This is a genomic window from Leptospiraceae bacterium (assembly GCA_024233835.1).
Taxonomy (GTDB): Bacteria; Spirochaetota; Leptospiria; order Leptospirales; family Leptospiraceae; genus JACKPC01.
In genome coordinates this window covers 692,057-922,742 of sequence record JACKPC010000001.1, presented here as the reverse complement: position 1 = coordinate 922,742, position 230,686 = coordinate 692,057, and the positions used below count along the sequence as shown (strand labels likewise).

Genomic DNA, 230,686 nt, shown 5'->3' with positions numbered 1-230,686 from the left:
ACAAGAAGACAATAGCCCGCTTACAAAATGAAATCAATAACCTGAAAAACGAGAAAGCTCAAAACCAGGCCAAGATTAATCAATTAAATAATGAAATTGCAAATCTGAAGAAATCCAGCGGTTCAGCAGATAAAGCCATTGAAGAAAACAAAAAACTTCTTTCTCGCCTGCAAGCACTTGAAAAAGAAAATGCTGCTCTAAAAAATAAAATTGCCGGTCTGGAAAAACAGATCGCTGCGAACCAGAAAGCTTTAACCGATAGCCAGAAAGCTTCCGGAGATGTAAAAAAGCTACAGGACAAAATTGCACAGCTTGAGAAAGAGAAAGCCGAACTTCAAAAACAGGCAAATAAAGCTCCGGAATACCAGAAAGAACTTGATGGTCTTTTAAAACAGATTTCAGAACTTCAAAAACAGGTAGACATTCTCAATGAAAAACTGGCCAAAAATCGTTCCGGAGATTCTGAATTACAGGCTCTGAAAAAAGAGAATGAAGATTTAAAAAAACAAAAAGCAGATTTAGAGAAAAAGCTGGCAGCAAACACAAATTCCGGTGGTGACATTAAAAAACTGAAAGATGAGAATGCGGCCCTACTCAAAGAAAAGCAGAATCTTCTTAAAAAAATAAATGATACCGAAAAAGCTTTAGCGGATAGCAAAAAAGCTCAGACAGATGCACAGAAAGCTTTAGCGGATAGTAAAAAAGCCCTAACAGACGCACAAAAAGCCCTGGCGGATAGTAAAAAAAGTCAGCCCGCAGATAATTCCAAAAAGAATGCAGACGAAGCTGCAAAATACCAGGCTGAGATCAAAAAGCTCAACGACAAGATCGCTCAATTAGAAAAGGCAAATAAGGATCTGGAAGCCAAAGCAAAATCTAACACCGCAGGTAAAACAGATAATAGTAGTCCTGAGCTTATGAAACTGATTCAGCAGGTAACTGAACTCCAAAAACAGGTTGCAGAGCTGAGTGCAAAATTATCAAAATCCGGTGGCACAAGTCCTGCACCGGTCAATAACACCGGAGATTCAAAAAAACTTCAGGCGGAACTGGATAATTTAAAGAAAGCCAATGCGGAACTGGAAAAGAAATTAGCAGGCAATCAGAATGCGATTGCAAATCTTGAAAAAGTTCAAAAAGAAAATGAAGCTTTAAAGAAAGACAAAGCTGAATTAGAGAAAAAATTGGCGAGTAACGGAGACGCTGAGAAGAAAATCAAGGCTTTAACTGATGAAATTGCCGCGCTGAAAAAAGAAAGAGATGAATTAAAGAAATCCGGTGGTAACTCTTCTACCAGCAATGAGCAAATAAAAAAACTGGAAGAAAAAGTTGCCGAATTAACCAAAAAACTTCAGGAAGTCATAGCCAAACTTTCCAGGGATCCGGCTGAGATTGATAAGTTAGAAGCTGATAACAAGAAACTTCAGGAAGACCTGGCAAAAGCTCAGAAAGAGTTAGATGGTTTAAAAAATGCCAAAACAAAAACAGAAGATAAATCTAAAGATTCCAAAGCTGCATCAGAAGATCTTGCAAAACTTCAAAACGAAATTAATGGCCTGAAAAAAGCCAAAGAAGAGAGCGATAAGCAGGCAGCCAAAGCCAGGGTTTTAGAAGAAGAAAACAAAAAGCTTCAGGCAGAAAAAGCAGCTCTTCAAAAGCAATTAGCTGATAATAAAAATGCAGCACCTAAAGTTGATACAAAGAAATTGGAGCAAGAAATTGCCAATCTGCAAAAACAAAAAGCAGATTCCGACAAAAAACTCGCTCAGGCACTTGCTGAGAAGAAGAAGGCTGAAGATAATCTGAATCAAATCCAAAAGCAAACTTCGGATAGCACTGCGAAGTTGAATAAAGCTTTAGCCGATCAAAAGAAACTGGAAGAAGAAAAGAAGAAACTGGCTGAAGAAAAAGCCAAACTTCTGGCTGATTTAGAAGCTTTGAAAAAACAAAAGTCTTCTAACGATGATGCTATCGTAAAATCCAAAGAAGAATACGAGAAGAAAAAACAGGATCTCGATAAAAAGCTGGCTGAGCTGAACGATAAAATCTTGAGTCTGGAAAACGAGAAAACAGCTATGAATCAGAAGTTACTGGCTCTTAATGCTGAAAAACAGGGCGTTGATAAAGAGCTAAATAATCTAAAAGATGAATATCTTGTTTTATCGGAAGAGAACAAAAAGCAAAGAGAAGAAATCGAAAGATTAAAGCAACAGGCCGACAGTCTGAAAAAGAGTTTGAAAGACGAAATCAAAGATGGACAGGTAACAGTTGATGACAGCAATTCAGATAGAATTAATATTAATCTGAATAACAAGCTGACTTTTGCACCTGGTTCTTCAGAACTAAGCCCTGATGGAAAAAGAGCTTTACGTAAAATAACCAGTGTTTTGAACAAATATCCGGAAAATACAATTTTTGTGGAAGGACATACAGATAGTACCCCGGTAAAACATAAGAAGAATAAATTCAAAGATAACTGGGAACTGTCTACCAAAAGAGCAATGAGTGTTCTGCGTTATCTCCTCTCCTTAGGAAAATATGAGCCGGGTAAATTTGCCGTAGCCGGATATGCAGACTATAAACCTGTAGCTTCCAATCAAACCCTGAAGGGAAGAAAACAAAACAGAAGGGTTGAGTTAATTATTGTTCCAAGAAAGAAAGTAGCAGAAGACAAATAAAATCTACACCATTGCCCTTCGGCTGAGCTCAGGGTCCGATGGCATTATCAGAGAGTAGAATAGTCAAAGGGCGGTGGTACTAAAGCGACCACTGTCCCTTATGTTTACTTCCAGGTGAGGTCAATCGGCCTCACCTTCTATAAACGGATCCGAATTTTTCCCCAATCCAAAAGACTCTATAAAATTATTAATAGTTTCAATGTGGTCCTGTTCCGGAGCCAGGCGATTGCTGCTCGGTTCATACAGGTGCTCATCGAATACATGAAAATCAAAAATCTTGAGTTCAAAATCGGGAATAGTAATAATGATGTTTTCTGAATGTAAATCTAAGATCAAGTTTTCTTTATCAGCCAGGTATTTTGTGGCTTCTATTACCCGATGAAAGTTAAAAGCAATTTTTTTGAGTTTGGATTTATTGACCGTTCCGAATTTATGAGAATCAAAATTTAGCTTCCATTTTGGAAACAATCTATCAGCGATAAAGTTCTGTTTTACCTTATCCTGTAAGTTTACAAATTCTTTCAAATGTTTTCCGGCCAGTAGAATCTGTCTATCACAGGGAGTTAGAGTAGCTCCTTCTGAAAGAAAGGGTCTGGAGCGATAGCGAATACCCATAAAATACTTGGTAGGTAAAACCAGATCCGGTAGAAGAGTTTTCACTTTCCAATAGTGAAGCCTCTCCAGTCCAAGACGAACAAATTTCAAATGAATTGCTTCTTTTGTATTTCGATTTCGAACCCTGGATTGTAAAAATTCACTGAGTTGAAGTTCTTCCGGTTTTAAATATATCGAAAGATTTTTTTCAACTTCTCGAAAAAGAGAACCAAAAAGTGGATCGGAATAGAATTTGGATTTTCCTACCTTTAAAACCTGATTCCAGGGAAGGTGATATACTAACTTATAAGACCCCCTGCCCAGGTAAGCCTCATTTGATATGGGCATGAAATCACTTAAAAATTCCCGGTTGTAACGATAATCTATCTGGAAAACATGAGAAACGGGAAAAACCTTATCATAAAGGTCTCGAAAAATTCCCTTTTTTCGTAATTCAAGGTTAATAGGGAGATTTTCAATGGGAATATCTCCCTGTTGAACCCTGGATAATTCCTTATCCAGACCTTTTTCCAAAAGTTCTATAAAATTAGGGATTTTTTTGAATCTGTTTTTCGACTGTATAATCTTCTTGAATTTATCCCTATATTCCCGGTACTTATTGATCATGGGTTGTTTACACTCCAATACTCACTGTATGTAAACCAGAGAATTAATCTATAAAAAATTAAGGACAAAAAATGGAACTTCAGGAAGCGATTCAAAAAAGAAAAACTAGCAATAATGCTTTTTTAAATAAACCTGTTTTGGAGTCTGATCTCAGGCAGATTATCAATGCAGCCAACCGGGCTCCATCACACTTCAACAGCCAACCCTGGGATTTTATCGTAATTACTGATGAGAATAAACGCAGAGAAATCGGACAGATTGCCAAAGATTCTATGAAAAAGTTAATGGAGCAAGGAACTTTTTTTGAAAGATATAAAAAGTATTTTCGCTTTTCCAAACAAGATATCGAAACTAAGCGCACAGGAATACATATTGACAGAATTCCTTTCTTTTTAAGACCTTTTATATCTTTTCTTTTCAGCCAAAAAGCCGTTTCTGTTTTAAACTTTTTTCATGTTCCGGATATCCTCGCAAAAGATGCAGAGAATATCGTGACGAACTCTCCGGTATTATTAGGTTTCATGTTAAAAAAAGAAGAATACAAACCCGGAGAGAAATCAGGTATTTACTCCCTTATTTCTATGGGAGCAGCTTTACAGAACATCTGGCTTACTGCAACTTCCTTACAAATGGGAGTACAATTTGTATCTACTCCCATGGAAATTCCGGAAAACTGGAATAAGATCCTCGAAATCTTAAAAGTTCCGGATACACATGAACTGATGGCCGTATACAGACTGGGTTACCTGGATCCGGCAGTTACACGAAACAATATTGACTGGATTTCTGATGAAAGAAGAAGCTTTGAAGAGCTTGTAAGCTGGAATTATTATGGGGGTAAAAAACTCAGCTAAATTCCTGAAAATTGTGCAGGATAGAAAAGTTATGCAGACCCTGTTCTGTATTTCCGGGTCGATTCAAGATTATGGCCCGGATAGAAGCTTCCTGTGCAGCCTCTGCTTCTTCTTTAATGTCTGTGAAAAATAAAATTTTTTCCGCTGATATATTTACCTGCTTCGCAATTTCTTTATAGGAATTGGCTTCTCGTTTGGCTCCAATTTTTGTATCAAAATAATAGGAAATATATGAACTCAGGTCTCCCCTATTCGAGAATCGAAAGACCAATTTCTGTGCTTCTATACTACCTGAGGAATAGATTCCGATTCTTTTTTGATTCTCCTTTATCTTTTCAAAGAAAGGTGGAACATCTTCATAAAGAATACTCTGAATTTCTCCTGATTCAAACCCCTTTTTCCAGATCTTTCCCTGAATTTCTTTTAAAGCGGTACTCTTCCTATCTACCTGGATTAAAAATTTCAGATAGTTCTCTATAGATTGCCTGTTTGTGTATTCGAGTTCAGCGGTATAAATGTTTTGTTGTCTATCTTTTTTGTATTCTTCCTTTAAGAGTATATAAACTTCAGTACTGAGCCCATTATTTTGCAGGTAAGCCGAAAGTTCTCGTTTAGAGTAGGGAAACATGACTTCATGGACAAAACTGATGGGGCTGGTAGTTCCTTCTATATCAAATAGAAAAACATCTATAGAGTTAAAATTCATAGAACCAGAGTATTTTTAGCTAACTTTGCTAAAAGAGAAAATTGTTCTTAGTTATATATTTTCAATTGTTTTTTCTGATCTATAACTTGACAAAAATAGTGGGTATAATCGTTTGTTACTATGCCTTATGATGATGATTATGAAGATGATTTTGAAGAAGATGAATACTACGAGGAAGATGATAGTATAATTCTTGCTTGCGAAGACTGTGATTATCGTTGGAAGCTAAATTACGAAGAATTCGATGAAGAAGAAGACTATTATCGCAATGATGATATGATTTGTCCGATGTGTGGTTCTTCTAATGTAGTGGAAATTTAACACAGGTCCTCGACTTTATGTTTTCTTCCCTATCTTATTCAATAGAAAGGTGGGGGAGTCTATACCTTTTCCTTTTATTCGCTCTTTTTTCCCCTACTTTTTCTCAAAGTTCTTTAGAAGCAGCCAAAACTTATTATAATCGGAACCTTTACGAAGAGTGTTTATCTGTGTTAAAAACCGAAATGAAAAAACCGGATTTTAAACCGGATAAGAATTTTTTACTTCTATTTTTTTTAACCGAACCTGAGGTGAAGAATTTAAATGCTATGCTCTTTGAGCTTTATTCAAAGGGAATCAAAGCTGAGGATACCGACTTTTTTTTCTATATCCTCATCAGTATGGATAAAGCCCTTGTGTCCGGAGATTTCAAACCCGGAATTATTTGGGGAGACATTTTTTACAAGGAAGCAGAGCATACCCGGTTTTATACGGAGGGAATTTATCTTTATTCCTGCCTCCTATTTGCAAGAAAAGATTATAAATCCTTAAATCGAATTATGGATGAAATCCTTGAAAGTGAAAAAAAAACTCCCTCAGTGGATAAAACCCTTCTCTTAAAAAGTTACAAACCGGAAAATACTTTTTACCTAAAAAGATCTTTTATTAAAAATTCTTTAAAGTCAAGGTACAGAAGCCTTATTTTTAGAAATCTCATCCGTTTCTACCGTAGACAAGGAAAACATAAAATAGCGACAAAACTAAATAAAATTCTCTTAAAAATTCAGAAGAAAGAATTACTGGAAGAGAATATCAAAAAGTTATCCGGAGTAAATATGAAAATGTAGTTGCAAAACTTTTATAAAAATCCTATTGTATCAGAATGGAATTAGAAGCCAAGCTTGAGAAACGAACAATCAAACCCGGTCAAAAGGAAAAAAACCATTTACTCTTAAGAATTAAAACTCCGCCACCACCTACGATCATCAACAGGCAACCTCTGGTAATTGGTCTGGCTATAGACAAAAGCTGGTCAATGAAAGGAGAGAAAATTTCTGCTACACTTGATGCTGCCGAATCTCTCATTAATTGGCTTACCAGGCATGATTATATTTCGATTATTGCCTATTCGGCAGATGTGCAGATGGTGCAACCCCTGATCCAGTTAAAGGATAAATCGGCAGTGATAGACAAGCTACACTCGATCCAGGTGGCAACTTCTACAAACTTGAGTGGTGGCTGGCTCCAGGCACTTCGAGCCATTGAAAGTGCAGATGTTCCAAACTCTTATAAAAGGGTTATCCTGCTTACCGACGGACAGGCTACTATGGGGATAAAAGAGCAATCTCAATTCAATCAAATTGCTGCTGATCATTTTAGTCGAGGGATTTCCACAACAACGATAGGTTTCGGAGAGGATTTTAATGAGCATTCTCTCAGGGAAATTGCTCTTGCAGGTGGTGGAAATTTCTATTATATTCAATCCCCGGAGCAAACCAATGAAATTTTCTTCAAGGAGTTTGGAGATATTGGCGCACTTTACGGACAGGCTTTAGAAATTAAACTTAAAATGGCACCCGGTGTAAAAATGCTCGAATTACTCCATGACATGCCGGTTCAAAAAGTTTCCGATGATACGATTACCATCCAACCGGGAGATATTCGTTCAGATGATGTTCGCAATATTATTCTTGGTCTGGAAGTAAGTGCTAATTCCGAGGTATATGAAACAAGTCTTGTAAGTGCAGAATTAAGTTACTATAATCTCTTCGAAAAAATGAAATTTGATAAAGTTAGTGCCTCTGTTTTTATCCGTGAATCGGAAGAAGAACCTGCACCGGATAAAGATGTTGTTGTGGAAAGACTGGTCGCCACTTCAGCCAGAACGATTATGAGGGCTGCAAGGTTAATACAGGACAACGAATTGACTCATGCCAGAGATAGTTTGCAAGGAATTATTTCCAAGGTGGAGTCAAGTGTTGCCTTATCGCCTGAACTCTTAAAACCCCTTCTGAGTCGTTTGAAGGTAATGGAAAATAAATTAAAGGAAAACACAGGGAATACGAGTAAGCACTTTATAATGGCCGGAAGTGAAATTCAATCCCGCATCGACCTTGTGGATCTGTCAGGCATTGATTTACATGATAGTATTTTCGAATATAAGACAATCGGTGATATTGACCTGTATAAATGTCCTGATATTAAGACAATCGTACAAAATCAGATGAGTGATGGATACCGATTTATGATATTCGATCTTTCCGACACCAGACATATTGATTCTTCCGGTATAGGTACCTTTATTCAAATTGTAGGCTGGTTAAGGAGAAGAGGCGGAGAATTGGTGGTTTGTAATATCGTTGATAGTGTAAGGAAAGTCTTTTCTATAACCAGACTTGAGAATCACATACGCGTAGCATCTTCTGTACAGGAAGGCAGGGATATTATTCAGTCGATCATCGATTCAAGGGATATCTAATTCTATAAAAGGCGACACAAAAACCTGTCGCCTGCAAACCTCAAAAAACCGGGAATTTTCTTTAATCATAAGAGAATTAAAGGTGCTTCGCTTGCTTCCCGGAACGAAAGAGAGCTTACTTTTTTCTGCTCTCTTTTTCAGATCTCAATCTTCAATCATAAAACTAAGGACTTCCTGGCTTAAACGGCGGGAGCGAATTCTCTTTAATTTCATCAATTGCCTTGAATTTAAAAGATCTCTGGCTCTCAGGCCCGAAGAAGGAAGAAGGGTATCGCTAACTATATTAGCAGTGGAAACACCTACGCGGGTATAGTTACTTTTAATATCAGGATTAAAATCCTCGTAAACCATTATGGCCTCCATACAACATTCATTAAGAGTCTTCTGATTAGAAGCGGGGTTTCTATTTCTTTGTTTGTATCCCCGATAATACTATCGTATGAATTAAAAAATAGCTGAATAAAAAAAAATATTGTACAAAAAAAACGTACTATATTATTATATGTTTTTAGTACTAAAAACGGGTTTTTACAATATGAATATTCGGATGATTAATAAAACAGGCAACCGCAGAGGAAGGTTTGTCGCATATGAATACGGGGAAGATCTCTTCGGTTACATCTATCTCGATAAAATCAAAGGGCGTGACCGGGGTCGTGTTGTAGATCGATGGATCTTAAAAGATGTAGTGAGCCTTATCAAAACTCTCGATCTCGAAATCAGTCGTAGAGAAAATGAAAATTATGAATATTCACAGAGCACTTATTTTTTTCCCGGATGATAAAAACCCTGAGACCGGCATTTCAAAGGCGAATCTTTCGCCTTGATGTTTTAATTCAAAAAAAAAGAAAAATCCTCCAAAAGCTTTCTCTCTTTCGCTTACTCTCCTTTGTATCTCTTATTGCTCTTATTCTCAGCCTTTATCTATTAAAAAAATCTTTTTCCTTTTACCTTTTGAGTGCATTTCCCCTGCTTATTTTCATTTTTTTAATTCGCGAATATTCTAAGCTTTCTCTATTTATACAACTATCCTCAGAATTTCGAGAACAATTACAAAGAGAATTTTATCGATCCAATCTGCAATTAGATAAAATCTATACAGGAGAAAGAGACTTTTCAAATTATCCATCTTATTTTACAGATCTGGATATCAGTAAAAAAAATGGTTTGTTCACATTTCTCGATACTACCGGAACTAAAAAAGGAGAAGAATATTTTTTAGAAAACCTTTCCGGCACAGTAGAACGAAATGCTGAGGATATTAACTACAGACAAAAACAAATTCGAGAATTATCTCAAAAGCGGTTTTTTACTTTTAAGTTTCTCAGACTTTTAAATTCAGGACTTTCTGAAAACTTACATAAGAAGCTGGATTTTTCTTCTTTGTTCCGAGAGCAAAAATCGTTCTTTACTAATCGAAAGTTCTTATTTTATAGTTTTCGCCCCCTATTTTTTATCTCTTATATATCTTTATTTTTAACAATACTTCTATCCATACCGGGCTTTTATTCCAGTATCTTTTTTTTACAACTTATCCTGAGTCTGTATTACAAAAAAGAACTGAATAGGCGATTTAAGGCTTATACCGGTATTTCCGGACAGATAGGAAAAATTAAGAAGTTACTTATATACTTAAAATCTAATTCTTCTATTGAACTGAGTCATTCTGCACTTGCCGGAATTGACAGGAAAGGTCTGCGTTTTTCTATAGAAGAATTGGAGTCTATCCTGTCGAAAGTTTCCGTGATAGAAGCACCGGCCCTGCATTTTCTTTTAAATTTTCTATTTGCCTGGGACTTCTGGCAAATAGCCAGACTTGAAAGTTGGAAATCAAAATACTTACAGCAGGCAAGACTGTGGGCAGAAGCCATTCAAAAACTTGATGCACTTATACCCTTTGCCGTTTTGAAAATCATACATTCGGAATATTCTTTTCCTCTAATTGATTCTTCTTTTAAAAATATGGAAGCAAAAAATATGGGGCATCCCTTAATTCCCGCTTCTTCACGAATAAGCAATCCTCTGGATAAACTAAATATAGGAGAACTGGTTTTAATTACGGGTTCTAATATGTCCGGAAAAACAACTTATTTAAGAACGATTGGTGTAAATGTTTTACTGGCTATGTGCGGGGGGCCGGTATTAGCAGATGAATTTCACTTACCTCCTCTTCAAATTCTTACTAGTATAAAAAATGAAGATTCCCTTGAAGACGGAATTTCCTTTTTTTATGCAGAAGTAAAAAGAATTACGAATATAGTAAAAAACTTACAAACCGGGAAATATTCTATTGTTCTTATGGATGAAATATTCAAAGGAACGAATACGAGAGAACGCTTGCTTGCCTCAAGAGCTATATTAAAAGAACTACAAAAATATAACTCCTTTACCTTTGTTACTACACATGATATTGAACTGGCAAAAGAGAACGAAGATAGTTTTACAAATAAACATTTTTCCGAGCAAATCATAGAGAATAAAATGAGTTTTGATTATAAAATAAAACTCGGTGTAGTGAATAGCAGTAATGCTTTAAAAATTCTTGAAATTGAAGGTTTACACTTAGAATATTAGAATGTTTACAATTTAGAGAGTTTCATCTATCGGAATTTCAAAAATAAAACAACTCCCTCCATCCGGATTCGACTCATACCAGATCTTACCGTTTAAATAGTCCAATAGCTTTTGAGTAATATAAAGACCGAGTCCTGTTGAGTTTTCACCGGCAGTAGGTCTAGGTGATAATTTGGTATATTTCTGAAAAAGTAATTTTACTTCATTGGCTTTGATTCCAGGGCCTTCATCTATTACGCGAAATTCAAGCTTTTCTTTTCTGTATTGGCATATTAATTTGATCGAAGAATCTGCATTAGAAAATTTGAATGCATTGGAAATAAGATTTTCTAAAATTTCCGAAAGTAGGTTTTGATCCAGGATAAAAATATCTTTCTCTGATTCAATTTTTATATCAAAATGAATATTTTTTTGAAATGCTTTTTCTTTGAAGGAAGAACGGATTTTTTCAAAAAATTCATTTAAGGAAGTTTCTTCTTTATTTAATTGGACATATCCTTCTTCGAGTGCTCTTAAATCAAGAAAAGAATGGATTATATTATTTATTCTTTCGGTAGCATAAACAATTCGTTTTAAAAACTTTTCCGTTTCTTCTATTTGAAGTTTATTCAAATTATCAAGTAATATAGTACTGGACAAAGATATGGTGGTAAGAGGATTCTTTAAGTCATGGGCAACAATACTTAAAAACTCGCTTTTTTCTTTATTTAATTCAATGAGTCGTCTGGTTCTATCTTGAATTCTTTCTTCGAGACTTTTATTTAGCTCAATCAATTTTTCTTCTGCATTTTTTCTTTCTGTTATCGGATGACGAACTGATAGAAATTGATAAATTTCTCCTTTCTCATTAAAAATGGGGTGAATGACAGTATCTACCCAGAAAGTAGTTCCATTTTTAGATTTATTTTTTATTTCTCCTCTCCAGTAATTTCCACTAAGTATTGTATCCCACATTTCTTTAAAATAAGAATTCGGATGATAACCGGAACAAACTAATCTATGTGTATTACCAATAAGTTCTTCTTTTGAATATCCAGAATTTTCGATAAATGCCTCATTTGCATCAATGATTTTTCCATCGATATCTGTAACAGAAATAAGAGCACTTTTACTCAAAGCATTTTTAAAATTTTGAACATCCTGTAGGCTTTTTAACAATGCAAGCTCTGTTTGTTTTATATCACTAATATCCCAGTTCACTCCAACCATTCTACCGGGATTGTCTTTCTGAGAAAATAACACCCTCGCAAAACTTTTTATATATTTGAAAGGAGCCTGTTTTTTTATTAGCTTATATTCCATTTCAAAATTATGTTTATGTTTTATCGCATCCTCAATCTCGTTAATAAATTTCACCACATCATCCGGATGAATGAGTTTGATAAAAGAATACAAAGAACCCTCAAAACTATCTTCTGAAATTCCCATAAGTTCATACATGCGCTTATCAAAGAAGATGTAATCTTTTTCGATATCCCATTCCCATACAGCCAGTTTGGCTGAGTCGGTGGCTATCTTTAAACGCTGGGAGAGATTGTCATACTCCCTATTTTCTATCTTTCTTTTAGTTATGTTTCGAGCGACAAGAATTAATCCACTTATATTTTGCTTTAAATTTTTAATAGGAGATATTAGAACTTCTATATATAAATCTGCATAGTAAGAGGTCAGGCAGTGCCATTCAGCTGAATACGTTGAATCTTGAAGAACAGACTTTAGAATATCTTTAAGTTCGATTTTTTTTACATTAGAAAAGAAATCCAATAAATTTTTGTTCTGAATATCTGTATGTTTATATCCAAATATATCTTCAGAAGCATCATTATGATAAATGATATTAAAATTTATATCTGATACAAGAATTCCTTCCTGAATACTTTTTAATATATTTGCATGAAATAGCAGGGTTTCAGAGATGTCCTGATTATCCGAGATATTGTCACCTAAACTGTTTTTTACCTTATTCTTGATTTCTTTGAGGGTTAAACCTATAAATGACTTACCTTCTGCTTTTGAAATGAAGAATAGGAGTTTGTAAACATTCATTTTCCCGGCAATAGTAAAACTTCTCTTTATCGTAATTTTTTTTTCGAGACGGAGTAGTTTCCAGATGAGTGCAATTTCATCCCGGGTAATTTGAAAACTTTCTACATTATACTTATCTAATATTACTTCATTTAGAGTATGTGCTTCGGCAGCCCGGTTACTAAAAACAATTTCGTAGTCTTTTTCCGGGTCAAACACAAAGATAGGACCGGGAAAATTTTCCAGCAAAGCAAAAGGTGTCTGCCTATCTTCGGATATTGTCATAGCTTAATTATGATTGATAAAAGATGCCTGAAAACGATTATAATCCAAATAAAATATGAGTCAACATCTTCTATACTTTCATAAGGAAGTAAAATGGAAATAAAAATCATAGAAATTCAATCGAATGAGGGATTGGAACAGGCATTTCAGATCCGCAGAAAAGTGTTTATCGAGGAACAGGGAGTCGAGGAAAAAGAAGAGTTTGATGAGTTCGATCTTTCATCAAAACAGTTTCTAGCCTTTTATGATTCAAAACCTGTCGGTACTGCAAGATTTCGATATATAGGAGAAAAGGTGAAAATGGAACGGTTTGCCGTTTTAAAAGAATTTCGAAACTATAAGATAGGAACACAGCTTATCCGGGAGATGTTAGAAAGAATGACAGAACCGGAAGAAATTTATTTACATGCCCAGGTTTCTGCGATCCCCTTTTATGAAAAAAACGGCTTTTTTCCGGTTGGGGAATTATTTCAGGAAGCAAATATCCTGCACAGAAAAATGATTTATGGTTTCAAAGAGGAAGCTTTTTAACTGCTTTCTTTTTGGCTGCTTTTTTCTTGCTGATTTTGTTGCCACCGGCACTTTCCACTATTTCAGTAATATTCATAAGGTCATAAGGATTTTGCTTCATCCCCAGCACCTTTTCAATGTGATGAAACTCTCCCGTGACATAGAAAAGCATCATGGCTTTTGCGATGGTTCGTTTGATAAGGGGTTCTTTTTCATCATGACTAATGCGGGTGAGTTCGGATTTGTTCATGGTTTTAAGTTCGTCCCAGTACTGTGTAAAGATTTCTTCTGTCATGCTTTTTCCTTTTTCGTTATTTTTACAAACATCGGAAGAAATGTCTCCGGGGTTTATAGAAAAGGGAAAATCTCAAAGCATATCGAGAAGACCGGCCAGTTCATCAGTAATTTTCAACATCCCGCAGGTATTCGGATGGATAAAATCATTATATTCACCTTTTACAAAAAGACTCTCCGGTATTTCATGAAGTAGGGAATTTCCAAACTGATTTTTCAACACCAGTACTGCATGAATAAAGGGATCTATCCTTCCCTGAGGATGGATTATTTCCTCGGCTGAAGAAGAAAAAGGAATTGAGATAAGCTGCACATGGATATTGTTCTTTTTTGCAGTATTGATAATCTTATTCCACATTTCTACTGCACTTTTTCGAGGCTTTAAAAATGCAGTTGCTACTGCTGGGTTTAATTCCTTCTCCTGTGTCGGTATGCAATGTAGCTCTTCCGTCCGGAAATGCCCCCAATTCCAGTAATATCCATTTTTTGGAAGTTGTTCTTGCAAAAAAAGATTCTGAGAATAGTAAATATGCAACTCTCCAAAAAAAGGTGAATTCAAAAGTTCTAAAGTTCTTTTATGATTTGGGTTCAGAGTTTTTGATAAGGGGATTATTTTTAATTCAGAACCAGGGCTTCCATTTAAACGAAGTAAAGGGAACATGTGGCTTATCAGGTAATAAAGACTATCCCCTTTTTCCTTAAAATAAAACTTTCTTAAGTCGGAATCCGTATAGAAACGTATATGAAAGGAATCAAAGTTCTTAGCAAGGCTTCTATGGGTTTTTGTAAAATAATTCTCAGAAGCATGTAATGGTGAAATATTGAAAATCAGGGTTTTGAATACAAATCCCTTTTTCTGAAAGTCTTGCAGTAAGAGATAGATTCCTTCCGGTTGTTCGGAAGGTCTGGGAAAATAGAGAATTTTTTTTTGTGTTTTTTTTTCTAATAAGAGGGGATGGAGTCCGGATAATATCTGGCTATCTCCTAATATTAAAACATCATATTTATTCTGTTTTATTTCTCTTTTATTCAGTATTGACCAGAGAAAAGAACTCAGTTCAGCATAGGATAAAAGATAATGAAAACTGAGTTTACTTAGAAGTAAAATACTTACAAATACAAGAAAAAGCGGAAATACCCTGGACAAATTTTATGTTAAAGTAATTCCGCACATTGGACAAAAACGAGCTTTATCAGGAAGGACTGAGTAATTACAGGAAGGGCAATGTGTTTTTTGTTTTTTTACAATACCATTTTCCTTCAACTCGGAATCAATTTGTTTAAGTTCTACAATAATATCTTTTGAGAGCTCTAAAAACTCTTCCTCACTTAGCTTAGAAGTATCTCTTTCAATTTTTAAATCCCCCAAATTTTCCAACAAGAGAAAACGTTTTTCGTCTAAAACACGGAACCTGGAAAGTTCAAGTGCTTTAAGAACTGAAGCATTGGAAAGAATATGGTTCTTGTAAAAGAACCAAAAAGGAACGATAAGAATGCCGAGCAGGCAAAAAGAATAAAAGAAAAATAAAATATCCATATTATATTTCATCCAGGTATTTTTGTATATCTTCTTTAGTAGACTGAGTTTTTTCAGAATTTATGGTCAGTGAATTGTTTTTACGCTTTTTCATATATCTAAATATAACTCCAAGACCAACTAACATCCCGGCAACAAGGCTCAAATTTATCCAGGTAGGATCGGGTTCAGCCAGCATCTTCGGCCCAAAACCCTTAACAATTTCCGCAACCAGATAGCCATTACCTTCCTGAATCATACTTTTTACATAAGGATCCTGTAAGATGCCTTCTCCGTATCCGTTGATAATTTTATCAACTATAAGCTTCGCACTATCTCTTTTTCGGATTCTATCTTCTATAAAATCTTTTAAGATAGCAGAAGAACGGCAATTACTGAAAGAACAGCTTTTTATAGGTAAGGAAGGAAGACAAATACAACGAATTTTTTCTGTAACTTCATAAAACGTTTTTTTATCTTCTTCTGAACTTAAGTTTGTATGCGTCGATTGCGCATACAAACTTATATTACTTAAAATAAAAAGAAAGAAAAAAAAGAGGGTATTAAGCTTTCCCACTTCTTGTTTCCTGTTTTACTGAAGTCTGCCCTAAAGAGGCTAATTTTTCTCCACCTATTTTTCCGAGGTATTCGGGAAGTTCAATTCCGGCCTGTCTGGCAAGTTCCTGCAAAGGGGGTAAAGCTGTAACTATGCTTTTCACGAAATTTGCTGTGCTGCTTCCTTCGGTACCACCGGAATCCCATACGGTTATTTTATCGATTTTTAGTTTTGAAATGGCTTCTACCTGTTTTTCTACCATAAATTCCATTTTTTCTATCATCAGAAGACTTGTAGCAATTTGGCTTTCACCACCTACTGCCTGAATAATTTCTTTATAACCTTCTGCTTTAGAACGTAAGAGAGACTTTAAGCCTTCCGCTTCTGCCTGAAAACGAGCCAGGGTTGCATCCGCATCCCCTTTTGCAATCCGTCTGGCTTTTTCGGCCTGTGCTTCTGCTTCGATTTCCAGTCTTTTCTTATCAACTTCTTGCAGGGCAAGTTGTTCTTTTTCGAGTCTGGCTATTTCTGCCTGCTTTTCTGCCATAAGAATATCTTTATCAGCATTAGCCCTTGCTACATCTCCCCTCTTCCTGGCCTCAGCGGATTTTTCAGCAAGCTCGGCATTGGAATCAGCAATCCTCGCTTTAGAGATGTTTTCTCCTTCAACTGCCGCCGCATCTTTTTCGGCTATAGACACCCTCTTCTTCTGTTCTGCAGCTTTTTCACCTTCTATTGCCTGGTATTCAAGCTCGGAAATAGAAACCCGCTTCATAGCCTCTGCTTCTTTTTTTCCCTTTTCAGCTTCTGCCTGTTGTTTCGCCACATTAATTTCCTGATTTTTCAGGGCTTCTGCCTTTTTAGAAACTCCTAATGATTCTAATTCAGCAATTTTTACAATCTGATCGATTTCTGCATCTTTTTGACCCTTAAGAGATTCGGATGTTTCCCTGGCTACTTCCACATCGAGTTCGCGCCTCGCTTTTGCCTGTCCGGTTTCTCCAATTTTTTCCTGCATAGCCACTTCTATCTTGGCTTTATTTACTGCTTCCGCAGCAGCTTTCTTTCCTATGGCTTCGATATAACCCGATTCATCGGTAATATCTTTAATGTTTACGTTAATAAGAGTAAGGCCGAGTTTATCTAATTCCGAAGCAACGTTTTTGTTGATCTGGGAAAGAAAAGTTTCTCTGTCCTGATTAATCTCTTCTATATCAAGAGTTGCTATTACAAGCCTTAATTGTCCGAGAATAATATCTTCCGCTTGAGTACGGATTTGGGTTTCGTTCAAACCCAGAAGCCTTTCTGCCGCATTATTCATGAGGTCCGGATCGGTGGATATTCCAATAGTGAATGTACTGGGTGTATTAATTCGAATATTTTGCTTAGAAAGTGCACCGGTTAGATTAATATCAATCGTTATCGGCTCAAGACTCAGATAATGATAATCCTGAATCAGAGGATAAACAAATTTTCCTCCTCCGTGGATGCAAATTGAACTTTTATCTTTACCAACCTTACCATAGATTACCAGAATTCGGTTAGAAGGACATCTTTTATATCTCTTAATTGTGAAGACAACAGCTGACGCAATTATCAAAGCCGGAATAAGAACAATAGCCATAATAGCCAACGGTCCCATAGAACCCCCTTATATTTGTATTATAAACAAGGATTTATTTTTCGAATAAAGATACAATTTTTTTTTATTTTCCGATCGGGCATATCTACAAGAATTCCCCATCATTTTTTTAATTCGATGTGAAATACAATTCCAGCAGTACCGGTAAAATATTCATAAAATTATCCTAAAAAGCCATTTGAAAGGAACTGTATTTTACCTTTATAGATAGAATGAATACAGGTCTCAGTGAAGAACAACAGGTAGTCGTAAAATACGAGGGTAATTTTCAACAGGTGATAGCCGGGGCGGGTTCCGGTAAAACCCATACAATGATTAGCCTTCTCGAATATATTCTCCAGAAAGGAGAAGAGAAACAGGAAGAAATCCTGGTCATTACTTTTTCAAGAAAAGCTGTCCAGGAAATTACCGAAAGGTTGGAAAAAAAGGTCGGCAAAAATGCAGTGAATATAAAAACCTTTCACGCTTACTGTCTTTCTGTTTTAAAACGCTATCACCCGGTTTATAAAAAAGGTCTGAGTATTATTGAGGAATCCGAAAAAGAAGAGCTGATTCGAGCTTTTTTAAAAAAAGAAAGATTCAAAATCGGAGGTATTCCTTATGAATTCTTCCTTTCCGGTACGAGTTTTACACAAACACATTTTCCTGACTTAGCCATGCAAATTGAAACCCTTTATTCCTCGTATAAAGAGGCAGAAAAAAAGCTGGATTTTGATGATTTGATTCAGGTATATTTGAATGCCCTGAAAGAAAATATGGATTGGGCTCTACAGGCGAAAAAGGAAGTTAAGCGGGTTATTGTAGATGAGTTTCAGGATACAGATCTTGTACAACTCGAATGGTTAAAACTTCTACAACCCGAAAAGCTTACCGTTGTAGGAGATGACTGGCAGGCAATCTATGGATTTCGGGGAGCAAGTACTATTCCTTTTTTAGAATTTCCGAATCTCTTTCAACCCTGTGAGGTAAACTTTTTAAGAACCAACTATCGCTCTTTGCCCGAAGTCGTGAAAACCTCTGCGATTCCCATACACAAGAATAAAGGGAATATTCCTAAGGAAGCCATACCAAAAAGAAAAGGTAAGTCCTTTGTTTATAAATTAAAATTAGACAAAGAAGATTTTTTAGGATTGGTTTCTTCTTTACAAAACTCAAAAGAAGATTATAAAATCCTCTGCCGTTCTAATTACCGAATCCGTGAGTACCAAAAAGCAGGGATTGCAGAAGATAAGTTAATGACCATACACGGCTCCAAGGGTCTTGAGTTTACAACGGTCTATCTGGATCTTCTTTCCGGCTGGAACCTGAAACCGGATTGTGAAAAAGAGACCCTCGAAGAAGAAAGGAGGATTCTTTATGTAGGACTCAGCCGGGCAAAGGATAACCTGTTTATCTTAGGAAATCGTAAGAAAGATAAGAAACGTATAGAAGATCTTTTTTTCTCCTATTTTCGTTTTCGAGTATCTTCGATAAGTAAAGAGAAATGGGAGAAGATGATTTAGAATTTTTATTTTTCAAATTTTAATCCAAATAGCTTTTTAAAAAATTTCTCCACCCCGTACAATATCATGCAGGTTAATGACTCTTCAGGGAAGGATTTTGTTTAGAAAGGCAATGTCCCACCAAAAACACTTGTACAACCAAACATTGGTAACATATTCTCCCAAACAGAAGAATATGATTTTGGATTGTAGTCTTTACATGGCGTAATGTAAATACTATTGATGCAGCCTTCAAGATTACTTTTATCGATATACCGAAAACGAGATTTACAAGTTCTTGGTATACCTGTATCATTAATATCACATTCATCGTCTGAGGAAAATGGATAGAAATAAAATCTTCCTTTGCAAAGAACATTTTTAACCAGGATTGCATCTTTTATAACTTGTATCGCCTCTTTTCTACTTACTTTGCTCGAATAATAAGAATCCCTTGCTTCCCAAAAAGAATTAGCAAAACCACAGGAGACTATTGTTATAATAAATAAATAAATTAAACCTCTTTCTAACAGAATGTTTCTCCTTTTTAATTTTCATTTTCTGAATTTTCACAAATCACATAATGAGATGATGTTTTATAATCCTTATCAGAGTTTATTTTTCCATTACCATCAATACTGTATTTGTAAGCGTATTCTGAACTACTGCTGTCTAAATCCCAAAAATAAACAGTATCTCCTTTAGGCAATTCAGAGAAGTATTCTTTGAATTTTTCCTCTGGGAGATAATTTATAAATTTAGATTCATAAGAAGAATATTGATAGACATCTTTTATTTTCCAGCTTCTACCATATAGTGTTTCATTATAACAAGATAGGGCAGCGGGACTTGAAAAAGGATCTGCATTACCGGAATTTGATTCGCACGAATTATCGTTTGTATTGCAAAAAGCAAATTGTCTTGCTCCGTAAAAATTAGAAGAATCTCCTGTTCCTTTGCAATCGTTTTGTTCAGAACGATAAACTTGACCTTGAACACATTTTTTATAATATGTTTGACTTTCTGAATTTAGCACTCCCGAATGATAATTTTCTTCACATGCATTTTTTGAATAAATGATTTTTCTTGAAGTATAGAGAATCATACCATTTTTTAAATCTGTAAATTCCCTTTCGTATTCTGTTTTCGTCTGACTACGAAGATCCGAAGATCCATAGCAAAGTATAATAAACAATGCACCTATATCAGGATCGTAATTAGGACTTGAACAATTATGTGAGAATAAAAAAATAATTAATAAGAGTATTTGTTTCATTCATTCTCCATACAAAGCAAATATTTTTCTTTAGTCTTTTTCCCCTTTTCCAAACCAAATATATAGGATACATAATAAGCTTTGCTTGAATCAAAACTGTATGCGTTACTTGTCCAGTAATGTCCATTTTTTGGAAATTCTGTATAAAAGCTTAGAAATTCAGATTCATTAATTATATCCAAAATATAAGTTGAAGAGATTACTTTCCAGCTCTTTTTATTGAATGTATCATTATTACAACTAAGATATATTTCGCTATTACTCGTAGAAGTAAGGTTGAATATTTCCGTATCATTACAAGAATTATCATCAGTATTGCAAAAGCTTAAAAGACTGGCGCCATAGTTATTTGAACTATCCCCATTACCTTGACAATCATTTTGCTCTGTTCGGAAGGCTTGACCCTGTAAACATTTTTTGATAATTACTAATTTGTAGGATGTATAATTATAAACAGAAATTGTTCCATCACCATTGTCAAAAAAAGTATCATCCGGAGGCGTAATAAGAGGTGGAAGCGTATTATGAACAAAAAGGCCAGTTATTAATTTTTCCTGTCTATATTTAGTATAGCTTGAATTACTACAATGTAGATTTATCATGCAAAGTATAATAAGAGAGAATATTTTATTAATTAACATCAAATTTACTGGAAAAGCCTTTATCCATCATGGATAATTTAGCCTGAATCGTATGCATTGCAGCATAGTGAGGAGATTTTCAGCAAAGTTTTCTTTCCTAAATTGGATGATAGGACTCAGGTCAGGTGTCATCGTTTATACATTAAAATGAATAACAATAATCACTAATTCCTAAGCTCTAATCCCAAATAGCTTTTTTAAAAAATTTTTCCAAATAGGTTTCCGGGAGTTCTACAATACGGGAAATGAATTTTAGCTCAGCACCTTCCTTCTGTAAATTGATAGCGGTCCTGAGTTTACCTTTATGCTCTGCTCGTTTTTCACGAATACTTACAAGGCGCTGTGATTTCTCTATCTCTTCCTGGGCTATAAGGCGTTCCTGTTCTATACCTTTTTGAAATCCCTCCTGAATACTTTTCTCCCGGATTCCGAATTCTTCTGCGAGTTCCCAGACTCTTTCTTCTATGGCAGTCATATCCTTTCCCATCTCCTTTAGTATAGACTCTACTTCTTCTCTGTAAAGCAAAAAACTATCTTTCAAGTTCTCTCCGAAGCCCTTTTCTATGGCTTCCCGGATTATCTCTTCTCTCTGCTTCTTCGCTGTGAATATTTGCAAAAACTCCAGTTCTCGATCCGTCTTTTTGTCCAGTTCTGAAATAACGATACAGTGTATCTTTATAATCCCCGGAATTTCCATGACATAAAGTCCCTTTCTCGTCTCTAAGAAATGATATATCTCTAAAAATCGTTCCGGCTTTTTCGTTGTTATAAGAGTGAAGCTTATATCTCCCTTCTCTTTTTTCCGTAAGACAAAAGCCGAGATATAATACAAAGTTTTATATATATCCTGTAATTTTACACCCTGACTTTCTGACTTGAACTCAATGATATTGAATTCTTTAAAATAGTTCATTAAGTCGAGGTTTTTTCCTATAGGTTTATCACTCTCAATCACAAGGATATCGAGTTTTCTCGGAAGCCTGTGCAATTCAAATTCCGTTTCTACCTTTGCGAACTTTGAGAAAAAAGCTATGGCTCTTTTCTTAAATACTTCATCAAAGGTTTTTTGGAGTTTTCGTTTGTTCATGTGACCCTCTACTATAAAGGGTTTGAAAAATGCAGTTTGGACTATTCTTCCGCAAAAAAAATTAAAAAACCTGACCTTTTTTTCTCCTATTTTCGTTTTCGAGTATCTTCGATAAGTAAAGAGAAATGGGAGAATATAATTTTAAACTCCCCAAAACCCCTATGAAAGCGACTATACACGAAATCTATTACTCTATTTCCGGTGAAGGGATTTCGGTAGGCATACCGACTATTTTGCTGCGATTTGCCGGCTGTTCTCTTCGTTGCGGAAAAATGCTTGATAAAAAGCTCTGGTGTGATACACCTTATGCCCTCTCTCCCTTTGCCGGCGAAGAAATGTCCGTAGAAGAGGCTTTTGAGCGCATAGAAAGTCTTTCTCGAAGGCCGGTTCAGGTGCTTTTTACGGGAGGAGAGCCTCTGGAAGGAAAACATAAATTTTTTTGTACAGAAATTGCAAAAATGATTTATAAAAAGAGACATAATTTTTACTATGAAAAACCCCGCGTTGAAACCAATGGAAAAGAGAGCATCGCGGGACTGGATAATATGGTCTTCAGCATCGACTATAAACTCCCGGGTTCCGGCATGGAAAAACACATGAACCCGGAAAACTTCCATATTATCCGGGAAAGAAATGAAATCCTTGATGAAGTAAAATTTGTGGTTCGGGACAGGGCTGATTTTGACAGGGCCTGTGAGGTGATAGAGGAGTTTTCTCTATCGAGAAACCTTCTATTTTCTCCTGTAGCGAGAGAATGCAGTCCGCAGGAGCTTTCCGAATGGCTGAAGGAATCTGCGATACCCGGCACAAGGCTTTCATTACAAATACATAAAATACTATGGGGAAATAAAAGAGGGGTTTAATTGTCTTCTGTAGCACAACAACTATTTTTAGACTTTCAGCAGAACTCGAGTCGTCAAACGATAGACACACCTGTATATCTCTGTAATAAACCTTCGTACGGACTCGGGAAAATACAAAAGAAAAGCAAGGGAATCCTGGAAGTTTATTTTTCGGCAGTTCATAAAACCCTTGAACTCCCGGAAGAAGACGAAAACCTGCGATACCTGAATTCTACTCTTTCTGCTTTGCATGAGTTTGAAAGCCGCCCCTATGAAATGTTCGTGAGCCTCCTCGCTATGGATCTAAAGCTAACCCATGTATTCGACAAGCTTTCCTCTCTTTCCAATTCCAGAACCCGTCTATTACCCCATCAGCTGGAGTCCACGTATTACGTGGTAAACAGTCTTCGTCCCCGCTTTATCTTAGCCGATGAAGTGGGACTCGGCAAAACTATCGAAGCCAGTCTCGTCATGAAAGAGCTGATGTTTCGAAATAATTATACAAAAGTGCTGGTGATTGCTCCTTCTCCTCTTTTAGTCCAGTGGAAGCATGAATTAAAAAATAAGTTTAACGAAGACTTCACTATCATAAAGCGAAGAAACTTTGTTACAAACGGTGAAGAAAACTGGAAAAACTTTAAAAAGGTAATTACTTCGATTGATTTTATCAAGAACCCGGTTTATGCAGAAGAAATTTTAAAGACCCGCTGGAATATTGTAGTTTTTGATGAAGCCCATCGCCTGCGCAGAGACTATTCCAAAGTGACCAAGGCCTATCTCTTTGCAGAAAAGATTTCTAAAAAATGCGAATGCCTTCTTTTATTAACAGCCACTCCGTTTCGCGGAAAATTAGAAGAGCTATTTTATCTCATGCACCTGGTTGATCCCAATATATTAGGTTCTTATCATGCTTTTGTCAATGATTACGTGGTAGGAAACAAGCAGGATCTGAAAGAGAAAATCAGCAAGGTTTTACTGCGCCGCAGAAAAGTTGAGGTCGGAGGCTTTACCAAGCGATTTGCGAAAACGGTTAAAATCGAGCTTTCCGATATAGAAAGACAGTTTTACGATGAAACGACCGAGTATGTAAAGCGGGAATATAATATTGCCATGAACACCAAAAATCGGGCAACCGGTTTTGTCATGATCGTGTTTCAGAAGCTTCTGGATTCTTCCGTGTTTGCCCTATTAAACGCTCTTACACGCAGAAAGTTCATGATAGAATCAAGACTTCACCGTTTTACCGGTTTTGAAAAAGACCTCGATGAATGGGATATTGACGATACAGAAAATGTGGAAGAGTTTATTGCAGGACTGGACGATCCCATTCAAAAAGATATTCAGAGCATACGCAGGGAACTTCTAAGTTTAAATCGACTCATTATGCTTGGTAAGTCGATTAAGGAAGACAGAAAATCTATTAAATTAAAAGAAATACTACTTCGCTTAAAAAGAGATGGAAGTAAAAAGTTTATTATTTTTACACAGTTTCGAAACACCCAGGATTATTTGACTTCTATCTTACAGGATGAATTTCAAATAACTCCTTTTCACGGTTCTTTAAGTGCGGATGAGAAGGAAAATGCGATTGCCGAGTTTAAAGAACGTTCGGAGGTTCTCATCTGCACGGAAGCCGGCGGAGAAGGACGTAATTTACAATTTTCAAATATACTAATTAACTATGACCTACCCTGGAGTCCTCTTAAAATCGAGCAGAGAATCGGAAGAATACACCGCTTCGGACAAAAAAAAGATGTATATATCTTTAACTTTGCCAGTAAAGATACGGTGGCTGAGCGAATTTTAGAAGTACTGAATCATAAAATAAAACTTTTTGAAGATTCTATCGGTGCCTCGGATGCACTTCTCGGAACCATTGAAGATGAATTAGATTTCAATTCCAGTTTTATGAAATTTGTCACCGGGACCAAAACAACAGAAGAGTTAAATGAAGAATTAGATAACCGGATAAAAATTGCTGAGAAGGGTTATAATAAGTTGAACTCTCTCGTAACACCCAAACTCATGGACTTTAACCTTCAGGACTATTATGACCATACTCTTTCAGAGAGAGCCTATACAAACTCCCATCTGGAGGAAATGCTTCTTCTGTATCAAAAACATTTCGGAGATAGTTTCCCCTATACTTTAAAAAAGAAAGAAGGAAATTTGTATGAAATTTTAGAAGAGAATCAGACTGCTAAAATTGGCACCTTTGATTCAGAACTGGCCTTAGCCAATGATTCTCTCGATTTTCTGGCTTTCGGACATCCGACAGTAGAACGTTGTATTCAGCATATTCTGGAAAATAAATTAGGGTATAAAAAACGCTATATTCATAATTCCCTATATAGTGGGAAAACTCTATTTGTTTTCCTGGTTGAATTTCAATTTTCCTTAAAAAGAACCGAATTGTTTTATCTTGAATATAACCGGGAAGAAAAAAAGGCAAAAAAGCTCGGAAAGTTTCCCGAAGAATTACGACTTGTTCTCCAGAAGGAAACGAACCTGGCGGATAGTATCCTCGAAGAGAAGAACTTTGAAACGGAATTGATCCATACTCTAAATCTTTTAGAACAAAAAGTAGAGAAACGAGAAAGAGAGCTTCAGGATGAAACTCTGACCATGTTTAAAAAAGAAGAATATAAAATCGAATTGTCTTCCAAGAAAAACATTCGCCTCTTAGAAGAAAAACTATCAAGACAGGAAGCCCAGGCCAAGTGGGACCCCGAACACGACCGCAGGGGACTTATTAACCGTACCAAAAATGAAATCCAAAAAGCGAGAGAAGAAATGGAACGAAAACTTCGTGAGGTTCGAAACGGAAGCCGCATCAAGCATCGCTTTACTCTCTTCCAGGTTTATTACGGAAGATAAGGGTTTGATTTATAAGGAAAAAAGAATTACTTTTACCTCATGCTTATCAAAAACCCACCACCCTTCACTTATAATTCCTTTTTTAACGGAAAGCAAAGAAATTTCTAATAAAGATGCTCACTTTCTAAGCCTTGCGGAAAAGTTTTATAGATGGATAAAGAAAAATCTTAAAAATCAAAAGTATGAAGGATACGAAAAATTCTTAGTAACCGAAAACACAATTAACTGGTTACATAAATCTAAAGGTGAATTACTGTTAAATAATATTTTATGATACATGAGATTTTTTGTTTTTTAGGATAGACCTAAAAAAGAGAGTGAAGACACAGCCAAACTATTTAAGAAAAATATAAATAAACTTTACCTCAAGCTGTTTTCTAAAACCCCGGTGCAGTTTTATTCAATAAATCACTACAGATTCATTTTTTAGAATTATAAAACTACTTCCTTTCTTGAAACCCTTTACTATTGTATCTAATGAATTGCTTAATTTATTCAGTATTCTTTGTTACTGATATTACCAAGTTGTATAAATAGAACTTTTGGTGGAGCTCCATTCACTAAAAAATTATCTAAAAAATCATTATCTTTTGTTGCAATGATTCTATCCTGATCTTTTGCTATGAAGATAATTTCCTTATCTTTTAGAAGATGTCCATCAGGAAATCACTTGTATGAATAGCCTCATATCCTTTATAGACTAAAAATTTTGCCAGATTAGGCGGTAACTGAGTATCAACAATAAACTTCATCAGACAGCAATCGGAATGACTTCTTTTGTATCTGCAATACGGGAAGCGTAATATAAGCAGGCAAAAATATCCTCTTTTTCCAGATAATGATAATCCGATAAAATTTCATCATACGTCATACCACCGGCAAGAAGTTCCAAAAGTTGCGTTACTGTAAATCTCATTTTGCGGATGGTTGGCTTGCCTTTACAGACCTCCGGATCAAGAGTAATTCTCTTTAAAAGTTCTTTCATACCGACATTCTACATCTTTTATAAAAAAATACAATATATTTTTAATAAGCCTGGTTTATTTATAGTTTTTCTTCAATAACTCAATAAACCCTCTTACCGTATCAAAGAGTTTTGAATCTTTTCTAGAGTTCCGAAATGCATGAAGAAACAGGGTCTCAGATTCAATAGGAGAGCAGTACCCAGGCAGTAATAAAAACTAACAACTATATATTCCATGAAAGGAATGTTAAGCATTTCCAAAGAATCCAAAATATAAAAATAGAAAATTGGGTAAACTCTTAGTTTTCACTGAAATACCTAGTAAAAACAAACAATTAATGCGTCGTCCCTGACTGACTATAGGCACAATTCAAAACCCGGCAACTTCCACAAATTCTACCTGTTTGTCGTGGGTCACGATGAGAGCCATGGAATGGAGTTCTCGGCCAAATTGCTTGAAGTCACGCTTGTAGGTCTCGTAGTATTCTTTTGCCTGGGAAATAGCCGCTTCCCGCTTTGCTCTGGCTTCCGAAGGAGAATCTTTCTTGTAAATATATTTGAATTCCATAATAAAGTTATGCATCACGTAATGGTAATAGGCCGGGTGAGCTTCGAAGAGAAGGTCGATGCGTTTGCCGCCGGGTAGTTCTCTTTCGGAGATAATGCTGTAGAGCTTACTCAAAGTAAAGTAGGAGATAAACATAAACTTGATATGCTTCTCTGTCATGGCAGAAAAATCGAAGTTTGAGAGTTTATTCTGAAAGAAATCAATAGCTAAATTTTTCAAGCCCTCTACTTTCCCGGACTCGGACATTTCGGCAATGCAGTTGTGCAGAGCACTTACATCGAAGTCCACCCCGTTTTCTTCGAGGAAGTTCTGGAAATACTCCCAGTGTAGGGTTTTAATCACCTGGTTCGGCACAACAAAACGGTTGGGAATATTTGTCATGGTTAAGAGGCCGAAGAAGAACAATAATGATTTTAATTCGTAGTCTTTCAAGCGGTTTTCAAAGGTAAAGCGCTGTACTAATTGAAAGGTTAAATACTCCTGAGTATTAATTTCTTCTAAGATTCGTTTCAGGTTTTCCTTACCGCTACTACCCACGATCAAGCCTTTCAGCTTGCTATAATCTGTCTTTACATTAAAATCAAGGATCTCTTTAGGATAACCCACATCATGAAAATACTGTAGAAAATACAAAACCATATCCGAATTGAACACTTTCTTATGGGCCTCTTCAGAAAACAGATAACCATTATAAAATGTAGTCATATCCAGAAACACTTCTTCTTTGCTCTTTTTAGCAAATCTTTCCAGGGGCACTTTATCTAATATGCCCCGCACTTCTTCTGCTGTAAAGCCCAGCATCTCATTGAACTGCGGATGGCCTGTCATATTGCTCATGATATTAAAACCACTGGCCAGTTCATCGAGCATGATAGGAGAAACACCGGTAATAAAAAACCTTTCAAATACACCTTCTCCACTGGCTATTTTCATTTGCTCGTAGAAGTTGCGGACATAGCCGGTCTCAGAGATAATGTCACGAACAAATGCTTCTTTTCCCTCTGGTAGGTTGTTTATGGATGTAGAGCTCATGGAAAAGCTCATCAAACTTCTCCTGCTTCTTTATGTCATAATAGGATTGCAGGACGCTAATCCAGAGGCTTTTTCCGAAACGCCTTGGCCGAATAAAGAAAAACTTTTCTACTGCTTCGAGACGGGGAATAAAATGAGTTTTATCAAGAAACAGGCGTTGATTCCTTCTCAGATTATCGAAATTGGCCTCTCCATACGCGATTGTTAGCATAAGAGCAGTTTATCCTGCAAAGATTTTCCTGTAAATCGGAAAAAGGGGCTGCTCACATCCGAACTCGGATGATTTATTACTTTCGATGTAAAAATGATAATTTACAATTTCATACCACCCTTTATAATATCATTATACAAATCATGAGAATAAATTTTGAGTATTTGAGAAATTTATTTCTAATAGGACTCTATACACTATAAGAAAAATTTAGTGAGATAAATATGGCACGACCTAAAAATAAAACCGAATTGCTGGATTTAAGCAAGAAGAATTTTGAATTTCTAATGGACTTCATTGAGAACCTATCACAGGAAGAACAGAATGCTGAATTCCCGAAAGGCACAATGAATCGAAATATTCGAGATGTGTTGATGCATCTTCACCATTGGCACTTAATGATGCTGGAATGGTACACAATCGGGATGAAAGGAGAAAAACCGGATATGCCGGCCAAAGGATACACCTGGAAAACAACTCCAGAACTGAACAGATGGATTTGGGAAAAATACAGGGATACATCCCTTAAAGAGGCAAAGCTACATTTCAAGTCGAGTTACAAAAAAATCAGGAGTCTCATCGAGAAACATAATGATGAAGAGCTATTTGAAAAGAAAAAATACAAATGGACCGGAACTACTTCATTGGGGGCCTACCTGGTTTCGGCAACATCAAGTCATTACGATTGGGGGATAAAACTTATTAAGAAGGCCAAGAAATAATCCATTTTTTTAGGGAAAAAAGTCACTTTCCGGGTTTTCTTTATTACCTGATAATATATGAAAACTGTATTTTATGATTTGTTAAATTGGTTATTTCCCCTGCAATGCTTTCGGTGTCAGAAAAAAGATTTCCTTGCGAAGAAGATAGGACTCTGCAAATCCTGCTATTCTCAGAAGAGCCGTCCCGCAAAGGAGACCCCGCCTTCCTTCTGTCCCGTCTGCCACTCTCCCCTTGAAGATAGTTGTAGATACTGTAATTCCCGGAATATTTTCTTTGAAAAATTATTTTTTTTATCTTACCGAAATCAGCTCGAAAAAGAAATTATCCAGAGGATTAAGTTTAGTAATATAGGAAACCTTCGTTACTTCTTTCGGACGGGTTTAAAGAAGCATATCCGGGAACTAAAAAATTTAGAACTACAGGCCATTATTCCGGTTCCATCCAACCTTAAAACTATAAAAGAAAGACCCTACAGAAGTTGTGAAGTTCTGGAAAAAGACCTCTCTAAGTTTTTACAAATTCCGATTCTTCGGCCTGTACAAAAAACATCCAAAGAACTACAGTCCGGAAAAACCTACAGGGAGCGCTTTTTACACGCATATTCGGCTTTTTCTATAGCAAATTCCTTTCAGGGAAAGCTTTTGGGTTCCTATTTAATTATCGATGATGTATTTACTACCGGCGCAACTATCAACGAGATTGCCCGTCTTCTACTGCAAAATGGAGCTGAAAAAATATATGTTCTCGTCCTGAGTCGCGGGCAGGATCAAAAATAAAAAATCTTGCAAGGAATCAAATGAACAATACGTCAACTTAATTCAGAAAGCGAGTTATCGATATTTCGCCTACGATTGAAAAATGTAAAAGGACACTTAACATTTTTAGAAAGCCAAAAGAGAATGTACTTTTTAAAAAAAACGTATTTTGAAAACTGGGAAAGAGATTTGCATACGGTAGGAGAACTTTGAAAGCCAGTATTGAGAAAATTCTGGATCGAATCCAGAGTATCGATAGGGATGTCAATGAGCTAAACAGGCTAAAAAGCCGACTTCCCCTGAATAGACCTTATTCTCCCAATGTACAGCTGGCCTTCGACTACCAGATCAACCATTTACTTTCTGAAAGGGTCTCCCTGATGGAAATTGTAATTCAGGAGCCACCTTCCTGGATTCAGGAAGAGAATAAAAAACGTGGCAAGATTACCCTGCACACCCTTGATGAGATTCGAACTGCCGATCTTTCTCTGGAGAAGCCTTCGGAGAAAGATGTACGTAGTTTTATCCAGAGTCTACCTAAAACAGAAGTGCATCTTCACCTCGAAGCCTGTCTGGACAAAAAAACTCTTTTACAACTCATTGAAGAAAATAATATACAGACCTCGGAAGAAGAATTAGAAAATGTTCTGCATTTTGAGGGTCTGAATGGCTTCATTAACGCTTTCTTTTTCATTCAGAGTATAATAAAAAAGGAAGAGAACCTGGGATATATGGTAGATAGTCTTGCCGAATACATGCGGGCAGACAACATTCTCTATGCCGAGGTCTTTTTTGCACCTTCCAAGTTTATCCAGAATGGCTTAAATTTTCAGCGCATGGTAGAGATCATTATCGAACGGATCCGGGAAAAGAAAGCCGAAGATGGAACCGATATTAAACTTCTAATCGATGTTTCCCGCTCTTTCGGTCGAGAAAATGCGATGCGAAACCTGGAGTATGTGCTGGAACTGGATTATCCGGAAATTCTGGGTATCGGTCTGGGAGGAGCGGAATTAAAAGGGCCGGCCAAAAACTTTGCCCTGATTTTCGAAAAAGCAAGGGCAGCAGGTCTCCATACAGTCGCTCATTCCGGTGAAGATGATGGACCCTGGGAAATCTGGGATGCTGTAAAGGTTTTAGGGGCTGAACGTATCGGCCATGCTGTTTCGGCAGTACAGGATCCGGCTCTTGTGGAATACCTGGCAGAAAAGCAAATTCCGGTGGAAATCTGTTTAACCAGTAATATTTTTACAGGAAAATATGTTCGTAGAGAACAGCACCATCCGGTAAGAAAATACTACGACAGCGGTCTTTTAACCTGCATCAATACCGATGATCCCAAAATTTTCAATGTCAACCTGAGTGATGAGTATTTAAAACTTTATCAATATTTGAATTTTAGCCTGAAAGAGATTTTAGACCTGATTCAGAAAGGTGTTCAATCCACCTTTCACCCGAATAAAGAGGCTCTCTGGAAAACGATGCAAAGCAAAATTTCTGAACTCAAAAAAGATTATAAGTTGGGAAACTTTTAAGATACAAACTTATATTTTACATCTTTCCAGAGCTTCTGCAAATTCGGAATCATCTGTCTTTGCCAGTGATACCGTTCATTTCCTATTACTTCAAACTCCAGGCGATTTTCTCTTTTTAACCCGAGAGCAAAGGTGCTGATAGTTGTAATACCGGCACTATTCAGATTGATGAGTTCAGAAAGATCCAGGGTAAGAGCTGTATCGGTTCGCCTTGAAGATGAGTAAAGAAAGCTCTTAATAGGTTCATAATCTCTCAGTCCGGGAAGACGCAGGATTCCTTTAATGGAAATGGTAGAAGTCTTCCTATCAAATTCGAGACAATAATCCAATTCTTCTAATTTCATCCATCTATACCTCTATATTCTCTTTTTTTAACATTTCAAGGAATTCATCCTCATTTAAAACTTTGACACCCAGTTCCTTTGCTTTTTCCAGCTTGGAACCGGCAGCCTCTCCCGCCAGTAGATGACTTGTTTTGGAGGAGACACCCGAAACTTTCTTACCTCCATATTTGACGATAATTTCCAGAGCTTTATCTCTGGGTTGAAAATGAAGAAAGCTTCCCGTAACACACCAGGATTGTCCGGCAAAAGGTTGCTTCTCGGCCCTTTCCGGGGCTCTGGTTGTAAAATTCAGACCCAGTTTTTTTAATTCAGCTATAGTTTGCAGTATATCCTTATCCTGAAAGGATTTTAGAATTGAATCTACCGTTCTAGGTCCCAGTCCGTGAATAGAAAGAAGCTCTTCTTTTTTATTTTTATTGGCAGCCTCCACCAGTTCATCGATAGAGAAATAGGAATTTTCAATCAGGATTTCGGTTACCTTATGTCCGATTTCCGGTAGACCGAGGGAAGGTAGAAGAACTTTCAGATCCTTCTTTTTGGATTTTTCCAATCCATCTAAAAGAATCTTCACGCTCTTTTCTCCGTATCCTTCCAGTTCTACAAGCTCTGCTTTTTTTTCCTGTAGCCTATACAGGCTCGGAATTGTTTTGATAAAACCTTTCTTATAGAGATTTTCTACCTGTTTTTCTCCGAGTCCGTCAATATCCATCTGCTTCTTTTGACAGAAGAATACAAGAAGGTTCTTTTCTCTTTCCGGGCAGGATTTATTGTTACAGAAGAGATCTACTGAATCCTCTCTTTTTTCCAGTTTGGACTTACAGGCCGGACAAGTCTTCGGAAAGCTAAAAATACTCTTGCCTTCCTCTATTACTTCTTCCACTGCCGGGATAATTTCTCCCCTTTTGGCCACCATCACCTTTGCTCCGATACCAATTTTCTTTTCCTTAATAAAGTCCTGGTTATGCAGAGTTGCGTAGCTTACAGTTGTCCCGGCGAGCTGTATAGGCTTAATTCTGGCTCTTGGAGTAATCTTACCTGTTCTACCTACGGCAATGTCTATTTCTTCGATAGTACTTTCTTTGAGTTCTGCATCGAACTTATAGGCACGGGCAAATCGGGGAGAATGAGAGGTGAAGCCCAGCTTTTCACGTTTAGCCAGGTCGTTCAGCTTAATCACCAGGCCATCAACCGGGAAGTCCAGTTTCTCTTTCTTTTCCTGGTAAGAATAAATCAGGTCTTTGATGGTTTTGCCTTTTACAATCTGTATATTCTCCGGCACAGGAAGCTTTAGTTTCTTCATATAATCCAAAAGCTCTTTATGTGTATGGAGTTTTCTTTGGCCCTCCGGGAAATAGGCATCATAGGTAAAAATTCGCAGAGGACGCTTGGAAACCTGCTTGGAACTTTTGTGCTTTAAGGTTCCCGAAGCCAGGTTTCTCGGGTTGGCGTATTTACCGCCGGCATCCCGGTTCAGTTTTTCGAAATCGGAAAAAGTCATGTAGACTTCTCCCCGGAGGTAAATGGTGACCGGTTCGGGTAGCTTGAGAGGAATGTTTTTTATGGTACGAATATTTTCGGTTACATCATCTCCAACACCACCGGTTCCCCGCGAAATTCCTTTCTCCAGTTCTCCTTTTTCGTAGTAAAGGACAATAGAAGCTCCGTCGATTTTCCATTCGAGGGAATATTCATCCTCCGGGCCGATTTTTTGTATCCACTCGTCTAATTCGAGGGGGCTGTAAGTATTCTCCAGGGATAAAACAGGTATTTTGTGCTGAAACTTTTCAAAATGATTGTCCAGATCCGAGCCTACAATCCGCGTGGGGCTATTAGGAGAAGCAAGCTTTGGATACTTTTCTTCCAGAGCCTGAAGTTCTTTAAAAAGCAGATCAAACTCTTTATCGGAGATTTCTTGCTTGTTTTCTACGTAGTATAAATGCTGATGATAACGAACCTTTTCTTCCAGCTCTCGGAGCTTTTTTTCTATGTTTTGCACAAAGAAAATATGCCAAGAAAGGGATTTTTGGTCAAGTTGAAATGATATATGGATAGAATAATTATTATTCTCGAGGACCCGATTTATACCGGAAATATCGGGATGTGCTGCCGTTTAATTGCGAATTTTGGCCTACCACCTTTACGGATTATCGGGCAGAAAAAAGAAGAAGCGCCGGAAATGGAATGGATGGCGCATAATGCCCTCGAAGAAATTAATCGCATAGAATACTTTTCCGACTGGAAATCCTGTTTGTCCGATCTTTCTCTCTGTATCGGAACGGGAATGATAGAAACGAGGGATAGGGGTCCTTTTATTGAACGGGAAGAACTTCCTGAGCTTCTCCGGCGAAGTCCCGGGAAATTTGGAATTCTTTTCGGAAGAGAAGATAGGGGTCTGTCTCTCGAAGCCATCGGCCATTGTAATTATATGTTGAACTTTCGACTTCCCGGCTATCAACCTTCAATGAACCTGGCCCAGGCGGTCTGTTTTGTTTTAAGTCTTTTATATAACTCTGATATTCGTACTGAGCTTATAGAAGAAGTTCAGGCACCGGAGAAAAATCGCCTGTATGATCTTTCCGGGGAGATTTTTTCTCTTATAGGAATGGATGAGTTTCACGGAAAGGAAAATCTTGCCGTAAAACGGCTGAAATCCATACTGGAAACGAGACCCTTAAGTGAAGGAGATATTAACTTCTTGTTTAAGTTTTTCAGGAATATACAAAGGCTAAAACCCAGAGAGTGATGAAAACACTGCTTTATTCTTCAGTTATTATCCTTTTCTGTCTGCTGTTAACCAGCCTTGTGATAGATCTGAGTTTTGAAATTCATTACCTCCTGATTGAGTCTTCACAAAAAGCAGAGGCTATGCAGCCAAAAACGGTAGCCATAGTACCGGGAGCTGCTGTATATCGAAACAAGAAACCTTCTTCGATTTTGCGGGACAGATTGCAGGGGGCTCTCTCTTTGTACCAGAATAATAAAGTAAAAAAGATTTTACTTTCAGGAGATAACTCTTCCCGTTCTTATAATGAAATCCGACCGATGCTGAATTTTATGATAAAGAACCGGGTGAGAAAAGAAGATATTTTCGTGGACTTTGCCGGGTTTCGTACCCTCGATACTCTTACAAGAGCCAGAAAGGTATACGAAATTGAGGATGCGATTATTGTTACCCAGAGGTTTCACCAGCCCCGCGCCGCCTATATCGCAAGGAAGTTGGGTATGGAAGTTTCCTGTCTTGAGTCGGACAGCGGGGTTTATAGGGATAAGAAGAAAAATCGTCTGAGAGAATTCTTTGCCAGAAATCTTGCCTGGTTGGATATGAATATTATTCATACCCCTCCTCGCTTTTTAGGAGCCAAATATCCCATAAGCGGAAGCGGGAATCAAACCTGGAGTTTTAAGTAGGAAGCGATTTTAGTTATCGTTCGATTCCATATTTTTCTTCGGCTTTTTTCCAGGCCTGCATATAATGGCGATAACGTCTGTTTTTGTTATCCAGGTCTTCACCGAAACTTCTATCATTGGTTAAATAAATTCGATCAACCGCCAGTTCTTCAATATGTAGATGATTTCGATAAGCAAAAGCCCATAATTCCAGAGGAAAAGCATAGCCCTTTTCTTCGAAACCGTGGTTTTTGAATGCATCGATTCGATAACGTTTATAGCCACAGAAGGCATCACTTAAAGACCAGTTGTAGGTCTCATTTAAAAGTTCTGTTATCCTGTAATTGATTTCAACCCTATCTTCGGGTGCCTTTCCCACGATTTGGGAATCTTTTAAATAGCGACTCCCGCTCACAACATCCACATAGGGATTGTAAGTAAAAAAACGATGCAAATCTTTGGGTTCATGTTGAGCATCGCAGTCCATAGTAATTAGATAATCGTAATATTCTTGAATTCCATAGTTAAAGCCGCTGATTATGCTTGCTCCGTAGCCTTCATTTACTTCTTTATTTAAAAGCTTTATAAAAGGGTACTGCTTTTGTAGAGACAATAAAATCTCAGGGGAGCGATCATAGGAACCATCATTAATAAAAAGAATATCTGCCTGTTCCTTCGCTTCTTTTACTGTATTATGAGCAACAGATTCTAAGACTTTCTCTTCATTATAAATCGGGATAATAAGTAAAAATTTATTCATGTATACCTCTTTTAACTTACAGAATCAATTTTAGCATTATAAAAAAGGAAGCAGGTCCTTTCGTAGTACATCATAAAGTTCTTTATGCCAGGAAGGACAAATCTCACAGTCCGGGAATTTACCTTCCTCTAGTTTGCCCGGAAATATCAGTATCTCTACAGAATCTTTTCCGAAAGCCTGGAGGCTTGCATCTACAATAAGAAAAAGCTCTTCTATCTTATCATCACCGATGGCAATACAACCAATAGACACATCTTTTCCGTGTATAAAAATATCAGAACCCGGATTTTCTCTGCCATCTAACTTTGCCTTTTCCGCATCAAAAGCATTTGGATAAGATACTTTCATGGATAGATGATAGGAACTATTTGGATTCAAATAGTCTATCTTATATTTTCCTTCCGGGATTTGCCTGTCTCCTTCTACAAGTTTCGGACCGAGCTTTCCGCTGAAGGTGGTAAACCGATAAGAAAATAAAAAAAGCTTCTTTCCATTTTTTTCTGTATGAACTTCCAGTATTCGTTCTTTTTTAAAAGCTAATAGATACAATTTGGAGATGGGAAAAGAAATGCCTTTGTCCGAAAGTATCTTTTGAATAGGTATGAGTTTGTGGGAATACTTTTTGCGAACGTCTTCCAGGCTCTGTTGCTTAAAAAATTTCCGCTTGAAAAAGGAGATAAGAGGGTAGCGTATCAGGAATAAAAGGAAACTTAACAGGATAAAGCCCGAAAGATATATGAAAAATTTCTGTTTTATAAGTGAATCTCCGGAAAAGGCAAAAATTCATCCTGCGAAAAGCGCTTCCGACCGGGAGTCCTGGGTAAGCGGGGAAGTCGGGGCAAAGGATATTCTTCTCCTCTCTCCTGGGCTTCCAACCAGGCAATCATTTCTCCGGTATAGTATAAAATTTTCATGTGAAGAATTTTCTGATTATAAACCGGTTTTTTGTAGAACTCTCCAGCTGTTTCCACTCCTTCCCTCAGGCTTAATATCGGTTTTTTTATTGACTCCACATGCAATAATTTGTGTTTATAATTAAAACTTTTTAGATAAGAATAAAGCGGCTTTATGAACAAACCAAGACAACCACAGATTAATATTTTTAAGAAATCCTCTCCTTACAAAGCTAAGGTGTTAAAGAACATTGAATTAACCCCAAAACCGGGACAGGGAAAACGTCCGAAAAAAGAAGGAGAAGCCTGCATTAACCAGATTACTCTCGAATTAGACCATTCAAAATTCCCCTATGTAATCGGTCAAAGTGCCGGTATAATTCCTCCCGGAGAAGACCCTGAAAAAGTAGCGAAAGGTTCAGACAATACGGGCTATACAGTTCGCCTGTATTCGATAGCTTCTCCCACCTACGGAACCGATGGTAAGGCTAATACTATTGACTTCATCATCAAAAGAGACAATACCTATGATGAGGAAGGAAATGTAACCCATAAAGGTGTTTGCTCAAATTATATGTGTGATATAAAAGAAGGAGAGATTATTGATATGACCGGACCTTCCGGCAAAAACTTCCTCCTTCCACAGGAAGATTTCGCCCAGGATATTTTCTTTTGTGCGACCGGTACGGGAATTGCGCCTTTTTACGGGATGATAATAGAACTCTTAGAACATAACCTGATTAAGTTCACCGGGAATGTATATTTAATATATGGTGCTCCCTATTCGGATGAAATCGTTCTAAAAGAAGAGTTTGAAAAACTGGCCCAAAAACACTCCCATTTTAAATTTATTATGGCTGTTAGTAGGGAAACCAAAAACCCCTTTGATGGTGGAAAGATGTATATTCATCACAGAGTTAAAGAAATCGGAGATACTTTAAAAAAGGCCTTTGAAAATGGGGGCAGGATGTATATCTGCGGTGGACCCAAAGGCATGGAAAAAGGAATTTTACAGGTTCTTCAAGAAGTTCTGGGAAAAGAAGGCGACTTAAAGGAATTAGAAGAAGAACTCAAGTCCAAGTCCCAACTTTTTGTGGAGACCTATTAATGTCTCTCGGAGTCGTTCGCGATATTGACAAGGGGAAAGGGGAAGTTATCCGGGTTGAAGTAAGTGAGTACAGAGGAAAGAAACTTTTGAACCTCCGAATCTGGTATTATGATGAAAACCAGGAGCTAAAACCGACAAAAAAGGGAATCGCTATTTCCCCGGACTTGTTTGAAGCTGTGAAAGAAGCCTTTCTCGAGGGCGGGGAAAAGCTTCTTTCTGATGTTTAAGAAAAAGAGGTAGATATGATTCAAAAAGCAGAGCTCAGGTTAGATGATAGAAGTTATGAACTTCCAATTGTAACCGGAACTGATAAACGTCAGGGAGTAGATATATCCGGACTTTATGAAAAAACCGGCGTGATTACTTTTGACCCGGGTCTTTTTAACACAGGAATTATTAAAAGTAGTGTATCAAAGAGGGATCCGGAAACAGGTAGTTTAACCTATAGAGGTTATGAAATCAGGGATCTTGCCCGGAATTCTACCTTTATTGAAACTTCTTACCTTCTCATTTACGGTAATTTACCGGAAAAGAAAGAACTTGCTGATTTTTCTGCCAGGCTTTCCAAACACTCACTCATTCACGAGGATATGCTTAACCTTTTTGATGGATTTCCGGATAGAGCCCATCCTCTGGCTGTGATGTCCACAATGGTTATGTCCTTATCCAGTTACTATACTTCAGAATATGAAGAAAGTATGGATAAGGGAGTTGATCATATAGCTCTTTTGTTATCTAAAATCAGAACTGTAGCCGCCTTTTCATACAAGAAAATGATAGGCCAGCCCTTTACTTACCCGGTAAATAGTTTTGGTTTTTGCAAAAACTTTCTCCACATGCTTTTTTCTCTTCCTACTTATAAATACGAAGTTCCGGAAGAATATGATAGAATTTTAAATAAACTCTGGATACTTTATGCGGATCACGAACAAAACGTAGCAGCGACTACCGTTCAAATTGTAGGTAGCACTCATGCCAATCTCTTTGCTTCTATTAGTGCGGGAATTGCGGCTCTCTGGGGTTCGAGGGAAGGTGGACAGAATATTGCTGCCGTAGAAATGATTGAAGACATTATTTCGGAAGGAAAAGGCGTAAAAGCCTATTTCGAGAAAGTAAAAAAGGGAGAACTCAAACTGGTTTCAACCGGTCTCGGTCATTCGGCTTACAAGGTAAAGAGTAAAAGAGCCGAAGTAGCAGGAGAATTATTCGTCGATTTTTATAAAGGTAAGAAGCTGGATCCGGTTGCCGAAGTGGCTATGGAAATTGATTCTATCTGCAAGAATGATGAGTATTTCCTTCAAAATAACCTCTATCCGAATCTGGAATTCTACAGCGGGGTAATTTTTAACAGCATGGGGATTCCCAAAAATCTTTTTACGGTAATGCAGGTAATTGGAAAATTGCCGGGCTGGATGGCTCACTGGAGAGAACTACGGATTCTGGGTGAAGTAGAGAAAAAGACCCGACCCAAGCAAATCTACTCAGGAGAACAGGGAAAAAAATACGAAAAAAGGTAATTGCAAGAAGGCGACCCTCCGGAGGGTTGCCTTCAATAGCTTATTCATCGTCTTCGTCTAAATCCTCATCCTGATCTTTTTCTATATAATCCTCATTTACCGGCTTGGTTTTGGTTTTTTCTTCAACATCATAAACTTCTATCGCCGGATTAGAATTGATTTTCTTCAGCAATTCTTCGTCCTCGGTGTCTTCGAGGGCTGAAACAGAAGCCTCTCTTGGTTTATTTTTTTTTGAATAAATAGATTCGGGATTCTTCAGGGTCATAACATCAATTTTAGGACCGAAAACCCAACCCTGGACAATACTGCCGGCGTTTTTCCCTGTACGCTCTATGGCCTGGAGAAGATAATACCTATCTTCAACTACTTTTCCATTCATCCTCGCTTTATAACGCTTATAGGTAACTTTTCGAATTTTTGCGACAGCACCATTGGGAAGTCTTGTTATCTGGGTGGAGCCTACCTGGGGATTCTTGCGAATAGTTGCAATTTTATAGGTGACTCTTGCGTATCTTCCATAGGCTTTCCTGTAGATGAGTTCTCGCTCTATGATAGCTTTGTAGTTCTCATTTTTTGTCTGGTGCATTATGCGAAGAAGAGCCAGGGTCGAACCGAGGGTTCTTTTCTTGGCAATTGCAAAAATAATGTCCGCTTCCAGTTCCTTGTTTTTAGGCATAGCATCCAGAAGAATTCCGAGACTCTGGGAAGAGTTATGGTTACCCAGACCGCGAATAGCACCGGTACGATGCTCTAAAATGTCTGATTCGAGAAACTTTTTAAAAACTACCAGGTCAGCACTTCGATTAAAATAACCCAGACCGTCAAGTGCAGCGGAAGTCACATTCGGATCGCGGGAGCGAATTCCTTTTTTGATAATCAGGTTACGTCCGGTATATGTCCTGGTTTTTCCGAGACCGATATAGGAGGAAATCTCAATTTTGGGGTCTCCTGAGCCGGTGCCCTTGATAAAGTAACGTAGGGAACTCCTCGAACCAATTTTTTCAATGGATTTATAGGCAGCCTGCCTGACTTCAAAACTATCGGTCAGGATTGCCCTGTGAAGAGCTTTGATTCCGCGTTTCATTCTTCCGAGCGAATGAGCGGCTTCTGCACGAACGTCCGGGATTCGATTTGTCAAAAGAAGCCTGGCAATTATATTTACAGATTGCTTATTGTTAATGGCTTCCTGCTTACGAATCGTCTCTATTCCTTCTTTCTTCTGCTGTTCAAGCTTAACGAGATCGGTTTCGGTTTCCTTGGATTGAATAATCATCGAACCGGTTTTGTTTACATGAGGAAGACGGGTATTCTTACTCTTGTAACGAATGCTTTTATTGTACTTAGATTCATTACCACTTAAAGTTAATTCTTTTTCATCATCTGCATCGAGGTCTGAATTCAAAATATCGCTATGATCAGAAGGAAAAGGTTCTTCCGTTTCTGCAAAAAGCAAAGAGGACTGTAAGGAAATTTTGAAAAGATGGTTTACAAAAATAGGATGATTCCCTGTGATATTATCAGTAAAGGATAAAACTACAGGCAATAAGAGAAAGGTCATTATGGATGGAAAAGGATAGGTTTTCATTTTGTTGAACTCCTTGCTTTATTGCTCGTATTTACTTAAATTAAAAAGTGAGCTATTTTTCAATAATTTAAATTCGACACTTAACAGACAAGAGGAAAAAAATCAGTAAGCTATTCGGTAATGTTCACGGTTTAAAGGTAAACCATCTAAAACGATTAAAGCAACTTGGAGAACGAAAAATCAGAGATGACTTTTTGGTTACCCATGATGTGTCACGTCTTGTTTGTGAAATTTCAACAGAATTAAGTCGACAAATTGGTATTCTTATCGATCGTTCCGGGCATATTACACATGTTATCGTTGGTGACAGGCACTCTATTGAAATTCCTTACCTGGATAGGTTACGCTCTACCGGTACACGTTTACGCGGGCTTCGACTCTTTCATACCCACCTTAAGGATGAGCCTTTAAGCGAAGAAGACCTTACCGACCTTATCCTGTTACGTCTTGACTACATCACGGCAGCCATTCCCGACGAAAATGGGCAACCCCGACATTATTACTCCTCCTATGTTAATACAGATATTCATACCACAGATTTGTGGATGATTCAAGAAAAAAAATTCCCGGGACAACTGAAACCGGGCATTCTATCCGAAATTTTAGAGATTGAAACAGCTTTAGCACGTAAGGTAGACTCTTTAAAAGATGCCAGGAAACAAAATAGGGCCTTTATTATCGGTGTGTATCTAAAACAGAATCTTCTTCATCGTAGTATTGAAAGTTCTCTGGCTGAATTAAATGAACTCTGTCAAACGGCCGGAATACACGTAGTTGATTCCTTTTACCAGAAGAAAAATGCCCTTGATCCTTCAACGGTTTTGGGTCTCGGGAAGATGAAAGAAATCATCCTGCGGGCTGTTCAAATGGATGTAGAACTTCTTATTTTTGATCTGGAGCTCAGCCCTTCTCAGGCTAAAAAGATTTCAGACTTTTGTGATTTAAAAGTAATTGATAGAACACAACTCATACTTGATATTTTCGCCAACCACGCCATGAGTCGGGATGGAAAACTCCAGGTAGAATTAGCTCAATTAAAATATTTAAAAGGACGTTTAAGTGAGCTGGATGATAATATGTCAAGGCTCACCGGTGGTATTGGCGGAAGAGGACCCGGCGAAACCAAGTTGGAAATCGGTAGAAGAAGGGTAGAAGACAAAATTAGCCATCTGGAGAGGGAGCTAAAAGCTTTAAAAAGTCGTAGGGAGTTAAATCGTTCTCGGAGAAAGAAGAACAATGTGCCGGTAGTTGCAATTGTAGGTTATACCAATGCGGGGAAATCAACCCTGTTAAACTCCCTGACCAATTCAGAAGTTATCTCTGAAGACAAGTTGTTTGCAACCTTAGATCCCACAACCAGAAGGATTCGCTTTCCGGAAGAAAGGGAAATTATTATTTCAGATACGGTTGGTTTTATTCACGATTTACCACCGGATTTATCCATGGCTTTCAAAGCGACCCTCGAAGAATTAGGAGATGCCGACCTTCTATTACATGTGATTGATGCTTCAAACCCCAGGATGGAAGAACAGGTTAGAGCTGTTGAGAAAATTTTGAATGAGCTAAACCTACACATGATCCCGAGAATTGAAGTTTTCAATAAAGAAGATAAGCTTCTTAATGAGAATTTGTCTTTAAACAAATCAGCTATACGGGTTTCGGCTTTAAATAAGAGTGGTATGAAAGAACTTTTAGACCTGATTGAAAAAAAATTATGGGTAAGCGGTTTTCAGTCCGACCAGTGCTTAATAGCTTCATCTACAGATGAACAGATAAGTACCTTTTCCGGCAATTCTACCAGTTGAATGATAGTTTCTATGGATTTGTTAACTCCCCCAATAACAAATTTACCTGAGTGTTGATCTACGATTTTTACCATAGAAAGGATGATAGCCAGGCCTACGCTGTTGATATACTTCAATTCAGAAAGATTCAGAACTAATTCATAAACTTCTTCTTTAAATAAGGATTGTAAATCACGCGAAATGCTGTACGCATTTTGGTGGTTAAACTTTCCCTTAAATGCAACAATTTGAATATTCTTACCAAATTGCGGTATTACAGTAATATCAATATCCAGTGAATCAAAACTCAGGGTATACATACTCGATTCCAAAACTGCCTGTTTGCAACATTACTAAGCTTAGACAGAATAAGCAACTGATTATTTAAAAAAAACTTTTTCAGGCTTGTTGAATTTTTATAAAACATATAAAATATCCTGTTGAATTTTTATTAAATATTGCTTTTGGGTTTCAGGGAATTCAAAGTCGGTAAATCCCTTCCATATAATCTGAACACTTCCCCGGTTTTGACTGAGTTCTCCCTCGTATTCAAGGTAAATTCCCCTGTGATCCTCCTTTTTTCGAGTATCAAAAAGGCTTGAAGAGAAAATATTCTGTTCTCGAATTGACTCTGCTTCCAGACAGAGTAAAGACTTTTCTCTTTCAGGAAAAGTCAGAATAAATATATCGAGATGCTCCTCTCCCCCCGGAAGTGTATGTCTGGATATGGTCACTGGTTTAGGAGACATTTTGCTTAACCTAAATTCTCAATTCGAATGACAACAGAAGGTTCTCTGGTAATATCCATTTTATCAATTTCTTCAATAGAAGAACGAAGATCTTTTTCTTTGGCTTCATGGGTAAAAATAATTACTTCTACAGGTTGACCTTCCCTCGACTCGGCCTGCTTCATAGAAGAAATAGAAATATTGTTTTTTCCAAGAACTCTTGCAAGCTCCGCTAAAACACCGGGTTTGTCTATGGTGTTGAAACGAATGTAAAATCTTTCGGTGGTTTCACCTATCGGAAGTAAAGAAGCATTCTCACTAAAATTACTTTCAGAAAAGCCATCGAGACCCTTTCTTCTGGCTGCATAAAAAACGATATCTGAAAGAACGGCATTGGCAGTAGGCAAAGAACCCGCACCTTTTCCGACCAGCATTACCGGACCTGAGTAATTTGTATCAAAAAATATAGCATTTACCTCGTTCATAACGCTGGCTATCGGATGATCGATGGGTACCAGGGTCGGATGCACCCTGGCTTCTACCAGGTTCCCCTGAACTTTATAAACCCCTAATAGCTTGATTCTATAGCCAAATTCTCGAGCAAACCGAATTTCGGTACTGGATATTTTCGTGATACCCTCTATATAAATTTTATCAATGGAGATTCTTTTTCCGGTAGCAAGTCCGCCGAGGATGGAAATTTTATGAGCTGCGTCGATTCCTTCTACATCGAAAGTCGGGTCTTTTTCAGCAAAACCCAGATCCTGGGCATTTTTGAGGGCTGTTTCATAATTCAGTCCCTCTAATTCCATTTTTGAAAGTATATAATTCGTGGTTCCGTTTAAAATTCCGTAAATGGCAGAAAACTCATTGGTGACAAGACCGGTCTTCATCGAGCGAATTACGGGAATTGTTCCTCCCACGGCTGCTTCGTAACCAATTTCTACTTTCTTTTCCTGTGCAATGGTAAAAAGACTTTCTCCTTTTTCGGAAATCAGGGCTTTGTTGGCAGTAACAAGGGTTTTACCGTTTTTCAGAGCACTTTCAGCTACGGAATAAGCAACCCCTGTCCCCCCGATAAGTTCAACTACCACATCGATATCCGGATCGGAAGTGATTTTAGAATAGTCATTATACAATTCAGTCTGTGGTTCAACAAGTCCCTGAATCCTATCTACGTGGAGATCACATACAGCTTTTAGATTAAGTTTTAAACCTGAACGGGAAAGGATTTTCTCCTGGCCCTCTTTGAGAATTTGAATCACACCCGAACCAATGGTACCGGCTCCTACAAGCCCTATGTTTACCTTCTTCATAACAAACCAGTTTTCGTACGGGTAAGTCACAATTCATCTATTTTTTCTGGAGTTTTTAGAAGGTTTATAAAAAATAAGAAAAGCTCGATTCTTATCGTTTTTCTGGTCTCGTTTAGCCTAAGGAGACAATAATTTTATCATGCTTTTTACCGATCCTATCGAATTTACAAGTAAGGGATAATTCATGGATCTATTTTTACTTTCATACCATTCTATCAGCGTTTTCACCGTTTTCATTATTTCCAGCATTATTGTCGTTTACCTCGGAATCAAAAAAGATAAGATTCTTTCTACCTACTGGTTACTGGGAGTTTTCCTCGGTTACATGTTTCTGTACCTCGGACACTTCCTTTCTTATTCAATATTTAGCCCGATAGCCGCCTATAGCACTTTTTTCAGCCAATTATCCCTTTTAGGAGTAGCCTGCTTTGTAGCCTTTAGTTATCATTATCCCAAAAATGTTTACAAACAAGAATCAAAAATTGCGATCCCGCTTTCTTTCGGCCTCGCTTTTCTGGCTATTTCTATCTTCCTGTTTCAGTCCATGACCATGGACAAGATGTACAGCTTTAGCGAGCATAAATATGATTTTAGTGCCGGTGGATTTTCTACCCTGATTTCTCTTCTCTTACATCTCTGGTGTTTCATTATACTTTTTAGAAAGACCATTCTGTATTCGGGCTATGATGGCTTTTTATCAAAATGGGGAATGCATAAGTCCCTAAGGGGAGAAAAAGAAATAAATGGTTCAGAAGGTATTAATAGAAGTGCGAATATTTTAATTTCCTTATTAAAGTTTTTCCATCCCGTAGGAAAAGATGCAAATTCAATTAAAGGTTTTTCGAGAGCTATGCTTTTGTTGACCGTTTTGTCTTTTATGGGACTTCTAAATTCTTCCGGTCTCATTTCACAGGAATTTTATGCGTATATATTCTCTGCAATTTCCCTTGTATTATCCTTTTATATTATTTTAATCTATCTGAATAATTCTTCTGAATCCACAACCCTTATGATAAAGCTTGTAGGCATCTCTCTTGTTACCCTTCTTATCGTAGTGGGATATATCGGTCAGGTAATGCTTCGAATGAGTGAAACCGATTATGATAAGCTTCGCTTGAGTGAAGTAAAAAACTCCAGAACCAATATTCTCATGGAAAGATTCAAAGAACTTCCGGAGAGTATAGTATATGTTCTCAAAAAGCCGAATACAGAAATTGCGGAACCTTCTACCTATGAGCTACTTTTTTCCAGGGATAGTATTGTGAGTCTTCCGGAAATTGTAAATTTTGAGACAAGGCAATTGGAAGGTAGAAAAGATGTGTTAAAATCTAAATTTCCCGCGCTTTCAGATAAAGATCTAAATCAACTGGCAAAAAAGGAACTGGCTTCCTATTCCTCTTTGCAGTACGAAAGGTTATATCGTAATGCAGGAATTTTTTATATTCATTATGATTTTGCAAATGATGCCTATGTTTATGAAGTAGGTTTTAGTTATTATGAATATAGAAAATATACACATAGCAACATCAGTCCCTTATTTTATGCTATTTTTTTGACTACGGTCGGAATATTAATTCTCTTTCCAAGGTTTTTTAGAAATAGTCTGAAACATCCATTAGAAAAACTTCTTATTGGAGTAAGAAAAGTTAACGAGGGAGATCTGGATGTTTTAGTTCCAATAGCAGTTCATGACGAAATTGGTTCTGTAGCGGACTCCTTTAATACTATGGTTTTATCTTTAAAAGATACAAAAGCAAAAATGCAGGCCTATGCAGAATCGCTCGAAAAAACAATAGAAGAAAGAACAAGAGAAATTCAGGATAAATCAGATACGATTCAACAATTACGAATACAGCAGGATGGATATTATTTCTTAACCTCCTTACTGGCTAAACCTCTTTACTTCAACGCGAACAAATCCAAACAGGTAAAGACAGAATTTATCATCCGTCAAAAGAATAGCTTTGTTTTTAAAGATAAAAGAGCCGAACTCGGAGGAGATATTTGTCTTACGGGGAATCTTAAGTTTGGAAAGAAAAGCAAGCATACATCCTTTACATTTGCTTTAAATGCAGATGCCATGGGTAAATCAGTTCAGGGAGCCGGTGGAGCTATGGTTCTGGGTGTGGTGGTAAATGCGATGTTGTCGCGTTCTGCATCCAACAAAAGAATACTCGACATTTCTCCCAGAACCTGGTTGGAAGAATTTTTTAATGAATTAAATTTGGTATATAAAACCTTTGATGGCTATCTTTTAGCTACAGCCTGTATGTTTTTAATCAATGATGAAACCGGGGAATGTTTGTATATTAATGCAGGTCATCCGAGAACCGTTTTACTCAGAAATGAGAAAGCCAATTTTATAGAAACTTCAATTGAACATACAAAAAAAATCGGACTCGACTTGAATGCTTCTGATCTAATTAAAAGTTTCAAATTAAAAGATAAAGATATTCTAATACTGGGTTCGGATGGAAAAGACCATATTAACCTTTCTCCCGGTAAGGCTCAAACTCGGATCAATGAAAAAGAAGATTTATTTTTACGCCTGGTAGAAAAGGCCAATGGTAAGCTTTTTGAACTTGAACAAAATATTTTTCTTACAGGTGAAGTGACAGATGATTTTTCCTTGCTTCGCCTGGAATTTACAGTTCCAAAAGATTCAAGCGGACTCACCCGTCAGGAGATCTTCTTTGGAGAAGAAAGTAGCAGCAGGGAAGAGTTCTTTTTTGGTGAAGATGATTTTTCTGAAAAAGAAGACATTTCGGTTGTCAGTGAAATGTATACACAGGGAAGAAAACTTTATCAGGAAGGCAATGTTAAAAAGGCTATCGAAGTTTTATCAAAAGCATTCAAGAAAGATGATAAAAATCAAAAGCTAAATAAGCTTTTCGGATTAGCCTGTTTTAAAGATAAACAATACGAAATAGCTATTCGGGTTATCTCACAGTATTTAAAGCAGGATCCGGATAACACAGAAATGTGGTATTATATGTCTCTGGCTCAGAGAAAAGTCGGTCAATATGTACAATCTATCGATTCAGCTAAAAAGTTTTATGAGAAGTTTCCGGATAATGTACAAAACCTCATTAACCTTTCTGATTTGTACAGGATTGAAGGGAATTTTAAAAAAGCAGAACACTTTTCAAAATTAGCCTTAAAGATTGATCCGGAAAATAAGAACGCTAAAAAGATTTTAGAAGTTCTGGAGAATGTAGCCTGAAAGGCTACTTTTCAGACTTTACGTTCTCCTTGTTTCGTAAAAAGTTATACGGATCAAAGCCGGATTTAGGTGTTGTATCCGGTGGAGTGTGATTTACCCGGCTTACCCTTCCCCTGATAAAGATTACTTTGATCTCTTTATCCGGATCGTGTTCCGGGCTGTAACGGGCGATCGGACGATAATAATAGAAGTAAGTTCTACCGGAGGCATCTTTATGTCTCTCATCCGGTTCTCCCAAAACATTTAAAACATACGTTATATTTTTACTCTGTAACTCATCTTTTAATTCATCCCGGATTCGGAGTTTACTCTCAGCTTCTTTGTCCAAGTCTTGCTTGCGATAAATACTTTTATCTTCGTTGTATTTAGCTGTTTTTTTTGCCAGTTCTGTACATTTGGCTTCATCTTTGAAGGTTTCCATACAATCTGTATAGACCTGCGTAGGATCGGCTTCTTGTTTTTTCATCAAAGAACAAGAAAAGAAATAAAAAGAAACTAAGGTGAATATAGAACTAAGTTTTAACTGTCTCATTTTTTAACACACTCAAGAAGGAATTTTCGGGAACTATAAAAGGAAAACGAAACGCTACTTCCCCGAGCCCGCCACTCACTACATCTTTAGGTTTATTATAATAGAATATTTCTTCAATCTGTATAAGTTCGGTATCTTCTCTTCCGGGCATGAATATTTCTAATTTATCCCCAATTTTTACTTTATTTTTAATATCTAAAAAACCGAGCATTCTTTCTGCATCAAAGCGTTTTATTTTTCCTGCATACATCTGAGTTTGAATTCGGCTATTGCCTTCTTCGTAGTTTTGAAAATCAGATTCTTCTTCTGTTACTTTCTCCAGTCCTCTACTTAAGAAACCTGAGAAATATCTTCTGGAGGCTACTTTATCTAACTGTTCTAATAAGGCTTTATCAAAGGGATTTCCGATTACCAGATCATCTATGGCTTTTCTATAAGAGCGAGCCACTAAAGCCAAATAATACTCTCCCTTAGTCCTTCCTTCCACCTTCAAGGAATCTACACCAGCAGCAACAATTTCGTCGATGTATTCAATGGCCCGAAGGTCTTTTGAGTTCATTAGATAAGTGCCGGATTCGTCTTCCGTAATTTCCATTAACTCATCGTTCTGTCTCGGATTCGTTACAAAAACCTTATATTGATCCCTACAGGCATTATTGCAGGTGCCTTGATTCGCATCTCTTTGCTTGAAGTAATTACTCATTAAACAGCGACCGCTATGAGCAATACAAATGGCACCATGAACAAATACTTCAAGCTCCATATCAGGAATTTTCTGCTTAATTTCAGCTACTTCCGGAATACTTACTTCTCTTGAAAGAATTACTCTTGTGGCTCCAATTTTTTGCCAGAAACGAACTGTCTCATAATTCATTACATTTGCCTGAACAGAAATATGGATATCCAACTCCGGATGCATTTCTCTTGTATTCAGGATGAGACCGGGATCTGCCATTATCAAACCATCCGGTTTAAGAGCAGCCATTTCGTCAATATAACGAGGAAAACTGGGAAGTTTGGAATTCCTCGGAATTCCGTTAATGGTAAAATAAACTTTCTTATTTAGATTATGCGCGTATTCTACTGCTTCTTTTAAGGTTTCTAAGCGAAATTCATTTTCCCTGGCTCGAAGGGAAAAGCGGGGAACTCCACAATACACAGCATCTGCCCCGTAGAGAAATGCAATTTTTAATTTCTCGAGGCTTCCGGCAGGCATCAGGAGTTCTGGTTTTTTCACTATCTTTTCCTTCTTCGATTTTTCTTTCTTTTGGATGCCCCACCGGCACTTGTAGTTACATCTTTATTCGCTTTCTTTCTGGATGGTGCTAAGGTGGTACGATTAGAGAACGATTCATTAAAAATATCTATATCGAGGTGCTCTTCTCCAACTCTCTGGTATTCCTGTATTTCTTCCTGATAGGGATTTTCTTCAGTAATTTCTACTCGCAATAAGAAATTAATAACTTCTGTTTTCAGATTTTCTACCATCTGATCAAAAATTTGGAAACCCTGTAGTTTATATTCTATAAGAGGATTTTTATCTCCATAACCTACAGTCCAAATCCCCTCTCTCAAGTTGTCCATAACGTAAAGATGATCTTTCCACCTGTGATCCAGAATATCCAGAAGAATATTTCTTTCTAAAAAGGACCAGGCTTCTCCTACTGAATTTCCTTTTCTATCATAAGTTTCTATGAAGTTTTCTGAGATATGTTTAAAAAGCTCTAATTGAGAATCACCTTTTTTGAAGTCACTTGCATTTACAGTGAAGTTCATACCCATACCATCTGTAAGCCAGTCATTCAGTGCATTAATATTCCAGGCATTTGGATTGGCACCTTCACAATGAAGAAGAATCTGGCTTTCGATTATCTCATCTATCCAAGTTTTTATAGTACTACTTATATCTTTATTTTCTAAAATATTATTTCTAAGTTCATAAATAACCATCCTCTGACGATTCATTACATCATCGTATTCAAGAAGATGTTTACGAATATCGAAGTTATGGCCCTCCACCCTTTTCTGAGAACGGGCGATAGCATTGGAAACCATTTTATGTTCAATCTCCTGCCCTTCTTCCATTCCCAGCTTTTGCATGATAAGAGAAATCCTATCACTTCCAAAAATCCGCATGAGGTCATCTTCCAGAGAAAGGTAAAAACGACTGGAACCCGGGTCTCCCTGTCTTCCGGAACGTCCTCTTAGCTGGTTATCAATCCTTCTGGATTCGTGACGTTCGGTTCCTAATATATGTAAACCTCCGGCTTCTAAAACCAGATCATGATTCATTTTCCAGAAACGGGCATTGTCATAGATTTCTTTGGCCCTCTTTTGTTTGTTCTGAGAAGGCATTTGGTTTAGAAGAATTTCTGCTTTATCCAAGTCCATGGATTTAATGGCAGCTTTAAATTCATAGATAAGTTCTTCCTCTTCTTCCCAGGACTCAAGGGATTCTTTGAATCTTTGGGAACCACCCAGAACGATGTCCGTTCCACGACCCGCCATATTTGTAGCGATAGTAACGGCTCCCGGTTTCCCGGCGTTGGCCACAATCTCCGCTTCTTTCTCATGAAATTTGGCATTTAATACATTATGCGGAATATTTTCTCTACCCAGAAGGGCCGAAAGCACCTCTGATTTTTCTATGGAGATGGTTCCTACAAGAACCGGCTGTTTTCTTTTATAGCAATCCTTGATTTCATTGATAATAGCGAAAAATTTCTCTCTTTCGGTTCTATATACCCTATCGGCGTGGTCGGTCCGTTTCAGCGGCAAGTTGGTTGGAATTACTACCACATCGAGATTGTATATCTTTTTAAATTCTTCTGCTTCCGTATCGGCGGTTCCGGTCATACCTGCTAGCTTTGTATAGATACGGAAATAATTCTGAAAAGTAATCGATGCAAGAGTCTGAGATTCTCTGGCAATAGTTACTCCTTCTTTGGCTTCAATGGCCTGATGTAAGCCATCCGAATAACGCCTGCCCGGCATTAAACGACCTGTAAACTCATCTACAATGATAACTTCATCTTCCTGCACAACATAGTCAACATCTATTAGATAAATTTTATGTGCTTTTAAGGCTTGATGAACGTGGTGGACAACACTCACATTTTCATGCGCATAAAGGTTATCGATACCCAAAAGCTTTTCTACACTGGCGACACCCTTTTCAGTCAAAAGAACATTTTTCGCCTTTTCATCTATTTCATAATCCCAAACTTTATCTTTCTCGGCGATTGGCTCTTCGCCCTTTTTAGGTTCCGGAACATCAAATTCTTCTTTTCCTTTTAAGGAAGGGATAATTTTATCAACTCTTGCATAAATATCTGTAGATTCTTCAGCAGCCCCGGAAATGATAAGCGGGGTTCTGGCTTCGTCTATCAGGATAGAGTCCACTTCGTCAACGATAGCAAAGAAATGTCCTCTCTGAACTTTATGCTCCAGATGGCTTACCATGTTATCTCTGAGATAATCAAAGCCAAATTCGTTATTGGTTCCGTAGGTTATATCCGCTGCATAAGCCACCTGCCTGTCTTCGTGATCCATATCATGTTGAATGGCACCAACCGTAACACCGAGAAAGTCATAGATCGGTTTCATCCAGTTAGCATCCCGTTTTGCCAGGTAATCGTTTACAGTAACCACATGAACCCCTTTGCCCATTAGAGAATTCAGATACACCGCCAGGGTAGATGTCAGAGTCTTTCCTTCTCCGGTTTTCATCTCAGAGATATTTCCCCAGTGAAGAGCGATTCCCCCCATCATCTGCACATCAAAGTGCCTCATACCCATTACACGAATAGAAACTTCCCTGACGGTAGCAAAAGCTTCCGGTAAAACATCATCCAGAGTTTCTCCCTTGCTTAATCTTTCTTTAAACCTGGCAGTCTGTTGCTTTAAATCTTCATCCGATAAACCGCGCATTTTTTCTTCGAGACCATTGATTGAATCAACAATTGGCTTGAGCTTTTTTAAGTCTCTTTCGTATTTACTTCCAAAAAGGGCTTTAAGTATTCTTCCAAACATATTTGAGTTCCAGGTTTAAATATTTTTAAGTATAAAGTAGAGGTGATAACATTTTAGAATATCCCGAAAACCTTCTTAAAAAAGAGGATCTTTGTGTCTTTTTCTAATTGGGGAATATCCATAGCTTCCGAAATTGGCCCTACAAAGTTGTAATATAGATTTAAAGGTCTTGTCTCAAAAAGAAGAGTTTCCGGTGTGCCGGTAATGAGACCGGTACCGGGTTTTACCTCAAAAGGCTTTTTCATAATAAGGACAGGGATTTGAATATTCCTTTTTTGAACTTCTTCTTTCATCACTTTTGCTGCTTCGGTATAGGCTCTTTCAAAATCAGTCCCTTCTTCCAGATCGGTTACATTGAAGGGATCTACGACAAGGTACAAAAGCCCTCTCTGGTTCTTTTGTATTTCCCTATGGAGATAATCGAGAGCCGGCAATTCTTTGACACAGGGGATACAGGTAGGAGAATATACATTCAGAGCAATTCTATCTACTTTCTGTATAGTTGCCAGATGTATCGTTTTTCCCTGTAGATCCCTACCTTCCAAACTATCTACATAGAAGTTTGACTGCTTTTTTGTAAAACAGGCACTTAGAATAGATGTGAAAGAAAGAAAAAGTATAGTTTTTTTTGTAATCGAAATAATGGCTTTCCTCTAATGCTAAGATAGGTAAAATTTTAAGCCTTTACGGTCAACAAAATTATAAATATACTCTTGACGAAATTGAGGTTTGAGCAATGATGGAAAATTGGACGCGAAAACTACTTAAAGATTACCCTGATGTACAAACAAAATACAGATTTTATCTTTTTACAGTTCTTTTTTCTACCTTCTATATTTTTATCTTTTAATCACAAATAACCTTCTGGAGTACAAGGAATGAGTAATAACCAGCACAATCAGGATTTCGATATATTACGTGTAATAGAACTCGCCAGGGATCACAAGTATGAAGTAACAGTGGCCGGTTTTGAAGTTCTGGATAAAATTGATAAAATCGATATCCCGAAAGGATTAAAGCCCAAGAAAGTTGCGGTTCAGGCTCTTTATGCTCTTTCTGAGAAAATGGTTCAATATGATTATTTTACTTCAGAACAAAGAAAGCAATTAGCAGAGGTAAAAAAGAAGCAAGAGCAAAAAAATCCGGAATTCAACAATCTCTTTGCCAAATCGTCCGCTCCTGAAATCGAAGAAAGTGATAGTGATGAAGAGGAAATCCTCGAGGAAGAACCTCCGAAAGTTCTTTCTTCTAAAGAAGAAGATGACGACGATGATTTTTCTGATTATGACGACAATTCAGATGATGATGACTTCGATGATAGCAATGATAGCTTTGAAGACGAAGAAAGCGAGTATAGCGAGAAGAAATAGGAGTTTTTTATTCGTTTCGAGCTGATTGCAACCAAAAACAATCTTTTCAATCTTAAAAATCCGCTAAACGGCCAGTTATTTTACTCTAATTTTGATCCCAAAAAAGAGGCAGAACGACTGGCTCTTTCTTTTTTTCCCGATCTGGACAAAAATGATTATTCTATCTTGTTTTTTGGATTCGGTCTTGCCTATCCCATTGAATCCCTGCTTCTGAGTAAAAAATTACAGAAAAGAAAGCTTTATTGCTTCGAGCCTCTTCCGGAAATCTTTGAAATAAAAGAAGTTCAAAGAAGAAAGTTGGAAATCGAGAAGCTGGCTTTAAAATTTTCCCTCGGCCTAACATTTATAAAAGTAGGTGATAAAATTTCTGAGAATTTTTTAATTTTTTCACAAGCCTACTACAAGCGCAATCATTCCGAAATACTATCCGAATTTATAAAGTCTGTAAATTTCACAAAAACATCCGATAAAACTATATCTCATTTTTCTAATACCTGGTTACGAAACTCTCTTATTTTTTTAAAAAATGCACAGGCTAAATTTATTTATAAGCTTAACCTGAAATATAAAACTATAGTGTTTGTCGGTGCATCTCCAATCCTCGAAGAAGAATTAGATACTATAAAAAAATTCCGAGATTCATTCTACTTATTTTCTTCCGACACAGCACTGGGCTTTTTGCAATCTGAAGGTCTTAGCCCCGACCTGATACTTTCTGTGGATTCCGGAAGGGGAACGTTTTATCATTTTCACTCTTACCGGGGTGATACTCCGATACTAAGCTGGCCCGGAGGAAACTATCAAATTCAAAAACTTTGCGGATCGATTTATTATTATTGTTCGTCCTATCCTCTCGACCAGTTAATCGCAGCTTATTTAAATATACCTATTCTTCCAAATCCTTCTATGAATGTAGCCGGTCTTGCAAAATCTCTCTGTGTTCAGTTTGAAGCATCTAAACTCATCTATGCAGGTGTAAGCTTTGCTTCTTATAAAGGAAAAAGTCATTGTCGCGGAACGGGTTATGAGAAATTTCGGCTTCCGGGATTAGATCGTTATCATAGCCTATATTCCTATTCACTAAATAGTTACAGGAAAGAAAAAAGCGATAAGGATAAATTAGCCTATTCTGAAATATTAAAGAATGAAACGAATCTGAAAACATATCTATTTTCAGATTTTCAAAGCCAATTTGTAAAAGAGAAATACGAAAAGATGGAATTTTTAACTCACACGCTAAAAGACACAGGCTCTATTATAAGAATCTTAGATAATACTGATATTTTAAATGGTGTCTGCAAGGAATTACAAATAGAACCTCATAAATTTAAGGAAAAACTGCATAAAATCGGACTTTCTCCCAAGTAAAAATAATGCAAACAGCATTATAAGTTCCCGGTTTTTATTATTTATCTTTTTTATTTCTGACAAAATAGTAAACAACTAAACCGCTGAGAAGAAGCAAAAGCCCGGCAAGTGATTCACCTGTTTTATATATCAGTAGATATAACATCATCCAGAGATTCATCCCTATAAAAATAAGAGGAGTAATGGGAAAGAATTTGGTTCTATAATGATAATGGTATTCTACATTTTTTTTCCTCAATACGAATATTCCAGCAACAGCAAGAACCGTGATAGCCGTTAGGGTAAAGGAAGTAAAAGCCAATACTTTTTCAAAACTCGAACTCAAAATCAAAAAGGTGACGATTACAGCTTGAAGTAGGATCGCAATATAAGGAGCACCGCTCGCATTTTCTTTACTTAATAAGCGAAAGGAAGGATAATCTTCCCCCATAACTTTCAAAATTCTTGAGCCTACCATAATAAGAGAACTCATTGAAGAGATTAAAAGCAAAGAAATAATCATGCTCATAATCCTTCCTCCCTTCTCCCCGAATAACTTCTCTGAAAATAAAAAACCTATTTCTATTTTTCCTTTTACTTCTGGAATTGAAAGCTGGTAAAGAAAAGCGTAATTCAATAAGAAATATAAAAGCATAACAAGTCCTGTGCCTATCAAAACAGAAAATAAAACATTTTTTTCCGGCTCCCGTATTTCTCCTGCAAGATAGGTAGAAGCATTCCATCCGGAATAGGCGTAGGATACATAAATAAGAGATACAGCAAAAGAGGAGCTGAAAATTTTAGAATAATTAAATGTACTATCTTTTATAGAGGAAGAAGTTGGTTCTATATTTAAACCGAGGATAATTAAAAGAAGAATTAGTAACAGTTTGATAACAAAAAAAATGTTTTGAAAGTTTTTACCTATATTCTTATGAAAGGCATGAACTAAAGAGATTAGAACAAGGGCTAAAATAGCAAGTGGTACACCTTTGAGGAAAGGAAAAGAACTTAAAGAATACCTTTCAAAGGCAATAGCAGCAAGAGCAATAGGGGCAGAAAAGCCTACTGTTGCTGAAACCCAGCCGGCAAGAAAACCCAGAGACGGGTGATAAATAGAACCGAGATAATTATACTCTCCACCCGAACGGGGAAAAGCTGCCCCCAGTTCCCCGTAACTTAAGGCTCCACAAAGAGCAATGAAGCCTCCTATAAACCATAGAGCAAGAATCGGAAAACTGTCTCCCAGATCATTTGCCTGAAAACCAAGGGTAGTAAATACCCCCGTACCAACCATATTAGCAATGACTATACTGATAGCCGTGAATAATCCAAATTTTGCTTTCAAAGTTTCCCTTCGCAGGAAAGGATTTTCCCGGCTTTTTTAAAATTTTCCTCATTCAAGAAACCTTTACAATGAATGAAATTTTCAGGAAAAGCTTCTCCTAAACCATAAGAGAGAACATCATCAAATATTACAAAATACTTAATCTCAGGATGTTTCCCTAAATAAGTTTGAATTTCCAAATCTCGTTTGCCATCCAGGTATTCTGTAAAGTCTTTTAAGTAAACATCCAAATTATGTAAAGAAAAGAGAAGTTGCATTTCTTTCAAAGTTCTTCCTTCTCTCCACATAGAAGAAAGAACAATATCAGCTCCGCAGATTTCACATAACTTTTTCAGGTAGGATACAGACTCTTCATACCAGTCAAAATTCACCGCTCCCAGGTCGTATTTATCTACTATGGAAAACTCAACTCCTCTCTCTTCTATAAAAGTTTTTTTTAAGGCTTCGAGATCGTGCTGAAATCGATTTTGGAACCATAAAGGTTGCAAAACCCCGTCTATATCTAAAAAAATTACTTTTTCCATAATCAGGGACAAAGAGCAGAAAGTTTATTTTCCGTACTGGCGGGAGGATTGCAAGAACTGCACTTTGTATTTACCCAATCCGAACTATCGGTAAGCATTGCGTTCAACCAGTCTGTAAATTTAACCGAGTTATTAGTACCTGAACTCACCGTAAACATGGTGTCATCTGTTGTAATCGTATGTACGTCTCCGGGAGCAATATAATATCGATAATTGTCGGAAATAGCCGCATTTGCCGTGTTAATATTACTCAACATTTTACTCTTCCAATCACAGGAAATGGAATCAGGAACATTTATACCCTCTGACGAACCCCACATGGCTTTTGTATCCTCATAGGCTTTACCACTATCAATCGTTAGCATTACATTATAAAAATATCGCTGATTTCCATCAAACATCGTTGTATACTGAGAAATTCTGTCAGAAGAATAGTTTTCGGCAATACTCTTAAAAACAGTTCCCATACTGATACTGGTAAATGTTGTTGAATTTATACCGCTAATCCAATCAGGAATATTCTTGAGTGCATTCCATTTATCCAGGTAACTTTTGTTAAAAGAAGCTGATGTTACACCATTAGAAGCATCGGAAAGAAGGTAAAACTTTGAGTTACTATATTTTTCTCGAATATAAGGATAATTAAATATAGCTCCGTATCCTCCGGCACTCTGACCCATCACTACAATTTTTTCAATATTAGAAGAAGGATAATTTTTAATAATATAATCCAGGGTAGCTAAGAAGTTATCGAAGCCCCTGTGTTTTAAGGTAATTTTTTCTCCGGTACTCGGATGGGTATATTCCGTATCATTTGAGCCCCAGTGTATATCGCCCGTACAATAAGGAATAAAAATTTTGTTATAGGAGCGAAGAGGATTATCTGCCTGCGAATCATTAAATACCCCAAAAGCAAAATATTTAATCACTACTTCATTTAATCTGGATAGCTGATTAAAATAAGTCACCGTATTGGTTCCGAAACAGTTTTTTGCGTCCCAACAGGCTCCTCCTCCCATAAAGTTGATTAACAAGTTTTTACTGCCTTCTACTTTTTTTTCAAAGAAATAAAACTGTTCATTCCCGGGTACACCGGAGCAGGAGGGATTATAAGAAAAGGTTTTACTTCCCTTGCTTCCCGTAGTAGGTGAAAAACTCATGGTTCCGGAAACCGGAATAACTTTACTGTAGGGTGTACTATAAATATCATGAATGATAATTGCAGCAGCCGTTTTCAAATTCTCTTTCTGTTCTTTTTTTTTCTCTTCCTGTTTATTCACACAGCTAAAAAAGAAAAAAAAACTAAATATCAGCAGGGAGATTGTTTTCATATAGTTCCTCCGAAAAAACTCATATACAAAACTAAAAAAAAAAGAAAAAAATTGGAAGCTTTATTCTATTTTTTTAAAAAAAATCGGAACTCTCTCGAACTCAGGGAGTCTAATGTACAGAAGAAAAGGAGAAGGGTATAGGGAGCATAAATCTAAAACAAGTTTATGGTTTTTGAAACTCTTCAAAAAGAGAGATGCCGAATAAAATCAGGCATATATCTAAAAGATAAAGAAGCCCGGTATTCAGCTAAGAAGTAGATAGCTGATGAGATTAACCGGGCTTCACTATTTTTTATCAGTTAAATTCCTAATTTCTCTCATTTTACAATTTGCAAACCACTCGCACTTCATACAAAATTCATCCTTTGCACTAAAAGTTGGAGGGGGACAAATATTGGCATCTTCCACCTGTAAAACTTCAAGAAATTTCTCTTTTTCCTCCCGAGAGGAAAGTTCATTTACCTGTTTATCAATTACCATATTATAACGAATCTGCTTATCGATTCCATCTTCTTCAAGACCGGAGTTTATATTTTCTTCGATAGCTACTTTTAAAAGTTCATCAAGGTCTTCCCTGGTAAGAAAACTGGCTTCTTTACGAACAAATAATTTAAAAAAAACAATTCCTACAAGCGCTCCGCCGAGGTGTCCGGCATTGCTTAACCTTACATCAAAAAATTTTTCTAAAATAACGCCGATAGCAATAGCCGCAAACACTGCATATTTAGCTCTCATGCCAATAAAAAATAGAAACACTTCTTTCTGCGGATATAAAAATCCAAATACAGCCAGTAATCCAAATACAGCCCCGCTGGCTCCTACAGTAGGAATCAGGTCGATGTTTATAAAACTTCCATCCTGAAGGTAGTATCCGTTCTGAATCATTCCTTCCTCGAAAATAGATAAAGAAGCTAAATAGTTCACAAAACCCGAATGAAGAATGATAAAGAGTCCTCCTCCCAACTGGGCCAGGAAGTAGAGACTGAAGAGCTTTAAGCGTCCTATATGGGGTTCGATTTGCATACCCAGAATATAAAAAGCATACATATTCATAAAGATATGAAAAAAGGAAAAAAGCCCACCACTGGCATGCAGGAAGCCATAAGAAAAAACCTGCCAGTACATTCCGGAAAAAAAGAGCCTGGGCCTCAGAGCAAAAAAACTTTCAAAATAACTCAAACCCAGCTCGGATTCCTTTGTATAAATCTGGATGAAATAAACCAGGATATTGATAGCAAGGATCCATTGGATTGGTTTGAAAATGGATTTTCCGGTTGTAGGGGAGGGCCTGTATTCGAATTCTGATTCGCCCATGTTGTTCGTATAATAAAAGAGGGGGCTTATTCGTCAAGCTCTCAAATCAAGAAAAACTATCTTTTTTCCAATCAAAATTTATAAATCAAAATCGAGATGGAAAAACTATTTGACCTGATGCGTTTTTACTCAAAATTGAGTAAATATTACGGAATAAAATATGAAACCATTTATACCTGCAAATCAGAACCTATTACTAAACTGGACCGCTGAATTACTTTTTCCAACCCTGCTGAAATCCATGCACAACATCAACGAAATCGTTATCAGCGAAGAAGATAAAAAACTACTCAGAAACCATAAAGATGAAAGGGTTTTACTTTTCACCAATCACCCGACGACAGCCGAACCACCTATCGTGTTTCAGCTTTCGAATATTATGGGTTCCAGATTTAAATATATGGCTTCTCGCCAGGTTTTCGACTGGGGTTTCGGCCTTGTCGGTCAGGTAATTTCAAATATTGGTGCCTTTTCAGTTATTGCAGGTATCGCAGACAGGGATTCCATGAAAGCCTCCCGTCAGGCCCTGGCAGATAAAGGCGGAAAACTGGTTCTTTTCCCGGAAGGAGAACCTACCAGCGGAGAGAATGATAACCTTATGCCCTTTCAATCCGGCCTGGCCCAACTTAGTTTCTGGGCCTTAGAAGATGCCCGGAAAATAGAGAAAGGTGCAGATATCAACATTCTGCCGGCTTTTATTAAATACGTGGTAGACGCTACCGAAAAAGAAATTCTGAGGGACCTGGATGAATCCATTTCCAGAATAGAACGAAAATACTCCATAAAGCACTGGGATAAAAATATACTGCGTCGTTTTCTTACAGTAGGGCGTTATCTTCTGGAGGACGCAGAACACGAATATAAAATTCTCGCTCCGAGGCAGCATGATTTTAATTACCGAATCGGAAGGGTTCGACACGCAATTCTGGATAATATTGCAGACAGACTTAATATGAAAAACTATAAAAAGGATGAGGATGCTATCCACAAACTCAGACAAATTTTCGCTCTAATTGAAATGATTTCTATTAATTATCCGGATCCCAAGTTACCTAAAATCAATTCCCAGGAATTAGAATGGGCCAAGAGAGAAGCCATTAAAGCCTTTGATATGATTGTAATAAAAAGAGATTACCTCATTTCTTATCCTTCACCTGAAAGGTTTTATGAATGGTTAGCTCGCTACGAATCCTATGTTTTTGGCAAAACACCAAGAGCGATAGGTGGAGAAGCTTCTCATCTCCCCAGAAAGGCCTATATAAAATTTGCCAATCACTTTAAATTATCTGAATACTATCCACAGTACAAAGAAAATAGAAAGCAGGCCATGGAAACTATGCTCGAAAGGTTGAGAGTAGATATACAGTCCCTTTTAGATGAAATGATGCAGCTGACCCGACCTATCATCGCTCCGTACGATGTAGGGGATGACATGATTGAGTAAGGTTCATTTCTTACTTGAATTTCTATAAATCACTGATTATGGGTATGGGTTCAGCTTCAATAGCAGAAATCGAAGTTCAAGAACAGGTGAAAAGCCGCAACACCGGAGGACCCTGGAATGTAGTCCTCTGGGATGACGATTTTCATACCTATGATTATGTTATAACTATGCTTGTCGATGTTTGTCAAATGACCGTTGAAAAAGCTTTTAAGCACGCTTTACAGGTCGATACAGAAAAAAAAACAATCGTTTTTAGCGGAGAGTTTGAACACGCCGAGCATGTTCATGATCTAATCATCAATTACGGTCCGGATCCAAGGATGATAGATTCTAAGGGTTCGATGACAGCTACCCTCGAACAAACTTGAACCATCTTCCATGCCAAAAAGCAATTTTTTAAGGGGATAAGCTTTTTAGCCCGGAATACTTTTTTTAGTCTTCTTTATAATATTCCCGGATAATTTAACCGATATAATCAAACAGAAACGGGTCTCTATGCTAAGTAAAAAAACCACACTCACCGGGCGGCAAAAAGCTGCTGTATTTTTGATAGCAGTAGGTAGTGAAGTCTCAACAGAAGTCTTCAAGCATCTCAGGGAAGATGAAATCGAGCAGATAACCTTTGAAATTGCGCGATTAGATAAAATTACTCCGGAAGACAAAGAAAAAGTCCTGATTGAATTCAACGAACTCATGATGGCACAGGGCTTCATTACCAATGGTGGTATTGATTTTGCCCGCTCTCTTCTGGAAAAAGCCCTCGGAAACCAGAAAGCGATTGATATTATCAACCGCTTAACCTCTTCTTTGCAGGTCCGACCTTTCGACTTTGTGAGAAGAACAGATCCGGCCCAGTTATTAAACTTTATACAGGGTGAACACCCTCAGACTATCGCCCTCATTTTATCCTATCTGGATCCTAATAAAGCCGCTCAGATTCTCTCTTCTTTGCAGCATACGATCCAGGCAGACGTGGCAAAACGGGTTGCAACCATGGACAGGGTGAGTCCGGATGTGCTTCGAGAAGTAGAAAGAGTTCTGGAACGAAAACTTTCTACCCTTGCTTCGGAAGACTATACTACAGCGGGTGGTATCGATTCGGTAGTGGAAATTCTGAACAACGTTGACCGGGGAACTGAGAAAACCATTATTGAAGCCCTCGAAGAAGAAGACCCGGAATTGGCCGAAGAAATCAAGAAACGGATGTTCGTGTTCGAAGACATTGTCCTCTTAGATGACCGTGCTATCCAAAAAGTAATGCGCGAAGTCGACAACCAGGAACTTGCCAAAGCCCTGAAATCGGTGGATAGCGAGGTACAGGATAAGATCTTCAAGAACATGTCCAAACGTGCCGCCCAGCTTTTACGGGAAGATATGGACTTCATGGGTCCTGTACGCTTAAAAGATGTGGAAGATGCCCAGCAGAAAATTGTAAACATTATTCGGAAACTGGAAGAAGCCGGAGAAATCGTGGTGGCCAGATCCGGAGAAGACGAACTTATTGTTTAAGTTTTCCTTTCAATAATAAAATTTTTCTTGTATATCTACTGTTCTATTGTATTATATCAGACGATTTTTTTCTTAGATATAAACAATGGAACTAATACTGGCTATAGATGGAGAGCATCGTTCGCTTATTGAATTGGAAAGTATGCTCAGGGGACTTCGGTTCCGAATTGTTGCAACAGATGACTACGAAAAAGGAATCTACTACAGCCGTTCGGGTTCCCCGGATATTATTCTTCTGGGTCTCAGCATGGAAAGGCGAGAATCTATAGAATGTATCGTTAACCTGAAAAAAGAAGCCATTTCCAGCGATATTCCAATTCTTGGAATGTTTTCCAATAAGAATGAAATGTTTATAAATAAAATAAAACGTTTCGGTCTGAATGATTTTTTTTTAAAACCCCCGGAGAAAAAAACTCTCCTGAAACTAATAGCCGAAAACCTGAAGCTTTCTAAAGAAAAGGAAGCCAAATCAATTTTAGAAAGAAGAACCCACATTCTTGTGGAACAACCCACAAACGACAGAACCAGCATTGCTTTTAAATCGGGACTTTTAAAATATGTTTTTCCGGAAATACGCACAGTTTTTAATGCAGAATTTCTAAATAGCATCATGCAGGATAAAATCTGTCTGGACTTGCGTGATATACCTAACCTGGAAACGCGGGAGCTGAGTATTCTTGAACTCCTTGTCTCAACCTTTGGAGAAAAAAAAATTTCTGTAGTCGCCGGAAAACACATAGGACTTATTCTAACTCAAACCAACCTGGATGAAAGGGTGAATCTTTTCATGACCACAGATGAATATGAAACATTTTTAAAAAGTAATATTTAAAAAGCCGGAAAGTGTTAAGAGCTCCGGTTCTGTTTTAAGAAGAATACATATAATTTTCAAATATTTAAAGTTTTACAAGTCAATTTTAAATCATTGACAGAAACCTTTTTCGCTAAGTACCTTTATATAAAGTATATAACCCTTATGATATATTACTATTTTTAGATAAAGGTGAATACAAAAACTACTGGTTTGAAACGGGAAGTCCTTCTTTTTTGATAAAATTAATCGAGGAAAATCAGTAAAATCCCATTCAGATTGAACATATAGATTTATCCGAACAGGAACTCGGAGCTTTTGATGTTAATCAAATTCGTTTAGAGACGATTCTCTTTCAGACGGGTTACTTAACTATTAAAGAAAAATTTACTGTTGGTGCTAAGATTTTTTACTCTCTCTCCTATCCTAATCTCGAAGTAAAAATGAGCCTGACAGAAGTAATCCTATCTTATTTATCCGAAAGTCATAAGACCAATAAAAATCTCATCGAATTATACAATACATTAACCATTCCTAATTTATCAAAGTTAAAGGATTTGTTTTACTCCTTCTTTGCCTCAATCCCTCACGACTGGTATAGAAAAAACACCTATCTCCCGAAAACAAGGAAATCTACCTTGTCGGCGTGGAATTCTCCAGAGATGAAAAGAATATTACGAATTATGAATGGGAAAAATTGACATCGAGTAACCGCATATTGCCCGTAACCGCATATTGCAATACGCGGCTACGGAATCCCATACATTTCCCAGAACTTACCATTGGGCGTTTTGCCATCGCCTTCTTTGGAATATTCCGGCTTTAAGCCATTCACGTAGTACATCTGTACCATGCCTTTGTTCTTGGCCGCAACCTCTCCGCGATATTCGCAGTTGAAAAGATGATTTATCAGGTTATAGGTCGCGCCACTGATATTGATTTTTCCCGGAGTGCTGCTTGACTCCATGCGGCTGGCTGTGTTCACGGTATCGCCCCAGACATCATAAGCAAATTTCTTTTCGCCAATTACACCGGCTACCAGTGGCCCGGAGTGGATGCCGAGCCGAAGTTCCCAGTAAGAGAAACCTTTTTCTTCTTTCAATTTTTTCATCATATTCATGAAGTTCTGAATTTCCAGAGCTGCAAGCACGCAGTCTATAGCATGTGTCTTATTTTGTTTCGGTATGCCGCCAGCACACATGTAGCTATCGCCTATTGTCTTGAGTTTTTCCAGATTGTATCTTTCGCTTATCTTATCAAACTGCACAAAACAGGCATCCAAATCCTTTACTAACTCCTGTGGTGTAAGTTTTTCTGCAATCTGGGTAAAACCTTTGAAGTCGGTAAACATGACAGAAACAGATTCAAATAAAACAGGTTCTGAATAACCTTTCTCTTTTAGTTCCTCGGCTACTTCTTCCGGCAAAATATTGAGAAGAAGTTTTTCGGATTTTTGTCTTTCAGTTTCGGTTTGTTCTAAAAGTTTTGCATTATAGATGGCACCAACAATCTGGTTACAAAAACCTTCAATTTTTCGAATATTTTCTCTTGTTAATTGAACATCAGAATGGTGAGATGTAAAATAAGCAAGACCAATAGCTTCATTTTGTATTATTAATGGTACAATTAAAAATGATTTTAATTGTATGTATTCAATAAGAGTTTTATCAAATTCTGATGGAAAACCTCCTTTCTTTTTTACTTTCCAAAAAAAAGTTTTCTTCTTGCTATACGTCCTATAAGGAACACCACCCTCTTTATTTAGAGGGACTTTCAAATTTTTAACAAAGTCTACCTGATCTTCAGTCAGGATATTTGAATAATTTCCGATTTTTTTCGTTATGAAAGAATCCTTTTCAAGTAACTGAATAAAACCAAAGTCTATAGAAAAAGTTTGAACGATAAATTCAAAGATTTCATCGAGAATCGGATCCAATGAAGACATAGAATTAATCTTTTTAATAAAACTATTCAAAGCTTCTATTTCTTCTTTTTGTTTCTGGGTTTCATTTTGAGATTGAATGGCTTTTTCTTTTTGGATTTCTGTTTCTTTTCTTGCCTTTTCTGTTTCCTTCAAAAGCTCTGCATTATAAATTACACCTGCAATCTGGTCAGAAAATCTCATCAATTTATTTACCATTTCCGGGTCCTTATCTTTTATGGGTTTAACAGAAGAAGCTAATAATATACCGATTACCTCATCCTGTAAAATGAGAGGTATATGATAAACTGATCTTGCTTTAGCTTTGAGAACCAGTTGAAGATCGAGTCTATTTACAGTAAAAGTTTTATTGTTATAATCATTTCTCATCCTTCTCTGTTTGGAATCGAGAATGATTGATATATCCGACAAAAACAGTGGTTCTCTCGTTTGATAAGTTATGAAAAGAGTTCCTAAATTTTCATTTAAAGGTTTTCGGAAGTTTATAAAGTATTTTTGGTCAACATTGGAAAACTCAAATTGGCTCATATTTTCACTGGAGTAGATTTCATTTTTTTTCTTATCAATTAAAAGTATCCAGGTATTGGTAAGTTCAAAAGCCTGATGTAAATACTGAAAAATATTTTCGAAGATTAGATTGATATTATTACTCGAATTAATGAGTTTCGTAAATTCATTTAATTTTTCTGTTTCAAGATGTGCTAACAGTGCTTTTTCTTTTTCAATTTCAGCTAGTTTCTTTGTTTCTTCTGAGAGTGATTTTAGAAATTGAATTTGGATGGTACCCGAAATATGCTCACATAAATTTGTGATTTCCTTAATATTTTTTTTGTTCAAATCAAGATATTTTTTTATATACGATGTAAACATCGCAATTCCAATTGTATTATTCTGTACAATCAGGGGGACTAATAAGAATGAGTTCAATTCTAATTTTTTTATCAATTCCCTATCAAATTCTACTCCCGGGTAATCTCGTGCAAAAAGGTCTTTAAAATATTTTGAATTTACATAAGTCGATTTTTGTCTCTGAAAAGTTTTAAAGATTATTCCTCCATTTTCATTTAAAGGAACTTTTATTTGTTTACTATAAGCTTTTGTGACTGATGATGCTGTATAAGAATTCTGTGCGGCAGAAAAAAGTTCATTTTTTTTCATATCTTTTAATAGTATCACGCTTCCATCTAACTCAAATTGTTTTTCAAAATATTTTATAAAAATATCCAGTATTTCCTGGAGATCGGCAGTGGAATTTGCAATTTTGGTAAACTGGTTGATCTTTTCGATTTTTTCATTTACTAATTGAGTTTCTTCAATGGCTGATAAAGCTTTTTCCTTTTCTTCCTGCACCAACTGTAGAAGATTCGAACTGTGAATGATACCAACGCAGCAATTCCCGCTTTAGAGTACAAGGCTTCTTTAAGCCTGTTTTTTAATCCATAACTTCCGGATTTCCTTCGAGGAAAAGAACCCAAAATACTTATGTATAGTAAAAATTGAGCTAAAATCATAGTAAAATTAGTACAAGGAAAAATGAATGAATAGCTCCTTCAGAAAATTTTTCACTGTTTTTAAAAATCTCGCTATGATGAATTTTCTCCTATAGAAATATTTGCTTTAAATCCATAAGCAATAGCCTGGAATAGTTGCTCCATAGATGAAAATTCAAATATTTCAAACAAGTTTCTTATCTTTTGCCAGAACAATCTTTTTGCATGAAAAGTTCCAAGTGCTTTTCGAAATAATGCACAGCTTGATTGTTGGATCTGATCTACAAGAAAAGCAAGTATCATAAGAGTTGCAAAGTTATTAGACAAATTCTTACTGCCATGTCCATAATTGTGTTCAAAGTGATAACCCTGATTTTTCAGAGTATTGAAGGTTTCATTTTCTATCTTCCATCGTGCTCTCGCGATTCGCATCAATTCATAAGCATTTTCTTTTGTAATTTCAATATCTGTAACCCAGCTAAAAGCAATCATATGCTCTTTTTTATCAACCTGCTTATACTCAAGAACATTGACTTTGAGTTCTGAAGTCTCATTTAAAGAAATTTGGTTTGTAAAAGAAAAGTAATGAGAAAATCTATCTTTCTCTATACAGAATTGCTCTGTCTTTTTTAATTCCTGTAGCTTATCAAGTTGATTGTAAAGGTGTTTGTGATTTTTTTCTTTTGCACCTATGATAAAGGATAGATTCTTCTCTTTCAGTAATTCAATGTGGGGAGCATTTGAAAACAGAGAATCCTCTACAAATATTGTTTTTAAATGAGGATGCTCTCTTCTAAAATCTTCAATAAATCGTTTAGAGGCGTTTAACTCACAGTCATTTTTTGTTTTCCCATCTTCGTTTGTAATAGGTTCAAACATAAGAGGGATAACTTCTTTCTTATCCGGATGCACAATACAGGCACCATACATCATATGCTGGTAGAGAGTTCCACTTTTCTTATTCTTTACAAGACAGGATTTACAATGAATTTTCTCTGAGGAGAAGAATCCGGTTCCGTCTCCGGAAAGAATATAATAATCATCAAGGACACGATAAGATTCGAGAACCTTGCCACGCTGAAGTTTTGAAAAAAGGTTTTTATATATTTTCCTGAAAGCTCCTGTTGAAACTTCATCAACAATTTCTCTCATTTGAGTGTCAGAGGGTATCTCTTGAATCTTGTATATACTTTGAAGATTTTTATTCTTCACTTTTTCTCTTTCAAACTCAAGAAGCGATGCGTTCTTTTGAGAAAAGATAGCAAAGGCTGACATCAAAGCATCTGTTAGGGAAATCGAAGGATTGACTCTGTGGTCCGGGATTTTAGAAAATTCTTCCCGAATTGTTTGATAAAGTCCATCTGCTGATAAATCTACCCGTGCGTGTAACTCGTTTTTGGCTGGCATATAGTCAAAAAGACTATATCCCTGCACAGGTACAAGCGATTTTTGATGAAAAAGTTTACGAAAGCTTTCCCTGTAAACCCAAAAATCTTAGCCTTATCTGCCTGTTACAAGCAAAGCGGGAATTGCTGGTTTTGGGATTAAAAGAAGAACTTCTTTCATATTTTTATATATAATTTGGAATAATTATAAAATAACAAGTTTCTTTTTGAATAATTGACAAAAATCTTTTACGCTAAGAATCTCATATATTATGAAGAAGCTCTCTCTCGGTGTGCAGATGTTTTCTGAAATGATCGAAAGCAATCTATATTATATAGATAAAACGTAATTTATCAAAAGTGATCCTGAATTTTTATTCGAGAAGAATTTTATCTTAACTTCAAAAAATAAAAGTTGTTCTTCCTGCTGATAAAAACAAACAAAATTTCTGATTTACAGATTCCTTTCCCTATTTATTCTAAAACCGAAAGCCATGAATCGCTATTTTAATACATCCGGTCCGAACCATCCCTGGGAGCATTATACATTGATGCGCCCCGACTTAATTGCAAAAGGAAAAGACCTTGTTTATAAGAGCCGATATTTTACTATATGGGCACCGAGACAGACCGGCAAAAGCACTTATTTTCGTTTACTTGCCGATGAACTGGAAAAAGAAGGGTATAGAGTTTGTTATGTCAATCTGGAGAACTTTAGAGGTTCCCGTCAAGATGAGTTTTTTGAATTTTTAAATATTCATTTTGTAGAGTTCTGGCAGGAGAATCTTGGGATTACATCTTTTGTAGACTTCACAAATAAAATCTTACTCAAGAAAGATAAGAAGTTTGTCTTTATCTGTGACGAAATTGAGGGCTTGAATTCCGACTTTCTCAATCAATTTTTACATACAATCCGTAATGTCTATCATTCCCGCACCAACCATTCTTTAAAATCCGTCATCCTTGTGGGAGTGACCAATATCACCGGAATCATTCAGGACAATGCCAGTCCTTTCAACATAGCCGATGAACTCGATGTGCCTTATTTTACCGATGAAGAAACTGTAGAACTTTTAGAACAACACGAAAACGAAACCGGGCAGGTCTTTGCAGATGACGTTAAGAGAAAGATAAGTGAAATTACCGCCAACCAGCCCGGACTTGTGAATGGCTTTGCCCGTCAGCTTGTAGAACGTTGTTCCGACAAGAAAGAAATAACACTAAGCGATTATCTAAAAGTAGAGGACTGGTATCTCACCGAAGCCATTGATAAAAATGTAGCTAATATTATAAACAAAGCCAGTAAGCATAGAAAATTCGTGGAAGAACTGTTGTTTATCGAAAGAACGATTCCATTTGCTATCGGTCGGAAGGCAATAAAAGAATTATACGCAGCTGGTTTAATTAAAAAAGACATCAACGGAAATGTTGAGTTCTGGGTTCCATTATATAAAAAAAGATTGTTTGATGAGTTCTTTCCCTATTCCAACGGAGAAGCAGATCGCATTGCGGGTAATATTCCATTATACGACATTGTATTGGATGAAAAGAAAGAATTTCATCTCGATAAGTTAATTGAGAATTACAAAGAATACATTGCCCGCAGGAGCTTTCGTCCCTTTCGGGAAAAAGACGAGGTAAGCGGAGAATACAAGTCTATCCCCGAAGCGGTGATGGTGTATAGCTTTGAAACCTATATTCAATCTTTCTTACAGATGATAAACGCCAAAAGCTACCGTGAAGCCCAGGCTTCCTTAGGAAATACAGATATACTTATCCATCTCTACGGCAAAGAATATTTGATTGAAGTAAAAGTTTATCGCTATGATAAGCAGTTTCAGGATGGGAAGAAACAGTTGGCTTACTACTGCAAGTCACTCGGCTTAAACGAAGGTGTTTATCTGGTCTTTGTTCCGAATAACATTCTCTATCCCGAACGAGCCAAAGAAGGCGTGGAGAACATTGAGGGGGTGGCAATCAAAGTTTTTCTTGTGCGCTATGATGAAGAGAAAGAGTTCGGGATTCGGTGATAAAGCCGTAGCCGCGTATTGCCGTAGCCGCGTATTGCAATACGCGGCTACGGAATCCCATACATTTCCCAGAACCTGCCGTTGGGAACCCTGCCTTCTTTATCCTTCGAAAATTCGGGTTTTAGGCCGTCCACGTAGTACATCTGTACCATACCTTTGTTCTTGGCTGCCACATCTCCCCTGTATTCACAATCAAAAAAAACCTTCACCAGTCCGTATGTGGCACCACTGATATTGATTTTACCCGGTGTGCCGCTTGATTCCATACGACTTGCGGTATTCACCGTATCGCCCCAGACATCATAAGCAAATTTCCTCTCACCTATAACACCGGCAACTAACGGACCTGAGTGGATGCCAAGCCGAAGTTCCCAGTAGGGAAAACCCATTTCTTCTTTTAAGCTTTTCATCATATTCATAAAATCCTGAATTTCAAGAGCAGCCAATATGCAATCTATAGCATGGGTTTTATTCTTACGAGGAATTCCTCCGGCACACATATAGCTGTCACCTATTGTCTTCAGCTTTTCTAAATTATATTTTTCGCTGATTTTATCAAACTGCACAAAACAGGTGTCTAAGTCTTTCACCAGTTCCTGGGGTGTAAGCTTTTCTGCAATCTGGGTAAAACCTTTGAAGTCGGTAAACATAACGCTGACGGATTCAAATAATACTGGTTCGTAAGAACCTTTTTCCTTTAATTCTTTGGCTACATCTTCTGGAAGGATATTTAATAACAAGTTTTCTGATTTTTGACGTTCCTTTTCAGTCAATTCATAAAGATGGGAATTATTCACAGCAATAGCTAATTGCTCACAAAGAGACTCACAAAAATGAATCTCATCTTTGGATAGTTTATTTAATCCACCAAATTTATTTATATGCATAATTCCTTTCACATCCTCTTGAACGATTAAAGGAATCTGAAAGATAGTGGTTAGTTTTAATTTCTCGATAAAGAATGTATCAAATCGAGAAGAACTATTTTTCATTAGTAACCCGGCATGTCTTAAATACGTAGTCCTTTTTTGGGAAAAAGTAAGGTAGGGAGTGCCGGCTTCCGGTTTGATAGGATAAATTGTCATTGTCAGAAATAGATTTTGTTCCTGCGTAAGATATCCTGCACTACAGCGGACAAAAAATTCATTTTTATCGGGATTGACTAACTGCAATATAAATAAATCCGCACCGATTTTTTTAAACAATTCTGTAACCGCCATAGTAAAGGTTTCTTCTAATATATGACTGGAGTTAATTGTTTTGGCAAATTCATTTAAAAACGTTGTTTCTTTTTGTGCAATTAAAGCTTTCTCTTTTGCTTTTTCTGCAATCAATTGTGCATCCTTTAATTCTTCTTCAGCCCACTTTTGTTGAATAATACCTGCCATCACATTGACAATAGAACTTAAAACCTTTTCTTCTTTTTGAATCCGAATATGTCCCTCATTAACGTATAGATTCAAAACTCCTAATAAATTATGATGATAGAGAATCGGAATACAATAATGCCCGTGGGGTTCGATCTCCGGGTAAGTAACATTATGGTCTTCATCGAGTTGATTTCTATAAATTATTCTTTTTTCGGAAGCAGCTTTTCCGCAGAAGCAAAACCCGAGAGGTAGATATGCACAAGCGGAAAGTAAATGTTCATGCAAACCAAAATTAGAGATCATGATTAGATGTTCCGAATTCTTGTCTTTTAAAAAAATACTTCCCTTATCAGCTGCTATCCATTCTAAGGAGAGAATTATTTTTAAGATTTTATCCATCTGTTCATTTAAAGAAATGTTTTGGAGGGAAATTTCTAAAATGGAATTTAAAACTTTTTGTACATTATAATTGTCTTCGATCTCTCTGCTTTGAATTTCTAATTGTAAAGTCCTCTCTGCTACTTTTTGTTCCAGGGAACTGTTTAATTTTTCTAAGTCGTTACTTAAGTTTTCTGAAATATTAAATGCACTGGAAAACCGCATGGAAAGAACCGCTGCTTGAGAAAAAATAAACCCGAATAAACCAGGAGCAAATAATGGAATTGATTCTATGATAAGTTGTGCATGCAAGATATCATGAATAATAATCACAAAGAAAAATAAAAAACCACCCAAAAAGGTTTTCGCTCCCTGCCTTCTGTTAAGAGTAGCTTTTACTAAACCATAAATGGTAAAAAAAGATGTGATAAGTATATAGACCTGAATACTTGTAGTAGTTTTAGTATAATAAAAGGAAGATAATAAAAGAATCGGAAGGGTAAATAGGTATCCCACCCATACAAATCCCTTTCTCACTCGATTTGTATATTCTTCAGGAAAGATATAGTATATGAAGTTTACAAAGACCGGAACTAGTAATACTAAACTTATATATTCTAAAAAAGTTAATGGCTTATAACTATTTGGAACCAACCTCTCTAAATACTTTTCTCCGGTTAAAAGTATGCGAATAGAAATCAGGATACAATAAATACCAAACCAGAGAGTGGAGGGATCTTTTTTTCGTAAAAAATAAAGTCCAAAATGGTATAGACCCATAATTAGAATGGAGCCTAATAGGAAAAAGTCAATAATGGCAGTCCTTTGAATCCGATTAGACAGAGTATGGTAATCTCCTACTTGAATCGGATGCCAGATTCCACCTCCATATCCATTATGATGATTAGAAACTTTAAATATAAGCTCTATTGTTCTTGTTTGATTCTTCCTTAGAATATTTTCTTTATCCAGGAGAACCAGTTTGGGATTAAAACCGGGAATAGTTGATTCTTCCTTTTCGGACACATTTCCACCTGAGACGTGTCTTTTCCCGTTTACCCAAAACTCGTATGCAGTGCCGATGTTAGATATTTTGACTCCCAATAGTCCGGGGGATTCAGGTAATAACACCCGTAATCGATAGGTTCCATATCCCTTTGCCCCCATGGGTCACGACCGGAATGGTCACGACCATTCCCTACGAGGGGAATAAATTCCATTGGATAAAATTCCCATTCTCCATCCACTTTTATGGGTTCTCCATTCCAGTTGCGGAGGTCAATTACACCGTTTTCTGCCTTAGAAGGGCTGGAATCTTTATTTTTACAATGAATAGTAAATGATAATAGGAGAAATAAAAATACAAAATGAATCTTCATATTTTAGAAAAATTTTCCCTGACTATTTAAAATTTGCAAGCTAATTTTAAATCATTGACAGAAATCTTTTTCGCTAAGTACCTTTATATTATTAAAAAGCTTCCACTCGGTGTGCAGACATTTTCCGAAATGATAGAAGACAATCTCTATTACGTGGATAAAAGTAGTTTTGTTCGACAGCTTGTCGATGCCGAGAAATATTACTTTCTCTCCCGCCCGAGACGATTTGGTAAGAGCGTATTTATTGATACACTGAAAGAAGCTTTTTAAGGGACTTAATCTGAAGAAAAACTGGGACTGCCAAAAGAAACATCCGGTTATCAAAATTAGCTTCAGTGGTGGCATTATGCAGACCCCAAAACAGGTCGAAGAAATCATCCAGGGCATACTTCGCTATAACCAAAGAAATCTTAATATAAGCTGCAAAAAAGAGTTATCCTCATCTATTTTGTTTGAAAGAATTAATTGAAAAGTAGTATAGAAAACTACAAGGAAAAAGTCGTAATTCTCATCAATGAATAGTAAGCGTTAAAATATACCCACCTTGAAATAATAAAAGAATTATGCGAAAGTAAAAGCATAATGGAACATGAAAAAAGATTAGAACATCTATCAAACTGGCAGCGAAGCGGGTTGAGTATGTCTGACTACTGTCGGAAAAATTCTCTTCCAGTATCTACACTACGAACCTGGAAGTCAAAATACTTACCATCCAAAGAGTTATGGAAAGAAGGAAGAATCAAAACTGAATCAAAAAACTTTTCACAAGTAGCCGAGGAAGCAAGTCTGGAAATAGAGATACCGATTAATAAAGAGTTTAAAATTACAATAAGGTATTACTCATGATATTTAGAAATCCACAGAGATTAAAGATATATTTTTATAAGTGCACCGGAAATACAGCGGGATATTAATGGGTTATGTTTCTCGTCTACCAATTGAAGAAGATAAATATCGGTATCCATTTTTGTAAAAAGTTCTAAAACAGCATAGTTAAAAACTTCATCAAGACTTAAACTTGAGTTTACAATTTTAGAAAAATTTTCCCTGACTATTTAAAGTTTTGCAAGCCAATTTTAAATCATTGAGTATCCGCTTAAAAAATCAAGAGGGATTCTTTACATGTAAACAAGTAAGTAGGCTATTTACGGAATTGTTGACACCTTTAAAAAGTTTTGCCGTCATGTTCTAAGAAGAACAGTAGATAGAAGCAAAAGAAAGTATAAAATTTTAAAAACAGACAGCCATGTCAGTTTTTTTTCTTGATTATTTTGGAAAGACTTGTAAAATAAGGTACAAGTAAAGGTCATGGAAAATGAAGATGCTAAAACGAATATTCAAACTTCTGTTACTAATTTTTATCCTGAGCTATTGCAGCGATAAAGCTAAAAAAGAGATAACCAACCCCTTCCTTTTTTCAGATGGGTTTGATTACTCCAAACCCCTACAGTTTTTTAACCTACTCGACCCCTTTCCTGTTCTAAAAAAAGGATTAAGCAGTGTCGATGTCAATGGCTTTAACACCGAGTTGGATAAGGCTCTGCGAAAAATTCACCCGAAAGACATAAGCGGTTCTCTCAGGGCCCTACAATTTACCCTGCTTTCGGCCCGAAGCGAATTACAGAACACCCTGACTCATACGGCCAGTCTTTTGGAAAGGGCCAGAACCGTAGACCCGGTTTCTTACAATGCCCTGAGCCCCATGATGGAGCGTCTGCGGAACTATTCCAAACCGGTCATACGCGGGCTTCTTCCGATTTCTGCCGCTCACTTAATCAATGAATATAACACGAAAAGTTCGGCGACGATTCAAAAACAATTTAATGATTTTGCTACCGAACTGGAATCCAAGAACACGAAAGACCTGCTTATAAAAGCGGAAGATATAGCACATAAAGGTCTCAGTACCAACAAAAATGTGCGTTCCGGTCTGGAAACTCTTCTGAACGGATTGGTGCATTCAACTATCATCACAGATAAGTCGATTAAATCGGACTTGATTTCCATGATGGGAGATCTCGGAGAAGTAACCCAGAAGAAAGCCGGTTTTTCTGATTCCAAGTCTCCCGAAACCGTTTTTAAAGAACTCATTATCAATTTAGAAGATTATAATACAATTGGAGGAGCAAATTATACCTCAGAGTACAGCAATGCCAGCCATTCCAGTGAATTTGAAACCCTGCTGGTAGATCTCTTTAAAGAAGTACGAAAACTTATCATTCCCGATACTTCCGTGATGAAAAATTCGGTGATTCTCACCGATGAATTGGCTAAAACTCTCGCTCTCATGAGTTTTACTTCTACCCTTACAGGTGTAGAAGATTCTCTTAAAGACCTGATTCGTCTCGATATTAAGGGAAAAGACCGCTCCTACTCCAATAATGGTAGTCTGAAAACTTCAGCTCTCGAAACCCTATTTTTCATGCTTTCAATTGTGGATTCTTTCGGATACGTCTGGGATACAACAGATAATTGTAATAACAGTGCAACCTGTAATAACTACATTACCGGAGCCACCGGCGGAGAAATGACAGTAGGCGATACCCTCTGGTCTTTGCAATCCGTCCTTCGTAGTGCCGATACGTTTAATTTTAAGAATATTCTAAAACTTAATGCAGAGAGTCGCAATGTCTTCAAAAATAATATAGAACTTTCGACTACAGCCGGAACAGAAGTGAATATTAACACCCGCGTACTTCGCCTTTTAGAGACAGAGTCCATTGGTTCCACGAAACCCATCACCGAAGCCGCCACGGATCCTGTCTATGCCAAAACTACTCCCTGGGTGATGAACTGGGTCAAGCGGGTTTTGTTTGAAGGTTACGGCCCCTATTATAATAAGAACAAGAAAAATGCGAACGGAGACAATGTTGCCCTGAATGGAGAAACCCTGAAATACAAGAGTACCTGGAAAACCGGGGATTATAAAATTTGTCTGGAAAAAGACGCAAGCGTTGCCCTGGCCGATAGATACCGCTGGGTCGGACTCGGAGGTAGAGAAAGCGACGGAACAACAATTGCTCATCCGACCGGTGCCTGTACGACTTTTCCGACTCCTCCTACAAGTTCCAGTTGGACCTATACCATTCAGGAGATTACAAAAACCGATTCCGAAAGAGCGGTAGATTCGGATGAAGAAGCCCTTTACAAAAACTTCCAGTGGCTTCTGTATGAAAAACGGTTTGTAGTGATCATTCCAACCCGTGCCAAATTATCCAGCACAGTTCCATTTGAAGAGGGACTTTTTATTATAGCTATAGGCAACGGTTTAAAAGGTATGATGGGCCTAAAACCCAATTGTGGTCCGAATAATTCCCTTACCGATTGCGGAGACTATAATGGGGTCTGGAATTCAGATACAAGCACAGCTAAAACCCTCCGCTTAAAACAATACAATGCACTCAATACCGATCTGGCGACCTTCTCCAGTGTACCGGGAGACTCGGTGCTTTTAATCGAAGGCTGGGGCTATGGTTCTTCCGGAATATCAAGTAGTCTCACAACATCTCTTGTTCTTCCAAGCCTTGTTTTTAACCTCTTAGTACCGAGTCCCTCTCTGGTTTTCGGTATGATTCCCCCCGTTCTTTCTCAGAATTTTGATGTGCTGGAGCGTTTGAGTTTTTTAACTTCGGATGTAGTGAAACCGGCGGATACGGCGAACTACTGGGAAAAACGTAATAAACTCCTGCCCCTGATTGCAGGCCTTGCAAAAGTTTTAGACGACCAGGTGGATGTGGCGAATAGTAAAAATCCCTTTACTCTGCTTGTGGGTTTGAGTAAGGTTTTAGCCAGACCGAATATCTTTTCTACTCCGGATCCGGTATCATCCGGCAACCTGTCTTTACCGGTTGCTAATCCTGCACCTCCGACAATTCCGAGCGTGCGGATTAAAATGAGCTCCACGAGTTACGGAATCCGTACACCGAATGCCCTGATTTCTGATTATTATCCCAATGACACCCTGAGACCTGTTATCAGCCTTCTATCCGAGAACGAGCGTAAATACCAGGATGGACTTTTAAACCTCCTATCTAAAACTGATTTACTGACCAAACTCATCAATGCCTTTGCCAAGTTGGGTGCGAGTGATAAAAAGGAAGGCCGGGATCTCATTATCTCCGGTATCCAGACCATTGTAAAAGAAATTAAAGTAAGCTCGGACTCTCCGACTGTTGAGCAGTATAACCTGCAAACCTATATCAATGAAAAAGCCGTGGAACTCGCGGCTTACCCGGATTCTCGCTCTACAGACACAACTGATGCAAGCTGGAATGGAGTTAATGATTCGGTACAATTTGTACGAGATTATTTCGGAACGAGCTCCCCCTACTCCCTGATTAAAAGTGCTGACTTTGCTATTGATATGATTTCGGAAATTCCTCCGAGTTCGGAGGAAATCAAACACCTTCTAAACGTAGCTGCCACATTATTTGTAAATACAGATGGAACAAGACCCTACCAGTTAACCGACATCCTTACAAAACAGCTTTCCCCTCTCATCCGCCAGATTGCCCCCTACGGACGAAATATCTTTGCTATGATGGGAAGCCTTGGTGAGCCGGGAAGTTATATATCCTTTCTTGAAACCCAGATGACCATCGGAACCTTCAAAATAGTAGATTTATTGTCAGATACAGAAAGGTTATTAAAGTCTAATATGATACAGACAAAAACAGAAGACGGTGATTCTCTTCTATACTCTTCGGGTGTATTGCTCAAGGCATTTGCCGACATCAATGAATTTGGAAAGAAATTAGATACGAAAGGATTTCCTTTTGCGGATAGTTTAAATAAGAATGATGACGATACCTACTGGCAGAGGTTGAATATTATTCTTAGTGAGAAATGATTTAGCTAAATTATGAATGGAGAAAAACGATGAAAACGAAAAAATTAAGCTTAACAATTGGAAAATTTTTATTCTTGAGTGTAGCTTTTACCTTTTTAACAGCCTGTAACGAGAAAATGAAAGCACCTGACATTTTACCCCTGGCCTTACAGGGACAGAAGTTAGATGCTTATACAGAACCTCTGGATAGCGAAGAAAATCCTACGACGGGCAAGACAACAGACCCCGGTTCAGTAGAATTCTATGTGGAAACGGATACAACAGGTTCGAGTACCTGTACGGCCAATACGGAACCTCCAACAAGCTTCGGAGAAAATGGCCCGGAAGCCTACTTTCGAGTTTGTGATACCTCTGAAGTTGATCGTTACAAGAGTCTTGAGATTATCTTTTCTCATGCAATGAAACAGGCGAAAGACCCTTTGAATCCGGAAGAAGGAAGCGTGGAAGCGAATTTCTCAATAACGGGTAAAACCGCAGGTGCCCTTTTGGGACCGGGTGGAGGTGGTACATTTATCTGGAGAAGTCCGAGACGACTTATCTTTGACCCTTACAAGGAACTGAACTCTTCCGAGACTTACACTTTAAGTATCAGTGCAGGAGCTCTTACGGAAGATGGAAAAGCTCTCAAGGCTTTTTCCAAAGAGTTTACAGCCTCTCACGATTACCTGTTGAACGTATCGGTAAACCAGGGAGTAAACAACTATACTCTAGGTGGAGTCGATGATGTGACCCTGGAGAAGGATGAAGGTGCGATTATCCTCAACACAAATTTTGTGAATACCGCAAATGTGTTTGATACTATCCAAAAGGTTCAATTGAAGAAAATGGGAAATACGGAACTGGCAGTGGATATTTGTTTAGAACCCTGTTCTTCTCTTGCTTCTCCTATGGACTTAAGTAGCACTTCCCTTCCTCCGAGTATAGGCGGAAACACCTACTACTACGAAATCAACACCAAGTCAGGAAAGACCTATAAGAGGTACTTTAGTTTTAACTATGGTGATGTGAACACAGAAGTGAACGGACTCGTAAAAAATGTAGCTTCCGGTGTATTAGATGAAGCTCACATGGTTCAATTTTTAAAACGAGTAGTAGAAAGATTTACTGCTAATGATTTCAAAGTAACCGGGAAAACATTTAATGACTTTGCCGGCTTACCCAAATCCAACGCGAAAAATACAACAAAGTGTATTAACTATAGTGATGGCGAAGCGAATTTTCAATTCGTTAAAAGTTATGGTGATAACCCCGATGGAGGTTATTGCGGACCGAATGGAAATGAAGGTCTATTTGTAGGAACCTATAATGGTATTTTAAGTTTTTGGAGTAATTCTTACTTCGATATGGATGTTTATGTGGGCTCTATCAGTATTCCGGGTTTAACCGATGGGAATGATACTGTGAAAGCCGAAATGGTGGTAAACTCCGATGGCGAAATGGGAATCGACTTAAAAGGAAGAAAAGCTTATATTACACTGAATGTGATTGCAAGAAATAGAAGTACTCTTGGCCTTGTAATTCCTTCCGGAAGTAAATTTTTCTTCTCAACGAATATTACTCTAAATGGTTCAGACAATAGTTTACGGCTTGCCAGGGCCAGAACCGCACTGGGTGTAAATTCTGAAGGAGTTTTAAACCTTGCAATCAATACTCCTCATGTTCCTACTGATCCCATAAACGGAAATTTCTATGTAGATGGATGGGTGCAAAACCTTGTAGTAGGAAACATGGAGCTAATCAAGTCTACAAGCTGGGCCGCCGATCTTTTAGAACCTATAACTGAGATGATAGCCAATGGCCTCGTTCCTCAGGTAAAAGGAGCTATCACCCAGAATATGCTCAAAGATGTGGTGCAAAAAATCGCACCGGATGTCTTGAACGCAGTTGTGGGAAATTTAAAAACAGAAGGTGTAACCATTGCCCTTCCTGATTATTTGCCGGCACCTCTCGGAGGCTATCCTTTAAATGCAAAAATCCAGCTTTCCAGTGACGCCAGGGTGAGACATGATGGAACCAACAAAGCCATAGTAGCCTCCGTTCATACGGGAATTACAGCAGCCACACCAAATACGAATCCACGTTCTCACTCTGCGAAGCCGGGTTTTGTATATACCAAAAATCCGAATGAGCCTTTGATAAACCCGGAAAACAGCGAGCCTTTCAAAATGAGTGCCGCCAATCCGGGAATGATGCTGGCTTTACATTCCGATGCAGTAAACCAGGCAGCTTACCACATGTGGAAAAACAGGGTTCTGGACTTAAGCATAGACGAAAACTTTATCGATGCGATTAACTCCTTTGCCGGGGATGACCCTCTCCTCAAGCTTTCCAAATCTATCCTGAAAGCTTCTGCGATAGTTTCCATCTTAGCACCCGGACAGAATGAAGTAAAAGGAGTAGATGCAAGCGGGACTCCATTAACACCGATAAGTGGAGATGATGCGGTGATCTTTAAGATAGATCCGGTTATGCCTCCGGTACTAACCATGATTCCGCATTCTACTTATGATCCGGCAGATGAAACTTCAGGCCCGAGTGTAAAGGCTACTTTCAATGATTTACAGCTTACCGTTCAGGGAAAACGTAAAGATGGAACGAAGTATACCATCGGAACTGTCAGGGTAAGTTTATTAGCAGATGCAAAAGCCAGTTTTAAAGAATTCTCTAATAAACCCTGCGCACAGGGTCTTGCGAGCTGTGATACCAACAAAAATAACCTGAATGCTCTGAGTGTAAAAATCTTTACCAGCAACTTACACTACACCCTCGCTGTTTTGGAAGGATCGACATATAATCCTTACGGTCTGGATCCCAAAGGAATTACTACTGTATTAGATCCCCTGGTAACATCTCTGGTAGTTCCCCTGGTAAACAGTGTCTTGCACGAGATACCTCTACCCGGTGAAGTTCCCTTCCCGGCTCTTACCAATCCGTCAAGCGGAGCGGTATGTAACTTAAGTGCAAGGACAGATAATGCGATTGCGTTTAAAGGATTAAAGGTTCCGGCAGCCGATGCAGGTAATCCCTATCTTTTTGCTAATATTCCCCTGAAAGGCTCCGCCGTTTCAGACCCGGGAAGCATTATCGTAGCCCCCTGTAATTAAGATTTAGATTTCATGACCTGTAGTATTTGCAGGTCATGAATTTTCTTATTGTAAGATGCACAAACAGCAACAATTTGCTTCAACGAACATTCAAGGAATCTTAGCTAAAATACTCCGGTAAATTTCCTTCAGTATAAGTGAACTTCTTCCCCTTTAAAAGCACTGATTTCCCCTATTAGATAGGCTTCTTCTCCTTCCCTCTTTAAGCTTTCCATGATGGAATCCGCATCATTCTTAGAAACTACAAGTAGAAATCCGGTACCCATATTGAAGGTCGAAAACATTTCTCTTGAGTCCAGTCCTTTGTCGGTTTGTATTTTATCAAAAACATAGGAAGGAGGAAGTTTTTTTAATTCAATACGAGCAGTAAAATCCTTTTTAAAAACTCTCGGTATATTTTCATAAAAACCTCCACCGGTAATATGTACCATGCCCTTCACTTTATGCTGACTCAAAACATTCAAAATAGGTTTTACATAAATTTTTGTTGGTTGCATTAAGAAATCACGAATAAAGGAGAGTTCAGTTTCACTTTTCGGAAGTTGTCCATCAGAGAGGTATAATTTTCGAAGTAATGAAAAACCATTACTATGAGGGCCGCTCGATGATAGGGCGAGAAGTACATCTCCTGTTTCGATAGAATTTCCATCAATGATATCCTCTTTTTCTACTGCCCCTACTACAAAACCGGCGAGATCGTATTCATCTGCTTTCATGATACCGGGATGCTCGGCTGTTTCTCCACCTATAAGAGAAGCTCCGGCCAGTTCACAACCTTTTGCTATACCTCTTACAATTTGATTCATTTTAGAAATTTCTAATTTACCGCAGGACATATAATCTAAAAAGAATAGAGGTTTGCCTCCGTTTACCAAAATATCATTGGCGCACATAGCGACGAGGTCAATTCCAACCGTATCATGCTTGCCTAATAACCTTGCCAGTTCAAGTTTGGTTCCCACTCCATCTGTTCCACTGAGTAATACAGGATTTTTATAATCTTTTAAAAAGGAGACATCGAATGCAGCAGAAAAGCCGCCTATACCGGCCAATACATTTTTACTATATGTGGATTTAACTACATCTTTAATAGATGATACAAACTCTCTTCCGGCTTCTGTATCAACTCCTGCATCTTTGTAAGTCGGTTTATTTGACATGTTTTTTTTCCTTCTTTAGCTGTTCTAAATAGTAATATGCCATCTGGTAGTCCTTTTCCGTCCCACCATTTAAATATATCTGAATAGGTTTTTCACCTTCCTCTTTTACTTCTTCACAATCAGGACAGAGTCGGTTCTTTATATGCCGTATTGTTCCCTCTGCCCCGTCGTATAATTCAATATCAGAATATAAGTTTTGTATAATTTCTTTCACCAGTGTATAGTGTGTACAGCCTAATACCACCGGTTTTATTCCATCTGTTTTTAAAGTCTCTAAAATAGGTTTTAAAAAATCCTGGATTTTTTTGGTTTCTCCATTATCAATTAAACTGGAAAGACCATCACAGGAAACAGGGTGTATCCATTCTTCAGCACCGATATTTTTTTTTAGTCTATCAAATTTTGCTTCTCTTAAAGTTAAAGAAGTCGCGAGCAAAGCAACTTTTTTTTTCGGGTTATCTCTGACTGCCGGTTTAATGGCAGGTTCCATACCAAATATCGGAATATGATATTTTTCCCGTAAAAATTCTACAGAAGCAGAGGTGGCGGTATTGCAGGCAATCAGGATACTTTCAACTCCCTGCTTTTCAATAAGAAACTTACAAATAGTGTCCGTTAGAGCAAGAACAACTTCGGTAGGCTTCGGGCCAAAAGGGCTATTAGCCAGATCACCATAGTAAAAAAGTTCAGAAGAAAAAGCTGAACTCAAACCCGGAAGGACACTGAGTCCTCCCAGTCCGGAATCTAAGACTCCGATTTTAAGACGAGATTGTCCCATATTTATTTGCCCGAGGCAATAAAAGTTTCAATGCTCTCCCGTATAGATTTCATCACCCAGTCAAATTTGGCTGAATCTTCTTCTAATAGTGTTATCCGAAAACCTGGCTTTTCACAGTTAAATGAAGTCAGAGGCACCACACAAATTCCCTTTGAAGCTAAAAGGTTCATAATAAACCTTCTATCTCTCGGTACATTTTTCTTGAGTATTTCATTCAAAAGTCCTTTGGCTTTCTGATTCTCAACCGGCAGACTCATGCTGTCAGAAAGGACTCCATCTTCAAATAAAACGGTAAGGAAAAAACCACCTTTAGGTTCCACGAGCTTAATCCCTTTTGTCCCGGCTAAAATTTCCATGGCCCGTCCGGCCCTGTGTTTGAATTTCTCATTCCGTGCATTTAAATGTGGAATAAAATTGGGCGATGAGTAAATTTGGGGAATTGCCATCTGGGGAAGAGTAGTTGAGCAAACCTCCAAGGTTTTGGCGTCAATCAGGGATTGGATATAACGTTCAAACACCGGATCGTTTTTGCGATTTAAAACTTCAATCCAACCACAACGGGAACCCGGCCAGGGAAGTTCTTTGGAAATAGAACGAAGAGCCATTCCGCAAACCTTATCTCCTATAAACTCCGAAAGATGTAAGGAACCTGAACCCGAATAGTTCACATGTGCATAGGTTTCATCGCAAATAAGCATACAGTTATACCGTTCACAGATATCCACAATGGCTTCGATTACTTCTCTCGGATAAACAGCTCCTGTAGGATTGTCCGGATTTATTAAAAGAATCCCGGTAATCGAATCATTATATTTTACTTTTAGCTCGATATCGTTTATATCGGGCATCCAGTGGTTGTCCGGGTTTAACTCATAAGTTAAGTGTTCATAACCACTATGAGCTGCCTCAGCCGAAGAGAATGTGGAATAAGCCGGACTTGGCCCCAAAACTCTCGCTTCCCTTCTCATGAAGCCAAAAATCTTAGCGACTGCATCTCCAAGACCATTAAAAAATAGAATATCATCGGGAGTAATTTTGGCGCCTCCCCTTTCGTTCACCTTCGCCGCGAGAAATTCTCTGGTTCGAATGTCTCCCTGGGATGCGGTATACCCCCAGGAAAGGCTACTCTGAATCAATCCGGAAACGATTTCTACCATCCAGGGAGCAATTTTTTCTCCTTTATTGACGGGATCACCGATGTTTTCCCAGGTTATGGGGATTCCACAGGCTTCAAATTTCTTAGCAGTGCCCACGATTTGCCTGATCTCATAGGTAAGGGCATCTGCACCGGGGTGAACAATATTCCTTCTCATTTTACTTACTGTAACTTTTTAGAGGCTTACTGCATCAATCGAATTATTTCGAGAAAGAAAAACTCCCTAACTTTTTTTAAGGGGATTCATAATTTAGAATTTTATAATTCGGTGTTCAAAAAGGTTTAAGGCAATACAAAGAATAAAGTTCATTCTCTCTGGTTTAAGTTTTGAATCTTCTGATTTACTGTTTCTGCCCTTCTGACCTTCACATCGACCTTGAGAAATTGCTTTCCGGCTCCCTTAAATGTCCCTTTAACCGGAGACACATCGTAAAAATCCCTTCCTACAGCCACACGGATATGCTGCTCGGATGAAGCCATATTATTAGTGGGATCCATTCCCATCCAGGAACGTTCCGGTAGATAAACATCCAACCAGGCATGACTTTGTTCAGAACCGGTCAGATTATTTGCACTATTTGGATTATAACTCTCAATATAACCGCTCACATATCTGGCTGCAATTCCGGCTGTCCGTAAAATAGAAATCATAGAATGGGCAAAATCCTGACATACTCCCTGCTTTTTCTCCAACACTTCTTCTACCGGAGTATTAATTGTAGTGGAACCCGATTTGTACTTGAATTCTTTTGTAAAAGATCGATTGAGTTCCAGGATAGCTTCTCCTATCGGTTTATCATCCGGAAGAAAACGTTCTGCGAATTTATGTACAACTTTTCCATTTGTTTTTACAAAATAGGAGGGTTTTAGATAATCGTAAAATAATAAATCATTTTCTTTAAACCACTGACGGGCCTCTTTTATTTTCATATTGGATTTTAAAGGTTCTAAAGAAGGAGGATAGGTAATTACATCACTCCTGGAAGTTATTTCCAGATGCTTATGCCGAAATGGCACTGAAAATTCGTAGTTAAGGTTTCCGAAATAATCCCTATGGGAATAAAAAGGAACACTGGGTCGAATTTCTAACTCGGTCGAATTAATCCCCTGGCAAAAAGTTTCAAGAGGTGATAAAATCACCTTTGAATAAGATTCCATCGCTTCGTATTCATATTCATAAATAGTAGTATGGGTTACAATAAATCTGGGCATAGTTTATTCCCTCGTAAATGGAGTCGGATACGCAATATTCGTATATCTATCGATTATTTTATTTGCCAGTTGGCGAATTCCACGAATAAGACTCAAAGTCCAGGCACCCGTAGCCAGGCTATTCTTAGAAAAAATAATCTCGTAGGGTCTTTGTTGATAAATCTGTATACTATCGATACTTTTACTCAGGTGCTTTTTTAAATCAAAAGAAAAAGCTCGACTCACTAATAAATCACATAAATATTCCGGGGATTCATCCATATAGCGAATATCTAATTGTGAAGTAGAAAAAAGAATTTGTTTTATTTTAATTAAACAGTTCACAAAGGAATTGCTATAGTTTTTATCAATTAAAAGCATACGATACGCAAGATAAGGCTCATAGTTAGCCTGATAAGTCCATTGATAAGCCTCGTAAGAATTTAAGATTTTTAGCATGATGATAATAAAAGGATGCATATTAGTAAGACGATCACTTTTGCGATAGGCATCCATTGTAAATTTTAGGGTGGCTTTTAGAACCATAGAAATTGAACTACAGTGTTCGATATATCTTCCTAATTGAACATATTGCAAAATTTCCTGTCTCGAAAATGTATCAAGAGATAAACCAAAAAAGGCAAGGCAGTAATGAAATACTTTTCCGAGCCAATCCAAAATCTGGTTGATATCCGGATCGTTTTTCTCCATATCCGGAATATTTTCCATCATGGAAGAAAGTTTTCTCAAAGATGTCCACATTTCATCCGGAAGATAATTTTGAATTTCCCTTGCATTGTTCATGGAAAAGTTTATATTTGAAACCATTGAATATGGATTCTTTAGATCAGCAACTGCCTGACGAAAAAAAGCTACAAACCAGGGTGTATCGGTGTTTGCAAAAGCTGAGGTCGGAGTTCCGGTTAAGCGAGACATAGATATCATAATTCGCTTATAGGATGGATCGTAAGAACCTATGAGTTGATCTAACTCGGAAGAATAAGTAACCTGCAACACATTGGCAGTGGTTAAAACTCGATTCATGTAACGACCTAACCAGAATAAGTTTTCGGCCACACGACTTAATATACTGGCTTGCTTACTGGGATCGCTAAAAATACTGATAGGAGAATGTAAGCTGGGCATACTGTCCCCCATAATCCAGGTATCCTTACTTCCTCCACCCATAGAATTGCATACCATCAAAGAATTTTCTTGATAAGCTACGCGGGTCAGAGCAGCATTACTCAGATGAAAATTCTTTCCTAAAAAACTATAAAACCTCGTTTCTACATATCTCGATTCTAGAGCATCTTCAGAAAAAATGCGGGAACAAGAAAGGGGACTTAACTTTTGGGCTACATACCCGAAAGGATTTCCTAATACCTTATTTTTCCATTCAGCTACTTCGGCTTTTGTAGCCTCCTCCCCGATTAAAACTCCCCTGCCACCGGTTCCCTGAGAAGATTTAATTACATAAGACTTAATATTCTGAAAAACATGCTCAACTATCTTATCCTTGTGCAATAACATAGTATCTACTGTTTTTAATATGGGCTCTTCAGATAAATAGAAACGAATAATATCATCTATATAAGGAAGCAAGGCTTTGGAGCTTGCCACACCCGAACCAATACTATTGACTACCGTTACATTTCCGTGGTATACGCAGGAAAAAAGCCCCGGCACTCCTAAAATACTATCATGATAAAAGCTTACAGGATCTATGTAGTAATCCTGTATTCTTCTATAAATAATATCCACACGCGAATGCCCGTCTACTGTTTTCATAAAGACATGGTTTTCTTTAACCAGTAAATCTTTGGGATGAACAAGAGGAATTCCCATCTGATTGGCCAGATATTCATGTTCACTGTAGGCATCATTATAGATACCCGGTGAAAGTAAAACAATAGAAGGGTTGGTTACATTTCTGGGAGCACAATCTTTAAAACTGGAAAGCATAAGACTGGTTGTATTCCATGCAGAACGTATTTTACGGTTATCAAATATTCCGGGAAATTGTTGACGCAAAATTTGTCTGTTAAGAATTGCATAACCTATACCACTGGGAATGGCAACATTATCGTCTACAACATGGTATTCTCCCTTACAGTCACGACTAATATCGGTTGCACTGAGATGAATATAGACATCATTTGGTATTTTCACATTTACACAGGAACGTAAATAATTATCATCCCCCAGAATAACTTCTTTAGGTATAACTTTCTCCTGCAATATTCGATTTTCAGAATAGATGTCATTAAGAAGCATGTTTAAGGCTGTTATTCTTTGTTTACAACCTCTATAAATAAAATCAAATTCGTCTCCTGAAATAACATGAGGAACAAAGTCCAGATTCCAAAAACGTTCTTTACCGGAATTATCAAACCTCTGACCGAAAGTTATTCCCTGTTCTTTCAGAGCGAAGTTTATTTTTTTTTGAATAGAACGTAGCCGATTCAGGGGTTGCTTCTTTATGTATTGAAGCATATCTAGAGAACTTTCTTTTTCTAATTCATTAAAAGAGTTTTTATGACTTAGTTTAGATTCTTTAAACTTTATTTCCGGTAAAGCAATCATATTATTCCTGTTTATGGGTTATGGTTGATTCCCTGTATAGGGCCTAGTTTTACAGAATGTTTCATTCCTTTCCAGAGATATTCTTTGGCCGATAGAACAGAATCTTCCAAATTTTTCCCAAGTGCTAACTCAGATGCGATTGCTGAAGAATAAGTGCATCCGCTTCCATGCGTATTTACATTTTCGATGTATGGGTTTGAAAAAACGCGGGTATTAAAAGCGTCTTTCAGAATATCTTTCACCACCTTACCATCATGCAAATGCCCGCCCTTTAATAGAACCGGAACTCCGAATCTATCATATAATTTTTTAGCAGTATCTTCCAGTTGGTTTACAGAAGTGATTTTTTCATCGATTAGTATTTCTGCTTCATCTATATTAGGTGTGATTACGGAAGCAAGAGGAATTAATTCCTTCACGAGGGCCTCGATAGCATCTTCCTGTAATAAGCGGGTCTTACTGGCAGAAACCATAACCGGGTCAACGACCAGTTTACAAAGTTTCTTTTTTAAAACATCCGCAATCGTATGAATAATTTGTTTGGAAAATAACATACCGGTTTTTATAGAATCTACATGGTAATAACCTAATATAGAAATTAGCTGTTTTCGAACTAAATCCGGATGAACATCCAGAATACCGCTAATCTTTTCCGGATTTTGTGCGGTAATACAGGTAACAACTGTTGTTCCAAAAACCCCAAAATGTGAAAATGTCTTTAAATCAGCCTGTATTCCGGCCCCACCTCCGGAATCAGAACCTGCAATACTGAGAACTATAGCCTTCCTATCTGTATTCATTTTATGGCCATCCTTGTTTTTTTAAATCAACACGACTCTTTTCATCAAAGAGGATCCCTTCTTTCTCCAAAAGTCTTTTTTGTAAATTGGCACGAAAAGTATCTCCTTTGAAAGAAATTTCTCCTTTTGAGTTAATAACCCTCTGCCAGGGAACTGATTGAAGATCATGTTTTTTTAGGGAATTTAACGCATAACCTACGGCCCTGGCTGCCCGAGGCTGCCCTAAAAGAGCTGCAATCCTTCCATATGAACTTACTCTACCTTTCGGAATTTTTTTTACCAGTTCATAAACCTTTGTATAAAAAGTAATCTCTTCGTTCATATTTTTGAGAAATCGTACTGTTTTACTAAAAATAACTCAAGCTTATTTTATTTCCACTCGGTGAAACTCGTCCAGCTCAACTTTCCATTTGGAAATAATTGAGTTTATGATAATTAGCATTTCGGGAGAAAATTTCTTCTTAGCGGAACCTTTTTCGTAGTCCTCCGGTACTTTTTTTTCTAAAACCGGGTTCAGAATAGTCCTATCCACCGAAATTCTAAAAATTTCAAATTCCTCAATCATTTCTTTATTCAAATCCGGGTAATTGACGTAGTAAGGTTTTACCAGGCTGAGTTGTAAGGAGTTCAACTTATCCAGTGAAAGAAAGGTTTTATACACATAAAAAGCATGAATTTTTTTCATATATTCTGCGTACCTGTCCTGTTCAAAAAAAGTGAGAGCCATACTCCCTCCGTATTCAATACTTAAAGAGAAGCTTCCATCAGCCAATTTCTTGAAGTTATATTTTTTCAAATTACCCGAAAAAACCTCTTCTAATCTTTTTCTTTTTTCTTCCTCCGGACTGAGAGGTTTCGAGGATTTCTCTCCGGTGCAGGTAATCATAAGAAAAATAACGAATAAAAAAAATCCTGATTTCATAATCCCAGTATGCAGTATAATTCCATAAAAGAAACAAAAATACCAATGCAATTAATATGCTAGAGAGTAAAAAAAACTGGAAATAGGCAGTAAAAGAGATTTTCTCGATGGGCTACATAAAAATATCAAAAAATATTTTCATGGTACGATATTTGCTATAAATAATAACGGTATAATCATGAAAAAAACAGGCAAGTATTCGCAGTAAACTATTATTTGGCTTTTTCCTTGTATTGCTGATAATGATAATCCTATCAGTTACCTCCTTTTTTAGTGTTAAAAGGTTAGCACAGGCAAATAAATGGAATTCTCATACCTATGAGGTACTCGGGAAGTTAGATTCTATACTTATTAGCCTTATAAACATGGAAACAGGACAGAGAGGATATGCCATTACAGGAAAAGAAGAATTTTTAGAACCCTTTAAACTGGGAAAAACGAATATAGTGACTCATTTTTCCGATGTAAAAAAACTTACTTCCGATAACCCAAGACAGCAAGAACTATTAACGGACATGAATACTAATATTCTTACCTGGATTTCTATAGCAGAAAAAGCGATTGCGAATAGAAAGGAAGTCAACGAAGGAAAACGAAAGCTCAGTGAAATCATTGAAGCAGAAGAAAAAGCCATCGGGAAAAGCTCTATGGATAATATTCGAAAAATCTTGGATAAGAGCAAAACTATCGAGTATAAGTTACTGAAGATACGGGAAAGAGAATCCGGGCGACTTTTGAGTATAACTATTGGTGTGATTGTTATTGGCTCTTTTATTGCAATTTGTATTTCTATTATTATTTCTCTTTTTCTTTCAAATAAAATTACAAACTCTATTCATCAATTATTAAACCTAATGGAAGTTGCTTCTCAAGGGGATTTTACCGTTAAAGCAGAGATTAAATCAAATGATGAAATTTTAACATTAGGGGATACTTTCAATAGTATGATAAGCGATATGAGTAGCTTAATTGAGGAAGTTGCAAATGCTTCTTCTCAAATATTAATTAGTTCCAAACAGGTATCCGAATCAAGTAATACTCTTGCCCAGGGTTCTTCCGAACAGGCCTCCAGTGTAGATGAAATCACCGCTACTTTAAAACAGATAGAGGAACAGGCAAAGAACAATGCTATAAGCGCAGAATCAGCCAGTAACCAGGCCTCAATCGTAAAAGAACAGGCATTAGCTGGTAATAAAGAAATGGGAGCTCTGATTGTTGCTATGAAGGAAATCAGTGAAACCTCAGAAAATATTGCTAAAATTATTAAAGAAATCGATGCCATTGCCTTTCAAACCAATATACTGGCTTTAAATGCAGCAGTGGAAGCGGCAAGAGCCGGACAACATGGTAAAGGGTTTAACGTGGTAGCGGAAGAGGTACGCAATCTTGCTTCAAGAAGCGCAGTTGCAGCAAAAGAAACTGCCAGACTGATTGAGGGATCTATAAAAAAAGTAAATACAGGAACAGAAATGGCTGATAGAACAGCAGAGGTACTAAACAAGATGACCTCAGGAGTCATTCAGGTTACCGATTTAATCAAGAAGATTGCAGATGCCTCTCTGGAACAATCCAGAAGCGTAGCAGAATCTACATCCGGTGTAAATCAGATTTCTCAGGTTGCAATGAACGCTGCTGCAACTGCTGAGGAAAGTTCGGCTGCCAGTGTCGAATTAGCCAGTCAAGCAGAGTCTTTCCGGAACATGATACAAAGATTCAAGATTAACAAATCGCGCACACATCATAAACGTGGAATTGACCTCGGTTAAGATAAATCGCATTTTCGTGCTCAGGTATCGGATATTAGTATCCCGTGTTTCTCTTTCGGAAAGTAAGGCTTCCAATCCCCCGTACCCCGCGTTGAAACGTGGGGGTTAATAAATTACTTCTTCTAATACTATAATCGTAAGGAAGGGTCGTGACCGCTCCATTTCTGACGACGGGAGCAGAACCTCTAATCCCCAATCCAAAAAGACTTATCTACTACAAAACCAATATCAAACACTGTTTACTGGCAACCAAGCACCTGCACGGGCACAGGGTTCTTTAGAAAGTGGACTTTTTCCCTAAATAAACAAAAAAAACATATCGTTAGGTAGGAATAATCTATTTATTAACTTGCTCTTACCGTTGACAAATATAGCTTTGCGATAGACGAAACTTGTATCACTTTTTTTTGCCTTCTTTGCTATTAGTTTATGGAAGTGATACGAATTTATTTGAAAATTTTTATTATTAAGAAAAGGTAAATTTAAAAAACGAAATTGCTATGAAAGATAATGAGCAAACAACATATTCGGAAATGGAATTTAATGCCATTATGGAAAACTGCAGGGACAATTTTCAACACTCCCTTTGTTTAAAAATCCTTTGTAACTTTGGCCTAACTATCAGTGAAGCTATCAACATAAAGAACAAGGACATTGACCTGGAGAAGAAAGAGATAAAAATTTATCCCTGGAAAAAGTGTTTTCGTTCTCGTGCCCTGCCTATTCCGGAAGACCTACTTCCGTCTATCAGGATTCAGATGGGACAGCGGGATGGCGATGAATACTTTCTGGTTGGCAGGAAAAATTCACAACTTCACCCCAAAACAATTGAGAAAATACTGATAAAAACCCAGAAAAAGCTTGGAATTCGGGTTACTTTAACGAAAATCCGCCAAACCGTTATAAACAATTTAATCGGTTTGGGTTGGGGACTTAAAGCCATTCGTAAATTTTTAGGCCATGCACGAATGAGGACTATAAAAAAAATCATAGAAGAAAAAAATTTGAATCCTCCGAGGTTTTATTAATTTTTTTGCCTTTGAAACAAATTGTTATATATTGAAAATTCTCTTGACTATTCCTGAAAAAACGAAATCATTGTTTCGTATTGTTAGGTATGGAGTTTTAGGTAGCAGTTTCTCAAAGTAGAATCCTAAAATTCCGAAAATAGAATCAGGAGATTTCGATTGGACATAAAGACCCAAAAAATAGGAAAGCATGTCCTGGTAAAGCTAGCCGGGAGATTGGATATCACCCAGTCTGATGAAGTAGAATCGCACCTGGCTAAAGATGTACAGTCAGGTGAAGGTGATATTATCATCAATCTGGAATCAATTTCGTATATTTCATCTTCCGGGATCAGGATATTCGTAGGTATGGTTAGAGAGTTAAACAAGCAGGGTAGAAAACTAAAACTTTGCTCTATTACTCCTCCGGTAAAAAAGGTTTTTGATGTTGTAGAACTTCTTGATCTTTTTGATGTTTATACCACTGAAGATGAAGCCATTGCTTCACTTGGAAAGTAATACTTCTACCTCTTTTTTTTCCTCATAGCAAGCAGAATATGTGAAGGTGTTTTCATCTCGGTTTTTCATATTCTGTTTCTGTCTATGTTTTTTTCTATTCTCAATTTTTCTGGGAGGAAACCTTCCCTTACTCTGGCCTGATGAAGTTCTATTCATCAGTCCTGCCAGAGAGCTTCTACAATCAGGTAAAATGGCAACAAAAGTTCTCGGAGGTCTATTACCCGGAATGGATAACTATACCTTCTGGATGCCTCCTTTATTTTTTTTAATTCAATCGCTTTTTTTTACTATTTTACCCTCAAGCATAGAAATAGCCAGATCAATTAACAGTTTCATAGGCTTACTGGATATTATCCTGGTTATTTCCATCGCTCGCAATTTTGGATTTTCGCTCAAACAATTGCTTCTGAGTACTATCCTTTTATGTACAGATTTTCTCTTCATAAAAGTCACTCATACTCTGCGTATGGAAGGTACCTGTCTCTTTTTTGCCCTTTTATCTATCTACTTTCTTTCCATTGGTTTTTTGGATAGAAAGATTAAAAAACGAGAAGCTTTCCTCGCAGGTCTTTTTCTCTCTCTTTCTTTTTTATCCCATCCTTTTGCAGTAGTATACGGGCTTCCTATTTTATATCTCTATTGGTACAGAAGCTCAAGCTGGAAGCATATCGGTTCCTCTCTTATCGCCGGTGTCTTACCCATTCTTGCCTGGGCTTTTTATATACACCCGGAATGGGAACTCTTCAGACTCCAATTTGGTGCTCAACTCAGCCGTAAAAATACCCTTCTCAGTGAATTTCCAATTTTCACTAAAGTTACGATCATTTTATCAGCTTTCGATTCCCCTAGATGGAAAGCCCTGAGTATACTGGCCTCCCTTCTCTTATTTATTCCTATCAAACGGAAGATCGTTGTATCTTCTCTTTCCAAGTTTTTTCTATTCTGGACTTTATCCGTGCTTATATTTTTATTTTTAAGTAGTGAGTCCTGGTATGTATTTCATATTATAACACCCTTCTCTCTACTCATAGTTTCTTTTAGTGAAATCGGGTATCTTCGTTATCTTCCGAATTTTACGATTATTTTTAATCTCTTTATACTCAGTAAAGTTCTTCTATTTTCTTTTATTTTATATAATACACCTGCTTCTATAGAAGCCTATTTTAAGAAAATTGCAGATTCTATCCGGGGAGCCAAATCGGCTTATATACACACCATACCGGATCCTTACTTCTACCTCGAAAAAAAGTATCCCGACTTAAGGATGCGAGAATTCCTACCGGGACAGTTGCCTGTTATTGATAAAGAAAGTTTTGAAAAGACAATAAAGTCACAGGATGCTTTTATTTTTTATGAGGAAGCACTTGTGAATCCTCTTATCCTTTCTTACTTGCAAAATAATTCTGAGCTATTTCAAAAAAAAGAAATAAAACTTGAAACAAACAAAAAACAGGGTTTAAACTTAAAAGCTATTATATATCTTAAAAAATAAATATAGTAGGTTCTGAAATGCGAATCTTTTTCTTTATTATTTTTATCTTTTTTTCCTGCAAGACAGCAAAAAACGATTTGACTGTGATACACAAACTTGATGGTTCCTGGAAATATAAAACCGGTTTTGAAGCTTCTTATCTGGAAGAAGATCCACTTACCTGGTCGGAGGTAAAACTTCCAACTAACCTCACTAAGACCCTGGGCATCAAGACAGGCTTTATTACCCTAAAAAAAGAAATACCCGAATCCATTCTCCGGTTAATGAAACAGAGAACTCCCGTAGCCCTCAATGCAGGCAGGTTACTCGATGTATCCAAAGCCTATTTTAACCAAATCCTTTTGCGAGAAAGGGGCTCCGTTAAACCCTATAGACCGGGAGCCATGAGGCATATCCTCAAAGATATTCCCATACGGAACTTTAAGGGAAAAAACTACATTACGATTATTTTATATACTGAAGGGGATTTTCCGCTACAGTTCATGGATAGTATCAAAATTGGTCCTTCAGAAGCGATCTATAATGAGCATATGAACAGTGAAATCAGGTCCTTTATTTTTCTTATTATCTACCTGGTTGTGGGTCTATATCACTTGCTTCTTTCTGCAAAAAGACCGAAAGATTTATATAACTTATACTTCGGATTATTTTCGATTAGTATTTCTTTATACTGGTTTGTGGCCAATACCACTACCCAGGATATTCTTTTTGAAAACTCTGTTTTCCTGCACAGGAAAGTCGAACATATTCTTCTATTTTTAGCCAGTCCATTTTTTTCTTTCTTTATCGATAGGTTTTATTTTCATAAAGTTAGCAAGCCCATTAAAGCATTTTTGTTTGTGAATATTCTTCTTTCTCTTTTATCTTTGTTCGGAACTATGGGAGCGATTCGTATTTATCGCTTAATTTATTATATTTCCTTAAGTATGTCTTCTCTTTATATTATTTACGTAACTACCAGGCAGGCTTTACAAAAGAATAAGGATGCGATTTATATATTTCCCGGTTTTCTCCTTATGGCTTTAGGGATATTCGTAGACATAGCTAGTAGTATGAATCTTTTTTATTTTCCAAAAATCGGTCACTATACTTTTTTTATGTTTATCCTATCTATTGCATTTATCCTCGGAAATCGTTTTGCCAGGGTTATGAATAAGGTTGAAGTCCTGAATGAAAACCTCGAAACGAAAGTAAAAAAAAGAACTGAAAAGCTGCAAAAGACCCTCACAGAAGTTCAGACCTTAAAGAACCAACAGGATGGAGATTATTTCTTAACTTCACTTCTCATAAAACCTCTTTCCGGAAACTTTCTTTTTCAACAAACTGAAAGTCCGGTTCAAATAGAATTCATTATGGAACAAAAAAAGAAATTTTTATTTCGAAAGCGAAAACATGAAATCGGAGGAGACATCTGTATTAGTGACAGGATAAATTTGAGAAAGAAAAATTATACGGTCTTCTTAAATGCAGATGCTATGGGAAAATCGATTCAGGGTGCCGGAGGCTCTATTGTTATAGGAACCGTTTTTCGATCCATTTTGGAAAGAACAAAGTCTTCTAGCAATTTTCAAAATATATCACCAGAAATATGGCTAAAAGAAAGTTTTAAAGAGTTACAAAATGTTTTCGTTTCTTTTCAGGGTACTATGTTGATTTCAGCCATATTTGGTTTGGTTGATGAGCAATCGGGAATGTTATATTTTATCAATTCCGAATATCCTTTTTCCTGTTTGTATCGAGATGAAATCGCAACATTTTTTCCTGATGAAAAGGTACTAAAAAAAATTGGAATCGAGTTTTTAGGAGAAGGAGTCTATATAAATATATTCCAACTTCAGGAAAATGACTGCGTTTTCATGGGCTCAGATGGAAAAGATGATCTGGATATTGGTGTAGATCAAGATGGACATCGAATTATTAACGAAGATGAAACACTTTTTTTAAAACTGCTGAATGAATCCAAAGGAAAGTTAAATGAATTAAAAGACTTGATACTGCAAAGAGGACATTTAATCGATGATCTTTCGATTATGAAACTATGTTTTAATAAGACCACACCAACTTCTTATCCGGAGTCTATTATAGAAAAGGAAGAAGAAGCTAAGGAATACGCAAACCAGGGAAGTCGGGATAAGGCCATCGCCCTATATAAGGAAATAATAAAAGACTATCCGGAACACTCCGAAGTTCTTATTTCACTTTTTAAACTATACATTCAAAAAAGAAGCTATTCTTTATCCTTAGAAGTTTTAAATATATATCTTTCCTTAAACGATCTTAACACGAGGGCAATTTTCTGGAGTTCTTATCTAAATAAAAGACTCAAAAAATATGAGAAAGCAGCAGAGGAAGGAGAGAGAGTGAGACTCAGAGAACCGGAAAATATTAGAAACCTTTTGAATCTTATAGACATTTATCAACGTCTGGGCAATATGGAGAAAAGCAAGAAATTACTAATAAAACTTTCAAATTATACAATCAAAGAAAAAAATCTTTTAGATCTAAAAAAGAAACTGGAACTTACAAAATGAGATATAAAGAAATAAAAGTAAACCTTCCCAAGGATAATTCAGAAAGCTTCTTAGAATTTGTTGAAAGCATGGGAATATCCGATTATTATGAAATACTATTAGATTTAAGTCAAGAAAAAACGGGAGAAAAAATCCTTAGAGATGATACAAATATTCACGTTTATCTTCCCGAAACCGATCTGGAATCCGAACTAAAGTTTCATATATTTTTAAAAGCAACAGTACAGACCGAATACTTTTTGGAGTCAAGGTTAATCGAATCCAAAGAATACGAAGAAGCTTATAAAGAATTTTATAAACCGTTTGATGTAGGAAAAACACTTAGAATTATTCCTACCTGGGAAAAAAAATCTGAAGAGATCATTACTCAGTTAAAAAAAGACAATCGTATTCCTCTTTTTTTAAATCCGGGTCTTGCCTTCGGAACCGGGCATCATGAAACCACAAAGCTTATGATTGAGCGTATGGAAACGGCCATGAAGGGAGTAAAGTCTGTTTTGGACATGGGAACGGGTTCCGGAGTTTTAGGAATTGCTGCCGCAATCTTGGGAGCCAAAAAGATCTGCGCGATAGACATAGATTCCAATGCCGTAGAGGCCTGTAAATTTAACCGGAATGAAAATTCCCTGGATACTTCAATAGATTTTTCGGTCTATGAGGGTGGTTTTGATCATGAGAAGGTTCCGCTGGAATATGATCTGACTCTAATCAATATTACTTTTGCGGTTATCTCAAAAAATATTGAAAATATTAAAAATATCCAGACCGAACGAATCCTTTTCAGTGGCTTAATTACAGAAAAACGGGAGGCAGCTATGGAGCTTTTTACTCAAAAATTGGGTGGAAACCTTTTGTATGAAGCTTCTCTCAATGATTGGATTCTTTTGGATTGGAAAAGATAAGTCTGATAAAAAAAAATTGAAAATGAAATAAAACTTTTCAATTTCCGTGCAAAATAAGATGGTATCCAGTAATTTTAATTTAAATGGTATTTAGATATACCGCTTTAGGAGTAGACTATGAACTATAAAACAAGTATTCTTCTGGTTCTGGCCCTGGTTCTGGGTTTTGCGAACTGTGGTGGAGGCAATAAAGTTTATGAACTGGATAAAGGTCGTATGTTTGAAGGCTGGGCCGGCCCTCCGGAAGATCCAACCGGTGGTCCGAAAGAATTTTTCTACATGAAATATACCGGTCGTGCAAGCGAAAAAGCTCTGAGTAAGAAAAGTGGTGCCATGATGGAAACTACCTGCCGTGATGCTGCCGAGCTAAACGCAAAAGGTGACATTATCCAAAAACTGGCTCATGAAACAGTAACCGGAGCTTCCGGTGTTTCTGATGGTGAGTCTACAGGTAAGGTAGTAGTTCGCGAATTTGCCGCTCAAACTTCCGGAATGAACACTATGCAATGTGAACCTCTCTCCAAGCCGGATCCAAACATTGCAAACAGCGAATGGAAAGAATGTCGCTGTGTAATGTATGTTCGTATCGAGGGCGGACGGGATGCGGTTTTAGCTAAAGCAAAAGCTAAAATGGCTGAATAATCATTATACTGGTGAATTTCTCAGGGCAGTAAGCAACTGCCCTGTATGTATATTCTCTCTTCTAAAACACTCGTTCCCGGGCATCCCTGCAAACTCTAATTAAGCAGCTCTAAATATAGGACCGGATTTTTCATCTATATGGCTGAACTGGACCTTTCTTCCTATCTCGATATGTTTTAGATCTAATCCTTCTACTATAGTTAAAACTTTTAGGCCTTCCTTAAGCTCCACAACAGCCAGAACATAAGGAGTTTTATCTACAAGATGACCGGCAGCAACGTGGACAACCGTATATGTATAAATACTGGCTTCACCGGAATACTCAATATCGGATAGAGTTTCTTTTCCGCAGTTCATGCAGCAAAACGATGGGTTTGACATAAGAAACCCGCAGGAATCACATTTTTTTCCTTTGAATACTTCAGACATATTAATCCTCCCTCTGTAAAATATGAACCGCACATACAGCACCCGGTCCACCCAAAACGTGGGTAAGAGCTGTTCTGGCATTTTTCACCTGTCTATCAAGAGCCTGATCCCTGAGTTGGAATGTCATTTCTACAACCTGACCCACGCCGGTTGCACCTATGGGATGTCCCTTGGCTTTCAGTCCACCGGAAGTGTTAACAGGAAGTTTTCCACCCAATCTTGTGTGACCTTCCAGGGTGTAAGGACCACCTTTTCCTTTTTCTACAAATCCCAGATCTTCTATATTAATAATTTCTGTTATTGTAAAACAATCATGACATTCTAGAACATCGATTTCCTCACGCTTGATTCCGGCCATTTCAAAAGCCTTATGAGCTGCTCTCTCGGTAGCAGGAAAGCTCACCGAATCTCTTTTCATAGCCAGAGTAAAGTGATCTCCTCCGACAGCCGAGCCTTTGATTAAAATTGGTTTTTTCGATAAGACCCTTGCTTTATCTTTTGTACTAAGCACTACACAGGTAGCTGCATCCGTAACAAGAGAAACGTCATGAAAACCAAATGGGGTAGTTACCATACGAGCATTCATAATATTTTTAAAAGGAATGGGCTTTCGTTTGTGTGCATAAGGATTTAAACTTCCATGATAATAATTCTTCTCCGCTACTGTTGCCAGCATTTCTTTTGTAGTTCCAAATTCGTGCATATGTCGCATTGCATTGAGTGCAAAACCGGAAGGCCCGGTTACACAAAAACCACCTTCAAAATCATAATCCTGTCCTTTTCCTACAATTTCCATGGTTGTGGTAGGGTCTTTGGTATTCATTTTTTCAACTCCCATAACCAGAACCGTATCGTACTGTCCGGAAGTAATGGATTGAAAGGCCTGAGCCATAGCCAGTCCACCGGATGCACAGGCTCCTTCCAATCTCATAGAAGGCAGATGACCCAGTCCTATAATGGTAGATACATAAGAACCCATAGTATTCTGGTGATTGAATTCATTCCCGGCATAATTTCCAACAAAAACCGCTTGAATTTCTTTTCGGTCAATCCCTGCATCTAAAATAGCTCCATTCCCCGCTTCGGTAATGAGTTCTCTCAGATGCCTTTTGCTATGATTACCGTGCTCGGTTTCGTAGGCACCGATAATTGCAACTTCTCTCATCTTAAATCCTTATAAAGTTTTCTTCTACAGTGGATTTTAGTTCTTTTAAATTTTCACTAAAAAAAATCGGGGAAATAGAATTTTGAAGTATCTCCTTAAAAATACCGGGAGAATTAAAAAAGCACTGCGTTTTTCCTGTTCTGCGACCTACACTTATGGTATTTTTTTTAGTAAATAGGTACAAAAAAATACCATAAAAAAGCAGTTTAATTTAGTATGGTTAAAATCAAGACTATTGATTTTATATATAGGGGTTTTTTCCATTGTTAAACTGGAACTTTCTTAAGACTGAAATAGAAGCTGATGACTTTCTTATCGACTGCAAAAGTCAGGCTTCATATGAACAAGAAACAATAGAAAACGCATATTATTTTCCCTTCATTAAAAAAGCTCTGGGTTCCGATCCGGACTCTCAGAAGAAACTCTATTTTCCCCTGGTAAAAATATTGGACTTAGTTGAAGAAACTAAAAAAAACAGGATTATTGTCTTTGACGAAGGTATGGGAATGTTTGCGGCCCGGATGGTATATCTGCTTCGCTGTATAGGGTTTAAGGAGTCCTATATCTTTTCCGGAAAATGGCCATTGGAAGGTGTAAAAATTGCGGAGGGTAAACAAATCCTGGAATTCGAGATTCCTCCAAAGGAAAAAGCCAAACCTATAAAAGGCGTGGTAGATAAAGCCTTTATGGAGAAAAATCTAACCCGTCTTCAAATTTTTGATGCCAGGACCAAAGACGAATATGAAGGCTTAAAGCCTCGTATGACAAATCCCGAAGAAGGAACCCTCTGTGGAAGACTTCCGGGAGCTTTTTTATGGGACTGGAGAAGTCTTTATGCTGAAGGTGGAAATCTTATCGAAAAACCCTTTTTTATTCGGAAGCTCCAGAGTTTTCCCTTTATGCCGGAACGAACTACTGTTGTCTATGACTACAATGGAGCTCGCTCCTGTTTACATGCTCTTATGCTAAAAGAAGTAGGTTATCAGGAAGTATACACATATCAGGGTTCCTGGTTTGAATGGAGAAAGTCAAATCTTCCCAAACAGGCTGTATCTATTTTTGGTCAGGGTAAAACCAGCACATCTGCACCAAGACTCGGTGGACTTAACAGGAAATAAATTTATGAAAAACTTAATTCTATTAATTTTTATTGTAATTCTCGGGAATTGTTCCAAGAAGCCCAAACTGGAGTTTTCAAAACAGGAAAAAGAAGGAAACCTGTCTGAAACAGTTAGTTACAAACTTGGAAAAGATTACCTGACTCTTTCTCATATTCCTTCCAAGAAAAACTTCTTTCGAATTTCCCTAAAAAAACCTTTTTTAGAAGGAACTGTAGTAGAGACAAAAGTAGATTACAAAATGGCTTCCTTCGAATTCGAAGAAAATGTAAAAGAGAAATGTTCCAATCAAAAAATAACTTCTATCGAAGAAAAACCTGTATTCGGTGCGGCCAAACCCACAAACCAGCTCTTATTAAAAGGCTCTCTCACTGGGGAAAACTGCAACACATCTTTCTTGCTTAGTTTTACACCTACAGCCGAAAAGAGTCTCGGCTTCTCAGCAAACCTATACGGAGAAAACCTAAACCAAATCACATTCCGCTACGCATCCTCTTCCACCGAACAATTCTTCGGATTCGGAGAGCAATTTAGCCATTTTAATTTCAAAGGAAAACGCTTTCCTCTTTTCACCGAAGAACAGGGAATCGGTAGAGGAGACCAGCCCATTACCTTTGGAGCCAATTTAACTGCGGGTGCCGGTGGAAATGAATTTACTACCTATACTCCCATTCCTCACTACATCACTACAGAAAACCGCTCGGTTTTCTTTGAAAATAGTTCTTATTCCATTTTTGATTTACAGGATCCGACTGAAGTAAGTGTAAGCTTCAAAGAAAAATCCCTGAGCGGGACTGCCTGGGTCGCCGAATCTCCTCTGGATCTGATAGAGCTTTATACAGAAAAAACAGGTCGCTTTCCGGGCTTACCGGACTGGGCGTATGGAACCTGGATGGGACTACAAGCCGGAAAAGAAGCAACCCTTAAACATATTCAGGAAGCAAGAGTCGCCGGAAATCCGGTTACTGCTCTCTGGATCCAGGATTGGGTAGGTAGACGAAAGACCTCCTTTGGTTCCCAACTCTGGTGGAGATGGGAAGCCGACGAAACGTCTTATCCGGATTTCTTGAATTTCACACAGAGTCTGGAAAAAGAGGGTATTGTAGTCCTGGGTTATATAAACTCCTTTCTGGCAAATGAAGGCAAAATGTTCGAAGAAGCAAAAGCAAAGGGCTATCTTGTAAAAACTGCCGATGGCAAGGATTATGAAATCGCGACAGCCGGCTTTCCTGCTTACCTGGTAGATCTCACAAACCCTGAAGCCAGAATCTGGATGAAAAATATTATCAAAAATAATATGATGGGAAAGGGTTTAAAAGGTTGGATGGCAGATTTTGGAGAATGGTTACCTTATGATGCCCGCTTAAAATCAGAGGAACCGGCATCCCTGCATCATAACCGATACCCGGTAGAATGGGCCAGGCTAAACCGGGAAGCCATACAGGAAGCAGGGAAAGAAGGGGAAATTGTATTCTTCACCCGTGCAGGTTACTCTTATTCCAATCGCTATTCCACTCTTTTCTGGCTGGGAGATCAAATGGTAAGTTTTGGTATGAATGATGGGCTTGCTTCCACCATTGTCGGTTTGAATTCCGGTGGTATCAGCGGAATCGCCCTGAATCATAGCGATATTGGAGGTTATACAACCATCAATAATCCGATTCGAAATTACCACAGGAGTAAAGAATTGTTCTTCCGCTGGACAGAACTTAACGCATTTACCCTGATATATAGAACCCATGAAGGAAATCGCCCGGAAAAAAACCATCAACCTTATAGCGATAAAGAAACCATAGAGTTCTTTGCAAAATTTGGTAAGGTTCATTTTGCCCTGAAGGATTATTTAAAATTTCTTGTTGAAGAAGCAAAAACAAAAGGTTATCCTGTAGTGCGACATCCTTATTTGCATTATCCCTCTGATCCGAACACTCATGAACTGAAATACCAATATATGTTAGGAAAAGATATGCTGGTTCTTCCGGTCTATAAACAAGGTGGAACTTCCGTAAGTGGCTATTTCCCGGAAGGAAAATGGATCAATATCTGGACAGGAAAAATTCAGGAAGGAAAGAAAAGAGCCTTCGTTTCAGCCCCTATCGGAAAACCCGCTGTATACGTAAAAGAGGGTGGAGAATGGTCTGAAAAAATTCTCAGTTCTATAAAAAAGGCTCTTGAATAAGTTAAAAACCCTCTAACTTTTGAATACTAAAAAGAAATATACATAAGCTGCTTGCTCCTACAAACAGATTTATCCAAAAAATTATAAGGATAAATCTGTTTCTCAGTACACGGTGCTGTCTTGTTAGCTTCAGATTCATAAATAAAGTATACCCCCTCTTCTATTCTATCAAATTAAAGTATTATTACAAGAGAATTACATAATCCAATTAAACCGGGTTGATCGGATCCGGTTTCCAAATTTGATAAATCGATTGACATTCCGGATTTCCGCCTGTAATAATACATTATGGAAATTCAGGAATCTGTTATTGTTCTGATTCTGGACAAAGGCAAAATTCTCTTACAAAAAAACCGGCAGTGGAACGATCTCTCCTTCGTAGGTGGAAAAAAAGAAGAATACGACGGAGATGATCCTATAGAAACAGCCTATAGAGAAGTAGAAGAAGAACTTGGGATAAAACGAAAAGAAGAATTTACATTAGAAAGACTAAAGCCCGGTGTGATTGAACTCAACCGATTTAGCAAAAGAAAACAGGAATACAGGAATTACCGCATCTGTCCATTCTTTCTAAAAATGCCAGCTTCTTTAAAAACTAAATTAGAAGCTGAAGAAAACTGCTGGATAGAGCTGAAAAACCTATCTTCCTACAGTTCCCAGGAAGAACAGATTAGTGCCCTTGTGCTGGATATTCTCCCTTCTTTAGATATTTCTAATAAAGAATCTTTTCAATGAAAGAAAATTCTCGAACAGACGAAATTACGAGGGTTATGAATCGCCTGAACCTGATCATTAAAGTTCAGGACAAGCAGGTAAAAGAAACCTATTACCTGTTTATGAAATCATCCAAATTATGGGCGGATATAAACTTCGTAAGTGCCAGGATTTTTTCCAATAATACCCCCGGAATTAAAATTCGAAAGAAAAATGCTCAAAGCTTCTCGTTAAATTCTCAAAATGAAAAGCTCCTGAATAAACATCTTTATCGTTCCGAAGAAAGTCTGACAAGAGAAATCTGTATTGACTTAGCCGGAGAAGAACTGGATAAAGTTTTTGGAATCAGGGATTTTGATGGAGAACTACTCCCTCATACGATAGACTACATTGAACCCTCCAAAACCGTAAGTGCAATAACCTATTACCGACATCACTTCTTTGTTCTTACCCGGATTTCAGATCTCAAAAGACTCATAGGGCTTAAGACAATAGAATTGATTCCTTTATCCCTCATGAAAAGCCTGGCAGATAAAAAAAATACTCTGCATGAGGGATATAATCCGAGTATGCTCCTCGAAAAATTTATCCGACATAAATTTTGGGAATTGGACCCCTATCCTTCTCCTGAGCTCATACAGGAAAATGAGAAAAATCGTATCGGTGTGTTATTCAGTGATATTAAAGGATTCGGAACCCTTGTAAAAAACTTTCCCTCTATTAAAGAATCCGAATCTACCCAACTCATGATAAAGAAATATCAGCACCACTCAGCCCTGGAAATAAAAGCTAATGGAGGCTATGTAATTCAGACAGCAGGTGATGCTTTTATGGCCATCTTTAAATTACCGGAGAATAGCACGGACGATTCATCAGACGTTATTCGCATTATTCGCGCAGCCCTCGGAATTTTAAAAATTAGCAAAATAGAAATTGACGAAGCTTCTATGCATCTTGTGACCAGAGTAGGTTTAAATATTGCCCATATTGAAGAAGGTTTCCTCGGAGCCCTGGATCTCAGAGAATATACGGTATTCGGTAAAGATGTAAACATTGCTTCCAGATTAGAAAAAAAGGTCGATGAAATTGCAGAGTCCATAGAAGGCTTCGCGGGAGGTCTTTTATTCAATCTTTCTAACTGTAAAGATAATATCAAGGATACTGAACTTCGGAGTCTTCAAAAAGTAGAACAGGAATTAAAAATAAAAGCCGGTGGCTTTAAACTCAAATCTTTCAGCAATCGATTGAAAAAGTTTTCTAATGAAGTCAAGATGAATTATGTCACAGATTCACTCATGGAAAAAATTATCCGGGAATTAAATCCGTATTTAAAGGAATTATCCAGGGATGATGAATATTCCTACCACATTAGTGCTGAAATCCGGGAAGTTCAGGTAAAAGAAGGTAATACCAAGTGTATCTTTTTATATAAGCAAAAAAAAGATTAACAACAGATGTGTTATCCTAAGCTTATTTACTCTCAGGAGCAAAGGAAATCGAACTTAACAAAATTGAAAAAATGTTACTCAGTTGGTTCAAAATGATATGGCCTTAATAGCCTATTTTTATTACCGGGAATTTAATTGTACAACCTATGAAGCCTGGACAGAAATCTATCGATAAAGTAACCGAATTCTAATAAGCGGGTGTCTTTGATTTGAATGACTTCTTTTTGGAATTGAAGTTCGAGATAATCATTCATCTGGCCTTCGTATTCAGTTCGCTTTTTTGTCATTTTACTAAAATCATCACGTAAAAAAATTTTATCCTTTCGTAAAAAAAACTGAAAGAGGAGTTTTTCTTTATCAAAAACGATTCGGTAAGGTTGAAAGGGATTCAGAGATACAATATATATAAAAAATGTAATAATACCGAAAGTGAGAAATAAGATGAGTCCCGCACTGAAAGAGGAAATGGCTATAGATAGAGAAATGGGTATTAACATAAATAAAGAGAGTGAATAATATAGCTTTCTATAAAATCCTGTTGGAAGTTTCACTTCCCAGGGAAAAAGGTAAGAGTCTTCCCCGGCCAGCTCATTGAAATCGAGATATTTACTTCTTAAATCAGCATAAATTTTGGAGAAGTTTTGAATTCGCGTATTAATAAAAATCGTCTGATTCTGTTTATCTTTTATTTGCAAAGCAGGAAAAATATAAATTCCTTCTTTGAAAATTCGAATATCTTGAAAGCTAATTTGAATTCTCCTAAATCGATTCCAGTAAAAAAGCTTTTCCTCTTTTAGAATGAGATAACCGGAGTTTCGTATATAGAAAAAATATGACATTACAAATAGGATAGAGGAAAAAAAAGTAAAAAGAAGTCCTATGGAAATTGCGGATGTATCTTTCTGAAACACAAGTAGTAAAAGTATCATCAAACAGGATAGAGCCAATGATGAAAAGAGGATACTTGCAAAAATAGCTATCGGGAATTGAACCGAATAGATAATATCCCTGTCGCTAAAAGAAAACTCTTTCGGAACTTTAAGCTCTTTCGATTTTAAAGAAGACAGGGCATATAAACCGGCTGGCAACAAAAGAGCTTCTAATAGTAGAAATACAAAATATATAGGAGAAGGCCTGGATAAGGTGTATAAATAATATAATGGAAAACTAACATTCATGAAAAATAAAAAACTATAGATAAATTTCATTTATATTATATTCAAATTATCTCAATTATTAAATTGAGGACGGGGTTTATTTAAATAGGATTTCAAATATTCGTAAACCTGCTTGGATTCCAAAAACTTCTGATTCATGAGTTCGTAAATTTCCGGTTTTGCATTATGATGCCGGTCCGGATGGTACATCATAATAATCTTTTTCCAGGCCTTCTCCAGTTCTTCTGAGGAATAATTTGCATTCAGGTTAAAAAAATCAATACTCTCTTTGAAACGAATTGCTTCCTTTTGACCCGATGGTTCCGATGTCTGGTAGGAAGAATCTTCATAACCAAATCCCCTATTTTTTCTGACATTATAAGCATAATGAGCGGAACGTTTGATCTGGGCTTGATAATCTCTAGGAATTCTAAAATAAGAACATATTCTCTGGAATAAAATTTCCTCTTTATAACGAATCTGACCATCGGCTATAGAAACTTCATAAATCACCCCGAAGATTAAAAGATATAAAGTTTCCCGGTTAATGGTATCTAAAGAATCTACAAGCCGCAGATACAAATTAATTACTTCGACAATAGAAGGAAAAATACTATCTTCCCCTATTTCTTCTATATGTTCACGAGTAAGTAAGACTATGTCGCGAATAAATTTCTGTTCGACCTGACCGAATCGGGTTTTTAGTGCAAATTTTATAGCATCAATTTCTTCTTCCGAGATTCTTCCATCCGATTTTGCTATATGAATACTCACCGAGGCGATGACTCCGGAAAGAACCTCTGTGGGTGTTCTCATGGCAAATTCCCGTTTTAACTTGGAAATAAGGGAAGATCTTGTATTCTGAAAGTAATCTTCAGAGGAGTTATTCCCTCTTTTTAAAGAAGGTCGCCGAGTACGGGAACTGGCTTCTATTTTCGCAAAGCCCCACCAGATCAGTAGAAAAGCCAGCCAGAGGGAAAAAAAACCATGAAGGTTCATTAAGACAAAAATCCCTGCAAAAATAAGTAAAATACCGGAAAACATACGGGCTAGTATCGGGGTAGAGAGGGATCGACTTGCTTGATGTAGGCTAAAATTCCTCCCTGAAGGTTAAATAAACCGGAAAATCCCTGTTCCTCAAGCTCATTCAGGGCTTTAAAAGAACGAATTCCACTTCTGCAATAAATAATCAGATCCAGGTTCAGCGGGCGAAAGTTCTCAATTTCCCGAAATCTGCTGCGAATTTGTTTTACAGGAATCAGGTAATCCGTACCGGGAATGGTGCAAATTTCCTGTTCCATAGGGTTTCGTACATCTAAGAGAAAAAAATCATCCTCTCCCTTCTCCCTCGCTTGCAAGCGTTTCTCCAGTTCCAAGACGGTTATCAGTTTCTCCATAGGATTCTACAGGTGAAAAAGGAAGTTCCTGAAGTCTCGGATCCTCTTTTTTCTTTCTTTTTTTAGACTGCCTTTTCTTACCTGTATAGATTTTTCTTCTTTTAGGAAAGGATTTTTTTTTCTCCAGATCCTGAATAACCCTCTCCACGATGGAAATTATGTATTCTTTTTCTTCCGGCTCCAAAAATGGAAGCTCAGATTGTTCCAGCACTAATTTTTCCATAACATCCCTCCAGATCGGGTTTTAGTACAAGTATACGTTTCTAAGAGACAAAATAGAGAACTAATACTAATTTTTTATATAGTAAATTATTTTTTTATCCATTTCAACTTTTTTTTATATGCCTAATACTTGATAAATTATAGACTTGTTAAAAAACTTGTAATTCTAAAAGTTAAACTTAGTTTGTATAAAATATGCTAAACGTAGAAATGTTACATAACCGTTTGATTAACGGGCAAAAGATAGAGTCAGAATTTCGTTTCATTTCTGATGAGACGACTCAGGACATCTATAACCTTCTTATCAATATTTTGAGCTATTTTGACCAGCTTTTTTTAGCAGAAATCATTTCTACAATCCTAAAAGAACTTCTCATGAACGCTGTAAAAGCCAACGCTAAGAGGCTTTTCTTTCAGCGAAGAAACCTGATTATTGAAAATCTTCAGCACTATAAACTCGGAATGTCCGAGTTTTTGAATGAAGTCACCTATAAATGGGATGAGCAAAAAGATTTCATTGAGGAATCCGAATACTATGTTCGACTCGAAATTCTACCCTCTGAAGAGAGTCTGGGGTTCCGGGTAACTAACAATTCTTCCATTTTACCGGAGGAGTTAGAACGGATAAAAAAACGAATCGAAAGTGCCAAAAAATACAATGACCTATCAGATGCCTTTCTGGATCTTTCGGATAATCAGGAAAGTGCCGGTCTGGGAATTATTCTAACCCAGGTTTTGCTGAAAAATTCCGGAATTGGAACTGAAAAATTCCGTATTGATTCAGACGAGAAGCAAACCGTTGCCAGTCTGGATATCCCCAAGAACGCTATCCCGAAGGTTATGCACAGTAAGTTCAATGAGAAAATTCTCAATGAAATTGAAACGATTCCCCAACTGCCTCAAAGCCTACACCGGATCATTTCCCTTTGTAATAACCCTGAAGCTGAAATGCAGAGTATAGCCACCGAGATAGAGAAGAACCCGGCTTTAAGTGCGGAGCTGCTTAAGCTCTCGAATTCGACCCTTTTTCTTACACGTAATAAAGTCAGTAATATTCTTACAGCCATTAAAATTGTGGGTCTAAAAAACATTAAGAATATGCTTTATGTATCCGGGGTAAGAAAACTCCTTTCTAATCGATACGGAAAGGTACAGCATATCTGGGAACATTCGAATAAATGTAGCGTTTTTGCAAGAGAAATCGCTTTTAATTACGGCAAATCCAAGCTCATGGATCTGGCTTCTATCGGAGGACTTTTGCATGATATTGGAAAATTAATCCTTTTAAGTCTGGATAAAAATCTTATTAAACAGATGGATAACCTGATTGAAAAAGCGAATATTCATTCGGTGCTCATTGAAGAAGTGTCTCTCGGAATTTCTCATGCAGAAATCGGTTCGGTTTTGGCAAAAAAATGGGCTTTTCCGGATGAACTTGTGGATATTATCGCCTATCATCACAGACCTTTTTTAGCACCTGACTCTGATAGGGAAGTTACAGAAATTGTCTATCTTGCAAATAAAATGGTGGATGTGCTTTCCGGAGTTGCGAGCTACTATACTATCGATAAAAAGATCCTGGAAACTTACGGTCTGGATGATATAGATAAGTTCAACCGTTATACTGCCAAATTAAATAGTAAATACATATAAATTCATGCCCATCCTTCAGGTTCGTGATATTTCTTTTATCCGAAATGGAAGGCCTATTCTTCAATCCATCACCTTTTCTATGGAAGAAGGGGAACACCGGGTAATTCTCGGAAAAAATGGTTCCGGTAAAACTACCCTGATTAAAATTCTTTTTGGCCACCTCTGGCCCAGTTCCGGAAAAGTAGAGGTTTTTGGAAAGACTTTTGGGACTTTTCCCTTGCGAGACATTCAAAAACGAATCGGTATACTGGAGTCTACCCGACAGGAAGAAAGACTACAAAGAAATTTAAGCCCGAGAGATATTTTGAGAAGTGGACTACTCGGAAGTATCGGAATTTATGAAAATTTGGATAAAGAGCAGGAAATACTTGTAGATAGGTATATAAAGGAAAATACCTGGATTAAGGAAGCGGATGGTCTTTATCTAAATCTCTCCGCCGGTGAAAAACGAAAGCTTCTATTACTTAGATCCCTGATTTCCGAGCCTGAATTATTAATCCTCGATGAACCTACATCTTCTCTGGATATTTCTGCCCGGGAAGATTTCTTTTTACTCTTAGAAAAATACAGACAAAAAAAACAATTTAGCTCGGTTTTAATTACTCACAGAACCGAAGAGATACCGCATTTTTATTCTCATGCCCTGTTTTTAAAAGAAGGAAAAATGGTTTTCTCGGGTACTATAGAGGAAGCGATGAAACCTCAATACTTAGAAGCGGTTTATGACTTGTCCCTGGAAGTTCAAAAGAGTTATGGACGTTTTTATACCCATGTTAAAACCTCCATCTTTCCGTAAATCTGTGAGCTCCTCAAAAGAAAAACTTAAAAAGGACTCATCTGGGAGTACTACCTGATTGTCTAAACCAACTTGGACGGAATATAGATAATATGAAAATACTAATATGCCATGAAACCTTCAAGCATTGTTATGGAGTAGATAGGCTGATGCTACTTCTAAGCAGGGAACTTAAAGCGAAAGGACATGCAATCGCTGTTATATGTCACGAGTACGAAGAAGAACTACTTAGGACAATCAGTTCGGAAATCTATCTGATTCCTAAAACAAAGACTTTACTCGAACAAAATGAATATACCCTGCAATGGCTAAAGAAAAATGGGAATGCTTTTTCTATCAGGCCTGATAGTATTATCGTTTCAGGTTCTTCTTTCCTATCTTCCTTGCAGTATTTGCGTGATAAGAGTAATAAATTAGTATTTTTCGATCAGGGGATGCAGGCTTTTGATAATGACTTTTCCGACTCAGAATTAAAAGTATATGTAAATTTTCTTGAATTGCGAAGAAAAACCCTTTCTTATGCACATGAAATTGTATGCGGAAGTACTTTTATCCGTGATTCTCAAACAATTTGGGATACGGAAAATGCAAAAATTCGTATAATTTATAATCCTATTGGATATTTAGAAGAACCTACTTATCTACATAATTCTGTTCTTGAACTAATCGAAATGTGTCGGAGAGAAGAGATTAAAGTTGTCATAGTCCTCGAAAGAAGCTGGGAAGAAAATAAGTATAAAAACTCTTTGAAAATTATTGAAATATTACAAAAGGTACATAAAAGTATTCCAAACTGCATTGTCTTTGTATTATCAGATCCGAATATTTTTCAGGCACCACCCGAACTTGAGTTTTCTCTAATACCTATAGGTCATCCTTCGGATACAGAACTTGTAGAAATACTAAAAAAAGTAGACCTGTGTATATCTCTATCTACCGAAACCTTAAACCTTTCCCTGCTTGATGCCCAGAGTTTAAAAAAACCGGTGCTGGCATTGGATGTGACTATTCACCCGGAAATTATCCTTCATCCCTGGTATCTATGTAAAAGTTACGAGGAGATGGTTTGGAAATGGATGGCTATTTTAAACCAGGAAGGCCCTGATGAAGAGGTATATGAATATAATTATAAGAAATTTCTAAACTATTTTCAAATAGAGAATTTCATATCTAATATTCTACTTTGTTTGGAAAATACAACTTCTCAACTTGAGAATGAAGAAATTGGACAATATTCTTCTCTTTTGGTATTTATAGATATTTCTTTTATAATGAAAGAAAATATCGAAGCAGAAAAGATAGAGTTTATAAAAGAACTATATAGAGAATTTCAATACTTCCTTGACCCTATTTTAGTGATATGGAATAAAATAGAAAAAGAATTTGTCTTGCCTCAAAAATCGGACCTGGAAAGATTACAAACCCCTGAAGGTCCGAGGCTTTTTGATAATACAAAATTATCTTCAGATAAGGAGAGCAGAATCAGCTTATCTGATTTTCTAAGACTAAGAACTTTTCTTCCCTCCTATCTTTTTACCGTTCATAAAAACAATATCGATGTACAGAGCTACGCACAAAGACGCAATTTACAACTCATTTCATTTTCTGAATTACAAGACAATTTTACTGAATCTTTTTGGCCGGAAAAATTAGACAGAAAGGAGTATCTTAAAAATTTACTAAAACCTTATGTAAGAAAGCGAGAATATTTTTATGGGAAGAAAAATGTAATACTTTATAATGTTACGAATACTATATCCTACGGAAAAAAAGCAAATTCCGGAATCCCCCGTGTCACCCGATCTTTAGCTCGTGAACTACAGAAAAAAGCAAATATTCTGTTTGTCACGTATTTACAGGATGAGCAAACCTTTCGCTTATTGACAAAAGAAGAAATGGAAACCCTGTCTCTTTTTGAAGGGCCACTAATGACCGGAGAATACCAGTATAATACAGGAAGAATAAAATACCTTGAACCTTTTATTACAGAGAGACGTTTAGAAATCAATTGGATCGTTATACCGGAAGTATTAGATAAAACTATTATTGAGGGAATTTTGTCTTACGCAAAAAATCATCAAAAAAAAGTTGCAAGCATTTTTTATGATGCGATACCCGTTCATTACCCAGAACTCTGTCATCCGACTATAAGCGGAATACACAGCCAGTACATGAAGTCTATTTCTGCCTGCAATACTATAGTCTCTATCTCTACATTTTCCAATACTGAATTATTGAAATATTATAAAGAACATAAACTGAAATATAATAATACACTAATAAATTTACTACCAGGTGAACAGGGAACAAAAAGAGAAACTAAAATTCAGAGTCTGAGTGTAGGAGACCGAAAGACAATTCTCTGCGTATCCACTCTTGAACCCAGAAAAAACCATAAAACTCTCATCGAGGCCTGCCTGTTTTTAGAAAAACAACACCCCGAATTAGATTGGATTTTAAATATAGTTGGAAGTCCTTATGTCGGTGCGGAAGATATATCTGCTTATGTAGAGTCAGTCTGTCGGTACAATTCAAAAATCAAGTGGTTAAAAGTCATAGATGAAAGTACATTAAAGGATTGTTATAAACAGGCAAGTATAACTGTCTACCCTTCCTTTGTAGAAGGATATGGACTTCCGATTATGGAAAGTCTCTGGTATGGTAAACCCTGTATCTGCTACAAACAGGGAGTAATGTCCGAACTGGCAAAGGAGGGAGGTTGTCTTACAACGGATGTGATGAATCCTCAGACTCTTGCTGATGCAATCTATCAACTCCTCATGAATACAGAACTCTATAGAACGAAATCAGAAGAGGCCATCAAACGAAAGATAAAAACCTGGGAAGAATATGCACTGGAATTTTTAGAGAAATTAGAATTCCATAAACACTAAAAGAAAAGTAAAAAGCCTTGATTTTTTTACATTTCAATAAATTATTTCGTCTCATTATAGATGGAGTTCTATCATGAAAAAGTTATTGTTTCTTATACTCTTCCTGTTTTTATTCCTACCTTTTCGAGAATCTAAGGCTGAAGTTACCTGTAGCGGAAGTAATTGCTCTGCGATTCCCGCAGAATATTTCTTAAAACTTGGTGATTTAGATTATGCTTTGCAAACCCAGTATGTAAACCAGATAACTAATTCAATGGTGGAAGCTAATATTGTTACCATTGTTAGCTCCTCCTTTGTGGGCACAGGTTTTACCGATGATGTTGAGTTCGGAGTTGTGGCCGGTGCCGGTGGAGTTTATAAAAAAAGTATTACGGTTCGTGGAGGTGGATACGAACTTCCCGATTTACCCAATGCCGGTATTTCTTTTTCACCATCTGCTGAGGCTGCCTTCAACCTCGGCTGGGTAGTTACTCAGTTTAGGGACAATCCTGCTCCCGCCTTTTTAAATGATATTTCACTCTACTTCTATTTCATGGATACAAAATCCGGTTATGCAGATTTTCGCTCTTTTTATGCATCAAAAGATAAATTTGAAGGAAGCGCTGCAACCAATAAGAAGGGACTTACGATTCGTTATCGGATTTTAAAATCATTCACCATATTTCCGTTCTTTTTAGGATTCAGCGGTTTGAATCTTGGGGCCGGTTTTAGTTCTCTACGAAACGATGTATCTTTAAGTCATTATGATAAACCCAATCCTACAGTTAATTTTGGTCCCTTTGTAGGTACCTGGGATACAAGAACCAACTTTGGCTTACATACAAAAGGACTGGGAACAATTTTGGATTTGAGAACCGGGTTTGATTTGTTTTATTTTTTTACCCTTGTTCTGGGCGGAGGATATAGCGATGTGACAAGCGAAGTAGAAATTAATGCAAAAAGAGCGGGTCCATTTGAATTTAAATTAAGCTCATACAGCAACAATGCGAGTATGTTTTCCCCGGATGCCTATAAGTATTTTTATGATTATTCAAAGCAGAATGAAACCTGGATTCCCGGTGGTTTCTTATCTTTTGATATGAGAGACAAAGCCAAGCTCAAGAGAGGAAAACCTTTCGGGGTAGTAGGTCTGCAATTTAATTTACTATTTTTTCATGTACTTGCAGAAGCCTACTACTTAGATAAAGCAAGAGCTTTTAATGTAGGAATAAAAATGGGGTTTTAGTTTTTTACTTCAATCTTAGATGCTGTATTTTTCGCTTTTTCTCTGGCTTCTTCTATTGTTACTCCCAGGGCCAGAGCTACCCCCATTCTTCTTCTGCCTTTAAAGCCCGGCTTTCCAAACAGTCGGATTGCTGTATCGGGTTGTGTAAGTGCTTCATTAATATTTTCAAAAACAGGTTCCCTGGATTCACCTTCTTCCTTCGTCAAAATTACTGCTGATGCCGCCGGAGTATATGTATGTATTCTTGGAAAAGGAAGTCCTAAAATTGCTCGGAGATGCAAGGAAAACTCTGAATGGTTCTGGGAGATCAAAGTCACCATTCCTGTATCATGAGGTCTTGGGGAAAGTTCACTAAAATAAACCTCCTCTTTATCTACAAAGAACTCAACACCAAAAATTCCCCTTCCGCCGAGTCCCTGTACAACTTTTGTAGCCATCTCCTGCATCTTATTTAAAGCACTCAGACTAACCGGGTGAGGTTGCCAGGACTCCACATAATCACCGCCCAGTTGCAAATGACCGATGGGATCCAGAAACGAAATACCATCCACATGTTGTATGGTTAAGAGGGTTATTTCATAATCAAAATTGATAAAGCCCTCAATAATAACACGGCTATTTTTCTGTCCTCTGCTCCCTTCCTGGGCATATTTCCAGGCTTTTTCCAGATCGGAATCTCCTTTTAAAACGGACTGCCCCTTACCGGAGGAACTCATAATCGGCTTGGAAACGCAGGGATAGCCAATTTCTTTTACATTGGACTGAAACTCCTCAAAATTCCCGGCAAAGCGATACGGAGAAGTTTGTAAACCCAATTCTTCCGAGGCAAACTTTCGAATCCGTTCCCGGTTCATTGTCATATTAACAGCTCTGGCAGATGGAACTACCGTATAACCCTCTGCCTCCAGTTCAAGAAGAGCTTCTGTTGCAATCGCTTCTATTTCAGGAACTATAAATAAAGGCTGGATCTCGTGTATGAGCTTTTTCAAAGCTTCTGCATCCAACATATCGAGGACTCGAAATTCATGTGCTACCTGCATAGCCGGGGCACTTTCATACCTATCAACTGCCACTACCTGTATACCGTATCTCTGCGCTTCAATAGCAACTTCTTTACCGAGTTCTCCGGAGCCCAAAAGGACCATTTTTGTTGCAGATTTTGAATGGGGAGTTCCAATACTAACCATAGCTACCTCTTTACTTCTATTTCTATGAAGTGGAAGTAGAAGTAAAGGAAATTCTAATTCCTCGAATTGATTTTTTATGTTTTTTAAAACTATCTAAAAAAGAAAAAAATAACAGTTGGCTTATTATCCCTTTAAGAATAAAATAAGCATAAAAGGTATTAAAATGGAATTAATATTCAGGGAAGGTGTTTATTCTTCGATTCTGGCATTTTATAATAGCCAAGTAATTGTAGATAATTTTCTATTAATATTTTTTTTATCTTTTATTCTTTCTCTATTTTTTACCGGTATCTATATATTACTATTTGGTAAAGCCTTTACAAATCAAAAACTCAGGGATTTATTATTTAATTTGATAGATTTTAAGCCGGATGAAGAAGCAAAAAAAGCATTACAAAAAAGTGAAGCCCACCTTAAGGCGATTTTTAATCACTTAACATCCGGGATTATGATACTGAATAGAGATGGAATTATACTCGAAAATAATCAGACCCTGGAAATTTTGTTAGGGTATGAGAAAGATGAATTAAAGGGACAATCATTTCATATATATGCAATTCCGGAGGATAGAGACCAACTCGATAAGATTTTAAAGAGCCTTTTTCTGGGATATATTAACTCTATAAAGGTTTATCAGAAATGCTTACGAAAAGATGGTACTATATTTTGGGCACAACTAACAGGAAACCCAATAATAGAAGCCAATCAGACAGTTTACTCAATCCTATTTTCTCTAACCGATGTAAGTGATAGAAAACACTATGAAGCAGAGTTAAAAAAAGCAAAAGAATTAGCTGAAGAAGTAAGTCAAGCTAAATCTGAATTTTTAGCTGTAATGAGTCATGAAATACGAACTCCGATAAATGGTATATTAGGCATGACTCAATTATTATATTACACAAGATTAACAGAGGAACAAAAAGAGTATATAGAACTTTTGAAATCCAGTGCAAAAACCCTTCTTGGAATCATAAACGATATATTAGATTTATCAAAAATTGAATCCGGGAAAATGGAACTGGAGGAAAAACGATATAATTTAAATTCATGCCTGAGATATATTTTTCAGATTATGAAGAAGGTTGCAAGAGAAAAAGGTAACTCTCTATTTTTGGATTTGGACCAACGAATTCCTGATTATATAGTGGGAGATGAAACTCGCTTAAGCCAAATTTTATTAAATCTATTAAGTAATGCCTGTAAGTTTACTGAAAATGGAACAATAACATTAAAAACTGAATTATTAAGAGATGAAAATGATTTAATCCATATTATGTTTTATGTGATAGATACAGGAATTGGAATCCCGGAAGACAGGCAGCACATTATTTTTGAATCTTTTCAACAAGCAGATAGCTCCATAACAAGAAAATATGGTGGAACAGGGCTCGGTCTAAGTATTAGCAGAAAACTCATTCGTTTAATGGGAGGGGATATTGAACTTAAGAGCCAGAATGGTAAAGGTTCTACTTTTACATTTACTATATACCAGCAAAAAGCAAGTCTTAATGAATTCCAGCAAAAGAATGAATTTCCCGAATTAACTTTGAATTCTTCTTTTGCTCTCAGGTTTCCCTTTAATATATTGGTAGTAGAAGATAATGAGATAAACAGAATATTACTACAAAAAATTCTGATCAAGTTAGGATATTCTCCTTTACTGGCAAGTAATGGAGAGGAGGCTCTGGAAATAGTATTATCTAAAAAAGTAGATATAATTTTTATGGACATACAAATGCCGGTTATGGATGGAATGACTGCAACAAAAAAAATTCGTGAAAGTAAGCATATTTCTCCGTTTATAAAAATTATAGCCCTCACTGCCAACGTTTTACAGGATGATAGAAGTACTTATATAAATGCAGGTTTCAATACTCTTGTTTCGAAACCCATAGAAATAGAAAAGATAATCGAGCTAATTGAGAGATTCTAACAATAAATTGTGCTTGCTTCTTCTCTCAGGAAATCTATATTTGTATTATGTCACAGTACTATGAAAAACATATATTTGTTTGTGAGAATGTAAGGGAAGATGGAAAAAGAGTATCCTGCGGCTCCCAGGCATCTGCTGAAATCAGGGCATACTTAAAAGAGCAAACAAAGAAAAAAGCTCCCGGTAGAAAAATCCGGATCAATGCCAGTGGCTGTTTGGACCGCTGCGAATTGGGTCCTTTACTGGTCTCTTATCCCGAAGGAAGATGGTTTCGTCTGAAGACCAGGGAGGACGTAGATCGATTTATTGAATCTTATATTTTAGATTCTTCCCAAAATATAGAATTTGAAATTTAGAAAGATGAGTATATTCTACCCTCAACCCAGATGAAGTTGCGAACTATGAGTAGCCTTTTGAATCTGAATATCTAAGGGATAAAAAAATTAAATTTTTTATGGTAAAAATCCACTTATAGAAGCTTAGTCTTTTCTTTATCCGAAAGAATGAGTCGACATAGCTTTTCTATGTGTCAACCTGTCCCCAAGATGAAAAAACCAAGTGATATAGAAGTATTAGAATCAGTGAATATATATTATTCAAGCGGAAATATTTCTCCTTTTATTGAAAAGGGAGGGATTTGGATCATGGAAAATGTGAAAAAATATTGTATGGCCAATGATGATGAGGTTTCAGATTTATTTTTATTATTCCATTCGAAAGCTAAAACTTGTTTGGATGTTTATAAAAATAAATACTATACAAACTTTTTTGGTTTCCTTTTTGTTTATGCAAAAAATCTTTTAAGGAATCTCAGAAGAAAAGAACAGATCTACAAATCAAAACATGTTGATGTAATGTTAGATAGTCTTAATATTCCTTCCTATAAGTTCAAACCCAGCATATCAGCAAAAACCTTACATTCCGCAATGGATACAGATTTGCTTTTTAAGGAAAGACTCATCATCTGTTTAAAATATCATATTAAACTTTCAAACTCAGATGAGTCCGATCTTTTCTTTTATCTAAAAACGAAGGGGATTTCAAGTCTGGAGTTTTGGACATCCTACCGTAAAATGAAACAAAAGAAAGATTTGAAACAGGCTTTCCTATTAAAAAGAGTGAATAAGTTTAATGAAGCTTTAAAAATTGCCGAACCGGAAAAAATGGAAGAACTAAAACAGAACAAGGAAAAATATTATAACAAGCTCTTTCAGAGAAGTTTGAAATTAAGTTTCAAAGAAATCGGGAACTTACTAAATATTTCTATGAGTCAATGTCGTAATCTGCACAGAAGCGGACTTGCAAAACTTCGAATCTTTTATATAAAACTATACGGCTTGGAAGGAAAAGAAATTGACTTAAAATATCATATTTAAATCCTCTATAAAGGATGCGACCTTTTATAAGCTTCATTTTGTTCATTTACTGTTTATTGCCGTTTTCAATATACTCAGATAAAATATTACTCAAGGATGGGAAGCTTATAGAAGGTATACTCCAACAACAGAATGCCGATGAAGTACATATACTTAAAAAAAATGGAGAACGTATCTTTCTTCCAAAATCCATCATTAAAAGTATTTCATACGAAGAAGAACCAAAAGAAGAACCGAAATCAACTAGAGATACTTCCCTTTATCATCATTTCTTATTTCCTATCGGTCTGGGAAGTTTAGATAGTCCTCAGTTTACCTATGGGTATAGGTTTTTTTTTGGGCTGCTTTAGCCAACACAGCTTATTCCTACAGGGAAGTCTTGAAATCAGAAAATCAGTACAGGGAAAAAACGCAACATTATAGCCCTTTATTTCTTGATCCTGTGAATGTTCCTTTAAGCTCTTTTCTACTGCTTGATGAAATTAAAAGTTATTCACGTTATAGAAGAAAAGTTAGAACCTATAATCAAAGCGTCTCATTATTTGTATTGATTTATTCGTTACAGGTACTTCATAGTTTTTATACCCATTCTGATTCTTCTTCACTGGGCACTTTACAACAAAAAAAACAAAAATTACAGTTTCAAGGGCGATTGGAAAAAGACTTTTATTATAATAAAGAAAAAAATGACTTTCAATTTTTCTTGAATTTTAATTATAATTTTTAATTATAAGAAATACTTTAGTATTTAGCTATTTTTTGCTGACAGTCAATCTGGTTCTCGGATGGTTTCATTTATGCAGAATTTACAAAAAAACGAGGAAAAAAAACATTATTATTCGGCCTATTTGCCCCTGGAGACAGTTTTCCGGGCCTTACCTCGTGCCATATCTCTGGCCTATCAGGATATTGCTCTGGATTATGAAATACATAATCTTTCAGAACGCATTAAAAAACTGAAACAGGATGGATTTCAACATAAGGAAATCAATCCGGAAGAAATAAGAAGTATCCGGGAAGATGTTAAAACCATTACTACAGATAAATTATCCGAGCATATTTATCCTTTTGTTTATCGTCCTTATGACATAAGATTTTTTTTCCATAATCCGGTTTTTGCTCCCGGACTAACAGATGATCTTCTATATATGGATAAAGGTGATTCAATTCATCTTGTCCTGGAAAAGCACTCAAATTCTCATCAGCATTCTTTCTTTTTTTATACCACCAGGTACCTGGTAGCTTCCTGTTTCTCAGGACGTTCAGATGTCGAATTTGTTCAAATTCCCCTTTTCAGTATCAAGAAAGGCTCTTCAGAAAAGCAACATAACTTTCAAATGGAATTTATTCAAAAACTGGAAAAGATACTACAAGAAAACTTTTCTCCGGGTATAAAGAAGGAAAAGGCTTTCACTTCAGAAGATATTCTAAATTATTTTTTAGCTGTTTTATTCTCTGAAGATTATGAAAACCTCCATCACTCAGGCTGTAAGGAAGGAGAACTTCCAAGGTTTCCCTTACCCGATAATTCTATTACCTTTCATAAGCTTTCAGAGATTGGTAAAGAAATTGCGAGCCTGTTTCTACTGGAAAAGCATCTCCCCCTGACTTCTAATTTTTTAGTTTCTGGAGATAATGCAGTAAACAAAGTCACATTTATTCCTGGTTCTCCGAACGTGGGGAAATTGTACATAAACGAAACTCAGCTATTTGATGATTTTCCGGAAGAAATTTGGAATTTCAAAATAGGTGCCTGTCCCTTACTTAAGGTATTCTTAGAAAGAAAAGCAAACTCTAATATGAATCGGGAGGAAATTGTGCTCGTACAAAGGATTTCTTCTGCAATTTTGAATCTAATTAGAATTAAAACTCAGCTGAAATCTATATCTGTAGCCAAAGAAGTATTATTCCCTTCTAAATAAGATTTAAATTCAGAAAGGGCGAGCCCTCTGTGGGAATACTGATGTTTTACCTCGGGTAATACACGAGAAAAGCGTTCCTGTAAGGGGGGAAAGTAAAAAATAGGATCATATCCAAAACCATATTGGCCTATCTCATCATAATCTTCTGTGATAATTCCATCACAACGGCCTTTAAAAAAGAGGGTCTGTTTTCCCGGAAGACTAAAGGCAATTGCACAATAGTAATAAGCATTTCGATTTACCTTCCCTCTCATATTATCCAGAAGAAATTGTGTTCTTTCTCTGTCATTCATCCCCTGTTTTCCATAACGAGCTGAAAAAAGTCCCGGTTCGCCATTCAAAGCCTCAACACAAAGACCGGAATCATCAGCAACAGAAGGAAGAGACGTTAAACGGCAGAGTTCTTCTGATTTTAAAGCTGCGTTTTCTTCAAAAGTACTACCGGTTTCTTCGACTTCAAAATCAATATCCAATTCACCGGGTGTTTTAACGGAAATAGAAAAAGCTAAAAGGATTTCTTTTAGCTCTTTAATTTTCTTCTGATTATTGCTGGCAAGAGCAATGACTTTTCTATTGGTTTTCAAAGGAGGATTGAGCCTCATCCATATTGGAATAGATTTCAAACACCCTGTTTAGAAGTGTAATATCAAAAAGCTCAAGGAGGTCTTCATCAGTTATGATAAGCTTTATGTCTCCTCCAAGCGCATTAACTTTCTTCTTGTAAAACACAAGTTGACCCAGCACCATAGAGCAGATATGATTGGCTTCTGTCATATCTACAACTATTTGGTTTTCGGCATGGCCTAAAAGCTCACTGAAGTAAAGATCGAGCTTCTCACCTTCATCCTGCAGGATCGAACCTTCCAGTCTAAATACGTGAATGTTATTTTTTGTTGTTAGTTTCATACCCTAATTTTCCGGCTCACGAATATATAATGAACTATCCAAAAATCAAGTACTTTATTTAATTAAATAAGTATAAAGATTAAGGGGAAAGGAAATAATTTCTATTTCTTAATGAGAGCCTGAATCATATCCTGGCGATGCTTGTCCTTTTGGAACTTGTTCATAGCCTGCCATTCACGCTTGAGACTTTTCTTGAGTTTCTCTTCATCCATTCCTTTTAAAAGGGCATATTTTCTGATAAGTTTAGCTGTTTTCTGATTCATAGGGTTCAGATTCGTTCTTAGTCTTATCATGTCAATTGAAAATTTCAACTTGTACGCGAAAAGGATTCATTTACCAGAGAATAGTTATTGAAAAACACTTGGCAGATAGATGGATATAATTACCTTTTACAGTATTTACATTTATTTCCGGGAGGGCTTCGTTGAGAAAAATTCGTTTCACCAAAATGCATGGGATCGGGAATGATTATGTCTATATTGATGCTACCAAAGAAGACATAAGACTTACAGAAAAGGAAATTCAATTTCTATCAAATCGGAATTTTGGAATCGGGAGTGATGGAGTCATTTTTATTCGACCTTCAAAAGATGGTGATTTCATGATGGACATGTACAATTCGGACGGCTCCTCTTCGGAAATGTGCGGAAACGGAGTTCGTTGTGTAGGAAAATTTGTATATGATAAAGGTTTAACTTCCAAAACTCGTCCTATTATAGAGACAGGCAAAGGTTTATTAGAGCTGGACATGGAATTAGATGATACAGGAAAGGTATCCATGGTAAAGGTAAATATGGGAGAACCCATTTTAAAACCGGAGCTGGTTCCCCTAAAAATGTCAGGTGATAAACCTATCATCAATCAAGAGCTGGAGATTTCCGGATATAAGTTGAAATTTACAGCCGTTAGCATGGGAAATCCTCATGCAGTTGTTTTTGTGGAGGATTCAGATTCTTTTCCGGTTAATGAGCTGGGTCCTCAAATTGAAAATCACCCATTATTTCCGAGACGGGTTAATGTAGAGTTTGTAACGAAACTGGGAGGTAATCACTTTTATCAAAGGACCTGGGAAAGAGGTGCCGGTGAAACCCTTGCCTGCGGTACAGGAGCCTGTGCGGTCGGAGTAGCGTCTAATCTTTTAGGGAAAGCAGATAAAAAAGTTAGAATTGATTTAAAAGGTGGAACCTTATGGATAGAATGGGCCGATACCGGGGAAGTTTTTATGACCGGTCCCGCTGAAACTGTTTTTGAGGGGGAAATTGATTTACCTTAAAAGATGATTCCGAGTTTCTCGAGAGGATATATAAAAATCCAGAATGCAAAATTTTAAGGATAGTCATTTTTTTTTTATTTTTTATTGAAAAAAAGAATTTTTATGAGGATATTAACAAACAGGAAGGGGGACATTTTGAGGTATTTAATTTTTCTATTTTTTCTTTTTTCATTTTTTTATCAGTGTGAAAAACCAAACAGAGAGGTAAAAGTCCTTTCACAGGATTCAAGAACAACCCTGCTTCAAATATTTACTGAAAATGAAAAAGTAAATGAACAGCTTTTTAAGAGTGATACTATTCTTCCTGATGTAAGTAGTATCTTAGAAATAGTTACAGAAGCCAAAAATAAAGTAAAAGAGCCCGGAGTGCTCGCCTATCTCGGAAAAATGGAAGAAAATTTAAAAGGGCTTGATAATACGAAAAGAGAAGAATACCTTAAATCTTTCTCAGATTTTTCGATTAATCTGGCTGAGCTAAATAAAATGTATGGAGTAGCATCTGATTATAATCGCTTCTTTTGTCCTATGGTAATGAAAACCTGGGTAAAAAAAGGCAAAGAAATTAAGAATCCGTATGCCTCTGACATGAGAAATTGTGGTGAAATTGTAAAATAGAAGAAGATTTTAATGTGGATAATAATGAGAGCAAGATAAAAAAATGTTTTCTTGATACAGATATTTACCGTCGCTGTGCAGATAACTGTAAGGTAAATCTTACTTCAAATCCCTGGATGCGAAGTAAACTGGACGAGATATGTATTGCCAATAAAAAACTATCTACCTTTGTAGATGGAGAAAATGCTTTTACAGTAGCCATTTCTGCCTTTCTTCAAGCTCAGCCCATTATTATAGAAACCTTTATTAATAGCTCAGATTCTAACCTGGATCTGGCCCGCTATTTTTTTGGAATCTGCGAACCGGAAGATATAAGTGAAATTGTAGAAAGCCTTTCCGATGAATCCATTTATAAAATCCTCGACAGTGATTACAGAAATTACCTGGAGGTTCGAAAGATGTTTGGTAGGAGTCCGGAAGCAATCAATTATTTTGCTATGAAAAGTAGCCGCTACTGGGCTTTAGTTTCTCCCGGTAGAATTTGTAGACTCATAGTTTTTTTAATTCGAACCAAACAGAGGTTTAACCTTGCCTCTCAGTTTCTCTTAATTTTACCACCGGAAGTTATTTCAGAAATCACCCACTATACAAACCTGAGCGAAGATGATGAAAGAAATCTCTATCTTTCTCTCGAGGATAATATTTACAATCTTCCTTTAATCTCTCCGAAAATTTATGATCACATGTTACGCCTTTTTCAGGATAATATGGAAATCTATTTTATTCTGGAGACGATGCAGGAGTTAGTAAAACGTCGCTTAAAAATTGATGAGATCACCCGTTCCTTTGTGCGTTATCACAAAAGGGTGGGAATGAAATTTACCATTCAATGGATTTATTCCGAATTGTTCGGTCTTGAATATGAATTAGTAGTGGAGGTACTCGGACAGCTAAAGGAAAAAGAGTATATTACAGTTTCCGAAAAGTCCACCCTGCAGGCTTTGCTTAAAACCGGGAATATGGACTTCATGAAAGATCTTAAACAGGAGATTTTGAGTATTTAACCCGAAGCTCCCTTTTTCTTGGGAAGCGGCTGATTCACTTACAAAAAAAAGCAATTCTCGACTTTTTAAGAGGATACTTCATTTCCTGAAAATTTTATAGAAACACTGCTTGACAGTACAGTTAGTGCTGATATTTTCTTGCCTATGGTAAAGTCAAAGAAGAGAAAGAAAAATGAATTAAGTATTTTTTGTCCCAAATATTCCAAAGCAATCAAATCCTGTCCGAGTTCAAAAGATATACTCATGAAAGAAGATGTAAAAAATCTCCTGAATCGTTGTTCCTGTGAGAAATTTAAAACCTGCTCCATATACCTTGAATTGGAGGAAAAGGCAGCTTAGTTCTTTTATAGATGATAGACCTTTTTAAGCTTGATTCAAATCAAGAACTGGCTATGGAAGGGTTTATTCGGGATTTCTTACAAATTCCGAGAGTAGCTGATCTTCCTTCTTTTTCTCGTATTTTTGATGAACAATTCCTTCCTGTTTCGGAAGCCAATAACCGGACTGAAGCCAGTGGTATCAGCCATTTTCATAGCGAGGTCTTAAGTATTGCAAGAGCTCAGGAAAAAATTCAGTCCCGTTATTTGAATAATTTTACGCTGATTACAAGCCTCGAACCCTGCCTGATGTGTACCGGTGCGATCATTCTTTCCCGTTTGAAAAAAGTTATCTACCTTGTTCGGAATACGAAGGCTGAGGGAATTTCTTCTCTCAGTCCTGAACAAATTTACTTAAAAAACCATTTTCCCGAGCTTCTTTACCATCCGGACTCCCGTGTAAAGGAGAAATTTGAGGTTTTTTTTAACTCTCTTCGTAGTTTTTAATTGACGTACAGGGGATTTTCTTTCCTTTGTTAGTGAAGGGAGAGATGTCAGAGTGGTCTAATGTGCACGCTTGGAAAGCGTGTGTGCCAAAAGCACCCCGGGTTCGAATCCCGGTCTCTCCGAAACTTCCACAATGAGCGATAATCACCAGGTCTTTGCCCGTAAATACCGACCTCAAAAATTTAAAGAAGTTATCTATCAAAAATTGGCCATTAATGCCCTTCAAAATGCACTAAAAACCAATCGAGTAGGTCATGCTTACATTTTTTTTGGTCCGAGAGGTGTAGGAAAAACCACCATTGCAAGGATTCTTGCCAAGCGCTTAAACTGCGAAAAACCCACTGAGGACAATGAACCCTGTTGTGAATGCCTTTCCTGTAAGGAAATCACTCGGGGTATTTCCAATGATGTTTTAGAGATAGACGCAGCGAGTAACCGGGGGATTGATAATATTCGAGACCTGAGAGAGAGTGTAAAGTTTAACCCGATGGGCGGGAAGAATAAGATTTATATTATTGACGAGGTTCATATGCTTACCGATGCCTCTTTCAATGCCCTTTTAAAAACCCTCGAAGAACCCCCTCCCCATGTAGTTTTTATTCTCGCTACAACCGAATACCATAAAATCCCGGAAACCATCCTTTCTCGGTGTCAGGATTTTGTGTTTAAAAAAGTTCCGATTGCAGAACTTCAGGCTTATGTCGAGGAACTATGCAAAAGAGAATCGATTCATTACGATCAGGAAGGCCTTTTCTGGATAGCCAAAAAAGGAGACGGTTCCGTTAGAGACACACTTTCTTTTTTGGAGCAGGCAGTTACGTTTACGGACTCCAATTTAAATGCAAAGCTCATCGAAAAAATGCTGGGTTACCAGGGTGTAGAAATTCACATAGAATTTCTATCTCATCTTTTATCAGAAACCAGCCACCATCAGGTAATTAAAAGTCTGGAAAAGTTATTTCAGGATGGGAGCGATATGCAGAAATTTGTTTGGGATTTTGTGGAATTTACCCATTCAACTGTTCTAATCAAGGAAAACCTCGCAGATCGAGAGAATATTAATTTTCCGGCTGAAGATATTCAGAAAATTCGTAAAGAAGTGGAACCTTATGATATAGAGGTTCTGACCCGGCTTTCGGAATATAGTTTTAAAATTTATGAGAAGCTAATTCAGCTCAAATTACGCAACTCCTATGAAATAAAAATTTTTTTAGAACTCCAGTTTCGTAAAATTATCAATGAACTGAATAAACCGAGTTTATCCGGGGTTCTGGAAAAAATTCGGGCTTTGAGTGAACTCATTCAGAAACAACCCTCCGGAAAATCGATTCCCTCAGCATCAGAATCCCAACAGTCCGGTGAAGTAGAACCCTCCAAATCTGAAGCAACTTTTGAAATTAAAGAAGAACTTGCAAAAAAAGAAAACTCAAAAAGCCTTGAAAAACCCGACGTGGAATCATTAATCATGGAACAATTTTCCGGTACAGAAATAGAACCGGGTAAAATACCAGAAATCTAAACTAGAGGTACGATTTGTATGCTTGGTAAAAAAATGGCAGATACCATCTCTAAAATGAGAGATATGAAAAAGCAAATGGCTGCAGTTCAAAAAAGAATCTCCCTGATTCGTGTAACTGCTTCTGCTGGAGCCGGAATGGTAGACGTTACCGTTACGGGAGATGGAAATGTTTCTAATATTAAAATTAATAAAGAGTTATTCGAAGCAGATGATGTCAAAATGCTGGAAGACCTTATCATTTCAGCAACCAATGAGGCCCTAAAAAAATCAAAAGAAGCAATGGCGCATGAACTAAAATCGGTAACCGGCGGAATCGATCCGACCAAGCTTTCCGAAATGTTCGGCGGCTCAGGTGACTGAGGAACTATTCCAAAAATTAGTCTCTACACTTGCCTCTCTTCCGGGTATAGGAAAAAAGAGTGCCCAGAGAATATCCTTTCACCTTCTCAGGCTTGATGAATCCAGCTTTTCCCGTTTTTTAGAAAATCTTTCTGATATTCGAGAAAAGTTGGGTTACTGTTCTGTTTGTGGAGCCATAACCGAGCATTCTATTTGTGAAATCTGCAACTCAGATAGTAGGGATAGTAAGGTTGTATGCGTGGTGGAACAACCGGAAGATATTTTCTATATAGAAAAAACCGGTGAATTCCGGGGAAAGTATCACGTTTTGAATGGGGTAATTTCTCCTCTCGACGGAATCGGACCTGAAAACCTGCGAATAAAAGAGCTAATGGATAGAATCCCCGGTGCTGGAATTGAAGAGATTCTTCTTGCCACCAATCCGAATATGGAAGGGGATGCTACAGCCAGCTACTTGAATGAACTTTTAAAAAAAGAAGGAATCAGGACGACAAGGATAGCCCACGGTGTCACCGTAGGCAGTACCCTCGAATATGCGGATCAATATACGCTGGGAAAAGCAATTCGCTCCCGCATACAGATTTAGAATTTAACCTCTGCACTTAAAAAAGCCTCCCGAATAGAACTTCCATAGAGGGTGTCGTTTAGTGCTTTGAGACCATCTCCAACAACAAAATAACCGGAACGGAAGATCAAATATAAATTCCCCAGGACCATCCATCTCAGATCAAAATTATACTCCTGTCCGAAATAAGTTGAAGTATTTTTATAATTTTCCGTATTGAAGTATCGGTTATTCTCAATATGAGGAGATTTAAGTGCATGTAACTGGTAATAACCCAGAGTAGCTTTCAGACGAAAAAGCGGAAAGGTTACATAGGTTCCATATTCCGCCAGACCGGAAAGTGGAACACCAAGGGAACCGGTTCCAAAAATGGCATATCCTCCTGTCCAGTCTATGGCTACGTTCGATATACTAAAACCGGGATACAGGGTTCGAAATCCGTTTCCCCGATAAGAAGCATCCACTCCATCTGTTTCAGCACCCGGCCTTCCGGATGTTGCCACTGTAATAAAGTTTAAAGACGTTTGATTATCGAAAAAATAAGAAAACTCGAGGTCTAACATTCCACCTTTTATCCGATGTCGGTCAGTCTTATCAAAAATAGCAGCTCCTGTTTCATCCCGTACCGGGTTTAAAGAACGGACCTTTCCCTGATTTAAAATCCCGTGAACTACAAAGCTATATTTTTTAAAGTTAAATTCATTGTAGAATCCATGCCAGGATAAAACACCGGTTTCCTGGGAAGGATCATTGGGATCGCTATCCTGCTGATAATAAGTGTATAACTCGTTTTTCATGAAATGGAAATAATTTAAGCGAGCACTTAAAAAATAGACATTTACATTGACGAAGTTTTTATCGGAAAATCCGTTCCCGTCCCTGTCCAGAAAAGAACGCTCTCTGGCACGCATCCATCCTCCGATTAGATTTATGTGGTAACGATTTATGTCCTTGGTCATTTTAATTCCGGTTCCCTGTGCGTATAACACCCTTCCGCGAACAGAAGAGAATAGTTGCAAGCCCACCCTTGTATTCATATGCTGGGAAGGGGTTTTAAAATTCATATACAAAAAGTTCGTTTGTAAGTTGACTCCTGCAGTTTCACCAAGCCCCATCTCCCCACCGCTTCCACCACCGAGGACATAAGGTGAATTTGGACTGGATGTATTTTGTGGTTTTCCTCCCCAAATTATATTTCCTACACGAAACCCCCAGAGGGCATCTACATACTGACTGAAGATAAAGTTAATATTCATAGATAACCAGGCATCCTGATACTGAAGGTTTTCTTTATGAGGAGAGAGAACGGAAGGCTTGCCCGTCTTTCTTGCTTCCAACTCGGATTGATAGAGATCATAAGCATTGCTATTTCTTTGATCTATTTCTGACTCTTTAGAATAGATAGGGCTTGTTGGACTTACCCGGTTTAAAAGAACATCTCGACCCAAAAAGAATGTTCTGGAACGAACCGTTCCGTTATAATTGATATTAATCTCACCCTCTTTTGCTACAAGGGAAAATGAGATAAAAAAGAAAATTAGAATAAAGCCAAAGTATAATCGATTCAACATTCCTCCTATTTACCGGTAACCCATTTATTATTATTAAAATATTTCTGTTTTAATTTTTCAATTTGTCCGGAGCGCTTCATTTCACGTATGAAGAAGTTCAAATCCGTTAAGAGGAGAATGTCATATTTTCTTACAGCAATACTTATTTGCTTTTCAACAACAGAACTTAAAAGAGGTTTATAATCATTTTTAAGAGAAGGATACTTTTGTAATAAACCCTCTATATATAAATTATCTGCCACATAACAATTTACGGTATTTTTCAATAGAGCCTGTAAGGCCAGTGAGTCTTTTAAGTAAGTGTAAATCTGAAATTTACCACCAAATTGCTCCCTGATAAATGTATAATTGTATGTGTCCGATTTAACCGCCATCCGGATTCCCGGTTGAAATTGTAAATCCAGAATGCTTTTATAGGGATTATTGCTAACTACTTCTCCTTCCGGTTCCGGAGGTATAGCAAGTTTATTGACAAGCCCTCCTGTAGAAGTAAAAGTATAGGGTAGGCTAAAGGAAACCAGCTTTCCCCTCTCTAAGTTCGAGGAATTACCCATTGAGATGTGGACCTTGCCTTTCTCCAGGGCTTCAGCGTGATGCTTAAATGTAGTAAGAGGAGTGATTTTTGTAAGCTTGACTCCGAGATAATCCGCGTAAGCCCGGGCAATCTCTACTTCAAATCCGGGATAACCGGGTTTAGGATCATAAATGTAATAAGGTTCGTTATCTTCAGATACTGAAATCATGAGTTGCTTTGTTTCTAAGATTTCTTCTAAACCTGATTTTTCAGGAATAAGTCTATTTGTTTCTTTAGCGAAACCTATACTCTGCCAGAAGAAGAGTAACACGAAAATAGAAATCAGTATATTTTTTTGTATTTTCACAGATCCAGTTCATAAAAAATAGCTAAATCAGTCCATTCATTTATTACTCTTATTTTTCTGAGTATAATAAGCTCCTTTCAGATAAATAGAAATCAAACATAAAATTTGGAGAGTATCCTTGATACAATAAAAAAACACATGCGAATATTAAAATATACATAGATTTAAAAAATATAAATAAACTAAGACATCTTTTGAAAAATATCCTGTAAAGCCCGAGATGAAGCAGGAATAGTTAAAAAAGAAAAAGAATCTGTAACTTTTAAGCTTTACAAAATCAGGATCAAATTTAGATTAAGATAAATGAAATATATTAGCTTATTCGGCTGTATCCTCTTAAGTCATTGCGCTGTGCTTCATCAATATTCTATGGGAGATATACAGGCAGGAAGAGGAAACTTGAAGAAGTTTACTATCATGAAAAGTGAACTCGGAATTGAAGTTGCCAAAACGGCCTCGACCACTGCTCAGATTCTGAGAAATTCGGGGAGGATAAGCCAGAGAGATGCAGATAAAATTCAGGGGCTCGCCACTATCCTTGCACTCTCGAATATGGGTCCGAGAACGGGAAAAGCGGTTTATGATGAAACCTATCTCGATAGTCTTGCTAAAAAAATTTATGAGAAATGTCCTTCCGGGGAAATAACGGGCCTCATTTCTATCCGAGAATCCGCACAATATCCTGTCATCAGCGGTGAAATCGGGAAAATTGTAGGCTATTGTTATGGAAAACTAAAAGAAGAAGAAAGCTCAAAAGAAAAAAATACTGAAGTAAAAACGAATGAAACACAAAACAACTCAAGCTCCGAAAAAGGTTCAGAGCCCAATAAAGAAAAAGGAGAATCGAAGGGTGAATAAACTGATTATTATATTTACACTGCTTATCTTAAGCCATTGTGTATCTCTAAAAAGTGTGTCCATAACACCGCAACCGGCAAATCGCAGTAAAAAGATTGAAGCAGAAGTAAGTAAGTTTATCTTTTTAGCTTTTAATTTCAATAACGATTTTGTGGAGGAGTTACCCACAAAATTAATCGAACAATGTAAAACAGGAACGATAAGCGGTATCGTAACCCGTTATGAACAAACTAACTATTTTCTGTTTCATACCATGACTGTTCGGGCCAATGCTTATTGTCTGGAGAAATAGGATGAAATATATTATAAATCTTACTTTCCTGATGTTTCTTTCTTCCTGCACTTACAGCGTTCACCAGTTTAACGCGGGAGATGTAGTAAGGCCTTTGCCCCTTGAAAAAATGAAATTGATAAATGCGGAAGGAGAACAATTTTCTTTTCTCGGTTTTACCTTCGATACAAACTATGTTCTTGAGGCCGTAGAAAAGTTAAATGAGAAATGTCCCGGAGGAGAAATTCAGGGAATCAACACGAGATTCAGTACGGCTCACGGATTTTTATCCTGGAGAAATAAGGTTCATCTCGAAGGTTTTTGCATACCCGGTTCATAATCTATTTAGCTTTTTTTGAAAGAACCTTTTTTATTTCTCTTCGTCTATATTTATAGATAGGAGGTAATATGATTAAGAAAATTTTTATTTCGTTCATTCTTTTCACTCTCAGCTTTCCCCTTTTTGCAGAAGGTCGTTCCGACATTCATTCTATTTTTCAAAAATTACTTTATGAGCATCAAAAGCAGATGCAAAGCTTTTTCCATGACACTAATCTTGCCGATCCTTTTGAGAAAGCTTTCTTTTCAGATTTTACCTTTACTAGGAATATGCAAACGGTTTCTTTCTTCGAGAATCTGAAGAACCGTTTGGATAGAGGAGAAACGCCGGGACATGCAGGCATCATGCAAATTTCCTATAGTTCTTATTCGAACATTAATGGAAAGCAGAATGCTGTGAGCTATGAATACAGATCTGACGGAAAACACATTGTTCTTACCAGGGGAACCTGGAAGGATGGTAAGCTTTTGAAAACAGTCTATAACTACTCACCAACTTCGAAAGAGCTTGAGACAAGAGAGTTTAAAGGAAAAGAACTTCTTCAAAAGAAGACTTACAAATACGAGATATAAGAAAAAGACCCTGCTCTTTTGAGCGGGGTTTTGAATTATATTGAGTCTTCATACTGTATGATTTGAAAGGATTTTATCACAAATCATTTCTCCGATAGATAAAGAAGATGTAGCAGCCGGTGAAGGTGCATTCAAAAGAAAAAATCCTTCAGCAACTTGCTGAAACGAAAAATCATCCAATAGATTTCCTTCTCTATCTACAGCCTGAGCCCTTACGCCACTTCCTCCTTTTACTAAATCGCTTTCCTGTATCGCCGGAACCAGGGTTTGTAAGGCCCGTGTAAAAGATGCTTTAGAAAAGGAACGCCACATTTCTCCCATACCGGTTTTCCAGTATTTAGCAGCCATTTTATAAAAACCCGGAAAAAATAGTATTTCTGAAAATTCACGCACGGAAATATCTTTTTTTGTGTAACCTTCCCTGCGAAATGCCAGAACCGCATTGGGTCCGGCTTCTATTTCCCCGTTGATTCTCCGGGTAAAGTGAACCCCCAAAAAAGGAAAACGTGGATCCGGAACCGGATAGATGAGATGCTGAACCAGACTACGTTTATCTTCTTTTAAAGTAAAGTATTCCCCTCGAAAAGGAATAATCATAGCTGAGTTTTTATGAATATTGGAAAGTATTTTATCGGAATACAAACCTGCACAGGAAATAAGTTTCTTCGTTGTATAAATATGCTTAGAACCTACAACTTCCAAACCATTCTTCTGTCTTACAGATTTCACTTCTTCTGAGTAAGCAAACTCAACTCCTTCTTTTAACAGAAGTTCAGCTAATTTTTGTCCGACTTCCGGATAGTGAACGATACCGGCCTGCGGTACTAATAAAGCTTTTTTTGCCCTTACGCAGGGTTCTCTTTCTTGAATTTCTTCTTCTGAGAGATAGCGTAGACCATCGAGACCATTAGCAATACCCCTTTCCTGAATTTTATGCAAAGAAACTATTTCTTCTTCGGAATTTGCTACAATAATCTTTCCACAGATTTCATGTTTGATTGCATGTTGTTTACAAAAATCTAATAGAAGTTTATACCCACTCTTACAGTTATCAGCTTTCAGACTTCCAGGTTTATAGTATATACCGGAATGGATAACCCCGCTATTATGCCCGCTCTGGTGTTTACAAATGCTATCTTCTTTTTCAAGAATGATTATTTTCCAGTTCGGTTTTCTTTTTTTTAAAGCATAGGCCGTTCCTAAACCTACAATTCCTGCACCGATGATTACACAATCCCAATTACTCAATGTATCCCTCCTGTAAGTTTTTGAAGAAGAAAAGAATATACAACATAAGCCAAAGCATTTTTTTTGTATCCATGAAAAAGAAAACTCTATTATTTTTTATAGTTCTCTTTTTTGCAGGACTTTCCTGTAAGAAAGAGTTTTCATTTCGTTTTGCTGCCGGCTTTGAAGGAGGAACCTATTATAAAATAGGACAATCTCTAAATTCAATTCCGGGCTTTAAGTTTGAAGTTCAAAAAACGGATGGAAGCCTGGATAATATACTCAGATTAGCTGCGAATAAAGCCGACTTTTCTCTGACACAACTCGATATGTTACAGAATTACGCTATCGGAGAACCGGACATAAAAGGAAAAGTAAAAATCCTGATGCCGCTCTATGGAGAAGAGGTTCATTTACTGGCTAAGAAAAGCATTCAGAATTTACAGGATCTGAAAGGAAAAACTATTTCTATAGGCCCTTCCGATTCCGGGATAAAAATCAGTTCTTTAATCTTTTTAAGCCAAATAGGCCTCAAAGAAGAAGATATCAAGCTCGAAGAGTTTAAAACAGAGAAAGCTTTAGCTATGCTTGTAGAAGGAAAACTTGATGCAGTTGTTATCATTGCCGGCGCCCCGGTAAAAGCTCTCTCCGATCTGGATAAAAGTGTAGGAAATAAAATTCATCTTCTGGAGTTTGCCGAGGGTCTGTATCAATCAGTTCGAGGAACAAATCTTATGTATCAAAAAGCAGAAATTCCCGCAGGGATGTATAGTTGGCAGGAGAAGTCGATACGAACTTTATTAGTTCAATCGGTTTTAATTAGCCGGGCTGAAATAGATATTCCAACTATAGAAGAATTTGTAGATAATATTTTTTCAAATCAGATTTCTCTTGGAAGCCAACACAGCAAATGGAAAGGTTTGAATAAAAAACAGGTAAAGTTGTATTTTGAAAAGAGCCCGGACTTATACCACCCGGCTATGAAAAAGATCATTTCTAATTTCTAATATTTTAATAATAGAGGATTCGTTTCGTATGAAAATAAAAAAGCAGGTTTTAAACCTGCTTTTCACTTGTGCCTGTGGTGGTCTTTTTTATCCAGACCAACCAGGGAATCCATCCTGAAATCGCGAATGATATTATGGGTTTTTTCAATAATCATTTTCAAGGCTTCTCCGTATGTAATTCCACCAAATTTATCTATCAATTCTTTACTATCACTTTCGCTAAATCTGATAGTATTATTGACTTGAACTTTTTGGTCATCTATGCATTCTTCAATAATGTCAGAAACACTTTTTAAAGCCCGGCAGGTTTCACGTAAAAGAGTCTGGCATTCTCTCTCAATGGTAGAACTTGTTCCCCTTGTGTCCTGAATAATATTTACATGTTCATTCATGCGAATGGAGAGCTTGCCTTTTCGGGTAAGACCTGTTTTCTCCAGTGCATACACCGGCTCCTGTAAAATGTTCATTTCGGGTGTTCCGCGAAAAACCTTATATATGAATTGTAGCTCATGATTCACGAAGTCTACGATAGCACCATAGAAATATTTGATTTCTGTTTTTGCCATGGGATGAAAATCGATTTTCGGATATTTCCGGATCCTCGCTTCATTCTCTTCGATAATCTTATCAATAGTAGTCTGTTCGGAACTGGCTTTTTTCCTCCGCTTCATTTCGTTATGCTTGGATTTTAGCTGATCTAAAAACAAGATTTCATCCCGAATAAAACGGTTCACATTACCCTTATGCGTTAAAACCTGGGTATATCTCTGTTCAAAGGGATACAGGTTGAAAAGAGTCGGGTTCTCCTGAGACAATTCGGTATAGTCACTTCTAATTTTGTCAATAATTCTATCGATTTCTTCTCTACTCAGTTCTGACATGGTTTTAGTCCATTTTCTCCTTCCAGGAATTCAATTTTTTCTCCAAAGAGGAGACAATCTGTAAACAATATAAGGCTGATATTTTCGAATCCTTGAAATAGTTTTCCTGCTCCTGTTTCAAGTAAGTCATATCACTTTTATTCTTTGAATTCAATAAATTTAATAGTTCATATAGCATTTTATGCAAGACATTTACATTTTTTAGAATCGGTTCAAAAAGTTCCCAGCGAATAATATATAGAAACTTCATCTGATCGCTGTCGAGGGTTTCCAGAAGCCGGTGCCTTTTGGTATCATAATGCATTAAATAATGCTGAATCGGCCTGGGATTATGGGCCAGTTCTTTAAAGCGGTTTCGAATTCTTTCTGTAAGACTAAATGCATCCTGATGAAACTCTCTCTGCAAGTTGCCCACAACATCCTTATTCTCGGAAGGATCACCTGTAATCTGGAAAATCTGGCTTTTACCCAGCGAATCCAAAGTACTGAGAAGTTTTTTATTGATAGAGTCCAGGTCCTGAATTAACATTGCGTAAAGATTCTTTTCCTCTTTTATTTTTGGAAAAGAAACATACTTTTTGTATTCTTCTTCTACCAGCTTTTTTTCAATCAGAACCGGTTTTTTTCTTTCTTTTTCCTCTTCCATTTCCTTTTTGATGTGATCGGGCAATAAGGATTCATCTATCTCAAAATCACCCATCTCAATCACATCGTCCGGTAAGTCTAATTCGCTAAAATCACTTTCTTTGATCTTTTTTACACCGGGTTCGTAACGGTATTCTTCAATTACCTTTGCTATTTTTTGAGAATGAAGGTTTTCGGCTTCCTTGATGGTCCTTCGACTCTGTTCGTTTCCCTGACCTTTTACTCCTGGCTTTAATAGTATAATTTCCAGCTTGTTGGATTCTTTTCCTACGCGGACGGTATAGGTATTTCCAAGAGGATCTTTGAACCGTTTTCCAAGGTAACTGAGCCGCAAACTGGATTCGAGTTCCTCGAAAGAGTCTATCTGAATGTATTCCTGCTTCTGCTTCATGATTCAGTACCTCTAACATATACTCTAATATGAGTTCTCTTGCCAATAAGTTATTGAAACATTTCCGAAGAAAAGTTACTTTTTGTAACAAATGAAAGCTTTCCCGGCTTAAAAGGAAGCGATTTTCTTCTATCTCCTCGGAATGAAGGTAAACTATATTTTTATTATGTCTCTTAATGGAATGTTCTATAATCAGTGAAGGATCCATTTCTAAAGAATCCAACCATTTTTTCATTCCATAACTTAAGGTAAATAACTGGGGATATTTTTCCATATAAGAAAAGGTCAAAATGTAAGTTCGGAAACGGACTTTTTGGGATAAAAAAAAGAAAAAAAGAGGGCTTAGAAAAAAATCTTGTCTTTTTAAAAGGAGGCATAAATTTCTCAAATGTAGTTTCGTATGAATTCAAGGATATCATCAGATTTTGTCTGAATCTCTTTGTTTGCATTTATTAAATCTTCTTTTACTAATAAGTCATAATTTTTAGAATAAGAAAAGATAAAGGGATGGAATTCTACTTCCGGAAAATGATAATCAATTTTTTCTAAACTTGATATGATAAGGTCTTTAAAAGTAATTTCTAAAAGCCAGAATAGCTGTGTAAGAATATTTTTATTTGTCTTTTTAAATCTATGAATAGGATCAAAGCCGGCATCTAAATAATATATTTTAATTCGATTCATATCCTGTCCCAGGCTACGATAATGTCTCAGGATAATTTCAGAAGGATTTATAAACATACCTACAGCACCATCCACCATATCGTTTTCTACACCAAAAAATATAGGTACGGAAATAGACTCAAAAAGAACCTCTTCCAGTTTTACCTGTCCTTCTGTTGCATTGCTTGCATACATATAAATCCCGGAAGAGAAATTTCTACTGACTAACATTAGTTGCTTTTCCAAAGCATTAAAAGTAATGCCTTTAAATGTATTACGAATACTCGCTTTTAAGGAACTATTATCCAATAAAGAATTGAAATAGTTCAGGTGGAAAATATTCCATGGTTGATAATTTTCTTTTAATAGTTCATGAATTTTTTCTAATGAATGGCCCATAGCGAGTAAAGCGGATAAAATTCCTCCGGAAGAAACTCCTACAAAACAATCAAACATAGAAAAAAGACTTTGATTTTTTTCTTTTTCGATCATTTTAAGTAATTCTAATTGAGCAAATATTTTACCTGCACCGGCACCCAGTACCAGTATTCTTGTTACATTATGAAATTGCTTATGGGTTTTATGGATAATATCCTTTCCCTTGCTAAAATTAGATATATTTTCAAATACATTTTTAGATAATGATAATATAGAAACTCCGTATGAATTTTTACTTTTGTTTTTTATGGTCCCTGTAAAAAAAATATGGGATGATATGAATAAATCAATGATACTACCTAATTTTATATCTACCTTCCCCGTAAACTTACAACCATAATTACTAAGTTCACTTATTTTTACAGGATAGCTTTTATTTTTCGTCCACAATTTGGCTTCTATATTAACTTTTCTTCTGTTATAGTCATATCTCATAAGTTTCGTTTCCTGTAAAAAGCAAAGAATAATATGAGAATTGATACATTCCAAAACATGAGAGAATATAACATAGATTCCAGAAGCTTTCCTGTTGAAAAAATGAATATACTTACAATAAAAGGCCCAAGACCTTTTCCCAGACTTTCTAAGAAATTCTCTATGGAAAAAATGCGTCTGATTTGAAATTCGCTTAATCCTGTAAAAAGGATTCCTTTTATATAAGTTCCCGGAAACGCCAATATAATTCCTGCAATAAAAATGATTATATAAGATAAAGATTTATTAATATAACTTAAATAGTTCAAAAAGAAATAAACCAAAACTTCACTTAGGATAAATGAAATAATAAGAATATGCTGAATCATCCATTCTCTTTCCTTTTTCTTTAGCCAATCACCAAACAATGCAGCTATATAGGTTCCGAATATCATTCCAATCCCAAGAAGAGTCAACATATTAACAGAATCTAATTTGTTGAGATGATTTTCCGATTCAATAAATGGAAAAATATATACTGTTAAAGCTCCCCAGGGTATAGAACCGGGAATATATTGAGCCAGTAATAGAGTGTAAAATGTTTTATTTTGGATCCTTTCTTTTTCTCTTTTTTCTGTCGTTTCTGGATATTCGAATCTCTTTCCTTTTTGTGTAAGCATAAACGTTGCGAATAAAAGTAATAAACCAACCCCCAGATAAGAATATCTCCAGCCTTCTTGTATATTCATACCAATGAGACCGGCAAGATACTGGCCAAAGGCAAGTCCTGTTCCCATAGATATATTAATCAAACCGACCGTCTGCATAGTATTACTCTTTTCGCTGATTGCTTTTAAATACTGATAACAAGTCGGTATCAAGATTCCCAGTATAGCACCTATCCAAAAATTTATAGTAGAAAAAATGTAAATATCGGAGGTGAAAAATATACCGGTGTGTAATATAGCGAGGCCAAAAGTAAAAATTGGAAGAGGTATTCTATTTTTCCGGTTGTAAAAGAAGAAAAAGAAAGAGGAAAACGCCATCGGAATATATATTAAAAAATAGTTTATTCCTCCGAGAGAAATCAGGCCAAGTAATTTACTGATTCCCAGGCTCCGGGAAATCTCTGTTATATTGGGAGCAATGATGTTTAGTCCTGTACAGGAAGCAAATAGAAGAAATAAAATATATTTTCTCATTTTTTTCCTTAATCATAGATGATGTATCTATATGTAAAGTCCATTTTTGGATAAAATGAAGCGGTGAAAAAGGGAAGTTTATCTTTTTTAAAGTGGAATAAAAAAAAATCCGAAAAATTTTCCCTCCTCTGACTCTAATTATTGGATTTATATATAAGAAGCATAGAGGGCAAAAATGAGGGTTTTATCCATTTTATATTTATTTGTTACCTTTTTATTTGCCGGCTCTTTATTTTCGGAAAACTGGCAGGACATAGATAAGGGAGAAAAAAAGTTTTACGGAAGCGAAAGACTCGACAAGTTTAAACAGGATACCGTTTACTTCCAGTTAGAAGATTGGGAAGGTCACTACTCTTACAAACTATTCCAAATATTGGAATATAAAGATTATCCCGATTATACATCCTTTCAAGTTTTTCCTTTTTATTCCTATCAAGCTTCGAAAATAGATGATAGGGAAAAAAAATGTTTTCTTTTTTATTCTCAAAAAAAAGGAAAAAACTATGAATCAAAGCAATTCTTTCCCCTCGTTTTTTATGAATCAGATCAGGACTTGTCAAGTTCCAGTTCTCTTGTATTTCCCTTTTATTATAAAGAAGATTTAAAGTCTTCTTCCAGTCTATATACCCCCCTTTCGTATCATCATAATACAGAAAATTTTAATGAAAACTTTATCTTTCCCTTATATTATGAGAAAAGAGGAGAGCATTTTCAAAGGCAATTCTTGCTTCCTTTTTATATGAGAGAAATAGATGAAACAAAAGATTGGACTTATCTATTCCTGTATTCTTCAAGACTTAGTAGAAATGGAGATTATCACCGAAATTTCCTCGGACTCTTGGACTGGTATGGAACAGCTTCCGGTATGAATGAATTCAACGTCTATCCGCTTGCCTATCATAAAGAAAAGAATTATACCCACATCTTTCCTTTTTATTCCCATACGAAAAACCTGGACACGGTTCCTCTTCTTGCGTATTATTCTTACGAAGACGAAAAACAAAAAGAACTCTGGCTTGGACCCTATTACAGCTCAAAAAGAAAAGATGCAAAAGAAAATTACCGGCATATCTTCCCCTTTTCTTTTCGTTACGAGGATGAAAACGAAAAAGAAAGTCTTAGCTTTTTGTCTTATTACAACTCTGAAACAAAAAATGGAGATTATCACCGCAACTTCCTCGGTCTCTTCGACTGGTATGGAACGGCTTCCGGTATGAATGAATTGAACGTCTATCCGCTTGCCTATCATAAAGAAAAGAATTATACCCACATCTTTCCTTTTTATTCCCATACGAAAAACCTGGACACGGTTCCTCTTCTTGCGTATTATTCTTACGAAGACGAAAAACAAAAAGAACTCTGGCTTGGACCCTATTACAGCTCAAAAAGAAAAGATGCAAAAGAAAATTACCGGCATATCTTCCCCTTTTCTTTTCGTTACGAGGATGAAAACGAAAAAGAAAGTCTTAGCTTTTTGTCTTATTACAACTATGAAACAAAAAATGGAGATTATCACCGCAACTTCCTCGGTCTCTTCGACTGGTATGGAACGGCTTCCGGTATGAATGAATTGAACGTCTATCCGCTTGCCTATCATAAAGAAAAGAATTATACCCACATCTTTCCTTTTTATTCCCATACGAAAAACCTGGACACGGTTCCTCTTCTTGCGTATTATTCTTACGAAGACGAAAAACAAAAAGAACTCTGGCTTGGACCCTATTACAGCTCAAAAAGAAAAGATGCAAAAGAAAATTACCGGCATATCTTCCCCTTTTCTTTTCGTTACGAGGATGAAAACGAAAAAGAAAGTCTTAGCTTTTTATCTTATTACAACTATGAAACAAAAAATGGAGATTATCACCGAAATTTCCTCGGTCTCTTCGACTGGTATGGAACGGCTTCCGGTATGAATGAATTGAATGTCTATCCGCTTGCCTATCATAAAGAAAAGGACTATACCCACATCTTTCCTTTTTATTCCCATACCAAAAATCTGGACACGGTTCCTCTTCTTGCGTATTATTCTTACGAAGACGAAAAACAAGAAGAACTCTGGCTTGGACCCTACTACAGCTTAAAAAGAAAAGATGCAAAAGAAAATTACCGGCATATATTCCCCTTTTCTTTTCGCTATGAAAATGAAAACGAAAAAGAAAGTCTTAGCTTTTTATCTTATTACAACTCTGAAACAAAAAATGGAGATTATCACCGAAATTTCCTCGGACTCTTGGACTGGTATGGAACAGCTTCCGGTATGAATGAACTGAATGTATACCCTCTTGTTTCCTATAAACAAGATTCCTATCTTTTTTTGGTTCCTCTATATTTTCGACCGCAGGCTTATTCCTCTGAAAAGGGGAAAGCCTTCGGATTTTTTTACTATCATAATTGGAGAAAAAATGAGGAAAGTTTCTTTCTCGGGCCTTATTATTCCTATAAGAATTCAGAAAATAATACTCATAGAAAATTTAGTTTTTATAAATACGAATGGAAAGGGCCGGAAACTGAAGGAGAAATATCTCCTTTTGAAGTATCTTATAAAAACGAAAACTATGATTACTACTTAAACCTTCTGGGTTTCATGAAAAGTCGTGCAGAAGGCCCATTATCTCAGGATCTCGATTTTGCTCTCGATAAGAATTCAGGTGAAATTTATATAGATACCGATACTTATTTTGCCTTTAATCTATTTAGCATAAGCAGAAGAAATGTAATTAGTTTGCCTTTTAAAGAATACTATAAAAAATTCGGAACTGAACTGAAAAAAGATACTGATGAAAAAGAAGAATCCGGTGTTATTTTAAGTAAATATAAAATGGTAGAACGGGATAAGGCAAGGTCTTATTACGGTTGGTCGGCTCTCCTCGGAATGTTATCTTATGAGGAATCCGATAGCAGACGACATTTCAGGGCTCTCCCTCTCTACTGGATTTCCTGGGATGAAAAGTCCAAAGATCAGCTACAGGTGAACCCCTTCTATTTTTCTTATGCTTCAGAAGAAATCTATTACCACGTTTTCTCTCCTATATTACCGCTTTATGCAAGCCAAAAAGAAAAGAATTCTTCTATAGATGCCTATCTTCTGGCTTTTTTCATAAAGGAGTATGACAAGAAAGAAGACCGTAATGAATATACTCTTCTCTGGCCCTTTATGAATTATTATACATCCAGCACCGAAAAAGGTTATCGTGTGTTGCCTTTCGTATGGAAAAAAGAAACGGAAGAACGCTCTATTTTTTTGAGTCCGGTCTATATCAGCTCTAAAAACCCGGAGCAATCCTTTAGCCTATCATTTCTACATTATGAGTCCAATCGCAAACAGGAGAATTATACCTTCTATACTTCTATCAATCCTCTCGTATTTCAAAAAATATTTAGTAAGGAAAAGAATATAAGCCTTGAGAGTATCAAATTCTACCCTTTGTTACTAAGCTATCAATATGAATCAGATGATAGAAAATTCAATCATTACGGCCTGTTGTATACTTCTTATGAAAACGCAAAAGAAAACTATAAGAATATTGCCGTTCTCTATAATACTTATAAAACAGAAAACCTGAATGAAGAATTCTTGATTCCTCTTTATTATTATAAATACAACATCTCAGATGGCTCACAAAGATTTAACTTTCTCGGTCTTTTTGACCTGCAAACAAGCAAGAACTATACATCCAGACTCTTCTTTCCATTTTATTATTCAGAAAAGGACAAAAATTCAGAAACGCTTTTTGCAACACTTTATTATAGCAGTAAAAATTTAGATACTGAAAACCAAAAGCAGGTTCAAATAAGTCCCTTATCCTATACGGAGACGGTAAAAAGCGGAGACTATGAAAGAAAAACGGTTTTAAATCCCCTGTATTATAAAAACCAAACCCGGTATAAATCAGAAGTAGGAACTGAAACCTTTATTCCTGCCCTGGCATTATGGCACTCGAAGGACGAAAGACAGGAAAAATGGAATATAGCCGGAATCTTGAGTTCAACAAAGATAAAAGACTCAATCGAAAAAGCTTTCCTTCCTTTCTATTACAGTTTTCATTCTATTCACTCTGAAGATATTACCTATATATTTCCTTATTATAATAAAGAAAATTCTCATTCTTCGATTTCTACTCTCTTTCCTTTCTATTATTACAAACAAAACAAAGAGTCTGAAAACAAAGAAACAAGTTTTTATAGCCCCCTGTATATTAGAGAAACACATAGCTCTGAAAACGGTATAAAATCTTCCTCAAACCTGATTCTTCCGATTTTACTATCTTTCGGAAAAGAGGGAGATACAGCTAAGTTAAGTTTTGCAGGACTATTTCATCTCAGCTATGATCTCTCTAACTTAGAAATTTTGGCTCTACCTTTTTACTACTTTTCTCAGCAAGATGGAAAAAATGTCCAGGCTTCCTTATTACATTATTATAAGCGGGATAAGAATTCCGAACTGGCTATCAATCCGATTTATTCTTACGGAAAAGATGGAAAAGAGAACGAAAAAGAATATAAACACTGGAGTCTGATACCCGGACTTCTCTACTATTCCAAAGAAACGGCAGAAGGGGTCACAAAAAATATAGCCGGAGTTTTTCAGTATAAAAAGTATCCGGAATATATTCAATACCACATCCTTCCTATGCTCTATTACTCGAAGAAAAAGGAAGATAAAAAACTTTTTGTGGCCGGTTACTATAAAAAAGAAGATAAGGTTTCCGATGAAAAAGTGCAGAGTCTCGGCCTCGGTAGTTTGTTTTATAAGAAAAAGAAAGGAAACCGTGTTGTGAAATCAATCCTTTCCGGACTCCTATATTATAAAGATGAAAATAATCTGGAAAAAAAAGAAAGAGAGTTATACCTCGGTGGAAGTCTCTATTATAACCTAAAAAAGAAACAACGTGGCTACCGTACGCGCGGACTTTTAGCAGGACTTTTATGGAAACAAAAAACAGAAGAAGAGAATGCGTATAAAGAAACCTCTTTTCTTCTGGACTCTTTCAGGGTAATACGTTATAAGGATAAAACTTCTTACCGCATTTTAGGTTTGAGAATATGAAGAAAAATTGGACATATTACCACGTTATGGCAGTTCTTTTCCTGACCCGCTCAGGAAACCTTCTGCCCTTCTACGTTCAGGGAGCGTTTACAAGTAATAGGTAATTATCTCTTTTTTGTCTTCCCGTTCGGTTACAAACTGATTGGTTCTCGCCTGCATATCGGCGTAGCCGAGAGCCATGCCTACGGCCAGGTTCCAGTTATCAGGAATATTCAATTCCTTCTTAACAATTTGAGGATAGGCAGCGAGACTTGCCATGGCTATGGTTTCCAAACCCTCTTCCCTGGCTGATAACATAATGTGGCCTAGTAAAATTCCGAGATCCAGACTTTCCCAGAAAGCGAATCCTTTTTCCATAAAGAAAAATATGGCAACAGATGCACCAAAAGCATGGAAGTTTTTAAGCATCTGTTCTTTTCTCTTTTCTCTATCCTTCCTATCAATATTTAGCCATGTATAAAATTCCATACCCAGATTTAGCATCCTCTTTTTTACATAAGAGGGATACTGTGTTTGATAAGGAAAATCCGGTGTTTCCGCCTCTTCTTTTTCGGCAGCAGCAAATAGTTTGTTTTTCAGATTTTGTAAACTCTCTCCCCGGACAACGGCTAATTTATAAGCCTGAATATTTTTCCAGGAAGGGGCTCTTCTGGAAACTTCCAGCACTTTCTCTAATTTTTCTAACTCCACTTCTTTAGAAAGGAATTCTCTTATAGACCTGCGGCCTTCAATGGCTTCGAATACGTTCATAAAAATCACCTTCAAATTAAATAAGAATATTATAATGTATCACTCAACGGTGTAATGAAAAGTAAAAGGATCTGACTTATTCCCTGCTCTATCTATTGCTACAGCTGTGAGGACATGATTACCCTTGCCATAGATCAAGCTTCGCGGACGGAAAACTTCCCGTAAGCCTCCCTCCGGGTCATAGTCTACCCAGGTTTCTTTACCATCTACCCAGACTTTTAGACCCATATGTCGAACACCGCTTCCCTTATCTTTTACTTTTAAATACAACTTAAACCAATTTTTCTTAAAATTTATCCCGCTTTTATAACGATACATTTCAATGATAGGTTTTTCATTATCTTCTAAAATAGCATAGGTTCCGGCTGTTCTGAGTCGTTCTCTTTTATAAAAATTCCCCTTTTTGATATATTCCGAATCATAGAAGGATATGCTGTTTCCACCTGCATTGATTCTGTATAGACCCGCTTTGTCACTTTTAATGTTTTTGGGTAGTTTCAGAATAAGATCAAAGCCGAGGTTAAACTCCCGACAATAAGGTGTTATCGTATAAAAATTACTCAGAGCTTTCATGCCGGGAGCAGAAATGTGTATGGATGAAGTTTTATATAATTTATAATTATCCGGAAAAAATACAGAATAGGAAGGGAAATGTGCTTTTGCCCTTTTGTCTTCCGAGTAAATGGTTTTGGGTTTATGAGGAAATACATTATACGTGGGTTTCTTATCCGTATAGATTCTTTTTTTTGCATTTCTGTATACATCGAAAGATACTAAAGCTTCTTTCTGAAGACCGCTTACCATTACCTCTATACGGTTCTGCCCTCTGGCCAGTTCATCTTCTACCAGGAGTCCCTTTCCTTTTTGAGGATATTTATAACCGAGTAATCCGTGTTCTACTCTCGAATGCAGATAGTATTTAAAGGGTTTTCCGCTTATACTACTTCTATAATTATCCATAGGAAGACCGGAACGATATTTATGACTGCTTTTTATCCTATGAAAAGTGAGTTGTTGCAACATCTTTCCATTTGCAAATAATTCCATTCCCTGGAATCCTATTTTGGCAGAGGAACCCGAACGTTCATGCCCCCAAATACTAACTGATGCTTTACCTTCAATTATAATTTTCTTATTCGAAGCAGGTAAAAAGACTCCATTCGATTTTCTACTCAAATCCAAAATTAATTCCTGCTTACTTCCGTTGACTCGGCTTTTACTTCCTTCAGGCTTTATGCTCAAACGATAAACCACGATTTCCGAGTTTGGATTGTAGTTGATTCCAAAAAGAGCCGGGTTATAATAAATTCCATCTTTCATGATCTCAAGATGTAAATGAATCGGACCTATGCCCGTATTTCCGGCGTAAGCAATGACTTCTCCTTTTTTTACGGGAATCGTTTCAATCAGGGTAAAGTCATAGTCAACCCGTCTTTCAATAAAGGTCTTTACGACTCCGGGAAGCTTTGCTTTTACTTTGGGAGAATATGCACTCAAATGCCCGTATTTGGAGATAAAACCATCCCTGTGTTTCACAAAGATAGCGTTTCCTATCGAATATCGGTTAGTTAAGACTCGAATTACTTCTCCGTCACTGATAGCCAGGATGGGAGTACCGATTTTTCCACCGGTTGCAAAGTCCATACCCAGATGAAAATAAAAATAGCGAAATTCTCCAAAACTCCCTGTAATAACTTTCGAACCCTGTACCGGCCAGCCGTACGAAAGTTTTTTTGAAAAAATGGGTCTAATACTAAGTAATAAACAAATTATAAAAGTCAGTATCCGCAACTTGTGGATAGGTTTTTATAGCCGAGACATTTTTCAAGGCTTTAATCAAGTCTCAATGTAAGTCCTCATTTTTTAAAGACGCAGGCGAACCATAGCGTTCTGAGGGACATACAGCTTGTTTAGAAAAAATAGAGTACCAGAAGGAGTTGTTATGAAACTAAGGCTTATTTTTTTTATCGGACTTTTTTTAAGTCTGAGTCCTGCTTTCGCGGGAGGAAAGGTAGATTCGAATTGTACATTTGCCGGGAAAAAATTATACGGTAAAATAAAGTTTGTGAAGTCTTTCCCGGATATTAAAGTGCAAATTGTTCGTTCCTTCCCGGACTTAAAAGTTCAAAAGGTTCGTTCCTTCCCGGATAAATGCGGAAAATGGCAGGTAGTCAATTCTTTTCCCGACATTAAGGTGCAAATCGTGAAATCCTTTCCCGACATAAAAGTTCAATACGTAAATTCGTTTCCGGGCCTACCCTAGTAAAAAACAACGAGCCTGTTTAAACACAGGCTTTTCTCGAAAAAAGTCGATTGTGTGAAAAAGCTTAAAAAAAAAACTGGATGAGAGAAGCGAGGAAATACTTGGACACTCTCAAAAAAACCCCCTTAAATTCCCACCATATTGCCCTAAAAGCTAAAATGGTCCCTTTTGGAGGCTGGCACATGCCGGTCCAGTACACAGGCATTATTCAGGAGCACCTTGCTACAAGAGAAAAAGCCGGTTTGTTTGATGTTTCCCACATGGGGGAAATATTTCTTGAGGGGGACGAAAAACCTCTTCTGTCTTTTTTAGAGAAACTGAGTTGCAATCTGGTTTCAGTCATGCAAGACGGACAGGTTCAATACAATGCTATTTTAAACGAGACGGGGGGACTTGTAGATGATATTACTCTCTACCGATTTCATGCCCGTAAATACATGATTTGCTCCAATGCAGCGAACTATGAAAAAGTTTTTGAAAGACTGGTCTCCGTCCCCCATGAAGGAATTGATATTCGAAACGAAAGTTTAAACTGGCACCAAATTGCTATTCAAGGCCCTCTTGCAGAAGAGATACTGGCTTCTGTTATCGGACAGGTTTGCAAAGAAATAGCCTATTATCGTTTTAGGGTTTTGACATTTGAGGGAGAAGAGTTGATTGTTTCCCGAACCGGTTACACGGGAGAGGATGGGTTTGAAATCTATTCCGGAATTTCTAAAGGAATTCAACTCTGGGAAAAGTTATTAGAAACAGGAAACAGGAAAGGACTTTTACCGGTAGGACTCGGAGCCAGGGATACCCTGCGTTTGGAAGCCAAATATCCCCTCTACGGTCACGAGCTAAATGCAGAAAGAAGTCCGGTGGAATCCGGTCTTTCTTGGATCGTAAAAGAGAAAGAAGATAAATATCCCGAATACGAAAAGATCCTTTCTGAGAAAAAAAATGGAACTGAGAAATCTATCGCAGGCATTAAACTTACAGAAACCGGCATCCCGAGAGAAGGTTATCTGGTATATGCAGTTTCCGGTGAGTGTATAGGGGAAGTAACTTCCGGCACATTTTCTCCGAGTCTGAAAGAAGGAATCGGTCTTGCCTACTTGAATTCTAAATATATTCAAGATGAAAAGGAAATACTGGTAGAAATTCGTAATGTAAAAAAGAAAGCAGTTATATATCAAAAGAAATTTGTACAGAGCGGCGTAAAAAAGAATAAATAAAGGATAGTTAAATATGGCTGAAGCAAAAGTTCAGGATGGCTTACTGTATACGGAAAAACACGAGTGGGTAAAAGTAGAAGGAGATACAGCTACTGTAGGTATCAGCGATTATGCTCAATCTGCTCTCGGAGATATTGTTTTTATTGAACTACCGGAAGCAGGTACAGAACTTTCCTCCGGTGATAGTTTTGGAACAATCGAATCGGTGAAAGCTGCTGACGATTTATATAGTCCTGTAGGAGGAAAGGTAAGTGAATCCAATTCTTCTATTATAGAGGATCCGGCTGCAATCAATAAAGATGCTTACGCGTCCTGGATGATTAAAATAAGCGGAATTGATTCTTCTTCTTTGAACTCCTTAATGGATGCAAATAAATATAAAGAATATCTGAGTTCTCTATAACCATGACCCAAACAATATTAACAGAATTAAGTAAGGAAGAAATAGAAGAAAATAGCTATTTCTTACAGAGACATGTAGGCTCCGGTCCTGCTGAAATACAAGAAATGCTGCATTTACTCGGTTATTCAAACATACAAGAATTTATAAAGAAAACAGTTCCCGAAGAAATTCTTCTAGACTCCGAGTTACAACTCCCGCTTCCCTTATCTGAGTATGAGACACTGAAACGCTTAAAGTCCATTGTATCCCAAAATAAGTTGTTTCGTTCTTTCATTGGTGCGGGTTATTATAATACCATTCTACCTCCTGTCATACAGAGGAACATCCTGGAAAATCCGGGCTGGTATACCGCCTATACTCCTTACCAGGCGGAAATTTCTCAGGGACGTTTAGAAGCTTTATTAAATTTCCAGACAATGATCTGTGAACTCACAGGAATGGAAATTTCCAATGCATCTTTACTGGATGAGGGTACGGCTGCGGCTGAAGCTATGAGTATGTGCTTTGGTTTAAAAAAGAAAGAAAATGGAAATACCATCTTCGTAGCTGATAACTGCCATCCTCAGACCATTGATGTAATGCTAACCCGTGCGGAACCCTTTGATATTGATTTAGAAATTTCTAATTTAGGTTCTTTTAAACCTTCGAAAAAATATTTTGCCATCCTCATACAGTATCCCGGTACAGATGGAAAAGTTGAGGATTTTGAAGCCCTTTCTCGTTCCTGTAAAGAAAATGGAATTTTATTCATTGTCGCAGCCGATATACTTTCCCTGGCCTTATTAAAACCTCCGGCTGAATTTGGTGCCGATGTGGCGATTGGAAGTACCCAGAGATTCGGTGTTCCTATGGGTTTCGGCGGGCCTCATGCCGCTTATATGGCAACCCATGATACGTATAAAAGAAGTATGCCGGGAAGGCTTATCGGGGTTTCCAAAGACCGGCAGGGTAAAAAAGCTTTACGTCTCGCTTTGCAAACCAGAGAACAACACATTCGTCGTGATAAAGCAACCAGCAACATCTGTACTGCACAGGTTTTACTTGCAGTTATGGCTGCCATGTATGCTTCTTACCATGGCCCCAAAGGTATCAAGCAAATTGCAGAATCAATCCATTTTAAAACTCGATTTTTGGCCGGAGTTTTGAAAGAAAATGGTTATAGTTTGCAACACGAAAATTTCTTTGATACTTTATTTTTCCCCGTAAACGGAGAAAAGAAGGAATTAATAAGAAAGCGTGCCTTAGAAAAAGAAATGAATCTGAATTACCTACAGAAAGATTATGTGGGATTTTCTCTGGATGAAACGGTGTCCGATACAGATTTGCAGGATTTATTCTATATTTTTACCGGGAAAAATGATTTAGTCGTAAAAATAGAAAAAGAATATGCTCTTCCAAAAGAATTACTCAGAACTTCTAAGTATCTACAGCACGAGGTTTTTAATTCCTATCACACGGAAACTAAAATGCTTCGTTATTTGAAAATGTTAGAAAACCGGGATATAAGCCTGACCCGTTCCATGATTCCTCTGGGTTCCTGTACAATGAAGTTAAATGCGGCTTCTGAAATGTTACCTCTTACCTGGCCGGAACTCTCTAACCTTCACCCTTTTGTACCTGAAGAACAGTCGATAGGCTACAGGCAAATGATTGAAGAGTTGAATGCCTGGCTTTCTGAAATTACAGGCTTTCATTCCGTTTCTTTACAGCCGAATGCGGGTTCACAGGGAGAATATGCCGGACTTCTGGCGATTCGCCGTTACTTGCAGGCCAGGGGAGAAAACGAAAGGGATATATGCCTGATTCCGATTTCTGCACACGGAACCAATCCGGCGAGTGCGGTTATGGCAGGAATGAAGGTCGTTGTGGTAAACTGTGATGCGGAAGGAAATATAGATCCAAAAGATCTGGACAAAAAAATTGAAGCACACAAAGAAAATCTTGCTGCTCTTATGATCACCTACCCGTCCACTCACGGAGTATTTGAAGAAGGAATACGGGGGATTTGTAAAAAAATTCATGATGCAGGCGGACAGGTATATATGGATGGTGCGAACATGAATGCCCAGGTGGGTCTGTGTAAACCAGCAGATATAGGTGCAGATGTTTGCCATTTGAATCTCCATAAAACCTTTTGCATCCCTCACGGAGGGGGAGGACCCGGTGTTGGTCCGGTTGCTCTTGCTTCTCATTTAGTTGAGTATTTACCCGGACACAGCCTGGTTTCTAACGGTGCCGGTAAAGAAGGAGCTGTATCTTCTGCTCCCTACGGAAGTGCCGGTATTGTTTCGATTTCCTGGGCTTATATTCAAATGCTCGGTGGAAAAGGGCTTAGATATGCAACCATAGTGGCTATTTTAAATGCTAACTATATAGCGAAACGCTTATCTTCAAAATATCCGGTTCTTTATAAAGGAAAAAATAGTCTTGTGGCTCATGAATGTATAATTGATCTCAGGAAATTTAAAAATACGGCGAAAGTCGATGTGGAAGATTTTGCTAAGAGGTTAATCGATTATGGTTTTCATGCTCCTACCATGTCCTGGCCGGTTCCGGGTACTCTTATGATAGAACCCACGGAGAGTGAGTCAAAAGAAGAACTGGATCATTTCTGCGATGCTATGCTAACGATGAGTGAAGAAGTTAAGGAAATTGAAGAAGGTAAAGTTCCTGCAGATAATAACCCTATGAAAAATGCTCCCCATACAGCCGAGGTTTTATTGAATGAACATTGGGATTTTCCCTATAGCCGAGAAAAAGCTGCATTTCCGCTTCCGTATTTAAGAGAAAATAAATATTGGCCGGTTGTAGGAAGGGTGGATAACGTATACGGAGATAGGAATTTAGTCTGTACCTGTCCTTCTATTGAAGACTTTCGATAAAATTATGCGAGCCATCTGCGGCTCGCCTGTTTTCTTTAAATATTCTCTTGCATATTCATAACAAAATTAACGTCTAATACAATACTGAATGAAGTAATAGAGGAGCACCTCATGAGATATGGAAAATTTCTTATACTTTTCCTTCTTTTTTCTACTATACTATTCGCTAAAGCACCTGAATCACAGGATTTAGTCGATAGAATCAAGCTTTTAGATACTTCTTTTGACCCCTCCGGTCTGAAGAATTGTAAGAAAAACATTAAGAATAATGCCTGTAATAAAGATTTATTAAAAGAATTGAATGACAAACAGGCAAGTCTCAGTGAAAAAATTAAAGCGGTAGAGCCGAGTTTTGAAGTTTCTTCGATAGATACCTGTGCCGATCCGATTTCCTCTGAGTGTATCAAAGCCCTGCAAGAACGATATAGTGCAAAATATGATAACCTTGTCATAAAGCTAAAAGCACTCGAAGGAAAGAAGGCGGAAGAAAATCTTTGCTCAAGGGAAGAGGCAGGTTGTATGGATTCCTTATATAAGAGAATTGATGAAGGTATCCGTACCTTAGCTATTAAGACCTGGGCAACAAGAACCGGTGGTCCTTTTCGTTCCAAGGAAACCTACGAAGAGTATATGGCTTCAAAGGAAGAGACAATTCAGCGTTGCAAAGGGCTTGAGTCAGAAAAAGAGTTTAAATCCTGTGTAGCCGAATTAAAGCCGGGTTTATGGAGTCGAATCAAGCGACCCATTATATACACAGTTGTTCCACATTTTCTTAGAAAAGATGCCCACTGTACCCGGGCTGAAATTTTTAATGATGTTACCGATTTAGAACATTGTCCGAGTTCGGATGCAAAGGTACCGAATGCAAAATCCAGTAATGGAGAATTTTCCGAATCTTCCTTGAAGCGTACGAAATATTTTACTTATGCTCAAATACCTTTTCTTATTTTTGGAGCCTATGCTTATTACAAATACGACGACTACAAATATAAGAGCAGTTTACAGGTAGAGAAAATGGCGAGTGACTTTACTTTGCTCTCTGCTAATAATATGACAGCCAGTCGCTTACCCACAAGTGCTTTTTTTACTCTATTCATGAGTAATGTACAAGCTACTAATAATCTGGATGCACAGGCAAATAATTCTATGAAGCAGGTTCAGTTAGCCGCTTTAGGGGTATTACTGGTTCATTTTATAAACGTAGGTGATGTCTTCTGGACAGATTGGAATGCATTCGATAAAAACTTTCAATACGGCACAGCAAATACGGCTCCGGCTTCACCGGACCCTGCTATAGAAAAACCCTCCACATCTTTTTTCTTCACAAACGAAATTATTCCATACGGAAATTTTAAAAGTGATACAAAATATACCTTAGGAATGCAGTACAGGTTCTAAACCATAATACAAATAGCCTGTTTTTTCCTGTAAACTTCAAAAGGGAAATAGGCAGGCTATTTTTCCCCTTGCCGCTAAAAGATATTTAAAAAAAATTGCTATTATGGAAAACTATGATGTGTTCGGGCTTGGTAATGCCCTTGTAGATACGGTTGTATCCGTAGATGAAGCTTTTTTAGAAGCTAATAAAATTACAAAAGGGGTGATGACCCTTGTGGATGCTAAATCCCAGAAGCGACTTTTAAACAATCTGGAAACGAAAAAGAAAGAACTTCGTTCCGGGGGAAGTGCAGCCAACACCATGGTAGCACTGGCTCATTGTGGTGGTACCGGGATTTATACCGGAAAAGTTTCTGCTGATATAAATGGAATTTTTTACAAAGATGATATGATACGTACCGGCATACATTTTGAAGTGGAACCCGCTAAGACGGGAGATACAGGAACCTGTGTAGTTTTAATCACACCGGATGCCGAAAGAACCATGCTTACCCACCTCGGAATTTCAACAGGTCTGAGTGGAATTGATATAGATCCGGAGAAGATCAAATTCTCCCAAATAGCCTATATAGAAGGATACCTCTGGGACGGAGATGGAACCAAAGAAGCATCTATTAGAACTATGGAATATGCAAAACAGTTTAAAAAGAAAATTGCTTATACATATAGTGATCCATTTTGCGTCAGCCGTTCCAGGGATGAATTTCTAAAACTTACAAAAGAATATTTTGATATAGTTTTTTGTAACTTTGAAGAAGCGAAAGCGATGAGCGAGAAAGAAAACCCGGAAGATGCGGTTCGGTTCTTAGGAGAATTATGTTCTACCGTATTTATGACACACGGAAAAGAAGGAGCTTATTATTTCCATGAAGGAGAAATAAAAAAAGTAGAGGGTTTTCCTGTAAAAGCCATTGATACAGTAGGAGCCGGGGACTGTTTTGCTGCCGGTGCCTTATATGGCTTAACCCACCACTTAAACCTTGAAAAATGTTGTAGACTCGGAAATTACCTGGCATCTAAGGTCGTGCAAGTAGTAGGTCCAAGACTCGACGAACCTATAAAAGAGAATATAAAAAAAATAGTAGGCTAAATATTCTTTCATTTGCCCGATAAGAAAGGCTTTCCGGCTTGCTGCCCTTCGGTACACTTCGTTACTCAGGGATCGGCAAGCTTTTCTTAGCGCCATGCTTTAGCATGGGGAAATGGGAATTATTAAATTTACAGAATATTCTTATTTAATAATGCACTATTCCATTCATCAACGATTCTTTTATATCGATCCAATTCCTCTGTTTTTTTTTGCAGATGATTATGAAGTTCCTTTTGGATAAACTTTTTTAAACCGGCTTTACTTTTTAAAGCAGAAAAACCATAAGCAATGTCTGTCTTGATCTCTTTTATCTTCAACTGAATGGCTTTTAGATCTTTTTTATATTGTTCGGTAAGGTTATATATTCTCGATATAGATTGAATTTTTTCAAAGTCCCCTTCATCTTCCACATCACTCATGGCTAATAAAGTTTCCAATCTTTCCAGGTCCTGATCTTTATAGGCCTCCTGCACAGAGTGCCAGAGATCTTTCTGAGTTTCTGTTAAATGTGGATTATAATCGGGATGCAACTTTCGAGCTAATTGTCTGTACACATCTCTTGCATTTTTTTGCCTGAGAAGGTCTTCATCAGTCTGTGGTTTATAATCATAAAAAGCGTAATAATCTTTCTTGAATTTTTCAAAGGAAGAACGGTACATTTCAGACTTCGGATCAATAAATACAGAACCAAAAATTTCAGAGAGCATACTAAAATAATGCTCTTCTAATGCAGAGTCATTTAAACCTTTCTCAGGAAAAATACCCGTTTCTCCTTCTTCTATTTCTTCCTCTACTTCTTCTTCAAACTGAAATTCTTCGCCCGATTTTTCCTGAATGTATTGATAAGCTTTTTCCAGGCTAATTTTTTTTTGAACAGAGAATTGCTCCGTCCTGTGTATAATTTTCCAAAGGTTTGTGATGTTTTCCTGAAGACCACGAATGCTACTGAGTTCTTTACCGAAAGTGGAATTATACCAGAGGCTGAAAGCGGGTTTATCTTTAAAGGTAAAACCTTCAATGATTTGGCTTCTTTTTTCTAATTGTTTTTTAGCCCATTTTGCATCCCGTATTGCTTTCTTACGAATAGGACGGTTGTCAATGATAATAAGGGCTCTTGTTTTTCTTTTTCTGGATTTTATCTCTTCTTACCTATCTTATTTTTCGTTCTTATTCAAGTTTAAACTTTTGAGTGGATAGGATTTCATTATCTTCATTTCGAAATTCGATTAAATACTCACCGGGACTTTCAAAATAGTGTTCATCAAAAAAAAGCTGCATTTTTTTTGCATCCTGTTTGAATCTTCTTGTTTCATCGAGTATGAGTTTTTTTTCTTTGCCGGATAAGAAAAGCTTAATATTTATTTTCTGAGGAGTAGACCAACCCTTTTTATAATACACGAAAAAATCTTCTCCATATTTAAATGTATAAAATTCTTCCCGTTTCATATCACTCACCCTATCCGGATTTAGTTTTTCACTATCCATGTAAATGGCATGTTTATATTTACTTCCGGTAAACAAAAACCAGACAAAGAAAAGAAATATAATTGCCAGAATCCAGAGGAGTATTCTCGTATAGGAATGTTTACTTTCTTCAGCTTCAATATAATCTTCTAACTTCATATAATATTACTATTTAAACCTCATAAAATTTTAGAATTTCCTTAATTACTTTGCGGAAGGCCTGGGTGAGTTTGTGTTTTTTATCGTATTCGTACAGAGTCTGATGTAAGAGAGCAGCTTCTTCTACTACAACCGAATGGGTAATTTTCGTTTTTAATACCGGGATATATTTTTGAACCAGGGGAATAATCGCTTTAGACAAAGCAGTTCTTGAATTATAATTATTTAATAAAGCACCAATGATTTTCAATGAAGGATTATAACGTTCCGATACATTTGCATGAATTTTTAAGAGATCTACAATTCCATCTATCACAAATCGCGAAGCCTGTACGGGAATTAAAAGACCTGTTCCACAATTTAAAGCATTTAAAGTCAGATGAGAAACATTGGGTGGACAATCAATAACAATAAAATCAAAATGATTTTTGAAAGGAGATAAAGCATCTTTTAGTAGAAACATTCCACGACTTTTTTTTGCGATATAGGAGTTGGCTTCAGATAGCTCGATACTGGAAGGAAGGATACTCAGATTCTCAAACCGCGTCTGGATAAAAAATTCAGGTTTCAATTCAAGGCCATCTCGAAAAATTGCATAGACCCCATGGTATTCCTCTTCGATAGAATCAAAGAAAATGCTGGTTGTATTCCTCTGGGGATCCAGGTCTATTAAAAGAGTTCTAAAGCCCGAAAGAGCAAGTCCCGCAGAGACATGAACAGAGGTGGTTGTTTTTCCCACTCCTCCTTTCTGACTGGCTATACAAATAATTTCTGCCATATACCTTTCTCTCCTTTCATCTATTTCTTATTAACCATCCAGGAAGAAAAACTTACGAGAAAATCCCAAATTTTTTTCTTTTCTTCTTCTCCGATTTCAATCTCAGATAAGGCATTTTTATAACAGGCAAGCCAGGCTCTTCTTGCTTTTTCATCAATTTCAAAAGGAAAATGCCTCATCCTCATTCGAGCGGGTCCATTCTTTTGCATATAATACGAAGGCCCTCCCATAATCTGTACCATAAAATCAGCAGCTTTGGTTTCACTTTCCAGTAAGTCTTCCGGAAACATATTTCGAATAGAAGATTTTGCGATATGCATATAAAAGACTCGAACCAGTTCTCGAATTTTTTCTTCGCCGAGGGCCTGGAACATTTCAGGAGCTAAGGGATTGACCTGAGGCAGGCCGGAAGGAGGTGTGTAAATTTCTCTCTGTATCATAACTTTTTTTTCATTTCCAGGAACGAATGAATTTTCGGTTCAAAAGCCTCTATTAATTTTTCGTATACTTCTCTTTTAAACTCAACCACAGTCTCAAGTGAGTTTTGCAAAGGAATGAATTGTAAAGCTGAAAATTCAGGTTCATGTCCATCCAGAATACAATCTTCTACAGGTCGATTCCAGTAAACCAGAAACCATTTCTGGGTCTGGCCTCTAAATTTTTTAAATTTCTTTCCTGAGATATAAGATGGAAAATCATAAGACAACCACTCTTCATGTTCATAAACCATTTCTCCATCCTGAATTCCCACTTCCTCAAAAAGCTCCCGCTTTGCAGCCTCTATCGGGATTTCTTCTTTATCGATTCCACCCTGGGGAAATTGCCAGTTATTTTCCATCCCGATCCGTTCTCCCACAAGAACCTTTCCTTCTGAATTAAAGACAACAATTCCCACACATTTTCGATACGGTTTATCCATTCGATTGCCCATTTTTATAATAAATCGATTTAAAACTTCGGGGTAAAGAATTATTCTTTAGATGGAGGCATATTTATTTTCTTTTCTTGCTCGTGTTTCCGAAGCATCTCATTATACCAACCCTCTTCCACTTCGGATATAATTCGAATCGCAAGGTTTTTCAGCATCCTTGACTGAGCCTGTTCTTCTGATTCTTTATAGCCTATCTGATTGGAATAATAAGCTCTGGCCGGTATTTCATTTCTCGGAAGAATGATTTTTTCTCCACCTGCTTCCTGAAGTTCTACTTTAACAATTACCGTGAGTTCTGCACTTATATTCCGATTGGCCGAATCCATAAGATTTCCAATTTCCTGGTAATGTACGACTTCTCCATATAAGCGAAAGCGAGCCCTTTCCTTGCTCCGGGTTTGTATAAAACGGCCTCTTCTATCCACCTCTTCTTTTAAATAACGACCGAGCATTACATGAACTGCTCCTGCATACGAGTTATTACGTATGTTTTGAACATAAAGGGTTCTCATTTCATCCGGAATCGGTCGGTTTTCTATTTTGGGAGGCCTTCCGGGCTCTTTCTGTAAAAAAGCACAGGAGGATAAACTGATAATAAAACTCAAAAAAAACAGTTCAACTGCGAATAGGTATCTCATAGCCTGGTATTCTATGACAATATTCCGAATCGGAGTTTACTTTGAAGTATTATTTTAAAAAAATAGCCTGCCTTCTCTTGCCCTTATTCTTTTCCATAGTAAAACTTTTTGCAGAAGATAAGAAACCTACAGAAAATCTTCTCTGGCCTATGGAGCTCAGAGTTCCGATTACCGGGAGTTTCTCCGAATATAGAAACCACTCCCTGCACCTGGGCTGCGATTTTAAAACGTATTGGATTAATGGTTTTCCGGTTCGAACCCTTTTTGATGGATATATACATAAAATGAGCTATTCAGATTATGGATACGGTTTAAGCCTCGTTCTTTATTCTCCAAAGAAGAAAATGTATGCTCGAATAGCCCATCTAAACGATCTGAAAGGGGATATAAAAGGCCTGGAAACCTTAAAAGAAGCTCTTCTATTACTCAGTATGGATAAAAGTTTTCGTATCAACTTAAAACCTTCTGATATTACTTTTGAACAGGGAAAACGGATCGCCCGAACCGGGGAAACGGGTTCCGGAATTTCTCATCTGCATCTTGAATTATTTAATAGCCAGGGTTTTATAAATCCGCTCAAAGAAGAAAACTATAAACAAAATGATATTCATCCTCCGGAAATACTCAGTGTCTATATTGACTCCGATTCAGGTAAAGGATATGATTTAGATCTGGAAAAATCAGAAGAAGGACGATTTGGATTAACTACAAAAGAAAGACCTGTATTAAAAGGGAAAATTAAATTTCGAATAGCCGGCTATGATCTAATCACAGCCCAGAATAAAAATGGTATCTACGGAATCAGAGCAGAAATAGAGGACAGAGAAGTTTTTTCACAGAACTTCGAAGAAATTCCATATAAATATGCTTACACAAGGGGAATCTTTTATGATACAAATCGTTCTTCTCTCGATCCACCACATTATGTTTATAAGTTATTTGATAAAAAAACAGGAAAAGAATTCTCTTATGACCTTTCCGGCAAAGAAGGAAAAGATATAAAGGTGAAGCTCAACTTGTTAGACGCATATGGCAATGTATCCGGTGTTACTTTTCTTTTACATGTTTCGAATACAGTAACAGTCAAAACGCAAAAAAAGAAAAGTTATCAATTTAATTCTATAGATAAAAACTTAAGTTTAAATTTTTCGGAAGCAAAAGTTAAAGGAGATGGAAAAATTGAAATTAATAAATTCTCAACACTACCTCAAAATTTTCAATCAGATAAATTTATACAGGCCAGCGAAGCCTATGAGATTCGTAATATTGATTTTTTCTGGCAGGGAAAAGCTACAGGTTTTTTAAAGGGTAATTTTCAGTCTGCTGAAGAAGATATTTATTTATATATGACCGGGATCAAATCCTGGGTAAAACTCCGCAGCAAGAAAAAGAAAGGCGGAATAGAATTTCAACTACCTTCGAGTGGTTATGTGGCTATTATGAAAGACCGTTCTCCTCCGTCTATTATGTATCCTTATTTATTATACAGAGATTACAACCTGGAAGGAGTTATACCGGAAGGTTTTATAGAAAGGTTTTATTTGCTCTCTGAAAGTGGTTCCGGAGTAAAACAAATTGAAGTTTTGTTTGAGGGAAAAAAATATCCTTATGAATATGACAGGGATAGAAAATTTATAAAAGTTTTAATTCCAAAGTCTATTAAAATGCAGAAGAAGATATTCTTAATTCAACTGAGAGCAAAAGACTTTGCAGGAAATCACTCAGAATGGTTTACGGATATTCTGACTTTTTTATAAAATTAATTCCTCAATCCTCCTTAACCCCACGTTAAAACTTGGGGTTAAGAGATTATACTATGAGGTATAGTAGCAAGTGTAAGGAGCGGTCGTGATAGCCGAACTTAAGGCACTGAACTCTTCATAGCGAGGGTGGTAGAGTCCTTACCACCGGATAAGGAAAGAATATGACGGACATTCTCTGACATAAGTTCCAGACTGTGGATTTTTCGCTTAAATGCAAGTGGTTTTTGGGGTTTATTTTGTGGTTTATAGCAGGGGGAATGTTGTTCTGATTTTAGAAGCTTGATGAGCTTTGTTTTTTCATTAAACGTTTAGTAAGTTTTTAAATTTATCAATACTAATCAAATGAATTTTAGGAAAATCAATTTGCTTTAATACATTGAAATGCTTATCCTGGAATACAAGATAATTTGCATTAGAAGCTATAGCACAATCTACAAACTTATTATCATCATAATCCTCTTTGATCAGATTCCATTTATAATAGGTAGTTATGAATTCTACATTTGGAAGATTCTCCAGGGTTTTCATTATATAGCCTGAAACCAATGTTCTTTGGAGCGACTGGATATGGAAACCAGTAAGACATTTGTATCAATAACAACTTTCAAAATTATTTTTTATATTCTGTTCTTAAATGAGAATTTAGAAGTTTTTCAGTATCAATATTTTCCCAAATACTATCCGCAGACTCAATCGCTTTGTTCGCAAAGTAAGTGGATATTATTTTCTTAATCTGAATCAAGTCTTCCTCTTTAACATCATTTGAGAATAATTTCAAAAGTTCCAACTGTATATTACTCAATGGATAATTTAGCGATTCCATAAGGCAATTATAATCTATGTTTATCAAATAGCAAGTTTTTTTACATCCGTTTTTGTCTTCTGAATAGAAGAAAGGATAACAATACCTGTTTACCTGTAGCCATCCAGCATACCTTTGAGCTGTAAAGAAAGAACGAGGCAAAAGCCAGAGGTTCAGAAAGCAAGTCACTCACTTTCTTCTAAGAAATTCAAGAATTGTTAATATTCCCGAAATAAATCCGATCACGTACATTACAATCTCCAAATAGGCTTTTGCTTGTTTGCTGTATAAGGTGCCGAGCTTTATTGTTAAAGCAATTATTGAGAGACCTAAGGCAAATAGTATTTTATCTATCGTGTTATCTTTCATCCAGTTTTTTTTCAAGGATATCAAAGCGCTTATTGATTAAACGTAGAAAAGCACTGATAGATATATACGCTCCTCCAAAAATAGCCACTGTATAAGCTATATAAAAAAATATTTCATTATGATTCATAGTTTCACTCCTTTTATTTTAGACATTTCTTGTAAGCCAACATCCTATTAAAAAATTTCGAAATCCGCTTGCTACCCTTCGGCTACTGATGCATCCATCTCTCTTAAGGTGATACGGTTGGTGAGTAGCAAAGCGTATCGAACCATAAGCATCACCTTAAGAGAGAACCTCCCAGGTACTCAGAGCTTCGCTCCAGGTCTTCAGGAACTCAGTCCGGAGAAGCCGGAAAAGCCACAAGACGAAAGCCGACAGCGTAGGTCTGGCGGTCCGAACCGTCGTCGTACCGAAAGGACGCGGTAAGGAGACCATCAACGAAGTTCCAGGAACCACCACGCAGACTGCGCCTACATTGTCCTTGATTTTTATTTAAAGGATCTATGGCTACCTGATTCTCAAATTGTTTGTAATAACCATCATCATAACAATCCTCCACCCATTCCCGGACATTACCACTCATATCAAACAGTCCGAAAGCATTGTTTTTTTTTGTCCTACCGGATGCGTTTCGCTATTTGAATTACTAGTATACCAGGCATAGTCCTCAATCCTGTCATCCCCCCAGTAGTACCGGGTATTTTTCCCGGCACGGGCGGCATACTCCCACTCCGCTTCTGTTGGCAGGCGGTATTGAAGGCGAGCCTCCTGTCGGGAAGGGTCGCGACCCTTCCTTACGTTTAGCTTCTTGATAAACTCCTGCACATCATTCCAGCTAACATTTTCCACCGGATTGTTATCACAACCATTGGGCGAATTACAATCCGCCCCTACAAAGTAACTGGGATTTTTTCCCATGACATCTCTCCATTGTTTCTGGGTCACTTCATGGACTCCCATGTAAAAAGCATTGCTCAGTTTCACCCTGTGAGCCGGACTTTCATCACTTCCACAGGAGCTATCCTCTTTCGAGCAGCCCATGTCGAACTCTCCGGCAGGTAGCAGATTAAACTTCATTCCGATAGAGTTCGTGAAGGTTTTGGGTTTACCTTTGGGTAAAGGTTCAAAGTGTGCAGGACTGTAGGAAAAGCTTTTTTCTACAGTGTCTTTGTTTTCTGTTTTCTCCGGTTTTGCTTCTTCTTCAGGCTGAATTTTTTCTGTAGTTTTATCCCCGGCGAAGATTCCGGCAACCGCGTCTAAAGGACTTTTCTTCCCCAGGGAAAGAGGTAGTTTACCAAAGCTCTCATCCTCCATTTTTATATAGGGTTTCTGATCCCGACTGTTACGAAAAGACCAGCCCACCACCGATTCCGATGAATACACTTAAGAAAAACAGTACAGTCTTTTTCAACTTATGCCTCTTCCTTTTTTTCAGTTTTCGTTACAAAAATAAACGTGATAAAAGCATCCAAAAGCCCCTGAAAAGGAATCAGGAATACTTTCATCTTGGCCAGAAGTTCGATAGGTGTCGTATCTGCCTCGAAGAAGGGAGAGAATAAAACCGGGAAAAACAACAGAAAAAGATACATCAAAGAAAATATAAGAACCACACGGTATTGAAAAATCCCTATGCTTTGTTCTTCGTCTGTTTTCTTGATAAAGTCAGCTACCCAGGCGGTTGTGATGATGGAAATTGTAGGCAACACATTGGCCGTGAGCCATTCAATCACCAGGTTATATTTGTTGCCATATTTATTTGTCTGCACCTGAATGGAAAAAATCACTACAAGGATAAGCAGAGCTACATACCATAAAATTCCTAATGTTTTACGAACGTCTATTAACTTCTTCATTTTCTCTCCTATTCAAGTTCTGAAAGTAGACCCGCACTTTTCAAATGAGCTCTTGCCGGGATACTTGCATCCAGCTTCATTTCTTCATCCGGGTTGGGTTTACGAAAAGTATACACCAGAACCGAAACTTTATGTTTTGAGCCAAGTTTACTGTCCGAAACTTTATCGGGAAGGGAGTTTGTCCCGGATTGCTGAATTTGTTCTGCATATTCTTTCGTCATGGGCTTGGAACCGGCAGAAAAAGCTTTATCTGATACGATGAACAGGAACAATCTATAATTCCCTTTATTTGCTTTGAATAAAGCTTTAAAATAATCCTTGAGAGAATGTATTTCTCTCGGTGCATTTTTTTCACTCCAGCGAAAACGCAAATTTTGTAAGGGTTTGGCTTCAGAATCAATTTGCTCCACACTGGTCATGATAGCAAATCCACCCGGAACGGTGTAATAGTATAAGTCCGAATAGCCCTTCGCATTTAAGACGGATTTTAACTTATCACTGAGTTCAGAAAATCTCTTAAAATCCTTGAACTTGCTGCGGTTTAGTACCTCAAGACTATAACCCCTCGGAGGAGGAAAAGGAAGACCATACGGCTCTGAACCCATACTCTTTGAATGGGAAAAACTCATATCATTTTGAAAGCTTGAATCAGAGGGTTTTTCGAGAATAGAGCTACAGGAAATAATAAATAGTAAAGAAAATAAAGAAAAAAGTTTTTTCATAATAATATCCGGTTTCTGCCAGAAAACTAATTAATTTTTATCCTGCCAAGTAGAAAATCTGTAGCAAAATAAAGGTTTTATTACAGGAAAAAAGTAAAATATTAGAAATAAGACATGTAATAGTCATTACAAATTTTTCTTCAAGGTATTCACTATTTCTTTTAGTATACCGAGAAGTTTTGGATTTTCTCTTACTTCAGAAATGAGACCTGCTTCATCCATTGAAAGAGTTTTATCACTATTGACCTCTATCATATTTCCTTTTTCGTATAAAAGCCAGTCTACACTGATATTATATTCTTTATTTAAGCGAAAGATAAGCTCTGTTGGAAGGTATTTGATTTTTCCGTTAATAATATCGCTGAGGGTAGAATTTCCTATTCCAAACTTTTCAGAGAACTCAACCTGCTTCATTCCCAAGTAAGAGAGCAATTTTTTATAATTTTCTTTTTTCATAAAATTTTACGTATTTACGAAATTTTAATTTACTTTTTTCCTTAATACGAAATTATATAGTAAATATCACCAACCCAAGCATTTCTCTTCTTCGACCATGCCGTCAAGTCACTTCGGTGCTTCGATACTAAATTTATTGCAAAAGCAATAAATTTCACTCAGTAACCGAAGGGGAGAGAGCACTGTTGAAACGCATAGCAATGCATCTCCTACTGTAAAGAAAACAAGACTAAAGCGTTTTCCTTTCTCCCTCTACTATGTTCTCAAAGAAACCCTGATTTCGATAGTTGCTGTCTGGCACGACAGAAGAAACCCGGAGTCTTTGAAAAACAGAAAATAAAATAAATAATCTATTTCCAATCCTTGCCACTCCCTTGAGCGGGCAAAGTGGGAACTGAAGACTTAAGTCCTACCTAAAAAAATAAGTCTCTCCAATTTTTAAAGGAAGGAGATGATTTGGTGGAAGTTGTTTTGCCTCGTATTCTTTTTTACAGAGTTTTAAAGGTTCATCAAGAGGTTCATCCGTTAACACGAAAGTCTGATAATGCATAGGGAGTAAATATTTAGCTTTCAAATCCATAAAGGCAAGTACAGCCCCTGCGGGATCCATGTGTACCGGAGACATAAACCAGCGTGGTTCATAAGCTCCGATGGGTAAAATAGCCAGATCTATACGGGGAAACTTTTCTGCGATTTCTTTAAAGCCCGGAAAATAAGCGGTATCACCTGCAAAGTAAAAGGTATTTTCTTGACCTTCTATGATAAAGCTACCCCACAGGGTTTCGTTCCTATCCAGAAGTCCTCTCGCACTGAAATGCTGAGTTGGAGTAAAATGTATTCGTAGCCCATCACGAAAAACATGGTCCCACCAATCCAGTTCTATAACATTTTGAATTCCATTTGATTCTAAGAATTGCTTATTCTTTAAACCCACAATAAAAGTAGGTGAAAAACGTTTATTTAATTCTTTTAAACTGGGAAGATCCATATGGTCATAGTGATTATGGCTAATAAGGACAAAGTGAATCCGGGGGAGATTTTTCATTTCGATGCCAGGCTTCACATAACGCTTCGGACCTACAAAACTCAGGGGAGAACAACGTTCCGACCAGATAGGATCTGTCAGGATATTCTTACCATCCAATTGAATGAGACTTGTAGCATGACCTATCCAGGTAACAGAAAACTTATTCGTGTTTTTCCGAATTTCTTCTGCATTATTTTCCACATAGCTGAACTTGTAATTCTTTGGATCAATTACCTTTTCCAGTTCAGAACCCCGATTCCACCTCCATTTTAAGAAATCAGAAAAATTATGCTCCTTATACGTAGGGTAAGGATTTACAAAGCCATCTTTCCGATGATGGGGTTTCTTTTCATTCATAAAATATCCTGCATTAGAACAACTTAATGTAGAATAAATTAATAGACTAAAAATTAATTTATTCATACCCTTTCAATGATTGTAGCAATTCCCATTCCTCCACCAATACAAAGTGTAATCAGGGCATAACGGGCCTTTCTCCGTTCCAGTTCATCTACAGCTGTACCGGTTAAAATTGCTCCGGTTCCTCCTAACGGATGACCGAGGGCAATAGAACCACCATTCACATTAATTTTTTCAAGAGGAATGTTTAACTGTTTTTGAACATACAGTGGAACCGCAGCAAAGGCTTCGTTAATCTCCCAGAGATCTATATCAGCAACAGTCAAATTTGCTTTGTTAAGAGCTTTCTTTGAAGCGGAAACCGGCCCCGTTAGCATGATAGTAGGTTCTTCTCCCGAAACAGCCATAGACACAATTTTAGCTCTCGGCTTCAGGCCTTTTTCCTTTACAGCTTTTTCAGAAGCTAAAAGAACAATCCCGGCTCCATCCACCACACCGGAAGCATTTCCTCCGCCATGTACATGAATAATTTGTCCGAGTTCAGGGTATGTCTTTAAAGCCATTTTGTCAAAATATTTCTCTCCGGCTCCTTTGAACATTGCAGGCATTTTGGACAGAAATTCAAAAGTCCATTTGGGATTGGGGTATTCATCTTCAGAAACAAGAACTCCGTCATCTCGCTTTACCGGAATAATACTATTTTTAAAATACCCATTTTGAATCGCATTCTGAGCTTTTATTTGGGAGGAAGCTGCGAAACGATCGATTTCTTCCCTGCTGATATTGTATTTGGTGGCAATGATATCAGCCGAAATCCCCTGAGGAACAAGGTTGTATTTCTCTGCAATTTTAGGATTACCGATACTCATCATGGTTTCCGGGTTTTCTTCATCTGAACCCAGATCGGAAAACATTTTTACCCGGCTCATGGATTCGACTCCTCCGGCTACAACCAGATCAAATGCACCGGCCTTAATAAAAGAGGCGGCGTCATTTACCGCCTGTAAACCGGAACCGCAGAAACGATTTACTGTATAACCCGGAACTTCAATCGGCCATTCAGCAGCCATTACTGCATACCGGGCGATGCAGGCCGCCTGGTCTCCTACCTGGGTAACACAACCCAGGATAACATCATCTACTTCTTTCAGGTTAAGGGCTGTTCTTTTCGGTAATTCTCTTAAGAGTCCGGCCACTAATTCCTGAGGGTGAACCGAATTTAAAGAGCCCCGTTTATTCCCCCTTGCTCTTGGTGTACGAATAGCATCAATAATAAAAGCTTCAGTCATAAAAAGTTCCTATAGGGTATGGATATAATAGAAAGAGAATATTTCCTTCCTGTAAAAGCAAGATTTTTTGTAACAAAGTCTTAATTCTATTCTTACTTTGTTTTTCTCATGGACAGAGAAGGAAGGGAAAGAGATATTGAAAGTGGATGAGGGTAGAACATATATATCTGGAAAAAGAGGCACAGGAATATGAGTTCAGTAAATCCATACTCAAGCGTTTTCCTGATGCCGGTATTATTCTTGTGGATGATTATAAAAGTGTCTTTAACCGTCCCAGGCAAGATTTTCAGGTTCAAAAAACATCTACCAAGCTTATCCTCGCTCAAAAAAAAGATCACTTTCTTTATAAGGGTTCATATTTATCCAACAGTTACGGACACGAGCACTTTTTTTATAACTCTTTAATTCTGAATTGCATTTATAATTGTGCTTACTGTTATCTTCAGGGTATGTATAAATCTTCTTATATAGTAATTTTTGTAAATTTAGAAGATTTCTTCAAAGAAACAGATAAGCATCTCGCCGAGTACCCTGTTTTTCTTTGTATTTCTTATGATACTGACCTTTTAGCCCTGGAGCGTTATATTCCTTATACTTCGGAATGGATTCGCTTTGCTCGAACGAGACCAAATTTACTTCTGGAAATCAGAACGAAAAGCTCAAATTTTAAGCAAATTTCCGGTATTGAACCTATAGAGAATGTGATAATGGCATGGACTTTATCTCCCCAGGAAGTTATACGCAATATTGAAAAGAGAACTCCTTCTTTAAAAAAAAGACTGGAAAGCATTCGTCAGGCTGTAGAAACGGGCTGGAAGGTACGTCTCTGTTTTGATCCGGTTATCTATGTGCCGGATTGGAAAAAAATATATTCTGAAATGATCATAGAAACACTATCGACTCTGCCTTCAGATAAACTGGTAGATGTAAGCCTCGGTGTTTTTCGGGTAAACTCGGAGTATTTACGTAATATGAAAGAGGTGAATTCTTCAAAAATTCTTTTTTTTCCTTTCGAAAAAAGGGAAGGCTTTTCAAGTTATCCACAGGAACTTCAGGATACAATGATGAACTATTTAAAAGAAATCGTTCTACGCTTTATTCCTCCTGAAAAGCTTTGCATGTGATATGAAATCAGCGATTGTTACAGGAGCTTCTTCCGGGATAGGTTTGGAGATAAGCCGACTTCTTCTTGAACTTGATTATAAAGTTTATGGTATATCTCGTTACACGAAACCCAAACAAATAGAACACGATAAATTTGTAGCAGTTTCTTCTGATTTAAGCGAGGAGAAAGACTGGAAACCGAAAGTAGAAGCGATTTTGAAAGAAGAAAAAGAGCTCTCTCTGCTTGTCAATAATGCCGGAATAGGAGCTTTAGGTCTGCACGAAGAAATCGAATATAACAGACTACGTAAACTTTTAGAACTTAATTTTTGTCTTCCTATTTTACTTACCCGACTTTGCCTGAGACGAATCAAAGAAAATGCAGGACTTATTCTAAACATCTCTTCCACTTCTGCACTCAAAGCTTCTCCCATTGGAGCGGCCTACGGGGCGAGTAAGGCGGGTTTAACAAGTTTCGGACAGTCGATTTTTGAAGAGGTACGAAAAACGGGAACCAGGGTTGTAAATATTCATCCGGATATTACCAGGACCCATTTTTTTGATGAATTAAACTTTCAGGAATCTGAAGATAGAGAAACCTTTCTTTTACCTGAGGATATTGCAGATGTAGTAAAATTCATTATAGAGAGAAAAAAAGAACTGGTAATTACCGATATTACTATAAAGCCTCAAAAGCACAGGTTAGATAAAAAAAGACATAATAAGGAACTGACCGAATGATAAAATTTATTTTCTATAATTTATGTATTCTATTTTTTGCACTTCAGTTTGGATTGGAAGCAGGTGCTAAACAAAAAAAAGAGATTCTTAGCTTAAAGAAAAAATTTATACGGGAGTATAAAAAAAGAAGCAAGAAAAATGCTACAGAGACAGCTCTGAAATTAATTTCCTTAGCTGAAAAGGAATACGGGAATAGCCATAGTAAAATGTCCATTTTTTTTACATACGCCGGAAAAGCTTACTACATTAGCCGTGACTATGAAAATGCTCTTTTGTACTTCATGAAGTCCTATAATCTGAATATAAAGAATAGAAAACCCGATTCTATGTATTTAGCAGCTGACTATCGAAGCCTCGGTAAGGTTTACTACCGTTTGAGAAATTATAAAAAAGCTATAGAAATGTTTCATAAGTCCCTGGAAATTCGGAAGAAAAAATTGGGAGAATATAGTTCTACAGTTGCTACATGTTATGACCTTCTGGGAACGGCTTATGAAAAAAGCGGAGATGCTGATAAAGCCCTTGAATACTATAATAAATCTTTATCTGTAGAGCTACAACAACTTCGAAAAATGAAGTTTCAATAAGTAGAAGCCTCCTTTCATAACCACTTTATTGCTAAAAATCAAAAAAAATCTTTACATATATCTACTTTCGATTATAAGACAAAGCGAAAAAAATATGAGGTGATGTATGAAAGATGAAGATAAGAAGAAGAAAAGCGATGCGGAAGCAAAAAAGAAGAAACCAACTGAAGAAGTAAAGAAAAAGAAGAAGGGTTCTGAAAAAGACTCGGAAGGTGGAGAAATTAAGATAGGAGCGAAAATCTCTATCGAAATACCGGCTTCCATGCAAAAAGCCTTAAAGCTGAATGCAAAAGTTAGTGGAAAAATTGAAGATATTCTAGAAATCGATGAAGACAGAGAAATCTACCTATTCTCTGCTTCAGAGAAATCTTTTTTCTTAGAAGAAGTCCTCGAGGATAAGGAATGGTGCTGTTATTTAGGTGTCGAGTGGGATGTCATCAAGGAAGAAGACGAATTTTTGGATGATGAGGATGAATACAAAAAGTCCATCAAAGTCAAAGATCAGGAATTCAAGCTGGAAGATGATGATGAGCTGGAATACTTCAGTACCGAAGAAGATGAAGAAGGTGATTTGGAATATGTTGATTATGCAGCTAAATCAGGTGATACATTCTTACGAATTCTTTTCTGGGATGAGGAAGATGACTTTGAGACCTACCTGTATGCCGAAGTAGAAGACTATAAAATCGGCTAAAAAGTTTGATTAGCATAAATTCGCACTATCCACTAATCAGACCCTTTATTTCTCAGAAGTTATAGAACTTCATGAGTGATTCCCCCTTTCCTGAATCCACGGCATAAGAGTCTGTCTGAAAATGAAGCTACAGGCTCTTGCAGCTTGCTTTTCTTTAATAGATAAGCCTATTAAGTTCCTGGTCATGGAAAGGGTCAGAGACTCCGAAGTGTAGTAACCAGGGAAAAGTTTCAAAAATTATCCCAAAAGTCCAGTTTCGGTTTCCGTTCTATAGAAAATTTTTGTTCCTTTTGTGCATTTTCAAACCCTTTATAGTAGAGGGTCACATGAACAAACGAAAACTCCAAAAAACCTTTGATGAAGTATTTAAGAAAAGAGCCATATCGTTTTTCTCAAGGTTCGCAAAGGTAGAAACAGAGAGAAGATATAATCCGTGAAGCCATAGAAAAAGGCTTCGGAGAGAACTTGAAGGATAGTTTTTTGCTTTACAGAGAAGAAGTAGAGTTTATACTAAAGGAGATGGGAAAGAGTATGACTGCCATAGAAGAAAGAGTCTGGGAACTCGCAGAAGAATTCGGAATCCGGGAGAAAATAAGGGAAGCCAGTATCCAGGAGGGCAGAGAACAGGAACGCCTTCTGTCTCAGAAACAAATTGAGAAAGAGCGAAAACGCGCAGAAAGAGCCGAGCATAAAAAAGCCCTCAGGACAGCGATCAAAATGAAGCGTGCAGGGTCCACTCTCGATTTTATATCAGAAATGACCGAACTTCCGGAAGCTTATCTGGAGAGGTTTTTTAAAAAAAGCCGAATGCACTAAGATGCTTCGTCGTGGGTTCTCCCGGCTTTTCGTTTTAAACCAGCCCATCGACTGAATTAGTAAATATGAAAGGACTTTTTGTCGAGATTAAAATCAATGAAAGTCCTGATTGCATTATTCCTATTTCTTCCCATTTTTCTCTATAGTGAAGATGAGCCGGAAACCAAGAAAATCTTAAACTGGAAAGGTGAAATCCATTCCGTATATAAAGCCAAGGGGACACTCCGGATACGTATTCATAAAGGTAAGCAGTGGAAATACTCCAGTGAAGAGGATTTGAGACAGCAGTTTATGACTCAAAAAACCTTTTTCTTATTCGAGAAAAAAACAAATAAAAAAGTAGGAGAGTTTAATTTACAGGATTTAAACTTTGAATATCTTCCTCCCAGTCTGAATAAGGAAAGGATATACCTTGTTTTATCCGGAGATTATACACCCTTACCCGGTAAAAACCATAAGAGAATTACTACAAACCTGTATGTTGCTTCTTATAAAGAAATTCCTTCTTATTTAGAACCTTCCAGTTTTTATAAAGATACTCAAAATCACGGGAAAGGTATCATACGACATAAAATTGATGGAAAGGAGATGATCCTGATACCGGCTGGTACCTTTCTTTACGGACAGGGGATTGACTCCGAAAATGATGCTTATAATCCCTTTTACAATAACCCTGATGAAAGTAATCTGGCTGATTTACCCTCTTTCTATATGGATAAATACGAAGTAACCAATGGAGAGTATTTAAAGTTCATTAACTCTACAAATTTTCCAGCACCTGTTCATTGGAAAAAGGGTATGTATCCTGCGGGTAAGGCTCATCATCCGGTAAATCACCTGAGTTATAGGGAAGTAGAAGCCTATGCACAGTGGTCAGGTAAGAGGATTCCTACTGAATTAGAGTGGGAAAAGGCTGCAAGAGGCCCGGGTTTCACAAAAACTCTGAATCGAGATGAAACCAGTACCTTTAAAGTAGATGCTCTTCGCTACCCCTTTGGAAATACATTTGATGCCGGTCTTTGCAATTCCAGGGAAAGTAAGCTTTTTGAAACGGTCTCGGTTTACGAACTTTCGACAGCAGGAAAGAGTCCGTATGGTTTAATGGGGATGTGTGGTAATGTGGCTGAATGGACCAGTAGCTGGTATAAACCTTATAAAGGCCATTATTTAAAACACAGGGCTTTCGGTCAACAGTACAGGGTAATACGCGGTGGATCCTTTACCAGCTCGAAACGAGAAGTCAGTACTTTTTTTCGAGATTATGGAGGAATTCCCAACCTGAAAGAAGACAGAAAAGCAGGATTTCGTCTTGTGGTTGATTACGATTCAGCTTATTAAAAGGGGTTTGAGTTTTTCCACCTGTTCTTCATTCTGGTAAACATCTACCGTAGAGATCTCAGGTCCGGCCTCGACAAATTCAACCCGTATATGCCTGTGTACCATCTGCTTGCCTTTTTTAAATATACGGGGAACACGGGCCGAGTTGAGATAAAGAGTTGAGTCTTTTTCGATAAAATTTGTTCTTTTCGTTTCTGAATAGTGCATGTGTCCGGCCAGTACCAGTTCTACACGCTTCTTCTTTTTTTTGCAGTAAGAGATGAGTTCTTCTAAATCCTTATCTCCCCAGTCTCCCCCCCTCGGATCAAAATCTTTTCCCCAGATATCCTCTCTTCTATCTCCGAGGCCGGTAGGTCCGTTATGGGAAATCACCAGAAGCTTTTCCTCTTCAATTTCGTCGACTATCGAAGCTAAGAGTGCGATAGAATCCTCAAAGTCGTTTACACTGCAATATTTAGAAAGAAAAGGTTGAAAAGACAGAAAAGGTCCTCCCATGGAAAAGGGACGGCAGAAAAGAAGGGCATAATCTTCTTCCTGCCGGTAGGTATAATAACAGAGTTCTACAGGCGCTATGTCTTTCTTGAATTTTGCGAGCCTTTTTTCCTGACCGAGAAAACCTTTTTGAATCAGAAACTTGTTTTGGAAAAGTTCTCCTGTAAGTTGAAATAGATTACTGGAATCATGGTTACCGGGGATCAGGTAGGCTTTTTTTTTAAGTCCGGATAATCGCTTCGGAATTAAAGAAGGTCCTGAAAAGTAGGTTGGCAAATCCCCCGTAAAGAGGAGGAAATCATAATCAGAATCATTGAAGTATCTCAGATCCTGACTGTTCCAGTAACCATGAATATCACCAATAATCGCAAATTTCATATTTCTAATAGTTCCATACTTTTATAGCCTCCCGAAATATTACTTACTCTGTGGAAACCCTTTTGCATTAAAATTCTTACAGCTAAATGCGCCCGAAAACCCACCTGGCAATGCACAAGAATTTCCTTTTCTATTGGTAATTCAGAGATCCTTTCCCGTAAATCCGGCAAAGGAATATTTATAGCACCCGGGATATGTCCTCTTTCGTATTCTTCGGGGTTTCGTACGTCCAGAATTAAAAAATCTTTTTCCGTGTTCCATTTTTCAATAAATTCATTCACGCTAATAGAAGGACTAAAACCATTCAAACTATTGGAAGCTACAAAAGAAGCCATATTAACCGGATCGTTTGCCGATGAAAAAGGAGGAGCGTAGCTTAAGTCTAATTCTTCCAGATCCTCTACGGTCAAACCTCCGTGTATGGCGGTTGCAATCACATCCACCCGCTTATCCACACCTTCCTCTCCAAAAACCTGGACTCCGAGTACCCTTCCATTTCCTTTTAGATAAACGAGCTTTAATGAAATCTGGCTGGAACCCGGGTAATACCCTGCATGGTTTTTGGGATGGACTGTCACCGTTCCGATATCCAGCCCGGCTTCTTTGGCGGCTTTTTCTGTGAAACCGGTAATCCCGGCAGCTTTGGTAAAAATCTTTACGATGGCGGAACCGTTAGCTCCATGGTACACTTTGGTGTCTCCGGCGGCATTGGAACCTGCAATCCTTCCCTGGCGATTGGCAGGGCCTGCGAGGGGAATTCTCACTTTTCTACCCATAATCCTGTGACTGATTTCTGCCATATCTCCCACTACATAGATGTCCGGGTCAGAAGATTGCATCAGGTTATTCACTAATACTCCACCGGTTTTTCCTATGCTCAGACCGGCACTTTTCGCCAATTCCAGCTCCGGTCGAACCCCTATTGAAACAATGACCATATCAGCCGATAAGGTATGACCGCTTTCTAAGTACACTTCTTTTGCCTTGGGGTCAATTTTTTTGACTCCATCTCGGGGAAAGACCTGAACTCCTTCCGCTTCCATTTCTCTACGAATAGCTTCTCCGAACTCTATATCAAAGTTTGGCATTACATGATGGGCTTTTTCTACCAGTTTCACCTCTAAACCGCGATTATGCAGGGCCTCTGCCATTTCGATACCGATAAACCCACCCCCAATGACTACGGCGTTTTTAGGATGGGATTGTTTAATGAAGGTATCGATAGTATCCATATCCGGGATTTCCCGCAAAGTGAAAGTGTTTTTAGCCGGAAGTCCTTCGATGTTGGGGTTTAATGGAGAGGCTCCCTGAGAAAGAATGAGCTTATCATAAGGAAAATCTTCAATTTTTCCTTCCCGGCTGACTTTTAGAATTCGTTCTTTTCTATCTATCATGACTGCCGAACTCTCGAGGAGAACCCGGATCCGGTAGCGCTCATAAAAACTTTCCGGACTCTGAAGGATTAAATCCTCTCTTTGCTTAATATCACCGGAAATGTAATAGGGAAGGCCACAGTTCGCAAAAGATACATATTTCCCTCTTTCTATGATCGTAATTTCTGCATTTTCGTCCACACGCCTCGCCCTCGCCGCTGCGGTTGCTCCCCCCGCTACTCCACCAACAATTACAATCTGCTTTTTCGTTCCGGTCATATTTAAAACTCCTTATAGTTTCTGTGAAAACCACTAACATACCCAGGGGGGTATTGTCTACTTATTTTTTACTCAAACTGTAGAGTAGCCGAATAAAATGCCTAGATGGATATGTAAAAATAATATTATCATTAGTTTATTACAACTTCTGTAATATCTAAGAATGGTAGAGTAAGTAAAACAGTTGACCTGGTTTGTAAAAAAGGTTGACAATACGTATATCGTATATTTACGATATACGTATGGCTGTAAATAAGAAACATGAATTTGATAAAAATATTCAGATTCTATCAGAACTTGCAAAAGCGATTTCTCATCCTGCAAGGATTGCAATTCTCCAAACTATTGCAGAGAAGAAAGAATGCATTTGCGGTGAGATCGTCGAAGTTCTTCCCCTCGCACAATCCACTGTGTCTCAGCATCTAAAAGAATTAAAGAATGCCGGACTTATTCAGGGAGAAGTGGAAGGGCTTAGATCCTGCTATTGTATCAATTGGAAAATCTTAGATGAATTTTATGATTCCATCACTCTTCTTATGAAAGATTTAAGGAAGCATAGAAAAAATTCTAAATCGGCCTGTTGTAAATAAGGAGATAATTATTATGGAAACTGCTGAACAAATCAAAGAAGTCGTAAAAGAAAAATATGCACAAATTGCTACCCAATCTAATGAAAAAAATGGACAAGAATCCGCTTGTTGCAGTCGTTCTTCGAACTATTCTATATTTAGCGAGGATTATTCCCAGTTGGAAGGATACGATAAGGACGCAGATCTGGGTCTTGGCTGCGGAATACCTACTCAATTTGCGAACATCAAGACAGGAGATGTGGTAATTGACCTTGGTTCGGGTGCGGGAAATGATGCTTTTGTGGTTCGTTCTATCATCGGAGAAAAAGGAAAAGTAATTGGAATTGATATGACCGACGCCATGATCGAAAAGGCAAGACTCAATAACGATAGACTTGGATTTAATAACGTAGAATTTAGACTCGGAGAGATCGAAAAGATTCCCTGCACTTCCGATGTTGCCGATGTAGTTGTGAGTAATTGTGTGCTGAATCTCGTTCCCGATAAAGCAAAAGCATTCTCAGAAATATATAGGGTAATTAAAAAAGGAGGTCATTTTTGTGTTTCTGATATAGTTCTGATTGGTGTTCTTCCTGAAAAAATAAAAAAACATGCAGAGATGTATGCAGGCTGTGTTTCTTCGGCCATTCAAAAAAGTGAATATCTGGGTTTCATAAACAGTGCCGGGTTTAGCAATATTGAAATCAAAAAAGAGAGAACCCTGATGATTCCGGATGATATTTTAGAACAATATCTGAATGCAGAGGAATTAGAGCAGTTTAAGAATTCGAAAGCAGAGATCCAAAGTATAACAGTATATGCAGAAAAACTGGTAGAAAAAACTTGTTGTGGATCCAAATCTTCTTGTTGCTAAATAGAGGAATATAAATGAAAAATATTTTAGTTCTCTGTACCGGGAATAGTTGCCGTAGCCAGATGGCTGAAGGCTGGCTAAGTCATTTTGCCGGAGGTAATGCTACTGTTTATAGCGCCGGAATCGAAACACACGGTGTAAACCCAAAAGCTATCTACTTTATGAAAGAAGCAGGTATTGATATATCGGGGCATACGTCAAACAACGTAAAGGAATATATCCACATAGAGTTTGATTTTATTATCACCGTCTGTGATCATGCAAAAGAAAACTGCCCCTATTTTTCCTCCAAAGCCAAACGCTTTCACTATAACTTCTCAGACCCTTCCAAAGTAATCGGAAGTGAAGAAGCTATTTCAGATGCTTTTCGAAAAACAAGAGATGAAATCAAGGAATATTGTAGAAAATTTATTATGGAGAACGTAAGTAATGAAAAGTGAAAAGCAACTTTCGTTTTTAGATCGCTACCTCACTCTTTGGATTTTTTTAGCTATGTTTTTAGGAGTCAGTATCGGTCATTTTTTTCCAAAGACTCCTGTTTTATTAAATCGGTTTCAGACAGGCTCAACGAACCTCCTAATAGCCATCGGACTCATCTTAATGATGTATCCTCCTCTGGCTAAGGTGAAATATGAAGAACTAAGAAAAGTCTTTGAAAACAAAAAAATATTAGGATTATCTTTAATTCAAAACTGGTTAATCGGGCCTATACTGATGTTCGCTTTAGCTATCCTGTTTTTACAGGATAAACCTGATTATATGATTGGATTAATTATGATAGGCATTGCCAGATGTATTGCAATGGTTATTGTATGGAATGATTTAGCTAAAGGAGACAATGAGTATGTTGCAGGACTGGTTGCCTTTAATAGCATTTTCCAGGTTCTATTTTATAGTGTTTATGCTTATATTTTCGTAACTTATCTACCCACAATTTTTGGAATTAAAGGTGTCGAGGTAAATATAAGCATCGGACAAATTGCTGAAAGTGTTTTTATTTATCTGGGCATTCCCTTTATAGCAGGAATGATCTCGCGTTTTACACTTATAAAGGTGAAAGGAAAAGACTGGTATCAAGATAAATTCATTCCTAAAATTAGTCCGATTACATTAATCGCTCTCTTATTTACTATTATTGTAATGTTTAGTTATAAGGGAAATTTAATAATACAAATTCCTATGGATGTAGTCAGAATTGCAATTCCCTTACTATTTTATTTTTCTATCATGTTTTTTAGTGCCTTCTTTTTGGCCAAGAAAGCCGGAACTGATTACGCAAAATGTGTTTCCTTAGCCTTTACTGCCGCCGGCAATAATTTTGAATTGGGAATCGCCGTGGCTATTGCTGTTTTTGGTATCAATTCGGGTGTAGCATTTGCGGCAGTTATCGGGCCCTTGATTGAGGTTCCTGCCCTGATATTACTGGTGAATTTTGCATTGCATCAGGAAAATAAATTCAGCATCAAATCATGAATGAATTTTACACTGAATCTTTCGGGCCTATACAAAAATATAACTTCATCAAATTTGTTCCCGAAATGCGGACGCATTCCGGCTTGTCTGTCTACCGGATCGGAAATACGATTTTTGATACGGGTTCCTTACCTGCTTCCGCTTTTTTGTTAAAGGAACTCAAAAAAAATCCTCCGAAACAGGTTATACTCTCTCATCAGCACGAAGACCATATTGGCGGTCTTAAGGCTATAAAAGAAGAATTTGGAGACATCCCGGTATATTGCCCGAAAGAACACATAAAAATAATTCAAACAGGATATAAAGTTCCGGCTTATAGGCAGGCTTATTGGGGGGACATAAAACCCGTTTCCAATTTGATTCCTTATGATGAGAATACCGAGTTTACAGAAGGTGCTTATCGTATTCAAGTGATTCCGAGTCCCGGACATACACCGGGACATAGGTCATTTATTATACGAACAAAAGAAGAAACTTATATTCATACCGGCGATTTATATATAAGTCCTCGGCTTCCAAACGCATTTTATGAAACCTCGGTCCCGGATATGATTCATTCTCTTGAATCCCTTTTGACTATCAAAGAAAATTTCGCTATGCTTCCCTCTCACGGAAGCATTTATCTTGATGCAAAAAAAAGACTTTTGCAACTTTTAAATTGGTATAAAAAAGAAACCGAGGTAATTTTATCCTTAGCTGATTCTTTACATACAAAAGACTATAATCGAATCTTTAAAGAGAGATACAAAAGCTATAATGCTATTGAGTTGGCTTCAAAAGGAGAACTCGGAAGACTGGCATTGATTCGGGGAATTATAGAACCGGTTACTTCCTTACCGGCAAGCCCGATTTGTCTTGATCCTGAATTGCTGGAGATATGAAGAATGCAATTGAGCACAATTCTAAACCACACATATACGAATTATAAGAAAATATATTTCTTGCAAATCTTAGCCTGATTGATGGATAATGCTGATATAAATTGAGGAGCCATTATGCCTGATTTTTTTTATTCCAAACCTTTTCCGCTCGGTGATGACAAAACCGAATATAAGTTATTAACGAAAGATTATATTAAAACCGTTCCATTCGGGGATAAAGAGATTCTGTCTATTGAACCGGAAGGTCTGACTTATTTAGCCGAACAGGCTATGAATGACGTTTCCTTTTTTTTGCGAACCTCTCATTTAGAGAAGGTCCGTAAAATTTTGGATGATACCGAGGCTACTGAAAATGATAAGTTTGTAGCTCTCGCACTTTTAAAGAATTCTACAATTGCAGCTGAAATGCAGCTTCCCACCTGTCAGGATACCGGAACGGGTATTATAGTGGCAAAAAAGGGAGATTACGTAATTACCGGAGCTGATGATGCAGAGGCTTTATCCAGGGGGATTTTTAAAACCTATACAGGAAAAAACCTTCGTTATTCCCAGGTAGTTCCCTATAGCATGTATGAAGAAGCTAACTCCGGTTGCAATCTTCCGGCCCAGGTAGATATTTATTCGACTCCCGGAGATAAATACGAATTTTTATTCCTGGCCAAGGGGGGCGGTTCGGCAAATAAAACCTATTTATACCAGGAAACCAAGGCCCTTCTGAACCCGGCCTCTTTAGAAAAATTTATCATAGATAAGATGAAATCCCTCGGGACCGCAGCCTGTCCACCTTACCATATTGCAGTTGTGATAGGAGGAACTTCTGCAGAAACTAATTTAAAGACGGTAAAACTCGCCAGCACCGGTTATCTGGATGCCCTTCCTGCAAAAGGAGGAAAAGAAGGCTTTGCTTTTCGGGATTTTGAATTAGAGGAAAAAATGTTAAAAGCCGCACGTGAATCCGGAATCGGTGCGCAATTCGGCGGAAAATATCTGGCTCATGACTTTAAAATTATCCGTCTTCCGAGACACGGAGCCTCCTGCCCGGTTGGAATCGGTGTGAGTTGTAGTGCTGACAGGAACATTAAAGCGAAAATTACAAAAGAAGGTATTTTTCTCGAAAAGTTGGAAGTGAATCCGGGGAGATTTTTACCTTCTGAGATCAAAAAAGAAATGGAAGCTGAAGTGGTTCAGGTAGACTTAAATCAGCCTATGAAAGATATTTTAGCTCTATTAAGTAAATATCCTGTAAAAACAAGGGTTATGCTCAGCGGTAGGCTGGTAGTTGCCAGAGATATTGCTCATGCGAAACTGAAAGAGAAATTAGATAAGGGTGAAGCCTTACCGGATTATTTTAAAAATCACCCAATATATTATGCAGGACCTGCGAAAACGCCGGAAGGAATGCCCTCAGGCTCCTTCGGACCTACAACCGCCGGGCGAATGGATAGTTACGTCCCTATTTTTCAAGAAAAAGGTTACTCAATGATTACTTTAGCCAAGGGAAATCGTTCTTCGGTAGTAACGGATAGTTGCAAGAAGAATGGAGGTTTTTATCTGGGTTCTATTGGAGGGCCGGCCGCCTTATTAGCAAAAGAAAATATTAAAAAAGTTGAGGTGTTGGACTACCCGGAACTCGGTATGGAAGCTATCTGGGCAATTGATGTTGAGAATTTTCCGGCTTTTATCATTGTAGATGATAAGGGGAACGATTTCTTCCAGATGCTCTAAATTTGTAGGCGGATGAATCCTCCGGGATTCATTCGTCTGTTTTGATAGATTTATGCGAATTATTTAATTTGACTGCCTGAGATTCGAAAGGAAACTGGAATGAATACATTAAAACCAGAGAGGGAAATTTTTTCATGAAGAAGATTCGCCTGAGTCGCGGAAAATACGCGTATGTTGATGATGAGGACTTTGAAAGAATTAACCAGTTTAACTGGTATATCAATGAGAACGCTGAAAAAACCAAAGTATATGCCATGCGATCTAAACTGAAAGAAGAATCGGATAAATATATAGGTAATAAGATCTATATGCATCGCTATATTTTGAATATCACGGATAAGTCCATTGTTGTAAGGCATAAAAATGGAAACACCCTGGATAATCGTAAAAAGAATCTCTTTACAAAAATCCGCAAATTAAAAGCAGCTGAATGAAGAAAGAAGATAAGAAAAAAAACGAGGCACAATCTATTCAGTATGAAATGGAGGTTTTTGCTGAGTTTTTAAAGAAAAAGGGACTAAAAGTTACGAGCCAGAGAATGCTGGTCGCAGAAAAAATATTTTCTCTTCATCAACATTTTACCGCTGAAAGTCTTCTTGATATGTTTAAAGACAGACGTGATGAAATTTCCAAGGCAACTATCTATCGAATTATAGGAATTATGCTGGAAGCGAGACTTTTAACCGAGCATGATTTTGGAAGGGATTTTAAATACTATGAGCATATCATAGGACATGATCACCATGACCATATTATCTGTACGGACTGTAATCGAATCGTAGAATTCCTTGAACCAAGAATTGAAGATTTACAGGAAAAAGTTGCTCGTGAGAAGGGGTTCAAAATTACCCGGCATAAACTCAATATATTTGGTTCCTGTTTGAAGAAATCAGATTGTCCTTATTTTCAAAAAGATAAAGGCAATTTCTCGTGATCTTTCGGGAAGGCACCTATTCCAATACTCATTTTGCCCGAACAGGAGAACTCAATCTGAATGGGGTAAAGGTAAAAACTCCAGTATTTATGCCGGTCGGAACCCGCGGTACAGTTAAAGCAATTTCTTCAGAAGATATCCGGGAGTTGGGTTATAATTTGATTCTCGGAAATACCTACCATCTTTACCTGAGACCCGGTGCAGATGTACTGTCTTCTTTCGGGGGACTTAAAAAATTTATGTCCTACGATGGAGCAATTTTAACCGATAGTGGCGGTTTTCAAGTTTTTAGCCTGCAGGGGCTTTTTAAGTTTTTTGAAGGAGGTGTGCATTTCAGTTCTCATATCGATGGCTCTAAACACACCTTTACCCCGGAAAGCGTAATTGATATACAAAGAGCTATCGGATCGGACATTATGATGGTTTTGGATGACTGTGCACCCTATGGCTCTGACAGGAAAAGACTCCTGGAGGCTCTTGAGAGAACAGATGCCTGGGCTAAGCGATCTATACTTCACTGGGAGAAGGATAAAGCGAATCAGCATCTTTTTGGAATTGTGCAGGGTGGGGTAGATATTGAACTTCGTAAACAATCTCTTGGTTCTATTTCAGCATTGCCATTTAGTGGAATTGCCCTGGGTGGCCTATCAGTTGGAGAACCGAGAGAAGAGTTTGTGAAAGTTATGGAAGCTCTGGCCCCTTTTCTGGATACAAGCCGACCGAGATATCTCATGGGTGTGGGAACTGTTGTTGATATTCTGGAAGCTGTGAAAAATGGCGTAGACATGTTTGATTGCGTTCTTCCTACTCGAAATGCGAGAAACGGTCAGGTATTTACCTCCAAAGGAAAAGTGAATCTTCGAAATAAAGCCCATGAATACTCAGATAAACCGATTGATGAAGAATGCAGTTGCCGGGTTTGCAAAAATTATAGTATAGGATATATCCGCCATCTACACAAAGTAAAAGAAATTTTAGCTCTTTCCTTAAGTACTCTCCACAATTTATATTTTATGAAGCAGTTTATGGAAAAAATAGGAGAAGCTATAGAGGGGCAGTATTTTGAGGAATTTTATAATTCTTGGAAAAAATTATACAATAGCTGAAAATTTTATCGTTGACTAAATTTAAATAAATGATTCATGTTATATGTTATCTTTAATGTTTGGAACATTAAACGCCTAAGGAGTGGACGCTAACTAATGGAAATCACAAGAAGAGAGAGTAATAATATCATTATCCTGGATATAAACGGTGAAATAGATTTATACAACGCGCCCGAGATTAAAGAAGTCATTGCAAAGCTTATTGAAGAACAAAAATACCAAATCATCATTAACCTGGAAAAAGTTTCGTACATTGACTCATCCGGGATAGGTGCTCTTATTTCCAGCTTATCCAATTTAAAAAAATATCAGGGTGGGCTGAAGATTATCAATGTTGCGGGTTCGGTAAGAAAGGTATTCGAATTAACGAAACTTACATCATTCTTCGAAATTTTTGATGCCGAAGAGGATGCTGTTAGTGCATTTAAGTAATATTGTCCATTTAAAGTACATGCATCAATTTTCAAATCCGAGAAGAAAGCTCGCTTTATCTATACCTATTCTATTGGCTTTTTTTGCCTGCAAGACGACTATGCCTATTTCTTCCATGACCTCGGCCAAGAAGGAAATTTCCAGAGCTAAATCGTTTCAGGCAGATAAGCATGCACCGGCTGAGTTTCAGGAAGCGCGTCAGTCTTTATTTGAAGCTCATAACCTGGCTGCAAATGCCGGTCAATCTGCTTCGGATATAAAGAAATCTGCGGACTATGCCAGGGCTAAGGCACTGGATGCGATAGAAAAATCAATTCCTTCGTATATTTCCGGGATAAAGGAAGCTACAGAGTCTTCTATTTCCACCGCGAAAGATGCCTATGCCGATGTCTTAGCTTCAAGAGAATTCAAAGAAGGGCTGGATCTAAAAGAAAAAGCTGCTTCCGAAGAAGAAGAAGCCAGCAAGTTACTGAGTACATACCAGAGTAAAGAAAGCGAAGAAGATAAGGCCAGGTTAAGAAATGACGCGTTTTCACGGTTTGTGGAAGTAAAAAAGACTCTTGAATTATCCAAGTCTAAAATAGATGAATCAAGACTTTTATCTCTGGCTCAGGGGAAGCAAATAGGCTCTTCGACTTCTGATGTGGATGAGAAAATAAAAGTTCTGGATGCGTATTCTTCCGAAAAAGAAGCTATAGAACCTTTAAAAAACCTTCGTGGTAAATTTGATACCGACTTATCACAGGGAAAAGTGAAAGATGCTATAGACGATCTTGATAAATTGAGACAGGATACAGATAAAGCTTTTCTTGCCATTATGAAACCGAGGGCGAAAGAAAATCTGGAAAAAGCTAAATCTAATGTAGATATGGCTGAAAAACAGGTTTTTTCTATCGATACAGCTATTGTAAAAGAAGATGAGGAGTTGAAGAAGTTAAATGCTGAATTTCATACAACTCTTGCAGCATCAAAAAAGAAATTAGAAGAATCTATGAAGGATTTCTCTTCTGATGATTTTGCTAAATCAATAGATAATAGTACGGAATCCAATAAATTAGCAGAAAAAGCCATTGAATCTTCTCAGAAGTTAGTTCTTCTCACTAAGAAAATTTCAGAAGAATTAGCCAGAAAAAGAGCAGAGGAAGAAAAAAAGAAGAGAGAATTAGAAGAGAAGGAAAAGGAACAACAGAAGAAAGTTGTTGAGCCTGAAAAAGAAGAACCTTCTTATCGCTATGTCTGGAAAAAATATAGAGTAAAGAAAAATAATACTCTCTGGAAAATTGCTAATAAAAAAGAATTTTTTGGAAAACCAAAAGCCTGGAAGCAGATATATAAGGCGAACAAGAAAAACATTAAAGATCCGGATCTAATATATCCGGGCCAGATTATTACTATACCTATTAAAGTTAAAGTACCTGTTAAAAAAAGCAAGTGCAAATGTGCTCCATCTTGCCCCTGCGCACCTAAAAATGGGGATAAAGTAGAGGAAAAAAAGGCAACTGAACCTGAAGATGCAAACTCCAAAACTAATGATGAGGAGGGAGCTATAGTTCCGGAAGATGAAGATTTGGAAGAAGTTAAAGAACCTGAAAAGACTTCCGAGAAAAAAGAAGAACCTGTCAAAGATGAGAGCTTAGAAAAACAACCCGACGATAAACTCGAAATCGAAGAATCCGGAAATACGGGAGAGGATGCTGAAGATTCCGAAGAAGATGAGTAAATCATTGACATTTAAGGGCTTTTTTTATGAATTAGGCTTAAGGGTTTCCTTAAGCCTTTTTTATTATGAGATACCATTATACAAGTGCAGTTGAAACATTACAAAGGGAAGATTTTTCTGAAATCGTTCGATTAGCCTTAGAAGAAGATTGTCCGGCTGAGGATATCACCAGCGTAGCTATTTTTTCTCCTGAGGTGAAGTGCTCAGCCAGGCTAATTTCGAGAGAACCGGGTATTCTTTGTGGCATTCCCGTACTCAATGAAATTAATCTGCAATCCGGCAATGTTCTGGAGCTAAATACATTTATAGCTGAAGGAAAGTCTTTTTGTGCGGGAGATATTATTTTACAGATCCGGGGAAATCTTCTGGATGTTTTGCGTTTGGAAAGACTTATTTTAAACTTTCTTCAGTATTTATCCGGGATAGCTACTCAAACAGCAGAGCTTGTAAACTCATATCCCGGAATTTATATATTAGATACACGTAAAACTCTCCCCGGCTACAGGAAAATGGTAAAATACGCGGTTTTCTGTGGTGGTGGAAGTAATCATCGAATCCATCTTTCTGATATGGCCATGATAAAAGATAATCATGTGGCTATGGCGGGTTCAATGAAACAGGCAGTAGAAAAAATACGTTCCCGTTTCCCCGGAAAGAAAGTTGAACTGGAGATTGATTCTTTAGCACAGTTAACCGAGGCAATGGATGCGGAACCTGACATCCTTCTCTTAGATAATTTTTCTATTCAGGACACAAGAGAAGCGGTTCATCAGGTGCAACAAAAAAAGGCCTCTATTTTGATTGAATGTTCCGGTGGGATTACTCCGGATAAACTGGCAGAGCTTTCCCGAATTGGGGGGATTGGTGTAAGTATGGGATATTTAACCCATACAACCAGATTTTTAGATTTAAGTTTAGATTTAGAAAAGGATTAAAAATTGGGAATTGCGAGGGAAAATTTTAGTCTTGATGAGTTATTCATCAGCTTACAGAATCGTTTTTCAGATGAGGCCTTCGGCTTAATCTGTAAGGCATATGATGTAGCTGAAAAGTTCCATCGCCCCCAAAAGAGGAAATCCGGTGAACCCTACATTATTCATCCTATAAATGTTGCGTATATTCTAAACGAACTGGGTGTTGATGAGAAAGTGATTTCTGCGGGTTTGCTGCATGATGTGATTGAAGATACAGAGTATACCGAAGAAAATATGGTTTCTGATTTTGGAGAAGAGATCACCAAGTTAGTAATTGGTGTTACTAAAATTTCTAAGATAAAAAAAGAGTCAATATCCAAATCTGAAAAAGCTCAGGAACAAAAGAAGCGCTCCAAGGAAACTGAATTAGCTCGAAATCTCATGAAGATTTTACTTGCCAGTGTGAATGATATTCGGGTTCTTATCATTAAGCTTTCAGATAAAACTCACAATATGAGGACGATTAAATACCAGAGTCTGGAAAAAAGACAGATGATCTGCAAGGAAGTTATGGAATTATATGCTCCTATAGCAGGTCGACTTGGGATTTACAGGATTAAATCTGAATTAGAAGACCTTTCTTTTCGAGTTCTTTATCCGGAAGAATACCAGGAAATAAAGACCAGGGTAAATTCGAAGAAATCAGAGAGAGAAATCTATATAGAACGCATAAAGCAGATACTGATTACTCGTTTGAAAGAAGTTAACATCAAAGCTACTGTTAACGGAAGGGCTAAACATTTCTATTCTATCTACTCCAAGATGACTCAGAAAGGTAGAGATTTTGAAAAAATTTATGATTTACGTGCTATACGTATAATTACAGAAGAAGAGAGAGACTGCTACGGAGTATTAGGTTTTGTGCATAGTCTCTGGAACCCAATTCCGGGTAGATTCAAAGATTATATAGCGAATCCCAAGTCTAACTTGTATCAATCATTACATACTTCGGTGATGGGTCCGGACGGAAAAGGAATTGAGATCCAGATTCGGACAAGAGCTATGCATGAAACGGCTGAATACGGGATTGCTGCCCACTGGGCTTATAAAGAAAGTCAGATTCGTAGTGAGCTAAATGTTGCCAATACCTGGAGTGAGAAAATAAAGAGTTTAAGTGAATCTATTTTTGATCCCCAGGAATTTGTGAATGAATTTTCAAGTGAAATAAGAGAAGATGAAATTATTGTTTTCACTCCTTCCGGTGATGCGATTACTATGCCCAAATGTTCAACGGTTTTAGATTTTGCGTTTCGCATTCATACGGATATCGGACTTCATGCAAGAGGTGCCAAGGTAGATGATAAGATTGTATCTCTCAGAAAAGAATTACGTTCCGGAAACCAGATTGAGATTATTACAGACAAGAAAACGAAACCTTCTCCTATCTGGCTTCGTATTGTTAAAACCTCTACGGGCAGACATAAACTCAGACAGTATTTTAAGGTAGCTCAAGATGATATCAATAGCCAGTTGGCACAATCTGTTTCTAAAAATCCACTTGTAGAAAAAGAACTTGCGAATATTCAAAAACAAAAAAGTTCCAAGAAGGCTTCTGATAAAAAAGAAAAGAAAACAAAAGAAATTAAAGTTATTGTTGCCGGCATAAAAGATATCCTGGTTAAATTATCCGGTTGTTGTTCTCCTTTGCCGGGAGATGAAATTATTGGTTTTATTACAAAAGGCAGGGGTGTAAGTGTACATAAGGAAGACTGCCCCTTAGCTAAAAAATTTACTGATAATAAAAGAAAAGTTAGTGTATGGTGGGATGGAGGGGTCAGCAATGATCCGATACCGGTTCGTCTTGAGGTGAAAGGAGTGGATAGGCAGGGAATTTATCTGGAAATTGTAGAGTGTATTTCCAGCACCAAGACAAATATGTTGGAGGCGGGAGCCACACTGGCACCGGGTAATTCGCTTATTGCTCGCTTCCTTATAGAAATTGAACATCTGGATCAATTAAAAGAAATTTTAGAAAATTTGCGTAATATAAAAGATGTAATTCATGCAGAAAGGATAAATAGTTAAATACCGTGATACTTGTAGTTGATGGTTTTAACCTGATTTATAAGTTTCCTGAATTGGAAATGCGTATGTATGAAAATAAGCTATCGGAAGCCAGGTTAGGCTTACTACATCTTTTAGATGCGTATAAGAAAAAACGTAAGAAAACGAAAATTCATGCTTTCTTTGATGGGAAAAAAGAACTGGGTTCAGAAGTAAGACAGGACGAGTTTATGGGAATTTCCATTTATTATTCTCATGATCTTAAAGCTGATGTATTGATAAAGGAATTTGTAAAAAGTAGCATTTCTCCTGCATCTTTATACGTAGTAAGCTCTGATAAAGATATTATGCACCACTGCAAGAAATATTCAGCGAATGTGCAAAGTTCTGAAGACTTTGCAAAACAACTTTCTATACAATTAGAAGGTAAAGAGACTATTATAGAAAAGGAAGTTGATGTAAAGATGAGCCAGGAGGAATTATTGTACTGGCAGAGTTTGTTTATGTCAAGAAAAGGGAAATAATTTTTTGGAACCGAATGCGAACAATACACTGAATAAAAAACTTTTATCATTACTAAAAAATAGAAATGATTTTGTTATCAGTACTCATAGGAGTTCTGATCCGGATGGGATCGGTGCAGAGCTGGGCTTAAAAGCTTTGCTGGATGCGATGGGAAAAAGGGCCTGGATTGTGAATCCGGATCCTATTGCTGAAAAGTATAAATTTTTAGATCCCGTTGAAAAAATAATTTGTATTGATTCCTTTAAACCTGAGAAGAATTATGATTCCTATCAATTAGTAGTAGTAGATAATTCGAATATAGAAAGATTGGATGAAGTAAAGCGCTTCATAAATTATGATGGTTCTAATTTGATAGTTATCGATCACCATGATAAAATCGATACACGAAAAGGTTTTTTTTTATACCCGGATTATGCTTCCACTTCTGAAATTATTTATGAGCTATTAGAAGAGTATAATGTTTCAATTGACTATAATACAGCTCTTGCCTTATACCTTGGAATTGTTATGGATACAGGACAATTTAAATACAATAAAACTCAGTCCCGTACTCATCTGATTGTATCAAAGCTTTTAAAGTATAATTTTCCAACAGAAGAATTGATGAGAAAACTTTACGAAGAATATCCTCTTTTTCAACTTTTAGCCAAGAAAGATGTATTTCAAACTCTAAACCTTTATATGGAGGGGAAAATTGCATCTGTTGAAATTACAAGAGAACTTTTGAAAAAATATAATTGCAGTAATAACCCGGTTGAAGATTTAGTAAATGAATTACTCGGTCCCAAGGGTATGCAGGTTTCTTTATCCTTCACGGAATCATTAAAGCAAGAGCAAATTAAGTTAAGTTTTCGGTCCAAAGGAAACATTGATGTATGTTCTATTGCAAAACAATTTTCCGGAGGCGGACATAAAAATGCTGCCGGTGGGATATTTCACGGCACATTGAAAGAGGCCAAAGAAAAAGTATTAGAAAAAGTTTATAAACTTTTGGAGCATAAAGAGGACTATGCAATTTAATTCAATTCCATTTCTCTTTTTTTTCGCTGTAATGTATATAATCTATTGGAATATACCCTATAGGTTTCGGCATATTTTTTTGATCCTTGCAGGTATGCTTTTTTATGCATATAGCTCTATATCTTTTCTTTTTCATTTTTTGTTCATTATTAGCATTAACTACTTTCTTTATGTGCAATTGAATAAGAAACCGGATAAAAAGATTTTAAGTCTGGCTGTCCTTGTTAATATACTGAACCTTGGTTTTTTTAAATATTTCTATTTCTTTTCAAAGGTTTTGGGAGATATTACCGGGCTTGAAATGTTTTATCATGCCAAAGACCATATCCAAATATTCCTTCCCCTGGCTATTAGTTTTTATTCTTTCCAGATGATAGCTGCCGCTGTAGATTCTTACAGGCGGCCTGATCCTTCTTATCAACCTTTCTGGAAATATTTGCTTTTTGTTTTATTTTTTCCTGTTTTAATTGCCGGCCCTATCATGCGAATGACGGATTTTTTTCCGAATCTGGAAAGAAAAGAGCCGGAAAAAGATATGGTATACCGGGCCTGTTTTTTAATGATGTCCGGTCTTATTAAAAAAGCGTTATTTGCGGATCCATTAAATACCTTCAGTGCTCCAGTTTTTGCGAATCCATCTGAATACAATGTTTATTCCCTTTTTGGTGCCGGTCTACTCTACACCATGCAACTTTTCTTTGATTTTTCCGGTCTTACTGATATGGCGCGTTCGGTTGCTTTATTCTTGGGCTTTGAAATCCCGGAAAACTTTTTTGCTCCTTACTATTCCTTAACGGTTCGGGAGTTTTGGTCCCGCTGGCACGTAACTCTTTCTCAATGGCTACGTGATTATATATACTTTCCTCTCGGAGGGAGTCGGGTTTCAGAGTTTCGAACCTATATCAATGTATTTTTAACTATGGTGATAGGTGGATTCTGGCACGGAGCCAATTATACCTTTGTAGCCTGGGGGGCATATCTCGGAGTTGTGATGGGAATGGAGAGATTTCTTGAGACTAAATATGGCTGGACTCTTGTCCCTAAGTCCAAGCTTTTGAAACCCTTAAAAGCTATGCTTGTCTTTTTTGTGATATCTGTAAGTGTGCTTATGTTTCGCTCTAGCTCGGCAAGTTCTATGATAGAATTATTTGGTGGTATTGTAACGAATTCACCTTCATATCTTCGTGATACATTGATTAGCAATGGTGATAGCTGGCTTGTAGAATCAGCAGAACTTATAGATGGAAAACCATCTTTTCTTTTAAATTCTATTCGTCATGTAGACACAGCTTTCAATATGTTTCTTATGTTCCTCGTATTTCATGCAATTCAATACTGGCCCGGTATTCTGGATAGGTTCCAAAAACATCGATTTATTTATGTGATTGTTATGGGTGTTCTAACTATATTTTTGCTGGCTACCCTTTCCCAGGGTGGTGGTGGATTTATCTATAACCGTTTTTAGAAGAGGTTTTTAAGGTGATTAAGCGTAAATATCTATTGCTTCCATTCCTGATATTTTTTATAGCATATGTTCTGGATAAGATACTATTGCTTGAAAGGTTTCAAACGTATTTTACGAAAACCTTATCCGAGTTAAACTATTTTCATAAACCAGTGCTTTTTGATGACTTAAAAGATTATCTAAAGCAAAAAAGCAGAAAAAAAGTTTTAGTCTATCTGGGCAGTTCGAGGGGTTTATTATTTAATAATGAATACATAGAAAAACATCACCCGGATTGGATTTTATTTAACTTTTCAGTTCCCGGAGGAACACCGGACTATTTCTACTATTGGTTAGAAAAGTTAAAAAAAGAAAAGCTAAAACCTGAATTTGTTTTGCTTGATAATTCGGTAGAAGCTTACAACCTAGATGCCTTTATAAAAATTGATGAAGTACTGGTAAACGGACTGGATTTTTCCTTTGTCTTCCGGCATTATAAACGATATAGCTCTGAGGAAATTACAAATTTTATAGCCAAACGTTTATTCAGGACTTATCAGTATCGACCTAATTTGAAAATTGTTTTAGAACGAATGAAAAACAATTTTGCTATATTAAATAATTATAGAAACTTTCGGAATCAAATCCGGGAAAAGTTATTAAAAGAAAGAGGCAGTGTATCACCCAATGTTTCCGGAAATGTTGCTTCTCCACCTGAGTTAATAAATGAATATGCAGAAGGAGATTTTCATTCTTATTTAGAAGTTTTTCGTTTTAATGAAAATATGTGGAGGTTTCAAGCCGATAACGCCCTTCTTTTGAATGAAATGAAAATACCTTATGCAATCGTTTGGGTTCGTCTTGCCCCTTCCTATTTTGAACTGATAAAAAATAAGAAAATTAAAATAGAAGGAGAAATGAATACTGTTCATGCATATTGGACAAGCTGGATGAAAAAGATATATAAGCAATATAATGCACATTCCTGGAATATGAATGAAGATCCGGATTATTCCTGCGATTATTTTGGAGATGCCAGTCACATGTCCTTAGAATGTTATCCGGCTTATACAGACTACCTTTTTGATAAAATATCAAAATTTCCGAATGAATCCAGAGAGTAACGAGGAAAGGCCTTGCTTCTTAAAATTATAAGATATATTAGCTTATTATTAATTGCTGCATTCTTGAATGGCTACCTGTATTCTCAATCAAAAACGGACTTTTACGATCCGTACGATTATAATTTAAGACGTTATAAATCAGGAATTGAAGATTCTGATTACTATAAAGAATACGAATTACCGCCCAAGTATCCTAAACCTTCTCTGGTGAATCCCAAATCTGTTATCAAACCTTCCACTCCTTTCACTGTTCTTCCCGGATTTACACCGGGTGCATTTAATGTGAATATTAATAGTAGAAATGCACCTAAGATTAACCCGGTTACGGGAGAAGTTATCTCTACTTCAGAATCAAAAAAAAAGAAAACTGAATCTAAAAATCTTGAGAAGTATTTAAAAGAAAAAAAATATACGGAGACTCCGGAAAGGAGAACCGAAATCATATTCTTCTTAACCTTTCCCTTTGCTCTGGTTATCACAGGTGGCCTTATTTATATAGCCGGAACTTTTGCCGGCCAGGATTGGATTCGTACTACCGCCGGAGCGGGTACTACTTTGCTTGGAGCGGCTGGTATTTCCTATTGGAATGTCCTCGAAGATAGGCAAAAATTGGAAGATTTTCGGAAAAAAGAAAAACTTGGTATTTCTCATCCTGCTTCAAACTTGATTTATAGCTCTTCGCAGTTTATCCCGAGGATTGAAGTTTTTATGCCGGTAAAGCGTTTTTAGTAATGGAAGAGAATCAGGCCCGGCCCTTTTTAAAATGGCCGGGAGGGAAAACTCAACTGCTTTCTCAATTCAAAAGTTATTTCCCTCAGGAACTACTAAAAGGAAAAGTTAAACGCTATATCGAACCATTCCTGGGAAGCGGTGCTGTCTTTTTTCATATATTTAAAAATTATAAAGTATCAGAGGCTATCCTGGCTGATATAAATAGAGAGTTGGTGCTTACCTATAGGGTTGTTCAAAAAGATAATGAGAAGTTGATAAGATTCTTAAAGGAAATGGAAAAAAAATATATTCCTTTAGATGAAGAAAAACGTAAAGAATACTATTTACGTGTTCGTGCTTCTTTTAATATAAATAAGGATCTTATAGGATACCGAAACTATGAAGAAGCCTGGATTAAGCGTGCAGCACAGGTAATTTTTTTAAATAAAACCTGTTACAATGGTTTGTTTCGTTTTAATCAAAAGGGTGCATTTAATAGTCCGCATGGTTCCTATTTAAAACCTAAAATTTGTGATGAAACAAACCTTGCTCATGTTTCTAAAATATTAGAAAAAGTAGAAATACGAATTGGAGACTTTGAAGAAATCAAAACTCAACTCAAGAAAAATACTTTTGTCTATTTGGATCCACCCTATAAGCCAATTAGTAAAACCTCGAATTTTACCTCTTACTCAAGCTATGTATTAAAAGATGAAGGTCAAAGAGTTCTTCCCCATGTATTTGAAAAAGAAGAAAAAGTCTCTTATTCTAATGTTTTCGACGATTCAGAACAAAAACGCCTGGCTAAGTTTTTGGATTTAATAGATACGAAAGGAGCACTGTTCATGCTGAGTAATTCTGAGCCGAAAAATATTGATCCGGAAAATGATTTTTTTGATAGGATTTATAAAAATTATTATATTAATAATGTATATGCAGCGCGAATGATAAATTCCAAAGGCGATAAAAGAGGAAAAATAAAAGAGATACTGGTTACGAATTATAAGACGGAAAGGGAGGATTCATGAAACAGGGTACCAAGGGAAATGTTACCGGAAATTTATTGGAGCAAACAGTCCGCTCTGTACTAATGCAAAAGGGTTTTCATATAATTAAATACAAGGAATATGAGTCGAATTCAGAACGCTTATGGAACGAACTACTTTTATGCAATGTACCATTTATAACAGTATACGGCCATAGTGGAAATACTGAATTTTTATTGAAGTCTAAAAAATATAATCTGGAAATTCGTATAGAGTGTAAATGGCAGCAATCCTCCGGTTCTGTAGATGAAAAGCTTCCCTATTTATATTTGAATTGCATCGAAGCCATGCCGGAAAAAGATATTATTATATTAATAGATGGTGATGGATTCAAAGAAGGTGCTATTCGTTGGCTCAGGAATGCCGTAAAAAAGAAGCTTTATACCAGTAGCCTGAATGTAGAGAAAAACATTCTGGTAATGGATTTGAAAGGTTTTTTAACCTGGGCAAATAACACCTTTGTTGATTAAGCGATAAGTTTTCCTATATTATCTATATAACCAAATGTCAATTCAAAGTCATTGCTTCCGTATGTATCAAGATAGCGGTAGATCAGATCTTCTGTTTTTTCATCAATCTCAGTATTACTACCGACAAAGATCATCCATCTTTTATCACAGCTAAACTTGCTTTTTTCGATATAACCAAAAGCATTAATAATTTCTTCCTTGATACTTTTGGAATTTAATACGGGAACTACCTGAATCGCCACTTTCTCATCCCTGTGTATCATGGTTAGATTGGGGAAGCCGATCGGTTCCTGAATTACTACATGTTCAAATTTATGTTCTGTAAGCCATGTTTTTACGCTTCCCAGAATGGTATCAAAAGATAAAGACATAGTTCTCTCCAAAGCGGTTGTAAATAAATTATTAACAGTCCCTGTTTTTTTTTCAAGTAAAAAATGATACCTACGAGAAAGTTTGGTATCACAATTCCTTTTAGAGGAAATGGACACCTTAAAAACTTATAATTCTCCCTTCTTTTCGTTTGACGCAATTTTATCGAGGCCAAGAACCAGGATAAAACCGATGAGGATAAGAAAAATAGCCAGAAGAAAAGTGCTGTCATAACTTACCGGCAAAATATTGGCTTCTCTCAATACATGTATTTTTCCCCGAATTAGTTTTGTTTCAAGGATTTCTTTCCAGGGCCAGACTTTCCGTAAAGAACCAAGCATTAAACCGGTCAGGATGGCAATTGTTAGGTTATGATAATTTTTTAATAGGTAATTTAAAAGCCTTGAAAATGCAAGAATTCCTATAAGGGCTCCACTTCCAAAAGTTATAATGATAAGGATACTCGAAGGTAAAAAAGGATTTTTTAAAGCTGAGGTAACATACTCATATTTTCCTAATACAAGTAATAAAAAAGCACCGCTGATTCCGGGAAGTATCATCGCACAGATGGCTATCATTCCGCAAAGAAAAATAAACCAACTTGTTTCCGGAGTTTGAACCGGAATTAAACCAACAAGAATGTAGCCACTAATAGTTCCAAAAAGAAAACCGCTCCCTCCGCTGCTTCCCCAATTCGTGATACTTTTTCCAATAATAAGTATGGAAGCAAGAATCAAGCCGAAGAAGAAAGCCCAGGTTTGAACCGGAAAATCATTCAGAAAAATGTGGATTACATGTGAAAGGCCAACAACAGCGGTTCCAATTCCGGCAAGCAGGCTAACTAAAAAACGTATATGTATAATCGATAAAGCTTCTTTTATATTAAAAGATAGTAATTTACGAATAAACTTTGCATCGATAGATTGTATAGCCTGCAAAAGTTTTTCATAAATTCCAACGATGAGTGCGATAGTCCCCCCCGAAACACCGGGTATGATATCGGCTCCTCCCATGGCAACACCTTTCATATATAAAGCGAAAGCTTCTTTCCAGGTTTTAGGACCCGGGCTTTTTAAAAAGGCTTCTTTCCAATTAAGCTTTTGAGATTCTTCCAAGTAAGTATTCCTCCTATGGTTATTCTTTCTTTAAAAGAAATCCTGTCCAACTTTTTATGAAGAATAAAAATAGTTAAACAATACTTAAAAAGGAAAGCCAATCAGCTTTCTTGTTCCGTCAGCTTCTCGCTTATAGGAAAATAGTTTAAAAATAGAAAATTTGGTGAAGCCGGTTTCCTCTTCTTTCTGATATTCCCAGAGCCAGCCCCAGAGGCTTCCACGGCTTATAAAACCTCGCTCTTTTTGAGTATATTCTCTATACAAGCTTCCAAGAAGAACATAAAAACTTCTATCTCTTTTTGTTTTACTGTTGTAATACCAGTATAAAATTCCGGCGAGACCGATATGTCTTGTGCTGTGGTTGGATTCTGAATAGTAGTGTAAACCCGGTCCATATATGCGAGTTTTTTCATATTCCCTATTACTGGTTCTAAAAAGAGGAAGAAAATTATAAATCTCCTCCTGGTGCTTATTTTCATAGCCTAACCAGAGAACAGATGCTTCTTTCCAGTTTTCTTCATATTTCTTAAAGTCCCAGAGTAAGCTATACAGACCTTCTGATTCAAAAACTTTTGGACGAAACTCGAGATTGAAAGAATTAAATAGTAAGTAACTTGAGAAATCTTCAGGGTTATTTTCAAACTGCAATAAAAATAGGAAATTGTAATAAGTGTAATTTTCAGAACTTTTATAAAAGTTCAAAAGAGTAAATGTGGTAATACGATTTTCTCCATAGGATGTAAAAGTAAAAGGGAAAAACATAAAAAAGTTATCTGTATAAAAGAAAGGAAATAATAATATATAATCCAGACTTCCATTGTTTTTCACTGTCCAATCGGTAAACCAGAATAAATTTGTATGAGTATTATAAGCATCTGAACTCCTATAGATAAAAGGGCTTAAGAATAAGGTATACTTTTCAAATTCCTCCGTTTTTGTTTTTGAACCTGTAGTTTTAGGATATATATCATTACTTTTAGAAAAATATGTTAAAAGCGGCCAGAGAAATAAGGAGTAGTCAGAATGATTTTTGGAGGTGTAGTTCGAATATCGACTGAAAAGAGTATAATTGACACTTTCTGTATAAGCTTCTCCTTTATAATTGGTTTGCAGATAAAAAGGTAAAATGCGGTGTCCGCTTTTATTGTCTGAAGTATAATAATTAATTAAAGGCCAGAGAATAGAACGTTCTTCAAGATTATCCATCTTATAGGACTCGCTAATATAGGCATTAATCAGGTAAGCTTTTTTTTCCGATTCTTTGTCTTTCTGTCTACCATAAAATGGGAATATAATATTATACTCAAGTTCCGGAGAACTGAACCAGACCACAAGAGGAGGAAATGGAGGTAAAAGAATTATCTTTTCATCAGAAGCTTCATCCCAGCTCAACCAGGATAGGGGCAGGAGACGAAAGTGTCTTCTTGTGTCCGCTTTTTCGTAGGCTACTAAACCAAATAATGCCGAATAGCCTCTGAATTGAGAGGAATCTTCTCTTGAGATAGAACGTCGGGTTTGTAGACTTGGTTCTTCATTTAGTTTATTTTCCAATTTCCGTTTCTTTTCTTCTTCATTCCTTTTATCTTCTTCTAATTCTTCATAGGTCTTTAATCTTGAACTGCTATCCCTCAGAAATTTTGGTTTCGAAAAAGACTCTCGAAACGAGAAACTGAGCAAATAGTAGAGTATGTTGATGTCTGTATCAAAAAACCAAGTATCTTCTTTTCTTGTAATATTTAAATCCGGGCTTATAAGACCGGCCTGATTGCGGGTAAACCAGATCAAGTTGAAATGGTAATCACTCTCCTTATCATTGTAGTTAAAGTAAAGGGGAAGTAATAAAGTCCAATCTTTTGTTTCTGAATTTTTCTTCCAATATAAAGGAAAAAGGACTGTCAGGCTATGGTTGATGATTTTGGACTCTTGAGAATAATAAGGTCCGAGTAATTTTGTATCATGGGAAGGATCCCAGCTATGATAGTATAAACTTAGGGGGAATACGGTCTCACCATAAGCCGGTGTGGGAGTATTTAAATCTTTTCGAAAAAGAAGTATAGGTATAGAAAAAGAAGCTTTCTTTTCATAGGAAAAAAAAGGAAAAAATGATATTGCCTGCATTTCTCCTGTTTCTGAAGTTTCTTTATGAAACAGGCTTAAAATTCTTCTGTAGGTCCCCCTACCCTGAATGTTAGAAGAGTAATAAACGAAAGGGAGGAGCGGAAAACCTATAGTACTTTGATGTTGAAAATTTTTTAATTCATAACCTTCATCTTCCTGTAGTTTTCTGTAATGAAGTAATGACCAATGAACTGATTCTTTATGTTCTTTTTTTTTATGGAATGTATAAGAAGTAGATGAATAATAAAAGGGAAAAGGAATAAAGAGAAAGCTCAAGTTATTTCTCTCGCCTTTCTCTGCAGAATCATAGTAGTAAAAAGGCAGTATAGAATGATAGCTTTCATTTAAGTTTTCATTCTTCCCCCAAAAAATCAGGGGAAATATACTTCGATCATTAGAACTGGAATCTTTATTTTGTTTATAGGTATAGTTTAAAAATCTATATTTTCTTCTTTCATCAATTTTACTATTTAGAGAGGAGTAAAAGGGAAATAAGTGGGCGGATGTAAATTTTGGATAATTCCGGTATTTATAGAGCCAGAAAGCCATTAGAGAATAGTGATTTTCCCAGTCTTCAATTTCCCAAAAAATATTGCTTACAGGATATTTCTTACTTTTTTCACTACCGTATACCTCAAGTTTTTCTCCTTCATATAGATCGAGCCAATCCTCTGAAAACACAGGTGTTAGGATAAATATAAAGTATATAAATAAATATGAGAAGAGTTGTTTTAAAAACATATTACATTATATTTTTTTCGATAGGATTTTAGCTGCAATCTTATTTTTCATTCTTTCGAAAACTGTAAATATTTTAAAGCAATATATTCAATAAATTAGATGTACTACTTCAAAAACTTTTCTCCATGCTTAATAGTTCTGTATACCAGTAGTCAGTACTTTTACCGGGACTGGAATGAAGAATTAAGCTCAGAGCTTTTTTTACTTTCTGTTTTTCTTTTCGAATCAGATCGGGTAAATCCTGTCCGGCCATTTCATCAAGGTAAGAGTAATTTAAAACCAGAAAATAGGCCGCAAGAAATGCGGTTTGAAGAGTTTTTTCTTCTGGAAATACTAAACTATGGGGTAAGCTGGAGGAATCAAAGAGATAAGAGGTTAAACCTTCCGGATTTTGTAAAAGTAAGGATAAGATCGCAAGGGCGTATTCTCGGCTGGCTTTTTTTTCGAGATGAATCATTGCAATTTTTGCAGAAGCCAGATTTATGCCCGCTTCTATTTTAGGTTCTTTCTTATAGGCTGCATCAAAATACTGAATTGATTTTTTCATATATTCGAATGCTTCCTCTTTATTGTTCCATGTTTTTTTTCTTAAATAGGTTCTGATTTCAAGGTCAGCAAGGTAATAATAGCATATACCTAAAAGGTTGTAGGTCTCAACATTACCCGGATTATCAATATTTTCTTTTTCTAAAATACCAATAGCTGTACTAATAAGTGTTTTACTTTCTTTCTGATAGGGGTCATAAAGTAAGGAAGGTCTATAATTTACTAAAAGTTTGGAATTCGGATTTAATTTATCCATAAGAGAAAAACTATATTGCTCTTCTGCTACAGGAAAGGATTGGAAACTTCCCTGCTTTTGTAAAAAAAGAGGAAATTCGGGACTGCGGGCTTTACCAAGTGCCTGGGAAATGAGTTCTACAGGAGATTTATTGCTCAGAATACCATTTGAAACTCGATTAGAATTTATGTATATACTTAGAGATAAGATAAACAGGATGCTTGCGAACGAGTAGGCATAGATTTTATTAAAGGAAAGTAACTTACTCCAAAAACTTTTAAGAAGGGAAGGGGATGGAGTCATTTTAGGTGTTTCAGATTTATTTAATACACGTTTTAAAATTTCCTCGGCTTCCCTTTTTTCAACAGGATGAGCGAGTGTTTTTAAAATATCCTGGTTATCATTTATAAAAGATGAAAACTTATACAAATCATCTTTGTTTTTAGGTTGTAAATCTTTTAATGCTTCCTTTTTAGAAAGGTCTTTTCCAAAAGCCAGATCTACAAGTTTATCTCTTGAATTTTTTTCATTGTATTTACTCATTTTCCTGTACCATTCCCCATTCAATTCCTTTCTGTCCGAGACAATCTTTTAAAATCTTCAAAACAGTATAATATCTCGTGTAGAGAGTACTAAGTCGAAGGTTCTCTTCTTCTGCAATATCTTTCATGCTCATATTATCATAGAGCACCTTTTTTACTAAATTTTTGGATTTTTCTTGAAGGGCTTGAATACATTCTCGCAAAGACTCTAATATTCTGGAATCTTCTTCGGCTTTAAGAAAACTATCTTCATGAGCTTCCCTATAATCCTGCCAGCTTTCGGAATATTCAGGTGCTTCTACTTCATTTGTCCTTTTTTCAACTTTTTGCAGGGCGCGATAGAGCCAGAACTTAAAGACTACCGTAATGTACGTTGTAAATTTGGCGCCCTCTTTTCCTTCATAAGCATAGATTGGCTTGCCTTTTTTTTCGAGTAAGAATAAGCGAAATTCTGAAAGTATATCTTCTTCTTCCATTTTCATCCTTACCTGTGCATCATGCATTCTGATGAGTTTTAAAAAGTAAATAATTCCCTGTTCCATGGTGCAAACTACCGCTTCTTCTAAACTAAGCTCCGTACATTTTTTTTCCATATTACCTGTAACTTCTCATTTCTATTAAAGCGATTCTTTCTTCATTTTGTTCAAATATTGTTTTAAATGTAAGATTGGTTCCGGGAAAAATCCAACGATTTCCCTGTATTATTGGGATGCCCAAAGATTCGGGTATAGAGTCAATTTTATCTCCGCAGGAAATACCTTCTACCTTTTCTTTTGAGGCCGGATAAAAGCTCATCTTGATAAGTCTTCCTTTTTGCAACCAGAATTTGAAGTATATCTCCTCGGCCTGGATCACCTCAAGAAGAATATATCCAATAAATTCCATTTTACGCACATGAAATTTTTTTTCACTAATGCGGGAAAGGATTTCTTCCTGGTTCATGCCTAATCGAAAATTATCCGAGTTATTTACAACAGCCGGGTTCTTAACTTTATCATTACCAAATTTTCCATCACCCAATAAATACTTCCAGGCTATGTCGCTTCCTCTATGTTGTATATATAGTTTTTGATAACTCAGATATTTTTCCTTATCCTGCTTACTTGCATATAACCTGGCAAGGTTAAAAAGAGTTTTTGCTTCTAACTTGGGGTCCTGCTTTCCCTTCAAAGCCAATAGATCTCTGCTCTGAAGAAGATACATTTCTGCATTTCTATGGAAGGGTTTATTCAGGTGTAAGCTGGCATATAAGTATGCAGAACCGAGATTATTTAAAAATGCAGGTTCTGATATATTCTTTTTAGCTAATGTTTTAATCTGATTTAAAAATGAATTCGTTTTAACAGGATCATACATATAAAGTAAACTTATATCCATTAAAACATAGGGATCGTCCTGATTTTTCTTCAAGTAAGACTCATAGTACTGAATAGCAGTTTGATAGTAACTCAGGTTTCCCGGCACCTTTGAAGGAGACCTATGAAAAATGCCGGTTAAACTCGCCGGGTAATGTATGGAAACCTGAACGGATAGTTTAGATGGTTCATTTTTATCTAAGAGCCAGAGGCGATGATAGGAGGAAGCGATTGCGTAATCAAAAATACTATTTCTTTCAAAACCAATTTTTTTTAAACCGGTCTTAACGTTTTTTAGCTCTTCTATACCATTTTTTATATTGGAAACATTTCCTTCAAAAATAGAATCAATTGCATTTCTGTAAACCCTGGCCTGAAACTTGATCTCAGCTATATTCTTTAAAAGAAGGGCTTCTCGTTTTTCTAAATCTCCATGGCAGGAGGAAGAATGATTCGATTTTGAACTATTTAATAAAGAAAACAATTTTCCGGGAGAATCAAAGGACTCTTCAAGGGCAAAGAGCAAGAAACCACCAAAAATATCAGCTTCCGATTCTATGCCCTGGAATTTTTTAACTCCGCTTATAGAGCAGCTTGAACGATGTTTTTTTAGTATATGTCCTATTTCATGCCCGATAGCAAAAGTAAGCATTCCCCTCGACAGATGGGGTTCCACTTCCGGAGAATAAATAGTTTCTAAAAATTTTTCTGCAAGAAGAATGCAGGTTTTTCCATCAGTCACTGCATCGATTTCATTGCTATCTACAATTTTAAAATGTAACCTGCCTTTCAATTCAGGAAAAATGTATTGGATATCCTTCATGGAATTCATGAGTCTATCCTCGAAAACGGGGCTTTGAATCTCGGCCCCGTATCGCTTTAAAAAAATATCCGGACAGTTGGCCATAAGTCCACCTGTAAGACTATAGAGAAAAAAGGCTATGATCTGTTGTAATCTCCGGCTTTTTAGGAACTTCATTTCATCACCTCTCCTTGGCAGACATTATAAAATTTCATTTTTGCATATCAATAGATAAACTAGAACCGGTCACAGAAACCTGACAGTTTTTTACACTGGAATAGATTCCATTGGATACGTCTGCGGTAAAAGAACAGTCTTTATAACCATTTGCACTGATACCTACTGAAATGACGGGTTCGTCGCGGGGTATCACAGGACTTGCCTGTCCGAAATTGTTTGTACTAAAGGTTAAGTTTACACCGGCTACTGAATATCCTATCATTGCATTATGCTCTGAACCTGTAATGAAGGAGCCTGTTTCAAGATCACGCAGACGAATACTGGGAAAATAAAAAGTCTGGGAATCACGCTCAAGCACAAAGCTTACCGACACATCCTCTCCTTCCCTTGCTGTAGCTTTAATGCTTCTGGGTTTATATCCGTATTTTTTAGCTGTAAATGTATATTCTACATTCTGACAGATTCCGGCATCAATACTAAAACTACCGTATTCATCCGTTATATTGATATTTGCAATGACGGGACTTGTTTCGATTTCTACAAATGATAGGACAGAGCCATAGGTTTTTAAACTGCCATACCCTCCATCATAGACTTTTCCGGAAAATTTAAGTTTCCCTTTTTCTGGAATCACTGTACAGTTTTTTGTATCGGTATTGTTTGTAGAAACCGAAGCCGGACGATTAAGTAAGCTTACAAGTAACATTTCTTTAAAGCTTTTCCCATCTGCATATTTCGAATAATCTGCATTATCCGGGTTTTCCTTGATCACACAGGCAGTTAGCAGAGTGCTAATAAGAAGTAAAAAACCTAAACTATTTTTCATTGTCATTCCCTCGAAATTGTGTTTTACTGCTTATTAGTGACTTCCTATGGAAAAGTTTTTTTAAAAAAAATTATTGATATGAAGAAAAAAAAATAGGAATAAAAGTAAGGTGTATTTTCCTTATTTTGCGGATCCTTAAAATGTTAGAATTAAAGCAGTTTAAAGAATATCAGATCCTTGATACCATCTATGAGAGTCGAAATTCGATTCTATATATGGCTAAAAAGGATAGTTCCCATAAAATCATTCTCAAAACACTAAACCGTCAGTATCCGGGCCCTAATGACCTTTTACGGATGAATAATGAATTTAGTTTTTTAAGTAAATTGGGGGATATTCCCGGTGTAATCAATGTTTACGGTTTGAAGGTTAAGGAACATTTTCCTATTTTAGAATTAGAGTATTTTAATGGCCTTCCACTAAAGCAATATATAGAGAGAAGGGAATTTAGTATTCTGGAACTTATCCAGGTTTGTATTCGTATTGTAGAAACCCTGAGTAAAATACATTCCAGAAAAATTATCCACAAAGATATAAGCCCTTCTAATATTTTATTGAATAAGAAGAACCTCGAAATACGTTTCATTGATTTTGGAATTTCTGAAAAGCTTGGAAGCCAAACAAAATTTACTGATAATAAAAATGATAATTTGGAGGGAACCGTTCTCTACATTTCTCCGGAACAAACCGGTCGGGTAAATGCGAGAATAGATTATCGCTCTGATTTATATTCTCTTGGTTGTACAATGTATCACATCTTTACAGGAGAGCCTCCTTTTCAAGATAAGGATTTTAGTAAGTTAATTTTTTCTCATATAGCGAGAATTCCGAAGGCCCCAATTGAAATTGAAAGTAGCCTTCCCCCTGCACTCTCAGAGATCATTTTAAAATTGATGAGTAAAAATCCGGAAGATAGGTACCAGAGTGCGAATGGTCTTATGTATGATTTGGAGAAACTATTAGGAATTTTTAAAAGTAAAAAGAAATTAAGTTCTATATCCTTTCCAATAGGACTCGGAGATGAGTCAGGAATTTTTAAGCTTTCTGATAAGTTATACGGAAGGGAAAAAGAACTGGGTTTAGTACGGAAATCACTTTTTGATCTTTTTTCCGGGAAAAGTTCTAAAATCATAATCAGGGGCAATTCGGGAAGCGGTAAAAGTTCTCTGGTATATAAAATACTAAATCAAAAATATGAAAAAGACTTTACTTTTTTAGAGCTTAAGTTCGAACAATTTTCCAGAAGTCCTTTTGAAGCGGTACGTGTTTCTTTAAATCATTTTTGTGATATTATCCTGGCCGGAGATGAAGAAAAACTTCTATATTGGAAAAATAAGTTTATTGAGCTTTTAGGAGAATACCTTAATTTATTTTTAGAATTCATACCGAATCTTCGTTATATAATAGGTGGTGGTGAAAAGACAATACATACAAACTTTGAAGAAGGGAAAATTGTTTTTGATATTTATAAAAATATTTTTTTGACTCTTTGCCAGAAAGAACTCCCTCTTGTACTTTTTATGGATGACATTCAGTGGGCCGATGAATCCTCTTTAAGATTAATTAACTTATTTCTGAATGAACAGATTCCGCATCTTCTATTTGTTGCGAGTAGTAAACTTGAAGAAGATCCGGTTTTACATGAAGAAGAAAAATTACATTACTCAAAACATGATCCATCTATTCATGAAATAACCATTAGTGATTTGGGTATAGACGAACTTAAACTTTTAGTAAGTGAAAATTTGACTTTATCCAAAGAAGATACTGAGAAATTATCACTTCTAATTTTTGAAAAAACAAATGGAAATCCATTTTTTGTCAATGAGTTACTCAGGAGTTTGTATAACAATAAGATAATCCATTTTGAATTTGGAACAGAAGACACAAATGGTCAATGGAGATATGATTATACAGCTTCCGAAAAAATAGAAGTTTCGAACAATGTTATACAGCTCATGTCATATAAGATTGAAAGTTTAAGTCCTGAATCCAAGAAGATTCTATCTTATGCCTCCTGCATTGGTAATACCTTTGATCTTAAAATACTTTCCATTATTAATAGTAAGAGTGTTAATGAAACTTTAGATACTTTTTGGGAAGTTATACAAAAGAAATTAGTCTATCAGATAACGAATATATATGATAAAACACATGTTTCAAAAGAGTTATTATTTAGATTTATACATGATAAAGTACAGCAGGCTGTTTATTATTCTATACCGGATTATGAAAAGAAGAACATTCATTATTCGATAGGAAAGATTCTCCTTGAACAATATCTGGAAGATAAGTCTAAATATGGTGATAATAAGGTTTATGAAATTTTAGAACATTTCCAACATGCCTATGAAAAAGTAAATGACCGCAGATATTATATACATCTGGCAGAAATGAACTTAAAAGCCGGTCGTATTGCACGCTCTTCTTTCTCTTATCAGTCTGCAATGAGATATTTTGAAAATGGTATATTACTCTGTGAAAAGAATATAGAGGAAACAAAAGATTTAAAATTTAGTCTATACAGGGAGCTTGCAGAAACAGCCTATAATGCAGGTGATGTAGACAAAGGAGATAAAGTCTGCCGGGAAGCTCTTGAACTGGCAAATACCCATGCCGAAAAAGTAAAGGTATTTCTGATACAGATGGCAAGACTTCAGGCTGAAGCTAAATATAGCGAAGCTATGGATCTGGCCAAAGAAACTCTGCAATATATAGGAATTATTGTACCGGCACGAGAGGAAATCCCGGAGTTACTACACGTATACCTTGATAAAATTGATTCCTTTTTATCGAATCGAGAAGTAATGAGCATGATGGATTTTCCAAATAATGAGGACGAGTTATATCATGTTACGATGCAAACATTTTCCTATTTATTAATTGCTTCTTATCTTGGTAGCCAGATAGAATTAATTCCCTGGACAATTACTTCTATGGTTCTTCTCTGTATTGAAAATGGGAATAATGAAATATCCCCCCTTGCTTATGTACAGTACGGTTTTCTAATGTGTTCTATCTACAAAGATTATACAAGAGGATATGAGTTTGGAAAGTTAAGCATTATTCTTTCCAACCAGTACCAGAACAGGCAGATAAGGGGATCGGTTTATTATTACTTTGCTTCTCAAATTGCACACTGGTTCGAACCTCTAAAAGATATATTATTATATCTGGATAAAGCCTTCAAAGATAATATACAGAGTGGAAATTTAATTTATGCAGATTATACAGGTTCCCAATATCTATCGTTTCGAATGATATCGGGATTTCCTCTGGATAAACTATACGAAGAACAGCAAAGATTTCTACCTTTCTCATCAAGTTTTAATCCTAAAGGTTATGAAGGAGGAATTCGACCGGGCATTGTGCAACCCATGCTTCAACTCCTATCATTATCCAACAATACCTATAATTTTGATAGTGAAATGTTTTCGGAGGAGAGGTATCTTGAGGAGTTTAAAGACTACCCTGTTTTTTTAGCCTGGTTTTACCATGCTAAACTTCGTAGCTTATATCTTTTTGAAGAGTGGGAAGAATTAAAAGAAATATTAGATACTCCTGAAATTGTTGCTATGGGACTTCCGGGAACACCTATAATCCCCGAAGCTTATTTTTATGCTGCTCTCGGAATTTGTAATTTATATTACGAATTGGAAGAGAATAAAAAAGAATATTACAGCAGTTTATTAGATTTTTACCTTTCTGAATTTGCTGTTTGGTCAAGTAATTCTCCACGAAACTATTCATGCAAATATTATCTGATTCTTGCTGAAAAAGCAAAGATGGAAAATAAAATAGAAACGGCACTTTTCTATTATGATAAAGCAGTAGCTTTTTCGAGAGAGAGTGAAATGATTCATATAGAAGCTTTATGCATGGAGTTACAGGCAAAGTTATGGGCTGTGAGAAAGAAAGATGATCTGGTCATTTTTTACATGCAAAAAGCCGTGCAGTTATATATGCTTTGGTCAGCCAAGAGAAAGGTAAGCCAATTGCAGGAAAAATACCCCGGCTATCAGTGGGAACAGGAACGTAAGTCGGGGTCAAATAGCGAGAACACTACTTCCGTTTTAAAGTCTTTCCATTCAGGACCTTTTATAGGAAGTATTGATTTTTCATCAGTTTTAGACGCTTCAAGAGCTATAGCTGGAGAAATTGTTTTTACCGAGTTATTGCATAAGTTAATTGAAATTGTAATGCAAAATTCCGGAGCTGAATCTGCATTTTTATTGGTAAAAAAACAGGGAAAATTGATTGTAGAAGATTATAATAGTCTTAATAGATTGATAAGTGTCCCCTGTCGACTTGAAGAATTTTCACACCTACCTCATACAATTATTTACTATGTAGAAAGAACCTTCAGTACACTGGTTTTAAGCGATGCCTGCCGAGAGCCTCGTTTCATGAATGATAGATATATACAGGAATATCAACCCCATTCTATTCTTTGCACACCTTTAATGGATAGGGGAAATTTACTGGGCATTATCTATCTGGAAAATCGGATTACAAAAGGAGCCTTTACCCAGGAAAGAGTTCAGGTTCTTGAATTGATTTCCTCTCAGGCTGCTATTTCATTAGAAAATTCTTTACTTTATTCCAGCCTCGAAGAAAAGGTAGAAGAAAGAACGAAAAGTTTGCAAAAAGCTTTGAATGAAGTAAAGGCCTTAAAAGAACAACAGGATGGGGATTATTTTTTGATTTCGATCCTGACCGAACCTCTTGGACCTAATTTAGTTAAAAGTGATAGGGTTAATATCGAATTTTTCTTAAAGCAAAAAAAATCTTTTCAATTTCATGGAGAAGAATATGAAATCGGAGGAGATATAAACATTGCGCATAGTATACGACTACAAGGCAAGAACTGTGTGGTATTTCTGAATGGAGATGCTATGGGCAAATCGAGTCAGGGTGCCGGTGGGGTTCTGGTACTCGGAACAGCTTTCGGAGTTATCATTGACAGGACTAAGAGTTCGAAGTGGGGAGAACGATTAAGTCCTTCTCAATGGATTGCAAATGCTTTTGTTGAAATGCATCGTGTTTTCTTAAGTTTTCGTGGTCTGATGTCTATGTCAGCTTTTTTAGGTATTATTGATGAAGAAAGCGGAACTTTATATTACATTTCTGCTGAACATCCTCCACCGATTCTTTATAGAAATAAAAAAGCCAGTTTCATGGAAGTTAATAAAAAATTAAGAAAGTTAGGAACTATAGGTATTCATGAATTAGAAGTAAAGGATATACTCACAATTGAGCAACAATTAGAAAAAGGAGATATAATAGTTTCAGCTTCTGATGGTAGAGAAGATGTTCTGGTAGAAGATGAAAATGGTGAAGTATTTATGAATTCAGATGAAACTGTTTTCCTTCGTTTACTGGAAGATTCTTCCGCTAACATAAAGGAGGTTGTTGAAAAACTTCTGTATAGGGGAGAAATTACAGATGATCTTTCTATATTAAAAGTAGAATATAAATAAATGAGGATTTTACAGATTTTTCTTTTTTCTCTTTATTCCAAATGTTTCTTTTACGTAATCCTTTAATATCCTCGGAATTGAGGGGAGCTCAAGTCCTAATTCGACAAATGGGTTTTTAATATTTCCCTTTGAAGTAAAAGGAATAAACATTTTCTCGTTTTTCAGTAGGGGGCCCAGGATTCGATTTCTTACTTTTTTGGTTTCAATATCCGGTACTACTCCGCGAATAAAATCATCAATTCCTGTAATGATACGTGACACTTCTTTTCTATAAATAATAATAGAACCATTGAAATAATGATCATTATTATCTATAGAATACCAGCTTCCCGGATTAAGTTCAAAGTCAAAAGAAGTCGCGAAAAGGTGTACTTTTTCTCTCAGGGTAATAATTTCAGCTCTATAGGTTATATGCATTCTTGCATTTCTCTGTAAAGATTCGATTGTTGCACTTTCCAAATTTATTCCGGCTCCTCGGAGAGCATTAACAATTGCTGAAAGCAGGTTAGAAAGAACCGTTCCGTAGATATAAGAACCCTTAGCTATCTTAATATTATACACAATGCCTGTATCATATTCTCCATTCATTAAAAAAGGTTTTATTGTTTGCTTGCAACTCATGTAAAATTCAGCTATTTCTCGCTTATTATTTCCTATAATTGCGAGATTCATCTCAAAAGAAATGTCGAGAGAATTAAATTTATCCAGCCTTGCGGGGTGAATCTCAATCGAAGAAATAATGAATTGCATGTCATTCAAACGTAAAAGCTGTCCTGTTTTTTTTATATAAAGATTTGCTAAACCATCCTGTATGCCGATAATTTCTAATTTTGCTGATAAGGGCATATTTTTTATATTTAATACCCATTCGTCTTCCTGTAAATCCTGAATATCCCTGTAATCAGGATTTGGTTTACTATCAATAATTTCAGGTTTTTGTAACATAGGCAAAAGATTATTTCCCCCACCAATAAAAAAAATCATATTGAATAGGGGTTCTGAAAATAAAAAGCTATTTACTCTGAATTTTTTTCTAAGGATGGCCAGAAGATTCAAACGAAGTTCTACTTTCTTTATATATATTTCCGGAACAAGGATTTCTGGTCTTAAAGAAAGAGGAACTGCTTTATTCGCATATTCATCTCTGGTAACAATATGAATGTCTTCTACGAGGGCGGAAGAAAAGAGTTTAAATAATTTCAAACGTGCGTTTCCTACCTGTGCCCTGCAATTAAAATTTTCTTCGATTATCTTTACAATATACTCGCTGTTTAAAAAAGAAGAAAGGAATAATACTGTTCCCGAAAAACCTAATATTAAAAGAGCAATGACTATAAATAAGAAAATAGCCATATACTTTTTAGCTATTCCTTCTTACACGTAACATAGAGTATAGCAAGGGGATGAAGCCGAGAGTAATAAATGTACAATAAACAAGTCCCCAGGCCATAGTAAGGACCATCGGACGAATTTCCGGGATGTCTCCTCCCAGTCCATAAGATGTGGGTAATAAACCCGCAAATGTGGTAAGGCTTGTTAAAATTACAGGTCGGAATCTCTCGGAAGCAGCCTCTGCAACACTTGCAAAAGAATACCCCTTTTCCTTGCAAGTGGTATTTAAGTGGCTTATCATTACAATTGTATCATTTACTACGACTCCGATTAAACCAAGCATTCCAATTAATGCCACAAAGGTAATGGGCATATTATGCAGAAAAAGAGCCAGAAATACACCCGCAACTGCAAAGGGGATAATTGACATGATAAGAAATGGAAGACTATAAGAATTAAATAATACAACTAAAAGAAAATATATACTGATAAGGGCAAAAGCAAGGGCGAAATAAAAACCTCTCATACTTACCATGAATTCTTCTTGTTGCCCTCCATACACAAGTCTGAGTCCTGGAATGGAAGCTACTCTTTTATCAAACTTTTGACTGAGCAATTCATTTACTTTTATGGGTTTTGTGATAGCTAAATCTACATCCGCAGTAATTGTAACGGAACGCTTTCCGCTGGTATGATGAATATTAACAGGACCTTCCATATTTTTTAACGAAGCAATCGCCCGTAAAGGAACTAAATTGCCACTGTGATTTGTTATGGGAATTTCAAGAATTCTATTTTCTGAGAGTCTAGAAGCATCTTTTATTCTGACTCTATAATATATTTCTTCTCCGGCAAGAGTTAAGGAAGTTACAACTGTGCCATCGAAAGCGGAACGAATCGCTGAAGTGACATCGATTGCACTCAAAGAAGCACGCGCCAGTTGTTCATAGTTTAGAACCAGGCGAATTTCATCTTTTCCTTTTTTATTCGTTGTTTCAATATTTTTTACACCATTTATACTCTTGAGATATTCCAGAGTCTCTTTCTCGAAGCGGTTTCTGAGCACATTATCATCAGAAATGTAGGAAATATCAACTGCTTTACCAGCATTTAATCCCCCACCTCCTAACTTATTTATACTCAGTTCAATGAAATTATGTTCTTTCTTTATAGTTTTAAATTTTTCACTCAATTGCTTCATTAAATCTTCGGAAACGATAGACCTCGATTGAGCAGGGACAAGAAAAATTGTTGTGACAGCTTTATTTGAAAATTGTCCATTCGAAACGAAGGAACCCAGATCATCTTGAGTTCCTACATTGGTTGTATAACCTATAAGTGCCGATTTGGGTACGGATTCTTCTACTAATTTTTCAATAATCCTTACCTTCTCTTTAGTTACTTTCAGGGAAGTTGCAACCGGTAATTCCATTTTGATGCTTAAAAAATCCGTATCCCTATCCGAGTCCATGATAAAATCCAGAAATTTTTTAGGAATAGCTATACTGAGTACAAGGACTATAAGAAATAATACTAAATATATCCCGCGTCTTTTTTGGAGAGTATATAAGGAATTATGATAAAAGTTTTTAAGGCTGTACACCCAGAGACTACGCCTCGGTGGCGTTTTGGGTGGGTGAACTTTATAAAGGTGAGCTGGCAAAAACAGGATTGATTCCAACCAGGAGAAACAAAGAAGAAGACTTACAACAATCGGTATAGGATATAAAAATTTTCCAAATAAGCCAGAGATAAAGAGGATAGGTGTAAATGCAAAAATAGTTGTTAGAATAGATGCACTCACCGGTAAAATCATAGTCTTTACACCGGTAAGAGTAGCCTCAATTGCATCCATACCACTTTGTTTATAGGAATAGATATTTTCTGTAATGACTATAGCATCGTCCACCAGAATTCCCAGAACCAGTATCATTGTCACAAGAGAAATATTGTTTATCGTAAGACCTATGGGAACAAATAAGAGTAAAGATCCGAAAATACAGAGCGGGATTCCAAAAGCCGACCAGAAGGCACTTCTCAGGTCTAAAAAAATAAACATAACAATGAACACCAGGATAAATCCGGAGATTCCATTATTCCTCACCATCGATATCATGATCCGGGTATAAACCGAGTAATCAAAAATAATCTCAGCCTTTACTCCGGGTGATAGATTTTTTTGAAATAGTTCTACTTTTTCATGAAGCTTATCGCTAACACGGATAATATCAGAATTTTCCTGAGCGTTTACCATTAAAATAATGGAAGGTTTTCCATTTCCTCTATATAACAATCTGGAGTCTTCGAAGTCATCTCGAACTTCGGCAATATCTGAGATTCGTAAGCGATTTCCGGTAAAGTTAGAACGAATAATTACATCCTTTACATCAAGAAGGTTCTCATATTCAGAAACTGTAACTACCTTTTTTTCGGAAATATAGGATTCAATGGTACCACCGGAGGAACGAATATTACGATTTCGAATAGAGTTTATAATTTCAAAAAAGGAGACCTGCTGTTCGCGCATTTCTTTCATATTTACTTCAATATGCACTTCTCTTTTACGAAAACCCAATTTATTAATTCTTGCAACACCGGGTACTTCCCTCAGAAGTTCTTCTAAATCTTTCGCATATTTTCTCAATTCTAATTCAGACACATCACCATTGATGGAAATTTCCATTGCAGGAAAATTAGAAGTCTTTAATTCTTCTATTCTCGGTCTATCTAAAATAGAAGCCGGAAGATCGGAAACCCTCCCCACTGCATCCCGAACATTGATCCGCGTTTGAGAAACATCTCCTCCATCAGCATCAAGCTGCAAAGTTATGATAGAGAGATTTTCCATGGAAATACTATTCATCTTTTTAATATTCTCAACTTCTAATAGTTCTTTTTCTATTTTATGAGTGAGATTGATTTCCACATCTTCCGGACTGGCACCGGGATATAGTGTCGTAATGGTGAGAACATCAAAGCTTATGGGTGGATTTGCCTGTCGATTGATATTTAAAGAAGCGAAAATCCCGGCTAAAAAAACCAGGATTATCACCATATTGGTAACGCGAGGATGCTTTAAGAAATATTCGCTCAGGCGTATCATTACTGATTTATTTTGTTGTTGCTATGAAAGCACCATCCCAGTTCACTGGAGGCGGATTTTCAATAAAGGACTTACATCTTTCTATAAATAAATCTACCATTTTTCTTTCATAGCCGAGACCTTTGAGTGCTGTAAAAAGTTTTAAAGCTTCTTGAAATTTTTCTCTTTCGTAAAGGTTGAAGGCATTCTGAAAGTTTTCTACAAAAATTTGTTCCGAAGGACTCAACTTTCCTTTTTCCGCTAAAAGCTCATATACCCTAACCGCATGCTTTTTGCCTTTTACAGCTACTTTATCCAGAAGACAGAATTCAAACTGATCTTTTACTTTTTCATAAGTACTTTCTCCCACCATGATACTCGTGCCGTACACCTTATTCTGGCCTTCCAGGCGACTGGCAAGGTTCACCGTATCACCGATGACAGTATAGTTGATTCGCTTATTAGAACCCATATTTCCAACGACAACTTCGCCCGTGCTGATTCCAATCCGGGTAAAAAAAGGTTCTTTTCCCTGCCTTTCCCATTCTTCAAAAAGTCTTGTAAGGCCCTGTTGAATTTTTAAAGCGGTACTACAGGCTCGGATATGATGGTCCTTTTGAGGTCTCGGAGCTCCCCAGAAAGCCATAACAGCATCTCCGATATATTTATCTACGGTTCCACCCGAATCAATAATTTTCTCGCTCAGTTCACTTAAGTAAGTTTCTAAATCTTCTACCAGTTTTTCGGGAGGAAGTTTCTCTGAGATGCTGGTAAAGTTAGCAATATCTGAAAAGAAAATAGTTAATTCCTGTTTTTCTCCACCCAGAACGGCTTCCCTGTGCATATTCACTAAGTCCCGAACCAATTCAGCCGGCACATATTTCATGAAGGATTTCAGGGCAGTGCGCATCCGTTCGAAGGAAGAAGCAATATTACTGACCTCTGATAGGTTTGATTTGATAGGTCGATTTTCATCCAGGCGAAATTCTTTAATCTGATCCATTTCTTCTGCGAGGAGCGCTAAAGGTCTTGAAACTTTTCTGGAAAATAAAATGCCAATAAAAGTAGCTAAGAGTGCAAAAAAGATACAGAACAACAGGGCTATTTTATTATTCTTGTTGATGCGTGACATAAAATTATTCTCAGCCATCACGATTCCAATTTTCCAGTTGAAGCCGCTGTCTTTCGGAAAAGGAATGAAACTGCTGACATATACCTTTCCATCCGTTCTAAATTTTGTATGAAGGGAATCATGCTCTCCCTTTTTTACTTCCGGACGACTTAAGCTCAGGTAAGCATCTCGGATAACGGCATCATTGACTTCTTTGACGCTCAGAAGCCTGTATTTTTCCTTCTCTCCATCCTTGTATTTTTGGACCAATTTGCTTAATTCTTTTGCATCTGTTGCCGGTAGAGCAATGATTTCTTCCTTATCATTCAGAATAAAAATTTTATCATCTTCTCCAATTTTTAAGGTAGCTAAAAAGTAGGAAAGCTCGGCAAGTCCAATATCAATGCTAATAACACCCTGAAGAACATTATCTTTTCCATAAACGGGACTCGCACAGGTGATTCCGGGTTTCTGATCGGAGAAAAAGATATAAGCATCTGTCCAAATAACAGTTTTTTCTTTCTCGGCTTTTTTAAACCAGGGTCTTTCACGGGGATCATAGGCCTGGGCCGCATTTTCTATAAGGTTAGGAAAAGTTGTTTTGTAGTTCGGATTATCGTGTATCCAGATAGTAAAAGCTTTATTTCTTTTACGACTGACTTTTTTAATGCTGAAACTTTTATCCTCCATCTTCTTCACCATAAGAAGATTTCCATGAATATCACCGTAGTATATCATTTCAAAATGTGGGTGTAATTCTAAAAGCTCATGGGAATAGGTCAGCATTTTCATAGAGTTATTGGTTTCGATCAGTTTTTTTCTGGCGAGTTTTTCTGAGAGAATGGAGCCTGTAGTTGCGGCTTTTAAAAAGTTCAGGGAACGATCCAGGGTATGGGAACCAATTTGTTCCATGAGTCTGCCGGCAAGGTATCCTACCGAGTCTTTACCTGTCCAATAAGAAAATGCGTAAACAAGACCGGAGGACAAGAGGATTAAACCGGTCAAAATAGTTATAATTGTAAATCGAAATGTTCTTTTCTTTCCCTGTGTACTCGCCATATTGCAATGAACCCTTTCTGCATTTTCTATAGATACGAACAAAGAACAACAAAAAATTTACAAAAAGTAACGTCTAATGAAGATTCTCATGCCTAAATTAGAAGCACTTTGCACGAGTATATATCTCGCTAATTTTTTGTTTTCCCTTTATTCTAAAGCGGAATGCTGTCTATTATGGATTAAATGATTCGCCTTTTACCTCAGCTTTCTATTCCGGCAATAAACGAACAGGGATTTTTTTTAGAAAAAGTATAAAAAATATTATCTTTAAGCTGGTACAATTTGTGCATATATATCCGTAAACTAAGTTTGAGGGTAATGAAATTGAAAAACTACACAAAACTACTAATGGGACTTCTTTTTGTCCTGCTTCCATCTCTCTTATTTGCCGAGGAAGCTAAACCGAGCCTGGATAAAGCCGATACCGCCTGGTTAATCGTATCTTCTGCGTTTGTCTTCTTTATGATACCGGGTCTGGCACTTTTTTATGGTGGGATCGTTAGAAGTAAAAACGTGCTTTCTACCATGATGCACAGTTTTATTGCTATTCTGGTTCTAACTTTGCAATGGACCATTTTTGGTTACAGCTTTGCTTTTTCCGGAACCAATCCATTTATCGGAAATTTCGATCTGGCTCTATTATCCGGAGTGAACACCGAAACCCTGGAAGGAACTATACCCAAATATGTTCACTTCTTATTTCAGGGAATGTTTGCTCTGATTACACCGGCTTTGATTTCCGGGGCAATTGCTGAAAGAATTAAACTTTCTGCCTATGTAGTGTTCATTACTCTCTGGGCTACCCTGGTTTATGATCCGGTTGCACACTGGGTCTGGTCTTCAGAAGGCTGGTTACTGAAGCGCGGAGCTCTGGACTTTGCTGGAGGAACCGTAGTTCACCTGATTTCCGGGATTGCCGGTCTTGCAGCTGCTCTTGTGATTGGAAAAAGACGTGGAGAAATTGGACTTATCACTCAACCCAACAACCTGACTTACACTCTTATAGGTTCCGGTCTTCTCTGGTTTGGATGGTTTGGATTTAACGCGGGTTCCGGTCTGGCTGTGAATGGCCTTGCAGCTCAGGCTTTTGTAGTAACCCTTGTAGCACCGGCTGCTGCGGGTTGTATGTGGCTTTTAGTTGAATACCTGCATACAAAAAAAGCAACTGCTCTGGGTGCTGCATCCGGTATAGTAGCAGGTCTTGTAGTCATTACACCTGCATCCGGTTTTGTGGGTCCCGGAAGTGCTATCATCATGGGATTAATCATATCTCCTATTTGCTATTTCGCTATTATCATGAAAGGTAAATTTGGATATGATGATACTCTGGATGCTTTTGGTATACACGGACTCGGAGGAGCTATTGGAGCCATCCTGACAGGTGTATTTGCGATAGAAGTCACAAAAGGCATGAGTCGTGGAGGACAAATCTGGGAACAAACATTCAGTGTTCTGGTAACCGGAGCTTATTCATTCATCATTTCTTATATTCTTGCATTTGCTATAGAAAAAACTATAGGTTTTCGCGTGAACGAAGTTCAGGAAGAAAATGGTCTTGATGAAGAGATACATGGTGAAAAAGGTTACATGATACACGATATTAGATAGTATATAGGAGAATAAAATGAAACTGATTATTGCAATAATTCAACCTCACAAGTTAGAAGAAGTGAAAGCCGAATTGAACTCACAAAAGATCGAAAGACTCACAGTTAGTGATGTTCAGGGTTACGGAAGGCAAAAAGGAAAAACGGAAGTTTACAGAGGACATGAATACCAGGTAAATTTAATTCGTAAAGTCAGACTGGAAATTGCTGTGAACGATGATTTTGTAAAACCAACGATTGATGCGATTTTGAAATCAGCCAGAACAGAAGGTGGAAAAATCGGAGACGGAAAGATATTTGTTTTACCCCTGGAAAACGTGATTCGAATTCGTACCGGAGAAACCGGGGGAGCAGCAATTTAAAATTTCACGCAAAAACCTATTTTTAACAATTCAGAGCCTATTTTTAATAGGCTCTTCTTTTATCCTAATCTTCTTCCGATAGTACCCCTATACATAGAAACATAGTAAGGGTAATTATATGAATTTTTTCACTTTACGAATCAAGAGCAGGCTTAATATATTAAGCTTTTTGAATATTTTTATTATTTTTGTTTTAGTTCTAATCTCTATTTATGGAACAAAAATGGTAAATTACGGCACTTACACGATTTATCACGATAGGGTTCTTCCCTTAGAAGGTTTAAAAACTATCGCAGATATGTATGCGCTGAACATAGTCGATAATTGTCATAAGGTTCGGAATGGAAATATTTCCTGGGAAAAAGCTTTAAGTGATATTGAAATTGCCAATAAGGTCATTCACGAAAAATGGGAAGATTACCTAAAAACCTATCTGGTGGAAGAAGAGCAAAAGCTTGTGAAGGTAGCGAAAGAAAAAATGATTACAGCCGATAAAGAAGTTCTAAACCTTATTGGCATTATCAAACGTAAAGATAATAGAGCTCTTTCTGCTTTTAGCATCAATACTCTTTATCAGGTAATAGATCCCATTTCAATTGTATTTCATGATCTGGTCCAGGTTCAGTTAGATGTAGCTAAAAACGAAAAACTGAAAGCGGATTCTATATATACAAACTCTTTAATTTTTTCACTGATTGCAGCTGCCATCGGAATTATAGTTTCTATACTCTTTAGTAGTAGAATCATAAATAATATAACTGAACCTCTACTTTATGTGAATAATCTGTTAACAGAAATGAAAGAGGGTCTACTCACGAAGGATATTAAAATCGATGAGAGAAAAGATGAATTGGGAGAGATGATTTATAGCGTCAAAGAAACGGTGAAAAAGCTGGTTGAGATTATTGACATTGTTCAGAGAAACTCTGAATCCTTAGTGAGTGCTGCTTCAGAACTGGATGCTACCGCCCAAAATATCAGTACGATTTCATCCAATCAGGCTGCGAGCGTAGAAGAAACTTCAGCCTCTTTAGAAGAAATTGCGGCCAGCATAAGCAATAACCTTGAGAATTCAAAAATAACAGATAAACTGGCATCCAAGACCGCAGAAGAAGCAAAGAGAGGAGGCGAGGCTGTACAAAAAGCAGTCGCTGCAATGAAGCAAATCTCAGAAAAAATTTCGGTTATAGAAGAAATTGCCTCCAGAACGAATTTACTGGCAGTTAATGCCAAGATAGAAGCGGCTCGTGCAGGAGAATACGGTCTGGGTTTCACGGTTGTAGCTTCTGAGGTAGAAGACCTCGCTAAAAAGAGTAAATCAGATGCAAATGAAATACGACTCATGGCCCATGAAACTATGAAACTTTCAGAAGAAGCCGGAACAATAATCAGAGAAATAGTTCCTCAGATTTTAAGAACGGCTGACCTGGTTCAGGAAATAACAGCAGCTTCGGAAGAACAGAATAGTGGTGTAGGTCAGATAAATAAGGCAATGGGAACCCTGGATAATGTGGCTCAACAGGCGGCCGCTTCCTCTGAAGAATTGGCGGCGACCGCAAATGAAATGAGCGAACAGTCGGAAAAACTATTAAATACTATCAGGTTTTTTAGAATTAAATAAAAAACTGTAAATCGGACCTGTTATAAAACAGGCCCGAAAGCCTTAGCTATTGTGCTTCTTTTTTGCTTTGTTGTATTTTATCAGCTGCTTCTTTTCCAAAGTATTTTATCTGTAGTTCATATTCAAATTTTTCTTTTTCTTCGGGTTTGAGTTTTGATAATTCATTTTCTCGTAATTGTAGCTCTGTTTGATAGTGAGCGAACTTATCTTCCCGTTTTACCATTTCCTCATACATATCACCAAAGACTTCTCGTTTAACTTCTTCATATTTCTTGACTCTCTGGTCGCCACTTAAATTCGCACTATTCTTTATGAAGTTGGCTGAAGCCTCCATGAAATCAAAGCGGGCTTCTTCGATTCCAAAGACCAGTTTGGCATCTTCTTCTGAATAGTATTTTCTTCTTTTTTTGCGAACCTCTTCGTATCTGTCTGTAAACTTCCCATCTTTGGGTAAGCCGGATTTTATAATGTCCTGTTCGTATTGAAAATAGGTTTCAAAAAGCTTTTTTACTTTTTCGTTATCTGGAGAAGAGAACTTTTTATCTATCATAGCTAAAATGGAAGAATCACATTGACCCGGCCTGTACCCTTGAGGACATTGCCTACGGAGGGCCCAGAGTTCCCAGATGAAATTTACCTTACCTGTTTTTAAAGAACGAGAAAAATCTTCATAACTATTGTTTTCTGTATTTCCGGAAATATAAGGAGTTTCCAGAGAACTACTTTCTATTTGTGAAGAATTATCTGAAGAAGGATTATTCATACCGTCTTTAAGGCTTGTTGAATCTTCTGTTTGTTTTGTATCACTTTTATTTTCTTTTGAATCTTTACCGGGAAGAAAGATAAAGACCAGTAAAATAATAGATAGAATGGAAAGGATGATTAAAATTTTTTTTGCAATTGGGCTCATAAAAAAAAGAGAGTTGTAAGTATGGATTCTTCTTACAACTCTTTTTTTAAAGGCTTAATTATAATTTGGCGTTTTGAGCCATTTTTAAGTATTGTCCTTGAACGTCAAAGTAACCCTGTCCACTCCACTCGAAGTTAGTAACTTGCAGGTGATCTAAGCCTGTAGCATACCAGTAAGAAGAAGGAGTGCCTTTCCAGGTTCCCCATTTTTGTGATTCCAGAGGTACTATACCATCATTAGCAGAACCTAAACCATAGAATAGCCCGCCAGCCCAGGTTGCCGGGTAAGTAAGAGCCATAATAGGGTGTTGAATTGGATCTGCCCAGGCCATTTTAGCACCATAGGAGTAATATTTAACCCCGGAAACATTAGGAACATTACTGTTAAATGTTTTCAGAGTTGAAACTGTAAGAGATTTCCCCATTGCAATTGCATCCTGTGGTCTGCCGTCTCTGTAGATTAGTTTTGCAAAAGTAGAAAGCACAATATTTGCAAAAGGTTCCATCCAGTTAGGAATTACCGCAAGTGCAAAGTCTGCTACCGGTGCACCCTTATGCACAGAGTCAATCGTCGTAACTGAAGCAACTTTACTGGCATAACTAAGCTTTTTCACCAGGTAACGAGAAACAAGTCCACCCTGAGAGTGGCCCATGAGATATACTTTTGTACATCCATTAGCCGGCATCCAGGTGTTTAAATAGGTTTTCACCTGTCCTGCTCTTGTTTCAAGGCTTGCCATAGCGGAACTGCCGGGAGTAGCTACTTTAGCTCCCTGGTTTCTGAGGTAGTTGTCCATTCCGCCCCAGTATTTAACGAGACCGTTAGCGAGGCCGTTTGTATCGTCAAAACCAAGAATACCATGTACCAAAACGATACACATTCCAGAAAGAGGACCAGCAGATACACTGCTTGCAGATAGGAAGAAGGTTAAAAGGGCAATCATCAGACTGCTTGTAACACGAGTTTTCATTTCAAATCTCCGATTTTCATATTAGCATTTCATGCGCTTAATGACAGTATAGATGAAGAAAAAATGATTGCAAGAAAAAAAATAGTTTTTTTTACACTGACGTCAAAAAAAGTCACTTCAGAACTTTATATTACACATTAGGAAAATTTAATATACTAAAAGAATTCCCTCCCCTGAAAAAGGACTTACCCTGGTGTAAGAAATCCGATTTTCTTTTTCCATCCCCCCATAATAAAAAATCTTTTTTTTCTTGGATTCAAGCCTGAGGTTTTGGTTTGATGTTAAAAAAAAACATTTAGGAAATCTGATGAAAAAACTGTTTCGCTTCATTGGCTATTTAAGTATTTTTATCGTTCTATTTCTCGTTACAGTAATTCTTGCTGCCAGGTTTACAAGTCTTCAGCCGGAAGATGTTTCTGAAGAAAAGGTAAGCTGTCCTTCTGATACTCCTTCTCTCGAAGCCGGAAAGGAGTATAAAGTTCTGGACTGGAATGTGCAGTACCTTGCCGGAAAGAATTATGTATTCTTTTACGATCTTCCAAAAGGAGATGGCCCCGATAAACGTCCTTCTACAAAAGATATTCAAATTACTGCGGAAGAAATTGCCCGTATTATAAAAGATGAGAAACCGGATATCATCTTATTACAGGAAGTAGATGATGGTGCCAAACGTACCGACTATGAGGATCAGTTAGAAAAGCTTCTCAAATTATTTCCTGAGGACTACAAATGTCACGCTTCTGCTTTTTACTGGAAAAATTATTATAACCCCCACCCGATGATACAGGGTTCAACCGGTATGAAAGTATCCACTATTAGTCGGTATAAAATTAGCTCTGCAACCCGATACCAGCTACCCATTATTCCGGATAATTTTTTTGTGAAAAACTTTAACTTAAAACGAGCTGTACTTGAAACGAAACTTCCTCTACAGAATGGAAAAATACTCTCGGTTTTTAATACACATCTGGATGCTTTTGCACAGGGTTATAATACAATGGAAGAGCAGGTTTTGTTTTTAAAAAAGTTACTTACAAATGCAGATTCAAAAAAACAGCCCTGGATATTGGCCGGAGACTTTAACCTGCTTCCCCCCGGTTTTAATCGAGAAAGTCTTCATAAGGACTCTATATCCTACTATAATCCAAAAACTGAGTTAGATATACTTTTTAACTCGTTTCCATCAACTGTCAGTAAGGAAGAATTGAATGGGGAAAACAAAAAAGCTTACTATACAATTTTACCCAATCATCCGGAAATTACAGTACCGGATAGAACTATCGATTATATTTTTTATGGAAACATAGAAAAGAGATCGTATTCTGTAAGACAAAAAGATACCTTAACCATATCCGATCATTTACCCCTGATAGCAGAATTTCAATTTTGAGGAAAGTTATGAAAAAGCTAATATTCTTTATTATATGTACTTCGTTTATGAGTCCCTTGTTTTCCTGGGGCTCTCATTATCTCGTTACAGATAAAGCCTTACAACACCCGGCTATTGCCAGACAGGTTTTGAAGAAGGTAAAGGTAGAAAGTCTGGATGCATTTCTTTCTGCCGAAAAAGATGCAGTAGCTGCTGTATTTACTGAGTTTTACTCTTATCTTGAGAAAAAAGGTTCTAAGCGATTTCAAAAAATTCCATTTGATACCCAGAAACCCGATACAAAAAGTTTTATTAGAGCTTTAAGACTTCACCCTGATATAAAATTTGCACTGGTAAATCGTGTACTTCCGGGTCATTATCCTCGTTACCCTTTAGTTCCCGCCAGGGATATATCTCCGCACCTGGAAAAAGAACGAAACGCTATCTTTGAAAATGTGGAAGGACAGATGGTCACTGTGGCTTCTATCCTGACTACCTTTTCTGATGAACCTGATTGGGGCATGGACTTAAACCTCTGGAATATGACTGAATATGGATATGGTAAACAACCTTATGGTAACCCGGAAGGAATTTCTACCCAGGCTCCGTTTCATATTACCTACCAACATGAACCTACTATTGTAAGAACCATTAAACCGGAAATATCAGAAGGAATGTCACCTGATAGAGTTTATCTTTTTTCTGCCCTGGCGAAACTGGCTATGAAAACGGGGCATGAATACTGGGCTTACCGCTTTGCTGCAGATGCCTTGCATTATATCCAGGATCTCTGTCAGCCTTATCACTCCAAAGCGATTCCACATGCTAATTGGATTTATTATACCGCAGCGGCTATCACTTCCAACTTTTCATTAATGGAGAAGAAAACGGTTCAACTTATAGCAAATCGACATTTCTTATACGAAGACTTTGTGGCCTATAGTTTATTTAATTCTTATGTAGAACCCAATCGTATGAATCAAAAACTCAGTGAATTCCTATTTACCTCTAATCCTTATATGAAAAAAGCGAGTCCCAAATCTACTGATTCGCTCATTTTTAATGTCACTTCTTTTGCTTCTATGCAGGGAAAGGAATTGGATACGGTGATTCAAAAAACATTTGGTTATATGATGACACAAAATGGAGACTATAACTTTGAAGATGATTATACTTCCGGTAAGTTTCAGATGGATAGATTTGTGAAAGGTCTGGATCGAGCAGAAGCGGATAATATATTACAAATGACAGGTAAAAATTTTCGTTCTACAGCTCAGGCTTCCAGAACGTATTTAAAACATATAGGTTTTCTTCGCTAATTATTTTAGATAGAGTTGGATTTTGTGATTCACTTTTTGAAGAACATGTTTCAAAGCTTCATCATTTCGAATTTCATTTTCCAGCTCTTTTTGCTGTTTTTCTAATTTATCAATAAACGAACGTACCTCATCGATTCTTAGTCTGGATTCGTTTTCTGCTTTTTGAATTTCTTTAAATTCTTGTTTTTGTTTTAGAAGACGATAATCGAGATATTTTATTTTTTGTTTTAGTTTATCCTTTTCGAACCCATTTTCCAGACTCTGGTAACGGTTTCTTTCTTCAGTAAATTGTTGATTTGTAATAAACACATTTTTCTGAGCAAGGTTTAGTTTTCTTTCCAGTCTCACCTGTTTTTGAACCAGAACTTTCACCTGTTTTTTTTCGTATTTAAGATTCTGGATTAATTGAGAATATAAAGTCCTGGAATAGCTCAATTTTTTCCTGATAAGATTTAACTTGCGGGTATATTCCGAATGAGAATTACGAAGTGTTTCAATATCCTGGTTTTCCGGGTCAAAGTCTTTATCTGAAAATTTCAAAGATGCAGAGAGTTCAGGAAGCTGCTGTGTTGAATTTTCTGTTTTAAACTCAAGCTTGATAGGTTCCTGATTTTCTTTTATTGCAAGGCTTAAAATGCTTCCTAAAAGAAGAATACTTAAAAAAAGGATAAGGATGAAAGGTTTATTCCATCCTTTTATTTTATTTCCTTTTAGGGCATGTAAAACTTTTTCTTTTTCCGCATCATTCAAGTTATTCTTGAGCGATTGGATAATAGAAGTTAAGCGTGAAGTTACAATCTGGTATTTTTTCCTCTCTTTCATTTTTTATTGAGTTTTTAACTCAGAATGTATCTTTCTGCTCTGCATATCTGCATGATATCAGAGGAGTTTGTAAATGTATATTTCACATCAAAGCACCTTGCAATTTTCATTAAAACTTCCAGGGAAGGCTTTTGGGTTTGTTTGATAATGCCATGAATATGGGTTTTCGATACATCTGTTCTTTCCGCTAATTTATAGACAGAAAGTTTAGAATTCACCATTGCTTCTCGTACTTTTTCTTCCAGCTCTTCTTTTGTAGTTACCATTTCCGTACATCCTATCCTGAGGATGTATTATACAAAAAAGGAGTTTGAAGATCAAGAAATAATTTATTTCCTAAATACTTTTTCTAGAATACTTACTGAGCTCGGTGTGATAAGCTTTTAGAATATCATTATACCGTAGATACCCGATTACCTTATTTTGACGTAAGACTGCCACTTTATCAATATCATGGTTTAAGATAATTTTTAAAGCATCTCCGAGTGTATTTTTAGTTGTTACACAGGGAAGGGAAGTCGCAACATCTTCAATTGTAATCAGGTTTCGTAAGAAATCCCTGTTTTCTTCTTCAAGTCGATTCCTTCTGAGGGAGGCTGAGCCAAAATAGGAACCATCAGGATTAACGATAATGAAATCACTCTCCTGAATTTCAAGGGCGAGGTCTTCTACTTCCGTAAGAAGTTTATCTTTTGTGATAATCGCATATTTTTTAAAATCCGAAAAATACTTGGAAATGTGGATTCTCTCCATTGCGTCCTGGTTCATATCCCATTCATGAGCCGGAGATTTGAAGCGGTTTTCTACCTGTCCTTTATAGATAGACCTGCGATGGGATAAAATAAACGAAATCACAGAAACGATCATCAGGGGAGGAAGCAGGTTATAGTTTCCAACCATATCGCAGACCATAATCATACCGGCAATAGGAGCTCTTGCAACACCCACAAAAAATGCACTCATCCCAACGAGGATAAATGAGGATAAAGAAAAATTATACTGTGGAAAAAGAGTAGAGGAAAGAACTCCTACAAAACCACCGAGCATTCCTCCGATTAAAATAGAAGGTCCAAATACTCCTCCGGATCCTCCGGAACCTATAGTAAAAGATGTGGTTAAAATTTTTAAAAAAGCAATCAAAAGAAAAAAGGAGGCTACATAAATCCGAGAATCGCTGATAGTCATGAGCCCTTCGCCACTGATTGTTTTTTGTAATAGACCAAAACCTCCTCCTATCAATTCCGGGAAAAAATAACCGAAACTTCCTACAATTAATCCACCGATACCGGGTTTTAGGACGGGGTGGATATTGATTTTCTTGAATATGGCACCTATGTAGTTGAATACACTGACAAAAACAAAACCCATAGCAAAACAAACCAGGCCAAGAATCACATAAAAGAACAACTCATGATAATCTTTGAGACCAATGTCATGGACTTTAAACATGGAGCCGGGACCAAATATACTGGTAAAGACTAGATAGGCCGTAACGGAAGAAATAATGCAGGGAACCAGGGAATCGCTTTCAAAATCTTCCTGATAAATAACCTCTACAGCTGTTATCGCACCTCCGAGGGGAGCTCTGAATATTGCACCCAGTCCGCCCGCAGTCCCTGCAAGAAGAAAAGTTCGCCTTGCTCTTGCCCCCGCATTTACCAGCTTACTTAACACGACCCCGACCCCGGCTCCAATCTGGGCGGTAGGCCCCTCTTTTCCGGCACTTCCTCCCGAAGCCAGGGTGATAATTGTCGCTATTGCTTTAAAAAAAGGAACTCTCGTGTCCATTTTTCCTTCTTTATAATGGAAAGCCTGGATCATCGCATCGGTCCCGGTTCCTTCTGCATCAGGACAGAAAAGGTAAACAACGAGACCGGTCAAAATTCCTCCGAAAATCGGCAGGAAAAATAGAATTAGCTTATTGGATTCTCCCTGAGCATGATTGAAGTGCAGCTCTCCCGGAGGGGCCGACAAAGGAAGATTGGCCAGAAAAGAAAAAGTAAATTGTTCGGCTCTTGCGAGTGAATAAGCAAATACACAGGCAAAAAGGCCGGCTAAAATTCCTATTACCATTGAATACAGGTAAATTGATTTGGGTCCCCGGATATTGAATAGGCTTCGGATTTTCTTCCATTTTTCCATAACTCAAGTTTAAAAACCTGCCTTTGGCTTTCAAGAAAAGAATTCCCTATAGATTACAACCGGGTGGATAAGAACCTTCCTTACACTCACAGCCATTATTGGCATCAATAGCTTTTGTTGTATCACAGGGATTGCAAAGAGTTCCTACAGGACAGGAGGAAGGACTCGAACAGGAAGAATCCGTACAATAGCTCGGATTACAACTCGAACCGATTTCACATTTTGAAGGAAAACGACTGGCACAGGCAGACACAGCAGCGGAAGGATTGGATAAAACTCCATTATTTAAAACCGCTCTCAGGGTAAAGTTATAAACCTCACACTTCTGGAAGGGGTAAAGTCCGGGAGGAGGAATTCTATTTTTAATCCGCTTTCTTTGTATGGCTGTCCTATCCGTGGAAACTTCCGTAGTAAAATGTCTGAAGGAAGGCTCTATTCCTTCTTCTAAGTATGCAGCAGAACCGGCCTGAACCTCTATGAAAGAAGGGGTATTCGATGTAATATACAGATTATAGCCAATGAACTGTTGCTCTGTATTTGTGACATAATATTTTAAAATGAATTCGGGTTTATAAGGAATAGACTCATAAGATAGAACTTCAGAATCTGTAATGGGATAAGGATAGGAATCTGTAGGAATAAGGCCGATAATCTGAGGTGTATTGATTGGGTTCAGGAATAAATAGGGATAAACGGGAGTGTCGGTATTGGTTCCACAAGAAAAACTAATCACACCCAATAGGATAGCCAGAATGATTCTCGAAAAAAACTTCATTCTATTACTGCTTTTCCGGTATTCTTTCAAAAGACAAGCCTTTTCTTCCTGCTTATTGAATATGACAAAAAGCAAAAAAAGGGGAAAAGCTTTTCTAACATTTATACTTGTCAAACCGTCAATAGAAAAGATACTAAATTTCAAATAGTGCTGCCCCCGGGAAGCAAGTCCAATGGCTCGCCTGCGATAATAAAACAAACCCGGCTTTTTGAAGGGATACATAAAGTATATGAATTCAAGTGTAAATAAAAAAAGAGTCTATATTTTCTTTCTGGCCGGGTTTTTGATGCCACCTACTACCTGGCTTGCGGGTCTTGTTTTTTATAGCATGATGAGCATGAGCCAGATGTGGCAAATCGCGTTTAACCCTGCACTCTGGGGATATGTTTTTTTATTCGTGGGAATCGTTACAAGTATACTCCATAAAAATATAAAAAAAATCCAGCTTTATCTCGATGGCTCCAATGAGAAATCCATTCTACAGGAAGCCCAGAAAAGTGTATCTTTTATTCCAAAATTTTTCATGTTTGCAATTTCTGTATATGTTCCCTGCGGTGTGCCGGTAGTTACGCATGGAAAAGAATTTGTAACACGTGATATATTTTTATATAGCCTTTATATTTCCCTTCCTATAGTACTTCTTTTTGCGATTCCTTTTTGGACCTATATTACTATCAATCTGGAGAAATGGACTTCTTCCATTCCTTTTCATGAAGAAATTAAAGGTATGCGTTTGAGTGCCCGGCTTTTTATCAATATGGTTGTAACTACAGTAGGAATGGTAACTCTTATTTTTCTCTTTGTTCTGACGTATTTGAATATGGAACATACAAAAGGGCATATTGTAGATAATGAAGATTTAATTATAAAAGTATTTATTCTCAGTACTATAGCAGTCGCCCTGATTATTTTGAATTTTTATAACCTTCTAAAACAATTAATTGTACCCATCAAGCAAACCGAGGATCGCTTAAAAGATGTGGCGGAAGGAGATGGAGATCTTCGTCTGAGTATAGAAATTATTTCGCGAGATGAAATTGGAGAATTGGCCTCCTTTTTTAATACCTTCATTAGTAAATTAAAAACAGTTGTGATTGATACAAAATCTTCTGCTGAAAAAGTAACCCTATCTTCAAACACAACTCTGAATGAGGTTAAGTCTCTTTCGGCTGAATCCGGAACCCAGGCACGTTCAGCTATGGAAATTTCTACAACCATTAAAAAGCTATCTACAGGTATGCAGGAAATTTCTAAAAATGCAGAAGAGCAGCAAAACTCCCTGCAAACACTCAGAGATAATATGGGAGTTCTCAAGCAGAATACGGATGATGTTGTGAATGAGGTAAATGAATCACAAGGTCTCGCTAAAAATATCACCCGGATTGCCCGTGAGGGAGAGAAAGCCATGAATAAAATGAATAGCAGTATTGGTAGCATAACCAGAGGTGCTAAAGAAATGAATGCTATTCTGAAAATTATTTCTGATATATCTAAAAGAACTAACCTTCTGGCTTTAAATGCCTCTATTGAAGCCGCCAGAGCCGGAGAAAGCGGCCAGGGTTTTGCCGTCGTAGCCGATGAAATTGCTAAATTAGCCGATAAAACAGCCATGAGTTTAAACCAGATCCAGACACTGGTAAATTCAAGTGTAGCTGACATTGAAGAAGGACAGAATACTTCGAAAGAAGCCAGTTTACAATTTCATAATATTCTTTCATCTATTGATGATATTATTCATAAAATGGATTTGCTCTGTAATAAGATAGATTTGCAGTACCAGAGTAACCAATTAGTCCATGAATCAGTCGAAGAAGTTTTTAACCGTTCCTTGTCTATTCAGAAATCGACAACCCAACAACAACAGGCTACCCACGAAATTGAAAGTCGTATTATAAATATTACGGGAGTCACAGATGCCATTGTAAAACGTTCAGATACCTTATCGGCTAATACAGAAAAAGTAAATTATGAAATGAATGACCTGAAAAAGAAGATTGGTTTTTTTAAGACTTCCTAAACTATAGAGGGAAGTCCTTTTTTTCCTGTTGAGGAAAGATACATAAACTCACAGGCATCCACGCATTGAAGCCGGACTAAGGTTTCTTTTTATTTTTCTTTCTAAGAAAAGTTTTCTCTTCCTGTTCGGTTTTTAAAAGAAGACGGTTTTCGTTCACAAAGCGTATGGAATGTTCTTTTCCATTCTCTTCATAAGTATAAAATACAATACTGGACTTTTTTAAGCTGAAAGCCTTATCTGCCTGTTTAAGATTTAAGTTTTTTAAATCCAATATCAAACAATTCTTAGAATTCATAGCTTCACAGTATTCACCGGAGCGAGGAGGTCTCGCACAGGTAAAATTTAGTATAATACTTAAGAATATTAGAAAACTAAAGAAACGTATCATTTCAGTCTTTTGCACCGGCCTGCTTTAGCATTTCGGAAATTTTTATTCTTCCCGAAGAATTTGCAATGCTCATGGCAGACTCATCAGAATCGGTTCGGCTAAAGATATTGGCCTTATTATCAATTAAAACTTTTACTACAGCCGGCCTATCAAAGATTACAGCATAGATTAGAGCTGTCTTACCTTCCAGGTCTTTTACATCGATTAAAGCACCCTTCTTTAATAAAAGTTTAACCATTTTTTCGTAACCATAAGTCGCTGCATAAATCAGGGCCGTTTTTCCCTCGGTTCTATTTTTAATATTCACATCGGCTCCGGCAAGGATTAAAATTTTAGCAGCTTTCAGATTATTATCTCTTGCCGCGATCATGAGTGCAGTCCTTTCCATACTATCTTTTGCGTCCGGATTGGCCTTGTCCTTTAGAATCTTTTGCAAAGTTTCATAATCACTGTCTCGAACTGCCTGCATTACATGAATATCTTTATCTTCATTACTTTTCTTTTTGGTTGAAGCTGCAAAAGCAGGAAAGCTCAGGCATAGAAAGATAGGTAATAATAAAACAGACAAAACAAAATT

204 protein-coding genes, 1 tRNA gene and 3 pseudogenes (2 of these 208 cut by a window edge) are annotated in these 230,686 nt (G+C 37.0%); 108 read left to right on the top strand and 100 right to left on the bottom strand.

Annotated elements, in window-relative coordinates:
- A protein-coding gene (locus tag H7A25_04275) for an OmpA family protein (GenBank protein MCP5499093.1) crosses the window boundary here: on the top strand, window positions 1-2,678 show its 3' portion. It extends 712 nt beyond the left edge of the window; the window shows 2,678 of its 3,390 coding nt (coding positions 713-3,390); its start codon lies beyond the left edge, outside the window; it ends in the stop codon at window positions 2,676-2,678.
- A 120-nt stretch (window positions 2,679-2,798) separates the two neighbouring features.
- Here the strand turns inward: H7A25_04275 and H7A25_04270 are convergent, their stop codons facing one another.
- Window positions 2,799-3,467 (bottom strand): hypothetical protein, encoded by a 669-nt coding sequence (locus tag H7A25_04270; protein MCP5499092.1) that lies wholly within the window; start codon window positions 3,465-3,467, stop codon window positions 2,799-2,801.
- 503 nt (window positions 3,468-3,970) lie between these two features.
- Here H7A25_04270 and H7A25_04265 point away from each other — a divergent pair.
- On the top strand, window positions 3,971-4,753 hold the full coding sequence (locus tag H7A25_04265; GenBank protein MCP5499091.1) for a nitroreductase family protein: 783 nt from the start codon (window positions 3,971-3,973) through the stop codon (window positions 4,751-4,753).
- Here the strand turns inward: H7A25_04265 and mtnC are convergent.
- Window positions 4,746-5,459 (bottom strand): acireductone synthase, encoded by a 714-nt coding sequence (gene mtnC, locus H7A25_04260; GenBank protein MCP5499090.1) that lies wholly within the window; start codon window positions 5,457-5,459, stop codon window positions 4,746-4,748. The genes H7A25_04265 and mtnC overlap by 8 nt on opposite strands.
- 120 nt (window positions 5,460-5,579) lie before the next feature.
- Here mtnC and H7A25_04255 point away from each other — a divergent pair, with 120 nt between their 5' ends.
- From H7A25_04255 to H7A25_04245, 3 genes are all read left to right on the top strand, one after another.
- Window positions 5,580-5,780 (top strand): hypothetical protein, encoded by a 201-nt coding sequence (locus H7A25_04255; GenBank protein MCP5499089.1) that lies wholly within the window; start codon window positions 5,580-5,582, stop codon window positions 5,778-5,780.
- A gap of 182 nt (window positions 5,781-5,962) precedes the next feature.
- Window positions 5,963-6,565 (top strand): hypothetical protein, encoded by a 603-nt coding sequence (locus H7A25_04250; protein MCP5499088.1) that lies wholly within the window; start codon window positions 5,963-5,965, stop codon window positions 6,563-6,565.
- Window positions 6,566-6,600: 35 nt separating this feature from the next.
- Window positions 6,601-8,196, top strand: a complete 1,596-nt coding sequence (locus tag H7A25_04245) for an anti-sigma factor antagonist (GenBank protein MCP5499087.1) — start codon at window positions 6,601-6,603, stop codon at window positions 8,194-8,196.
- A 144-nt stretch (window positions 8,197-8,340) separates the two neighbouring features.
- Here the strand turns inward: H7A25_04245 and H7A25_04240 are convergent, their stop codons facing one another.
- Window positions 8,341-8,547, bottom strand: a complete 207-nt coding sequence (locus H7A25_04240) for a hypothetical protein (protein ID MCP5499086.1) — start codon at window positions 8,545-8,547, stop codon at window positions 8,341-8,343.
- A gap of 184 nt (window positions 8,548-8,731) precedes the next feature.
- Here H7A25_04240 and H7A25_04235 point away from each other — a divergent pair, with 184 nt between their 5' ends.
- Complete coding sequence (locus tag H7A25_04235; GenBank protein ID MCP5499085.1) at window positions 8,732-8,977, top strand: hypothetical protein; 246 nt, start codon at window positions 8,732-8,734, stop codon at window positions 8,975-8,977.
- On the top strand, window positions 8,974-10,770 hold the full coding sequence (locus H7A25_04230) for a DNA mismatch repair protein (GenBank protein MCP5499084.1): 1,797 nt from the start codon (window positions 8,974-8,976) through the stop codon (window positions 10,768-10,770). The genes H7A25_04235 and H7A25_04230 overlap by 4 nt, the downstream gene beginning before the upstream one ends.
- A 12-nt stretch (window positions 10,771-10,782) precedes the next feature.
- Here H7A25_04230 and H7A25_04225 read toward each other — a convergent pair whose 3' ends face one another.
- The gene (locus tag H7A25_04225; GenBank protein MCP5499083.1) at window positions 10,783-13,080 is read right to left on the bottom strand and encodes a PAS domain S-box protein; all 2,298 of its coding nucleotides are present in this window, start codon (window positions 13,078-13,080) and stop codon (window positions 10,783-10,785) included.
- A gap of 93 nt (window positions 13,081-13,173) precedes the next feature.
- Here H7A25_04225 and H7A25_04220 point away from each other — a divergent pair, with 93 nt between their 5' ends.
- The gene (locus H7A25_04220; GenBank protein ID MCP5499082.1) at window positions 13,174-13,611 is read left to right on the top strand and encodes a GNAT family N-acetyltransferase; all 438 of its coding nucleotides are present in this window, start codon (window positions 13,174-13,176) and stop codon (window positions 13,609-13,611) included.
- Here H7A25_04220 and H7A25_04215 read toward each other — a convergent pair.
- The 5 genes from H7A25_04215 to H7A25_04195 form a co-directional block, all read right to left on the bottom strand.
- The gene (locus H7A25_04215; protein ID MCP5499081.1) at window positions 13,592-13,885 is read right to left on the bottom strand and encodes a hypothetical protein; all 294 of its coding nucleotides are present in this window, start codon (window positions 13,883-13,885) and stop codon (window positions 13,592-13,594) included. The two genes, H7A25_04220 and H7A25_04215, sit on opposite strands and share 20 nt — an antisense overlap.
- Window positions 13,886-13,957: 72 nt before the next feature.
- Window positions 13,958-15,031, bottom strand: coding sequence for a hypothetical protein (locus tag H7A25_04210; protein ID MCP5499080.1), 1,074 nt, complete (start codon window positions 15,029-15,031; stop codon window positions 13,958-13,960).
- Window positions 15,032-15,034: 3 nt separating this feature from the next.
- On the bottom strand, window positions 15,035-15,421 hold the full coding sequence (locus H7A25_04205; GenBank protein ID MCP5499079.1) for a zinc ribbon domain-containing protein: 387 nt from the start codon (window positions 15,419-15,421) through the stop codon (window positions 15,035-15,037).
- A gap of 1 nt (window position 15,422) precedes the next feature.
- Window positions 15,423-15,977, bottom strand: coding sequence for a cytochrome c-type biogenesis protein CcmH (locus H7A25_04200; GenBank protein MCP5499078.1), 555 nt, complete (start codon window positions 15,975-15,977; stop codon window positions 15,423-15,425).
- On the bottom strand, window positions 15,964-17,598 hold the full coding sequence (locus tag H7A25_04195) for a flotillin family protein (GenBank protein ID MCP5499077.1): 1,635 nt from the start codon (window positions 17,596-17,598) through the stop codon (window positions 15,964-15,966). Before H7A25_04195 ends, H7A25_04200 begins: the two co-directional genes overlap by 14 nt.
- Window positions 17,599-17,810: 212 nt before the next feature.
- Here H7A25_04195 and H7A25_04190 point away from each other — a divergent pair, with 212 nt between their 5' ends.
- Entirely contained in the window at window positions 17,811-19,100 is a 1,290-nt protein-coding gene (locus tag H7A25_04190; GenBank protein MCP5499076.1) for a UvrD-helicase domain-containing protein, read from the top strand.
- 526 nt (window positions 19,101-19,626) lie between these two features.
- On the opposite strand, the gene H7A25_04185 is transcribed toward H7A25_04190, so the two are convergent.
- The 3 genes from H7A25_04185 to H7A25_04175 all read right to left on the bottom strand — a co-directional run bounded on the left by H7A25_04185 (window position 19,627) and on the right by H7A25_04175 (window position 22,083).
- Complete coding sequence (locus H7A25_04185; GenBank protein ID MCP5499075.1) at window positions 19,627-20,355, bottom strand: hypothetical protein; 729 nt, start codon at window positions 20,353-20,355, stop codon at window positions 19,627-19,629.
- Window positions 20,352-20,957: a hypothetical protein gene (locus H7A25_04180; protein MCP5499074.1), complete on the bottom strand. Its 606-nt coding sequence runs from the start codon at window positions 20,955-20,957 to the stop codon at window positions 20,352-20,354. Before H7A25_04180 ends, H7A25_04185 begins: the two co-directional genes overlap by 4 nt.
- A 217-nt stretch (window positions 20,958-21,174) precedes the next feature.
- Window positions 21,175-22,083 (bottom strand): hypothetical protein, encoded by a 909-nt coding sequence (locus tag H7A25_04175; protein ID MCP5499073.1) that lies wholly within the window; start codon window positions 22,081-22,083, stop codon window positions 21,175-21,177.
- Window positions 22,084-22,244: 161 nt separating this feature from the next.
- Here H7A25_04175 and H7A25_04170 point away from each other — a divergent pair, with 161 nt between their 5' ends.
- Genes H7A25_04170 through H7A25_04160 form a run of 3 tightly spaced genes read left to right on the top strand, consistent with a single transcriptional unit; the run spans window position 22,245 to window position 26,076 of the window.
- On the top strand, window positions 22,245-22,946 hold the full coding sequence (locus tag H7A25_04170) for a 4Fe-4S cluster-binding domain-containing protein (GenBank protein ID MCP5499072.1): 702 nt from the start codon (window positions 22,245-22,247) through the stop codon (window positions 22,944-22,946).
- Between the two features lie 60 nt (window positions 22,947-23,006).
- On the top strand, window positions 23,007-25,802 hold the full coding sequence (locus H7A25_04165) for a DEAD/DEAH box helicase family protein (protein MCP5499071.1): 2,796 nt from the start codon (window positions 23,007-23,009) through the stop codon (window positions 25,800-25,802).
- A gap of 4 nt (window positions 25,803-25,806) precedes the next feature.
- Window positions 25,807-26,076: a hypothetical protein gene (locus H7A25_04160; GenBank protein ID MCP5499070.1), complete on the top strand. Its 270-nt coding sequence runs from the start codon at window positions 25,807-25,809 to the stop codon at window positions 26,074-26,076.
- 221 nt (window positions 26,077-26,297) lie between these two features.
- Here the strand turns inward: H7A25_04160 and H7A25_04155 are convergent, their stop codons facing one another.
- The 4 genes from H7A25_04155 to H7A25_04140 form a co-directional block, all read right to left on the bottom strand.
- Window positions 26,298-26,435, bottom strand: a complete 138-nt coding sequence (locus H7A25_04155) for a DUF5615 family PIN-like protein (GenBank protein ID MCP5499069.1) — start codon at window positions 26,433-26,435, stop codon at window positions 26,298-26,300.
- Window positions 26,436-26,553: 118 nt separating this feature from the next.
- Window positions 26,554-26,787, bottom strand: coding sequence for a DUF433 domain-containing protein (locus H7A25_04150; protein ID MCP5499068.1), 234 nt, complete (start codon window positions 26,785-26,787; stop codon window positions 26,554-26,556).
- Between the two features lie 349 nt (window positions 26,788-27,136).
- Window positions 27,137-28,378: an AAA family ATPase gene (locus H7A25_04145; protein ID MCP5499067.1), complete on the bottom strand. Its 1,242-nt coding sequence runs from the start codon at window positions 28,376-28,378 to the stop codon at window positions 27,137-27,139.
- A complete protein-coding gene (locus H7A25_04140) occupies window positions 28,311-28,577 on the bottom strand; it encodes an AAA family ATPase (GenBank protein ID MCP5499066.1) in 267 nt (88 codons plus the stop codon). Before H7A25_04140 ends, H7A25_04145 begins: the two co-directional genes overlap by 68 nt.
- Window positions 28,578-28,801: 224 nt before the next feature.
- Between H7A25_04140 and H7A25_04135 the strand changes: the two genes are divergently transcribed.
- The 3 genes from H7A25_04135 (at window position 28,802) to add (ending at window position 31,590) form a co-directional block, all read left to right on the top strand.
- Window positions 28,802-29,299 carry a ClbS/DfsB family four-helix bundle protein gene (locus H7A25_04135; protein MCP5499065.1) on the top strand — a complete coding sequence of 166 codons (498 nt, stop codon included), beginning with the start codon at window positions 28,802-28,804 and terminating at the stop codon, window positions 29,297-29,299.
- A gap of 57 nt (window positions 29,300-29,356) precedes the next feature.
- Window positions 29,357-30,076 carry a ComF family protein gene (locus H7A25_04130; protein MCP5499064.1) on the top strand — a complete coding sequence of 240 codons (720 nt, stop codon included), beginning with the start codon at window positions 29,357-29,359 and terminating at the stop codon, window positions 30,074-30,076.
- A gap of 188 nt (window positions 30,077-30,264) precedes the next feature.
- Window positions 30,265-31,590, top strand: coding sequence for an adenosine deaminase (gene add, locus H7A25_04125; protein MCP5499063.1), 1,326 nt, complete (start codon window positions 30,265-30,267; stop codon window positions 31,588-31,590).
- On the opposite strand, the gene H7A25_04120 is transcribed toward add, so the two are convergent.
- Both H7A25_04120 and ligA read right to left on the bottom strand, forming a co-directional pair.
- Complete coding sequence (locus tag H7A25_04120; protein MCP5499062.1) at window positions 31,587-31,934, bottom strand: hypothetical protein; 348 nt, start codon at window positions 31,932-31,934, stop codon at window positions 31,587-31,589. The two genes, add and H7A25_04120, sit on opposite strands and share 4 nt — an antisense overlap.
- A 4-nt stretch (window positions 31,935-31,938) precedes the next feature.
- Window positions 31,939-33,939 carry an NAD-dependent DNA ligase LigA gene (gene ligA / locus H7A25_04115; GenBank protein MCP5499061.1) on the bottom strand — a complete coding sequence of 667 codons (2,001 nt, stop codon included), beginning with the start codon at window positions 33,937-33,939 and terminating at the stop codon, window positions 31,939-31,941.
- 39 nt (window positions 33,940-33,978) lie between these two features.
- Between ligA and H7A25_04110 the strand changes: the two genes are divergently transcribed.
- Both H7A25_04110 and H7A25_04105 read left to right on the top strand, forming a co-directional pair.
- On the top strand, window positions 33,979-34,677 hold the full coding sequence (locus H7A25_04110; GenBank protein ID MCP5499060.1) for an RNA methyltransferase: 699 nt from the start codon (window positions 33,979-33,981) through the stop codon (window positions 34,675-34,677).
- Entirely contained in the window at window positions 34,677-35,342 is a 666-nt protein-coding gene (locus tag H7A25_04105; GenBank protein MCP5499059.1) for a YdcF family protein, read from the top strand. The genes H7A25_04110 and H7A25_04105 overlap by 1 nt, the downstream gene beginning before the upstream one ends.
- Window positions 35,343-35,355: 13 nt before the next feature.
- Here H7A25_04105 and H7A25_04100 read toward each other — a convergent pair whose 3' ends face one another.
- Genes H7A25_04100 through H7A25_04090 form a run of 3 tightly spaced genes read right to left on the bottom strand, consistent with a single transcriptional unit; the run spans window position 35,356 to window position 37,052 of the window.
- Window positions 35,356-36,081: a glycosyltransferase family 2 protein gene (locus tag H7A25_04100; GenBank protein MCP5499058.1), complete on the bottom strand. Its 726-nt coding sequence runs from the start codon at window positions 36,079-36,081 to the stop codon at window positions 35,356-35,358.
- A gap of 36 nt (window positions 36,082-36,117) precedes the next feature.
- Window positions 36,118-36,837, bottom strand: a complete 720-nt coding sequence (locus H7A25_04095) for a L,D-transpeptidase family protein (GenBank protein ID MCP5499057.1) — start codon at window positions 36,835-36,837, stop codon at window positions 36,118-36,120.
- Complete coding sequence (locus tag H7A25_04090) at window positions 36,834-37,052, bottom strand: hypothetical protein (GenBank protein ID MCP5499056.1); 219 nt, start codon at window positions 37,050-37,052, stop codon at window positions 36,834-36,836. The genes H7A25_04095 and H7A25_04090 overlap by 4 nt, the downstream gene beginning before the upstream one ends.
- A gap of 97 nt (window positions 37,053-37,149) precedes the next feature.
- Between H7A25_04090 and H7A25_04085 the strand changes: the two genes are divergently transcribed.
- The 3 genes from H7A25_04085 to H7A25_04075 are packed head-to-tail and all read left to right on the top strand — an operon-like array spanning window position 37,150 to window position 39,599.
- Window positions 37,150-38,082: a ferredoxin-NADP reductase gene (locus H7A25_04085; GenBank protein ID MCP5499055.1), complete on the top strand. Its 933-nt coding sequence runs from the start codon at window positions 37,150-37,152 to the stop codon at window positions 38,080-38,082.
- The gene (locus H7A25_04080) at window positions 38,082-38,309 is read left to right on the top strand and encodes a transcriptional coactivator p15/PC4 family protein (protein ID MCP5499054.1); all 228 of its coding nucleotides are present in this window, start codon (window positions 38,082-38,084) and stop codon (window positions 38,307-38,309) included. The genes H7A25_04085 and H7A25_04080 overlap by 1 nt, the downstream gene beginning before the upstream one ends.
- Window positions 38,310-38,324: 15 nt before the next feature.
- Window positions 38,325-39,599, top strand: coding sequence for a citrate synthase (locus tag H7A25_04075; GenBank protein ID MCP5499053.1), 1,275 nt, complete (start codon window positions 38,325-38,327; stop codon window positions 39,597-39,599).
- Between the two features lie 40 nt (window positions 39,600-39,639).
- Here H7A25_04075 and H7A25_04070 read toward each other — a convergent pair whose 3' ends face one another.
- Window positions 39,640-41,184, bottom strand: a complete 1,545-nt coding sequence (locus H7A25_04070) for a HEAT repeat domain-containing protein (GenBank protein ID MCP5499052.1) — start codon at window positions 41,182-41,184, stop codon at window positions 39,640-39,642.
- 71 nt (window positions 41,185-41,255) lie between these two features.
- On the opposite strand from H7A25_04070, the gene hflX reads away from it, so the two are divergent.
- Entirely contained in the window at window positions 41,256-42,989 is a 1,734-nt protein-coding gene (hflX, locus tag H7A25_04065) for a GTPase HflX (protein ID MCP5499051.1), read from the top strand.
- On the opposite strand, the gene H7A25_04060 is transcribed toward hflX, so the two are convergent.
- The 3 genes from H7A25_04060 to H7A25_04050 all read right to left on the bottom strand — a co-directional run bounded on the left by H7A25_04060 (window position 42,914) and on the right by H7A25_04050 (window position 45,012).
- Complete coding sequence (locus H7A25_04060; protein MCP5499050.1) at window positions 42,914-43,288, bottom strand: STAS domain-containing protein; 375 nt, start codon at window positions 43,286-43,288, stop codon at window positions 42,914-42,916. The two genes, hflX and H7A25_04060, sit on opposite strands and share 76 nt — an antisense overlap.
- Before the next feature lie 96 nt (window positions 43,289-43,384).
- The gene (locus H7A25_04055; GenBank protein ID MCP5499049.1) at window positions 43,385-43,717 is read right to left on the bottom strand and encodes a hypothetical protein; all 333 of its coding nucleotides are present in this window, start codon (window positions 43,715-43,717) and stop codon (window positions 43,385-43,387) included.
- Between the two features lie 5 nt (window positions 43,718-43,722).
- Entirely contained in the window at window positions 43,723-45,012 is a 1,290-nt protein-coding gene (locus H7A25_04050) for a homoserine dehydrogenase (GenBank protein MCP5499048.1), read from the bottom strand.
- 184 nt (window positions 45,013-45,196) lie between these two features.
- Between H7A25_04050 and H7A25_04045 the strand changes: the two genes are divergently transcribed.
- On the top strand, window positions 45,197-48,235 hold the full coding sequence (locus H7A25_04045; protein MCP5499047.1) for a SpoIIE family protein phosphatase: 3,039 nt from the start codon (window positions 45,197-45,199) through the stop codon (window positions 48,233-48,235).
- Between the two features lie 4 nt (window positions 48,236-48,239).
- Here the strand turns inward: H7A25_04045 and H7A25_04040 are convergent, their stop codons facing one another.
- Genes H7A25_04040 through H7A25_04025 form a run of 4 tightly spaced genes read right to left on the bottom strand, consistent with a single transcriptional unit; the run spans window position 48,240 to window position 53,344 of the window.
- The gene (locus H7A25_04040; protein ID MCP5499046.1) at window positions 48,240-48,767 is read right to left on the bottom strand and encodes a hypothetical protein; all 528 of its coding nucleotides are present in this window, start codon (window positions 48,765-48,767) and stop codon (window positions 48,240-48,242) included.
- A complete protein-coding gene (locus H7A25_04035) occupies window positions 48,748-49,983 on the bottom strand; it encodes a U32 family peptidase (GenBank protein MCP5499045.1) in 1,236 nt (411 codons plus the stop codon). The genes H7A25_04040 and H7A25_04035 overlap by 20 nt, the downstream gene beginning before the upstream one ends.
- A gap of 20 nt (window positions 49,984-50,003) precedes the next feature.
- Complete coding sequence (gene secA / locus H7A25_04030) at window positions 50,004-52,799, bottom strand: preprotein translocase subunit SecA (protein ID MCP5499044.1); 2,796 nt, start codon at window positions 52,797-52,799, stop codon at window positions 50,004-50,006.
- Window positions 52,800-52,852: 53 nt separating this feature from the next.
- Window positions 52,853-53,344 carry a TlpA family protein disulfide reductase gene (locus H7A25_04025; GenBank protein ID MCP5499043.1) on the bottom strand — a complete coding sequence of 164 codons (492 nt, stop codon included), beginning with the start codon at window positions 53,342-53,344 and terminating at the stop codon, window positions 52,853-52,855.
- A 333-nt stretch (window positions 53,345-53,677) separates the two neighbouring features.
- Here H7A25_04025 and H7A25_04020 point away from each other — a divergent pair, with 333 nt between their 5' ends.
- Together H7A25_04020 and H7A25_04015 are read left to right on the top strand one after the other, a co-directional pair.
- On the top strand, window positions 53,678-54,169 hold the full coding sequence (locus H7A25_04020; GenBank protein MCP5499042.1) for a DNA primase: 492 nt from the start codon (window positions 53,678-53,680) through the stop codon (window positions 54,167-54,169).
- Window positions 54,170-54,334: 165 nt separating this feature from the next.
- Window positions 54,335-55,537, top strand: a complete 1,203-nt coding sequence (locus H7A25_04015; GenBank protein MCP5499041.1) for a motility associated factor glycosyltransferase family protein — start codon at window positions 54,335-54,337, stop codon at window positions 55,535-55,537.
- A gap of 37 nt (window positions 55,538-55,574) precedes the next feature.
- Here H7A25_04015 and H7A25_04010 read toward each other — a convergent pair whose 3' ends face one another.
- From H7A25_04010 to H7A25_03995, 4 genes are all read right to left on the bottom strand, one after another.
- The gene (locus H7A25_04010; GenBank protein MCP5499040.1) at window positions 55,575-56,864 is read right to left on the bottom strand and encodes an amino acid permease; all 1,290 of its coding nucleotides are present in this window, start codon (window positions 56,862-56,864) and stop codon (window positions 55,575-55,577) included.
- On the bottom strand, window positions 56,861-57,388 hold the full coding sequence (locus H7A25_04005; protein ID MCP5499039.1) for a hypothetical protein: 528 nt from the start codon (window positions 57,386-57,388) through the stop codon (window positions 56,861-56,863). The genes H7A25_04010 and H7A25_04005 overlap by 4 nt, the downstream gene beginning before the upstream one ends.
- A 2-nt stretch (window positions 57,389-57,390) precedes the next feature.
- Window positions 57,391-58,719, bottom strand: coding sequence for a pectinacetylesterase (locus H7A25_04000; protein MCP5499038.1), 1,329 nt, complete (start codon window positions 58,717-58,719; stop codon window positions 57,391-57,393).
- Window positions 58,720-59,004: 285 nt separating this feature from the next.
- Window positions 59,005-60,033, bottom strand: coding sequence for a rhomboid family intramembrane serine protease (locus H7A25_03995; protein ID MCP5499037.1), 1,029 nt, complete (start codon window positions 60,031-60,033; stop codon window positions 59,005-59,007).
- A gap of 160 nt (window positions 60,034-60,193) precedes the next feature.
- Here H7A25_03995 and H7A25_03990 point away from each other — a divergent pair, with 160 nt between their 5' ends.
- The 4 genes from H7A25_03990 (at window position 60,194) to H7A25_03975 (ending at window position 63,818) form a co-directional block, all read left to right on the top strand.
- On the top strand, window positions 60,194-61,477 hold the full coding sequence (locus tag H7A25_03990) for a 1-acyl-sn-glycerol-3-phosphate acyltransferase (GenBank protein ID MCP5499036.1): 1,284 nt from the start codon (window positions 60,194-60,196) through the stop codon (window positions 61,475-61,477).
- A gap of 44 nt (window positions 61,478-61,521) precedes the next feature.
- A complete protein-coding gene (locus H7A25_03985; protein ID MCP5499035.1) occupies window positions 61,522-61,845 on the top strand; it encodes an ATP-dependent Clp protease adaptor ClpS in 324 nt (107 codons plus the stop codon).
- A 127-nt stretch (window positions 61,846-61,972) separates the two neighbouring features.
- Window positions 61,973-62,986, top strand: coding sequence for a flagellar motor switch protein FliG (gene fliG, locus H7A25_03980; GenBank protein ID MCP5499034.1), 1,014 nt, complete (start codon window positions 61,973-61,975; stop codon window positions 62,984-62,986).
- An 85-nt stretch (window positions 62,987-63,071) separates the two neighbouring features.
- Window positions 63,072-63,818: a response regulator gene (locus H7A25_03975; protein MCP5499033.1), complete on the top strand. Its 747-nt coding sequence runs from the start codon at window positions 63,072-63,074 to the stop codon at window positions 63,816-63,818.
- A 727-nt stretch (window positions 63,819-64,545) separates the two neighbouring features.
- Here the strand turns inward: H7A25_03975 and H7A25_03970 are convergent.
- Together H7A25_03970 and H7A25_03965 are read right to left on the bottom strand one after the other, a co-directional pair.
- Window positions 64,546-65,742, bottom strand: a complete 1,197-nt coding sequence (locus tag H7A25_03970; GenBank protein MCP5499032.1) for a hypothetical protein — start codon at window positions 65,740-65,742, stop codon at window positions 64,546-64,548.
- 1,580 nt (window positions 65,743-67,322) lie between these two features.
- A complete protein-coding gene (locus H7A25_03965) occupies window positions 67,323-68,636 on the bottom strand; it encodes a transposase (protein MCP5499031.1) in 1,314 nt (437 codons plus the stop codon).
- Window positions 68,637-69,108: 472 nt separating this feature from the next.
- On the opposite strand from H7A25_03965, the gene H7A25_03960 reads away from it, so the two are divergent.
- Window positions 69,109-70,644 carry an ATP-binding protein gene (locus tag H7A25_03960; GenBank protein ID MCP5499030.1) on the top strand — a complete coding sequence of 512 codons (1,536 nt, stop codon included), beginning with the start codon at window positions 69,109-69,111 and terminating at the stop codon, window positions 70,642-70,644.
- Between the two features lie 47 nt (window positions 70,645-70,691).
- On the opposite strand, the gene H7A25_03955 is transcribed toward H7A25_03960, so the two are convergent.
- Complete coding sequence (locus H7A25_03955) at window positions 70,692-73,418, bottom strand: hypothetical protein (GenBank protein MCP5499029.1); 2,727 nt, start codon at window positions 73,416-73,418, stop codon at window positions 70,692-70,694.
- 29 nt (window positions 73,419-73,447) lie between these two features.
- A complete protein-coding gene (locus H7A25_03950) occupies window positions 73,448-73,771 on the bottom strand; it encodes a hypothetical protein (GenBank protein ID MCP5499028.1) in 324 nt (107 codons plus the stop codon).
- Window positions 73,772-73,861: 90 nt separating this feature from the next.
- Between H7A25_03950 and H7A25_03945 the strand changes: the two are divergent.
- From H7A25_03945 to H7A25_03930, 4 genes and pseudogenes are all read left to right on the top strand, one after another.
- Window positions 73,862-74,240 (top strand): annotated as a pseudogene (locus H7A25_03945) (AAA family ATPase).
- 113 nt (window positions 74,241-74,353) lie between these two features.
- Window positions 74,354-74,617, top strand: coding sequence for a hypothetical protein (locus H7A25_03940; GenBank protein ID MCP5499027.1), 264 nt, complete (start codon window positions 74,354-74,356; stop codon window positions 74,615-74,617).
- Window positions 74,618-75,086: 469 nt separating this feature from the next.
- On the top strand, window positions 75,087-78,620 hold the full coding sequence (locus H7A25_03935; GenBank protein MCP5499026.1) for a hypothetical protein: 3,534 nt from the start codon (window positions 75,087-75,089) through the stop codon (window positions 78,618-78,620).
- Between the two features lie 29 nt (window positions 78,621-78,649).
- Window positions 78,650-81,724: a hypothetical protein gene (locus tag H7A25_03930; GenBank protein ID MCP5499025.1), complete on the top strand. Its 3,075-nt coding sequence runs from the start codon at window positions 78,650-78,652 to the stop codon at window positions 81,722-81,724.
- 128 nt (window positions 81,725-81,852) lie between these two features.
- On the opposite strand, the gene H7A25_03925 is transcribed toward H7A25_03930, so the two are convergent.
- The 8 genes from H7A25_03925 to H7A25_03890 all read right to left on the bottom strand — a co-directional run bounded on the left by H7A25_03925 (window position 81,853) and on the right by H7A25_03890 (window position 90,317).
- Window positions 81,853-82,884: a phosphoribosylformylglycinamidine cyclo-ligase gene (locus tag H7A25_03925; GenBank protein ID MCP5499024.1), complete on the bottom strand. Its 1,032-nt coding sequence runs from the start codon at window positions 82,882-82,884 to the stop codon at window positions 81,853-81,855.
- Entirely contained in the window at window positions 82,874-83,662 is a 789-nt protein-coding gene (murI, locus tag H7A25_03920; protein MCP5499023.1) for a glutamate racemase, read from the bottom strand. The genes H7A25_03925 and murI overlap by 11 nt, the downstream gene beginning before the upstream one ends.
- Window positions 83,663-83,664: 2 nt before the next feature.
- On the bottom strand, window positions 83,665-84,975 hold the full coding sequence (locus H7A25_03915) for a pyridoxal phosphate-dependent aminotransferase (GenBank protein ID MCP5499022.1): 1,311 nt from the start codon (window positions 84,973-84,975) through the stop codon (window positions 83,665-83,667).
- Window positions 84,976-85,124: 149 nt separating this feature from the next.
- The gene (locus H7A25_03910; GenBank protein MCP5499021.1) at window positions 85,125-86,030 is read right to left on the bottom strand and encodes a transglutaminase family protein; all 906 of its coding nucleotides are present in this window, start codon (window positions 86,028-86,030) and stop codon (window positions 85,125-85,127) included.
- 3 nt (window positions 86,031-86,033) lie between these two features.
- Window positions 86,034-88,595, bottom strand: a complete 2,562-nt coding sequence (locus H7A25_03905) for a circularly permuted type 2 ATP-grasp protein (protein MCP5499020.1) — start codon at window positions 88,593-88,595, stop codon at window positions 86,034-86,036.
- A gap of 11 nt (window positions 88,596-88,606) precedes the next feature.
- Window positions 88,607-89,395: a bifunctional hydroxymethylpyrimidine kinase/phosphomethylpyrimidine kinase gene (thiD, locus tag H7A25_03900; GenBank protein ID MCP5499019.1), complete on the bottom strand. Its 789-nt coding sequence runs from the start codon at window positions 89,393-89,395 to the stop codon at window positions 88,607-88,609.
- 1 nt (window position 89,396) lies between these two features.
- A complete protein-coding gene (locus tag H7A25_03895) occupies window positions 89,397-89,717 on the bottom strand; it encodes a methylated-DNA--[protein]-cysteine S-methyltransferase (protein MCP5499018.1) in 321 nt (106 codons plus the stop codon).
- A gap of 42 nt (window positions 89,718-89,759) precedes the next feature.
- Window positions 89,760-90,317 carry a hypothetical protein gene (locus H7A25_03890; protein MCP5499017.1) on the bottom strand — a complete coding sequence of 186 codons (558 nt, stop codon included), beginning with the start codon at window positions 90,315-90,317 and terminating at the stop codon, window positions 89,760-89,762.
- 242 nt (window positions 90,318-90,559) lie between these two features.
- Between H7A25_03890 and H7A25_03885 the strand changes: the two genes are divergently transcribed.
- The 7 genes from H7A25_03885 (at window position 90,560) to H7A25_03855 (ending at window position 99,176) form a co-directional block, all read left to right on the top strand.
- On the top strand, window positions 90,560-92,083 hold the full coding sequence (locus H7A25_03885) for a CHASE3 domain-containing protein (protein MCP5499016.1): 1,524 nt from the start codon (window positions 90,560-90,562) through the stop codon (window positions 92,081-92,083).
- A 500-nt stretch (window positions 92,084-92,583) separates the two neighbouring features.
- Window positions 92,584-93,111: a tyrosine-type recombinase/integrase gene (locus tag H7A25_03880; GenBank protein MCP5499015.1), complete on the top strand. Its 528-nt coding sequence runs from the start codon at window positions 92,584-92,586 to the stop codon at window positions 93,109-93,111.
- 159 nt (window positions 93,112-93,270) lie between these two features.
- Window positions 93,271-93,609 (top strand): STAS domain-containing protein, encoded by a 339-nt coding sequence (locus H7A25_03875; protein MCP5499014.1) that lies wholly within the window; start codon window positions 93,271-93,273, stop codon window positions 93,607-93,609.
- 190 nt (window positions 93,610-93,799) lie between these two features.
- Complete coding sequence (locus H7A25_03870; protein ID MCP5499013.1) at window positions 93,800-95,101, top strand: glycosyltransferase family 39 protein; 1,302 nt, start codon at window positions 93,800-93,802, stop codon at window positions 95,099-95,101.
- A gap of 83 nt (window positions 95,102-95,184) precedes the next feature.
- A complete protein-coding gene (locus H7A25_03865; protein ID MCP5499012.1) occupies window positions 95,185-97,632 on the top strand; it encodes a SpoIIE family protein phosphatase in 2,448 nt (815 codons plus the stop codon).
- Entirely contained in the window at window positions 97,629-98,534 is a 906-nt protein-coding gene (locus H7A25_03860) for a 50S ribosomal protein L11 methyltransferase (protein MCP5499011.1), read from the top strand. The genes H7A25_03865 and H7A25_03860 overlap by 4 nt, the downstream gene beginning before the upstream one ends.
- Window positions 98,535-98,651: 117 nt before the next feature.
- The gene (locus H7A25_03855; GenBank protein MCP5499010.1) at window positions 98,652-99,176 is read left to right on the top strand and encodes a lipoprotein LipL21; all 525 of its coding nucleotides are present in this window, start codon (window positions 98,652-98,654) and stop codon (window positions 99,174-99,176) included.
- Window positions 99,177-99,275: 99 nt separating this feature from the next.
- Here the strand turns inward: H7A25_03855 and H7A25_03850 are convergent, their stop codons facing one another.
- Window positions 99,276-99,605: an OB-fold domain-containing protein gene (locus tag H7A25_03850; protein ID MCP5499009.1), complete on the bottom strand. Its 330-nt coding sequence runs from the start codon at window positions 99,603-99,605 to the stop codon at window positions 99,276-99,278.
- Between the two features lies 1 nt (window position 99,606).
- A complete protein-coding gene (locus H7A25_03845) occupies window positions 99,607-100,770 on the bottom strand; it encodes a thiolase domain-containing protein (protein MCP5499008.1) in 1,164 nt (387 codons plus the stop codon).
- 263 nt (window positions 100,771-101,033) lie between these two features.
- Here H7A25_03845 and H7A25_03840 point away from each other — a divergent pair, with 263 nt between their 5' ends.
- The 4 genes from H7A25_03840 (at window position 101,034) to H7A25_03825 (ending at window position 106,229) form a co-directional block, all read left to right on the top strand.
- Window positions 101,034-101,888 carry a thiosulfate sulfurtransferase gene (locus tag H7A25_03840; protein MCP5499007.1) on the top strand — a complete coding sequence of 285 codons (855 nt, stop codon included), beginning with the start codon at window positions 101,034-101,036 and terminating at the stop codon, window positions 101,886-101,888.
- A 4-nt stretch (window positions 101,889-101,892) separates the two neighbouring features.
- Window positions 101,893-104,067 carry an alpha-glucosidase gene (locus H7A25_03835; protein ID MCP5499006.1) on the top strand — a complete coding sequence of 725 codons (2,175 nt, stop codon included), beginning with the start codon at window positions 101,893-101,895 and terminating at the stop codon, window positions 104,065-104,067.
- 288 nt (window positions 104,068-104,355) lie between these two features.
- The gene (locus H7A25_03830; protein ID MCP5499005.1) at window positions 104,356-104,802 is read left to right on the top strand and encodes an NUDIX hydrolase; all 447 of its coding nucleotides are present in this window, start codon (window positions 104,356-104,358) and stop codon (window positions 104,800-104,802) included.
- The gene (locus H7A25_03825) at window positions 104,799-106,229 is read left to right on the top strand and encodes an adenylate/guanylate cyclase domain-containing protein (protein MCP5499004.1); all 1,431 of its coding nucleotides are present in this window, start codon (window positions 104,799-104,801) and stop codon (window positions 106,227-106,229) included. Before H7A25_03830 ends, H7A25_03825 begins: the two co-directional genes overlap by 4 nt.
- 131 nt (window positions 106,230-106,360) lie before the next feature.
- Here the strand turns inward: H7A25_03825 and H7A25_03820 are convergent, their stop codons facing one another.
- Genes H7A25_03820 through H7A25_03805 form a run of 4 tightly spaced genes read right to left on the bottom strand, consistent with a single transcriptional unit; the run spans window position 106,361 to window position 109,006 of the window.
- On the bottom strand, window positions 106,361-107,407 hold the full coding sequence (locus H7A25_03820; GenBank protein ID MCP5499003.1) for a hypothetical protein: 1,047 nt from the start codon (window positions 107,405-107,407) through the stop codon (window positions 106,361-106,363).
- A 51-nt stretch (window positions 107,408-107,458) separates the two neighbouring features.
- Window positions 107,459-108,385, bottom strand: coding sequence for a TerB family tellurite resistance protein (locus H7A25_03815; protein MCP5499002.1), 927 nt, complete (start codon window positions 108,383-108,385; stop codon window positions 107,459-107,461).
- A gap of 50 nt (window positions 108,386-108,435) precedes the next feature.
- Window positions 108,436-108,771, bottom strand: a complete 336-nt coding sequence (locus H7A25_03810; protein ID MCP5499001.1) for a rhodanese-like domain-containing protein — start codon at window positions 108,769-108,771, stop codon at window positions 108,436-108,438.
- Window positions 108,716-109,006: a hypothetical protein gene (locus tag H7A25_03805; protein MCP5499000.1), complete on the bottom strand. Its 291-nt coding sequence runs from the start codon at window positions 109,004-109,006 to the stop codon at window positions 108,716-108,718. Before H7A25_03805 ends, H7A25_03810 begins: the two co-directional genes overlap by 56 nt.
- A gap of 194 nt (window positions 109,007-109,200) precedes the next feature.
- Between H7A25_03805 and H7A25_03800 the strand changes: the two genes are divergently transcribed.
- The 4 genes from H7A25_03800 to H7A25_03785 all read left to right on the top strand — a co-directional run bounded on the left by H7A25_03800 (window position 109,201) and on the right by H7A25_03785 (window position 115,573).
- Window positions 109,201-110,658, top strand: a complete 1,458-nt coding sequence (locus H7A25_03800) for an HDOD domain-containing protein (GenBank protein MCP5498999.1) — start codon at window positions 109,201-109,203, stop codon at window positions 110,656-110,658.
- A gap of 4 nt (window positions 110,659-110,662) precedes the next feature.
- Window positions 110,663-111,454 (top strand): ATP-binding cassette domain-containing protein, encoded by a 792-nt coding sequence (locus H7A25_03795; protein ID MCP5498998.1) that lies wholly within the window; start codon window positions 110,663-110,665, stop codon window positions 111,452-111,454.
- Between the two features lie 92 nt (window positions 111,455-111,546).
- Entirely contained in the window at window positions 111,547-114,348 is a 2,802-nt protein-coding gene (locus tag H7A25_03790) for a glycosyltransferase (protein ID MCP5498997.1), read from the top strand.
- Window positions 114,349-114,421: 73 nt separating this feature from the next.
- On the top strand, window positions 114,422-115,573 hold the full coding sequence (locus tag H7A25_03785; GenBank protein MCP5498996.1) for a hypothetical protein: 1,152 nt from the start codon (window positions 114,422-114,424) through the stop codon (window positions 115,571-115,573).
- Here H7A25_03785 and purT read toward each other — a convergent pair.
- Window positions 115,570-116,760: a formate-dependent phosphoribosylglycinamide formyltransferase gene (gene purT, locus H7A25_03780; GenBank protein ID MCP5498995.1), complete on the bottom strand. Its 1,191-nt coding sequence runs from the start codon at window positions 116,758-116,760 to the stop codon at window positions 115,570-115,572. The two genes, H7A25_03785 and purT, sit on opposite strands and share 4 nt — an antisense overlap.
- A 163-nt stretch (window positions 116,761-116,923) precedes the next feature.
- Here purT and H7A25_03775 point away from each other — a divergent pair, with 163 nt between their 5' ends.
- The 5 genes from H7A25_03775 to H7A25_03755 all read left to right on the top strand — a co-directional run bounded on the left by H7A25_03775 (window position 116,924) and on the right by H7A25_03755 (window position 121,991).
- A complete protein-coding gene (locus tag H7A25_03775) occupies window positions 116,924-118,693 on the top strand; it encodes a response regulator (GenBank protein MCP5498994.1) in 1,770 nt (589 codons plus the stop codon).
- Window positions 118,694-118,740: 47 nt separating this feature from the next.
- A complete protein-coding gene (locus H7A25_03770) occupies window positions 118,741-119,049 on the top strand; it encodes a (2Fe-2S) ferredoxin domain-containing protein (protein MCP5498993.1) in 309 nt (102 codons plus the stop codon).
- 189 nt (window positions 119,050-119,238) lie between these two features.
- On the top strand, window positions 119,239-120,069 hold the full coding sequence (locus tag H7A25_03765) for a hypothetical protein (protein MCP5498992.1): 831 nt from the start codon (window positions 119,239-119,241) through the stop codon (window positions 120,067-120,069).
- A 379-nt stretch (window positions 120,070-120,448) separates the two neighbouring features.
- A complete protein-coding gene (locus H7A25_03760; protein ID MCP5498991.1) occupies window positions 120,449-120,796 on the top strand; it encodes a hypothetical protein in 348 nt (115 codons plus the stop codon).
- A 70-nt stretch (window positions 120,797-120,866) separates the two neighbouring features.
- Window positions 120,867-121,991: a hypothetical protein gene (locus tag H7A25_03755; GenBank protein ID MCP5498990.1), complete on the top strand. Its 1,125-nt coding sequence runs from the start codon at window positions 120,867-120,869 to the stop codon at window positions 121,989-121,991.
- Here H7A25_03755 and rdgB read toward each other — a convergent pair.
- The 3 genes from rdgB to H7A25_03740 form a co-directional block, all read right to left on the bottom strand.
- Window positions 121,940-122,593: an RdgB/HAM1 family non-canonical purine NTP pyrophosphatase gene (rdgB, locus tag H7A25_03750; GenBank protein MCP5498989.1), complete on the bottom strand. Its 654-nt coding sequence runs from the start codon at window positions 122,591-122,593 to the stop codon at window positions 121,940-121,942. The two genes, H7A25_03755 and rdgB, sit on opposite strands and share 52 nt — an antisense overlap.
- Entirely contained in the window at window positions 122,562-122,897 is a 336-nt protein-coding gene (locus H7A25_03745; GenBank protein MCP5498988.1) for an STAS domain-containing protein, read from the bottom strand. The genes rdgB and H7A25_03745 overlap by 32 nt, the downstream gene beginning before the upstream one ends.
- Window positions 122,898-122,998: 101 nt before the next feature.
- On the bottom strand, window positions 122,999-123,160 hold the full coding sequence (locus H7A25_03740; GenBank protein ID MCP5498987.1) for a hypothetical protein: 162 nt from the start codon (window positions 123,158-123,160) through the stop codon (window positions 122,999-123,001).
- Window positions 123,161-123,321: 161 nt separating this feature from the next.
- Between H7A25_03740 and H7A25_03735 the strand changes: the two genes are divergently transcribed.
- The 9 genes from H7A25_03735 to recR all read left to right on the top strand — a co-directional run bounded on the left by H7A25_03735 (window position 123,322) and on the right by recR (window position 129,078).
- Window positions 123,322-124,170, top strand: coding sequence for a diaminopimelate epimerase (locus H7A25_03735; GenBank protein ID MCP5498986.1), 849 nt, complete (start codon window positions 123,322-123,324; stop codon window positions 124,168-124,170).
- Window positions 124,171-124,305: 135 nt separating this feature from the next.
- Window positions 124,306-124,785 carry a DUF3347 domain-containing protein gene (locus H7A25_03730; protein ID MCP5498985.1) on the top strand — a complete coding sequence of 160 codons (480 nt, stop codon included), beginning with the start codon at window positions 124,306-124,308 and terminating at the stop codon, window positions 124,783-124,785.
- Between the two features lie 14 nt (window positions 124,786-124,799).
- Window positions 124,800-125,789, top strand: a complete 990-nt coding sequence (locus H7A25_03725; GenBank protein MCP5498984.1) for a hypothetical protein — start codon at window positions 124,800-124,802, stop codon at window positions 125,787-125,789.
- Between the two features lie 144 nt (window positions 125,790-125,933).
- Window positions 125,934-126,128: a hypothetical protein gene (locus tag H7A25_03720; protein ID MCP5498983.1), complete on the top strand. Its 195-nt coding sequence runs from the start codon at window positions 125,934-125,936 to the stop codon at window positions 126,126-126,128.
- Between the two features lie 11 nt (window positions 126,129-126,139).
- The gene (locus tag H7A25_03715) at window positions 126,140-126,613 is read left to right on the top strand and encodes a nucleoside deaminase (protein MCP5498982.1); all 474 of its coding nucleotides are present in this window, start codon (window positions 126,140-126,142) and stop codon (window positions 126,611-126,613) included.
- Window positions 126,614-126,651: 38 nt separating this feature from the next.
- A tRNA-Ser gene (locus H7A25_03710) sits at window positions 126,652-126,735 on the top strand.
- An 11-nt stretch (window positions 126,736-126,746) separates the two neighbouring features.
- Window positions 126,747-128,132, top strand: coding sequence for a DNA polymerase III subunit gamma/tau (gene dnaX, locus H7A25_03705; protein ID MCP5498981.1), 1,386 nt, complete (start codon window positions 126,747-126,749; stop codon window positions 128,130-128,132).
- 18 nt (window positions 128,133-128,150) lie between these two features.
- Window positions 128,151-128,492, top strand: coding sequence for a YbaB/EbfC family nucleoid-associated protein (locus H7A25_03700; protein ID MCP5498980.1), 342 nt, complete (start codon window positions 128,151-128,153; stop codon window positions 128,490-128,492).
- On the top strand, window positions 128,485-129,078 hold the full coding sequence (gene recR / locus H7A25_03695; protein MCP5498979.1) for a recombination protein RecR: 594 nt from the start codon (window positions 128,485-128,487) through the stop codon (window positions 129,076-129,078). Before H7A25_03700 ends, recR begins: the two co-directional genes overlap by 8 nt.
- Here the strand turns inward: recR and H7A25_03690 are convergent.
- Window positions 129,075-130,628: a hypothetical protein gene (locus tag H7A25_03690; protein ID MCP5498978.1), complete on the bottom strand. Its 1,554-nt coding sequence runs from the start codon at window positions 130,626-130,628 to the stop codon at window positions 129,075-129,077. The two genes, recR and H7A25_03690, sit on opposite strands and share 4 nt — an antisense overlap.
- A gap of 5 nt (window positions 130,629-130,633) precedes the next feature.
- Window positions 130,634-131,509: an amino acid ABC transporter substrate-binding protein gene (locus H7A25_03685; protein MCP5498977.1), complete on the bottom strand. Its 876-nt coding sequence runs from the start codon at window positions 131,507-131,509 to the stop codon at window positions 130,634-130,636.
- A 303-nt stretch (window positions 131,510-131,812) separates the two neighbouring features.
- Here H7A25_03685 and H7A25_03680 point away from each other — a divergent pair, with 303 nt between their 5' ends.
- The 4 genes from H7A25_03680 to H7A25_03665 all read left to right on the top strand — a co-directional run bounded on the left by H7A25_03680 (window position 131,813) and on the right by H7A25_03665 (window position 133,550).
- Complete coding sequence (locus tag H7A25_03680; protein ID MCP5498976.1) at window positions 131,813-132,367, top strand: hypothetical protein; 555 nt, start codon at window positions 131,813-131,815, stop codon at window positions 132,365-132,367.
- Entirely contained in the window at window positions 132,360-132,659 is a 300-nt protein-coding gene (locus H7A25_03675) for a hypothetical protein (GenBank protein ID MCP5498975.1), read from the top strand. Before H7A25_03680 ends, H7A25_03675 begins: the two co-directional genes overlap by 8 nt.
- 1 nt (window position 132,660) lies before the next feature.
- Window positions 132,661-132,978: a hypothetical protein gene (locus tag H7A25_03670; protein MCP5498974.1), complete on the top strand. Its 318-nt coding sequence runs from the start codon at window positions 132,661-132,663 to the stop codon at window positions 132,976-132,978.
- Between the two features lie 68 nt (window positions 132,979-133,046).
- The gene (locus H7A25_03665; protein ID MCP5498973.1) at window positions 133,047-133,550 is read left to right on the top strand and encodes a hypothetical protein; all 504 of its coding nucleotides are present in this window, start codon (window positions 133,047-133,049) and stop codon (window positions 133,548-133,550) included.
- A gap of 48 nt (window positions 133,551-133,598) precedes the next feature.
- Here H7A25_03665 and lhgO read toward each other — a convergent pair whose 3' ends face one another.
- On the bottom strand, window positions 133,599-134,798 hold the full coding sequence (gene lhgO, locus H7A25_03660; protein ID MCP5498972.1) for an L-2-hydroxyglutarate oxidase: 1,200 nt from the start codon (window positions 134,796-134,798) through the stop codon (window positions 133,599-133,601).
- A 71-nt stretch (window positions 134,799-134,869) separates the two neighbouring features.
- Here lhgO and H7A25_03655 point away from each other — a divergent pair, with 71 nt between their 5' ends.
- The gene (locus H7A25_03655) at window positions 134,870-135,784 is read left to right on the top strand and encodes a TAXI family TRAP transporter solute-binding subunit (protein MCP5498971.1); all 915 of its coding nucleotides are present in this window, start codon (window positions 134,870-134,872) and stop codon (window positions 135,782-135,784) included.
- Window positions 135,785-135,846: 62 nt separating this feature from the next.
- Here H7A25_03655 and H7A25_03650 read toward each other — a convergent pair whose 3' ends face one another.
- The 4 genes from H7A25_03650 to H7A25_03635 all read right to left on the bottom strand — a co-directional run bounded on the left by H7A25_03650 (window position 135,847) and on the right by H7A25_03635 (window position 140,418).
- Window positions 135,847-136,665, bottom strand: coding sequence for a hypothetical protein (locus H7A25_03650; GenBank protein ID MCP5498970.1), 819 nt, complete (start codon window positions 136,663-136,665; stop codon window positions 135,847-135,849).
- 4 nt (window positions 136,666-136,669) lie between these two features.
- The gene (locus H7A25_03645; protein MCP5498969.1) at window positions 136,670-137,701 is read right to left on the bottom strand and encodes a hypothetical protein; all 1,032 of its coding nucleotides are present in this window, start codon (window positions 137,699-137,701) and stop codon (window positions 136,670-136,672) included.
- Window positions 137,702-138,085: 384 nt separating this feature from the next.
- Complete coding sequence (locus H7A25_03640) at window positions 138,086-139,237, bottom strand: patatin-like phospholipase family protein (GenBank protein ID MCP5498968.1); 1,152 nt, start codon at window positions 139,235-139,237, stop codon at window positions 138,086-138,088.
- Window positions 139,234-140,418 (bottom strand): MFS transporter, encoded by a 1,185-nt coding sequence (locus tag H7A25_03635; protein MCP5498967.1) that lies wholly within the window; start codon window positions 140,416-140,418, stop codon window positions 139,234-139,236. The genes H7A25_03640 and H7A25_03635 overlap by 4 nt, the downstream gene beginning before the upstream one ends.
- A 175-nt stretch (window positions 140,419-140,593) precedes the next feature.
- On the opposite strand from H7A25_03635, the gene H7A25_03630 reads away from it, so the two are divergent.
- Window positions 140,594-145,465, top strand: coding sequence for a hypothetical protein (locus H7A25_03630; GenBank protein ID MCP5498966.1), 4,872 nt, complete (start codon window positions 140,594-140,596; stop codon window positions 145,463-145,465).
- 87 nt (window positions 145,466-145,552) lie between these two features.
- Here the strand turns inward: H7A25_03630 and H7A25_03625 are convergent, their stop codons facing one another.
- Entirely contained in the window at window positions 145,553-146,215 is a 663-nt protein-coding gene (locus tag H7A25_03625) for a nitroreductase (GenBank protein MCP5498965.1), read from the bottom strand.
- Window positions 146,216-146,254: 39 nt separating this feature from the next.
- Window positions 146,255-147,859 (bottom strand): M23 family metallopeptidase, encoded by a 1,605-nt coding sequence (locus tag H7A25_03620; protein ID MCP5498964.1) that lies wholly within the window; start codon window positions 147,857-147,859, stop codon window positions 146,255-146,257.
- A gap of 298 nt (window positions 147,860-148,157) precedes the next feature.
- Here H7A25_03620 and H7A25_03615 point away from each other — a divergent pair, with 298 nt between their 5' ends.
- The 6 genes from H7A25_03615 (at window position 148,158) to H7A25_03590 (ending at window position 155,468) form a co-directional block, all read left to right on the top strand.
- Window positions 148,158-148,478 (top strand): hypothetical protein, encoded by a 321-nt coding sequence (locus H7A25_03615; GenBank protein ID MCP5498963.1) that lies wholly within the window; start codon window positions 148,158-148,160, stop codon window positions 148,476-148,478.
- 101 nt (window positions 148,479-148,579) lie between these two features.
- Window positions 148,580-149,695: a glycine cleavage system aminomethyltransferase GcvT gene (gene gcvT, locus H7A25_03610; protein MCP5498962.1), complete on the top strand. Its 1,116-nt coding sequence runs from the start codon at window positions 148,580-148,582 to the stop codon at window positions 149,693-149,695.
- A gap of 13 nt (window positions 149,696-149,708) precedes the next feature.
- Window positions 149,709-150,098, top strand: coding sequence for a glycine cleavage system protein GcvH (gcvH, locus tag H7A25_03605; GenBank protein MCP5498961.1), 390 nt, complete (start codon window positions 149,709-149,711; stop codon window positions 150,096-150,098).
- Window positions 150,099-150,100: 2 nt separating this feature from the next.
- On the top strand, window positions 150,101-152,980 hold the full coding sequence (gcvP, locus tag H7A25_03600; protein ID MCP5498960.1) for an aminomethyl-transferring glycine dehydrogenase: 2,880 nt from the start codon (window positions 150,101-150,103) through the stop codon (window positions 152,978-152,980).
- A 111-nt stretch (window positions 152,981-153,091) separates the two neighbouring features.
- Window positions 153,092-154,378, top strand: coding sequence for a hypothetical protein (locus H7A25_03595; GenBank protein MCP5498959.1), 1,287 nt, complete (start codon window positions 153,092-153,094; stop codon window positions 154,376-154,378).
- A gap of 103 nt (window positions 154,379-154,481) precedes the next feature.
- Window positions 154,482-155,468 carry an adenosine kinase gene (locus H7A25_03590; GenBank protein MCP5498958.1) on the top strand — a complete coding sequence of 329 codons (987 nt, stop codon included), beginning with the start codon at window positions 154,482-154,484 and terminating at the stop codon, window positions 155,466-155,468.
- 128 nt (window positions 155,469-155,596) lie between these two features.
- Here H7A25_03590 and H7A25_03585 read toward each other — a convergent pair whose 3' ends face one another.
- The 6 genes from H7A25_03585 to H7A25_03560 form a co-directional block, all read right to left on the bottom strand.
- Window positions 155,597-156,175: a hypothetical protein gene (locus tag H7A25_03585; protein ID MCP5498957.1), complete on the bottom strand. Its 579-nt coding sequence runs from the start codon at window positions 156,173-156,175 to the stop codon at window positions 155,597-155,599.
- Between the two features lie 460 nt (window positions 156,176-156,635).
- Complete coding sequence (locus H7A25_03580) at window positions 156,636-157,091, bottom strand: hypothetical protein (GenBank protein MCP5498956.1); 456 nt, start codon at window positions 157,089-157,091, stop codon at window positions 156,636-156,638.
- A 13-nt stretch (window positions 157,092-157,104) separates the two neighbouring features.
- Window positions 157,105-157,869: a ParA family protein gene (locus H7A25_03575; protein MCP5498955.1), complete on the bottom strand. Its 765-nt coding sequence runs from the start codon at window positions 157,867-157,869 to the stop codon at window positions 157,105-157,107.
- 20 nt (window positions 157,870-157,889) lie between these two features.
- A complete protein-coding gene (locus H7A25_03570) occupies window positions 157,890-158,309 on the bottom strand; it encodes a bacitracin resistance protein BacA (protein ID MCP5498954.1) in 420 nt (139 codons plus the stop codon).
- On the bottom strand, window positions 158,306-158,788 hold the full coding sequence (locus tag H7A25_03565) for an RNA pyrophosphohydrolase (GenBank protein ID MCP5498953.1): 483 nt from the start codon (window positions 158,786-158,788) through the stop codon (window positions 158,306-158,308). The genes H7A25_03570 and H7A25_03565 overlap by 4 nt, the downstream gene beginning before the upstream one ends.
- A gap of 50 nt (window positions 158,789-158,838) precedes the next feature.
- Window positions 158,839-159,438: a hypothetical protein gene (locus H7A25_03560; GenBank protein ID MCP5498952.1), complete on the bottom strand. Its 600-nt coding sequence runs from the start codon at window positions 159,436-159,438 to the stop codon at window positions 158,839-158,841.
- A 41-nt stretch (window positions 159,439-159,479) separates the two neighbouring features.
- On the opposite strand from H7A25_03560, the gene H7A25_03555 reads away from it, so the two are divergent.
- Complete coding sequence (locus tag H7A25_03555; protein ID MCP5498951.1) at window positions 159,480-161,195, top strand: hypothetical protein; 1,716 nt, start codon at window positions 159,480-159,482, stop codon at window positions 161,193-161,195.
- Window positions 161,196-161,501: 306 nt separating this feature from the next.
- Here H7A25_03555 and H7A25_03550 read toward each other — a convergent pair.
- The 10 genes and pseudogenes from H7A25_03550 to H7A25_03505 all read right to left on the bottom strand — a co-directional run bounded on the left by H7A25_03550 (window position 161,502) and on the right by H7A25_03505 (window position 168,080).
- Window positions 161,502-161,812: pseudogene (locus H7A25_03550) on the bottom strand (nucleotide-binding protein).
- Complete coding sequence (locus H7A25_03545) at window positions 161,812-162,024, bottom strand: hypothetical protein (GenBank protein ID MCP5498950.1); 213 nt, start codon at window positions 162,022-162,024, stop codon at window positions 161,812-161,814. Before H7A25_03545 ends, H7A25_03550 begins: the two are co-directional and overlap by 1 nt.
- Before the next feature lie 168 nt (window positions 162,025-162,192).
- On the bottom strand, window positions 162,193-162,372 hold the full coding sequence (locus tag H7A25_03540; GenBank protein MCP5498949.1) for a hypothetical protein: 180 nt from the start codon (window positions 162,370-162,372) through the stop codon (window positions 162,193-162,195).
- Window positions 162,362-162,499 (bottom strand): hypothetical protein, encoded by a 138-nt coding sequence (locus H7A25_03535; protein MCP5498948.1) that lies wholly within the window; start codon window positions 162,497-162,499, stop codon window positions 162,362-162,364. The genes H7A25_03540 and H7A25_03535 overlap by 11 nt, the downstream gene beginning before the upstream one ends.
- Window positions 162,500-162,707: 208 nt before the next feature.
- Window positions 162,708-163,687: pseudogene (locus H7A25_03530) on the bottom strand (formylglycine-generating enzyme family protein).
- Between the two features lie 98 nt (window positions 163,688-163,785).
- A complete protein-coding gene (locus H7A25_03525) occupies window positions 163,786-164,226 on the bottom strand; it encodes a hypothetical protein (GenBank protein MCP5498947.1) in 441 nt (146 codons plus the stop codon).
- Between the two features lie 8 nt (window positions 164,227-164,234).
- Complete coding sequence (locus H7A25_03520; GenBank protein MCP5498946.1) at window positions 164,235-164,948, bottom strand: hypothetical protein; 714 nt, start codon at window positions 164,946-164,948, stop codon at window positions 164,235-164,237.
- 126 nt (window positions 164,949-165,074) lie between these two features.
- Window positions 165,075-165,362, bottom strand: a complete 288-nt coding sequence (locus tag H7A25_03515) for a helix-turn-helix transcriptional regulator (protein MCP5498945.1) — start codon at window positions 165,360-165,362, stop codon at window positions 165,075-165,077.
- Window positions 165,363-165,813: 451 nt separating this feature from the next.
- Complete coding sequence (locus H7A25_03510) at window positions 165,814-166,788, bottom strand: MBL fold metallo-hydrolase (protein MCP5498944.1); 975 nt, start codon at window positions 166,786-166,788, stop codon at window positions 165,814-165,816.
- A gap of 62 nt (window positions 166,789-166,850) precedes the next feature.
- A complete protein-coding gene (locus tag H7A25_03505) occupies window positions 166,851-168,080 on the bottom strand; it encodes an acetyl-CoA C-acetyltransferase (protein MCP5498943.1) in 1,230 nt (409 codons plus the stop codon).
- Window positions 168,081-168,226: 146 nt separating this feature from the next.
- Between H7A25_03505 and H7A25_03500 the strand changes: the two genes are divergently transcribed.
- The 6 genes from H7A25_03500 to H7A25_03475 all read left to right on the top strand — a co-directional run bounded on the left by H7A25_03500 (window position 168,227) and on the right by H7A25_03475 (window position 173,360).
- On the top strand, window positions 168,227-169,204 hold the full coding sequence (locus tag H7A25_03500) for a hypothetical protein (protein ID MCP5498942.1): 978 nt from the start codon (window positions 168,227-168,229) through the stop codon (window positions 169,202-169,204).
- Window position 169,205: 1 nt separating this feature from the next.
- Window positions 169,206-169,925 (top strand): SDR family oxidoreductase, encoded by a 720-nt coding sequence (locus H7A25_03495; protein ID MCP5498941.1) that lies wholly within the window; start codon window positions 169,206-169,208, stop codon window positions 169,923-169,925.
- Window positions 169,922-170,512, top strand: coding sequence for a tetratricopeptide repeat protein (locus tag H7A25_03490; protein ID MCP5498940.1), 591 nt, complete (start codon window positions 169,922-169,924; stop codon window positions 170,510-170,512). Before H7A25_03495 ends, H7A25_03490 begins: the two co-directional genes overlap by 4 nt.
- Window positions 170,513-170,618: 106 nt before the next feature.
- The gene (locus tag H7A25_03485; GenBank protein MCP5498939.1) at window positions 170,619-171,206 is read left to right on the top strand and encodes a hypothetical protein; all 588 of its coding nucleotides are present in this window, start codon (window positions 170,619-170,621) and stop codon (window positions 171,204-171,206) included.
- Window positions 171,207-171,671: 465 nt separating this feature from the next.
- Entirely contained in the window at window positions 171,672-172,022 is a 351-nt protein-coding gene (locus tag H7A25_03480; protein ID MCP5498938.1) for a hypothetical protein, read from the top strand.
- A gap of 96 nt (window positions 172,023-172,118) precedes the next feature.
- Window positions 172,119-173,360: an SUMF1/EgtB/PvdO family nonheme iron enzyme gene (locus H7A25_03475; GenBank protein ID MCP5498937.1), complete on the top strand. Its 1,242-nt coding sequence runs from the start codon at window positions 172,119-172,121 to the stop codon at window positions 173,358-173,360.
- Here H7A25_03475 and H7A25_03470 read toward each other — a convergent pair.
- A complete protein-coding gene (locus H7A25_03470) occupies window positions 173,349-174,230 on the bottom strand; it encodes a metallophosphoesterase (GenBank protein MCP5498936.1) in 882 nt (293 codons plus the stop codon). The two genes, H7A25_03475 and H7A25_03470, sit on opposite strands and share 12 nt — an antisense overlap.
- Window positions 174,227-175,882 (bottom strand): FAD-dependent oxidoreductase, encoded by a 1,656-nt coding sequence (locus H7A25_03465; GenBank protein MCP5498935.1) that lies wholly within the window; start codon window positions 175,880-175,882, stop codon window positions 174,227-174,229. The genes H7A25_03470 and H7A25_03465 overlap by 4 nt, the downstream gene beginning before the upstream one ends.
- A 242-nt stretch (window positions 175,883-176,124) precedes the next feature.
- On the opposite strand from H7A25_03465, the gene H7A25_03460 reads away from it, so the two are divergent.
- From H7A25_03460 to H7A25_03365, 20 genes are all read left to right on the top strand, one after another.
- Complete coding sequence (locus H7A25_03460; protein MCP5498934.1) at window positions 176,125-176,472, top strand: winged helix-turn-helix transcriptional regulator; 348 nt, start codon at window positions 176,125-176,127, stop codon at window positions 176,470-176,472.
- Window positions 176,473-176,485: 13 nt separating this feature from the next.
- Window positions 176,486-177,325 (top strand): arsenite methyltransferase, encoded by an 840-nt coding sequence (gene arsM, locus H7A25_03455; protein ID MCP5498933.1) that lies wholly within the window; start codon window positions 176,486-176,488, stop codon window positions 177,323-177,325.
- A gap of 14 nt (window positions 177,326-177,339) precedes the next feature.
- Window positions 177,340-177,765: an arsenate reductase ArsC gene (locus tag H7A25_03450; protein ID MCP5498932.1), complete on the top strand. Its 426-nt coding sequence runs from the start codon at window positions 177,340-177,342 to the stop codon at window positions 177,763-177,765.
- Window positions 177,755-178,798: an ACR3 family arsenite efflux transporter gene (gene arsB, locus H7A25_03445; protein ID MCP5498931.1), complete on the top strand. Its 1,044-nt coding sequence runs from the start codon at window positions 177,755-177,757 to the stop codon at window positions 178,796-178,798. The genes H7A25_03450 and arsB overlap by 11 nt, the downstream gene beginning before the upstream one ends.
- Window positions 178,795-179,679: an MBL fold metallo-hydrolase gene (locus H7A25_03440; protein ID MCP5498930.1), complete on the top strand. Its 885-nt coding sequence runs from the start codon at window positions 178,795-178,797 to the stop codon at window positions 179,677-179,679. Before arsB ends, H7A25_03440 begins: the two co-directional genes overlap by 4 nt.
- A gap of 114 nt (window positions 179,680-179,793) precedes the next feature.
- A complete protein-coding gene (locus H7A25_03435) occupies window positions 179,794-181,404 on the top strand; it encodes a fumarate hydratase (GenBank protein MCP5498929.1) in 1,611 nt (536 codons plus the stop codon).
- Between the two features lie 134 nt (window positions 181,405-181,538).
- Window positions 181,539-181,838 carry a hypothetical protein gene (locus H7A25_03430; protein MCP5498928.1) on the top strand — a complete coding sequence of 100 codons (300 nt, stop codon included), beginning with the start codon at window positions 181,539-181,541 and terminating at the stop codon, window positions 181,836-181,838.
- Window positions 181,835-182,338 (top strand): transcriptional repressor, encoded by a 504-nt coding sequence (locus tag H7A25_03425; GenBank protein MCP5498927.1) that lies wholly within the window; start codon window positions 181,835-181,837, stop codon window positions 182,336-182,338. The genes H7A25_03430 and H7A25_03425 overlap by 4 nt, the downstream gene beginning before the upstream one ends.
- Entirely contained in the window at window positions 182,335-183,444 is a 1,110-nt protein-coding gene (gene tgt, locus H7A25_03420; GenBank protein MCP5498926.1) for a tRNA guanosine(34) transglycosylase Tgt, read from the top strand. Before H7A25_03425 ends, tgt begins: the two co-directional genes overlap by 4 nt.
- Before the next feature lie 96 nt (window positions 183,445-183,540).
- Window positions 183,541-183,876 (top strand): STAS domain-containing protein, encoded by a 336-nt coding sequence (locus tag H7A25_03415; GenBank protein MCP5498925.1) that lies wholly within the window; start codon window positions 183,541-183,543, stop codon window positions 183,874-183,876.
- Between the two features lie 19 nt (window positions 183,877-183,895).
- Window positions 183,896-185,596, top strand: a complete 1,701-nt coding sequence (locus tag H7A25_03410) for a LysM peptidoglycan-binding domain-containing protein (protein MCP5498924.1) — start codon at window positions 183,896-183,898, stop codon at window positions 185,594-185,596.
- Between the two features lie 65 nt (window positions 185,597-185,661).
- Window positions 185,662-186,531: a carboxylating nicotinate-nucleotide diphosphorylase gene (gene nadC, locus H7A25_03405; GenBank protein ID MCP5498923.1), complete on the top strand. Its 870-nt coding sequence runs from the start codon at window positions 185,662-185,664 to the stop codon at window positions 186,529-186,531.
- Window positions 186,532-186,534: 3 nt separating this feature from the next.
- A complete protein-coding gene (locus H7A25_03400; protein MCP5498922.1) occupies window positions 186,535-188,595 on the top strand; it encodes a bifunctional (p)ppGpp synthetase/guanosine-3',5'-bis(diphosphate) 3'-pyrophosphohydrolase in 2,061 nt (686 codons plus the stop codon).
- 5 nt (window positions 188,596-188,600) lie between these two features.
- Complete coding sequence (locus tag H7A25_03395) at window positions 188,601-189,098, top strand: NYN domain-containing protein (GenBank protein MCP5498921.1); 498 nt, start codon at window positions 188,601-188,603, stop codon at window positions 189,096-189,098.
- 4 nt (window positions 189,099-189,102) lie between these two features.
- On the top strand, window positions 189,103-190,119 hold the full coding sequence (locus tag H7A25_03390) for a bifunctional oligoribonuclease/PAP phosphatase NrnA (protein ID MCP5498920.1): 1,017 nt from the start codon (window positions 189,103-189,105) through the stop codon (window positions 190,117-190,119).
- The gene (locus tag H7A25_03385; protein ID MCP5498919.1) at window positions 190,109-191,584 is read left to right on the top strand and encodes an MBOAT family protein; all 1,476 of its coding nucleotides are present in this window, start codon (window positions 190,109-190,111) and stop codon (window positions 191,582-191,584) included. Before H7A25_03390 ends, H7A25_03385 begins: the two co-directional genes overlap by 11 nt.
- Window positions 191,585-191,598: 14 nt before the next feature.
- Window positions 191,599-192,687: a DUF1574 domain-containing protein gene (locus tag H7A25_03380; GenBank protein MCP5498918.1), complete on the top strand. Its 1,089-nt coding sequence runs from the start codon at window positions 191,599-191,601 to the stop codon at window positions 192,685-192,687.
- Window positions 192,688-192,699: 12 nt separating this feature from the next.
- Window positions 192,700-193,416: a hypothetical protein gene (locus tag H7A25_03375; GenBank protein ID MCP5498917.1), complete on the top strand. Its 717-nt coding sequence runs from the start codon at window positions 192,700-192,702 to the stop codon at window positions 193,414-193,416.
- 2 nt (window positions 193,417-193,418) lie between these two features.
- Window positions 193,419-194,426, top strand: a complete 1,008-nt coding sequence (locus H7A25_03370) for a Dam family site-specific DNA-(adenine-N6)-methyltransferase (protein ID MCP5498916.1) — start codon at window positions 193,419-193,421, stop codon at window positions 194,424-194,426.
- Entirely contained in the window at window positions 194,423-194,914 is a 492-nt protein-coding gene (locus tag H7A25_03365; protein MCP5498915.1) for a 4-diphosphocytidyl-2C-methyl-D-erythritol kinase, read from the top strand. Before H7A25_03370 ends, H7A25_03365 begins: the two co-directional genes overlap by 4 nt.
- Here H7A25_03365 and H7A25_03360 read toward each other — a convergent pair.
- From H7A25_03360 to H7A25_03330, 7 genes are all read right to left on the bottom strand, one after another.
- The gene (locus tag H7A25_03360; GenBank protein MCP5498914.1) at window positions 194,911-195,285 is read right to left on the bottom strand and encodes a hypothetical protein; all 375 of its coding nucleotides are present in this window, start codon (window positions 195,283-195,285) and stop codon (window positions 194,911-194,913) included. The two genes, H7A25_03365 and H7A25_03360, sit on opposite strands and share 4 nt — an antisense overlap.
- 126 nt (window positions 195,286-195,411) lie before the next feature.
- Window positions 195,412-196,311, bottom strand: a complete 900-nt coding sequence (locus tag H7A25_03355; GenBank protein MCP5498913.1) for a DUF368 domain-containing protein — start codon at window positions 196,309-196,311, stop codon at window positions 195,412-195,414.
- A 171-nt stretch (window positions 196,312-196,482) separates the two neighbouring features.
- Window positions 196,483-199,257: a hypothetical protein gene (locus tag H7A25_03350; GenBank protein ID MCP5498912.1), complete on the bottom strand. Its 2,775-nt coding sequence runs from the start codon at window positions 199,255-199,257 to the stop codon at window positions 196,483-196,485.
- 109 nt (window positions 199,258-199,366) lie between these two features.
- Window positions 199,367-200,581, bottom strand: a complete 1,215-nt coding sequence (locus H7A25_03345; GenBank protein ID MCP5498911.1) for a hypothetical protein — start codon at window positions 200,579-200,581, stop codon at window positions 199,367-199,369.
- On the bottom strand, window positions 200,574-201,173 hold the full coding sequence (locus H7A25_03340) for a sigma-70 family RNA polymerase sigma factor (GenBank protein MCP5498910.1): 600 nt from the start codon (window positions 201,171-201,173) through the stop codon (window positions 200,574-200,576). The genes H7A25_03345 and H7A25_03340 overlap by 8 nt, the downstream gene beginning before the upstream one ends.
- A 1-nt stretch (window position 201,174) precedes the next feature.
- Window positions 201,175-202,914, bottom strand: a complete 1,740-nt coding sequence (locus H7A25_03335; protein ID MCP5498909.1) for a hypothetical protein — start codon at window positions 202,912-202,914, stop codon at window positions 201,175-201,177.
- 34 nt (window positions 202,915-202,948) lie between these two features.
- Window positions 202,949-203,743, bottom strand: a complete 795-nt coding sequence (locus tag H7A25_03330) for a hypothetical protein (protein MCP5498908.1) — start codon at window positions 203,741-203,743, stop codon at window positions 202,949-202,951.
- 140 nt (window positions 203,744-203,883) lie between these two features.
- On the opposite strand from H7A25_03330, the gene H7A25_03325 reads away from it, so the two are divergent.
- Window positions 203,884-209,223, top strand: a complete 5,340-nt coding sequence (locus tag H7A25_03325; GenBank protein MCP5498907.1) for a protein kinase — start codon at window positions 203,884-203,886, stop codon at window positions 209,221-209,223.
- A 9-nt stretch (window positions 209,224-209,232) separates the two neighbouring features.
- Here the strand turns inward: H7A25_03325 and H7A25_03320 are convergent, their stop codons facing one another.
- The 3 genes from H7A25_03320 to H7A25_03310 are packed head-to-tail and all read right to left on the bottom strand — an operon-like array spanning window position 209,233 to window position 215,807.
- Window positions 209,233-210,576, bottom strand: a complete 1,344-nt coding sequence (locus tag H7A25_03320; protein MCP5498906.1) for a hypothetical protein — start codon at window positions 210,574-210,576, stop codon at window positions 209,233-209,235.
- A 7-nt stretch (window positions 210,577-210,583) separates the two neighbouring features.
- Window positions 210,584-213,658, bottom strand: coding sequence for an efflux RND transporter permease subunit (locus H7A25_03315; protein MCP5498905.1), 3,075 nt, complete (start codon window positions 213,656-213,658; stop codon window positions 210,584-210,586).
- Between the two features lie 7 nt (window positions 213,659-213,665).
- Window positions 213,666-215,807, bottom strand: coding sequence for a hypothetical protein (locus tag H7A25_03310; GenBank protein MCP5498904.1), 2,142 nt, complete (start codon window positions 215,805-215,807; stop codon window positions 213,666-213,668).
- Window positions 215,808-216,125: 318 nt separating this feature from the next.
- Between H7A25_03310 and H7A25_03305 the strand changes: the two genes are divergently transcribed.
- The 3 genes from H7A25_03305 to H7A25_03295 all read left to right on the top strand — a co-directional run bounded on the left by H7A25_03305 (window position 216,126) and on the right by H7A25_03295 (window position 219,397).
- Window positions 216,126-217,415, top strand: a complete 1,290-nt coding sequence (locus tag H7A25_03305) for an ammonium transporter (protein MCP5498903.1) — start codon at window positions 216,126-216,128, stop codon at window positions 217,413-217,415.
- A gap of 16 nt (window positions 217,416-217,431) precedes the next feature.
- Window positions 217,432-217,776, top strand: coding sequence for a P-II family nitrogen regulator (locus H7A25_03300; GenBank protein ID MCP5498902.1), 345 nt, complete (start codon window positions 217,432-217,434; stop codon window positions 217,774-217,776).
- Window positions 217,777-217,894: 118 nt separating this feature from the next.
- The gene (locus H7A25_03295) at window positions 217,895-219,397 is read left to right on the top strand and encodes an MCP four helix bundle domain-containing protein (protein MCP5498901.1); all 1,503 of its coding nucleotides are present in this window, start codon (window positions 217,895-217,897) and stop codon (window positions 219,395-219,397) included.
- Window positions 219,398-219,443: 46 nt separating this feature from the next.
- On the opposite strand, the gene H7A25_03290 is transcribed toward H7A25_03295, so the two are convergent.
- The gene (locus H7A25_03290) at window positions 219,444-220,307 is read right to left on the bottom strand and encodes a hypothetical protein (protein ID MCP5498900.1); all 864 of its coding nucleotides are present in this window, start codon (window positions 220,305-220,307) and stop codon (window positions 219,444-219,446) included.
- A 58-nt stretch (window positions 220,308-220,365) separates the two neighbouring features.
- On the bottom strand, window positions 220,366-221,277 hold the full coding sequence (locus H7A25_03285; GenBank protein ID MCP5498899.1) for an alpha/beta fold hydrolase: 912 nt from the start codon (window positions 221,275-221,277) through the stop codon (window positions 220,366-220,368).
- Between the two features lie 307 nt (window positions 221,278-221,584).
- On the opposite strand from H7A25_03285, the gene H7A25_03280 reads away from it, so the two are divergent.
- Together H7A25_03280 and H7A25_03275 are read left to right on the top strand one after the other, a co-directional pair.
- A complete protein-coding gene (locus H7A25_03280) occupies window positions 221,585-222,667 on the top strand; it encodes an endonuclease/exonuclease/phosphatase family protein (GenBank protein ID MCP5498898.1) in 1,083 nt (360 codons plus the stop codon).
- An 8-nt stretch (window positions 222,668-222,675) separates the two neighbouring features.
- Entirely contained in the window at window positions 222,676-223,965 is a 1,290-nt protein-coding gene (locus H7A25_03275; protein ID MCP5498897.1) for a hypothetical protein, read from the top strand.
- Here H7A25_03275 and H7A25_03270 read toward each other — a convergent pair whose 3' ends face one another.
- The 4 genes from H7A25_03270 to H7A25_03255 form a co-directional block, all read right to left on the bottom strand.
- Window positions 223,966-224,787, bottom strand: a complete 822-nt coding sequence (locus H7A25_03270; GenBank protein MCP5498896.1) for a hypothetical protein — start codon at window positions 224,785-224,787, stop codon at window positions 223,966-223,968.
- 14 nt (window positions 224,788-224,801) lie between these two features.
- Entirely contained in the window at window positions 224,802-225,053 is a 252-nt protein-coding gene (locus H7A25_03265; protein MCP5498895.1) for a helix-turn-helix transcriptional regulator, read from the bottom strand.
- Between the two features lie 70 nt (window positions 225,054-225,123).
- The gene (locus tag H7A25_03260; protein MCP5498894.1) at window positions 225,124-226,929 is read right to left on the bottom strand and encodes a chloride channel protein; all 1,806 of its coding nucleotides are present in this window, start codon (window positions 226,927-226,929) and stop codon (window positions 225,124-225,126) included.
- 46 nt (window positions 226,930-226,975) lie between these two features.
- Window positions 226,976-227,704 carry a hypothetical protein gene (locus tag H7A25_03255; protein MCP5498893.1) on the bottom strand — a complete coding sequence of 243 codons (729 nt, stop codon included), beginning with the start codon at window positions 227,702-227,704 and terminating at the stop codon, window positions 226,976-226,978.
- A gap of 229 nt (window positions 227,705-227,933) precedes the next feature.
- Here H7A25_03255 and H7A25_03250 point away from each other — a divergent pair, with 229 nt between their 5' ends.
- Complete coding sequence (locus tag H7A25_03250) at window positions 227,934-229,721, top strand: HAMP domain-containing protein (GenBank protein ID MCP5498892.1); 1,788 nt, start codon at window positions 227,934-227,936, stop codon at window positions 229,719-229,721.
- 76 nt (window positions 229,722-229,797) lie between these two features.
- Here H7A25_03250 and H7A25_03245 read toward each other — a convergent pair whose 3' ends face one another.
- Window positions 229,798-230,109, bottom strand: a complete 312-nt coding sequence (locus H7A25_03245; protein ID MCP5498891.1) for a hypothetical protein — start codon at window positions 230,107-230,109, stop codon at window positions 229,798-229,800.
- 1 nt (window position 230,110) lies between these two features.
- Window positions 230,111-230,686, bottom strand: partial view of an ankyrin repeat domain-containing protein gene (locus H7A25_03240; GenBank protein ID MCP5498890.1) — the 3' portion only. 24 nt of this gene lie beyond the right edge of the window; only the last 576 of its 600 coding nucleotides appear in the window; its start codon lies beyond the right edge, outside the window; the stop codon is at window positions 230,111-230,113.

Excerpts from the sequence above, each read along its gene's own strand:
- H7A25_03335 (MCP5498909.1), bottom strand. The coding sequence starts at position 202,914 with ATGAAGTTCCTAAAAAGCCGGAGATTACAACAGATCATAGCCTTTTTT.
- H7A25_04085 (MCP5499055.1), top strand. The coding sequence starts at position 37,150 with ATGAACAAACCAAGACAACCACAGATTAATATTTTTAAGAAATCCTCT.
- rdgB (MCP5498989.1), bottom strand. The coding sequence starts at position 122,593 with ATGAGGCTCAATCCTCCTTTGAAAACCAATAGAAAAGTCATTGCTCTT.
- H7A25_03345 (MCP5498911.1), bottom strand. The coding sequence starts at position 200,581 with ATGAGTAAATACAATGAAAAAAATTCAAGAGATAAACTTGTAGATCTG.
- H7A25_03930 (MCP5499025.1), top strand. The coding sequence starts at position 78,650 with ATGAAAACGAAAAAATTAAGCTTAACAATTGGAAAATTTTTATTCTTG.
- H7A25_04005 (MCP5499039.1), bottom strand. The coding sequence starts at position 57,388 with ATGGAAAAAGTAATTTTTTTAGATATAGACGGGGTTTTGCAACCTTTA.
- H7A25_03410 (MCP5498924.1), top strand. The coding sequence starts at position 183,896 with ATGCATCAATTTTCAAATCCGAGAAGAAAGCTCGCTTTATCTATACCT.
- H7A25_03595 (MCP5498959.1), top strand. The coding sequence starts at position 153,092 with ATGAGATATGGAAAATTTCTTATACTTTTCCTTCTTTTTTCTACTATA.
- H7A25_03245 (MCP5498891.1), bottom strand. The coding sequence starts at position 230,109 with ATGATACGTTTCTTTAGTTTTCTAATATTCTTAAGTATTATACTAAAT.
- H7A25_03570 (MCP5498954.1), bottom strand. The coding sequence starts at position 158,309 with ATGATACAGAGAGAAATTTACACACCTCCTTCCGGCCTGCCTCAGGTC.
- H7A25_03915 (MCP5499022.1), bottom strand. The coding sequence starts at position 84,975 with ATGAGAAGGAATATTGTTCACCCCGGTGCAGATGCCCTTACCTATGAG.
- H7A25_03270 (MCP5498896.1), bottom strand. The coding sequence starts at position 224,787 with ATGAAAGAGAGGAAAAAATACCAGATTGTAACTTCACGCTTAACTTCT.
- H7A25_03305 (MCP5498903.1), top strand. The coding sequence starts at position 216,126 with ATGAAATTGAAAAACTACACAAAACTACTAATGGGACTTCTTTTTGTC.
- H7A25_04195 (MCP5499077.1), bottom strand. The coding sequence starts at position 17,598 with ATGGGACCGTTGGCTATTATGGCTATTGTTCTTATTCCGGCTTTGATA.
- H7A25_03940 (MCP5499027.1), top strand. The coding sequence starts at position 74,354 with ATGGAACATGAAAAAAGATTAGAACATCTATCAAACTGGCAGCGAAGC.
- H7A25_03485 (MCP5498939.1), top strand. The coding sequence starts at position 170,619 with ATGAAAGATGAAGATAAGAAGAAGAAAAGCGATGCGGAAGCAAAAAAG.
- H7A25_03700 (MCP5498980.1), top strand. The coding sequence starts at position 128,151 with ATGCTTGGTAAAAAAATGGCAGATACCATCTCTAAAATGAGAGATATG.
- H7A25_03515 (MCP5498945.1), bottom strand. The coding sequence starts at position 165,362 with ATGAAGCAGGTTGAGTTCTCTGAAAAGTTTGGAATAGGAAATTCTACC.
- H7A25_03540 (MCP5498949.1), bottom strand. The coding sequence starts at position 162,372 with ATGAAAGATAACACGATAGATAAAATACTATTTGCCTTAGGTCTCTCA.
- H7A25_04080 (MCP5499054.1), top strand. The coding sequence starts at position 38,082 with ATGTCTCTCGGAGTCGTTCGCGATATTGACAAGGGGAAAGGGGAAGTT.
- gcvH (MCP5498961.1), top strand. The coding sequence starts at position 149,709 with ATGGCTGAAGCAAAAGTTCAGGATGGCTTACTGTATACGGAAAAACAC.
- H7A25_04045 (MCP5499047.1), top strand. The coding sequence starts at position 45,197 with ATGGATCTATTTTTACTTTCATACCATTCTATCAGCGTTTTCACCGTT.
- H7A25_03495 (MCP5498941.1), top strand. The coding sequence starts at position 169,206 with ATGAAATCAGCGATTGTTACAGGAGCTTCTTCCGGGATAGGTTTGGAG.
- H7A25_03450 (MCP5498932.1), top strand. The coding sequence starts at position 177,340 with ATGAAAAATATTTTAGTTCTCTGTACCGGGAATAGTTGCCGTAGCCAG.
- H7A25_03800 (MCP5498999.1), top strand. The coding sequence starts at position 109,201 with ATGCTAAACGTAGAAATGTTACATAACCGTTTGATTAACGGGCAAAAG.
- H7A25_03260 (MCP5498894.1), bottom strand. The coding sequence starts at position 226,929 with ATGGAAAAATGGAAGAAAATCCGAAGCCTATTCAATATCCGGGGACCC.
- H7A25_04230 (MCP5499084.1), top strand. The coding sequence starts at position 8,974 with ATGATAAAAACCCTGAGACCGGCATTTCAAAGGCGAATCTTTCGCCTT.
- H7A25_04040 (MCP5499046.1), bottom strand. The coding sequence starts at position 48,767 with ATGAGACAGTTAAAACTTAGTTCTATATTCACCTTAGTTTCTTTTTAT.
- H7A25_03650 (MCP5498970.1), bottom strand. The coding sequence starts at position 136,665 with ATGTCAGAACTGAGTAGAGAAGAAATCGATAGAATTATTGACAAAATT.
- fliG (MCP5499034.1), top strand. The coding sequence starts at position 61,973 with ATGCTAAGTAAAAAAACCACACTCACCGGGCGGCAAAAAGCTGCTGTA.
- H7A25_03755 (MCP5498990.1), top strand. The coding sequence starts at position 120,867 with ATGCAGAATTTACAAAAAAACGAGGAAAAAAAACATTATTATTCGGCC.
- H7A25_04105 (MCP5499059.1), top strand. The coding sequence starts at position 34,677 with ATGAAAACACTGCTTTATTCTTCAGTTATTATCCTTTTCTGTCTGCTG.
- H7A25_03990 (MCP5499036.1), top strand. The coding sequence starts at position 60,194 with ATGAAACCATTTATACCTGCAAATCAGAACCTATTACTAAACTGGACC.
- H7A25_03925 (MCP5499024.1), bottom strand. The coding sequence starts at position 82,884 with ATGTCAAATAAACCGACTTACAAAGATGCAGGAGTTGATACAGAAGCC.
- H7A25_03255 (MCP5498893.1), bottom strand. The coding sequence starts at position 227,704 with ATGAAGTTTTTTTCGAGAATCATTCTGGCTATCCTATTGGGTGTGATT.
- gcvP (MCP5498960.1), top strand. The coding sequence starts at position 150,101 with ATGACCCAAACAATATTAACAGAATTAAGTAAGGAAGAAATAGAAGAA.
- H7A25_04100 (MCP5499058.1), bottom strand. The coding sequence starts at position 36,081 with ATGAATAAATTTTTACTTATTATCCCGATTTATAATGAAGAGAAAGTC.
- H7A25_03470 (MCP5498936.1), bottom strand. The coding sequence starts at position 174,230 with ATGAAATTTGCGATTATTGGTGATATTCATGGTTACTGGAACAGTCAG.
- H7A25_04075 (MCP5499053.1), top strand. The coding sequence starts at position 38,325 with ATGATTCAAAAAGCAGAGCTCAGGTTAGATGATAGAAGTTATGAACTT.
- H7A25_03995 (MCP5499037.1), bottom strand. The coding sequence starts at position 60,033 with ATGGGCGAATCAGAATTCGAATACAGGCCCTCCCCTACAACCGGAAAA.
- H7A25_03460 (MCP5498934.1), top strand. The coding sequence starts at position 176,125 with ATGGCTGTAAATAAGAAACATGAATTTGATAAAAATATTCAGATTCTA.
- H7A25_03770 (MCP5498993.1), top strand. The coding sequence starts at position 118,741 with ATGTCACAGTACTATGAAAAACATATATTTGTTTGTGAGAATGTAAGG.
- H7A25_03905 (MCP5499020.1), bottom strand. The coding sequence starts at position 88,595 with ATGATTGCTTTACCGGAAATAAAGTTTAAAGAATCTAAACTAAGTCAT.
- H7A25_03860 (MCP5499011.1), top strand. The coding sequence starts at position 97,629 with ATGAGATATAAAGAAATAAAAGTAAACCTTCCCAAGGATAATTCAGAA.
- H7A25_04070 (MCP5499052.1), bottom strand. The coding sequence starts at position 41,184 with ATGAAAACCTATCCTTTTCCATCCATAATGACCTTTCTCTTATTGCCT.
- H7A25_04020 (MCP5499042.1), top strand. The coding sequence starts at position 53,678 with ATGAGTAATAACCAGCACAATCAGGATTTCGATATATTACGTGTAATA.
- murI (MCP5499023.1), bottom strand. The coding sequence starts at position 83,662 with ATGGGACAATCTCGTCTTAAAATCGGAGTCTTAGATTCCGGACTGGGA.
- H7A25_03670 (MCP5498974.1), top strand. The coding sequence starts at position 132,661 with ATGAAATATATTATAAATCTTACTTTCCTGATGTTTCTTTCTTCCTGC.
- H7A25_03295 (MCP5498901.1), top strand. The coding sequence starts at position 217,895 with ATGAATTTTTTCACTTTACGAATCAAGAGCAGGCTTAATATATTAAGC.
- secA (MCP5499044.1), bottom strand. The coding sequence starts at position 52,799 with ATGTTTGGAAGAATACTTAAAGCCCTTTTTGGAAGTAAATACGAAAGA.
- nadC (MCP5498923.1), top strand. The coding sequence starts at position 185,662 with ATGAGATACCATTATACAAGTGCAGTTGAAACATTACAAAGGGAAGAT.
- H7A25_03415 (MCP5498925.1), top strand. The coding sequence starts at position 183,541 with ATGGAAATCACAAGAAGAGAGAGTAATAATATCATTATCCTGGATATA.
- H7A25_03285 (MCP5498899.1), bottom strand. The coding sequence starts at position 221,277 with ATGAAAACTCGTGTTACAAGCAGTCTGATGATTGCCCTTTTAACCTTC.
- H7A25_03870 (MCP5499013.1), top strand. The coding sequence starts at position 93,800 with ATGGCAACAAAAGTTCTCGGAGGTCTATTACCCGGAATGGATAACTAT.
- H7A25_03775 (MCP5498994.1), top strand. The coding sequence starts at position 116,924 with ATGGAATTAATATTCAGGGAAGGTGTTTATTCTTCGATTCTGGCATTT.
- H7A25_03975 (MCP5499033.1), top strand. The coding sequence starts at position 63,072 with ATGGAACTAATACTGGCTATAGATGGAGAGCATCGTTCGCTTATTGAA.
- H7A25_04245 (MCP5499087.1), top strand. The coding sequence starts at position 6,601 with ATGGAATTAGAAGCCAAGCTTGAGAAACGAACAATCAAACCCGGTCAA.
- H7A25_03645 (MCP5498969.1), bottom strand. The coding sequence starts at position 137,701 with ATGAAGCAGAAGCAGGAATACATTCAGATAGACTCTTTCGAGGAACTC.
- H7A25_04170 (MCP5499072.1), top strand. The coding sequence starts at position 22,245 with ATGAAAGCGACTATACACGAAATCTATTACTCTATTTCCGGTGAAGGG.
- H7A25_03820 (MCP5499003.1), bottom strand. The coding sequence starts at position 107,407 with ATGAATGTTAGTTTTCCATTATATTATTTATACACCTTATCCAGGCCT.
- H7A25_03365 (MCP5498915.1), top strand. The coding sequence starts at position 194,423 with ATGAAACAGGGTACCAAGGGAAATGTTACCGGAAATTTATTGGAGCAA.
- H7A25_03745 (MCP5498988.1), bottom strand. The coding sequence starts at position 122,897 with ATGAAACTAACAACAAAAAATAACATTCACGTATTTAGACTGGAAGGT.
- H7A25_03910 (MCP5499021.1), bottom strand. The coding sequence starts at position 86,030 with ATGCCCAGATTTATTGTAACCCATACTACTATTTATGAATATGAATAC.
- H7A25_03520 (MCP5498946.1), bottom strand. The coding sequence starts at position 164,948 with ATGAAAAAACTTTTTTCTTTATTTTCTTTACTATTTATTATTTCCTGT.
- H7A25_03440 (MCP5498930.1), top strand. The coding sequence starts at position 178,795 with ATGAATGAATTTTACACTGAATCTTTCGGGCCTATACAAAAATATAAC.
- H7A25_03680 (MCP5498976.1), top strand. The coding sequence starts at position 131,813 with ATGAAATATATTAGCTTATTCGGCTGTATCCTCTTAAGTCATTGCGCT.
- H7A25_03275 (MCP5498897.1), top strand. The coding sequence starts at position 222,676 with ATGAAAAAGCTAATATTCTTTATTATATGTACTTCGTTTATGAGTCCC.
- H7A25_03580 (MCP5498956.1), bottom strand. The coding sequence starts at position 157,091 with ATGAAGTTAGAAGATTATATTGAAGCTGAAGAAAGTAAACATTCCTAT.
- H7A25_03845 (MCP5499008.1), bottom strand. The coding sequence starts at position 100,770 with ATGAGAGAAGTTGCAATTATCGGTGCCTACGAAACCGAGCACGGTAAT.
- H7A25_03960 (MCP5499030.1), top strand. The coding sequence starts at position 69,109 with ATGAATCGCTATTTTAATACATCCGGTCCGAACCATCCCTGGGAGCAT.
- H7A25_03430 (MCP5498928.1), top strand. The coding sequence starts at position 181,539 with ATGAAGAAGATTCGCCTGAGTCGCGGAAAATACGCGTATGTTGATGAT.
- H7A25_03850 (MCP5499009.1), bottom strand. The coding sequence starts at position 99,605 with ATGTCTGAAGTATTCAAAGGAAAAAAATGTGATTCCTGCGGGTTTCTT.
- H7A25_03590 (MCP5498958.1), top strand. The coding sequence starts at position 154,482 with ATGGAAAACTATGATGTGTTCGGGCTTGGTAATGCCCTTGTAGATACG.
- H7A25_04060 (MCP5499050.1), bottom strand. The coding sequence starts at position 43,288 with ATGTATACCCTGAGTTTTGATTCACTGGATATTGATATTACTGTAATA.
- H7A25_03665 (MCP5498973.1), top strand. The coding sequence starts at position 133,047 with ATGATTAAGAAAATTTTTATTTCGTTCATTCTTTTCACTCTCAGCTTT.
- H7A25_03985 (MCP5499035.1), top strand. The coding sequence starts at position 61,522 with ATGGGTTCAGCTTCAATAGCAGAAATCGAAGTTCAAGAACAGGTGAAA.
- H7A25_03565 (MCP5498953.1), bottom strand. The coding sequence starts at position 158,788 with ATGGATAAACCGTATCGAAAATGTGTGGGAATTGTTGTCTTTAATTCA.
- H7A25_03320 (MCP5498906.1), bottom strand. The coding sequence starts at position 210,576 with ATGGCTATTTTCTTATTTATAGTCATTGCTCTTTTAATATTAGGTTTT.
- H7A25_03615 (MCP5498963.1), top strand. The coding sequence starts at position 148,158 with ATGAAACTAAGGCTTATTTTTTTTATCGGACTTTTTTTAAGTCTGAGT.
- dnaX (MCP5498981.1), top strand. The coding sequence starts at position 126,747 with ATGAGCGATAATCACCAGGTCTTTGCCCGTAAATACCGACCTCAAAAA.
- H7A25_03290 (MCP5498900.1), bottom strand. The coding sequence starts at position 220,307 with ATGAGCCCAATTGCAAAAAAAATTTTAATCATCCTTTCCATTCTATCT.
- H7A25_03505 (MCP5498943.1), bottom strand. The coding sequence starts at position 168,080 with ATGACTGAAGCTTTTATTATTGATGCTATTCGTACACCAAGAGCAAGG.
- H7A25_03805 (MCP5499000.1), bottom strand. The coding sequence starts at position 109,006 with ATGGAAAAATTAGTGCTGGAACAATCTGAGCTTCCATTTTTGGAGCCG.
- H7A25_03385 (MCP5498919.1), top strand. The coding sequence starts at position 190,109 with ATGCAATTTAATTCAATTCCATTTCTCTTTTTTTTCGCTGTAATGTAT.
- H7A25_04225 (MCP5499083.1), bottom strand. The coding sequence starts at position 13,080 with ATGACAATATCCGAAGATAGGCAGACACCTTTTGCTTTGCTGGAAAAT.
- H7A25_03690 (MCP5498978.1), bottom strand. The coding sequence starts at position 130,628 with ATGTTGAATCGATTATACTTTGGCTTTATTCTAATTTTCTTTTTTATC.
- H7A25_03355 (MCP5498913.1), bottom strand. The coding sequence starts at position 196,311 with ATGAAAGGTGTTGCCATGGGAGGAGCCGATATCATACCCGGTGTTTCG.
- H7A25_04255 (MCP5499089.1), top strand. The coding sequence starts at position 5,580 with ATGCCTTATGATGATGATTATGAAGATGATTTTGAAGAAGATGAATAC.
- H7A25_04215 (MCP5499081.1), bottom strand. The coding sequence starts at position 13,885 with ATGACAGAAGAAATCTTTACACAGTACTGGGACGAACTTAAAACCATG.
- H7A25_03795 (MCP5498998.1), top strand. The coding sequence starts at position 110,663 with ATGCCCATCCTTCAGGTTCGTGATATTTCTTTTATCCGAAATGGAAGG.
- H7A25_04240 (MCP5499086.1), bottom strand. The coding sequence starts at position 8,547 with ATGGTTTACGAGGATTTTAATCCTGATATTAAAAGTAACTATACCCGC.
- H7A25_03370 (MCP5498916.1), top strand. The coding sequence starts at position 193,419 with ATGGAAGAGAATCAGGCCCGGCCCTTTTTAAAATGGCCGGGAGGGAAA.
- H7A25_04150 (MCP5499068.1), bottom strand. The coding sequence starts at position 26,787 with ATGAAAGAACTTTTAAAGAGAATTACTCTTGATCCGGAGGTCTGTAAA.
- H7A25_03575 (MCP5498955.1), bottom strand. The coding sequence starts at position 157,869 with ATGGCAGAAATTATTTGTATAGCCAGTCAGAAAGGAGGAGTGGGAAAA.
- H7A25_03655 (MCP5498971.1), top strand. The coding sequence starts at position 134,870 with ATGAAAAAGAAAACTCTATTATTTTTTATAGTTCTCTTTTTTGCAGGA.
- H7A25_03790 (MCP5498997.1), top strand. The coding sequence starts at position 111,547 with ATGAAAATACTAATATGCCATGAAACCTTCAAGCATTGTTATGGAGTA.
- H7A25_03425 (MCP5498927.1), top strand. The coding sequence starts at position 181,835 with ATGAAGAAAGAAGATAAGAAAAAAAACGAGGCACAATCTATTCAGTAT.
- H7A25_04055 (MCP5499049.1), bottom strand. The coding sequence starts at position 43,717 with ATGTCTCCTAAACCAGTGACCATATCCAGACATACACTTCCGGGGGGA.
- H7A25_04120 (MCP5499062.1), bottom strand. The coding sequence starts at position 31,934 with ATGAAATTAGAAGAATTGGATTATTGTCTCGAATTTGATAGGAAGACT.
- H7A25_03265 (MCP5498895.1), bottom strand. The coding sequence starts at position 225,053 with ATGGTAACTACAAAAGAAGAGCTGGAAGAAAAAGTACGAGAAGCAATG.
- H7A25_04205 (MCP5499079.1), bottom strand. The coding sequence starts at position 15,421 with ATGGATATTTTATTTTTCTTTTATTCTTTTTGCCTGCTCGGCATTCTT.
- H7A25_03970 (MCP5499032.1), bottom strand. The coding sequence starts at position 65,742 with ATGTCTTCATTGGATCCGATTCTCGATGAAATCTTTGAATTTATCGTT.
- H7A25_03950 (MCP5499028.1), bottom strand. The coding sequence starts at position 73,771 with ATGAAGATTCATTTTGTATTTTTATTTCTCCTATTATCATTTACTATT.
- H7A25_04135 (MCP5499065.1), top strand. The coding sequence starts at position 28,802 with ATGGCACGACCTAAAAATAAAACCGAATTGCTGGATTTAAGCAAGAAG.
- H7A25_03545 (MCP5498950.1), bottom strand. The coding sequence starts at position 162,024 with ATGGAATCGCTAAATTATCCATTGAGTAATATACAGTTGGAACTTTTG.
- H7A25_03310 (MCP5498904.1), bottom strand. The coding sequence starts at position 215,807 with ATGGCGAGTACACAGGGAAAGAAAAGAACATTTCGATTTACAATTATA.
- H7A25_04235 (MCP5499085.1), top strand. The coding sequence starts at position 8,732 with ATGAATATTCGGATGATTAATAAAACAGGCAACCGCAGAGGAAGGTTT.
- H7A25_03330 (MCP5498908.1), bottom strand. The coding sequence starts at position 203,743 with ATGAAAAATAGTTTAGGTTTTTTACTTCTTATTAGCACTCTGCTAACT.
- H7A25_03350 (MCP5498912.1), bottom strand. The coding sequence starts at position 199,257 with ATGTTTTTAAAACAACTCTTCTCATATTTATTTATATACTTTATATTT.
- H7A25_04110 (MCP5499060.1), top strand. The coding sequence starts at position 33,979 with ATGGATAGAATAATTATTATTCTCGAGGACCCGATTTATACCGGAAAT.
- H7A25_03250 (MCP5498892.1), top strand. The coding sequence starts at position 227,934 with ATGAATTCAAGTGTAAATAAAAAAAGAGTCTATATTTTCTTTCTGGCC.
- H7A25_03825 (MCP5499004.1), top strand. The coding sequence starts at position 104,799 with ATGAAAGAAAATTCTCGAACAGACGAAATTACGAGGGTTATGAATCGC.
- H7A25_03830 (MCP5499005.1), top strand. The coding sequence starts at position 104,356 with ATGGAAATTCAGGAATCTGTTATTGTTCTGATTCTGGACAAAGGCAAA.
- H7A25_04035 (MCP5499045.1), bottom strand. The coding sequence starts at position 49,983 with ATGCCTGCCGGAAGCCTCGAGAAATTAAAAATTGCATTTCTCTACGGG.
- H7A25_03880 (MCP5499015.1), top strand. The coding sequence starts at position 92,584 with ATGAAAGATAATGAGCAAACAACATATTCGGAAATGGAATTTAATGCC.
- H7A25_03740 (MCP5498987.1), bottom strand. The coding sequence starts at position 123,160 with ATGAATCAGAAAACAGCTAAACTTATCAGAAAATATGCCCTTTTAAAA.
- H7A25_03835 (MCP5499006.1), top strand. The coding sequence starts at position 101,893 with ATGAAAAACTTAATTCTATTAATTTTTATTGTAATTCTCGGGAATTGT.
- H7A25_03475 (MCP5498937.1), top strand. The coding sequence starts at position 172,119 with ATGAAAGTCCTGATTGCATTATTCCTATTTCTTCCCATTTTTCTCTAT.
- H7A25_03360 (MCP5498914.1), bottom strand. The coding sequence starts at position 195,285 with ATGTCTTTATCTTTTGATACCATTCTGGGAAGCGTAAAAACATGGCTT.
- arsB (MCP5498931.1), top strand. The coding sequence starts at position 177,755 with ATGAAAAGTGAAAAGCAACTTTCGTTTTTAGATCGCTACCTCACTCTT.
- H7A25_03435 (MCP5498929.1), top strand. The coding sequence starts at position 179,794 with ATGCCTGATTTTTTTTATTCCAAACCTTTTCCGCTCGGTGATGACAAA.
- mtnC (MCP5499090.1), bottom strand. The coding sequence starts at position 5,459 with ATGAATTTTAACTCTATAGATGTTTTTCTATTTGATATAGAAGGAACT.
- arsM (MCP5498933.1), top strand. The coding sequence starts at position 176,486 with ATGGAAACTGCTGAACAAATCAAAGAAGTCGTAAAAGAAAAATATGCA.
- thiD (MCP5499019.1), bottom strand. The coding sequence starts at position 89,395 with ATGAATACAGATAGGAAGGCTATAGTTCTCAGTATTGCAGGTTCTGAT.
- H7A25_04265 (MCP5499091.1), top strand. The coding sequence starts at position 3,971 with ATGGAACTTCAGGAAGCGATTCAAAAAAGAAAAACTAGCAATAATGCT.
- H7A25_03535 (MCP5498948.1), bottom strand. The coding sequence starts at position 162,499 with ATGAATCATAATGAAATATTTTTTTATATAGCTTATACAGTGGCTATT.
- H7A25_03890 (MCP5499017.1), bottom strand. The coding sequence starts at position 90,317 with ATGAAATCAGGATTTTTTTTATTCGTTATTTTTCTTATGATTACCTGC.
- H7A25_03630 (MCP5498966.1), top strand. The coding sequence starts at position 140,594 with ATGAGGGTTTTATCCATTTTATATTTATTTGTTACCTTTTTATTTGCC.
- H7A25_03560 (MCP5498952.1), bottom strand. The coding sequence starts at position 159,438 with ATGAGATACCTATTCGCAGTTGAACTGTTTTTTTTGAGTTTTATTATC.
- H7A25_03635 (MCP5498967.1), bottom strand. The coding sequence starts at position 140,418 with ATGAGAAAATATATTTTATTTCTTCTATTTGCTTCCTGTACAGGACTA.
- H7A25_03885 (MCP5499016.1), top strand. The coding sequence starts at position 90,560 with ATGATAATCCTATCAGTTACCTCCTTTTTTAGTGTTAAAAGGTTAGCA.
- H7A25_03640 (MCP5498968.1), bottom strand. The coding sequence starts at position 139,237 with ATGAGATATGACTATAACAGAAGAAAAGTTAATATAGAAGCCAAATTG.
- H7A25_03525 (MCP5498947.1), bottom strand. The coding sequence starts at position 164,226 with ATGAAGAAGTTAATAGACGTTCGTAAAACATTAGGAATTTTATGGTAT.
- H7A25_03325 (MCP5498907.1), top strand. The coding sequence starts at position 203,884 with ATGTTAGAATTAAAGCAGTTTAAAGAATATCAGATCCTTGATACCATC.
- H7A25_03785 (MCP5498996.1), top strand. The coding sequence starts at position 114,422 with ATGAAAAAGTTATTGTTTCTTATACTCTTCCTGTTTTTATTCCTACCT.
- purT (MCP5498995.1), bottom strand. The coding sequence starts at position 116,760 with ATGGTTAGTATTGGAACTCCCCATTCAAAATCTGCAACAAAAATGGTC.
- H7A25_04250 (MCP5499088.1), top strand. The coding sequence starts at position 5,963 with ATGAAAAAACCGGATTTTAAACCGGATAAGAATTTTTTACTTCTATTT.
- H7A25_04130 (MCP5499064.1), top strand. The coding sequence starts at position 29,357 with ATGAAAACTGTATTTTATGATTTGTTAAATTGGTTATTTCCCCTGCAA.
- H7A25_04145 (MCP5499067.1), bottom strand. The coding sequence starts at position 28,378 with ATGAGCTTTTCCATGAGCTCTACATCCATAAACAACCTACCAGAGGGA.
- H7A25_03855 (MCP5499010.1), top strand. The coding sequence starts at position 98,652 with ATGAACTATAAAACAAGTATTCTTCTGGTTCTGGCCCTGGTTCTGGGT.
- H7A25_03625 (MCP5498965.1), bottom strand. The coding sequence starts at position 146,215 with ATGAACGTATTCGAAGCCATTGAAGGCCGCAGGTCTATAAGAGAATTC.
- H7A25_03720 (MCP5498983.1), top strand. The coding sequence starts at position 125,934 with ATGGTAAAGTCAAAGAAGAGAAAGAAAAATGAATTAAGTATTTTTTGT.
- H7A25_03490 (MCP5498940.1), top strand. The coding sequence starts at position 169,922 with ATGATAAAATTTATTTTCTATAATTTATGTATTCTATTTTTTGCACTT.
- H7A25_03510 (MCP5498944.1), bottom strand. The coding sequence starts at position 166,788 with ATGAATGAAAAGAAACCCCATCATCGGAAAGATGGCTTTGTAAATCCT.
- H7A25_04140 (MCP5499066.1), bottom strand. The coding sequence starts at position 28,577 with ATGCTAACAATCGCGTATGGAGAGGCCAATTTCGATAATCTGAGAAGG.
- H7A25_03935 (MCP5499026.1), top strand. The coding sequence starts at position 75,087 with ATGAAGATGCTAAAACGAATATTCAAACTTCTGTTACTAATTTTTATC.
- H7A25_03465 (MCP5498935.1), bottom strand. The coding sequence starts at position 175,882 with ATGACCGGAACGAAAAAGCAGATTGTAATTGTTGGTGGAGTAGCGGGG.
- H7A25_04190 (MCP5499076.1), top strand. The coding sequence starts at position 17,811 with ATGAATACAGGTCTCAGTGAAGAACAACAGGTAGTCGTAAAATACGAG.
- H7A25_04000 (MCP5499038.1), bottom strand. The coding sequence starts at position 58,719 with ATGAAAACAATCTCCCTGCTGATATTTAGTTTTTTTTTCTTTTTTAGC.
- H7A25_03965 (MCP5499031.1), bottom strand. The coding sequence starts at position 68,636 with ATGCCAGCCAAAAACGAGTTACACGCACGGGTAGATTTATCAGCAGAT.
- H7A25_03585 (MCP5498957.1), bottom strand. The coding sequence starts at position 156,175 with ATGCTCTCTGAAATTTTTGGTTCTGTATTTATTGATCCGAAGTCTGAA.
- H7A25_03500 (MCP5498942.1), top strand. The coding sequence starts at position 168,227 with ATGAGGGTAGAACATATATATCTGGAAAAAGAGGCACAGGAATATGAG.
- H7A25_04050 (MCP5499048.1), bottom strand. The coding sequence starts at position 45,012 with ATGAAGAAGGTAAACATAGGGCTTGTAGGAGCCGGTACCATTGGTTCG.
- H7A25_03715 (MCP5498982.1), top strand. The coding sequence starts at position 126,140 with ATGATAGACCTTTTTAAGCTTGATTCAAATCAAGAACTGGCTATGGAA.
- H7A25_04220 (MCP5499082.1), top strand. The coding sequence starts at position 13,174 with ATGGAAATAAAAATCATAGAAATTCAATCGAATGAGGGATTGGAACAG.
- H7A25_04175 (MCP5499073.1), bottom strand. The coding sequence starts at position 22,083 with ATGAACAAACGAAAACTCCAAAAAACCTTTGATGAAGTATTTAAGAAA.
- H7A25_04180 (MCP5499074.1), bottom strand. The coding sequence starts at position 20,957 with ATGATAAATCTACATTGTAGTAATTCAAGCTATACTAAATATAGACAG.
- H7A25_03315 (MCP5498905.1), bottom strand. The coding sequence starts at position 213,658 with ATGATACGCCTGAGCGAATATTTCTTAAAGCATCCTCGCGTTACCAAT.
- H7A25_03620 (MCP5498964.1), bottom strand. The coding sequence starts at position 147,859 with ATGGACTTTGCAACCGGTGGAAAAATCGGTACTCCCATCCTGGCTATC.
- H7A25_03815 (MCP5499002.1), bottom strand. The coding sequence starts at position 108,385 with ATGAACCTTCATGGTTTTTTTTCCCTCTGGCTGGCTTTTCTACTGATC.
- H7A25_03765 (MCP5498992.1), top strand. The coding sequence starts at position 119,239 with ATGAAAAAACCAAGTGATATAGAAGTATTAGAATCAGTGAATATATAT.
- H7A25_03280 (MCP5498898.1), top strand. The coding sequence starts at position 221,585 with ATGAAAAAACTGTTTCGCTTCATTGGCTATTTAAGTATTTTTATCGTT.
- H7A25_04185 (MCP5499075.1), bottom strand. The coding sequence starts at position 20,355 with ATGAAACAAATACTCTTATTAATTATTTTTTTATTCTCACATAATTGT.
- H7A25_03340 (MCP5498910.1), bottom strand. The coding sequence starts at position 201,173 with ATGGAAAAAAAATGTACGGAGCTTAGTTTAGAAGAAGCGGTAGTTTGC.
- H7A25_03300 (MCP5498902.1), top strand. The coding sequence starts at position 217,432 with ATGAAACTGATTATTGCAATAATTCAACCTCACAAGTTAGAAGAAGTG.
- H7A25_03895 (MCP5499018.1), bottom strand. The coding sequence starts at position 89,717 with ATGAACGAAGAGATTACTTTTTATACAAAGGTTTATGAACTGGTAAAA.